This window comes from Citrobacter sp. H12-3-2 (genome assembly GCF_009649895.1).
Taxonomy (GTDB): domain Bacteria; phylum Pseudomonadota; class Gammaproteobacteria; order Enterobacterales; family Enterobacteriaceae; genus Citrobacter; species Citrobacter portucalensis.
The window spans coordinates 4,778,435-4,948,530 of sequence record NZ_CP045837.1 but is presented as its reverse complement, the minus strand read 5'-3'; the positions used below and the strand labels follow the sequence as shown (position 1 = coordinate 4,948,530).

146 protein-coding genes, 9 tRNA genes, 6 rRNA genes and 2 pseudogenes (1 of these 163 cut by a window edge) are annotated in these 170,096 nt (G+C 52.3%); 107 read left to right on the top strand and 56 right to left on the bottom strand.

Annotation, left to right across the window (positions count from 1 at the left end):
• Nucleotides 1-606 precede the first annotated feature (606 nt).
• The 9 genes from rpmH (at nt 607) to GHC22_RS23445 (ending at nt 8,266) form a co-directional block, all read left to right on the top strand.
• On the top strand, nt 607-747 hold the full coding sequence (gene rpmH, locus GHC22_RS23485; protein ID WP_003023858.1) for a 50S ribosomal protein L34: 141 nt from the start codon (nt 607-609) through the stop codon (nt 745-747).
• 17 nt (nt 748-764) lie between these two features.
• Nucleotides 765-1,124 (top strand): ribonuclease P protein component, encoded by a 360-nt coding sequence (gene rnpA, locus GHC22_RS23480; RefSeq protein ID WP_003844432.1) that lies wholly within the window; start codon nt 765-767, stop codon nt 1,122-1,124.
• The gene (yidD, locus tag GHC22_RS23475; RefSeq protein ID WP_003023846.1) at nt 1,088-1,345 is read left to right on the top strand and encodes a membrane protein insertion efficiency factor YidD; all 258 of its coding nucleotides are present in this window, start codon (nt 1,088-1,090) and stop codon (nt 1,343-1,345) included. The genes rnpA and yidD overlap by 37 nt, the downstream gene beginning before the upstream one ends.
• Nucleotides 1,346-1,347: 2 nt before the next feature.
• A complete protein-coding gene (yidC, locus tag GHC22_RS23470; RefSeq protein ID WP_125363078.1) occupies nt 1,348-2,994 on the top strand; it encodes a membrane protein insertase YidC in 1,647 nt (548 codons plus the stop codon).
• A 105-nt stretch (nt 2,995-3,099) separates the two neighbouring features.
• A complete protein-coding gene (mnmE, locus tag GHC22_RS23465; RefSeq protein ID WP_153753944.1) occupies nt 3,100-4,464 on the top strand; it encodes a tRNA uridine-5-carboxymethylaminomethyl(34) synthesis GTPase MnmE in 1,365 nt (454 codons plus the stop codon).
• A 182-nt stretch (nt 4,465-4,646) separates the two neighbouring features.
• Entirely contained in the window at nt 4,647-5,822 is a 1,176-nt protein-coding gene (locus tag GHC22_RS23460) for an MFS transporter (protein ID WP_008786546.1), read from the top strand.
• Nucleotides 5,797-6,756 (top strand): HTH-type transcriptional regulator YidZ, encoded by a 960-nt coding sequence (gene yidZ / locus GHC22_RS23455; RefSeq protein WP_111466313.1) that lies wholly within the window; start codon nt 5,797-5,799, stop codon nt 6,754-6,756. The genes GHC22_RS23460 and yidZ overlap by 26 nt, the downstream gene beginning before the upstream one ends.
• A gap of 166 nt (nt 6,757-6,922) precedes the next feature.
• Entirely contained in the window at nt 6,923-7,669 is a 747-nt protein-coding gene (locus GHC22_RS23450; protein ID WP_111466312.1) for a 4'-phosphopantetheinyl transferase superfamily protein, read from the top strand.
• A 30-nt stretch (nt 7,670-7,699) separates the two neighbouring features.
• On the top strand, nt 7,700-8,266 hold the full coding sequence (locus GHC22_RS23445; protein WP_003827046.1) for an NADPH-dependent FMN reductase: 567 nt from the start codon (nt 7,700-7,702) through the stop codon (nt 8,264-8,266).
• A gap of 56 nt (nt 8,267-8,322) precedes the next feature.
• Here the strand turns inward: GHC22_RS23445 and adeP are convergent, their stop codons facing one another.
• Nucleotides 8,323-9,660, bottom strand: a complete 1,338-nt coding sequence (adeP, locus tag GHC22_RS23440; RefSeq protein ID WP_003827042.1) for an adenine permease AdeP — start codon at nt 9,658-9,660, stop codon at nt 8,323-8,325.
• A gap of 167 nt (nt 9,661-9,827) precedes the next feature.
• On the opposite strand from adeP, the gene yieH reads away from it, so the two are divergent.
• Nucleotides 9,828-10,493, top strand: coding sequence for a 6-phosphogluconate phosphatase (gene yieH, locus GHC22_RS23435; RefSeq protein ID WP_153753943.1), 666 nt, complete (start codon nt 9,828-9,830; stop codon nt 10,491-10,493).
• 121 nt (nt 10,494-10,614) lie between these two features.
• Here the strand turns inward: yieH and phoU are convergent, their stop codons facing one another.
• From phoU to asnC, 20 genes are all read right to left on the bottom strand, one after another.
• Nucleotides 10,615-11,340 carry a phosphate signaling complex protein PhoU gene (phoU, locus tag GHC22_RS23430; protein ID WP_003023824.1) on the bottom strand — a complete coding sequence of 242 codons (726 nt, stop codon included), beginning with the start codon at nt 11,338-11,340 and terminating at the stop codon, nt 10,615-10,617.
• 14 nt (nt 11,341-11,354) lie between these two features.
• Nucleotides 11,355-12,128, bottom strand: a complete 774-nt coding sequence (pstB, locus tag GHC22_RS23425; RefSeq protein ID WP_003023821.1) for a phosphate ABC transporter ATP-binding protein PstB — start codon at nt 12,126-12,128, stop codon at nt 11,355-11,357.
• Nucleotides 12,129-12,174: 46 nt separating this feature from the next.
• Nucleotides 12,175-13,065 (bottom strand): phosphate ABC transporter permease PstA, encoded by an 891-nt coding sequence (gene pstA, locus GHC22_RS23420; RefSeq protein WP_003827037.1) that lies wholly within the window; start codon nt 13,063-13,065, stop codon nt 12,175-12,177.
• Nucleotides 13,065-14,024 (bottom strand): phosphate ABC transporter permease PstC, encoded by a 960-nt coding sequence (gene pstC / locus GHC22_RS23415; RefSeq protein WP_008786549.1) that lies wholly within the window; start codon nt 14,022-14,024, stop codon nt 13,065-13,067. Before pstC ends, pstA begins: the two co-directional genes overlap by 1 nt.
• Before the next feature lie 143 nt (nt 14,025-14,167).
• Nucleotides 14,168-15,208, bottom strand: a complete 1,041-nt coding sequence (pstS, locus tag GHC22_RS23410; RefSeq protein ID WP_003827033.1) for a phosphate ABC transporter substrate-binding protein PstS — start codon at nt 15,206-15,208, stop codon at nt 14,168-14,170.
• A 334-nt stretch (nt 15,209-15,542) separates the two neighbouring features.
• Nucleotides 15,543-17,372, bottom strand: a complete 1,830-nt coding sequence (gene glmS, locus GHC22_RS23405; protein ID WP_003827031.1) for a glutamine--fructose-6-phosphate transaminase (isomerizing) — start codon at nt 17,370-17,372, stop codon at nt 15,543-15,545.
• 224 nt (nt 17,373-17,596) lie between these two features.
• A complete protein-coding gene (gene glmU, locus GHC22_RS23400; RefSeq protein WP_153753942.1) occupies nt 17,597-18,967 on the bottom strand; it encodes a bifunctional UDP-N-acetylglucosamine diphosphorylase/glucosamine-1-phosphate N-acetyltransferase GlmU in 1,371 nt (456 codons plus the stop codon).
• 675 nt (nt 18,968-19,642) lie between these two features.
• Nucleotides 19,643-20,062: a F0F1 ATP synthase subunit epsilon gene (locus GHC22_RS23395; protein ID WP_003023809.1), complete on the bottom strand. Its 420-nt coding sequence runs from the start codon at nt 20,060-20,062 to the stop codon at nt 19,643-19,645.
• Between the two features lie 20 nt (nt 20,063-20,082).
• Nucleotides 20,083-21,465 (bottom strand): F0F1 ATP synthase subunit beta, encoded by a 1,383-nt coding sequence (gene atpD, locus GHC22_RS23390; RefSeq protein ID WP_003023806.1) that lies wholly within the window; start codon nt 21,463-21,465, stop codon nt 20,083-20,085.
• A 26-nt stretch (nt 21,466-21,491) separates the two neighbouring features.
• Nucleotides 21,492-22,355 carry a F0F1 ATP synthase subunit gamma gene (gene atpG, locus GHC22_RS23385; RefSeq protein WP_006687765.1) on the bottom strand — a complete coding sequence of 288 codons (864 nt, stop codon included), beginning with the start codon at nt 22,353-22,355 and terminating at the stop codon, nt 21,492-21,494.
• 50 nt (nt 22,356-22,405) lie between these two features.
• Entirely contained in the window at nt 22,406-23,947 is a 1,542-nt protein-coding gene (gene atpA, locus GHC22_RS23380; protein WP_003023802.1) for a F0F1 ATP synthase subunit alpha, read from the bottom strand.
• Nucleotides 23,948-23,959: 12 nt separating this feature from the next.
• Nucleotides 23,960-24,493, bottom strand: coding sequence for a F0F1 ATP synthase subunit delta (gene atpH / locus GHC22_RS23375; RefSeq protein WP_003827024.1), 534 nt, complete (start codon nt 24,491-24,493; stop codon nt 23,960-23,962).
• 14 nt (nt 24,494-24,507) lie between these two features.
• Nucleotides 24,508-24,978, bottom strand: coding sequence for a F0F1 ATP synthase subunit B (gene atpF, locus GHC22_RS23370; RefSeq protein ID WP_003827022.1), 471 nt, complete (start codon nt 24,976-24,978; stop codon nt 24,508-24,510).
• A gap of 59 nt (nt 24,979-25,037) precedes the next feature.
• On the bottom strand, nt 25,038-25,277 hold the full coding sequence (gene atpE / locus GHC22_RS23365; RefSeq protein WP_003023794.1) for a F0F1 ATP synthase subunit C: 240 nt from the start codon (nt 25,275-25,277) through the stop codon (nt 25,038-25,040).
• 46 nt (nt 25,278-25,323) lie between these two features.
• Nucleotides 25,324-26,139: a F0F1 ATP synthase subunit A gene (gene atpB, locus GHC22_RS23360; protein WP_003023792.1), complete on the bottom strand. Its 816-nt coding sequence runs from the start codon at nt 26,137-26,139 to the stop codon at nt 25,324-25,326.
• A gap of 7 nt (nt 26,140-26,146) precedes the next feature.
• Complete coding sequence (gene atpI, locus GHC22_RS23355; protein ID WP_003827019.1) at nt 26,147-26,527, bottom strand: F0F1 ATP synthase subunit I; 381 nt, start codon at nt 26,525-26,527, stop codon at nt 26,147-26,149.
• Nucleotides 26,528-27,141: 614 nt separating this feature from the next.
• A complete protein-coding gene (gene rsmG, locus GHC22_RS23350) occupies nt 27,142-27,765 on the bottom strand; it encodes a 16S rRNA (guanine(527)-N(7))-methyltransferase RsmG (protein WP_003827017.1) in 624 nt (207 codons plus the stop codon).
• Between the two features lie 102 nt (nt 27,766-27,867).
• Nucleotides 27,868-29,757 carry a tRNA uridine-5-carboxymethylaminomethyl(34) synthesis enzyme MnmG gene (gene mnmG / locus GHC22_RS23345; RefSeq protein ID WP_003827014.1) on the bottom strand — a complete coding sequence of 630 codons (1,890 nt, stop codon included), beginning with the start codon at nt 29,755-29,757 and terminating at the stop codon, nt 27,868-27,870.
• A 372-nt stretch (nt 29,758-30,129) separates the two neighbouring features.
• Nucleotides 30,130-30,579: an FMN-binding protein MioC gene (gene mioC / locus GHC22_RS23340; RefSeq protein WP_003827013.1), complete on the bottom strand. Its 450-nt coding sequence runs from the start codon at nt 30,577-30,579 to the stop codon at nt 30,130-30,132.
• An 88-nt stretch (nt 30,580-30,667) separates the two neighbouring features.
• Nucleotides 30,668-31,126 (bottom strand): transcriptional regulator AsnC, encoded by a 459-nt coding sequence (asnC, locus tag GHC22_RS23335; protein WP_003023780.1) that lies wholly within the window; start codon nt 31,124-31,126, stop codon nt 30,668-30,670.
• Nucleotides 31,127-31,277: 151 nt separating this feature from the next.
• Between asnC and asnA the strand changes: the two genes are divergently transcribed.
• Nucleotides 31,278-32,270: an aspartate--ammonia ligase gene (asnA, locus tag GHC22_RS23330; protein ID WP_153753941.1), complete on the top strand. Its 993-nt coding sequence runs from the start codon at nt 31,278-31,280 to the stop codon at nt 32,268-32,270.
• A gap of 3 nt (nt 32,271-32,273) precedes the next feature.
• Here asnA and viaA read toward each other — a convergent pair whose 3' ends face one another.
• Nucleotides 32,274-33,725 (bottom strand): ATPase RavA stimulator ViaA, encoded by a 1,452-nt coding sequence (gene viaA / locus GHC22_RS23325; protein WP_008786554.1) that lies wholly within the window; start codon nt 33,723-33,725, stop codon nt 32,274-32,276.
• A complete protein-coding gene (gene ravA, locus GHC22_RS23320) occupies nt 33,719-35,215 on the bottom strand; it encodes an ATPase RavA (protein WP_020996042.1) in 1,497 nt (498 codons plus the stop codon). The genes viaA and ravA overlap by 7 nt, the downstream gene beginning before the upstream one ends.
• A gap of 329 nt (nt 35,216-35,544) precedes the next feature.
• Here ravA and kup point away from each other — a divergent pair, with 329 nt between their 5' ends.
• The 7 genes from kup to rbsR all read left to right on the top strand — a co-directional run bounded on the left by kup (nt 35,545) and on the right by rbsR (nt 43,491).
• Nucleotides 35,545-37,413, top strand: coding sequence for a low affinity potassium transporter Kup (gene kup / locus GHC22_RS23315; RefSeq protein ID WP_003827003.1), 1,869 nt, complete (start codon nt 35,545-35,547; stop codon nt 37,411-37,413).
• Between the two features lie 192 nt (nt 37,414-37,605).
• A complete protein-coding gene (rbsD, locus tag GHC22_RS23310) occupies nt 37,606-38,025 on the top strand; it encodes a D-ribose pyranase (protein ID WP_032945475.1) in 420 nt (139 codons plus the stop codon).
• Between the two features lie 7 nt (nt 38,026-38,032).
• Nucleotides 38,033-39,538, top strand: coding sequence for a ribose ABC transporter ATP-binding protein RbsA (gene rbsA, locus GHC22_RS23305; protein ID WP_003023764.1), 1,506 nt, complete (start codon nt 38,033-38,035; stop codon nt 39,536-39,538).
• Between the two features lie 5 nt (nt 39,539-39,543).
• Entirely contained in the window at nt 39,544-40,509 is a 966-nt protein-coding gene (gene rbsC, locus GHC22_RS23300; protein ID WP_003826999.1) for a ribose ABC transporter permease, read from the top strand.
• A 24-nt stretch (nt 40,510-40,533) separates the two neighbouring features.
• Nucleotides 40,534-41,424 carry a ribose ABC transporter substrate-binding protein RbsB gene (rbsB, locus tag GHC22_RS23295; RefSeq protein WP_003023760.1) on the top strand — a complete coding sequence of 297 codons (891 nt, stop codon included), beginning with the start codon at nt 40,534-40,536 and terminating at the stop codon, nt 41,422-41,424.
• A gap of 141 nt (nt 41,425-41,565) precedes the next feature.
• A complete protein-coding gene (gene rbsK / locus GHC22_RS23290) occupies nt 41,566-42,495 on the top strand; it encodes a ribokinase (protein ID WP_008786556.1) in 930 nt (309 codons plus the stop codon).
• Nucleotides 42,496-42,498: 3 nt separating this feature from the next.
• The gene (gene rbsR / locus GHC22_RS23285) at nt 42,499-43,491 is read left to right on the top strand and encodes a ribose operon transcriptional repressor RbsR (protein WP_153753940.1); all 993 of its coding nucleotides are present in this window, start codon (nt 42,499-42,501) and stop codon (nt 43,489-43,491) included.
• On the opposite strand, the gene mdtD is transcribed toward rbsR, so the two are convergent.
• Both mdtD and GHC22_RS23275 read right to left on the bottom strand, forming a co-directional pair.
• Nucleotides 43,457-44,884, bottom strand: a complete 1,428-nt coding sequence (gene mdtD, locus GHC22_RS23280; RefSeq protein ID WP_008786557.1) for a multidrug transporter subunit MdtD — start codon at nt 44,882-44,884, stop codon at nt 43,457-43,459. The two genes, rbsR and mdtD, sit on opposite strands and share 35 nt — an antisense overlap.
• A gap of 1 nt (nt 44,885) precedes the next feature.
• The gene (locus GHC22_RS23275) at nt 44,886-45,590 is read right to left on the bottom strand and encodes a FadR/GntR family transcriptional regulator (RefSeq protein WP_003023753.1); all 705 of its coding nucleotides are present in this window, start codon (nt 45,588-45,590) and stop codon (nt 44,886-44,888) included.
• Between the two features lie 481 nt (nt 45,591-46,071).
• Between GHC22_RS23275 and GHC22_RS23270 the strand changes: the two genes are divergently transcribed.
• The 6 genes from GHC22_RS23270 (at nt 46,072) to GHC22_RS23245 (ending at nt 51,375) form a co-directional block, all read left to right on the top strand.
• Nucleotides 46,072-47,613, top strand: a 16S ribosomal RNA gene (locus tag GHC22_RS23270).
• A gap of 85 nt (nt 47,614-47,698) precedes the next feature.
• Nucleotides 47,699-47,774: transfer RNA gene (locus GHC22_RS23265), tRNA-Glu, on the top strand.
• A gap of 221 nt (nt 47,775-47,995) precedes the next feature.
• Nucleotides 47,996-50,903: ribosomal RNA gene (locus tag GHC22_RS23260) — 23S ribosomal RNA — on the top strand.
• Between the two features lie 97 nt (nt 50,904-51,000).
• Nucleotides 51,001-51,116, top strand: a 5S ribosomal RNA gene (rrf, locus tag GHC22_RS23255).
• The 16S, 23S and 5S rRNA genes sit together here with 3 tRNA genes alongside, the layout of an rRNA operon.
• A gap of 54 nt (nt 51,117-51,170) precedes the next feature.
• Nucleotides 51,171-51,247, top strand: a tRNA-Asp gene (locus GHC22_RS23250).
• A 52-nt stretch (nt 51,248-51,299) separates the two neighbouring features.
• Nucleotides 51,300-51,375: transfer RNA gene (locus GHC22_RS23245), tRNA-Trp, on the top strand.
• Between the two features lie 100 nt (nt 51,376-51,475).
• Here the strand turns inward: GHC22_RS23245 and hdfR are convergent.
• Nucleotides 51,476-52,321, bottom strand: a complete 846-nt coding sequence (gene hdfR / locus GHC22_RS23240) for an HTH-type transcriptional regulator HdfR (RefSeq protein ID WP_008787063.1) — start codon at nt 52,319-52,321, stop codon at nt 51,476-51,478.
• A 106-nt stretch (nt 52,322-52,427) separates the two neighbouring features.
• Between hdfR and maoP the strand changes: the two genes are divergently transcribed.
• Nucleotides 52,428-52,766, top strand: coding sequence for a macrodomain Ori organization protein MaoP (gene maoP, locus GHC22_RS23235; RefSeq protein ID WP_003018025.1), 339 nt, complete (start codon nt 52,428-52,430; stop codon nt 52,764-52,766).
• 24 nt (nt 52,767-52,790) lie between these two features.
• Here maoP and GHC22_RS23230 read toward each other — a convergent pair.
• Nucleotides 52,791-54,311, bottom strand: a pseudogene (locus tag GHC22_RS23230) (YifB family Mg chelatase-like AAA ATPase).
• Nucleotides 54,312-54,663: 352 nt separating this feature from the next.
• Here GHC22_RS23230 and ilvL point away from each other — a divergent pair.
• From ilvL to ilvA, 6 genes are all read left to right on the top strand, one after another.
• The gene (gene ilvL / locus GHC22_RS23225) at nt 54,664-54,762 is read left to right on the top strand and encodes an ilv operon leader peptide (protein WP_001311244.1); all 99 of its coding nucleotides are present in this window, start codon (nt 54,664-54,666) and stop codon (nt 54,760-54,762) included.
• Nucleotides 54,763-54,901: 139 nt separating this feature from the next.
• Nucleotides 54,902-56,548, top strand: a complete 1,647-nt coding sequence (gene ilvG / locus GHC22_RS23220) for an acetolactate synthase 2 catalytic subunit (RefSeq protein WP_125363354.1) — start codon at nt 54,902-54,904, stop codon at nt 56,546-56,548.
• The gene (ilvM, locus tag GHC22_RS23215; protein ID WP_003018017.1) at nt 56,545-56,808 is read left to right on the top strand and encodes an acetolactate synthase 2 small subunit; all 264 of its coding nucleotides are present in this window, start codon (nt 56,545-56,547) and stop codon (nt 56,806-56,808) included. The genes ilvG and ilvM overlap by 4 nt, the downstream gene beginning before the upstream one ends.
• 17 nt (nt 56,809-56,825) lie before the next feature.
• Nucleotides 56,826-57,755, top strand: coding sequence for a branched-chain amino acid transaminase (locus GHC22_RS23210; RefSeq protein WP_003829030.1), 930 nt, complete (start codon nt 56,826-56,828; stop codon nt 57,753-57,755).
• A 158-nt stretch (nt 57,756-57,913) separates the two neighbouring features.
• Nucleotides 57,914-59,764 (top strand): dihydroxy-acid dehydratase, encoded by a 1,851-nt coding sequence (gene ilvD / locus GHC22_RS23205; RefSeq protein ID WP_003829028.1) that lies wholly within the window; start codon nt 57,914-57,916, stop codon nt 59,762-59,764.
• 5 nt (nt 59,765-59,769) lie between these two features.
• Nucleotides 59,770-61,314 carry a threonine ammonia-lyase, biosynthetic gene (gene ilvA, locus GHC22_RS23200; protein WP_003018007.1) on the top strand — a complete coding sequence of 515 codons (1,545 nt, stop codon included), beginning with the start codon at nt 59,770-59,772 and terminating at the stop codon, nt 61,312-61,314.
• 63 nt (nt 61,315-61,377) lie between these two features.
• Here the strand turns inward: ilvA and fabV are convergent, their stop codons facing one another.
• Both fabV and ilvY read right to left on the bottom strand, forming a co-directional pair.
• Nucleotides 61,378-62,571: an enoyl-ACP reductase FabV gene (fabV, locus tag GHC22_RS23195; protein WP_008787067.1), complete on the bottom strand. Its 1,194-nt coding sequence runs from the start codon at nt 62,569-62,571 to the stop codon at nt 61,378-61,380.
• 172 nt (nt 62,572-62,743) lie between these two features.
• On the bottom strand, nt 62,744-63,646 hold the full coding sequence (gene ilvY, locus GHC22_RS23190; protein ID WP_003829023.1) for an HTH-type transcriptional activator IlvY: 903 nt from the start codon (nt 63,644-63,646) through the stop codon (nt 62,744-62,746).
• Nucleotides 63,647-63,810: 164 nt separating this feature from the next.
• On the opposite strand from ilvY, the gene ilvC reads away from it, so the two are divergent.
• Nucleotides 63,811-65,286: a ketol-acid reductoisomerase gene (gene ilvC, locus GHC22_RS23185; protein ID WP_003829020.1), complete on the top strand. Its 1,476-nt coding sequence runs from the start codon at nt 63,811-63,813 to the stop codon at nt 65,284-65,286.
• Nucleotides 65,287-65,386: 100 nt separating this feature from the next.
• On the opposite strand, the gene ppiC is transcribed toward ilvC, so the two are convergent.
• Nucleotides 65,387-65,668, bottom strand: a complete 282-nt coding sequence (ppiC, locus tag GHC22_RS23180) for a peptidylprolyl isomerase PpiC (RefSeq protein ID WP_003017999.1) — start codon at nt 65,666-65,668, stop codon at nt 65,387-65,389.
• 84 nt (nt 65,669-65,752) lie between these two features.
• On the opposite strand from ppiC, the gene rep reads away from it, so the two are divergent.
• On the top strand, nt 65,753-67,774 hold the full coding sequence (gene rep, locus GHC22_RS23175) for a DNA helicase Rep (protein WP_153753939.1): 2,022 nt from the start codon (nt 65,753-65,755) through the stop codon (nt 67,772-67,774).
• Nucleotides 67,775-67,821: 47 nt separating this feature from the next.
• On the opposite strand, the gene gppA is transcribed toward rep, so the two are convergent.
• Both gppA and rhlB read right to left on the bottom strand, forming a co-directional pair.
• Nucleotides 67,822-69,303, bottom strand: coding sequence for a guanosine-5'-triphosphate,3'-diphosphate diphosphatase (gppA, locus tag GHC22_RS23170; protein ID WP_153753938.1), 1,482 nt, complete (start codon nt 69,301-69,303; stop codon nt 67,822-67,824).
• 136 nt (nt 69,304-69,439) lie between these two features.
• Nucleotides 69,440-70,708: an ATP-dependent RNA helicase RhlB gene (gene rhlB, locus GHC22_RS23165; protein ID WP_003829013.1), complete on the bottom strand. Its 1,269-nt coding sequence runs from the start codon at nt 70,706-70,708 to the stop codon at nt 69,440-69,442.
• Between the two features lie 143 nt (nt 70,709-70,851).
• Between rhlB and trxA the strand changes: the two genes are divergently transcribed.
• The 18 genes from trxA to GHC22_RS23075 all read left to right on the top strand — a co-directional run bounded on the left by trxA (nt 70,852) and on the right by GHC22_RS23075 (nt 86,052).
• A complete protein-coding gene (trxA, locus tag GHC22_RS23160) occupies nt 70,852-71,181 on the top strand; it encodes a thioredoxin TrxA (RefSeq protein WP_001280776.1) in 330 nt (109 codons plus the stop codon).
• A gap of 130 nt (nt 71,182-71,311) precedes the next feature.
• A complete protein-coding gene (locus GHC22_RS23155) occupies nt 71,312-71,431 on the top strand; it encodes a rho operon leader peptide (protein ID WP_049259789.1) in 120 nt (39 codons plus the stop codon).
• Nucleotides 71,432-71,518: 87 nt separating this feature from the next.
• On the top strand, nt 71,519-72,778 hold the full coding sequence (gene rho / locus GHC22_RS23150; protein WP_002437993.1) for a transcription termination factor Rho: 1,260 nt from the start codon (nt 71,519-71,521) through the stop codon (nt 72,776-72,778).
• A gap of 238 nt (nt 72,779-73,016) precedes the next feature.
• Nucleotides 73,017-74,120, top strand: a complete 1,104-nt coding sequence (gene wecA, locus GHC22_RS23145; RefSeq protein ID WP_032945680.1) for a UDP-N-acetylglucosamine--undecaprenyl-phosphate N-acetylglucosaminephosphotransferase — start codon at nt 73,017-73,019, stop codon at nt 74,118-74,120.
• Between the two features lie 12 nt (nt 74,121-74,132).
• Entirely contained in the window at nt 74,133-75,179 is a 1,047-nt protein-coding gene (gene wzzE, locus GHC22_RS23140) for an ECA polysaccharide chain length modulation protein (protein ID WP_003829003.1), read from the top strand.
• Between the two features lie 55 nt (nt 75,180-75,234).
• On the top strand, nt 75,235-76,365 hold the full coding sequence (gene wecB / locus GHC22_RS23135) for a non-hydrolyzing UDP-N-acetylglucosamine 2-epimerase (RefSeq protein WP_048227517.1): 1,131 nt from the start codon (nt 75,235-75,237) through the stop codon (nt 76,363-76,365).
• Nucleotides 76,362-77,624 (top strand): UDP-N-acetyl-D-mannosamine dehydrogenase, encoded by a 1,263-nt coding sequence (gene wecC, locus GHC22_RS23130; RefSeq protein WP_008787073.1) that lies wholly within the window; start codon nt 76,362-76,364, stop codon nt 77,622-77,624. The genes wecB and wecC overlap by 4 nt, the downstream gene beginning before the upstream one ends.
• Entirely contained in the window at nt 77,621-78,298 is a 678-nt protein-coding gene (gene rffC / locus GHC22_RS23125; RefSeq protein ID WP_153753937.1) for a dTDP-4-amino-4,6-dideoxy-D-galactose acyltransferase, read from the top strand. Before wecC ends, rffC begins: the two co-directional genes overlap by 4 nt.
• A gap of 4 nt (nt 78,299-78,302) precedes the next feature.
• A complete protein-coding gene (rffA, locus tag GHC22_RS23120) occupies nt 78,303-79,433 on the top strand; it encodes a dTDP-4-amino-4,6-dideoxygalactose transaminase (protein ID WP_032945690.1) in 1,131 nt (376 codons plus the stop codon).
• Between the two features lies 1 nt (nt 79,434).
• Entirely contained in the window at nt 79,435-80,685 is a 1,251-nt protein-coding gene (wzxE, locus tag GHC22_RS23115) for a lipid III flippase WzxE (protein WP_003017971.1), read from the top strand.
• The gene (locus GHC22_RS23110; protein ID WP_057067468.1) at nt 80,682-81,761 is read left to right on the top strand and encodes a TDP-N-acetylfucosamine:lipid II N-acetylfucosaminyltransferase; all 1,080 of its coding nucleotides are present in this window, start codon (nt 80,682-80,684) and stop codon (nt 81,759-81,761) included. Before wzxE ends, GHC22_RS23110 begins: the two co-directional genes overlap by 4 nt.
• A complete protein-coding gene (gene wzyE, locus GHC22_RS23105; protein WP_020996101.1) occupies nt 81,758-83,113 on the top strand; it encodes an ECA oligosaccharide polymerase in 1,356 nt (451 codons plus the stop codon). Before GHC22_RS23110 ends, wzyE begins: the two co-directional genes overlap by 4 nt.
• Nucleotides 83,113-83,853 carry a lipopolysaccharide N-acetylmannosaminouronosyltransferase gene (gene wecG / locus GHC22_RS23100; RefSeq protein ID WP_003017964.1) on the top strand — a complete coding sequence of 247 codons (741 nt, stop codon included), beginning with the start codon at nt 83,113-83,115 and terminating at the stop codon, nt 83,851-83,853. Before wzyE ends, wecG begins: the two co-directional genes overlap by 1 nt.
• A gap of 278 nt (nt 83,854-84,131) precedes the next feature.
• Nucleotides 84,132-85,517, top strand: coding sequence for an amino acid permease (locus GHC22_RS23095; RefSeq protein WP_003828980.1), 1,386 nt, complete (start codon nt 84,132-84,134; stop codon nt 85,515-85,517).
• Between the two features lie 102 nt (nt 85,518-85,619).
• A tRNA-Arg gene (locus GHC22_RS23090) sits at nt 85,620-85,696 on the top strand.
• 56 nt (nt 85,697-85,752) lie between these two features.
• A tRNA-His gene (locus GHC22_RS23085) sits at nt 85,753-85,828 on the top strand.
• 20 nt (nt 85,829-85,848) lie between these two features.
• Nucleotides 85,849-85,934 (top strand) — tRNA-Leu (locus tag GHC22_RS23080).
• A gap of 41 nt (nt 85,935-85,975) precedes the next feature.
• A tRNA-Pro gene (locus GHC22_RS23075) sits at nt 85,976-86,052 on the top strand.
• Nucleotides 86,053-86,506: 454 nt separating this feature from the next.
• On the opposite strand, the gene hemY is transcribed toward GHC22_RS23075, so the two are convergent.
• Genes hemY through hemC form a run of 4 tightly spaced genes read right to left on the bottom strand, consistent with a single transcriptional unit; the run spans nt 86,507 to nt 90,590 of the window.
• Nucleotides 86,507-87,706, bottom strand: coding sequence for a protoheme IX biogenesis protein HemY (gene hemY, locus GHC22_RS23070; RefSeq protein ID WP_153754011.1), 1,200 nt, complete (start codon nt 87,704-87,706; stop codon nt 86,507-86,509).
• Between the two features lie 2 nt (nt 87,707-87,708).
• A complete protein-coding gene (gene hemX / locus GHC22_RS23065) occupies nt 87,709-88,890 on the bottom strand; it encodes a uroporphyrinogen-III C-methyltransferase (RefSeq protein ID WP_153753936.1) in 1,182 nt (393 codons plus the stop codon).
• A gap of 21 nt (nt 88,891-88,911) precedes the next feature.
• Nucleotides 88,912-89,652, bottom strand: a complete 741-nt coding sequence (gene hemD, locus GHC22_RS23060) for a uroporphyrinogen-III synthase (protein ID WP_153753935.1) — start codon at nt 89,650-89,652, stop codon at nt 88,912-88,914.
• Complete coding sequence (gene hemC, locus GHC22_RS23055) at nt 89,649-90,590, bottom strand: hydroxymethylbilane synthase (protein ID WP_003828972.1); 942 nt, start codon at nt 90,588-90,590, stop codon at nt 89,649-89,651. Before hemC ends, hemD begins: the two co-directional genes overlap by 4 nt.
• Before the next feature lie 393 nt (nt 90,591-90,983).
• Here hemC and cyaA point away from each other — a divergent pair, with 393 nt between their 5' ends.
• Nucleotides 90,984-93,530 (top strand): class I adenylate cyclase, encoded by a 2,547-nt coding sequence (cyaA, locus tag GHC22_RS23050; RefSeq protein WP_153754010.1) that lies wholly within the window; start codon nt 90,984-90,986, stop codon nt 93,528-93,530.
• A gap of 76 nt (nt 93,531-93,606) precedes the next feature.
• On the opposite strand, the gene cyaY is transcribed toward cyaA, so the two are convergent.
• The gene (gene cyaY, locus GHC22_RS23045) at nt 93,607-93,927 is read right to left on the bottom strand and encodes an iron donor protein CyaY (protein WP_003828967.1); all 321 of its coding nucleotides are present in this window, start codon (nt 93,925-93,927) and stop codon (nt 93,607-93,609) included.
• Between the two features lie 138 nt (nt 93,928-94,065).
• On the opposite strand from cyaY, the gene GHC22_RS23040 reads away from it, so the two are divergent.
• The 8 genes from GHC22_RS23040 to corA all read left to right on the top strand — a co-directional run bounded on the left by GHC22_RS23040 (nt 94,066) and on the right by corA (nt 101,122).
• Nucleotides 94,066-94,269 carry a lipoprotein gene (locus tag GHC22_RS23040; RefSeq protein WP_003017937.1) on the top strand — a complete coding sequence of 68 codons (204 nt, stop codon included), beginning with the start codon at nt 94,066-94,068 and terminating at the stop codon, nt 94,267-94,269.
• Between the two features lie 49 nt (nt 94,270-94,318).
• Nucleotides 94,319-95,143, top strand: a complete 825-nt coding sequence (gene dapF / locus GHC22_RS23035; RefSeq protein ID WP_003017933.1) for a diaminopimelate epimerase — start codon at nt 94,319-94,321, stop codon at nt 95,141-95,143.
• Nucleotides 95,140-95,847: a DUF484 domain-containing protein gene (locus GHC22_RS23030; RefSeq protein WP_008787084.1), complete on the top strand. Its 708-nt coding sequence runs from the start codon at nt 95,140-95,142 to the stop codon at nt 95,845-95,847. Before dapF ends, GHC22_RS23030 begins: the two co-directional genes overlap by 4 nt.
• On the top strand, nt 95,844-96,746 hold the full coding sequence (gene xerC / locus GHC22_RS23025) for a tyrosine recombinase XerC (RefSeq protein WP_103015294.1): 903 nt from the start codon (nt 95,844-95,846) through the stop codon (nt 96,744-96,746). Before GHC22_RS23030 ends, xerC begins: the two co-directional genes overlap by 4 nt.
• Nucleotides 96,746-97,462 carry a 5-amino-6-(5-phospho-D-ribitylamino)uracil phosphatase YigB gene (gene yigB, locus GHC22_RS23020; RefSeq protein WP_008787086.1) on the top strand — a complete coding sequence of 239 codons (717 nt, stop codon included), beginning with the start codon at nt 96,746-96,748 and terminating at the stop codon, nt 97,460-97,462. The genes xerC and yigB overlap by 1 nt, the downstream gene beginning before the upstream one ends.
• Nucleotides 97,463-97,550: 88 nt before the next feature.
• Nucleotides 97,551-99,713 (top strand): DNA helicase II, encoded by a 2,163-nt coding sequence (gene uvrD / locus GHC22_RS23015; RefSeq protein WP_003828957.1) that lies wholly within the window; start codon nt 97,551-97,553, stop codon nt 99,711-99,713.
• A 247-nt stretch (nt 99,714-99,960) separates the two neighbouring features.
• Nucleotides 99,961-100,017 (top strand): YsgD/CorL family protein, encoded by a 57-nt coding sequence (ysgD, locus tag GHC22_RS24760; RefSeq protein ID WP_212723238.1) that lies wholly within the window; start codon nt 99,961-99,963, stop codon nt 100,015-100,017.
• A 154-nt stretch (nt 100,018-100,171) separates the two neighbouring features.
• A complete protein-coding gene (corA, locus tag GHC22_RS23010; RefSeq protein ID WP_003017920.1) occupies nt 100,172-101,122 on the top strand; it encodes a magnesium/cobalt transporter CorA in 951 nt (316 codons plus the stop codon).
• Between the two features lie 73 nt (nt 101,123-101,195).
• On the opposite strand, the gene rarD is transcribed toward corA, so the two are convergent.
• Together rarD and yigI are read right to left on the bottom strand one after the other, a co-directional pair.
• Nucleotides 101,196-102,089 carry an EamA family transporter RarD gene (rarD, locus tag GHC22_RS23005; RefSeq protein ID WP_003828953.1) on the bottom strand — a complete coding sequence of 298 codons (894 nt, stop codon included), beginning with the start codon at nt 102,087-102,089 and terminating at the stop codon, nt 101,196-101,198.
• Between the two features lie 51 nt (nt 102,090-102,140).
• On the bottom strand, nt 102,141-102,608 hold the full coding sequence (gene yigI, locus GHC22_RS23000; RefSeq protein ID WP_003017917.1) for an acyl-CoA thioesterase YigI: 468 nt from the start codon (nt 102,606-102,608) through the stop codon (nt 102,141-102,143).
• A gap of 165 nt (nt 102,609-102,773) precedes the next feature.
• On the opposite strand from yigI, the gene pldA reads away from it, so the two are divergent.
• From pldA to rhtC, 3 genes are all read left to right on the top strand, one after another.
• Nucleotides 102,774-103,643 (top strand): phospholipase A, encoded by an 870-nt coding sequence (gene pldA, locus GHC22_RS22995; RefSeq protein ID WP_003828947.1) that lies wholly within the window; start codon nt 102,774-102,776, stop codon nt 103,641-103,643.
• 88 nt (nt 103,644-103,731) lie between these two features.
• The gene (gene recQ / locus GHC22_RS22990) at nt 103,732-105,561 is read left to right on the top strand and encodes an ATP-dependent DNA helicase RecQ (protein WP_008787089.1); all 1,830 of its coding nucleotides are present in this window, start codon (nt 103,732-103,734) and stop codon (nt 105,559-105,561) included.
• Nucleotides 105,562-105,624: 63 nt separating this feature from the next.
• A complete protein-coding gene (gene rhtC, locus GHC22_RS22985; RefSeq protein ID WP_003828942.1) occupies nt 105,625-106,245 on the top strand; it encodes a threonine export protein RhtC in 621 nt (206 codons plus the stop codon).
• 38 nt (nt 106,246-106,283) lie between these two features.
• Here the strand turns inward: rhtC and GHC22_RS22980 are convergent, their stop codons facing one another.
• Nucleotides 106,284-107,168, bottom strand: a complete 885-nt coding sequence (locus GHC22_RS22980) for an Rpn family recombination-promoting nuclease/putative transposase (RefSeq protein ID WP_153753934.1) — start codon at nt 107,166-107,168, stop codon at nt 106,284-106,286.
• A 162-nt stretch (nt 107,169-107,330) separates the two neighbouring features.
• Entirely contained in the window at nt 107,331-107,951 is a 621-nt protein-coding gene (rhtB, locus tag GHC22_RS22975; protein WP_003828938.1) for a homoserine/homoserine lactone efflux protein, read from the bottom strand.
• A 110-nt stretch (nt 107,952-108,061) separates the two neighbouring features.
• Between rhtB and pldB the strand changes: the two genes are divergently transcribed.
• The 3 genes from pldB to GHC22_RS22960 all read left to right on the top strand — a co-directional run bounded on the left by pldB (nt 108,062) and on the right by GHC22_RS22960 (nt 110,873).
• Complete coding sequence (pldB, locus tag GHC22_RS22970) at nt 108,062-109,078, top strand: lysophospholipase L2 (protein WP_003017911.1); 1,017 nt, start codon at nt 108,062-108,064, stop codon at nt 109,076-109,078.
• Between the two features lie 15 nt (nt 109,079-109,093).
• Nucleotides 109,094-109,894: a sugar/pyridoxal phosphate phosphatase YigL gene (gene yigL / locus GHC22_RS22965; protein ID WP_008787091.1), complete on the top strand. Its 801-nt coding sequence runs from the start codon at nt 109,094-109,096 to the stop codon at nt 109,892-109,894.
• Nucleotides 109,895-109,973: 79 nt separating this feature from the next.
• Entirely contained in the window at nt 109,974-110,873 is a 900-nt protein-coding gene (locus tag GHC22_RS22960; protein WP_003828930.1) for a carboxylate/amino acid/amine transporter, read from the top strand.
• Here the strand turns inward: GHC22_RS22960 and metR are convergent.
• Complete coding sequence (gene metR / locus GHC22_RS22955) at nt 110,761-111,714, bottom strand: HTH-type transcriptional regulator MetR (protein ID WP_104651948.1); 954 nt, start codon at nt 111,712-111,714, stop codon at nt 110,761-110,763. The two genes, GHC22_RS22960 and metR, sit on opposite strands and share 113 nt — an antisense overlap.
• Nucleotides 111,715-111,949: 235 nt before the next feature.
• On the opposite strand from metR, the gene metE reads away from it, so the two are divergent.
• Nucleotides 111,950-114,211 (top strand): 5-methyltetrahydropteroyltriglutamate--homocysteine S-methyltransferase, encoded by a 2,262-nt coding sequence (gene metE / locus GHC22_RS22950; protein ID WP_153753933.1) that lies wholly within the window; start codon nt 111,950-111,952, stop codon nt 114,209-114,211.
• 96 nt (nt 114,212-114,307) lie between these two features.
• Here metE and GHC22_RS22945 read toward each other — a convergent pair whose 3' ends face one another.
• Nucleotides 114,308-115,114, bottom strand: coding sequence for a dienelactone hydrolase family protein (locus GHC22_RS22945; protein WP_003828924.1), 807 nt, complete (start codon nt 115,112-115,114; stop codon nt 114,308-114,310).
• A gap of 265 nt (nt 115,115-115,379) precedes the next feature.
• Here GHC22_RS22945 and udp point away from each other — a divergent pair, with 265 nt between their 5' ends.
• The 9 genes from udp (at nt 115,380) to tatD (ending at nt 123,321) form a co-directional block, all read left to right on the top strand.
• On the top strand, nt 115,380-116,141 hold the full coding sequence (gene udp, locus GHC22_RS22940) for a uridine phosphorylase (protein WP_003828923.1): 762 nt from the start codon (nt 115,380-115,382) through the stop codon (nt 116,139-116,141).
• Between the two features lie 140 nt (nt 116,142-116,281).
• Nucleotides 116,282-117,712: a DNA recombination protein RmuC gene (gene rmuC / locus GHC22_RS22935; protein WP_153753932.1), complete on the top strand. Its 1,431-nt coding sequence runs from the start codon at nt 116,282-116,284 to the stop codon at nt 117,710-117,712.
• Nucleotides 117,713-117,806: 94 nt separating this feature from the next.
• Nucleotides 117,807-118,562, top strand: coding sequence for a bifunctional demethylmenaquinone methyltransferase/2-methoxy-6-polyprenyl-1,4-benzoquinol methylase UbiE (gene ubiE, locus GHC22_RS22930; RefSeq protein WP_003017897.1), 756 nt, complete (start codon nt 117,807-117,809; stop codon nt 118,560-118,562).
• Nucleotides 118,563-118,575: 13 nt separating this feature from the next.
• A complete protein-coding gene (ubiJ, locus tag GHC22_RS22925; RefSeq protein ID WP_153753931.1) occupies nt 118,576-119,181 on the top strand; it encodes a ubiquinone biosynthesis protein UbiJ in 606 nt (201 codons plus the stop codon).
• Nucleotides 119,178-120,818 (top strand): ubiquinone biosynthesis regulatory protein kinase UbiB, encoded by a 1,641-nt coding sequence (ubiB, locus tag GHC22_RS22920; RefSeq protein ID WP_003828916.1) that lies wholly within the window; start codon nt 119,178-119,180, stop codon nt 120,816-120,818. Before ubiJ ends, ubiB begins: the two co-directional genes overlap by 4 nt.
• A 78-nt stretch (nt 120,819-120,896) precedes the next feature.
• Nucleotides 120,897-121,151: a Sec-independent protein translocase subunit TatA gene (gene tatA / locus GHC22_RS22915; protein ID WP_003017888.1), complete on the top strand. Its 255-nt coding sequence runs from the start codon at nt 120,897-120,899 to the stop codon at nt 121,149-121,151.
• A gap of 3 nt (nt 121,152-121,154) precedes the next feature.
• Nucleotides 121,155-121,703, top strand: coding sequence for a Sec-independent protein translocase protein TatB (gene tatB / locus GHC22_RS22910; RefSeq protein ID WP_048227528.1), 549 nt, complete (start codon nt 121,155-121,157; stop codon nt 121,701-121,703).
• A gap of 2 nt (nt 121,704-121,705) precedes the next feature.
• A complete protein-coding gene (gene tatC, locus GHC22_RS22905) occupies nt 121,706-122,497 on the top strand; it encodes a Sec-independent protein translocase subunit TatC (RefSeq protein WP_003828911.1) in 792 nt (263 codons plus the stop codon).
• A gap of 41 nt (nt 122,498-122,538) precedes the next feature.
• Nucleotides 122,539-123,321, top strand: a complete 783-nt coding sequence (tatD, locus tag GHC22_RS22900) for a 3'-5' ssDNA/RNA exonuclease TatD (protein WP_153753930.1) — start codon at nt 122,539-122,541, stop codon at nt 123,319-123,321.
• 5 nt (nt 123,322-123,326) lie between these two features.
• Here the strand turns inward: tatD and rfaH are convergent, their stop codons facing one another.
• Nucleotides 123,327-123,815, bottom strand: a complete 489-nt coding sequence (gene rfaH, locus GHC22_RS22895; protein ID WP_003017881.1) for a transcription/translation regulatory transformer protein RfaH — start codon at nt 123,813-123,815, stop codon at nt 123,327-123,329.
• Between the two features lie 204 nt (nt 123,816-124,019).
• Between rfaH and ubiD the strand changes: the two genes are divergently transcribed.
• The 4 genes from ubiD to GHC22_RS22875 all read left to right on the top strand — a co-directional run bounded on the left by ubiD (nt 124,020) and on the right by GHC22_RS22875 (nt 128,387).
• The gene (ubiD, locus tag GHC22_RS22890; protein ID WP_003828905.1) at nt 124,020-125,513 is read left to right on the top strand and encodes a 4-hydroxy-3-polyprenylbenzoate decarboxylase; all 1,494 of its coding nucleotides are present in this window, start codon (nt 124,020-124,022) and stop codon (nt 125,511-125,513) included.
• 40 nt (nt 125,514-125,553) lie between these two features.
• Nucleotides 125,554-126,255: an NAD(P)H-flavin reductase gene (gene fre, locus GHC22_RS22885; RefSeq protein ID WP_003828903.1), complete on the top strand. Its 702-nt coding sequence runs from the start codon at nt 125,554-125,556 to the stop codon at nt 126,253-126,255.
• Between the two features lie 228 nt (nt 126,256-126,483).
• Nucleotides 126,484-127,410 (top strand): ROK family protein, encoded by a 927-nt coding sequence (locus GHC22_RS22880; protein ID WP_060683026.1) that lies wholly within the window; start codon nt 126,484-126,486, stop codon nt 127,408-127,410.
• Entirely contained in the window at nt 127,407-128,387 is a 981-nt protein-coding gene (locus GHC22_RS22875; protein WP_153753929.1) for a LacI family DNA-binding transcriptional regulator, read from the top strand. Before GHC22_RS22880 ends, GHC22_RS22875 begins: the two co-directional genes overlap by 4 nt.
• Before the next feature lie 213 nt (nt 128,388-128,600).
• On the opposite strand, the gene fadA is transcribed toward GHC22_RS22875, so the two are convergent.
• Nucleotides 128,601-129,764 (bottom strand): acetyl-CoA C-acyltransferase FadA, encoded by a 1,164-nt coding sequence (gene fadA, locus GHC22_RS22870; RefSeq protein ID WP_057067477.1) that lies wholly within the window; start codon nt 129,762-129,764, stop codon nt 128,601-128,603.
• 9 nt (nt 129,765-129,773) lie between these two features.
• Nucleotides 129,774-131,963, bottom strand: a complete 2,190-nt coding sequence (gene fadB / locus GHC22_RS22865; RefSeq protein ID WP_079935187.1) for a fatty acid oxidation complex subunit alpha FadB — start codon at nt 131,961-131,963, stop codon at nt 129,774-129,776.
• A gap of 188 nt (nt 131,964-132,151) precedes the next feature.
• Here fadB and pepQ point away from each other — a divergent pair, with 188 nt between their 5' ends.
• From pepQ to rrf (GHC22_RS22820), 9 genes are all read left to right on the top strand, one after another.
• Entirely contained in the window at nt 132,152-133,483 is a 1,332-nt protein-coding gene (gene pepQ / locus GHC22_RS22860; RefSeq protein WP_057067479.1) for a Xaa-Pro dipeptidase, read from the top strand.
• Nucleotides 133,483-134,097, top strand: a complete 615-nt coding sequence (locus GHC22_RS22855) for an IMPACT family protein (protein WP_003017851.1) — start codon at nt 133,483-133,485, stop codon at nt 134,095-134,097. Before pepQ ends, GHC22_RS22855 begins: the two co-directional genes overlap by 1 nt.
• A 38-nt stretch (nt 134,098-134,135) precedes the next feature.
• The gene (gene trkH, locus GHC22_RS22850) at nt 134,136-135,587 is read left to right on the top strand and encodes a Trk system potassium transporter TrkH (protein ID WP_003017848.1); all 1,452 of its coding nucleotides are present in this window, start codon (nt 134,136-134,138) and stop codon (nt 135,585-135,587) included.
• 11 nt (nt 135,588-135,598) lie between these two features.
• Nucleotides 135,599-136,144 carry a menaquinone-dependent protoporphyrinogen IX dehydrogenase gene (hemG, locus tag GHC22_RS22845; RefSeq protein ID WP_032945724.1) on the top strand — a complete coding sequence of 182 codons (546 nt, stop codon included), beginning with the start codon at nt 135,599-135,601 and terminating at the stop codon, nt 136,142-136,144.
• Nucleotides 136,145-136,522: 378 nt separating this feature from the next.
• A 16S ribosomal RNA gene (locus tag GHC22_RS22840) occupies nt 136,523-138,064 on the top strand.
• 71 nt (nt 138,065-138,135) lie between these two features.
• Nucleotides 138,136-138,212 (top strand) — tRNA-Ile (locus GHC22_RS22835).
• Nucleotides 138,213-138,317: 105 nt separating this feature from the next.
• Nucleotides 138,318-138,393: transfer RNA gene (locus GHC22_RS22830), tRNA-Ala, on the top strand.
• A gap of 208 nt (nt 138,394-138,601) precedes the next feature.
• Nucleotides 138,602-141,509 (top strand): 23S ribosomal RNA (locus GHC22_RS22825).
• A 97-nt stretch (nt 141,510-141,606) separates the two neighbouring features.
• Nucleotides 141,607-141,722 (top strand): 5S ribosomal RNA (gene rrf / locus GHC22_RS22820).
• A 337-nt stretch (nt 141,723-142,059) separates the two neighbouring features.
• Here the strand turns inward: rrf (GHC22_RS22820) and mobB are convergent.
• Both mobB and mobA read right to left on the bottom strand, forming a co-directional pair.
• Entirely contained in the window at nt 142,060-142,578 is a 519-nt protein-coding gene (mobB, locus tag GHC22_RS22815; protein WP_103015350.1) for a molybdopterin-guanine dinucleotide biosynthesis protein MobB, read from the bottom strand.
• Nucleotides 142,560-143,087 carry a molybdenum cofactor guanylyltransferase MobA gene (gene mobA / locus GHC22_RS22810; RefSeq protein WP_230320601.1) on the bottom strand — a complete coding sequence of 176 codons (528 nt, stop codon included), beginning with the start codon at nt 143,085-143,087 and terminating at the stop codon, nt 142,560-142,562. The genes mobB and mobA overlap by 19 nt, the downstream gene beginning before the upstream one ends.
• Nucleotides 143,088-143,213: 126 nt before the next feature.
• Here mobA and GHC22_RS22805 point away from each other — a divergent pair, with 126 nt between their 5' ends.
• The 3 genes from GHC22_RS22805 to dsbA all read left to right on the top strand — a co-directional run bounded on the left by GHC22_RS22805 (nt 143,214) and on the right by dsbA (nt 145,186).
• Nucleotides 143,214-143,483, top strand: a complete 270-nt coding sequence (locus tag GHC22_RS22805) for a YihD family protein (RefSeq protein WP_003028616.1) — start codon at nt 143,214-143,216, stop codon at nt 143,481-143,483.
• A 76-nt stretch (nt 143,484-143,559) separates the two neighbouring features.
• Entirely contained in the window at nt 143,560-144,543 is a 984-nt protein-coding gene (locus GHC22_RS22800; protein WP_153753928.1) for a serine/threonine protein kinase, read from the top strand.
• 19 nt (nt 144,544-144,562) lie between these two features.
• The gene (gene dsbA, locus GHC22_RS22795; RefSeq protein WP_003028621.1) at nt 144,563-145,186 is read left to right on the top strand and encodes a thiol:disulfide interchange protein DsbA; all 624 of its coding nucleotides are present in this window, start codon (nt 144,563-144,565) and stop codon (nt 145,184-145,186) included.
• Between the two features lie 13 nt (nt 145,187-145,199).
• On the opposite strand, the gene GHC22_RS22790 is transcribed toward dsbA, so the two are convergent.
• Nucleotides 145,200-146,054 (bottom strand): acyltransferase, encoded by an 855-nt coding sequence (locus GHC22_RS22790; RefSeq protein WP_225280869.1) that lies wholly within the window; start codon nt 146,052-146,054, stop codon nt 145,200-145,202.
• Here GHC22_RS22790 and GHC22_RS24755 point away from each other — a divergent pair.
• The gene (locus tag GHC22_RS24755; RefSeq protein ID WP_228553268.1) at nt 145,948-146,283 is read left to right on the top strand and encodes a hypothetical protein; all 336 of its coding nucleotides are present in this window, start codon (nt 145,948-145,950) and stop codon (nt 146,281-146,283) included. The genes GHC22_RS22790 and GHC22_RS24755 overlap by 107 nt on opposite strands.
• A 215-nt stretch (nt 146,284-146,498) precedes the next feature.
• A complete protein-coding gene (gene polA, locus GHC22_RS22785) occupies nt 146,499-149,285 on the top strand; it encodes a DNA polymerase I (protein ID WP_153753927.1) in 2,787 nt (928 codons plus the stop codon).
• Nucleotides 149,286-149,618: 333 nt separating this feature from the next.
• Here polA and yihA read toward each other — a convergent pair whose 3' ends face one another.
• Nucleotides 149,619-150,251, bottom strand: a complete 633-nt coding sequence (gene yihA / locus GHC22_RS22780; protein WP_008786982.1) for a ribosome biogenesis GTP-binding protein YihA/YsxC — start codon at nt 150,249-150,251, stop codon at nt 149,619-149,621.
• Between the two features lie 209 nt (nt 150,252-150,460).
• Here yihA and GHC22_RS24750 point away from each other — a divergent pair.
• From GHC22_RS24750 to hemN, 3 genes and pseudogenes are all read left to right on the top strand, one after another.
• Nucleotides 150,461-150,646, top strand: a pseudogene (locus GHC22_RS24750) (hypothetical protein).
• Nucleotides 150,647-150,815: 169 nt separating this feature from the next.
• The gene (gene yihI, locus GHC22_RS22775) at nt 150,816-151,325 is read left to right on the top strand and encodes a Der GTPase-activating protein YihI (protein ID WP_003028627.1); all 510 of its coding nucleotides are present in this window, start codon (nt 150,816-150,818) and stop codon (nt 151,323-151,325) included.
• Nucleotides 151,326-151,513: 188 nt separating this feature from the next.
• Entirely contained in the window at nt 151,514-152,887 is a 1,374-nt protein-coding gene (gene hemN / locus GHC22_RS22770) for an oxygen-independent coproporphyrinogen III oxidase (RefSeq protein ID WP_020996122.1), read from the top strand.
• A gap of 87 nt (nt 152,888-152,974) precedes the next feature.
• Here hemN and GHC22_RS22765 read toward each other — a convergent pair whose 3' ends face one another.
• The 4 genes from GHC22_RS22765 to glnA form a co-directional block, all read right to left on the bottom strand.
• Nucleotides 152,975-153,085 carry a YshB family small membrane protein gene (locus tag GHC22_RS22765; RefSeq protein ID WP_153753926.1) on the bottom strand — a complete coding sequence of 37 codons (111 nt, stop codon included), beginning with the start codon at nt 153,083-153,085 and terminating at the stop codon, nt 152,975-152,977.
• A 112-nt stretch (nt 153,086-153,197) separates the two neighbouring features.
• Complete coding sequence (gene glnG, locus GHC22_RS22760; protein WP_003825317.1) at nt 153,198-154,607, bottom strand: nitrogen regulation protein NR(I); 1,410 nt, start codon at nt 154,605-154,607, stop codon at nt 153,198-153,200.
• 10 nt (nt 154,608-154,617) lie between these two features.
• Complete coding sequence (gene glnL / locus GHC22_RS22755; RefSeq protein WP_008786986.1) at nt 154,618-155,667, bottom strand: nitrogen regulation protein NR(II); 1,050 nt, start codon at nt 155,665-155,667, stop codon at nt 154,618-154,620.
• 282 nt (nt 155,668-155,949) lie between these two features.
• Complete coding sequence (gene glnA, locus GHC22_RS22750; protein ID WP_008786987.1) at nt 155,950-157,359, bottom strand: glutamate--ammonia ligase; 1,410 nt, start codon at nt 157,357-157,359, stop codon at nt 155,950-155,952.
• 379 nt (nt 157,360-157,738) lie between these two features.
• Between glnA and typA the strand changes: the two genes are divergently transcribed.
• A complete protein-coding gene (typA, locus tag GHC22_RS22745) occupies nt 157,739-159,562 on the top strand; it encodes a ribosome-dependent GTPase TypA (RefSeq protein ID WP_003028641.1) in 1,824 nt (607 codons plus the stop codon).
• Between the two features lie 67 nt (nt 159,563-159,629).
• Here the strand turns inward: typA and GHC22_RS22740 are convergent, their stop codons facing one another.
• Entirely contained in the window at nt 159,630-160,418 is a 789-nt protein-coding gene (locus GHC22_RS22740; protein WP_008786989.1) for a DeoR/GlpR family DNA-binding transcription regulator, read from the bottom strand.
• Between the two features lie 39 nt (nt 160,419-160,457).
• Nucleotides 160,458-161,354, bottom strand: a complete 897-nt coding sequence (locus GHC22_RS22735; protein ID WP_153753925.1) for a sugar kinase — start codon at nt 161,352-161,354, stop codon at nt 160,458-160,460.
• A gap of 172 nt (nt 161,355-161,526) precedes the next feature.
• Between GHC22_RS22735 and yihU the strand changes: the two genes are divergently transcribed.
• The 9 genes from yihU to dtd all read left to right on the top strand — a co-directional run.
• Complete coding sequence (gene yihU / locus GHC22_RS22730) at nt 161,527-162,417, top strand: sulfolactaldehyde 3-reductase (protein WP_008786991.1); 891 nt, start codon at nt 161,527-161,529, stop codon at nt 162,415-162,417.
• 25 nt (nt 162,418-162,442) lie between these two features.
• Nucleotides 162,443-163,330 carry an aldolase gene (locus GHC22_RS22725; protein WP_008786992.1) on the top strand — a complete coding sequence of 296 codons (888 nt, stop codon included), beginning with the start codon at nt 162,443-162,445 and terminating at the stop codon, nt 163,328-163,330.
• A gap of 31 nt (nt 163,331-163,361) precedes the next feature.
• Nucleotides 163,362-164,372 (top strand): zinc-binding dehydrogenase, encoded by a 1,011-nt coding sequence (locus tag GHC22_RS22720; RefSeq protein WP_008786993.1) that lies wholly within the window; start codon nt 163,362-163,364, stop codon nt 164,370-164,372.
• 69 nt (nt 164,373-164,441) lie between these two features.
• Nucleotides 164,442-165,875 (top strand): MFS transporter, encoded by a 1,434-nt coding sequence (locus tag GHC22_RS22715; protein ID WP_008786994.1) that lies wholly within the window; start codon nt 164,442-164,444, stop codon nt 165,873-165,875.
• Nucleotides 165,876-165,979: 104 nt separating this feature from the next.
• Complete coding sequence (locus GHC22_RS22710) at nt 165,980-167,305, top strand: MFS transporter (protein WP_048215206.1); 1,326 nt, start codon at nt 165,980-165,982, stop codon at nt 167,303-167,305.
• 30 nt (nt 167,306-167,335) lie between these two features.
• The gene (locus tag GHC22_RS22705; RefSeq protein ID WP_153753924.1) at nt 167,336-168,226 is read left to right on the top strand and encodes an aldose 1-epimerase; all 891 of its coding nucleotides are present in this window, start codon (nt 167,336-167,338) and stop codon (nt 168,224-168,226) included.
• Between the two features lie 90 nt (nt 168,227-168,316).
• Nucleotides 168,317-168,916: a glucose-1-phosphatase gene (gene yihX / locus GHC22_RS22700; RefSeq protein ID WP_153753923.1), complete on the top strand. Its 600-nt coding sequence runs from the start codon at nt 168,317-168,319 to the stop codon at nt 168,914-168,916.
• Nucleotides 168,910-169,782 (top strand): virulence factor BrkB family protein, encoded by an 873-nt coding sequence (locus tag GHC22_RS22695; protein WP_008786998.1) that lies wholly within the window; start codon nt 168,910-168,912, stop codon nt 169,780-169,782. Before yihX ends, GHC22_RS22695 begins: the two co-directional genes overlap by 7 nt.
• A protein-coding gene (dtd, locus tag GHC22_RS22690; protein WP_003825289.1) for a D-aminoacyl-tRNA deacylase crosses the window boundary here: on the top strand, nt 169,779-170,096 show its 5' portion. The gene runs 120 nt beyond the window's last position; only the first 318 of its 438 coding nucleotides appear in the window; its start codon is at nt 169,779-169,781; its stop codon lies beyond the right edge, outside the window. The genes GHC22_RS22695 and dtd overlap by 4 nt, the downstream gene beginning before the upstream one ends.

Sequence of the window (170,096 nt, the reverse complement as noted above, 5' to 3'; positions counted from 1 at the left end):
GGCGGACTCCACTCGAACAAAAGTCGATAAATGACAAAGGCTGAAACATTCATGATTGTTGACGCACATCGACAAGACCCTATGCAAAGGGTGACGTGCGAATTGCTATCTGCAATTTTTACCCGATCAGGATCCATTGAAACGATCAGGACCGCGGATCATAGCGTAAACTGAGAAAGAGATCTTCTGTTTCTCACAGATTCTTCCCGATTTATCCACAGGATGATCCAGAATCGGCTAAGTGTAAACGATCCTGGAGAAGTGCTGCAGGTTTTAGCGCGCATATTGAAAAAATTAATGAGTAAAGATGCTTTACTGCTTAAACGATCTAATAAAGATCCCGTGCGATCCTTGCGCTTTATCCACCAGCCCGTATAATTCTTACCCCCAGCGAGTAACGGTCGCCTTACGGCGTCAACGCTGCCTGTTTTTTACGCGAAACCATGCGGAAAAAAGCGGGAAATAAGGAAAGAGAATTGACTCCGGAGTGTACAATTATTACAATCCGGCCTCTTTAATCACCCACACTGTGGCGTAAGTCGTTCGAAATTCGTTCGGGTATACGCAAAAGTCAGTGAATTTATTCAAGTTTAGGTAGAAATCGCCATGAAACGCACTTTTCAACCGTCTGTACTGAAGCGCAACCGTTCTCACGGCTTCCGTGCTCGTATGGCTAATAAAAATGGTCGTCAGGTTCTGGCACGTCGTCGTGCTAAAGGCCGTTCTCGTCTGACCGTTTCTAAGTAATAAAAGCTAGCCCCTGAGTGGTTAAGCTCGCATTTCCCAGGGAGTTACGTTTGTTAACTCCCACTCATTTCACATTCGTCTTCCAGCAGCCACAACGGGCTGGCACGCCGCAAATCACCATCCTCGGCCGCCTGAATTCGCTGGGGCATCCCCGTATCGGTCTTACAGTCGCCAAGAAAAATGTTAAGCGTGCGCATGAACGCAATCGGATTAAACGTCTGACGCGTGAAAGCTTCCGTTTACGTCAGCACGAGCTTCCAGCAATGGATTTCGTGGTGGTGGCGAAAAAAGGGGTTGCTGACCTCGATAACCGTGCTCTCTCGGAAGCGTTGGAAAAATTATGGCGTCGCCATTGTCGCCTGGCTCGCGGGTCCTGATAGCCCTCATTCGGGTCTATCAACGCCTGATCAGTCCGCTGCTTGGGCCGCATTGCCGTTTCACTCCAACCTGTTCGAGCTACGGAATTGAGGCATTGCGCAGGTTTGGAGTGATAAAAGGCAGTTGGTTGACGGTGAAACGCGTATTAAAATGCCACCCTTTACACCCTGGTGGTGACGATCCCGTCCCGCCCGGACCATTTGATACCAGAGAACACTAACGATGGATTCGCAACGCAATCTTTTAGTCATCGCTTTGCTGTTCGTGTCTTTCATGATCTGGCAAGCCTGGGAGCAGGATAAAAACCCGCAACCTCAGGCCCAACAGACCACGCAGACAACGACCACCGCAGCGGGTAGCGCCGCAGACCAGGGCGTACCGGCCAGTGGCCAGGGGAAACTGATTACGGTTAAAACTGACGTGCTTGATCTGACCATCAACACCCGTGGTGGTGATGTGGAACAGGCTTCACTGCCAGCTTACCCGAAAGAACTCGGTTCTACCGAACCGTTCCAGTTACTGGAAACCACGCCACAGTTCATCTACCAGGCACAGAGTGGCCTGACAGGTCGTGACGGCCCGGATAACCCGGCTAACGGCCCACGTCCGCTGTACAACGTCGATAAAGACGCGTTTGTACTGGCTGACGGTCAGAACGAACTGCAGATCCCGATGACCTATACTGACGCAGCGGGTAACACATTCACTAAAACGTTTGTACTCAAGCGTGGTGAATATGCTGTCAACGTTAACTACAGCGTGCAGAACGCCGGCGAAAAACCGCTGGAAGTCTCCACCTTTGGTCAGCTGAAGCAATCCATCAATCTGCCATCTCATCGCGACACCGGTAGCAGCAACTTTGCGCTGCACACCTTCCGTGGCGCGGCGTACTCCACGCCGGATGAGAAGTATGAGAAATACAAATTCGACACCATTGCTGAAAACGAAAACCTGAACGTCAATGCTAAAGACGGCTGGGTCGCAATGCTGCAACAGTATTTCGCAACGGCATGGGTTCCGCGTAACGACGGCACCAACAACTTCTATACCGCTAACCTGGGTAACGGCATTGCCGCTATCGGCTATAAATCACAGCCGGTACTGGTACAGCCAGGCCAGACTGGCGCGATGACCAGCACCCTGTGGGTCGGCCCGGAAATTCAGGATAAAATGGCGGCCGTTGCACCGCACCTGGATCTGACCGTGGATTACGGCTGGTTGTGGTTCATTTCTCAGCCGCTGTTTAAACTGCTGAAGTGGATCCATAGCTTCCTGGGTAACTGGGGCTTCTCCATCATCGTTATCACCTTTATCGTTCGTGGCATCATGTACCCGCTGACCAAAGCGCAGTACACCTCCATGGCGAAGATGCGTATGCTGCAGCCGAAGATTCAGGCTATGCGTGAGCGTCTGGGCGATGACAAACAGCGTCAGAGCCAGGAAATGATGGCCCTGTACAAAGCTGAGAAGGTTAACCCACTGGGCGGCTGCTTCCCGCTGATCATCCAGATGCCAATCTTCCTGGCGTTGTACTACATGCTGATGGGCTCCATTGAACTGCGTCATGCGCCATTCGCTCTGTGGATCCATGACCTGTCTGCACAGGACCCGTACTACATCCTGCCGATTCTGATGGGCGTGACGATGTTCTTCATTCAGAAGATGTCTCCGACCACTGTAACCGACCCGATGCAGCAGAAGATCATGACCTTTATGCCGGTCATCTTCACCGTGTTCTTCCTGTGGTTCCCGTCAGGTCTGGTGCTGTACTATATCGTCAGCAACCTGGTAACCATTATTCAGCAGCAGCTGATTTACCGTGGTCTGGAGAAACGTGGCCTGCATAGCCGCGAGAAGAAAAACTCCTGATTCGGTGTAGGCCGGATTAGGCGAAGCCGCCATCCGGCAAACGGAACATAAAGTAAAGGGCGGTCATTAGACCGCCTTTTTTATTGCATTAAGAAGAGACAAACCATGAGCCATAACGACACCATCGTCGCTCAGGCCACCCCACCGGGACGTGGTGGCGTGGGTATCCTGCGTATCTCCGGCCTGAAGGCGCGTGAGGTCGCAGAAACCGTACTGGGGAAACTGCCCAAACCGCGTTATGCCGATTATCTGCCGTTTAAAGACGCGGATGGCAGCGCGCTGGATCAGGGGATTGCCCTGTGGTTCCCCGGCCCAAACTCCTTTACCGGCGAAGACGTTTTAGAGCTTCAGGGCCACGGCGGTCCGGTGATTCTTGACCTGCTGCTCAAACGTATTCTGACCATTCCCGGGCTGCGCATTGCCAGACCGGGTGAATTCTCCGAGCGAGCGTTTCTCAATGATAAGCTCGATTTAGCCCAGGCCGAGGCGATTGCCGACCTGATCGATGCCAGCTCAGAGCAAGCCGCTCGCTCGGCGCTGAACTCGTTGCAGGGCGCATTTTCCGCACGGGTAAATCATCTTGTGGAAGCGCTCACTCACCTGCGCATCTATGTTGAAGCAGCGATCGACTTCCCGGATGAAGAAATCGACTTCCTGTCTGACGGCAAGATTGAAGCGCAACTCAACAACGTTATCAGCGATCTTGATGCCGTGCGTGCGGAAGCGCGTCAGGGCAGCCTGCTGCGCGAAGGGATGAAGGTGGTGATTGCCGGGCGTCCAAACGCCGGGAAATCAAGCCTGCTGAACGCGCTGGCTGGCCGTGAGGCGGCCATTGTCACCGATATCGCCGGGACTACCCGCGACGTGCTGCGTGAGCATATTCATATCGACGGCATGCCGCTACACATCATCGACACCGCCGGTTTGCGCGATGCCAGCGACGAAGTTGAACGCATCGGTATCGAACGTGCCTGGCAGGAAATTGAACAGGCCGACCGTGTACTGTTTATGGTTGATGGCACCACCACTGACGCCGTGGACCCGGCAAATATCTGGCCAGACTTTATTGCCCGTCTGCCAGCCAAACTGCCGATCACCGTGGTGCGTAACAAAGCGGATATTACCGGTGAGACGCTGGGCCTTAGCGAAGTAAATGGCCACTCACTGGTTCGCCTCTCCGCGCGTACCGGTGAAGGCGTTGACGTACTGCGTAATCATCTCAAACAGAGCATGGGCTTTGAAACCAATATGGAAGGCGGCTTCCTGGCCCGTCGTCGTCACCTGCAGGCGCTGGCAGAAGCGGCGGAGCATCTCGAGCAGGGTAAAGCCCAACTGCTCGGAGCATGGGCCGGAGAATTGCTGGCTGAGGAGCTACGCCTGGCGCAGCAGAACCTCAGTGAGATCACCGGAGAATTTACCTCCGACGATCTGCTGGGACGGATTTTCTCCAGCTTCTGTATTGGTAAGTAACGTTGTGTTGCCCGGTGGCGCGATGCTAACCGGGCCTACAGGCCCCGTAGGCCGGATAAGGCATTTACGCCGCCATCCGGCAACAACTATTTCCCATGTGGAAATCACTGTTGTCCAAATGGCAACTCGTGCAGTTGACTCTCTGACCGTATGCTTAGCGCCACATTTCTTATGAGGTCGCTATGACACGCTTTCTAATCTGCAGTTTCGCCCTGGTTCTTCTTTATCCTGCCGGTATTGATATGTATCTGGTGGGGCTGCCCCGTATTGCTGCCGATTTACAGGCCAGCGAGGCGCAACTGCATATCGCGTTTTCGGTTTATCTGGCAGGAATGGCGACGGCGATGCTGTTCGCCGGTAAAATTGCCGACCAGTCAGGTCGCAAACCGGTCGCCATAGTCGGCGCACTCATCTTTATTTTCGCCTCTGCGCTATGTTCTTTCGCCGAAAGCGGTACGCCATTCCTCATAGGTCGTTTTATTCAGGGCGTAGGTGCGGGCTGTTGCTACGTGGTGGCTTTCGCTATCCTGCGCGATACGCTCGACGATCGCCGCCGGGCGAAGGTACTGTCGCTGTTGAACGGAATTACCTGTATTGTGCCGGTATTGGCTCCAGTGATGGGGCATCTGATCATGCTCAAATACCCGTGGCAGAGCCTGTTCTACACGATGATGGGAATGGGTGTGGCTGTTTGCCTGCTGTCGGTGTTTGTCCTGCGAGAATCGCGCCCAGCAACGCTTATGGCGACGACGGAAAAGAACCACACAACCGAATCACTGGTAAACCGCTTTTTCTTAAGCCGTCTGGCCATTACCACCCTCAGCGTATCGGTGATCCTGACCTTCGTGAACACGTCTCCGGTGCTGCTGATGGAAGTGATGGGCTTCGACCGTGGTGAGTACGCCACCACGATGGCCATGACCGCAGGCATCAGTATGGCGGTCTCTTTCTCTACGCCATTTGCTCTGAGCGTATTTAAGCCTCGCGTTCTGATGCTGACCTCACAGGTGCTATTTCTGTGTGCCGGCGTGGTGTTAACCCTTGCCACTTCACACGCAGTAACGCTTTTCGGGCTGACGTTAATCTGCGCTGGATTCTCGGTCGGCTTCGGTGTTGCGATGAGCCAGGCGCTTGGGCCGTTCTCGCTGCGCGCGGGCGTCGCCAGCTCGGCATTAGGTATTGCCCAGGTTTGCGGTTCCTCGCTGTGGATTTGGCTGGCGGCGGTTCTTGGCCTTGATGCGCTGAATATGCTGATCGGGATTCTGATTGGCTGTAGCATAGTGAGTATCATGCTGATTATCACTGTTGCACCTAACCGGTCCGCGCCAACTCATGAAGAAATCCCTCAGCAGTCTTGATCTTAATTTATTGCTCTGTCTGCAGCTGTTGATGCAGGAACGCAGCGTCACTAAAACCGCCAAACGGATGAACGTCACACCGTCGGCGGTCAGTAAGTCGCTGTCGAAGCTGCGGACCTGGTTTGATGATCCCTTGTTTGTGAACACCCCGCTGGGGCTATCGCCGACGCCGCTGATGGTCAGCATGGAGCAGAGCCTTGCTGAATGGATGCAGATGGGCAATCAGTTGCTCGATAAGCCGCACCATGAGTCTCCACGCGGGCTGAAGTTTGATCTGGCGGCCGAAACGCCGTTAGTGATGATCATGTTCAATGTGCTCTCCCAGCAGATTTATCAGCGCTATCCCCAGGCAACAATCAAAATACGCAACTGGGACTATGATTCGCTGGATGCCATTATTCGCGGTGAAGTGGATATTGGCTTTACCGGGCGCGAAAGCCATCCGCGCTCGCGCGAACTGCTGAGTTTGTTGCCATTGTCGATCGACCATGAAGTGCTGTTTTCCGATCTGCCCTGCGTCTGGCTACGTGAAGATCATCCCGCACTGCAGGAAGAGTGGAATCTGGACACCTTTCTGCGCTATCCGCACATCAGCATTAGCTGGGAGCAAAGCGATACATGGGCGCTGGATGAAGTCCTGCAAGAAATGGGACGCGCACGCAATATCGCGTTATGTCTGCCCGGTTTTGAGCAATCGCTGTTTATGGCCGCGCAGCCGGATCACGCGCTGATAGCCACCGCACCGGTCTATTGCCAGCGTTATAACCAACTCCACCAGCTTCCACTCGTTGCACGGCCAATGCCATTTGATACGGCGCAACTGGAAAAAATGCGCGTACCGTTCACTCTTCTTTGGCATAAACGCAACAGCCACAATCCTAAGATCGTCTGGCTAAAAGACACGATCAAGGCGCTTTATCGCGATATCTCCTGACGATCCTTCATTTTGGTGTTGCTAAATCGACCATTCTGGCAACAGAAATGTAAATATCGCGTAATGTCTCCCATTTTCGCTTAGTTTTTGGGCAGCAAAGCCTGCCCGGAAGCCGTGTAAATGTTACTCTGGTAATAATCACGGACCATTAATCACGGAGCGACAAATGGCGACACATTTTGCCAGAGGGATTCTTACGGAGGGACACCTGGTTTCAGCTCGCCTCCCTTCTCCATGTCATATCGAAGCAAGAGGTCTACCCGCTCATCGCCGGACACGTTTCCTGGCTTCCCGAAGTCTTCTCGCTGAACTGATGTTTATGCTTTACGGCACCAGCACGCTGCCCGAAATTGTTACTCAGGCCAAAGGTAAGCCCGTTTTTCGCGATAAGAACCTGCCGGGTTTTTCGATTTCCTACGCCGGGAATATCGTCGGTGTTGTGCTAACAACTGAAGGAACGTGCGGCCTGGATATGGAACTTCAGCGGGCCACCCGCGGGTTTCATAATCCAAATTCAGCGGAAACGTGGCGCTTCTCCAGTAACGAAAACCTGTGGATCAATAACCAAAACGACCCCAACGAAGCACGCGCGCAGCTCATTACATTGCGCCAGAGCGTACTCAAACTCACTGGCGATGTGTGCAATGACGATCCGCGTGAGCTCCAGCTTTTACCCGGCGCAGGGCGCCTGAAATGTGCCCATGTGGCGCAGGTTGAAGCCATTTGCGATGCGGAAGATGTACTGGTGTGGTCAGTTGCAGTTACGCCAACCATTGAAAAACTCAAGGTTTGGGAGTTTGATGGTAAACAGGACTGGAAAAGTTTGCCTGATATCCAGACTCGCGCCAATGAGCCAACGGGTCGTCTGATCCGGTTCTCTCAATTATGTGCAGCGAAGAGCCATACGCTTTGATTTAACCTTCATGATGAAACAGGAGTCACCATGTCTGAAACATTGAATGTTGTTACGTTACTGGGAAGTCTGCGCAAAGGTTCGTTTAATGGAATGGTTGCCCGTACGCTGCCCAAGATTGCTCCAGCGGGAATGGAAGTGAACGCGCTGCCGTCGATTGGTGATATCCCTCTGTACGATGCCGACCTCCAACAGGAAGAAGGTTTTCCGGCCAGCGTAGAAGCACTGGCTGAGCAAATCAGAAAGGCTGACGGTGTCGTCATCGTCACACCTGAATATAACTATTCTGTTCCGGGCGGACTGAAGAACGCCATCGACTGGCTGTCCCGCCTGCCCGATCAGCCATTATCGGGTAAGCCGGTGCTGATCCAGACCAGTTCTATGGGCGCTATTGGCGGCGCGCGCTGCCAGTATCATCTGCGTCAGATCCTGGTATTCCTCGACGCCATGGTAATGAACAAGCCGGAATTTATGGGCGGCGTCATTCAGAATAAAGTAGACCCGCAGACAGGTGAAGTGATCGACCAAAGCACGCTGGACCATCTGACCGGTCAACTGACCGCATTTGGCGACTACATTCAGCGCGTGAAAGCGTAAAAGAAAAAGCCCGGCGATATGCCGGGCTTGTTGATATATGGGCAAATAAACAGCGATTAGTGCGCGTCGATAAACACAATCTTCAGCACAAACAGCAGCGCGACAATGATGACGCACGGGCTGAGATCGCGGAAACGTCCGGTACCAATCTTCATCACGCAGTAAGAAATAAAGCCCAGCGCAATACCTTCGGTAATTGAGAAGCTAAAGGGCATCATCACGGCGGTAATAAACGCCGGAACCGCTTCTGTCAGGTCATCCCACTTAACGCGCGACAGGCTTGATGTCATCAGGACGCCAACGTAAATCAGCGCACCAGCGGCTGCATAACCCGGTACCATCCCCGCAAGCGGCGACAGGAAGATAACCAGCAAGAACAGCAGGCCAACGACCACGGCGGTCAGACCGGTACGTCCACCGACCGAAACCCCGGAAGAAGATTCGATATACGCAGTAACGGAAGAAGTCCCGATAAACGCCCCGGTAACCGACGACACGCTATCCACATACAGCGCTTGCTTCATGCGCGGGAATTTGCCCTTCGCATCCGCCAGACCGGCTTTATCCGTAACGCCAATCAGCGTACCGGAGGAGTCGAACAGGTTAACCAGCATGAAAGAGAAAATCACACCCGCCAGGCCAATGTTAAACGAACCGGCCAGGTCGACATGTCCGATAACGGACATCACGCTCGGTGGCGCAGAAACGATACCGTTGTAATGGACATCGCCCAGCATCCAGCCCAGTAGCGTGGTTACAATGATAGAAATCAGCACCGCTGCGTGAATGTTACGTGACGCCAGAATCGCGATGATAAAGAAGCCCAGGATACCGAGCAGTACGCTGTGGGACGTCAGGTTACCGATAGACACCAGCGTGTCTTTGTTGGCGACGATAACACCGGCGTTTTTCAGCCCCATCATGCCGATGAACAGACCAATACCGCTGGTGATCCCCACACGCAGGCTAACCGGGATATTGGCAATCATCCAGTAACGAACGCGGAAAATCGTCAGCAGCAGCAGACCAACAGCGCCCCAGAAGATAGCGCCCATACCAATCTGCCATGACAGCCCCATCGCGCCAACGACCACGAAAGCGAAGAATGCGTTCAGGCCCATAGCAGGCGCAAGTGCGACCGGCAGGTTGGCAAACAGGCCCATCAGGATGCTACCAAATGCAGCAATAAGGCAGGTGGTAACAAAGACAGCGCTGGTATCCATGCCAGCCACGCCAAGAATTTGCGGGTTAACAAAAACGATATACACCATCGTCAGGAAGGTCGTTAAACCGGCGATCACTTCGGTCCGTGCCGTCGTGCCATGTTCGCGCAGTTTGAACACGCGTTCCAGCATCCCCTGGCCAGAAGCCTGGGTTGTGTGTTGTTGACTCATTATCAATTTCCGAACAAGGAGGGAAAATTCGTCGCTATCCTATACCAAAATGCGACAATAGGGTTGGGTTATGAGCAACTTTTTTCATTGATTTTGCTTATACGGCAACGATTGCGTCGCCCAATAATGCATTACGAAAACGTTAAACTTGTTAAAACGGAAATGACATGTCCCAGATAGAAGCCGTATTTTTTGACTGTGACGGTACCCTTGTCGACAGTGAAGTGATTTGTTCTCGCGCGTATGTCAGCATGTTCCAGGCGTTTGGCATTACGCTCGATCTTGAAGAAATTTTCAAACGCTTCAAGGGGGTAAAGCTGTACGAGATCATCGACATTATCAACGAAGAGCACGGTGTCGAACTGGCAAAAGCCGATTTAGAACCGGTTTACCGCGCTGAGGTCGCACGTCTGTTCGATACGGAACTGGAGGTGATTGCCGGTGCCAATGCGCTACTGGACAGCATGGCCGTACCAATGTGTGTGGTCTCTAACGGTCCAGTCAGCAAAATGCAGCATTCGCTGGGTAAGCTGGGCATGTTGCACCATTTCCCTGATTTACTGTTCAGCGGCTACGATATTCAGCGTTGGAAGCCCGATCCGGCCCTGATGTTCCATGCGGCGAAAGCGATGGACGTTAACGTTGAGAACTGCATTCTGGTTGATGATTCCAGCGCAGGTGCGCAGGCGGGGATTGCCGCCGGGATGGAAGTGTTCTACTTCTGCGCCGATCCGCATAACAAACCGATCGATCATCCAAAAGTGACGACGTTTACCGAACTGGCACAGTTGCCGGAATTGTGGAAAGCGCGGGGTTGGAATATCGTCGAATAAACAGTAGGCCCGATAAGCAAAGCGCCATCAGGCGAATGGCGCAGAATGCCGGATGCGGCGTAACACCTTATCCGGCCTACAATAGCGATGCCGGGGGATCCCGGCGAACGCAACAAGCTGCTTATTCCTTCGGATCTTTGCCCGCCAGCAGCTTATCCAGCTCATCCCCGCCCACGTGACGGAAGTCTTGTCCCTTCACGAAGTAGAAGATGTATTCGCAGATATTCTGGCAGCGGTCACCGATACGTTCGATGGAACGTGCGCAGAACAGCGCGGTCAGCACGCTTGGAATGGTACGTGGGTCTTCCATCATATAGGTCATCAGCTGACGCACGATGCCTTCATATTCCTGGTCAACTTTCTTATCTTCGCGATAAATACGCACTGCTTCGTCCAGATCCATACGCGCAAACGCATCCAGCACGTCATGCAGCATTTGTACGGTGTGGCGGCCCAGTGATTCAAGGCTTACCAGCAGCGGCTGGTGCTGTTGCGAGAACTTCTCCAGCGCGGTACGGCAAATTTTGTCCGCCACGTCGCCAATACGTTCCAGCTCAGCGATGGTTTTGATAATCGCCATCACCAGACGCAGGTCGCTCGCTGTCGGTTGACGCTTGGCGATGATACGCACGCAGGCTTCGTCGATCGCCACTTCCATCATGTTGACGTTCTTATCGCCTTCAATGACGCGTTTTGCCAGCTCGCTGTCCTGGTTGTGCATCGCCGTGATTGCATCAGAAAGCTGCTGCTCGACCATGCCGCCCATGGTCATCACCTGGGTACGGATGCTTTCCAGCTCTGCATTGAACTGGCCGGAAATATGTTTATTAAGGTTAAGGTTATCCACAACAAGCTCCTGAATCAGCCGTAACGACCGGTGATGTAATCTTCAGTTTGTTTCTTCGCGGGCTTGGTGAACAGATCGTCCGTGTTGCTGAACTCAATCAACTCGCCCAGGTACATAAATGCCGTGTGATCGGAACAACGCGCAGCCTGCTGCATGTTGTGGGTAACGATAACGACGGTGTAATCCTCTTTCAGCTCAGTGATCAGCTCTTCGATACGCCCGGTAGAAATAGGGTCGAGCGCTGAACATGGCTCATCAAGCAGAAGCACTTCCGGGCGAATGGCGATACCACGCGCAATACACAGACGCTGCTGCTGACCACCCGAGAGAGAGTACCCGCTCTGGTGTAATTTATCTTTGGTTTCGTTCCACAATGCGGCCTTGGTCAATGCCCACTGCACACGCTCGTCCATATCCGCACGCGAGAGTTTCTCAAACAGACGTACGCCAAAAGCAATGTTGTCGTAGATGGACATCGGGAACGGCGTCGGCTTCTGGAATACCATGCCCACTTTGGCACGCAGCAGAGCGATATCCTGGGTATTGGTGAGAATATTGTCGCCATCCAGCAGGATTTCACCTTCCGCACGCTGCTCCGGGTACAGTTCAAACATTTTGTTGAACGTACGCAGCAGCGTCGATTTACCACAGCCTGACGGCCCGATAAACGCCGTTACCTGGTTTTTAGCAATATCCAGGTTGATGTTCTTCAGGGCATGGAATTTGCCATAGTAGAAGTTCAAATCACGAACCTGAATCTTACCCGGGGCAGTATCAACCATACTCATTTCAATCTCTTCCTCATCCGGCGCCGCATCAGCCACGCCGTAAAAATTAACCGTGTTTCTTCTTCGCGAAAATGACGCGCGCCAGAATGTTCAGCAGCAGTACGCACAAGGTAATAATCAGTACCCCGGCCCAGGCCAGTTGCTGCCACTCAGCAAACGGGCTCATCGCAAACTTAAAGATAGTGACCGGCAGGTTGGCGATAGGCTGCATCATGTCGGTGCTCCAGAACTGATTGGAGAGCGACGTAAACAGCAGCGGAGCCGTTTCACCTGCGATACGAGCAATCGCTAACAGAACGCCTGTAATGATCCCCGAGACAGACGCCTTCAGGGTGATTGCAGAAATCATCTTCCATTTCGGCGTACCCAGTGCATAGGCAGCTTCACGCAGGCTATCCGGCACCAGCTTGAGCATGTTCTCCGTGGTACGAATAACAATGGGCACCTGCAGCAGCGCCAGCGCGATAACGCCCGCCCAGCCAGAGAAGTGTTCCATTTTTGCGACCACAATGGTGTAAACGAACAGACCGACTACGATTGATGGCGCAGACAGCAGAATGTCATTGATAAAGCGGATAACCTCAGCCAGCCAGGACTTACGTCCGTACTCTGCCAGGTAGATACCCGCCATAATGCCAAGCGGTGTACCAAACACGGTCGCCCACAGAATTAACAGTCCGCTACCGGCCAGGGCGTTCGCCAGACCACCACCCGCTGTATTCGGCGGAGGCGTCATTTCGGTGAACAGCGCCAGCGACATACCGTCAATACCACGGGTGATCGTGGACATCAGGATCCAAATGAGCCAGAACAGTCCGAACGCCATGGTCGCCATAGAGAGCGTCAGCGCGATGCGGTTCTTCAGACGGCGACGTGCCTGCATTTTACGGCGGGACTCCGCCAGCGCAGTGGTGTTTTGCATTTCAAGCGTAGCCATTAGCGTGCCCCCTCGTTCTTCGCAAGGCGCATGATCATGAACTTAGACGCCGCCAGTACGATGAAGGTGATCACAAACAGAATCAGACCCAGTTCCATCAACGCAGCAACGTGCAGGCCAGATTCCGCTTCGGCAAATTCATTCGCCAGCGCAGAGGTAATACTGTTGCCCGGCATGTACAGCGAGGCACTATCGAGCTGGTAGGTGTTACCAATGATAAAGGTGACCGCCATGGTTTCACCCAGCGCGCGGCCCAGACCCAGCATCACACCGCCGATCACACCATTTTTGGTGAACGGCAGGACGATACGCCAGATAACTTCCCAGGTGGTACAGCCGATGCCGTAGGCTGACTCTTTCATAAGCACCGGCGTTTGTTCGAACACATCACGCATAACCGCAGCAATGTACGGAATGATCATGATAGCGAGGATCACACCAGCCGCCAGAATACCGATACCAAACGCCGGGCCAGCGAACAGTGCGCCAACAAACGGAATGTTGGAAAGGATGTTTCCGACCGGCTCCTGGAAGTACGTCGCAAACAGCGGGGCAAAGATAAACAGGCCCCACATGCCGTATACGATACTCGGAATTGCTGCCAGCAGTTCAATAGCGATACCCAGCGGACGACGCAGCCAACCGGGTGCAAGTTCAGTCAGGAACAGCGCAATGCCGAAACTCACCGGAACGGCAATCAGCAATGCAATAAACGAGGTGACCAGCGTACCGTAAATCGGTACCAGCGCGCCGTAGATATCGTTCGGCGCATCCCAGTCTTTGGTCCACAAAAAGGAGAAACCAAATTTCTGTATGCTTGGCCAGGAGGAGATAACCAGAGAGACAATAATGCCACCCAACATCAATAGCACAATCAGCGCAGCCAGTTTTACCAGCGCGCTGAATATCATGTCACCCTTTTTACCCGGTGGGTTAAAAGCAGGCTTGGTTGCAGCCATAAATCACTCTTTAAGTTAAACGCGTTTACGAAATTGCCCTGCCGGATGGCGCTACGCTTATCCGGCCTACAAATTGGGCCTACAGTCGGAACTGTAGGGCGGATAAGCGTAGCGCCATCCGCCAACTCGTTAAAGATATTCTATTAGTACAGCGCTTTACCGCTGCTGTCTTTCACGTTGGTCTTCCATGCAGCACGAATCTGCTCAACCACGCTGTCCGGCAGGCTGGCGTAATCCAGGTCATTAGCCTGTTTGCCACCATTTTTATATGCCCAATCGAAGAATTTCAGCACTTCAACGCCCTGCTCAGGCTTCTTCTGCTCTTTATGGACCAGGATGAAGGTGGTGGAAGTGATTGGCCACGCATCGTCACCTTTCTGGTTCGTCAGATCCTGAGCGAAGGTTTTGCTCCAGTCAGCGCCTTTAGCGGCGTTGGCAAAGTTTTCTTCGGTCGGGCTTACCGGTTTACCATCAGCAGAGACCAGCTTGGTGTACGCCAGGTTGTTCTGCTTAGCGTAAGCGTACTCAACGTAACCGATAGAACCCGGCAGACGCTGTACGAACGCGGCGATACCGTCGTTACCTTTACCGCCCAGACCGGTCGGCCAGTTAACGGTAGAGCCGGAACCAATTTTAGATTTCCACTCTTCGTTCACTTTCGCCAGGTAGCTAGTGAAGACGAAGGAAGTACCAGAACCATCAGCGCGACGCACAACGGCGATATTTTGCGAAGGCAGCTTCAGACCTGGGTTCAGTTTGGTGATGGCTTCGTCATCCCACTTCTTAATTTTACCGAGGTAGATGTCGCCCAGCGTTTTACCGTCAAGCACCAGCTCGCCGGATTTCAGTCCAGGGATATTCACCGCCAGCACCACACCGCCGATAACGGTCGGGAACTGGAACAGGCCTTCTTGTGCCAGTTTCTCGTCAGACAGCGGTGCATCAGAAGCGCCGAAATCAACGGTATTGGCCGTAATTTGTTTTACACCACCGGAGGAGCCGATACCCTGGTAGTTTACTTTGCTACCGGTCTCTTTCTGATAGGTATCTGCCCATTTGGCATACACTGGCGCAGGGAAGGTTGCACCTGCACCTGTCAGGCTCGCTGCTGCAAACGCAGAGAACGCGCTCATGGATAAGGTCGCGGCGACAACAGTTGCGACAGTGGTACGCATAACTTTCATAATGTCTCCTGCACGGTTTTCGTAAATCGTTGTTTGAGTTGCTACTGTGAGCAAAATAGGACAAACAGGTGACAGTTAAATGTACGAAATATGACAGTTTTATGACAATGAAAAACACGGGAAGTTATTTGTCTAAAAATACATTTAAAACAAAACGTTAACCATTACCATGACAATAACATTTCGCTAAAATTTTCTTTTTATGACACTGCAAACAGTAGCTGAAGATGACGGTTTGTCACATAAAACAGGCGGGATAATTGATTAAAAACAGAACAAGTTTAAAAAAATGCCCCGCTCATAGCAGGGCATTTTCAGTTCAGTTAGGTACGGATTACTCTACGGTAACCGACTTCGCCAGGTTACGCGGCTGATCCACGTCGGTGCCTTTAATCAGCGCCACATGATACGCCAGCAGCTGCAGCGGAACGGTATAGAAGATCGGTGCAATCACCTCTTCCACATGCGGCATCTCAATGATGTGCATATTTTCGCTGCTGGTAAAGCCAGCATCCTGGTCAGCAAAGACGTACAGTTGACCACCACGGGCGCGAACTTCTTCAATGTTGGACTTCAGTTTTTCCAGCAGTTCGTTGTTCGGCGCAACCACGATAACCGGCATATCGGCATCAATCAGCGCCAGCGGACCGTGTTTCAGTTCGCCTGCGGCATATGCTTCAGCGTGAATATACGAGATCTCTTTCAGCTTCAGCGCGCCTTCCAGCGCAATCGGGTACTGATCGCCACGGCCCAGGAACAGCGCATGGTGTTTATCAGAGAAACCTTCAGCCAGAGCGGCAATGCGTTTGTCCTGAGACAGCATCTGCTCAATACGGCTCGGCAGCGCCTGCAGACCGTGAACGATTTCCTGCTCAATAGCCACATCCAGGCCTTTCAGACGAGACAGTTTCGCCACCAGCATCAGCAGAACGGTCAGCTGAGTGGTAAATGCTTTCGTGGAGGCCACGCCGATTTCGGTACCGGCATTGGTCATCATCGCCAGGTCGGATTCGCGCACCAGAGAAGAGCCCGGTACGTTACAAATAGCCAGCGAACCCAGATAGCCCAACTCTTTGGATAAGCGCAGACCCGCCAGGGTATCTGCCGTTTCACCAGACTGGGAAAGAGTGATCATCAGGCTGTTACGACGCACGGCGGATTTGCGATAGCGGAATTCGGAAGCAATTTCGACATCACAAGGAATGCCAGCCAACGATTCAAACCAGTAGCGGGACACCATACCGGAGTTGTACGACGTACCGCAGGCGATAATCTGGATATGCTCAACCTGAGACAGCAGCTCGTTGGCATGCGAACCCAGCTCGCTTAAATCCACTTCACCGTGGCTGATACGGCCGGTCAGCGTGTTTTTAATTGCGTTCGGCTGTTCGTAGATCTCTTTCTGCATGTAGTGGCGATAAATACCTTTTTCGCCCGCATCGTATTGCAGATTAGATTCGATATCCTGACGTTTAACTTCCGCGCCAGACTTGTCGAAAATAGAGACCGAACGACGGGTTACTTCCGCGATGTCGCCCTCTTCCAGGAAGATGAAGCGACGGGTTACCGGCAGCAGTGCCAGCTGATCGGAAGCGATAAAGTTCTCACCCATACCCAGACCAATCACCAGCGGGCTGCCAGAACGGGCCGCCAGCAGGGTTTCCGGGTTACGGGTATCCATGATCACCGTGCCGTAGGCACCGCGCAGCTGCGGAATAGTACGCAGCACGGCTTCACGTAACGTACCACCCTGTTCCAGCTCCCAGTGCACCAGGTGAGCAATTACTTCGGTGTCGGTTTCAGAAACAAAGGTGTAGCCACGCGTTTTCAACAGCTCACGCAGTGGTTCATGGTTTTCAATGATGCCGTTATGCACCACAACAATGTGTTCAGAAACATGGGGATGCGCGTTCGCTTCTGAAGGTTCACCGTGTGTCGCCCAGCGGGTGTGAGCAATACCAGTACCACCATGCAGCGGATGTTCTTCCGCAGCAGCAGTCAGCATCTGCACTTTACCCAGACGACGCAGACGGGTCATGTTGCCTTCAGCATCGACAACGGCCAGACCAGCAGAGTCATAACCACGATATTCCAGACGACGTAAACCTTCGAGAAGGATTTCAGCTACATCACGCTGCGCGATAGCGCCAACAATTCCACACATATTTTTTGATTCCGAATTTAGGCATTAGCCTGTCGTTGTCGGTCAACCTGATACCCGTATTTCGGGCGCCCCGAGCCTTGTAGAGAGTGGGGTTATTTTTATAGGTACTGCTTGTTGAGCGGAGGATTATATTATCCCCTCATCTCTTGTCTGCCTGATGGCGCTCACGCTTATCAGGCCTACAGAACGTCACCGCACGTAGGCCGCCATCCGGCAAAAATAAATTACTTCTTCTTCACCGGACGCTGCCAGCCCTGTTTATGGACCTGAGGTACACGGCTTAATACCAATTCGTTATCGGCGACATTACGCGTTACGGTGGTTCCTGCGGCAATCGTCGCACCTTTACCCACGGTGACAGGTGCCACCAGCTGAGTATCAGAACCCACAAACACATCATCACCAATAATGGTTTTAAACTTATTGGCACCATCGTAGTTGCAGGTGATCGTACCCGCGCCGATATTCACATTATCGCCAATTTCCGCATCGCCCAGATAGGTCAAATGACCAGCTTTAGAGCCTTTACCCAGACGCGCTTTTTTCATTTCGACGAAGTTACCCACGTGTGCGCCTTCCTGCAGCTCAGCACCCGGGCGCAGACGCGCGAATGGACCGATGGTGCAAGCGGCTTCCAGATGGGCATCTTCCACCACACTGTACGGGCTAAGCTCACAACCCTCACCAATCACGCTGTTTTTGATGATACAGCCAGCGCCAATCTTGACGCGATCCCCAACGGTTACGTTACCTTCAATGATAACGTTAGTATCAATTTCAACATCGCGCCCGTGAATCAGCGTACCGCGGAGATCAAAACGTGCAGGATCGCGCAGCATCACGCCCGCCAGCAGCAGTTTTTCTGCCTGCTCAGACTGATAAACACGTTCCAGACGGGATAACTGAAGGCGGTTATTTACCCCTTCCGTTTCACTGATTCGTGCCGGATGAACTGCCGCAATTTCACGTCCTTCCTGATACGCCATCGCGATGATATCGGTGATGTAGTATTCACCCTGCACGTTGTTGTTGGTCAGTTTAGACAGCCAACGCTTCATGTCAGCGCCGTTGGCAATCAGAATGCCAGTGTTGATTTCCTGGATTTGACGCTGCTCGTCGGTTGCATCTTTATGCTCAACAATACCAGTAACTTTGCCGTTATCACGGGTAATACGCCCATAGCCGGATGGGTCGTCCAGTTTTACCGTTAACAAACCGATACCACCCTGCGGTTTGGCTTCACGCAGGCGACGTAAGGTATCGGTAGAGATCAGCGGCACATCGCCATAGAGCATTAAAATGTCTTCATCATCACTAAAGAATGGCGCCGCCTGCTGCATTGCATGGCCGGTACCCAACTGCTCAGCCTGCAGAACCCAATTCAGATTGCCATCTTTCAGCGTTTGCTTAAGCAGATCGCCACCGTGTCCGTAGACAAGGTGTACATGAGTCGCACCTATTTCATTAGCTGCATCAATGACATGCTGAACCATCGGCTTTCCTGCGAGGGTGTGCAGCACTTTAGGAAGATCGGAATACATACGCGTGCCTTTGCCTGCGGCAAGGATCACAACGCTCATAGCATTATTCAACATACACGTCCTGACTGTAATTTGAGAACGAATTTATACCGTTTCACATTGAAAATACTACATTTTTTTCAGCGTGAAATGGACCGAAGATAAAACGTTCAACAGGGGGGATTCCCCATCTGATAACTCACTATTTTCGTCTATATCTGCGTCTTTTGTCTCCCAAAAACCAGGAGTCTGCTCTTATTAAAGCCTTAGGTTAATGTTTTTGCTATTTTTTTACCGCATGAATAAAGCATTACATCAGCATAGTACGATTTTATTTATGTGATTCAGTGAGAAGCAGAAAAACGGGTTGGGAAAATTGAGGGGAGGAATGATAGAGAACAAATGATACAGCGAAGGAGGAGGGATTTAATGACGATGACGCTAGCTGATAAACCGCATTAAGCTTCGCGCCACAGAGCTGGCGGGGAAAGACTAAAAACTCATATTGCTGAACAGGGCGATGATTTTGTTGATCAATTTCATGTTGGTATCTCTTTTTTTATCTGAGTTCATTATGTGACATACATCACATAAAAAAGAGTCTACGCCTCATTTTTTAACCAATCAATATTTTTATGATCTAAATCACGAAATAATAAAACTGCTATTTATTTACATATTTCCTGTAACCAAGCCATAAAAAAAGCCAGCCTGGAAACCAGACTGGCCTTTGTGCTTTTCAAGCCGGTGTTACATCGCTTTTTTGGTCAACTCGATAACGCGCAGTTTCGCGATCGCTTTGGCCAGTTCCGCAGATGCCTGAGCGTAATCCACGTCACCATGAGAGCTCTTGATATGCTCTTCAGCCTTACGCTTCGCTTCCAGGGCTCTCGCTTCATCGAGATCCTGTCCGCGAATCGCGGTATCAGCCAGTACGGTCACACTGCCAGGCTGCACTTCAAGAATGCCGCCGGACAGATAGATAAACTCTTCATGACCGAACTGTTTAACGATGCGGATCATACCAGGCTTAATGGCGGTGAGCAGCGGGGCGTGACCCGGGAAAATACCCAGTTCACCTTCACTACCCGTTACCTGGATTTTCTCGACCAGACCAGAGAACATTTGTTGCTCTGCGCTGACGACGTCCAGGTGGTAAGTCATTGCCATATCACCCTCCGATTAAGGCGTTAAAGTTTTTTGGCTTTTTCCACGGCTTCGTCGATAGAACCAACCATGTAGAACGCCTGCTCTGGCAGGTGGTCGTATTCGCCTTCCATGATGCCTTTAAAGCCACGGATGGTGTCTTTCAGGGAAACGTATTTACCCGGAGAACCGGTGAATACTTCCGCAACGAAGAACGGCTGGGACAGGAAGCGCTGGATCTTACGCGCACGTGCTACCACCAGTTTATCTTCTTCAGACAGTTCATCCATACCCAGGATGGCGATGATGTCTTTCAGTTCCTGATAACGCTGCAGCAGGGACTGTACGCCACGCGCTGTGTCGTAGTGTTCCTGACCAACAACCAGCGGATCCAACTGACGGCTGGTGGAGTCCAGCGGGTCAACTGCCGGGTAGATACCCAGAGAAGCGATCTGACGGCTCAGTACCACGGTTGCATCCAAGTGAGCAAAGGTGGTTGCTGGGGACGGGTCAGTCAAGTCATCCGCAGGTACGTATACCGCCTGAACGGAGGTGATAGAACCGGTTTTGGTAGAGGTGATACGTTCCTGAAGAACACCCATCTCTTCCGCCAGGGTCGGCTGGTAGCCTACCGCTGATGGCATACGACCCAGCAGTGCAGATACTTCTGTACCGGCCAGGGTGTAACGGTAGATGTTATCAACGAACAGCAGAACGTCACGACCTTCGTCACGGAACTTCTCAGCCATGGTCAGACCGGTCAGTGCAACGCGCAGACGGTTTCCCGGCGGCTCGTTCATCTGGCCATATACCAGGGACACTTTGTCCAGTACGTTGGAGTCGGTCATTTCGTGGTAGAAGTCGTTACCCTCACGAGTACGTTCACCTACGCCCGCAAACACGGAGTAACCGGAGTGTTCGATCGCGATGTTACGGATCAGCTCCATCATGTTTACGGTTTTACCTACACCCGCACCACCGAACAGACCGACTTTACCGCCCTTAGCGAACGGACACATCAGGTCGATAACTTTGATGCCGGTTTCCAGCAGTTCCTGAGAGCTGGACAGCTCTTCGTAGGAAGGTGCTGCGCGGTGGATAGCCCAACGCTCTTCTTCACCGATATCGCCTTTCATGTCGATCGGGTGACCCAGGACGTTCATGATACGACCCAGGGTTGCTTTACCTACCGGGACTTCGATCGGGTGTTCGAGGTCTTTAACTTCCAGACCACGACGCAGACCGTCGGAAGAACCCATGGCGATGGTACGTACGATACCGCCGCCGAGCTGCTGCTGAACTTCCAGCACCAGGCTCTCTTTACCATTCATAACCTCAAGAGCATCGTACACGCGCGGTACGGCATCCTGAGGGAATTCGACGTCAACCACGGCGCCGATTACCTGGACAATTTTTCCAGTAGCCATCTTGAATCCTCTACGAATTAACCTGGTTATACCGCGGATGCACCACCGACGATTTCGGTGAGTTCCTGAGTAATGCTGGCCTGACGAGCTTTGTTGTATACCAACTGCAGCTCTTTAATCAGGCTGCCGCCATTGTCGGTCGCGGCTTTCATCGCCACCATACGTGCGGCCTGCTCGCTGGCCAGGTTTTCTACCACGCCCTGATAAACCTGAGACTCGACATAACGACGCAGCAAGGTATCCAGCAGCGCTTTCGGGTCTGGCTCATACAGGTAATCCCAAGATTTACGCTTCAATTCATCATCATCTGATGCCGGCAGAGGCAGCAGTTGAGTGATGGTTGGCGTCTGAGACATGGTGTTAATAAATTTGTTGCTGACAACGTACAGTTTGTCCAGACGACCTTCATCGTAGGCCTGCAGCATCACTTTAACCGGACCGATCAGTTCGGACAGGGAAGGGTTATCCCCCATGCCGGTTACCTGAGCGATCACGTTTCCGCCAACGGAGTTAAAGAAAGACACGCCCTTAGAGCCAATCATTGCGATATCGCACTGAACGCCTTTATCGGACCATGTTTTCATATCCGCCAGCAGCTTTTTGAACAGGTTAATGTTCAAGCCACCGCACAGACCACGGTCGGTCGACACCACCAGGTAGCCCACGCGTTTAACGTCGCGTTCTTCCAGGTAAGGGTGCTTATATTCCAGATTACCATTCGCAAGGTGACCAATCACTTTGCGCATGGTCTCTGCATAAGGACGGCTGGCCGCCATGCGATCCTGCGATTTACGCATTTTGGAAGCGGCGACCATCTCCATCGCTTTAGTGATCTTCTGCGTGTTCTGGACGCTTGCGATCTTACTACGTATCTCTTTTGCGCCGGCCATGAGCTTCTCCTCAATGCCTTGCGGTCCGCCCTAAAGCAGACCGCCAGACGTTACCAGGACTGGGTTGCCTTGAAGGAATCGAGGATAGCTTTCAGCTTGCCTTCGATTTCATCGTTATAGCCACCGGACTGGTTGATCTCTTGCATCAGCGGAGCGTGGTCACGGTCAACGTAAGCCAGCAGAGCGGCTTCGAAGCTACCGATTTTCGCCAGTTCCACATCTTCGAGGTAACCGCGTTCAGCCGCAAACAGCACCACACCCTGCTGTGCAACAGACATTGGCGCATACTGTTTCTGCTTCAGCAGTTCAGTTACTTTCTGACCATGGCTCAGCTGCTTACGAGTAGCTTCATCCAGGTCGGAAGCGAACTGAGAAAACGCTGCCAGTTCACGATACTGTGCCAGAGCGGTACGAATACCACCGGACAGTTTCTTGATGATCTTGGTCTGCGCTGCACCACCAACACGAGATACGGAGATACCCGGGTTAACTGCCGGACGAATACCGGAGTTAAACAGGTTAGTTTCCAGGAAGATCTGACCATCGGTAATGGAAATTACGTTGGTCGGAACGAACGCAGAAACGTCACCCGCCTGGGTTTCGATAATCGGCAGAGCGGTCAGGGAGCCGGTTTTACCTTTAACTTCACCATTGGTGAACTTCTCAACGTATTCCGCGTTTACGCGGGATGCGCGTTCCAGCAGACGGGAGTGGAGGTAAAATACGTCGCCCGGGAATGCTTCACGTCCTGGCGGACGACGCAGCAGCAGGGAAACCTGACGGTAAGCAACGGCCTGTTTAGACAGGTCATCGTAAACGATCAGTGCATCTTCACCGCGGTCACGGAAGTATTCGCCCATTGCGCAACCGGCATATGGTGCCAGGTATTGCAGTGCAGCAGATTCAGACGCGGTCGCCACAACAACGATGGTGTTGGACAGTGCGCCGTGTTCTTCCAGTTTACGAACCACGTTGGAAATGGTGGACGCTTTCTGGCCGATAGCCACGTACACACATTTGATGCCGGAATCACGCTGGTTGATGATGGCATCGATTGCCATCGCAGTTTTACCTGTCTGACGGTCACCGATGATCAGCTCACGCTGGCCACGACCGATTGGGATCATGGCATCAACAGATTTATAACCGGTCTGTACTGGCTGGTCGACGGACTGACGTTCGATTACGCCTGGTGCGATAACTTCGATTGGCGAGAAGCCATCGTTATCAACCGGACCTTTACCGTCAATCGGGGAACCCAGAGTGTTCACCACACGACCCAGCAGGCCACGGCCAACCGGAACTTCCAGAATACGACCCGTACACTTAACCTTCATGCCTTCGGCGAGGTCAGCGTATGGACCCATCACAACTGCACCTACGGAGTCGCGCTCCAGGTTCAGTGCGATAGCGTAACGGTTACCCGGCAGGGAAATCATCTCACCCTGCATACAATCGGCCAGGCCGTGAATGCGGATAACACCGTCACTTACAGAAACAATAGTACCTTCGTTGTGAGCTTCGCTCACAACATTGAACTGAGCAATGCGCTGCTTGATCAGTTCGCTGATTTCGGTGGAATTCAGTTGCATGCTCCAGTCCCCTTAAGACTGCAAGACGTCTGCAAGGCGCTCAAGACGGCCGCGTACGCTGCCATCAATGACCATATCACCCGCTCGGATGATTACGCCTGCCATTACAGACTTATCGATTTTGCAATTCAGCTTAACTTTGCGTGACAGACGTTTTTCCATCGCAGCACTAATCTTCGTAAGCTGTTCATCACTCAGTGCATTGGCAGAAGTGACTTCTACCTCAGAGATAGCCTCACTGGCTGCACGCAGGTGAATAAACTGCTCAAGAACATCCGGGAGCGCATTCAGACGGTTATTTTCAGCCATAACCCTAATCAGGTTTTGGCCGCTTTCGTCCAGCTGCTCACCGCACACGGCGATAAACGACTCAGCGAGCGTTTCCGGCGCCAGCGCGCCAGAGAGAAGCTCTGCCATTTGTTCGTTTTTTGTCACCTCAGCGGCGAACGTCAACATATCCTGCCAACGGTCAATGCTTTGGTGCTCAACGGCAAAGTCAAAAGCTGCTTTGGCGTAGGGGCGAGCTACCGTAATAAATTCAGACATCAGCCCCTCCCTCCTTACAGTTCAGCGACAAGTTTGTCCACGATGTCGCTATTAGCAGCTTCATCCACGGAACGTTCGATGATCTTCTCGGCGCCAGCAACAGCCAGGATAGCAACTTGCTTACGCAGCTCTTCGCGAGCACGTTTACGCTCGGCGTCAATTTCCGCCTGCGCCTGTGCCACGATTTTAGTACGTTCCTGCTCTGCTTCAGTTTTAGCTTCGTCCAGGATCTGAGCACGGCGTTTGTTCGCCTGCTCGATGATTACCTGAGCTTCCGCCTTCGCTTTTTTCAGCTGGTCGGTCGCGCTGGCCTTTGCAAGGTCAAGATCCTTATGTGCTCGTTCTGCAGAAGCAAGGCCGTCAGCAATTTCTTTTTGACGTTTTTCGATGGCAGCCATTAATGGCGGCCATACGTACTTCATGCAGAACAGAACGAACAGGACAAACGCGATGGCCTGGCCGAGGATTGTTGCGTTAAGATTCACAGCACAATGCCTCTATCTAGTTAACGTTCTGATATTGCTCTTAATTCAAGCAACGCTTACTACGCGACAGCAAACATCACGTACAGACCCAGACCTACAGCGATCATTGGGATTGCATCCACCAGACCCATAACGATAAAGAACTGAGTACGCAGCAGAGGAATCAGATCCGGTTGACGCGCTGCGCCTTCCAGGAATTTACCCCCGAGGATGCCGATACCGATCGCAGCACCGATTGCCGCCAGACCCATCATCACAGCGGCAGCAATGTACAGCAGATCCATATTCAGGTTTTCCATGACAGTCTCCAGTTTGTTTCAGTTAAAACGTAGTAGTGTTGGTAAATTAATGCTCTTCAGATGCCATCGACAGATAGACAATCGTCAGAACCATAAATATGAAGGCTTGCAGCGTGATAATCAGTATGTGGAAAATGGCCCAAGGCACATTCAGGATCCACTGTGACCACCACGGCAACAGACCAGCAATCAGAATGAAAATCAGCTCACCGGCATACATGTTGCCGAACAGTCGCAGACCAAGAGAGATTGGTTTGGACAGCAGGCTTACCCCTTCAAGGATTAAGTTGACAGGGATGAACGCCCAGTGATTGAACGGCTGCAGCGTCAACTCTTTCGCGAAGCCACCGATGCCTTTCATTTTGATGCTGTAGAACAGAATGAGGATAAATACGCCCAGCGCCATCGACAGGGTGATGTTCACGTCAGCAGACGGAACCACACGCAGAGCCGGTAGGCCAAAGATATGCTCACCGATGTACGGCAGCAGGTCGATAGGCAGCAAATCCATCAAGTTCATCAGGAATACCCAGACGAAAATCGTCAAGGCCAGCGGAGCAATCAGCTTGCTTTTGCCATGGTACATGTCTTTCACGCTACCATGCACAAAGCCGATTACCAGCTCAATCGCGGTCTGAAATTTACCTGGTACGCCGCTGGTCGCCTTTTTGGCTACGCTACGGAACATAAGCAGGAACAACAGACCCAGAACCACCGAGAAGAAAATGGAGTCAATATTGAGCGTCCAGAAGGTGGCTGGGGGGTTGTGCGGATCCACCAGCGAGAATGTACGTAGGTCCAACTGAAGGTTATTCAGATGGTGTCCTATGTAATCCTGCGGCGTCATATTTTCTGAAGCCATGATGCCTTTACCCTTTGTTGTTAATTACAGCCGGCGCCAGTATCTGAACCACCAGCACCAAAACCCACGTAACGATCAGCGGCATGAATACCGCTTTCAAAACAGCCAACGCCACCACCAACAACACCAGCATCGCTAATACCTTGAAGGCTTCGCCGAAAGCGAACGACCAGGCTACTCGGCCCTTCGCTGGTGTATGTACCTGGTGACGCCAGGCAAATATCATAAACAACACATTAGGCAGTAACACTGCCAATCCTCCACACAACGCGGAGATGCCCCAGAAAGGGTCTTTGAGGCTAAACAGCAATCCACTTGCTATTACAACCAGAAGCTGTGTGAGCAAAAGCTTACGAGCAACGTTTCGACTCAAGAGCGACATAGACATCACGTTTTTACTCCTGCTCCCTTCGAGGTATGCCGCGTGTCGTATAAAACGTTCTTTATGGCTTAGAGTCAAGCATCAAAAAGCGGACAAATTATACGGTGCGCCTTCGTGATTTCAAACAATAAGTAGCTAAAAAGTGAATAAATGTTTAAATATTTTTCGCTGCCCCACATTTATTACTTTTAGGCAAACTGTGAACGATCATGCAAAACTGCAAATGCCGCGAAAACACTGGCGTCAAAGCGTGCACCAGATCACATATTGAACATATTCACCTTCGCATAATTTATTTACGTGGCAATTGATGCCTTTTCATCTTTTTGATATTTAAGCGTAAAAATAGCCACTATTTCAAAAACAACGCCTAACAACAAAAAAACCGCTCATTGACATTTATAATAAAAAATTAACACGAACGGTGATTCTTACGTTCTATTTTTAGCAGACTGATATTTTCACAGCTGACTTGTTTCGCTTTTAACAAAAAACGGTACGTTATAGTTATGATGCAAAACCGTAAGGCACTAGTGAAATGTAACGACATTTAACCACACTATTACCTATGACTTTTAACACCTGAAAAGCCGTTTTTTCTCTATTTTTTTTGATAAAAATTAAATTTTGTTTGGCTTAATAACCACCAAATGACGTTCACCATCCAACTGCGGAACGCGTAATTTTTCGACGGACTCAACGCTGAATTCTGCTGGCAGCGAATCAATTTCATCTGCAGGCAACTGCCCTTTTAGCGCATAAAAACGCCCATTCTGGCCCGGCAAATGATGACACCAGCTCACCATATCATTGAGTGAAGCGAAAGCACGGCTAATCACCCCATCAAACGGCGGTTCTGAAGGAAATTCTTCAACACGGCTTTGCACTGGAGTGATGTTAGTAAGCGCAAGCTCATGCTGCACCTGACGCAAGAAACGAACACGTTTTCCCAGGCTATCGAGCAGTGTGAAATGCGCTTCAGGGCGCACGATAGAGAGCGGAATTCCCGGCAGGCCCGGTCCCGTACCTACATCGATAAAACGCTCACCCTTCAGATACGGTGCAACGACAATGCTGTCCAGAATATGGCGTACCAGCATTTCGTTGGGATCCCGCACCGACGTCAGGTTGTACGCTTTGTTCCATTTGTGCAGCATATCGACATACGCAATCAGCTGATTTTTCTGGTGATCGGTAAGAGAAATACCGGCATCAGCCAGCAGACGAGAGAGTTTGTTGAGCACGGTCGTTACCTGTTAATAATCAAATGCCCGATGCGCTTTCGCTTATCGGGCCTACAAATTTGTACGGCGGGCAAGCGAAGCGCCCCCGCCAAAATAGTGTTATCAAGCGCTGCGGCGCAGCATACCTTGTTTTTTCAGCCATACCAGCAGAATGGAGATGGCGGCAGGCGTTATGCCGGAAATACGCGATGCCTGACCGATCGAAACGGGTTTGTGATCGTTCAGCTTAGCGATAACTTCATTCGACAAGCCAGAGACCTGACGATAATCCAGCGTTGCAGGCAACAGGGTGTTTTCATTGCGCTGTTGTCTTTCAATTTCTTCCAGCTGACGGGCAATATACCCTTCGTATTTCACCTGAATCTCAACCTGTTCTGCGGCCTGAGCATCATCAAGCGCGGGTGCGAACGCAGATAAAGAGGTCAACTGAGCATAGGTCATATCCGGGCGACGCAGCAGATCTTCACCGCTCGCTTCACGGGACAGAGGTGTAGCCAGGTGAGCATTCACTTCTGCTGCGGACTCCGCTAACGGATTCACCCAGGTTGATTTAAGACGTTGGCGTTCCTGTTCGATACGCTCCAGTTTCTCGTTGAAGCGAGCCCAGCGCTCATCGTCCACCAGACCCAGTTCACGACCAATTTCGGTCAGACGCAGGTCGGCGTTATCTTCACGCAGCATCAAACGATATTCAGCGCGAGATGTGAACATACGGTACGGTTCTTTGGTACCCAGCGTACACAGGTCGTCCACCAGCACGCCAAGATAAGCCTGATCGCGACGCGGTGCCCAACCCTCTTTTTCGGCAGACAAGCGTGCGGCGTTCAGACCTGCCAACATGCCTTGTGCAGCGGCTTCTTCATAACCGGTTGTACCGTTAATCTGGCCCGCAAAGAACAGACCCTGGATGAATTTGCTTTCCAGAGTAGGTTTCAGGTCACGCGGATCGAAGAAATCATACTCAATCGCGTAGCCTGGGCGGACGATTCTGGCATTTTCCATCCCCTGCATGGAGCGGACAATTTGCATCTGCACATCGAACGGCAGGCTGGTGGAGATGCCATTCGGGTAAATTTCGTTAGAGGTCAGTCCTTCCGGTTCGAGGAAGATCTGATGCTGGTTACGATCGGCAAAGCGCATCACTTTGTCTTCGATCGACGGGCAGTAACGTGGGCCGATACCTTCGATCACGCCAGCGTACATTGGGCTACGATCGAGGTTATTGCGGATCACGTCATGGGTTTTCTCATTGGTATGCGTGATGTAACACGGCATCTGGCGTGGATGCTGAGAAGCATCGCCCAGGAATGAGAAGACCGGCATCGGGTTATCGCTGTTTTGCTGGCCGAGCACGCTGAAATCAATCGTGCGCGCATCGATACGCGGCGGTGTACCGGTTTTCAGGCGGCTGACGCGCAGCGGCAGTTCACGCAGACGGCGTGACAGCGGAATAGACGGCGGATCGCCAGCGCGGCCGCCGCTGTAGTTGTCCAGACCAATATGAATTTTGCCGTCGAGGAAAGTCCCCACGGTTAATACGACCGCTTTAGCACGGAACTTCAGTCCCATTTGGGTTACTGCACCCACAACGCGATCGTTTTCAACAATCAGATCTTCAACCGCCTGCTGGAAGATCATCAGGTTAGGTTGATTCTCCAGCGCAGTGCGTACCGCCTGACGATAGAGCACACGATCGGCCTGAGCTCGGGTAGCGCGAACGGCTGGCCCTTTGCTTGCGTTTAGTATCCTAAACTGAATGCCGGCATGGTCGATCGCTTTTGCCATCAATCCACCAAGCGCATCCACTTCTTTTACCAGGTGTCCCTTCCCAATACCGCCAATCGCCGGGTTGCAGCTCATCTGCCCCAGAGTGTCGATATTGTGTGTCAAAAGCAGAGTCTGTTGACCCATTCGCGCCGCGGCCATTGCGGCCTCGGTGCCTGCATGACCCCCGCCAATGATGATGACGTCAAAAGGATCCTGATAAAACATGGTAATTGCCTCGCATAACGCGGTGTGAAAATGGATTGAAGCCCGGGCCGTGGATTCTACTCAACTTTAGTCGATGGAGAAAGACCTGGGATCCTGGGTATTAAAAAGAAGATCTTTTTATTTAGAGATCTGTTTTATTGTGATCTCTTATTAGGATCGCACCTTTCTGTGGATAAGGACGATCCTTTAAGTAAGATCAACAGGTTGCTGAGGATCATTAGCTGTGAATGATCGGTGATCCTGGTCCGTATAAGCTGGGATCAGAATGAAGGGTTATACACAACTCAAAAACTGAACAACGGTTGTTCTTGGGATAACTACCGGTTGATCCAAGCTTTTAACCAGAGTTATCCACATAAAAAAGTACGATCTTTACAAATCTCTGAGCAACGGATGCCACGATCCCAGCCAAATTTCAGCCGGATCTTCCGGAATTTCATGTTCCAGTACGTTGATCCTGAGTGTTTCGCCGATCTGTTTTGCCCCACAGGCCTTCAATTCGGCTTCCAGCTTGTCGATTGCGCCGCAAAAGGTGTCATATTCACGACTGCCGATCCCGATTGCACCAAAGCGCACTTGTGACAGGTCCGGCTTTTGCTCGCGTAACGCATCATATAAAGGCTGCAGGTTGTCAGGAATATCTCCCGCACCGTGCGTGGAGCTGATAATCAGCCAGATCCCGTCAGTCGGAACCTCTTCAAGCATTGGCCCATGCAGTATTTCGCTGGAAAAACCCGCGTCGTCCAGCTTTTCAGCCAGATGCTCTGCTACATATTCCGCACTGCCAAGCGTACTACCGCTGATAAGAGTGATGTCTGCCATGATCGCCCACCTTTATAAAGAGGGCGTATTGTACGCTGTGAGCGAGCTGGGATCTACCTGTGGAAAACCAGGGTATTAAAAAAAGCGATCACGGCTTGATGGTACGCATGATCGGGTTTTGCAGGACGATCAGCGTTTCCGTGGACTGAATTTCGTCAATTGTTTGGATCTTGTTGATAAGTACCTGCTGCAATGCGTCGATCGACTTGCACATCACCTTAATAAAGATGCTGTAGTGCCCGGTGGTGTAATATGCTTCGGTCACTTCATCGAGGCTTTCCAGTCTGGCCAGCGCTGACGGATAGTCTTTCGCACTTTTCAGGATGATGCCGATAAAGCAGCCGACGTCATAACCCAATTGTTTGGGACTGACATCAATCCGCGCGCCGGTAATGATCCCCGCCTGCTTCATCTTTTCTACGCGAACGTGAATTGTTCCTGGGCTGACGCCGAACTGTTTGGCTAATTCTGCGTAGGCGGTACGAGCATTTTCCATTAAGGCGTCAAGAATGCCGCGGTCCAGATTGTCGATCTGATAATTTTCCATAGGTTTTTCTTATGTAGATTAATGATTCCCTCTATTTTAGACGTAATTTTTAACGAATCAAAATCGAAGTCGGCTTTTTGTTTGTTGATTATTGAATATTACCTCCATTCTGTTGCTTAATCATAGGCAAAAGGACACAGGAGTACACATAATGAAAACCGCTTACATTGCCAAACAACGTCAAATTAGCTTCGTAAAATCTCATTTTTCTCGCCAGCTGGAAGAGCTTTTAGGCCTGATCGAAGTTCAGGCGCCGATCCTCAGCCGCGTTGGAGATGGTACGCAGGATAACTTGTCGGGCTGTGAAAAAGCGGTGCAGGTGAAGGTTAAAGCATTGCCAGACGCTCAATTCGAAGTGGTTCATTCACTGGCGAAGTGGAAGCGTCAAACGTTAGGACAACACGACTTTAGCGCAGGCGAGGGGCTGTACACGCACATGAAAGCCCTGCGTCCCGATGAAGATCGCCTCTCCCCGCTGCACTCAGTGTACGTTGACCAGTGGGACTGGGAGCGCGTGATGGGTGACGGTGAGCGTCAATTCTCCACTCTGAAAAGCACGGTAGAGGCTATCTGGGCGGGAATTAAGGCCACCGAAGCTGCGGTTAGCAAAGAGTTTGGTCTGGCACCGTTCCTGCCAGAGCAGATCCACTTTGTTCATAGCCAGGAGCTGTTATCTCGTTATCCGGATCTTGATGCAAAAGGTCGTGAACGTGCGATCGCTAAAGAGCTGGGTGCGGTATTCCTGGTGGGGATCGGCGGTAAGCTCAGTGACGGTCACCGTCATGACGTACGTGCGCCCGATTATGATGATTGGAGTTCAGCGTCCGAGCTGGGTCATGCCGGTCTGAACGGTGATATTCTGGTCTGGAACCCGGTTCTGGAAGATGCGTTTGAGCTGTCTTCTATGGGGATTCGTGTGGATGCTGACGCCCTGAAACACCAGCTGTCTCTGACCGGTGATGAAGATCGCCTGAGTCTGGAGTGGCACCAGGCGCTGCTGCGCGGTGAAATGCCGCAGACAATTGGTGGCGGCATTGGGCAGTCGCGTCTGACCATGCTGTTGCTGCAATTACCTCACATTGGTCAGGTTCAGTGTGGCGTATGGCCAGCCCAGGTACGTGAAAGCGTCGCATCTCTGCTGTAACAATTAACGCCGCCAGCGTCTGAGCAGGCGGCTTCGCATCCCGGTATCAAAGCGCCAGATATGATCGAAAATGCGCATGATGCCGGGTTTGCCATGTGCTGACATCGCTACCGCATGAAAACGGTGCTGGTGTACCCGCTGTAATTCGCCCACTTTATTGACGACCTCATCGGGCAATCGCTGAGCGATAAAATCTGAGATCACCACCGCATCTGCATCAAACCATTCCCGACCCTGCATGCGCTCAATTATGGCGCGAAAACAGCTGGCAATATCAGTGCCACCACGAAAGCGCTGACTTAAAAAGCGGATCGCCTGTTCGATGCCCTCCGGACCGGAAAGCTCATAGCGCACCACTTCTGTTGAAAACAGCATAATGAAACAGCGCCGGTTATCGGCAAGGGCAACGCGCATTAGCGCCAGACAAAAGGCTTTCGCACACTGTTCATTAAATCCGCCCATCGATCCCGAGGTATCAACGCAGACGATAAAAGGCCCGCGCGGCTGCTCGTCAAAATCCTGATGCACCACCGGACGTTCCGTTACTTTCTCACGCCATGCTTCGCCGTGCAGGCGGTAGGTGAGCAGTTGCTTTTCCACCAGCCGTCGGTAGAACTCGTATTCCAGTTCGGTAATGCCCAGCGTGGCCAGCTCTGGCGGTAGCAGGCGCAGGATATCGTCACTTTGCTGGATGCCATCCACCTGCTCCGGGACAGTTGCCGGTTCGCGCACCAGGGTACGGAAGGTTTCCATTGGCGCATCTTTACGCGGCACGGATTTCGCCTCTCTGGAACGACCTAACTGCTCGGCCAGGCGCTGGAGTTCGGGTTGCTGCGTCAGAAATTCGCCGTATTTCACCATCAACTGATAATCACCGCGCTTGATTTGGCCCGCGCTCATGTCCCACAACCGGCCTGCTGCGTTGTCATTTTCTGCCAGTACAGGTTCCAGTTGCCCGCTGAGGGTCATCCGTTCTTGTACTTCACTGAGCAAATGCTCGCGCTCTTCTTCCAGCAGTTGCTGATTCAGCGTTGTGGTTTGCACCACCAGGCTCAGGCGCCAGCGCTGGAGAAAAAGCGTATGTAGGGCGGGCGTAAAGGTGCTGTTGTCATTGACCAGTTGCTGCGCTTGCCCGGCCCAAGGCGAATGGAGGCGGTGCAATAGCGATAATATTTGCGGTAGCTGAACGATAAACTGCGCATGAGAGAGGAGCTGGCTTTGTTGATAGCACATAACCTCCTCCATCAGCTCCGGCGGTACATGGGTATCTTTGAGGCGGCTACGCAATGATTCACGCCAGCGGGGAATGTCGTCAGTGATCGCTTTTTTAAGGCGAGGAAATTTTTTAAAAAATACCACCATCTTTGGGGAAGCCAGCAGGGCGACGATCATCTCTTCGATCATCGCCTCTTCGCTGACTGCCAGCATGATGTTGAGCGTATCAAGGGTCAGCATTGTTGCGCCTGGCGGATTTGCGCCCCGACATCCTGCAGGCTGGCCTCAATGCGGCCTAACCAGTCGCTATGAATAAACAGGCATTTTTGCTGTTCGCTGAATGCGCTGTGTTGCTGATGCCACTCATTATCGAGCGCTTCAAGCTCCTGTTTTATCTCTGCGGGCATACTCTCTTGCGAAGCACCCGGCAGCGCTAGGCGAGAACCTTGTAAACTGACATCGCGTACAACCAGATGCTGTGCGCTATCGACTTCCATATTCAGCGTTTGGGCAAAGCCGATCCCGTTTAGTTTTCCGCGGATCTCACCGCCTTTTGTTAGCCACAGTTCCAGCGCGCCACGTTCGAAAGCTATATGGATAACCTCCATATCATGCAGTTTTAAAGGCTTTTGCAGCAGTAATGTCACGACAGAAGACGAGGCTTCTGGCGGTAAATCATAATGAGGACGACGGCTGAACATTCCTCCCTGGCGGATCACCGTGAACGCCGTTTTGTCGCTTTGCTGCTGCTGGAGCTGAATGCGGCGCTGCACAATGCTGCCCAGGCGCGTCAGCATGGCTTGCTGTTGCCAGGCGTGTCCGGTCATCAATATTTCAAGCTGTTGTTGCATCAGATTCAGGCTTTGTGCGTCGTACCACAGGCAATCTTTCAGCAGGATCAGGTCGATAGGTACTACCGCATCGCGTCCGCTAAAGAAAGCACTGGCCTGGAGTAAGCGGATCGCTTTTTTCCAGCGACGATCGGACACATAAGGAGCATTCGGTAACACGTCCAACTGCTGGCGCAGCGTGAAAATGAGCTCAAACACGCGATCGGGAAGCTTGATCGCACCAATGTCTTTTTGCCACTGGTGATACTCTTCATCCGTCACCTGCAATGATGCCGGGACCGGATTGTCGCTTTCATCCTGCTGACTTAACAGCATGGAGCGGAAATTAGCCTTGTCCTGAACTTTATCCAGCCACAGACGAATCAGCATACGGTCGTACAGCGCTTCCAGGCTGCTGTCGGCTTCAGGCAGTTCGTTGGAAGCCGCCACCAGCAGACGCATCGGAATTTTTTCTTCATACGCGCCGTTACGGAAGTGACGTTCGTTAATGGCGGTCAACAGGGTGTTAAGGATTGCCGGGCCTGCTTTCCAGATTTCATCGAGAAAAACGATTTCAGCTTCAGGAAGATAGCCTGCCGTTAAGCGTTCATAGCGACCTTCGTCTTTTAACGCCTGAATGGACAGCGGACCAAACACCTCTTCGGGCGTAGAGAAGCGCGTCATCAGGTATTCAAAAGCGCGTGCGTTTTGGAAGGCAAACTTCAGTCGGCGGGCAATTAAGCTTTTTGCGATCCCCGGGGGGCCTAATAAGAAAACGCTCTCGCCGCTGAGTGCTGCCAGCAGACACAGACGAATGGCGTGGCTACGTTCATAAAGTCCCTTTTCCAGCGCATTGCTCAGACGGGAAATTCTTTCCGCTAATAAATGTGGGTGAGCCATAATGAAGTGGCGTCCTTTCGCCAAATGTACTGCATAAACTGCGAGTATAGATGCTTCACACCATTGCAGTAATAGACTGAAGGTGCGCTTATTTTTCTTTGAGCCAGATTAATCTGGTCTCATTTAGGGGTACGATTTTGTGATTAATCGTGCATACTGTGCGCCTTTTTGTGGGCCAAGGGACGACGCACACATTTCTTATATATACACCAAATCAATCAAGCTGCACCAAGGCGGCAATGGAGTTTTCTTCTGGGATGGGGGGAATAACGAATGCAGCCCACACGGAGTGGCTTGAGAGATGATGTGTATAAACGAAAGACGAGTCTATGAGCACTGATAATAAACAATCATTGTCTGCGATTACCCTTGCGGCCATTGGGGTTGTCTACGGTGATATTGGTACCAGCCCACTTTATACGCTTCGTGAATGTTTGTCCGGCCAGTTTGGTTTTGGCGTTGAACGTGATGCCGTATTTGGTTTTCTCTCGCTGATTTTCTGGCTGCTGATCTTTGTTGTCTCCATTAAATACCTGACGTTTGTCATGCGCGCAGATAACGCCGGAGAAGGTGGGATCCTGACGCTGATGTCATTGGCCGGGCGCAATACCTCGGCGCGAACAACCTCCATGCTGGTCATTATGGGATTGATAGGCGGCAGCTTCTTCTATGGTGAAGTGGTGATTACGCCAGCCATTTCGGTGATGTCTGCAATTGAAGGTCTGGAGATAGTTGCCCCGCAACTGGATACCTGGATTGTTCCGCTCTCAATAATTGTGCTGACCCTGCTGTTTTTGATTCAAAAACACGGTACCGGCATGGTCGGTAAGCTGTTTGCGCCGATTATGCTGCTATGGTTCCTGACGCTCGCGGTATTAGGTGTGCGCAGTATTATTGGCAATCCGGAAGTGCTGCAGGCGCTCAATCCGTATTGGGCGGTGCATTTCTTCCTCGAATTCAAAACGCTGTCCTTTATCGCGCTGGGTGCGGTGGTGCTGTCGATTACCGGTGTTGAAGCGCTGTATGCGGATATGGGCCACTTCGGTAAATTGCCGATTCGTCTGGCATGGTTCTCCGTGGTATTGCCTTCACTGGTGCTGAACTATTTTGGGCAGGGCGCGTTGCTGTTAAAGCATCCTGAAGCGATCAAAAACCCGTTTTTCCTGCTGGCGCCGGACTGGGCATTAATTCCATTGTTGATCCTCGCCGCGCTGGCAACGGTCATCGCCTCTCAGGCGGTTATCTCCGGCGTCTTCTCGCTGACGCGTCAGGCCGTACGTCTGGGGTATTTATCGCCGATGCGTATCATCCATACCTCGGAAATGGAATCGGGCCAGATTTACATTCCTTTCGTTAACTGGATGCTCTATTTTGCGGTAGTTATCGTGATTGTGAGCTTTGAACACTCCAGTAATCTGGCCGCGGCGTATGGGATTGCGGTAACGGGGACGATGGTACTGACATCTATTCTGTCTACCACCGTGGCGCGCAAAAACTGGCACTGGAATAAATACTTCGTCTTCCTGATCCTGGTGGCGTTCTTGTGCGTCGATGTTCCGCTGTTCTCTGCGAACCTCGATAAGCTTATTTCTGGCGGTTGGCTGCCTCTGACGCTGGGTCTGGTGATGTTCACCATCATGACCACCTGGAAAAGCGAACGCTTCCGTCTGCTGCGTCGCATGCATGAGCACGGTAACTCTCTGGAGGCGATGATTGCTTCTCTGGAGAAATCGCCACCGGTACGCGTGCCGGGAACGGCGGTGTATATGTCCCGCGCACTGAACGTCATCCCGTTTGCGCTTCTGCATAACCTCAAGCATAACAAGGTGCTGCATGAGCGCGTTATTCTGCTGACGCTGCGCACGGAAGATGCGCCCTATGTTCACAACGTGCGTAGAGTGCAGATTGAGCAGTTATCGCCCACCTTCTGGCGCGTGGTGGCCAGCTACGGTTGGCGCGAAACGCCGAACGTGGAGGAAGTGTTCCATCGCTGCGGTCTGGAAGGCTTAAGCTGTCGGATGATGGAAACGTCCTTCTTCATGTCGCATGAGTCGTTGATTGTAGGCAAGCGGCCATGGTACCTGCGTCTGCGCGGCAAGCTGTATCTGCTGCTACAGCGCAACGCGCTGCGCGCGCCGGACCAGTTTGAAATCCCACCGAACCGGGTTATTGAACTTGGTACTCAGGTAGAGATTTAATCTCATCGACGCCCTCTTTCATCGCGAAAGGGGGCGTTTTGTTTTGCCCCTCTCAGTTTTCATTTCATCAAATGATAATCCTTGCGAAACGTTTCGATGGCGATCACATTTTCGTAACGTTGCGGTGGTTTTCTGTCCACTCTTCGCACTACACTTATCTCCAGCGAAACGTTTCGCTAGTGGGGAAAGAAAATGAAGAAAGGCACGGTACTCAACTCTGAAATTTCAACGGTGATCTCCCGTCTGGGGCATACCGATACGCTGGTGGTGTGTGATGCAGGTTTACCCATCCCGAACAGCACAACGCGTATTGATATGGCATTAACCCAGGGCGTACCTTCTTTTATGCAGGTACTGGATGTGGTCACACGTGAAATGCAGGTCGAGGCGGTCATTCTCGCGTCGGAAATTAAACAACATAATCCGCAACTCCACGAAACGTTGCTCAGCCACATTGAGCAACTGCAACAACACCAGGGAAACACCATAGAAATTCGTTACACCACGCATGAACAATTCAAAAAACAAACCGCAGACAGTCAGGCGGTAATTCGCAGCGGAGAATGTTCTCCGTATGCGAATATCATTCTCTGTGCTGGCGTCACGTTCTGAGGCCATCATGAACGCATTACTGCAACTCAAAGGGATCGATAAAGCGTTCCCGGGCGTAAAAGCGCTATCCGGTGCCGCGCTGAATGTCTACCCTGGCCGCGTAATGGCGCTGGTGGGCGAAAACGGCGCGGGCAAATCCACCATGATGAAAGTGCTGACCGGGATCTATACCCGTGATGCCGGTTCTTTATTGTGGCTGGGGAAAGAGACCACCTTTAACGGCCCGAAATCCTCCCAGGAAGCCGGAATAGGTATCATCCACCAGGAGCTGAACCTGATCCCGCAACTCACTATCGCCGAGAACATTTTTCTTGGCCGTGAGTTTGTGAATCGCTTTGGCAAAATTGACTGGAAGAAGATGTACGCCGAAGCCGATCTGCTGCTCGCCAAACTGAATCTGCGCTTTAAAAGCGACAGACTGGTTGGTGAGCTGTCGATTGGCGATCAGCAGATGGTCGAAATTGCCAAAGTGCTGAGCTTTGAATCGAAGGTCATCATTATGGATGAACCGACGGATGCCCTCACCGACACTGAAACCGAATCCCTGTTCCGCGTCATCCGCGAACTGAAATCCCAGGGACGCGGCATTGTCTATATTTCTCACCGTATGAAAGAGATCTTCGAGATTTGCGACGACGTAACCGTCTTCCGCGACGGGCAGTTTATTGCCGAACGTGAAGTTGCCTCGCTGACTGAAGACTCGCTGATTGAAATGATGGTGGGACGTAAGCTGGAAGATCAGTACCCGCGCCTGGAAAAAGCGCCGGGTGATATTCGCCTGAAGGTCGATAACCTGTGCGGTCCTGGCGTAAACGATGTTTCGTTCACGCTGCGTAAAGGCGAGATCCTTGGCGTATCCGGGCTGATGGGGGCCGGACGTACCGAACTGATGAAAGTGTTGTACGGCGCATTGCCGCGCACCAGCGGTTACGTCACGCTTGATGGCCATGAAGTGGTTACCCGTTCGCCGCAGGATGGGTTGGCTAACGGCATCGTCTATATTTCTGAAGACCGTAAACGCGATGGCTTAGTGCTGGGCATGTCGGTGAAAGAGAACATGTCACTGACCGCGCTGCGTTATTTCAGCCGCGCCGGTGGAAGCCTGAAACATAAAGATGAGCAGCAGGCGGTGGGTGATTTTATTCGTCTGTTCAATGTTAAAACACCATCAATGGAACAGGCTATCGGCCTGCTTTCCGGTGGTAACCAGCAGAAAGTGGCGATTGCGCGCGGTCTGATGACCCGGCCAAAAGTGCTGATCCTTGATGAACCAACGCGCGGCGTTGACGTTGGAGCCAAGAAAGAAATCTATCAGCTTATCAACCAGTTTAAGGCTGACGGGCTGAGCATCATTCTGGTCTCCTCTGAGATGCCAGAAGTATTGGGCATGAGCGATCGAATTATCGTTATGCATGAAGGGCATCTCGGCGGTGAGTTCACTCGCGAGCAGGCCACTCAGGAAGTATTAATGGCTGCCGCTGTGGGCAAGCTTAATCGCGTGAATCAGGAGTAAAAAAGATGACTACCCAGGCTGTTTCTGGTCGCCGTTATTTCACTAAAGCATGGCTTCTGGAGCAAAAGTCGCTCATCGCTCTGTTAGTGCTGATCGCGATTGTTTCCACCATGAGCCCTAACTTTTTTACCGTTAATAACCTGTTCAACATTCTCCAGCAAACGTCGGTGAACGCCATCATGGCCGTTGGCATGACGCTGGTCATCCTGACGTCGGGTATCGATCTGTCCGTCGGTTCCTTGCTGGCGCTTACCGGCGCGGTTGCGGCTTCAATTGTAGGGATTGAGGTCAATGCGCTGGTGGCTGTTGCTGCGGCCCTGGCGCTCGGCGCTGCCATTGGCGCAGTCACCGGGGTGATTGTTGCGAAAGGCCGGGTGCAGGCGTTTATTGCAACGCTGGTGATGATGCTGTTGCTGCGCGGCGTGACCATGGTGTACACCAACGGCAGTCCGGTTAATACCGGATTTACTGACAATGCCGATCTGTTTGGCTGGTTTGGTATTGGTCGTCCGTTAGGCATCCCTACGCCAGTGTGGATCATGGGGATTGTCTTCCTCGCGGCGTGGTACATGCTGCACCACACTCGTCTGGGCCGTTATATCTACGCGCTGGGCGGTAACGAAGCGGCAACGCGTTTGTCCGGTATCAGCGTCAGTAAAATCAAAATTATCGTTTACTCACTGTGCGGTCTGCTGGCATCGCTGGCGGGCATCATTGAGGTCGCACGACTCTCCTCCGCACAACCGACGGCAGGTACTGGCTATGAGCTGGATGCTATCGCAGCGGTGGTGTTAGGCGGTACCAGCCTGGCGGGTGGTAAAGGACGTATTGTTGGGACGCTGATCGGCGCATTGATTCTTGGTTTCCTCAATAATGGTTTGAATTTGTTAGGTGTATCCTCCTATTACCAGATGATCGTCAAAGCGGTGGTGATTTTGCTGGCGGTACTGGTAGACAACAAAAAGCAGTAACAACGATTACAGGACATCTTAAATATGAACATGAAAAAACTGGCTACCCTGGTTTCTGCTGTTGCGCTGAGCGCCACCGTGAGCGCGAATGCGATGGCGAAAGATACCATTGCGCTGGTGGTCTCCACCCTCAACAACCCGTTCTTTGTTTCTCTGAAGGATGGGGCGCAAAAAGAGGCGGATAAGCTGGGTTACAACCTGGTGATTCTGGACTCGCAGAACAATCCGGCGAAAGAGCTGGCTAACGTTCAGGACTTAACGGTTCGTGGAACTAAAATTCTGCTGATCAACCCGACTGACTCTGATGCCGTTGGTAATGCTGTGAAGATGGCTAACCAGGCAAAAATTCCGGTTATTACCCTTGACCGTGTTGCCTCCAAAGGCGAAGTGGTAAGCCACATCGCGTCTGATAACGTGTTGGGTGGCAAAATTGCGGGTGATTACATCGCGAAGAAAGCAGGTGAAGGCGCGAAAGTTATCGAACTGCAGGGGATTGCCGGAACTTCAGCGGCGCGTGAGCGTGGCGAAGGTTTCCAGCAGGCCGTTGCGGCACACAAATTTAACGTACTGGCCAGCCAGCCGGCAGACTTCGACCGCACCAAAGGTCTGAACGTCATGCAGAACCTGCTGACCGCGCATCCTGATGTGCAGGCCGTATTTGCCCAGAACGATGAAATGGCGCTGGGTGCGCTGCGCGCACTGCAAACCGCGGGTAAATCTGACGTGATGGTGGTTGGATTTGACGGCACTCCAGATGGCGAAAAAGCAGTAAATGATGGCAAACTGGCTGCGACCATTGCTCAGTTGCCGGATCAGATCGGCGCGAAAGGCGTTGAGACTGCGGATAAAGTCCTGAAAGGCGAGAAGGTTCAGGCTAAATATCCGGTTGACCTGAAGCTGGTCATCAAGCAGTAATACCGATTCAGGTCGCTCGCGGCCTGATGGAGACATAAATACGCCATCCCCGTATCTGATTTTGGGGATGAAAGCGTAAAAAGAAAAGCAGGGCACGCGCCACCCTAACCCGGTGGCGCACTTTGACTTGGAACACCAAATATGAAAACCGCAGGCAACCTCGTTGTTCTTGGCAGTATCAATGCCGATCACATCCTTAACCTTAACTCTTTCCCGACACCTGGTGAAACCGTAACTGGTAGCCATTATCAGGTCGCATTTGGCGGTAAAGGCGCGAATCAGGCTGTTGCTGCGGGTCGTAGTGGCGCGAATATCGCATTCATTGCCTGTACGGGCGATGATGATATTGGCGAAAGTGTGCGTAAACAGTTAGCCAAAGACAACATCGATATTGCGCCGATTAGCGTAATTTCGGGGGAATCGACCGGTGTGGCGTTGATTTTTGTGAATGGTGAAGGTGAGAACGTTATCGGCATTCATGCCGGAGCGAACGCAGCTCTTTCGCCAGCGTTGGTGGAAGCACAGCGCGATCGCATTGCGCAGGCCTCCGCCTTACTGATGCAGTTAGAATCGCCGATCGAAAGCGTACTGACTGCAGCAAAGATTGCACATCAAAATAAGACCATGGTCGCCCTGAACCCGGCACCGGCTCGTGAACTTTCTGATGAACTGCTGGCGCTGGTGGATATTATTACCCCGAATGAAACCGAGGCTGAAAAGCTGACGGGGATCCGGGTCGAAAATGATGAAGACGCGGCCAAAGCGGCGCAGGCATTGCACGCTAAAGGTATCCATACTGTACTGATTACCTTAGGTAGTCGCGGTGTGTGGGCCAGCGTTAATGGCGAAGGACAGCGTGTGCCCGGTTTTAAAGTGGAAGCCGTTGATACTATTGCCGCTGGAGACACCTTTAATGGCGCGTTAATTACAGCGTTGCTGGAAGAGACTCCGCTGCCTGAAGCGATCCGTTTTGCGCATGCCGCTGCGGCGATTGCGGTTACCCGTAAAGGCGCACAGCCTTCCGTTCCGTGGCGCGAAGAAATAGAAGCGTTTTTAAGTCAACAGAGGTAACGCTTGGCTACAATGAAGGACGTCGCCCGCCTGGCGGGTGTTTCCACGTCGACGGTTTCTCACGTCATTAATAAAGATCGCTTTGTCAGTGAGTCCGTCACAGGCAAAGTAGAAGCTGCGATTAAAGCGCTTAACTACGCGCCCTCCGCGCTGGCGCGTAGCCTCAAGTTAAACCAGACCCGCACGATTGGCATGTTAATCACTGCCAGTACCAATCCCTTCTATTCTGAACTAGTGCGCGGCGTTGAACGTAGCTGTTTTGAGCGCGGCTACAGCCTGGTGCTGTGCAATACCGAAGGCGATGAACAGCGCATGAACCGTAACCTGGAAACTCTGATGCAAAAACGTGTGGACGGCTTGTTGCTGCTCTGCACCGAAACACATCAGCCTTCCAGAGAGATAATGCAGCGTTATCCTTCTATACCGACCGTGATGATGGACTGGTCGCCTTTTGATGGTGAAAGCGATCTGATTCAGGATAACTCCTTGCTGGGCGGGGATTTAGCCACGCAACATCTTATCGAAAAAGGTTTTACGCGCATTGCCTGCATCACCGGGCCGCTGGATAAAACCCCGGCGCGTTTGCGTCTGGAAGGATATCGGGCAGCAATGAAGCGGGCGGGGTTGCCTGTCCCGGAAGGCTACGAGATTACCGGTGACTTTGAGTTCGGCGGCGGCTTTGAAGCTATGCAAACGTTGCTGTCGCATAAACAGCGACCGCAGGCTGTTTTTACCGGCAATGATGCAATGGCAGTTGGCGCGTATCAGGCTCTGTACCAGTCAGGATTGCGCATTCCGCAGGATATGGCTGTGGTGGGTTACGATGATATCGAGCTGGCGCGCTATATGACGCCGCCCCTGACGACCATCCACCAACCAAAAGATGAATTGGGCGAACTGGCCATCGATGTATTAATTCACCGGATGGCGCAGCCCGCATTACAGCAACAGCGTTTGCAGCTTACTCCTGTTCTGATGGAGCGGGGGTCGGTTTAGGTTTGTGCCGATCTTTGATCAGGTTACGTCCATCTTTGGCTTTTAGCAGCATGAACATCAGCGCGGATATTACTGTGATAGCGCCCATCGTCATAAAGGTGTAGTGGAACTGTTCGACCGTATTGGTTCCTTCCATACCTTCATAGATACGCAGAACGGCGGCGCTGATGGCAACCCCTAAACTGATTGATAACTGCTGAGTAACGGCCAATACGCTGTTGCCGCTGCTGGCGTTTTCATCGGTCAGATCCGCCAGAGTGATGGTATTCATTGAAGTAAACTGTGTGGACATCGCCATACCTAAAATGAACAACGGCAGGATTAGCATCCAGATCGGCATGGCAGGAGATTGCAAAGCGAACTGCGCAATCATCAGGCCGATAAATACCGTAACACCCACCAATGTGGTCCTGTAGCCGAGTTTGCGCAGTACCTGCGTCACCATGGATTTTGCCAGAATTGAACCTAACGCTGTTGGCGCCATCATGCAGCCGGCTATCAGAGCCGGATATCCAAATCCTACCTGCAACATCAGCGGCATTAAGAAGGGCACACAGCCTGTACCCAGGCGAGTGGCGAGGTTTCCGGCGATCCCAACAGAAAAGGTCCGAGTCTTAAATATCGGAAGCGATATCAGCGGCGTTGGGTGGCGACGCGCATGGCGAATATAGGCGAGTAGTAACAACACACTGGCAAGAATAATACCGAGTGCGACCCAGGTCTCGACAAGCTTCTCACCGAACAATTCAACGCCGCTGGAAAACAACACCAGGCTCAAACCAAACAGAAAGAAACCGGTCATATCAAAACCGCGGCGTGGCGTGGTGAAGTTCGGCATATATTTGCGGGCATAGAAGATACCGGCAATGCCAATTGGAATATTAATCAGGAAGATCCAGTGCCAACTGGCCCATGTAACCAGTACACCGCCCAATACCGGACCTAAAATCGGCCCCACAAGTCCTGGCATGGTGACGAAGTTAAGCACGGGAAGCAGTTCGCTGCGGGGGTAAGCACGCAATAATGCCAGACGGGCAACGGGCATCATCATGGCGCCACCGATCCCCTGAATGACACGGAAAATCACCAGCTCGCTTAAGGAACTGGACAGCGCGCAGGCCAGCGATCCCAACGTAAACAGGCTAACGGCAATCATAAAGACGCGTCGGGTACCAAATCGGTCTGCCAGCCAACCACTTACCGGGATCAGCATCGCGACAGTCAGGGTATAGCTGATAATGGCCGACTGCATGGCGAGTGGAGAGCGGTTAAGACTATGTGCTATTGCGGGTAGGGCGGTATTGAGGATCGTGGCGTCTAGTGCCTGCATAAAAAAGGCCATGGCTGCTATCCACGGTAGCCCGGCCATACTGCGTGATTTCTTTTCTGACATATTATTTATCCGGTAGCACGTTCGGTGCTATCAGCAATGCCTGACAGGCAGCAAAGGCGCGATCGCCATCGTTATCATCTATTGCGTCGACAATGGCCTGGTGCAAATCCAGTTTCACCACATCGTTATAGGTAATAGAGGTAAAGTAGGTCTGGTAAACCGAATGGAACAGAGATGCAAAGGAAATAAGGAACGGATTCGCACTCATTTCATAGATGTGCTCATGCCAGGCGATATCAACCTCAATCCAGCGTTCGCGTCTGAAGTTTCTTTTCAGCTCGACCATCTCTTCCATCAGCGTGTTGAGGTGCGCTTTCTGTTCAGCCGTACCTATAGTCGCTGCCAGTAAGCACGCCTGAGGCTCCAGGCTGATACGCATCACCAGAAAATGTTTAATGACCTGCGGGAAATTATCTTCTGTCATCCACCAGGTGAGCAGCTCCTGGTCAAGGAAGTTCCAGTTTGCTTGCGGCATGACGCGTGTACCAATACGTGGGCGCGGTAATACCATACCTTTTGCCGTTAATGTTTTTACTGCCTCTCTTACTGCGGTGCGACTCACGCCAAACTGATCGCCCAGCTCTATTTCTCCAGGCAATATCGCACCCGGTGCGTATTCACCTTTTAATATTCGCTGAGCCAGCTTTTCGGCCAGAACGTAGGACAAGTTTTTCTGTGCGGCTAGCTGTTGGGCATTTAACGGCATGAATGTTCTTCCTTACTCTTTTTCTTATTCATTAGTATGCCACCTGGAAGTGTGATTGCGGCTGCAAAAACGGCAATTTGCTTATTTTATGGCATGTTAATGGTGGTTTTGGTGAAAAAATACGCACTCGGAAAGTTATTTTAAATTTCCCCTTGTCAGCCTGAAATAACTCCCTATAATGCGCCTCCACTGACACGGAACAACGGATTACAAGCCGCCGGGTCAGCGGGGTTCCACTGAGAACTCCGGCGAAGAAAGCGAAATTAAATGCTTGACTTCGTAGCGGGATGGCGTAATATGCACACCCCGCGCCGCTGAGAAAAAGCGAAGCGGCACTGCTCTTTAACAATTTATCAGACAATCTGTGTGGGCACTCGAAGATACGGATTCTTAACGTCGCAAGACGAAAAATGAATACCAAGTCTCAACGAGTGAACACGTAATTCATTACGAAGTTTAATTCATTGAGCATCAAACTTTTAAATTGAAGAGTTTGATCATGGCTCAGATTGAACGCTGGCGGCAGGCCTAACACATGCAAGTCGAACGGTAGCACAGAGGAGCTTGCTCCTTGGGTGACGAGTGGCGGACGGGTGAGTAATGTCTGGGAAACTGCCCGATGGAGGGGGATAACTACTGGAAACGGTAGCTAATACCGCATAACGTCGCAAGACCAAAGAGGGGGACCTTCGGGCCTCTTGCCATCGGATGTGCCCAGATGGGATTAGCTAGTAGGTGGGGTAACGGCTCACCTAGGCGACGATCCCTAGCTGGTCTGAGAGGATGACCAGCCACACTGGAACTGAGACACGGTCCAGACTCCTACGGGAGGCAGCAGTGGGGAATATTGCACAATGGGCGCAAGCCTGATGCAGCCATGCCGCGTGTATGAAGAAGGCCTTCGGGTTGTAAAGTACTTTCAGCGAGGAGGAAGGTGTTGTGGTTAATAACCGCAGCAATTGACGTTACTCGCAGAAGAAGCACCGGCTAACTCCGTGCCAGCAGCCGCGGTAATACGGAGGGTGCAAGCGTTAATCGGAATTACTGGGCGTAAAGCGCACGCAGGCGGTCTGTCAAGTCGGATGTGAAATCCCCGGGCTCAACCTGGGAACTGCATCCGAAACTGGCAGGCTAGAGTCTTGTAGAGGGGGGTAGAATTCCAGGTGTAGCGGTGAAATGCGTAGAGATCTGGAGGAATACCGGTGGCGAAGGCGGCCCCCTGGACAAAGACTGACGCTCAGGTGCGAAAGCGTGGGGAGCAAACAGGATTAGATACCCTGGTAGTCCACGCCGTAAACGATGTCGACTTGGAGGTTGTGCCCTTGAGGCGTGGCTTCCGGAGCTAACGCGTTAAGTCGACCGCCTGGGGAGTACGGCCGCAAGGTTAAAACTCAAATGAATTGACGGGGGCCCGCACAAGCGGTGGAGCATGTGGTTTAATTCGATGCAACGCGAAGAACCTTACCTACTCTTGACATCCAGAGAACTTAGCAGAGATGCTTTGGTGCCTTCGGGAACTCTGAGACAGGTGCTGCATGGCTGTCGTCAGCTCGTGTTGTGAAATGTTGGGTTAAGTCCCGCAACGAGCGCAACCCTTATCCTTTGTTGCCAGCGGTTCGGCCGGGAACTCAAAGGAGACTGCCAGTGATAAACTGGAGGAAGGTGGGGATGACGTCAAGTCATCATGGCCCTTACGAGTAGGGCTACACACGTGCTACAATGGCATATACAAAGAGAAGCGACCTCGCGAGAGCAAGCGGACCTCATAAAGTATGTCGTAGTCCGGATTGGAGTCTGCAACTCGACTCCATGAAGTCGGAATCGCTAGTAATCGTGGATCAGAATGCCACGGTGAATACGTTCCCGGGCCTTGTACACACCGCCCGTCACACCATGGGAGTGGGTTGCAAAAGAAGTAGGTAGCTTAACCTTCGGGAGGGCGCTTACCACTTTGTGATTCATGACTGGGGTGAAGTCGTAACAAGGTAACCGTAGGGGAACCTGCGGTTGGATCACCTCCTTACCTTAAAGAACCTGCCTTTGTAGTGCTCACACAGATTGTCTGATGAAAAGTAAATAGCAAGGCGTCTTGCGATTGAGACTTCAGTGTCCCCTTCGTCTAGAGGCCCAGGACACCGCCCTTTCACGGCGGTAACAGGGGTTCGAATCCCCTAGGGGACGCCACTTGCTGGTATGTGTGAGTGAAAGTCGCCGACCGAAGTATCTCAAAACTGACTTACGAGTCACGTTTGAGATATTTGCTCTTTAAAAATCTGGATCAAGCTGAAAATTGAAACGACACACTGTTTCATTTCTCCGTAATAAGAAATGAAAAATGGTGTGTTCGAGTCTCTCAAATTTTTGCAAGTCGATGATGAATCGAAAGAAACATCTTCGGGTTGTGAGGTTAAGCGACTAAGCGTACACGGTGGATGCCCTGGCAGTCAGAGGCGATGAAGGACGTGCTAATCTGCGATAAGCGTCGGTAAGGTGATATGAACCGTTATAACCGGCGATTTCCGAATGGGGAAACCCAGTGTGATTCGTCACACTATCATTACGTGAATACATAGCGTAATGAAGCGAACCGGGGGAACTGAAACATCTAAGTACCCCGAGGAAAAGAAATCAACCGAGATTCCCCCAGTAGCGGCGAGCGAACGGGGAGCAGCCCAGAGTCTGAATCAGCATGTGTGTTAGTGGAAGCGTCTGGAAAGTCGCACGATACAGGGTGAAAGTCCCGTACACAAAAGTGCATGTGTTGTGAACTCGAAGAGTAGGGCGGGACACGTGGTATCCTGTCTGAATATGGGGGGACCATCCTCCAAGGCTAAATACTCCTGACTGACCGATAGTGAACCAGTACCGTGAGGGAAAGGCGAAAAGAACCCCGGCGAGGGGAGTGAAAAAGAACCTGAAACCGTGTACGTACAAGCAGTGGGAGCACCCTTTGGGGTGTGACTGCGTACCTTTTGTATAATGGGTCAGCGACTTATATTCTGTAGCAAGGTTAACCGAATAGGGGAGCCGAAGGGAAACCGAGTCTTAACTGGGCGTTAAGTTGCAGGGTATAGACCCGAAACCCGGTGATCTAGCCATGGGCAGGTTGAAGGTTGGGTAACACTAACTGGAGGACCGAACCGACTAATGTTGAAAAATTAGCGGATGACTTGTGGCTGGGGGTGAAAGGCCAATCAAACCGGGAGATAGCTGGTTCTCCCCGAAAGCTATTTAGGTAGCGCCTCGTGAACTCATCTTCGGGGGTAGAGCACTGTTTCGGCTAGGGGGTCATCCCGACTTACCAACCCGATGCAAACTGCGAATACCGAAGAATGTTATCACGGGAGACACACGGCGGGTGCTAACGTCCGTCGTGAAGAGGGAAACAACCCAGACCGCCAGCTAAGGTCCCAAAGTCATGGTTAAGTGGGAAACGATGTGGGAAGGCACAGACAGCCAGGATGTTGGCTTAGAAGCAGCCATCATTTAAAGAAAGCGTAATAGCTCACTGGTCGAGTCGGCCTGCGCGGAAGATGTAACGGGGCTAAACCATGCACCGAAGCTGCGGCAGCGACACTATGTGTTGTTGGGTAGGGGAGCGTTCTGTAAGCCGTTGAAGGTGTATCGTGAGGTATGCTGGAGGTATCAGAAGTGCGAATGCTGACATAAGTAACGATAATGCGGGTGAAAAACCCGCACGCCGGAAGACCAAGGGTTCCTGTCCAACGTTAATCGGGGCAGGGTGAGTCGACCCCTAAGGCGAGGCCGAAAGGCGTAGTCGATGGGAAACAGGTTAATATTCCTGTACTTGGTGTTACTGCGAAGGGGGGACGGAGAAGGCTATGTTAGCCGGGCGACGGTTGTCCCGGTTTAAGCATGTAGGCGGAGGTTCCAGGTAAATCCGGTACCTTATTAACGCTGAGGTGTGATGACGAGGCACTACGGTGCTGAAGTAACAAATGCCCTGCTTCCAGGAAAAGCCTCTAAGCATCAGGTAACACGAAATCGTACCCCAAACCGACACAGGTGGTCAGGTAGAGAATACCAAGGCGCTTGAGAGAACTCGGGTGAAGGAACTAGGCAAAATGGTGCCGTAACTTCGGGAGAAGGCACGCTGATATGTAGGTGAAGTGGTTTACCCATGGAGCTGAAATCAGTCGAAGATACCAGCTGGCTGCAACTGTTTATTAAAAACACAGCACTGTGCAAACACGAAAGTGGACGTATACGGTGTGACGCCTGCCCGGTGCCGGAAGGTTAATTGATGGGGTTATCCGTAAGGAGAAGCTCTTGATCGAAGCCCCGGTAAACGGCGGCCGTAACTATAACGGTCCTAAGGTAGCGAAATTCCTTGTCGGGTAAGTTCCGACCTGCACGAATGGCGTAATGATGGCCAGGCTGTCTCCACCCGAGACTCAGTGAAATTGAACTCGCTGTGAAGATGCAGTGTACCCGCGGCAAGACGGAAAGACCCCGTGAACCTTTACTATAGCTTGACACTGAACACTGGTCCTTGATGTGTAGGATAGGTGGGAGGCTTTGAAGTGTGGACGCCAGTCTGCATGGAGCCATCCTTGAAATACCACCCTTTAATGGCTGGTGTTCTAACGTAGACCCGTAATCCGGGTTGCGGACAGTGTCTGGTGGGTAGTTTGACTGGGGCGGTCTCCTCCTAAAGAGTAACGGAGGAGCACGAAGGTTAGCTAATCCTGGTCGGACATCAGGAGGTTAGTGCAAAGGCATAAGCTAGCTTGACTGCGAGAGTGACGGCTCGAGCAGGTGCGAAAGCAGGTCTTAGTGATCCGGTGGTTCTGAATGGAAGGGCCATCGCTCAACGGATAAAAGGTACTCCGGGGATAACAGGCTGATACCGCCCAAGAGTTCATATCGACGGCGGTGTTTGGCACCTCGATGTCGGCTCATCACATCCTGGGGCTGAAGTAGGTCCCAAGGGTATGGCTGTTCGCCATTTAAAGTGGTACGCGAGCTGGGTTTAGAACGTCGTGAGACAGTTCGGTCCCTATCTGCCGTGGGCGCTGGAGAATTGAGGGGGGCTGCTCCTAGTACGAGAGGACCGGAGTGGACGCATCACTGGTGTTCGGGTTGTCATGCCAATGGCATTGCCCGGTAGCTAAATGCGGAAGAGATAAGTGCTGAAAGCATCTAAGCACGAAACTTGCCCCGAGATGAGTTCTCCCTGACTCCCTGAGAGTCCTGAAGGAACGTTGAAGACGACGACGTTGATAGGTCGGGTGTGTAAGTGTAGCGATACATTGAGCTAACCGATACTAATGAACCGTGAGGCTTAACCTTACAACGCCGAAGATGTTTTGGCGAAGAGACAGACACAAGATTCAGCTTGATTACAGATTAGATTGACATGCAAAAGCGTGTTGATAAACAGAATTTGCCTGGCGGCTGTAGCGCGGTGGTCCCACCTGACCCCATGCCGAACTCAGAAGTGAAACGCCGTAGCGCCGATGGTAGTGTGGGGTCTCCCCATGCGAGAGTAGGGAACTGCCAGGCATCAAATTGCAGTAAACCGGGATGAAAATCCGGGTGGTGACAAAGAAATTCGGTGGAGCGGTAGTTCAGTTGGTTAGAATACCTGCCTGTCACGCAGGGGGTCGCGGGTTCGAGTCCCGTCCGTTCCGCCACTTATTAGAAAATTAAGCCTGCTACTAAGCAGGCTTAATGATAAGAAGATTTAGGGGCGTAGCTCAGTTGGTAGAGCACCGGTCTCCAAAACCGGGTGTCGCGAGTTCGAGTCTCTCCGCCCCTGCCAGAAACAATCCTTAGCATTATTGCTAAGGATTTTTTTTTACCTGTAATTTGAGTTTTTCCTTCTTTCTATTTTACTCCCGGCATCCTTGCCAGCGTTTTCCTTAATCTTCCAGAATATTCGTTCTCAGCAGATCGCAAATCAGCGCATGTTTATCGCTATTTTGCAGCCAAACTGCATATAACGGGCGTGAAAGCGTTGTACTGTCAGTAACCGTATGGAGATCGCTTTTACCTTTAGCCCAGCTGACCGGTAGCCAGCTAAAACCTTTGAGGACTGAAAGTTGCTGCCTGGCTAATTCTGCCGAACTGGTGGTAAGTACCGGCACTTCATCTCCCGCAATCAATCCAGCCTCGTGTTGCTGAAAGTCAGGTCCCCATTCCAGACGCAGATAATTCAGTTCATCTTTGGTTTGTGAAGGAGAACTGCAATAGAGCGCCAGCGTGAAATATCCCAACAGTTGGCTGCTAAATTCGTCCATTTTGGGCGTTTCGGTAGTAATCAATAGATCAAGCTGTCGTTCATGAAGCTGTTTTACTAACGACTGTCGCTGCGCGATCCTCGCTTCAAATTGTAGGCTGGATTGTGGCTCCTGGGATTGGTACAAACGCCCCAGCCAGCCATTAAGCATGCATTCCCAGAGGGATGCGCTGGCACCAATAGAAAACTCGTTATGCCGCGAGGTATTCGCAACCTCCTTACGTGCTGCTTGCCACGTATTCATCAGCGTTTCAGCGTAAGGTAATAATTTTTCACCTGCAGCGGTTAAACGGATATTGTTTCTGTGTCGGGTGAACAGGTTTACACCCAATTGATTTTCCAGTTGTCTTATCCGAAAACTAACCGCTGATTGGGTCAGATAGAGCGCTTCAGCAGCCCTGCCAAAGTGGCGTGTCCGGCTAACTTCCAGGAAAGTTTTTAACAATTCCGTATCCACAACTCGCTCCATAAAATTATTTGTCGTTATGATTTAAATCTTTTGTTTGACGCTCTGTCAAGCGTAACTAATACTCCGCGCCATAAATAGCTCGGCCAAAGAATTAGGAGCGTGCAGGATGGCGGAAAGCTTTACGACGACTAATCGATATTTCGATAATAAATATTATCCCCGCGGATTCTCCCGTCATGGTGATTTCACCATTAAAGAAGCACAACTGCTTGAGCGTCACGGTTATGCTTTCAACGAGCTGGATCTGGGCAAGCGTGAGCCGGTAACGGAAGAAGAAAAACTGTTTGTTGCGGTATGCCGTGGTGAGCGTGAACCGGTTACCGAAGCTGAACGTGTGTGGTCCAAATACATGACGCGCATTAAGCGTCCAAAACGCTTCCACACGCTGTCTGGCGGGAAACCTCAGGTGGAAGGTGCGGAAGACTACACCGAATCTGATGATTAATAAAAAAGGGCGAAAGCCCTTTTTTTATGCCAGTAGTTTCTGCAAATGAATGAGTAATCTGTCTATCGCCCGATACCCAACAGCCTCCTGTCAGTGCTGGCGAGATATATGGTCAGATTGTTCTATATCCGCGATCGTTCGAGCGACCTTTATCAGGCGTAACCAGGCGCGGATGGATAATCCGAGATGCGCGAGCGTTTCTTCAAGCCACTGCGCATCGTCGCTACGCAGTGGACAGTATTTATGGATATCCTGACTGTCCAGTTGCGCATTTAACTTATTCTGCCGCCGATACTGACGCTCTCGTGCTGCTATAACGCGTTGCTTCACCGTTGCGCTATCTTCCCCTTTTACCTGGCTCTGGCTGAGTATGCCGGGCGGCGGTAAGGGGATTTCGAGGGAGAGATCGAAGCGGTCAAGAAATGGGCCTGATAATCGATTGAGGTAGCGTAGTGTCTGCTCTGGGGTACAGCGGTTATGGTTCCCCTGATAATGTCCTGTTGGGCTGGGATTCATGGCAGCAATAAGCTGAAAACGCGCGGGGTAAGTTATTTTTGCCCGAGTGCGGGATAAATGAATCTGCCCGGACTCAATGGGCTCTCGCAGTGCATCCAGCGTGCGCCGCTCAAACTCGGGAAGTTCATCCAGAAACAGTATGCCGTTATGCGCCAGAGATATCTCGCCTGGCGCAGGAATAGAGCCGCCACCGACCATGGCAGTTAATGAAGCACTGTGATGCGGCGAACGAAAAGGGCGTTGTTTCCACTGTTTTTGTAGCGTGTCGGAATTGACCAGACTTAGAATCGCGGCGCTTTCCAGTGCTTCATCATTGCTCAGTGGCGGAAGCAATCCTCTCAGGCGACTGGCCAGCATGGTCTTACCCGTTCCCGGCGGCCCGATGAGTAAGAGGTTATGACCGCCAGCTGCGGTAAGCTCCAGCCCGCGTTTACCCTGTTCCTGGCCGATAACATCGCTCAGATCATCTGCTAATGCGCAGGGGGTAAAATCTGCCGATGATGGTCTGTCTAAATCATGCTTACCTTCGAGAAATGCGCATACGGCCTGTAGATGATCGGCTATCAGGCACCCTTCACCGTGTATCAGTCCCACTTCAGCTGCATTCTCTTTTGCGACAATAATTCTCCTGCCTGCGCGAATAGCTTCAGTTGCACTTGATATCGCACCGGGAACGCCGCGTAACGCGCCTGTAAGCGCTAATTCGCCTACCAGCTCATATGTATCGAGGTTATGGGTTGTAAGCTGCTCAGACGCTGCCAGAAGCGCAACTGCGATAGGTAAATCATATCGTCCCCCTTCTTTCGGGAGATCGGCCGGAGCGAGGTTTATGGTTATCTTCTTCGCCGGGAATTCATAACCGCTATTAATAATCGCACTGCGAACTCGATCGCGAGCCTCTTTTACCGTTGTTTCGGGTAATCCCACCATGGTTAAACCAGGCAAACCATTGCTGATATGTACCTCGATGGTAATGGCTGGCGCATTCACGCCCAGCGCAGCGCGTGTGTGAACAATCGATAGTGACATAAGCCCTCCTGATGAAAGCATTATGTCGCAATACATCGCGGCAAGATTTCACATAATTACGGTTTTTAGAGGCTTATTCCTGTGTTTTTATGTGGCTCAATACTGCTTGCATAAAGCCTGGAATAGCGCTCGCAAACGCTTTTGAATAACGTTTTTAGTAGGAAACGGGTTGCCGAGAATCACCTGAAACGTGAAATATTTTCACTTTTGATTTTTTGTATAAAAAACAACGATATTTATCTAAACCGTTAACGGCGTCAGAAAAACGAATAAAAAAATAACTTGTGTCATTTGCAAATTCTATGGTAACTCTTTAGGTATTCCTTCGAACAAGATGCAAGAAAATACAAAAATGACAGCCCTTCTACGAGTGATTAGCCTGGTCGTGATTAGCGTGGTGGTGATTATTATCCCACCGTGCGGGGCTGCACTTGGACGAGGAAAGGCTTAGAAAACAAGCCTTAACGAACTAAGACCCCCGCACCGAAAGGTCCGGGGGTTTTTTTTGACCTTAAAAACATACACGAGGAGCAGAAAGTGAACGGTAGCATAAAATTCTGTTTCTCAAGATTTACGGCGGGGATGTAACTATGAATGGGGCACAGTGGGTGGTACATGCGTTGCGTGCACAAGGGGTTCAAACCGTCTTTGGTTATCCTGGTGGCGCAATTATGCCGGTTTACGATGCGTTGTATGACGGCGGCGTAGAACACCTGTTGTGCCGACACGAGCAGGGTGCGGCAATGGCGGCAATTGGCTATGCCCGTGCGACCGGTAAAACCGGTGTGTGTATCGCCACTTCAGGTCCTGGCGCTACCAACCTGATCACCGGACTCGCCGATGCGCTGTTAGATTCTGTTCCTGTGGTGGCGATCACCGGCCAGGTGGCCTCACCTTTCATTGGAACGGATGCGTTCCAGGAAGTGGACGTTCTGGGTATGTCTTTGTCCTGCACCAAACACAGTTTCCTGGTGCAGTCACTGGAAGAGCTGCCGCGCATCATGGCAGAGGCTTTCGCTGTGGCGAACTCCGGTCGTCCGGGTCCGGTTCTGGTTGATATCCCGAAAGACATCCAGCTGGCCAGCGGTACGCTGGAGCCGTATTTTACGACCGTCGAAAGCGTAGAGGTTTTCCCGCACGCTGACGTTGAGCAGGCGCGTAAAATGCTGGCGCAGGCGCAAAAACCGATCCTGTACGTCGGTGGCGGCGTTGGTATGGCGCAGGCGGTCCCGGCCCTGCGTGAATTTATCGCGGTAACCCAAATGCCGGTCGCCTGCACGCTGAAAGGTCTGGGCGCAGTAGAAGCTGACTACCCATACTATTTGGGTATGTTGGGAATGCATGGCACTAAAGCGGCAAATTTCGCGGTGCAAGAATGTGATTTACTGATTGCCGTGGGCGCGCGTTTTGATGACCGGGTGACCGGCAAGCTGAATACCTTCGCGCCGAACGCCAGCGTGATCCACATGGATATCGACCCTGCGGAAATGAACAAGCTGCGCCAGGCGCACGTCGCCCTGCAGGGTGATTTAAATTCTCTGCTGCCGGCATTGCAGCAATCTCTGAAGATTGACGCATGGCGTCAGCATAGCGCTGAACTGCGCACAGAGCATACCTGGCGCTATGATCATCCCGGTGAGGCTATCTACGCGCCACTGTTGTTGAAGCAGTTGTCCGATCGCAAACCCGCGGACAGCGTAGTGACAACGGATGTTGGTCAGCATCAGATGTGGTCGGCGCAGCATATGACCTACACCCGCCCGGAAAATTTCATCACCTCGAGCGGCCTGGGTACGATGGGCTTTGGCCTGCCAGCAGCGGTTGGCGCGCAGGTTGCTCGCCCGAACGATACGGTAATCTGTATCTCCGGTGACGGTTCCTTCATGATGAATGTACAGGAGCTGGGCACCGTAAAACGCAAGCAGTTGCCGCTGAAAATAGTCTTACTCGACAACCAGCGGTTAGGCATGGTGCGACAATGGCAGCAGCTGTTTTTCCAGGAACGTTATAGCGAAACCACCCTTACCGATAACCCCGATTTCCTCATGTTGGCCAGCGCCTTCGGCATACCAGGTCAACACATCACCCGTAAAGACCAGGTTGAAGCGGCACTCGACACCATGCTGAACAGCGAGGGGCCATACCTGCTTCATGTCTCAATCGACGAACTTGAGAATGTCTGGCCTCTGGTACCGCCAGGTGCCAGTAACTCAGAAATGCTGGAGAAATTATCATGATGCAACATCAGGTCGCCGTTGAGGCTCGTTTCAATCCGGAAACGTTAGAACGTGTTTTACGCGTGGTACGCCATCGTGGTTTTCAGGTGTGCTCCATGAATATGGAAGCCGCCAGCGATGCGCAAAATATAAATATCGAATTGACCGTTGCCAGCCCCCGGTCGGTCGACTTACTGTTTAGTCAGTTAAGTAAACTGGTAGACGTTGCACATGTTGCTATCTGCCAGAGCACAACCACATCACAACAAATCCGCGCCTGAGCGCAAAAGGAAGAAAAATGACGACGAAAAAAGCTGATTACATTTGGTCTAATGGCGAGATGATTCGTTGGGAAGACGCGAAGGTCCACGTGATGTCCCACGCGCTGCACTACGGTACTTCAGTATTCGAAGGCATCCGTTGCTACGATTCTCACAAAGGGCCGGTGGTGTTCCGTCATCGCGAACATATGCAGCGTCTGCGTGATTCAGCCAAGATCTATCGTTTTCCGGTTTCTCAGAGCGTTGATGAGCTGATGGAAGCTTGCCGCGAGGTGATTCGTAAAAACAATCTGACCAGCGCCTATATCCGTCCGCTAGTGTTTGTTGGCGACGTGGGGATGGGCGTTAACCCGCCAGCGGGATACACCACTGACGTGATCATCGCCGCGTTCCCGTGGGGTGCTTACCTTGGTGCAGAAGCGCTGGAGCAGGGGATCGACGCGATGGTTTCTTCCTGGAACCGCGTTGCGCCGAACACCATCCCTACTGCAGCTAAAGCTGGCGGTAACTATCTGTCTTCGCTGCTGGTGGGTAGCGAAGCGCGTCGTCATGGCTATCAGGAAGGCATTGCGCTGGACGTGAATGGCTACATCTCCGAAGGTGCGGGCGAAAACCTGTTTGAAGTAAAAGACGGCATTCTGTTTACCCCGCCGTTTACCTCTTCCGCGCTGCCGGGTATCACTCGTGATGCGATCATTAAGCTGGCGAAAGATCTCGATATCGAAGTGCGTGAGCAGGTGCTGTCCCGTGAATCACTGTACCTGGCCGATGAAGTGTTCATGTCCGGTACCGCGGCCGAAATCACCCCAGTACGCAGTGTCGATGGTATCCAGGTGGGCGAAGGCCGCTGCGGTCCGGTCACCAAACGCATCCAGCAGGCCTTCTTTGGGCTCTTCACCGGTGAAACGGAAGATAAATACGGCTGGTTGGATTCAGTAAACCAATAACAAAATTAATATTTCCCCAAAATAATTCACGTTGCAGGAAGACGGCAACGCAGCAAGTCCCAGGAACTTACTGTAGTAAGTGACTGGGGTGAGCGAGGCGGCCAACGCACCTGCGGCGTGAAGTATGCAGGGGAAAGACAGACGGGAGTTAATCAAGCATGCCTAAGTATCGTTCTGCCACCACCACTCACGGCCGCAATATGGCGGGTGCCCGCGCACTGTGGCGCGCCACCGGGATGACCGATGATGACTTCGGTAAACCGATTATCGCTGTGGTGAACTCCTTTACCCAGTTTGTGCCGGGTCACGTCCACCTGCGCGATCTCGGTAAGCTGGTTGCCGAACAAATCGAAGCCTCAGGCGGCGTGGCGAAAGAGTTCAACACCATTGCTGTGGATGATGGTATCGCCATGGGTCATGGCGGCATGCTGTATTCACTGCCGTCGCGTGAGCTGATCGCTGACTCCGTTGAGTACATGGTTAACGCCCACTGCGCCGATGCGATGGTCTGCATCTCCAACTGCGACAAAATCACCCCCGGGATGTTAATGGCCTCTTTGCGCCTGAATATTCCGGTGATCTTTGTTTCCGGCGGTCCGATGGAAGCCGGGAAAACCAAGCTCTCTGACCAAATCATCAAGCTCGACCTGGTTGATGCGATGATTCAGGGTGCTGACCCGAAAGTTTCCGACTCACAAAGCGAGCAGGTTGAACGTTCCGCCTGTCCGACCTGTGGCTCTTGTTCCGGTATGTTCACCGCTAACTCGATGAACTGCCTGACTGAAGCGCTGGGCCTGTCGCAGCCGGGTAACGGTTCACTGCTGGCGACTCACGCCGACCGTAAAGAACTGTTCCTCAACGCAGGTAAGCGCATCGTCGAGCTGACCAAACGCTATTACGAGCAGGATGATGCCTCCGCCCTGCCGCGCAACATTGCCAGCAAGGCAGCGTTTGAGAACGCCATGACGCTGGATATCGCCATGGGCGGCTCCACCAATACCGTTCTGCACCTGCTGGCAGCCGCGCAGGAAGCGGAAATCGACTTCACCATGAGTGATATCGACAAGCTGTCCCGCAAAGTCCCGCAACTGTGTAAAGTGGCGCCGAGTACGCAGAAATACCATATGGAAGACGTGCACCGCGCAGGCGGCGTACTGGGTATTTTAGGCGAACTGGATCGTGCTGGACTGCTGAACCGCGACGTGAAAAACGTGCTGGGGCTGACTCTGCCGCAAACGCTCGATCGTTATGACGTGATGTTGACCAAAGACGACGCGGTGAAAAAAATGTTCCGTGCTGGCCCGGCCGGCATTCGTACTACCCAGGCGTTCTCACAGGACTGCCGTTGGGATACGCTGGATGACGACCGCGCGGAAGGCTGCATTCGCTCGCTGGAGCACGCTTACAGCAAAGACGGTGGTCTGGCAGTTCTGTACGGTAACTTCGCGGAAAACGGCTGTATTGTAAAAACCGCAGGCGTGGATGACAGCATCCTGAAATTCACCGGCCCGGCAAAAGTGTATGAAAGCCAGGACGATGCGGTTGAAGCCATCCTCGGCGGTAAAGTGGTGGCTGGCGACGTGGTTGTCATTCGCTACGAAGGGCCGAAAGGCGGGCCTGGCATGCAGGAAATGCTCTACCCCACCACCTTCCTGAAATCGATGGGCCTCGGTAAGGCTTGCGCGCTGATTACCGATGGTCGTTTCTCCGGCGGTACTTCGGGGCTTTCCATTGGTCACGTTTCTCCGGAAGCGGCCAGCGGCGGTAATATCGCGATTATCGAAGATGGTGACATGATTGCCATCGATATCCCGAATCGTGGTATTCAACTGCAACTGAGTGATGCGGAAATCGCTGCGCGCCGTGAAGCGCAGGAAGCTCGCGGTGACAAAGCCTGGACGCCAAAAGATCGTCAGCGTCAGGTCTCCTTTGCACTGCGCGCCTACGCCAGCCTGGCAACCAGTGCCGACAAAGGTGCGGTGCGCGATAAGTCGAAGCTCGGGGGATAATGACCATGGCGGATTCACAACCTCTATCCGGCGCTCCTGAGGGCGCCGAGTATCTCAGAGCGGTACTGCGTGCGCCGGTATACGAAGCGGCACAGGTAACGCCGCTACAGAAAATGGAAAAACTCTCTTCGCGCCTCGACAACGTCATTCTGGTGAAGCGCGAAGACCGTCAACCCGTTCACAGCTTCAAGCTACGCGGTGCCTATGCCATGATGGCGGGCTTGACCGAAGAGCAAAAAGCGCATGGCGTCATTACCGCATCGGCTGGTAATCATGCTCAGGGCGTCGCGTTCTCTTCTGCGCGATTAGGCGTGAAGGCGCTGATTGTCATGCCAACGGCTACCGCCGATATCAAAGTCGACGCCGTTCGCGGCTTCGGCGGAGAAGTGCTGCTGCACGGCGCGAACTTTGATGAAGCCAAAGCCAAAGCGATTGAATTGTCGCAGCAGCAGGGTTTTACCTGGGTGCCGCCGTTCGATCATCCGATGGTGATTGCCGGGCAGGGCACGCTGGCGCTGGAGCTGCTCCAGCAGGACGCGCATCTCGATCGCGTATTCGTACCAGTTGGCGGCGGCGGTCTGGCGGCAGGTGTTGCGGTGCTAATTAAACAGCTGATGCCGCAAATCAAAGTGATTGCCGTGGAAGCCGAAGATTCGGCCTGTCTGAAAGCGGCGCTGGATGCCGGTCATCCGGTGGATCTGCCGCGAGTGGGTCTCTTTGCCGAAGGCGTGGCGGTGAAACGTATTGGCGATGAAACCTTCCGTCTGTGCCAGGAATACCTCGACGATATTATTACCGTGGATAGCGATGCTATTTGCGCGGCAATGAAAGACCTGTTCGAAGATGTACGCGCGGTGGCGGAGCCTTCCGGGGCGCTGGCGCTGGCGGGGATGAAAAAATACATCGCCCAGCATAATATTCGCGGCGAGCGCCTGGCGCATGTTCTTTCCGGCGCTAACGTTAACTTCCACGGCCTGCGCTACGTTTCCGAACGTTGCGAGCTGGGGGAACAGCGCGAAGCCTTGCTGGCCGTGACCATCCCGGAAGAAAAGGGCAGCTTCCTGAAGTTTTGCCAACTGCTGGGCGGGCGCTCGGTGACCGAGTTTAACTACCGCTTTGCTGATGCGAAAGACGCCTGCATTTTTGTCGGCGTACGTCTGAGCCGTGGGCTGGAAGAGCGTAAGGAAATCCTGCAACTGCTCAATGAGGGCGGCTATAGCGTGGTGGATCTGTCTGATGACGAGATGGCGAAGCTACACGTGCGCTATATGGTCGGTGGACGTCCGTCGAAACCCTTACAGGAACGTCTTTATAGCTTCGAATTTCCGGAGTCGCCGGGGGCGTTGCTCAAATTCCTGCATACCCTGGGGACGCACTGGAATATTTCATTGTTCCACTATCGCAGTCACGGCACTGACTATGGTCGTGTGCTGGCGGCGTTTGAGTTGGGTGAACACGAGCCTGATTTCGAAACGCGGCTGAATGAACTGGGTTATGACTGTCATGATGAAACACATAACCCGGCGTTCAGGTTCTTCCTGGCGGGTTAACGACAGCCATTAAAAAAGGGTTCATGTAAAAACATGAACCCTTTTTGCTACTGTATCAGCAGATTACAGCGTGATAACGTCGAATTCGACTTCGGTATTCACGTCAGCATCGTAATCCACACCGTCGAGGGCAAAACCGAACAGATTCAGGAATTCCTGCTTGTATCCTGCATAGTCAGTTTCTTGCGCCAGGTTTTCGGTAGTGATCAGCGGCCACAGATCGCGACATGCCTGCTGAATGTCGTCACGCAGTTCCCAGTCATCCATACGGATACGCTGGTTGTCATCAAGCGCCACTTTATCGCCGTACAGGCTGGTGGTCATCAGACGGTTGATCTGCTCAATACAACCTTCGTGAATCCCCTGCGCTTTCATCAGCTTGAAGACCATGGAGATGTACAGTGGCATTACCGGAATCGCAGAAGATGCCTGGGTGATGACGGACTTCAGTACGGCAACGTTAGCGGAACCGTTCAGCGGTGCCAGCTGGTTACGCAGTTCTCCCGCCGCGCGATCGAGGTCTTCTTTCGCTTTGCCCAGCGCGCCGTGCCAGTAGATTGGCCAGGTCAGGTCGGTACCGATGTAGGAGTAGGCTACGGTTTTCACGCCATCAGCCAGCACGCCCGCTTCGCTCAGCGCGCCCATCCACAGTTCCCAGTCTTCGCCGCCCATGACGGTGACGGTGTTCTGAACTTCTTCTTCGGTTGCCGGCTCAATGCTGGCGGTGATGATCTGATCTTTGTTGGTATCGATCGCTTTAGAGGTGTAAACCTCACCGATTGGCTTCAGCGCTGAACGGACGATTTCACCGGTTTTCGGCATTTTACGCACTGGGGAAGCCAGTGAGTAAACCACCAGGTCAATCTGACCCAGGTCTTCTTTGATCAGTTTGATCACTTCATCACGGCATTCGTCAGAGAACGCATCGCCGTTGATGCTTTTGGAGTACAGACCTTCACGCTTGGCCGCTTCGTCGAAAGCTGCAGAGTTATACCAGCCTGCGGAACCTGGTTTGGTATCCGTGCCCGGTTTTTCGAAAAATACGCCGATAGTGGCGGCACCGCTGCCAAAGGCGGCGGAAATTCTGGAAGCCAGACCGTAACCGGTGGAAGCACCGATCACCAGCACGCGAGACGGGCCGTTCTCGATTTTCCCGTTCTGCTTAACATACTCGATCTGCTTTTCCACGTTGACTTTGCAGCCAGTCGGATGGGTCGTTGTACAGATGAATCCACGAATTTTTGGTTTGATTATCATAATGATGGCTAATTAAGTTTGTATTTTCGCTGTCAAGTGCGCAATGACACCGTCTGTTCTGGCCTGCTTAACGCGATGGTTAACAAGCCCCCCACTACAATGGATCACGACATTATACAGAAAAGGAGCGCCAATACTGAATCTACCACTGATTTTAGACCTGACGCTGGCGCTACTCTGCGGATTTACGTTCCAGAACAATCTTCCAAAACGCGTCGATCAGCGGTTCATGCAGTCGCTTTTTCGGAGCGCAGACGCCAAGCTCGAACGGTGTTTTTTCGTCACTGCGCTCTAAAATCATCACGCGATTACGCACCGGCTCCGGGCTGTTTTCTAGCACCACTTCCGGCAGCAGAGCTACGCCGCAGCCCAGCGCCACCATTGAGACCATCGCTTCGTGACCACCCACCGTGGCGTAAATTGATGGGTTGCTGATTTTGTGACGGCGGAACCACAGCTCGATACGGCGGCGTACCGGACCCTGATCGGCCATGATAAACGGCACCGTCGACCAGTCCGGCTTATCGACCGATACCTGATTACGCACCGGGCAGGGCAGCGCCGGAGCGATCAACACAACCGTCAGATTCTCCAGCATCGAGAACGCCACCGCGCCAGGCAGCGTTTCGGGCTTACCGGCAATTGCCAGATCGGCTTCACCAGTGACCACTTTATCCATCGCATCGGCGGCGTCGCCGGTGGTGAGCTTAATTTCCACTGACGGATGCTCGGCGCGGAAACGGTCAAGGATTGGCGGCAGATGGCTGTAGGCGGCAGTTACCGAACAGAAGATATGCAGTTCGCCCGACAGCGACGGCCCTTGTTGATCTAAGGTGTGGCGTAACTGCTGGTACTGCAACAGCGTCTGTTGGGCAAACACGCGCAGCTCTTCACCTGCTTCGGTCAGCGTAACCGTACGGTTATCGCGCACAAACAGCGGCTGGCCGAGGTCTTCTTCGAGGCGCTGAATCTGCCGGGAAAGCGTGGATGGGCTGACGTGCATTGCCCGCGCGCTGCGGCCAAAGTGACGACTTTCAGCCAAATGCAGGAACATTTTCAGATCGCGTAAATCCACAGACGAGCCTCCGATTTTCTACGTTGCATAAATTGCAATGTGACGTTGTGAATATATCAATTTCCGCAATAAATTTCCTGTTGTAATGTGGATTCAATCTCGCAAATACAAATCTGCGAACCGAATAATAAGCACCACAACACAACATCACGGAGTACACCATCATGGCTAACTACTTTAATACACTGAACCTGCGCCAGCAGTTGGCACAGCTGGGTAAATGTCGCTTTATGGGTCGCGACGAATTCGCCGATGGTGCGAGCTACCTTCAGGGTAAAAAAGTGGTCATCGTCGGCTGTGGCGCCCAGGGTCTGAACCAGGGCCTGAACATGCGTGACTCCGGTCTGGATATCTCCTACGCACTGCGTAAAGAAGCCATTGCTGAGAAGCGTGCTTCCTGGCGTAAAGCGACCGAAAACGGCTTCAAAGTGGGTACCTACGAAGAGCTGATCCCGCAGGCTGATCTGGTGGTTAACCTGACTCCGGACAAGCAGCACTCCGACGTTGTGCGTTCTGTACAGCCGCTGATGAAAGACGGTGCAGCGCTGGGTTACTCCCACGGCTTCAACATCGTGGAAGTTGGCGAGCAGATCCGTAAAGACATCACTGTTGTGATGGTGGCACCGAAATGTCCGGGTACAGAAGTGCGTGAAGAGTACAAACGTGGTTTCGGCGTACCTACGCTGATCGCCGTTCACCCGGAAAATGATCCGAAAGGCGAAGGCATGGCGATTGCTAAAGCCTGGGCTGCGGCCACCGGCGGTCACCGTGCTGGCGTACTGGAGTCCTCCTTCGTTGCGGAAGTGAAATCTGACCTGATGGGTGAGCAGACTATCCTGTGCGGTATGCTGCAGGCCGGTTCTCTGCTGTGCTTCGATAAGCTGGTGGAAGAGGGTACTGACCCGGCATATGCTGAAAAACTGATTCAGTTCGGCTGGGAAACCATCACCGAAGCGCTGAAGCAGGGCGGCATCACTCTGATGATGGACCGTCTGTCTAACCCGGCGAAACTGCGTGCTTACGCGCTGTCCGAACAGTTGAAAGAGATCATGGCGCCGCTGTTCCAGAAACACATGGATGACATCATCTCCGGTGAATTCTCTTCCGGCATGATGGCTGACTGGGCCAACGACGATAAGAAACTGCTGACCTGGCGTGAAGAGACCGGCAAAACCGCGTTCGAAACCGCTGCCCAGTTCGACGGTAAAATCGGCGAGCAGGAATACTTTGATAAAGGCGTTCTGATGATTGCGATGGTGAAAGCGGGCGTTGAGCTGGCGTTCGAAACCATGGTGGATTCCGGCATCATCGAAGAATCTGCTTACTACGAATCACTGCACGAACTGCCGCTGATCGCCAACACCATTGCCCGTAAGCGTCTGTACGAAATGAACGTGGTTATCTCTGATACCGCAGAATACGGCAACTACCTGTTCTCTTACGCTTGCGTACCGCTGCTGAAAGAGTTCATGACCACCCTGCAGACCGGCGACCTGGGCAAAGCGATTGCTGAAGGCGCGGTAGACAACGCGCAACTGCGTGACGTGAACGACGCGATTCGCGGCCATGCTATCGAGAAAGTGGGCCAGAAACTGCGTGGCTACATGACCGATATGAAGCGCATTGCGGTCGCAGGATAATTCCTCATAGAGGAATGGCATATCAACAGCGCTTCGTAGGCCGGATAAGCGAAGCGCTATCCGGCAAAAAAAGCCCGGTGTTTAAACACCGGGCTTTCTATTAGTTACGGTACAGCACTTTAATGATGTGGTAACCGAACTGAGTGTGCAGCGGACCGGTTGGCTCCAGCACAGGGCAGGAAAAGACCACTTTATCGAACGCCGGAACCATCTGGCCCTGACGGAATTCGCCTAAATCACCACCGCGTTTGCCTGATGGGCAGATGGAGTGTTTCTTCGCCAGTTTGCCGAAGTCGGCGCCGTTTTTAATCTGTTCCAGAAGATCCAGTGCCAGTTTCTCTTCTTTAACAAGGATATGCACTGCTGCTGCTGTTTTTGCCATGATCGTGCCTTGAGTGGGGTGGTTAAGGCTGGCTATACTACCACGCTGTTATTCTCCCCTCCCGACTTTCATGAGTGACCCTTTATGCGTTTGAACCCCGGACAACAACAAGCCGTCGAATTCGTCACCGGACCTTGCCTGGTGCTGGCGGGAGCGGGTTCCGGCAAGACGCGTGTTATCACCAACAAAATAGCCCATCTGATCCGTGAATGTGGCTATCAGGCACGACATATTGCGGCAGTGACCTTTACCAATAAGGCTGCGCGCGAGATGAAAGAGCGCGTGGCGCAAACGCTGGGTCGTAAAGAGGCGCGTGGGTTGATGATCTCCACCTTCCATACCCTGGGACTGGATATCATTAAGCGTGAATACGCGGTGCTGGGGATGAAATCTAACTTCTCGTTGTTTGACGATACTGACCAGGTGGCCTTGCTTAAGGAACTGACCGAAGGGCTAATCGAAGACGATAAGCTTATTCTCCAGCAGCTGATCTCGACGATCTCCAACTGGAAAAACGATCTGATGACTCCGGCGCAGGCGGCAGCCAGCGCAAAGGGCGAGCGCGATCGTATTTTTGCCCACTGCTATGGTCTGTATGACGCGCATATGAAGGCGTGTAACGTCCTCGATTTTGACGATCTTATCCTGCTGCCCACTCTGCTGCTACAGCGCAATGAAGAAGTGCGTGAGCGCTGGCAAAACAGAATCCGCTACCTGCTGGTGGATGAATATCAGGATACCAACACCAGCCAGTACGAGCTGGTGAAGTTGCTGGTAGGGAAACGTGCGCGCTTTACCGTCGTGGGCGATGACGATCAGTCGATCTACTCCTGGCGCGGCGCCCGTCCGCAGAACCTGGTACTGTTGAGCAAAGATTTTCCGGCTTTACAGGTGGTGAAGCTGGAGCAAAACTACCGTTCATCAGGTCGCATCCTTAAGGCGGCGAACATCCTCATTGCGAACAATCCACACGTCTTTGAAAAGCGGCTCTTTTCTGAGCTGGGCTACGGCGCTGAGCTGAAGGTGCTGAGCGCAAATAATGAAGAGCATGAAGCCGAACGTGTGACCGGGGAATTAATTGCCCATCATTTTGTGAACAAGACGCAATATAAAGACTACGCCATCCTGTATCGCGGTAATCATCAGTCGCGCGTGTTCGAAAAGTTTCTGATGCAGAACCGTATCCCGTACAAAATCTCCGGCGGAACATCGTTCTTCTCGCGTCCGGAGATTAAAGATTTGCTGGCCTACCTGCGCGTGCTGAGCAACCCGGATGACGACAGCGCATTTTTGCGCATCGTAAACACGCCAAAGCGTGAAATCGGTCCGGCCACGCTGCAAAAGTTGGGTGAATGGGCGATGACGAGTAATAAAAGCCTGTTTACCGCCAGCTTTGATATGGGGCTTAGCCAGACACTGACCGGGCGCGGGTATGACTCTCTGACCCGCTTTACGCACTGGCTGGGTGAAATTCAGCGCCTGGCGGAGCGCGAACCGGTTGCCGCTGTGCGCGATCTGATCCACGGTATTGATTACGAATCCTGGCTGTATGAAACCTCGCCGAGCCCGAAAGCGGCTGAAATGCGTATGAAAAACGTCAATACGTTGTTCAGCTGGATGACGGAGATGCTGGAAGGCAGTGAGCTGGAAGAGCCGATGACCCTGACCCAGGTCGTTACCCGCTTTACCCTGCGCGACATGATGGAGCGTGGAGAGAGCGAAGAAGAGCTGGATCAGGTGCAGTTGATGACGCTGCATGCCTCCAAAGGGCTGGAGTTCCCGTACGTGTTTATGGTGGGAATGGAAGAAGGATTTTTGCCGCACCAGAGCAGTATCGATGAAGACAATATCGACGAAGAACGTCGTCTGGCTTACGTAGGGATTACGCGTGCACAGAAAGAACTCATCTTCACGCTGTGTAAAGAGCGTCGTCAGTACGGTGAGCTGGTGCGTCCGGAACCGAGTCGTTTCCTGCTGGAGCTGCCACAGGATGACGTTATCTGGGAGCAAGAGCGTAAAGTGGTGAGCGCTGAGGAGCGGATGCAAAAAGGGCAGGCAAGCATCGCTAATATTCGGGCAATGATGGCGAAAGCCAAAGCAAAGTAGGTATTTTGTAGGCCGGATACGTGTAAGCGCTATCCGGCAACCAACATCTAATGAACGTCCAGCGGCCAGTGGACATAGCTTTGCCACTGACTTTCCTGATCGATTAACTCTTTACCCAGCGGATGATGTTCCAGCCAGCCTTCTGGTAGCGTGACCGTCAGGTGCTCGTTTCTTGCATCCATTTGAATTTCCGGCACAAGATCGTCACGGCGACGGCTGGCGAAGATGATCGCCAAACGTAGCAAACGGCAAAGATGCTCCGCGATGCGCGGTGGCACTGCGTTTTGCTGGTGGAGCGAAGAGAGATCGACGGGATTGGTCTGGTTGAGTAACAGCGTTGCTAGCAGTTTCTTTTGCGCAGGGGTAAAACCCGGGAGATCGAGATTGCGCACCAGATAAGCGGCATGCTGTGGTGCCTGTTTAAAATCAACGCTTAGGCCAATTTCATGCAGCTGACAGGCACTAATCAGTAGTTCGCGGCTAATCGGTTCAAGATGCCACTTTTTTTCTACCTGATCGAGAAATTTAGTCGCTAAATTGGCAACGCGATGTGCTTGCTCTGTATCGACCATAAAGCGACGCTGGATATTGCGTAATGTGCGGCTACGTATATCCTGATCCACCGCCAGATGCAGCATGCCGTAGACCAGACCTTCACGTAATGCGCCGCCGGCCAGGGTCATGCATTGAATGTTCAGTTCGGTGAAAATAGCAATCAGAATGGCCAGCCCGCTGGGGAAAACCAGCGCACGTTCCAGCGTTAACCCTTCGATTTCCAGCTCTTCCAGACGACCGCAGTGAATGGCACGCTGCTTAAGCTGCTGCAGTTTGGCCAACGTAATGCGCTCATCCATACCCTGCGCCATCATGATTTCCTGCAACGCCTGGACGGTACCAGAGGCACCAACGCAAACTTTCCAGCCATGAAAACGCAGTTTGTCGGCGACCGGGCGCAGAACTTCACATGCGGCCTTCTCTGCCTCGTCAAAGTTTTCCTGTGCCAGATTACGATCGGTAAAATAGCGTTCGAGCCAGGTGACGCAGCCCATCGACAGGCTGAACAGAGAGGTGGTTTGTGCGCCGGAACCGGTGACTAATTCAGTGCTGGCGCCACCAATATCCACAACCAGACGCTGATCGGCACCGCCGGTTGTGTGGGCCACACCTTGATAAATCAGTCGCGCTTCTTCTTCACCGCTAATCACCTGGACAGGGCAGCCAAGGATCTCTTGCGCTTTGGCAATAAACACATCGGCATTTACGGCGATGCGTAATGTTGCCGTGGCGACCACCCGGATTTGTGGATGCGGAATATCCTGCAGACGTTCAGCAAACAGGCGCAAACATTGCCAGCCGCGCTCCATCGCTTCAACAGAGAGCTCGTTGTCACCGTTGAGTCCAGCGGCCAGACGCACTTTGCGTTTGATACGCGTGAGCGTCTGGATGCTTCCTGCCACCTCGCGTACAACCAGCATATGAAAACTATTCGAGCCGAGATCGATTGCCGCATACAGCGAAGTAGAATTCATACACTTCATCCTTCAACCTGTATCTGTGTTGGCTGCGTTCTCTCACCCGAATCACTTACTAAAGTAAGCTCATCGGGATTCGTTTTCTTGCCGCCTTGATACAGGCTGAATGATTTTGTGTATGGCATAACTTTTCTTAACCTGAACGACGACGATTACGCGGAGCACCACCGGTACGGCGTGGGCCATTGCCTGTACGCGGGCGCGTTAAGCGCAACGGCTTCGGCAGATCGGTCATCAGCGCATCCGGGTTATATTTGCTGACCGGAATCGAGTGGCCGATATAGGTCTCGATTGCAGGTAAATTCAGCGCGTACTCTTCACAGGCCAGGCTGATAGAGTGACCGCTTGCGCCAGCACGTCCGGTACGACCGATTCGGTGAACGTAATCTTCACAGTCATCCGGCAGGTCATAGTTAAATACGTGCGTTACTGCTGGGATATGCAGGCCACGCGCAGCGACATCCGTCGCAACGAGAATGTCGAGATCGCCACGGGTGAACTCATCAAGAATACGCAGACGTTTTTTCTGTGCTACGTCACCGGTCAGCAGACCGACGCGATGACCGTCCGCAGCAAGGCTGCCCCAGATATCTTCACAACGATGCTTGGTGTTAGCAAAAACAATGGCGCGATCTGGCCACTCTTCTTCAATCAGCGTTTGCAGCAAACGCATTTTCTCTTCGTTGGAAGGGTAGAAGAGCTCTTCTTTAATGCGGTGGCCAGTTTTCTGTTCCGGTTCGACTTCAACGTACTCAGCGTTATTCATCTGTTCGAACGCCAGTTCGCGAACGCGGTAAGAGAGGGTTGCAGAAAACAGCATGTTCAGACGTTGGGTGGTTGGCGGCATACGACGGAACAGCCAACGGATATCTTTAATAAAGCCCAGATCGTACATACGATCGGCTTCATCCAGCACCACGACCTGAATCGCGCCCAGATTAATGTGGTTCTGTTTTGCATAGTCGATGAGACGACCGGTCGTGCCGATAAGAATATCGACGCCGCTTTCTAGCACTTTCAGCTGTTTATCGTAACCGTCGCCGCCATACGCCAGGCCTAATTTCAGACCAGTGGTCTGTGCCAGCGGCTCGGCATCGGCGTGGATCTGCACGGCTAACTCACGCGTTGGCGCCATAATTAACGCACGCGGTTGGTTCACCTTGCGATCGGCAATCGCGGGATGAGAGAGAAGATAATGAAACGTTGACGTCAGGAACGCCATCGTTTTTCCGGTACCGGTTTGCGCCTGCCCGGCAACATCACGACCAGCCAGCGTTAGCGGCAGCGCGAGGGCCTGAATGGGCGTACAGTTATGAAAGCCTTTATTTTCAAGGGCTTCTATCACCTTTGGGTGCAGGGCGAAGTCGGAAAACTTCTGTTCTGTTAAATGTGTTTTGCTCATAGTGTGGTAGAATATCAGCTTACTATTGCTTTACGAAAGCGTATCCGGTGAAATAAAGTCAACCTTTAGTTGGTTAATGCTACATCAACACGTCGTTGATTAATGCTACACCAATGCACCAGGCTTATTCCTGTGGAGTTATTATGAGCGATAAAATTATTCACCTGACTGACGACAGTTTTGACACGGATGTACTCAAAGCGGACGGAGCAATCCTCGTTGATTTCTGGGCAGAGTGGTGCGGTCCGTGCAAAATGATCGCTCCGATTCTGGATGAAATCGCTGACGAATATCAGGGCAAACTGACGGTTGCTAAACTGAACATTGACCAAAACCCAGGCACCGCGCCGAAGTATGGTATCCGTGGCATCCCGACCCTGCTGCTGTTTAAAAACGGCGAAGTTGCGGCGACGAAAGTCGGCGCGCTGTCCAAAGGTCAGTTGAAAGAATTCCTCGACGCTAATTTAGCGTAAGGAAGTCTCATGATCGGGCGACCCTACTTCGAAATGATTCGGATGACTGGACGCCCGACTTGAGTCGTGCTAAGTTAGTGTTGACTTCGTATTAAACATACCTTATTAAGTTTGAATCTAGTTATATCCAATACTTCCCGTTGTTTCTCGCGCGAGGAGTGGACAGATTCCTGGCTTGTCACTCAATCCGTCTTGTCGTTTCAGTTCTGCGTACTTTCCTGTGACCAGACAGCGAACAGACATGAGTTGATGGCCGTAAACAGGCATGGATGACCCTGCCATACCATTCACAACATTAAGTTCGAGATTTACCCCAAGTTTAAGAACTCACACCATTATGAATCTTACCGAATTAAAGAATACGCCGGTTTCTGAGCTGATCACTCTCGGCGAAAATATGGGCCTGGAAAACCTGGCTCGTATGCGCAAGCAGGACATTATTTTTGCCATCCTGAAGCAGCACGCAAAGAGTGGCGAAGATATCTTTGGTGACGGTGTGCTGGAGATATTGCAGGATGGATTTGGTTTCCTCCGCTCTGCAGACAGCTCCTACCTCGCCGGTCCTGATGACATCTACGTTTCTCCCAGCCAAATCCGCCGTTTCAACCTCCGCACTGGTGATACCATTTCTGGTAAGATTCGCCCGCCGAAAGAAGGTGAACGCTACTTTGCGCTGTTGAAAGTTAACGAAGTTAACTACGACAAACCAGAAAACGCCCGTAACAAAATCCTCTTTGAGAACTTAACGCCGCTGCACGCAAACTCTCGTCTGCGTATGGAACGTGGTAACGGTTCTACTGAAGACTTAACGGCGCGTGTACTGGACCTGGCATCGCCGATCGGTCGTGGCCAACGTGGTCTGATTGTTGCTCCGCCGAAAGCGGGTAAAACCATGCTGCTGCAGAACATCGCGCAGAGCATTGCATACAATCATCCTGACTGCGTGCTGATGGTGCTGCTGATTGACGAACGTCCGGAAGAAGTTACCGAGATGCAGCGTCTGGTGAAAGGTGAAGTGGTTGCCTCTACCTTTGACGAACCTGCTTCCCGCCACGTTCAGGTTGCGGAAATGGTTATCGAGAAGGCGAAACGTCTGGTTGAACACAAGAAAGACGTTATCATTCTGCTTGACTCCATCACCCGTCTGGCACGTGCATATAACACCGTGGTTCCGGCTTCCGGTAAAGTACTGACCGGTGGTGTGGACGCCAACGCCCTGCATCGTCCGAAGCGTTTCTTTGGTGCTGCACGTAACGTGGAAGAGGGCGGTAGCCTGACCATCATCGCGACTGCGCTGATTGATACCGGCTCTAAAATGGATGAAGTTATCTACGAAGAGTTTAAAGGTACCGGCAACATGGAACTGCATCTCTCTCGTAAGATTGCTGAAAAACGCGTCTTCCCGGCTATCGACTACAACCGTTCCGGTACCCGTAAAGAAGAGCTGCTCACTACCCAGGAAGAGCTGCAGAAAATGTGGATCCTGCGCAAAATCATCCATCCGATGGGTGAAATCGATGCAATGGAATTCCTCATTAACAAACTGGCGATGACCAAGACCAACGACGACTTCTTCGATATGATGAAGCGTTCCTGATTCGGGCATCATCTGAAAACGCCACGTATTTACGTGGCGTTTTGCTTTTGTGGATGTAATCTTAACGACACAATAATAATAATCCGGTATGACATACCGCCTGGCGATGAAGGGTTGTAATTCGTATTTTATGGTTAATAATCATACAGAACCACCTGATATGGAATCGGGTTTCTCTTCTGAATAATCGCCTGGATGGTTATACTTCATATATTGATATTCTTTGAGAGTATGTATAGTGAATTTACTGACAGCAAGTACTGATCTCATCAGTATTTTTTTATTCACAACGCTGTTTCTTTTCTTTGCCCGCAAGGTTGCGAAAAAGATAGGATTGGTGGATAAACCCAACTTCCGCAAACGTCATCAGGGACTGATTCCGTTGGTTGGGGGGATTTCGGTTTACGCAGGCATTTGCTTTACGTTCCTCATCGCCGATTATTATATCCCGCATGCAACTCTCTACCTGGCTTGTGCCGGTGTACTGGTGTTTATCGGTGCACTGGACGACCGCTTTGATATCAGTGTAAAAATCCGTGCGACCATCCAGGCTATCATCGGCATCATTATGATGGCGGTAGGTAAGCTCTATCTGTTGAGCCTTGGGTTCATTTTTGGCCCTTGGGAGATGGTACTCGGTCCTTTTGGCTATTTCCTTACCCTTTTCGCCGTTTGGGCTGCAATTAACGCCTTTAACATGGTGGATGGGATTGATGGTCTGTTAGGCGGGCTATCCAGCGTATCATTCGCCGCAATGGGGCTTATCTTGTGGTTTGACGGCCAGACAAGCCTGGCTATCTGGTGTTTTGCCATGATCGCCGCCATTCTGCCTTACATCATGCTGAACCTGGGTATTCTCGGACGTCGCTATAAGGTCTTTATGGGCGATGCGGGGAGTACGCTGATTGGCTTTACGGTCATCTGGATCCTGCTGGAGACCACTCAAGGTAAAACGCATCCTATTAGCCCGGTCACCGCACTGTGGATTATTGCCATTCCGTTAATGGATATGGTGGCGATCATGTATCGTCGTTTACGTAAAGGTATGAGCCCTTTCTCCCCGGACCGCCAACATATTCACCATTTAATTATGCGCGCCGGGTTTACTTCCCGACAGGCTTTTGTCCTGATTACGCTGGCTGCTGCGATCCTGGCTTCTATCGGCGTGTTGGCTGAATATTCTCGGGTCGTTCCGGAATGGGTGATGCTGGTGCTCTTTTTACTGGCATTTGTCTTGTACGACTATTGTATTAAACGTGCCTGGAAGGTAGCGAGATTTATCAAACGCTGGAAGCGCAAGTTGCGTAGAAACCGTGACAGTAAACCAAACTTAACCAAATAAATTGAGGGTACGATGACACAACCATTACCGGGGGAACATGCCATGAGCGCTGAAAATGAACTGGACATCCGTGGGTTGTTTCGTACTTTGTGGACAGGGAAGGTGTGGATCGTCGGTATGGCTCTCGCCTTCGCGTTAGTCGCTCTCGCCTATACGTTTTTTGCTCGTCAGGAGTGGAGCGCGACGGCGATTTCAGACAGGCCAACGGTTAATATGTTGGGCGGCTATTACTCTCAGCAGCAGTTCTTACGTAACCTGGACATCAAGGCCAGTCTTGCATCTGCGGATCAGCCGTCAGTGATGGATGAGGCCTATAAAGAATTTATCATGCAGCTTGCCTCATGGGATACGCGCCGTGAATTCTGGCAGCAGACTGATTACTACAAGCAACGTATGGTGGGGAACAGTAAAGCCGATGCGGCGATGCTGGATGAACTGATTAATAACATTCAGTTTATGCCCGGCGATGCGGTTCGTAATACTAATGACAGCGTGAAGCTGATTGCCGAAACGGCACCTGATGCCAACAATCTGTTGCGTCAGTACGTCGCGTTTGCCAGTCAGCGTGCGGCGCGTCATCTGAACGACGAGTTAAAGGGAGCCTGGGCTGCGCGCACTGTGCAGATGAAGGCGCAGGTTAAACGCCAGGAAGAAGTGGCGAAATCGATTTTCTCTCGCCGAGTTCACAACATTGAGCAGGCTCTCAAAATTGCTGAACAGCATAATATTTCGCGTACTTCCACTGACGTTCCGGCTGAAGAGCTACCCGATTCTGAACTGTTTTTGCTTGGACGTCCTATGCTGCAGGCACGACTCGAAAACCTGCAATCTGTTGGTCCCGATTTCGATCTGGACTACTTCCAAAACCGAGCCATGCTTAACACACTGAACGTTGGGCCAACTCTGGATCCGCGTTTTCAGACCTATCGTTATTTGCGTACGCCGGAGGAACCGGTAAAACGTGACAGCCCTCGTCGTGCCTTCCTGATGATTATGTGGGGCATCGTTGGGGCTCTGATCGGTGCTGGTGTCGCGTTAACCCGTCGCCGCACGATTTAGCAATATCGTTGCAGTGAGGGGCTGGGCCCTCACTGCCAATCCGAAGAGAATCGATGTGAAAGTACTGACTGTATTTGGCACGCGACCGGAGGCCATAAAAATGGCACCTCTGGTTCATGCGCTGGCAAAAGATCCTGATTTTGAGGCAAAAGTTTGCGTCACGGCGCAGCATCGGGAGATGCTCGATCAGGTGTTGAACCTCTTTTCCATTGTACCTGACTACGATCTCAATATTATGCAGCCAGGTCAGGGACTAACAGAAATTACCTGCCGAATACTGGAAGGATTAAAGCCAATTCTGGCTGATTTTAAACCTGACGTTGTGTTAGTTCACGGCGATACCACAACCACCATTGCTACTAGCCTGGCCGCGTTCTATCAGCGCATCCCGGTAGGGCATGTGGAGGCAGGCTTACGTACAGGCGATCTCTACTCTCCCTGGCCGGAAGAGGCGAACCGTACGCTGACCGGGCATCTGGCGATGTATCATTTTGCACCAACAGAAAACTCGCGCCAAAACCTGTTACGGGAAAACATTTCTGATAACCGCATCTTCGTTACAGGTAATACGGTTATTGATGCGTTGATCTGGGTACGCGATCGCGTACTGGCGAGCGATGCATTACGAGCTGAACTGGCAGAGCATTATCCATTCCTGAGCTCGGATAAAAAGATGATACTGGTGACCGGTCATCGTCGGGAAAGCTTCGGTCGTGGTTTTGAGCACATTTGTCATGCGCTGGCGGAAATTGCCGCGGCCAATCAGAACGTACAGATTGTCTATCCGGTGCACCTGAATCCTAACGTCAGCGAACCGGTTAATCGCATTCTGGGGCACGTTGAAAACGTCATCCTGATTGAACCGCAGGATTACATGCCGTTTGTCTGGCTGATGAATCACGCCTGGCTGATCCTTACCGACTCTGGCGGGATTCAGGAAGAAGCCCCATCTCTGGGGAAACCGGTACTGGTGATGCGCGAAACGACGGAACGCCCGGAAGCGATTACTGCAGGCACAGTACGTCTGGTAGGGACCGACCCGCAGCGTATTGTCGAAGAAGTCACGCGTTTGCTGCATGACGACAATGAATATCAGACCATGAGCCGCGCCCATAATCCGTATGGTGACGGGCAGGCATGTGGCCGCATTTTACACGCGTTAAAAAATAATCGGATATCGCTATGAGTTTTACGACCATTTCTGTCATTGGGCTGGGTTATATCGGACTGCCGACGGCGGCTGCCTTTGCTTCCCGTCAAAAGCATGTGATTGGCGTAGATGTAAATCAACACGCGGTGGATACCATTAATCGCGGTGAAATTCATATCGTTGAGCCAGATTTGGGCGCCGTGGTGAAAACGGCGGTCGAAAATGGATTTCTGCGTGCGACCACAACCCCTGTAGATGCGGATGCCTATCTGATTGCTGTGCCTACTCCGTTTAAGGGGGAGCACGAACCCGATATGGTTTATGTGGAAGCCGCGGCTAAATCTCTTGCACCGGTGCTGAAAAAAGGCGCGTTGGTGATCCTTGAATCGACGTCGCCTGTCGGGGCCACTGAACAGATGGCCACATGGCTGGCTGAAATGCGTCCTGACCTGACTTTCCCACAGCAAGTCGGTGAACACGCGGACGTTAACATTGCTTATTGCCCAGAGCGAGTGCTGCCGGGCCAGGTGATGGTTGAACTGATTAAAAACGACCGCGTGATTGGGGGAATGACCTCCGTCTGTTCCGCGCGTGCTAGCGAACTGTACAACATTTTCCTGGAGGGCGAATGTGTCGTGACCAACGCCCGTACGGCGGAAATGTGCAAACTGACTGAAAATAGCTTCCGCGACGTCAATATCGCTTTCGCCAATGAGTTGTCGCTGATTTGCGCCGATCAGGGGATCAACGTCTGGGAACTGATTCGACTGGCAAATCGCCATCCGCGCGTGAATATTTTACAACCGGGTCCGGGGGTTGGCGGGCACTGTATCGCGGTTGATCCGTGGTTTATCGTGGCGCAGAACCCGCAGCAGGCGAAATTGATTCGCACCGCGCGTGAGGTAAACGACGGTAAACCTCATTGGGTGGTTGATCAGGTAAAAGCTGCCGTGGCCGACTGTCTGGCGGATACCAATAAACGGGCCAGCGAAGTGAAAATTGCCTGTTTTGGTCTGGCATTTAAACCGAATATTGATGACTTACGTGAAAGCCCGGCGATGGGAATTGCGCAAAGCATCGCGCATTGGCACAAAGGCGAAACATTGGTAGTGGAACCGAACATCCATCAACTGCCGAAAAAACTGGACGGTCTGTGCCAACTGGCAGCGCTGGACGATGCCCTGGCAAGCGCCGATGTGCTGGTCTTGCTGGTCGACCATAATGAATTTAAAGCCATTAAAGGCGATGCGGTTCACCAGCAATATATCGTTGATACCAAAGGGGTCTGGCGGTGAAAATCCGCGCCAGTATTGAGCCGCTTAGCTGGGAAAATACGTTCTTTGGCGTGAATAGCGCCATTGTGCGTTTTGACCAACACGCGCCGGTTCTGACTGCGGATGTGTTGCAGCCCTGGTCGCGGGTACAGGCAAAAATTCCTGCGGCCAATACCCATGAATTAGATGCCCTGCAACAGTTAGGCTTCTCACTGGTTGAAGGTGAAGTGGATTTTGTGCTGCCGGTGATGTGTGCGCATGGCGACCCCGGTGCGCAGGTCGCACAAACTACGGATATCCCTGCATTACGCCAACTGGCAGGGCAGGCGTTCGCGCAAAGTCGTTTTCGTACCCCGTGGTATGCCGCAGATGCCAGCACGCGTTTTTATGCGCAGTGGATTGAAAACGCGGTGCTGGGGACGTTCGATCATCAATGCCTCGTTTTTCGTACACCGGCAGGTGATATTCGTGGCTATGTCTCGCTGCGTGAACTGAATGCGACCGATGCGCGAATTGGCCTGCTGGCCGGGCGTGGGGCGGGAGCAGAATTGATGCAGGCTGCCCTTTGCTGGGCGCAGGCTCGCGGTAAAACAACATTGCGCGTGGCGACCCAAATGGGCAATACCGCCGCGCTTAAACGTTATATACACAGTGGTGCGAATGTGGAAAGCACCGCGTATTGGTTATACAGGTGACACGATGATTCCATTTAACGCACCGCCGGTGGTGGGCACTGAACTCGATTACATGCAGTCTGCGATGAACAGCGGCAAACTGTGTGGCGACGGTGGTTTTACCCGTCGCTGCCAACAGTGGCTGGAACAGCATTTTGGCAGCGAGAAAGTATTGCTGACACCTTCCTGCACCGCATCGCTTGAGATGGCGGCATTGCTGCTGGATATCCAGCCTGGCGATGAAGTCATTATGCCGAGCTATACGTTTGTCTCCACGGCCAATGCTTTCGTGCTGCGCGGTGCGAAAATTGTCTTTGTTGATATCCGCCCGGATACCATGAACATTGACGAAACGCTGATTGAAGCGGCGATCACCGACAAGACCCGCGCTATCGTGCCGGTGCATTACGCGGGCGTAGCCTGTGAAATGGATACCATCATGGCGCTGGCGACCAAACATAACCTGTTTGTCGTGGAAGATGCGGCCCAGGGCGTCATGTCGACTTACAAAGGTCGGGCGCTGGGGACGATTGGTCACATCGGTTGCTTTAGCTTCCATGAGACCAAAAATTATACCGCAGGCGGTGAAGGTGGTGCGACGCTGATTAATGATAAAAAATTAGTCGAACGTGCAGAGATCATCCGTGAAAAAGGAACTAACCGCAGCCAGTTTTTCCGCGGTCAGGTGGATAAGTATACCTGGCGTGATATTGGTTCCAGCTATCTGATGTCCGATCTGCAGGCTGCCTATCTGTGGGCACAACTGGAAGCGGCTGACCGTATTAACCAGCAGCGTCTGGCGCTGTGGCAGAACTACTATGATGCTCTCGAACCGCTGGCGCGTGCCGGACGCATTGATCTGCCTTCTGTCCCGGAAAACTGCGTGCAGAATGCCCATATGTTTTATATCAAGCTGCGCGATATCGACGATCGCACGGCGTTGATTAACTTCTTGAAAGAAGCTGAAATTATGGCGGTGTTCCACTATATCCCGCTACATGATTGTCCGGCTGGCGATAAATTCGGCGTATTTGCCGGTGTTGATCGTTTCACCACTAAAGAGAGCGAGCGTCTGCTGCGCTTGCCGCTGTTTTACAACCTGTCGCCAGTAAACCAGCGAACGGTCATTTCGACCTTACTCAACTACTTCGCCTGATATGTCGCTTGCTAAAGCGTCCTTATGGACGGCAGCCAGTACGCTGGTAAAAATTGGTGCAGGTTTGCTGGTCGTGAAGCTGCTGGCGGTGTCGTTTGGCCCGGCAGGCGTGGGGCAGGCGGGTAACTTCCGCCAGATGGTCACCGTGCTTGGTGTTCTGGCGGGGGCCGGCATTTTCAACGGCGTCACGAAATATGTTGCGCAGCATCATGACGATCCGACCCGGCTCCGTAAGGTAGTCGGTACATCTTCCGCGATGGTGCTGGGATTCTCTACGCTGATGGCGGTGATTTTTCTGCTGGCGGCCGCGCCAATCAGTCAGGGATTGTTTGGCCATACTCATTATCAGGGGCTGGTAAGACTGGTTGCGCTGGTGCAAATGGGTATTGCCTGGGCGAACCTGCTGCTGGCGTTGATGAAGGGCTTTCGCGATGCGGCGGGTAACGCGCTGTCGCTGATTGTGGGTAGCCTGGTGGGCGTAGTGGCTTATTATGGCTGTTATCGCCTGGGAGGGTATGAAGGCGCTTTGCTGGGTCTGGCGCTAGTGCCCGCGTTGGTCGTTATCCCCGCCGCTATTATGCTGATTAAGCGTGGGGCAATTCCCCTGCATTACCTGAAACCCTCGTGGGATAACGGTCTGGCTGGACAGCTAAGCAAGTTTACCCTGATGGCGCTGATTACCTCCGTAACGCTGCCTGTGGCATACGTGATGATGCGAAACCTGCTGGCGGCGCAGTACAGTTGGGATGATGTGGGGATTTGGCAGGGAGTAAGCAGTATCTCTGATGCTTATCTGCAATTCATTACCGCCTCATTCAGCGTTTACTTGCTTCCGACGTTGTCGCGACTGACCGAAAAGCGCGACATTACGCGCGAGGTGGTTAAGTCGCTAAAGTTCGTGTTACCGGCGGTTGCCGCTGCGAGCTTTACTGTTTGGTTGCTGCGTGATTTTGCGATCTGGCTGCTTTTCTCCGCAAAATTCACCGCCATGCGCGATCTGTTTGCCTGGCAACTGGTCGGCGATGTACTGAAAGTTGGGGCGTATGTCTTTGGGTATCTGGTGATCGCGAAAGCATCGCTGCGGTTTTATATTTTGGCTGAAATTAGCCAGTTCATGTTATTGACGGTGTTTGCTCACTGGCTGATCCCTGCACACGGTGCGCTGGGAGCGGCACAGGCTTATATGGCAACGTACATCGTCTATTTTTCTCTTTGTTGTGGCGTGTTTTTACTCTGGCGTAGGCGGGCATGACTGTACTGATTCACGTTCTGGGATCGGATATCCCTCACCATAACCAAACCGTGTTGCGGTTTTTCAACGACTCGCTGGCCGCGACGAGCGAGCATGCGCGCACGTTTATGGTTGCCGGTCAGGATGCGGGACTCAGTGAGAGCTGCCCGGCGTTATCGCTAAGCTTCTACAGCGGGAAAAAGGCGCTTGCTGACGCTGTGATCGCGAAAGCAAAAGCGGATCGCCAACAGCGTTTCTTCTTCCACGGCCAGTTCAACACCAGCCTGTGGCTGGCGCTGCTGAGTGGCGGGATTAAACCGGCGCAGTTTTACTGGCATATCTGGGGCGCTGATTTATACGAAGTCTCCAGTGGGCTGAAATTCCGCCTGTTTTACCCGATTCGCCGCATGGCGCAGAATCGTGTGGGCTGCGTGTTTGCCACACGGGGCGATTTACGTTATTTCGCCGAGCAACATCCCCGTGTGCGGGGTGAGTTGCTCTATTTCCCAACGCGAATGGATCCTTCACTCAATAACATGAGCAATGATTGCCAGCGCAGCGGCAAGATGACGGTGCTGGTTGGCAACTCTGGCGATCGCAGCAATGAGCATGTTGCCGCGCTTCGCGCCGTCCATCAGCAGTTTGGCGACACGGTGAATGTGATTGTGCCGATGGGTTATCCCGCCAATAATGCGGCCTATATCGACGAGGTTCGCCAGGCTGGCCTGGCGTTATTTAGCGCTGATAATCTGCAAATTTTGAGTGAAAAGCTGGAATTTGACGCTTATCTCGCGTTATTGCGTCAATGCGATTTGGGTTACTTTATTTTTGCCCGTCAACAGGGAATCGGTACACTGTGTTTACTGATCCAGGCGGGTATCCCATGCGTGCTCAACCGTGAAAATCCCTTCTGGCAGGATATGGTGGAACAAAATCTTCCGGTGTTATTTACCACTGATGATCTCAATGAAGGCGTCGTACGTGAAGCGCAGCGCCAGTTGGCATCGGTAGATAAAAATACTATTACCTTCTTTAGCCCGAATTATCTGCAGCCGTGGCACAACGCGCTGCGCATTGCTTCAGGAGAAACCGTATGAGCCTGATGCAATTCAGCGGTCTTCTGGTGGTCTGGCTGCTCTCCACCTTGTTTATCGCCACGCTGACCTGGTTTGAGTTCCGCCGCGTGCGTTTTAACTTCAATGTTTTCTTCTCATTGTTGTTCTTGCTGACGTTCTTCTTCGGATTCCCGTTAACCAGCATCCTGGTGTTCCGCTTTGATGTGGCAGTGGCTCCGCCGGAGATCCTTCTACAGGCCTTGCTGTCAGCCGCCTGTTTCTATGCCGTCTACTACGTGACGTATAAAACGCGCTTGCGCAAACGAGTAGATGATAAGCCGCGCAGGCCGCTGTTTACCATCAATCGCGTTGAAGCCCATTTGACCTGGGTTATCCTGATGGCGATTGCGCTGGTGAGCGTGGGCATCTTCTTTATGCACAACGGATTCCTGCTGTTCAGGCTGCAATCCTATAGCCAGATTTTTTCCAGTGAAGTCTCTGGCGTCGCTCTGAAGCGTTTCTTCTACTTCTTCATTCCGGCAATGCTGGTGGTTTATTTCCTGCGTCAGGACAGTAAAGCGTGGGTGTTCTTCCTCGTGAGTACCGTCGCGTTTGGTTTGCTGACCTATATGATTGTGGGTGGGACGCGCGCCAATATCATTATCGCGTTTGCCATCTTCTTGTTTATCGGCATTATTCGCGGCTGGATTTCGCTGTGGATGTTGGCCGCAGCAGGCGTGTTGGGCATTGTCGGGATGTTCTGGCTGGCGTTGAAGCGCTACGGAATGAGCGTTAGCGGCGATGAGGCGTTCTATACGTTCCTGTACCTTACGCGCGACACCTTCTCACCGTGGGAGAACCTGGCGCTATTGCTGCAGAATTACCACAATATTGAGTTCCAGGGGCTGGCGCCGATCGTCCGTGACTTCTACGTCTTTATTCCCTCCTGGCTGTGGCCTGGGCGGCCGAGTATTGTACTCAATTCAGCGAACTACTTTACCTGGGAAGTGTTGAACAACCACTCAGGACTGGCGATTTCGCCGACGTTAATTGGTTCACTGGTGGTGATGGGCGGGGCGCTGTTTATACCATTAGGCGCGATTGTTGTTGGGCTCATTATCAAGTGGTTCGACTGGCTGTATGAGCTTGGCAATCGCGAAACCAATCGCTATAAGGCGGCGATTTTGCACAGTTTCTGTTTTGGCGCCATTTTCAATATGATCGTTTTGGCACGTGAAGGGCTGGATTCGTTTGTCTCACGAGTGGTCTTTTTCCTCGTGATTTTCGGCGTTTGCCTACTGGTGGCAAAACTGCTGTTCTGGCTGTTTGATAGCGCGGGACTCATTCATAAACGAATCAAATCGCTGCCCCGGACACAGATTGAAGGATCGTAATGACAGATAACACAACTGCGCCGCTGTATTCGCTGCGCGGATTACAACTGATTGGCTGGCGCGATATGCAACATGCGCTGAATTACCTGTTTGCCGAAGGACACCTCAGGTCAGGAACGCTGGTGGCTATTAACGCTGAGAAGATGCTGACAGCAGAAGATAACCCTGAAGTGAGGGAGCTGATCAACGCCGCGGAGTTCAAGTATGCGGATGGGATTAGCGTGGTGCGTTCGGTGCGCAAAAAATTCCCACAGGCGCAGGTTTCACGCGTGGCCGGAGCTGACCTTTGGGAAGCGCTGATGGCGCGAGCTGGGCAAAACGGAACGCCAGTTTTCCTGGTTGGCGGCAAGCCTGAAGTTCTGGCACAAACAGAAGCAAAACTACGTGCACAGTGGCGTGTGAACATTGTGGGTAGTCAGGACGGTTATTTTACCCCAGAGCAGCGTCAGGCGTTGTTTGAGCGTATTCACGCCAGCGGTGCGCAAATTGTGACGGTGGCGATGGGTTCGCCAAAACAAGAGATCTTTATGCGTGATTGCCGCAAGACCCACCCCGACGCGCTGTATATGGGCGTAGGGGGCACCTACGACGTCTTTACCGGTCACGTTAAGCGTGCGCCTAAAATCTGGCAAAATCTGGGGCTGGAGTGGCTGTATCGCTTATTGTCGCAGCCGAGCCGTATTACTCGGCAACTTCGCTTATTACGCTATCTCCGCTGGCACTACACCGGCAACCTCTGACGCCCTCTCTCCTCTGATAAGTAGCGTGATCTGCTAATTACGCTACTTATTCACAACATAATCGCTGCTTTCTCGCACAATCTATTCATTTTTTGAATGCTTTAATTGCCATTTAAGCGATTTTAGGAAACCATTCGCAACAATCATTGCAGTGCCGTGGTGTTTTTGGCGCCAACCGTAAAGCGGTCGGTGCCGCATGGCCTGTTATGGCATAACAAGATGTACCCATAACGAGAACCGGTAATACCGGACAGCATGCAAACACATCAAGAGGATTTATGGCTGAGAACAAACCTGAGCTACAGCGTGGGCTGGAGGCTCGTCACATCGAATTAATTGCCCTTGGGGGCACTATTGGCGTTGGGCTATTTATGGGGGCCGCCAGTACCCTTAAATGGGCGGGACCTTCGGTTCTGCTGGCGTATATCGTCGCCGGGCTGTTCGTGTTTTTCATTATGCGTTCTATGGGGGAGATGTTATTCCTCGAGCCGGTTGCAGGTTCATTCGCTGTTTACGCTCACCGTTATATGAGCCCCTTCTTTGGCTATCTCACCGCCTGGTCATACTGGTTTATGTGGATGGCGGTGGGGATCTCAGAGATTACCGCCATCGGGGTGTATGTGCAGTTCTGGTTTCCGGAAATGGCGCAATGGATACCCGCACTGATCGCGGTCGGACTGGTTGCGTTGGCAAACCTCGCTGCGGTTCGCCTGTATGGTGAAATTGAGTTCTGGTTTGCCATGATCAAAGTGACCACCATCATTGTGATGATTGTCATTGGGGTTGGGGTGATTTTCTTCGGCTTCGGCAATGGCGGCCAGGCGATTGGTTTTGGCAACCTGACCGAGCACGGTGGCTTCTTTGCTGGGGGCTGGAAGGGCTTCCTCACGGCATTGTGTATTGTTGTGGCGTCTTACCAGGGCGTGGAGCTGATCGGCATCACTGCAGGGGAAGCGAAGAATCCACAGGTCACGCTGCGTAGCGCGGTGGGTAAGGTGCTGTGGCGCATTCTGATTTTCTACGTTGGTGCGATTTTTGTCATCGTCACTATTTTCCCGTGGAATGAGATTGGCAGCAACGGCAGCCCGTTTGTTCTCACCTTTGCCAAGATTGGTATTACTGCTGCGGCAGGGATTATTAACTTTGTGGTGCTGACGGCGGCGCTGTCTGGCTGTAACAGCGGCATGTACAGCTGTGGGCGTATGCTCTACGCGCTGGCAAAGAATCGCCAGCTTCCTGCCGTTGTTGGAAAAGTATCACGCCATGGCGTGCCGGTTGCCGGAGTGGCTATTTCTATCGCGATCCTGCTGATTGGCTCATGCCTGAACTACATCATTCCTAACCCGCAGCGCGTGTTTGTTTATGTCTATAGCGCCAGCGTGTTGCCGGGGATGGTGCCGTGGTTTGTGATCCTGATAAGCCAGCTGCGCTTCCGTCAGGCGCATAAAGCGGCGATTGCCAGTCATCCATTCCGCTCCATTCTGTTCCCGTGGGCGAATTATTTGACGATGGCGTTCCTGATTTGCGTATTAATTGGCATGTACTTTAATGAAGATACCCGAATGTCGCTTTTTGTTGGCATGGGTTTCTTACTGGCCGTGACGCTCATTTATAAGGTTTTTGGTCTGAATCGTCATGGCACAGCCCATAAATTGCGGGAATAAGCGACAAAACGCACAAACCATGACCAAACGATAATTTATTTTAAAAAAGCACTAGACAGAAGACCGAGACCTCCGTAATATCCAGCCCCGCAACGGCGCTAAGCGCCCGTAGCTCAGCTGGATAGAGCGCTGCCCTCCGGAGGCAGAGGTCTCAGGTTCGAATCCTGTCGGGCGCACCATTTAGTAGGGTGCCAGAGCTGCGGTGGTTTTAATACCGCGTAAAAGATTTGCAGTGGTGGCTATAGCTCAGTTGGTAGAGCCCTGGATTGTGATTCCAGTTGTCGTGGGTTCGAATCCCATTAGCCACCCCATTAATTTAAAGTTGTGAAATGCGAAGGTGGCGGAATTGGTAGACGCGCTAGCTTCAGGTGTTAGTGTCCTTAGGATGTGGGGGTTCGAGTCCCCCCCCTCGCACCACGACTTAAAGAATTGAACTAAAAATTCAAAAAGCAGTAAAACGGCGAGTAGCGCAGCTTGGTAGCGCAACTGGTTTGGGACCAGTGGGTCGGAGGTTCGAATCCTCTCTCGCCGACCAATTTTGAACCCCGCTTCGGCGGGGTTTTTTGTTTTCAGATTTTCCCTTCTTAGCCTGCGCATCTGCGAATTTCCTGAAGTCTTAAAAAGTCCGAATACCTGGTTTTTGCAGTGCAATCGTGGCATGCGTTGTGTAATAATATGCGGGTAGATGCTCATTCCATCTCTTATGTTCGCCATCTGGCCTCATAAACTCAGGAATGATGCAGAGCCGTTTACGGTGCTTATCGTCCACAGACAGATGTCGCTCAGGCCTCATCAAACACCATGGACATAACGTTGAGTGAAGCACCCATTTATGTTGTCATACAGACCTGTTTAACGCCTGCTCCTTACCGAGCGGGCGTTTTTTTATGCATAAACAAAATCCTTCGAGAAGTCACTTGAAGGATTTTGTTTATGCGATTGAAAAATATGTAGGCCCGGTAAGCGAGGCGCCACCGGGCAAGAGGGAATTACTGCGGGGGATTGTTGTTCTGCAGCGTCAACATCAGCCCATCACGGCGCATGGTGGCGGCTTCTTCCGGCTGGTGCAGTCTGTCCAGCGCGTCAGCAAGCCAGGCGTAGTCATAGGCATCCGGGCGCTGTTTGAGAGCAGCACGGAAGGCGAGCGTAGCTTCCTGCCATTCCCCATGCTTCATTAACGACTGACCCAGCGTACTCCACAGCAACGGGCGATCGCCCACGGCTTTAATCTGCTGGCGCAGCACTTTTTCTATCTGTTCCGGATTATTGGTTTTCAGACGCGGGATCGGCAGCACCAGGCGGTCATCGTACTGACGTTTCAAACCATCAATGATGACCTGCTGCGCCGTATCGTGATCGTCACACTCAATCAGATGTTCAGCCATCGCCACCTGCAGGGCAACCTGATGACGGGTTTTACGGCTCTGGTTTTTCCACCATGCACGCAGCCCCTCGCTGCCCTGATCGGCGCGGACTTGATCCATCAAGCCAACCCATGCCTGTTGTTCCAGCATGGCGCGGTGCTCGTCATCACCCACATGCGCTTTTGCCATGGATGGGATGATATCCAGCAAGGAACTCCATGCGCCGGTGCGAATGTAGGCCTGCTCAGCCAGACGCAGCACTTCCGGATGACGTGGCGTCACTTCCAGCAGTTTGTCTACGCTGTGGCGTGCAGCGTGATTTTCATTACGCGCCAGTTGCAGGCGAACGCGAGCGATTTCTACCGGGATCGTATCATTTCCGGCCAGTTCGGTAGCACGCTCAAGGTGTTGGTTGGCGCGCGCTTCGTCACCGCGCTGCTGAGCCGCTTCTGCCGCCAGCAGGTAATTCACTACCGGCTGTTCTGCATGATCGGCATTTTTCGACATCAGCTTCTCAACCTGCTGATAGTCACCTTCCGCCAGTTTGAGTAGGGCCTGTTCGGTCTGTTTACGGGCGCGACGACGCTTACGACCCACAAACCACCCACGGGTATGTGCGCCGGTGCGGAAAATTCGGCGCAACAGCCATTCAATCGCAAACAGGACGACCATGGCGACGATCAGGATGATCACCAGGCCCGTCACGCTGGTTTCGATATTGTAGTTATCCGTCTGGATCAGCACGTAACCCTGATGACCGGCTATCATCGGACCGACGACGATCCCGGCGATCAACAGCACAAAGAGCAACAATACTTTTAGCATCATTATTCTCCTTGCGGCGCGGTTGCCGGAGCGTCTGTCGAAGGTGCTGGCGCAGGCGCTGCTGCTACCGGTGCTGTGGCAGGCTGCGCCAGTAAATTACGTACGCGGGTCTGCATTAACTTGTCGAGAATAGCCTGGCTCTGCAGCGTTTCCGGAACATCCATACTGATGCTTTGCTGGCTCAGCTGGTCTACTTCTTCAAGGAACGCTTTGGTCGCTGCATCGTCGGTGTCGTAGTAAGCACGCACCCATGTGGAGACATTTTCCAGCGCCTGGCGATATGTTTCTTCCTGATGACGCGGCACGGCCTGGGCGGCTACTAACAGACGAGAACGGATGTTCTCACGTAAGTACACGTCCTGGTTCGGCGCCAGCAGCGGGACGGCGGTTTCATCACGACGGCGAATAGTGATGAAGCTGTCCATAAAGTTCTGCCAGCTTTTTTGCAGATTGACGCGCCATTCACTAATCGAACTGGAAAGCTCGCTGCTGTCAGAGTCCATTGGAGAATCGTCGGTGTCGTTGTCGGCCAGACGCAGGTTATCAATCTGATTAGAGAGCTGATTCACTTTCAGGATAATGCCGTCATAGTCGACCTGAGTCACCGCGGACAGGCTCGCGATGTCGTCAGTAATCGCACGTCGCGCGGTAATTAAGCTCGGGTCGTTCATATCTGCCAGACTGGCGTCGGCGCTTTTCAACAGCGCAGCGGCGGTGGTGACATCCTGATCGCTCCATAATTTACGACCGGCCAGTTTCACCAGGAAATCAGCCTGCGCCAGCAGCCATGTACCCGCATCGCTGCCGGAGATGGTGGCGACTTTTTGCTGGACTTCATCAAGCTGTTTGACCAGCGTGGCCTGCTGGCGAGTGGCTTCATCCAGCTGCGTTGCCTGATGTTTAATAATGCCTTCCAGCTCAGCTTTTTGGCTTTCCTGCGCTTTTTGCAGCGCCGTCAGCTGGTTCGCCAGCGCATCGCTGGTTGCCGTTTGTGTTGTTGCCTGTTGTTTCCCCCAGCCGTACAGCCCAACGCCTGCAGCCAGCGCAATAGCAATCGCCACAGCGCTCAGAATCAGCGCCGTGCTGTTCTTACTCTTTTTTTCAGTATTGACTGGCTGTGACGTGGTTTCCACGGCCTCCCTGGTCTCTTCAACCACGGCGGAGGATTTTTCTTGTTCCGTCATTATGGCATCCCATTATGAGAGTTATTGTAATGCGCGTAGTAGCGCATCGTTGTCGGCGTTATCAGCGACCTTAATATCTTGCCAGCCCAGTTCCCGGGCGAGGTGCGCCAGACGCTCACTGACGACCAACAGCCGACAGCGTAGTAACCAGTGCTCACGATACCACTGCGGAATGAGCGACCAGAGCTGTTGTAGCATCTCTCCGCTGGTGACAACCACCGTGGTTACGCCACGGGATTGCCAGCGCATCGCTTCTTCCGCACCATCGTAATGTTTTGCACTGCGTTGATAACATTCACAAAAATCGACATCGGCTCCGCGTGCCGTCAGGGTTTCACCTATCAGCTCCCGGCCACCGTTGCCGCGTAATATAAGTGTGCGTTTTCCCGCAATATTTTGTAATTCAGGTAATTGTAGCAAGACTTCGCTAATTTCCCGATCCAGAGGGTAGTGAATATTGAAGCCGCTAACAGTATGCAGCGCCAGCGCCGTTGTACGGCCAATGGCAAAATAACGTGGAAGGGATGGCCAGCTTTTCTCTTGCTGGCGAAGTTCGGCATCTGCAAAGGTAACGGCGTGCTGCGAGAGGGCGAAGACCAGATCGTTCTCCGTCAGCGCCGACAGTCGGGAAGCAAGCGTTGCCAGTTCCCGACCAGGTGAAAACTCGATGAGCGGAAAACTCCAGGCCACCTGCCCCAGTGTGCGCAGTCGGCTCACTAACTCTTCCCCTGCGGGAGACGGGCGGGTGACCAGAATACTCATGCGGGGGCTTCTCCGTTATAAACTTCCGCCAGAATGGCGCGCGCACCGTTCTCCAGCAGTTCTTCTGCCAGAGAGATGCCCATCTGTTCGGCATCTTGTGTAGCGCCGCGACGTTCTCCGCATACCATCTGTGAACCGTCTGGCGCGCCGACCAGCGCACGTAGCCAAATCTCACCGTCGATGATTTCGGCATAGCTGCCAATAGGTACCTGACATCCCCCTTCCAGGCGGGTGTTCATGGCGCGTTCTGCTTTGACGCGTAGCGCGGTCTCTTCATGGTTGAGCGGCGCTAACAGTGCCTGAGTGCGCATATCATCCAGTCGACATTCTATGCCTACTGCGCCTTGCCCGACAGCGGGCAGGGAGACTTCCGGCGGCAGAGCGGTGCGGACTCGCGACTCAAGACCTAAACGTTTTAATCCGGCGACCGCCAGAATAATGGCGTCATAATCGCCGTTATCCAGTTTGCTGAGGCGCGTGCCTACGTTGCCGCGCAGCGAACGGATGACGAGATCCGGGCGACGCTTCGCCAACTGGCACTGGCGGCGCAAACTGGATGTCCCGACGATGCTGCCTGCGGGGAGTTCATCCAGCGAGTTGTACTTATTTGATACGAAAGCATCACGCGGATCCTCTCGCTCACAAATGGTGACCAGCCCAAGACCGTCAGGGAATTCAACCGGCACATCCTTCATGGAATGCACGGCGATATCGGCGCGTTTTTCCAGCAGCGCGACTTCCAGCTCTTTAACAAACAACCCTTTCCCCCCGACCTTCGCCAGTGGGGTATCAAGGATCACATCGCCACGGGTTACCATAGGAACCAGTTCCACGATCAGACCGGGGTGGTTTGCCATTAAGGCGTCTTTGACATAATGTGCCTGCCAGAGCGCAAGGGGGCTTTGGCGTGTGGCAATTCTCAAAACATTGTCTAACATGCTTGTTACCGTCATTATCAATCATTGACCATCCTAACATCCTTATCAAAGGGATGTCAGCGTTACGCTCAAACGTAAGTGAGAGGAAAAGGCGCAGCATCATCACTGGCAGTGAATAATGACGAGAAACCTCCCGACCGTATGAAGGAATTTACACGTAACGAACGGTGCTACACTTGTATGTAGCGCATCTTTCTTTACGGTCAATGAGCAAGGTGTTAAATTGATCACGTTTTAGACCATTTTTTCGGCTGAACAGCATAAAAAATATGGGCGAAAAACAGGTAACGGTTATTTTTGACATACGGTTTATCCGAATTGATGGCGATTATTGTGAGCGCTTGCGCCGCGGCAATCGACAACATGACGGATAGCAACATCAGGCGATACGTCTTGTACCTCTATATTGAGACTCTGAAACAGAGACTGGATGCCATAAATCAACTGCGTGTGGATCGCGCGCTTGCTGCCATGGGACCTGCCTTCCAGCAGGTATACAGTCTGCTGCCGACATTATTGCACTACCACCATCCGCTGATGCCGGGTTACCTCGATGGTAACGTTCCCAAAGGCATATGCTTTTACACGCCTGATGAAACCCAACGCCACTACCTGAACGAACTGGAACTGTACCGCGGTATGTCGCCGCAGGATCCTCCCAAGGGCGAACTGCCGATCACCGGCGTTTACTCAATGGGCAGCACCTCTTCGGTAGGGCAAAGCTGTTCCTCTGACCTTGATATCTGGGTCTGCCATCAATCCTGGCTGGATAGCGAAGAGCGCCAGCTGCTGCAGCGTAAATGCAGCCTGCTGGAAAGCTGGGCCGCCTCGCTGGGCGTGGAGGTCAGTTTCTTCCTGATTGATGAAAACCGTTTCCGTCACAATGAAAGCGGCAGTCTGGGTGGTGAAGACTGTGGCTCGACGCAGCATATCCTGTTGCTTGATGAATTCTATCGCACCGCTGTGCGCCTCGCGGGTAAACGTATTCTGTGGAATATGGTGCCTGGCGACGAAGAAGAGCATTACGACGATTACGTCATGACGCTCTACGCGCAGGGGGTGCTAACGCCAAACGAATGGCTGGATCTCGGCGGACTCAGTTCGCTTTCCGCCGAAGAGTACTTTGGCGCCAGCCTCTGGCAGTTGTACAAGAGTATCGACTCCCCGTACAAAGCGGTGCTGAAAACGCTGCTGCTGGAAGCCTATTCCTGGGAATACCCAAATCCACGCCTGTTGGCGAAAGATATTAAACAGCGCCTGCACGATGGCGAGATCGTCTCTTTTGGTCTCGACCCTTACTGCATGATGCTGGAGCGCGTTACCGAGTACCTCACGGCGATCGAAGATCCGACGCGCCTGGATTTAGTGCGTCGATGTTTCTACTTAAAAGTGTGTGAGAAACTGAGCCGTGAGCGCGCCTGCGTGGGCTGGCGTCGTGAAGTATTAAGTCAGTTAGTGAAAGAGTGGGGCTGGGATGACGCCCGTCTGACCATGCTGGATAACCGCGCTAACTGGAAGATTGACCAGGTACGCGAAGCGCATAACGAACTGCTCGATGCGATGATGCAGAGCTATCGTAATCTGATCCGCTTTGCGCGGCGCAATAACCTCAGCGTCAGCGCCAGCCCGCAGGATATCGGCGTGCTGACCCGTAAGCTGTATGCCGCGTTTGAAGCGTTGCCGGGTAAAGTCACGCTGGTGAACCCACAGATATCTCCGGATCTCTCGGAACCGAATCTGACCTTTATCCATGTACCGCCGGGTCGTGCCAACCGTTCAGGTTGGTATCTCTACAACCGCGCGCCGAACATGGACTCGATCATCAGCCATCAGCCGCTGGAATATAACCGCTATCTCAACAAGCTGGTGGCGTGGGCCTGGTTCAACGGCCTGCTGACCTCGCGTACGCATTTGTTTATTAAGGGCAACGGCATTGTTGATTTGCCGAAGCTGCAGGAAATGGTCGCCGACGTGTCGCACCACTTCCCGCTGCGGCTGCCTGCACCAACGCCGAAAGCGCTCTATAGCCCATGCGAAATTCGCCATCTGGCGATTATCGTTAACCTCGAATATGACCCAACGGCAGCATTTCGCAATCAGGTGGTACATTTTGATTTCCGTAAGCTGGACGTCTTCAGCTTTGGCGAAGAGCAAAATTGCCTGGTAGGAAGCGTCGACCTGCTATACCGCAACTCGTGGAACGAAGTGCGTACGCTGCACTTCAACGGCGAGCAGGCGATGATTGAAGCGTTAAAAACGATTCTGGGCAAAATGCACCAGGATGCCGCGCCGCCAGATAGCGTTGAGGTCTTCTGCTATAGCCAGCATCTGCGCGGTTTAATTCGCACCCGCGTCCAGCAACTGGTGTCTGAGTGCATCGAGCTACGCCTCTCCAGTACCCGTCAGGAAACCGGACGTTTCAAAGCGCTGCGTGTTTCCGGCCAGACGTGGGGATTGTTCTTCGAGCGCCTGAACGTTTCGGTACAGAAGCTGGAAAACGCAATTGAATTCTATGGCGCGATTTCACATAACAAACTGCACGGGCTTTCCGTCCAGGTTGAGACCAACCATGTGAAACTGCCGTCGGTGGTCGACGGTTTTGCCAGTGAAGGGATTATTCAGTTCTTTTTCGAAGAAACGGGTGATGAGCAGGGCTTTAATATCTACATTCTGGACGAAAGCAATCGGGCCGAGGTGTATCACCACTGCGAAGGTAGCAAAGAGGAGTTGGTACGAGACGTCAGCCGTTTCTACTCATCGTCGCACGATCGTTTTACCTACGGCTCCAGCTTCATCAACTTTAACCTGCCGCAGTTCTATCAGATTGTGAAAGCCGACGGGCGCGCGCAGGTGATTCCGTTTCGTACCCAACCGATAAGCGCCGTTCCGCCAGCCAGTCAGGACAACGACACGCCGCTGTTACAGCAGTATTTCTCGTGAGTTAACTTGCCCGGTGGCGCTATGTTTACCGGGCCTACAGTAGGCCGGATAAGCAAAGCGCATCCGGCACTAAAGCTTAGCGGAAGCTCACCTCTTCACCCGCCTGCTGCGTTGCCGCTTGTTCCAACAGATCCCAGAACGTTTCGCCGCTTCGGTCGCAGATCCATTCGTCGCCTTTCAGGTCAAAGTGGTAGCCGCCCTGTTTGGTCGCAAGCCACACTTGGTGGAGCGGCTCCTGACGGTTAATGATAATTTTGCTGCCGTTTTCGAAGCTGATGGTCAGCACGCCGCCGTTGATCTCACAATCGATATCGCTGTCGCCATCCCAGTCATCCAGACGTTCTTCAATGGTCATCCAAAGGGTGTCAGCAAGGCGATGAAATTCACTGTCGTTCATTTTCTTATCCTATTTTTCGTGATGCCCGCAGTATAACGTGGAATAAATCGCGATGCAGTTTTTAGCCAAACTCTTGCTTTTACGCCTTCTCCTGCGATGATAGAAAACAGAAAGCATGAACTTTACAGGCAATCCATAATGAAAAACGTGTTAAAGCCACTCGCTGTCATTTTTACTCTGTTCAGCCTGACGGGCTGTGGGTTAAAAGGCCCGCTCTATTTCCCGCCAGCTGATAAAACCGCGCCGCCTCCGACCAAGAGCGTTCAGCCGCAATCGCAATCCACCACGCCTGAGAAAAACGATCGTGGGATTAGTGATGGGCCTTCTCAGGTGAATTACTAACGGCAGGAATAGATTTTACATTTCTGTACCCGCGTGAACGGAGTGAATGATGCAATTCTCTAAAATGCATGGCCTTGGCAACGATTTTATGGTCGTCGACGCGGTAACGCAGAATGTCTTTTTCTCACCAGAGCTGATCCGCCGCCTGGCCGACAGACATCTCGGCGTTGGATTTGATCAACTGCTGGTGGTTGAGCCTCCGTATGATCCGGAGCTGGATTTCCACTACCGTATTTTTAATGCCGACGGCAGTGAAGTGTCACAGTGTGGCAATGGCGCCCGCTGTTTTGCCCGTTTTGTTCGCCTGAAAGGGCTGACTAATAAACGTGATATTCGCGTCAGTACCGCGAATGGTCGTATGGTATTAACCGTCACCGACGACGAGCTGGTGCGGGTGAATATGGGCGAACCCAATTTTGAACCCTCGCAGGTTCCTTTTCGCGCTAACAAAGCAGAGAAGACCTATATTATGCGCGCGGCCGAACAGACAGTATTGTGCGGCGTGGTTTCAATGGGGAACCCGCACTGCGTGATTCAGGTTGATGATGTTGATACGGCCACGGTAGAAACACTGGGACCGGTTCTGGAAAGCCACGAACGCTTCCCTGAACGCGCCAATATCGGATTTATGCAGGTGGTAAAACGCGAGCATATCCGACTGCGCGTCTATGAGCGCGGCGCGGGTGAAACGCAGGCCTGCGGCAGCGGTGCGTGCGCTGCCGTTGCGGTCGGTATCCAGCAGGGTCTGCTGGCAGAAGAAGTGAGGGTGGAATTACCGGGCGGTCGACTTGATATCGCCTGGAAAGGTCCGGGTCATCCGCTGTATATGACTGGCCCGGCGGCACATGTCTACGACGGATTTATTCACTTATGAAGCAACCAGGGGAAGAACTACAGGAAACGCTCATGGAGCTGGACGACCGGGCGGTCGTCGATTACCTGCAACGTAATCCTGAGTTTTTTATCCGTAATGCCCAGGCCGTTGAAGCGATGCGAGTTCCGCACCCAGTGCGGGGCACGGTCTCTTTAGTGGAATGGCATATGGCGCGGGCACGTAATCATATTAACGTGCTGGAAGAGAACATGGCGTTGTTGATGGAACAAGCCAACGCCAATGAAAGCCTGTTCTATCGTCTGTTAAATCTGCAAGGGCGGCTGGTGTCGGCCAGCAGTCTTGACGACATGCTGATGCGATTTCATCGCTGGGCGCGTGAGTTAGGGCTGGCCGGAGCGACGGTTCGTCTGTTCCCGGATCGCTGGCGACTTGGCGCGCCATCAAAATTCACCCATCTGGCATTAAGCCGTCAGGCTTTTGAACCGCTGCGTATCCAGCGTCTGGGTCAGTCACAGCACTATCTTGGGCCGCTCAATGGTCCGGAATTGCTGGTCATGATGCCGGAGGCGAAAGCCATAGGCTCGGTGGCGATGTCGATGCTCGGGCAAGATGGCTCTCTGGGCGTGATGCTGTTTAGCAGCCGTGACGTTAATCATTACCAGCAGGGGCAAGGCACGCAATTGCTGCAGGAAATCTCGCTGATGTTGCCGGAACTGCTGGAGCGCTGGATTGAACGCGTATGACCGATTCACCCCTTTCTCAGGATGTGGCGCGCTTTTTGCGCTATCTGGGCGTTGAGCGTCAGCTTAGCCCGGTCACATTGCTTAATTATCAGCGTCAGCTTGATGCCATCATTGCGTTAGCCGGAGAGACCGGTCTGCAAAGCTGGCAACAATGTGATGCTGCGATGGTACGTAGTTTTGCTGTTCGCAGCCGTCGTAAAGGACTGGGGCCGGCGAGTCTGGCACTGCGTCTCTCCGCGTTACGCAGTTTCTTCGATTGGCTGGTTAATCAGGGCGAGCTGAAAGCCAATCCGGCAAAAAGCGTTTCCGCGCCGAAAGCACCGCGTCATCTCCCTAAAAACATCGATGTCGACGATGTTAATCGTCTGCTGGATATCGATCTCAACGATCCCCTTGCCGTGCGCGATAGAGCAATGCTGGAAGTGATGTACGGCGCGGGTCTGCGTTTATCTGAGTTGGTTGGGCTGGATATTAAACATCTCGACCTCGACACCGGCGAAGTGTGGGTGATGGGTAAGGGCAGTAAAGAGCGTCGCCTGCCGATTGGCCGCAACGCGGTGGCGTGGATTGAGCACTGGCTGGATCTACGCGGGCTATTTGGCAGCGATGACGATGCGCTATTTCTGTCCAAACTGGGCAAACGCATCTCGGCGCGTAATGTGCAGAAACGCTTTGCTGAATGGGGTATCAAGCAGGGGCTGAACAGCCACGTACATCCCCACAAATTGCGTCACTCCTTTGCGACGCATATGCTGGAGTCGAGCGGCGATCTGCGCGGAGTGCAGGAGTTATTGGGTCATGCCAATCTCTCCACGACTCAAATCTATACCCATCTTGATTTTCAACACCTGGCTTCAGTGTACGATGCGGCGCATCCGCGCGCCAAACGGGGGAAATAATGCGTTTTTACCGGCCTTTGGGGCGCATTTCTGCGCTCACCTTTGACCTTGATGACACCCTTTACGATAACCGTCCCGTTATCACACGCACCGAGCAGGAAGCGCTCGCGTTTGTACAGAATTACCATCCGGCGTTGAATTCGCTGCAAAATAGCGACCTACAGCGCTTACGTCAGGCCGTTCGTGACGCCGAGCCGGAAATCTACCACGATGTTACCCAATGGCGTCACCGTGCCGTAGAGCGCGCTATGCTGGAGGCGGGGTTGTCAGCGGCAGAAGCCAGAATGGGGGCGAATGCGGCGATGATGAATTTTGCCAAATGGCGTAGCCGCATTGAAGTCCCGCAGCCGACGCATGACACGCTGAAGGCGCTGGCCCGCAAATGGCCGCTGGTGGCGATCACCAACGGTAACGCGCAGCCGGAACTGTTTGGCCTGGGTGATTACTTTGAGTTTGTGCTGCGTGCCGGTCCCGACGGACGATCAAAACCGTTTAGCGACATGTACACGTTGGCGGCGGAAAAACTGAAAATGCCTGTGGGTGAGATTCTGCACGTGGGTGATGACCTGACGACGGACGTCGCGGGCGCCATCCGTTGTGGTATGCAGGCCTGCTGGATCAAACCGGAAAATGCCGACCTGATGCAAACCGCAGACAGTCGTTTGCTTCCGCATATCGAAATTTCACAGTTGGCATCTCTGACCTCGCTGATATAATCACCAGCAGAACTCTGTATATATACCCAGCTTTTTGGCGGATGGCGCTACGCTTATCCGCCTTACCTACTTTTACGCGGCGGTGCCAATGGACGTTTCTTACCTGCTCGACAGCCTTAATGATAAACAGCGTGAAGCGGTGGCCGCGCCACGCAGCAACATGCTGGTTCTGGCAGGCGCGGGGAGTGGTAAAACGCGCGTGCTGGTGCACCGTATAGCCTGGTTACTGACGGTTGAGAACAACTCGCCGTACTCCATTATGGCGGTGACCTTTACCAACAAAGCGGCGGCGGAAATGCGCCACCGTATCGGCCAGATCATGGGAACCAGCCAGGGCGGTATGTGGGTAGGTACATTCCACGGTCTGGCCCACCGTCTGCTGCGCGCGCACCATATGGATGCGAACCTGCCGCAGGATTTTCAGATCCTCGACAGCGAAGACCAACTGCGTTTGCTCAAGCGTCTGATCAAGGCGATGAACCTTGATGAGAAGCAGTGGCCGCCGCGTCAGGCGATGTGGTTCATCAACAGCCAGAAAGACGAAGGGCTGCGTCCGCATCATCTGCAAAGCTACGGCAACCCGGTTGAGCAAACCTGGCAGAAAGTGTATCAGGCTTACCAGGAAGCGTGTGACCGCGCGGGGCTGGTGGATTTCGCCGAGCTGCTGCTGCGCGCCCACGAGCTGTGGCTCAACAAACCGCATATCCTGCAGCACTACCGCGAACGTTTTACCAATATCCTGGTGGACGAATTTCAGGATACCAACAACATTCAGTACGCGTGGATCCGCCTGCTGGCGGGCGATACCGGCAAGGTAATGATCGTCGGCGATGACGATCAGTCAATCTACGGCTGGCGCGGAGCGCAGGTGGAGAACATCCAGCGCTTCCTTACGGACTTCCCCGGCGCAGAAACTATTCGCCTGGAGCAGAACTACCGCTCGACTAACAATATCCTCAGCGCGGCCAACGCCCTGATTGAAAACAACAACGGGCGTCTGGGTAAAAAGCTGTGGACCGACGGCGTCGACGGCGAACCGATCTCGCTGTACTGCGCGTTCAACGAACTCGATGAAGCGCGCTTTGTGGTCAATCGTATCAAGACCTGGCAGGACAACGGTGGTGCGCTGGAGCAATGCGCCATTCTGTATCGCAGCAACGCCCAGTCGCGCGTACTGGAAGAGGCGTTGTTACAGGCCAGCATGCCGTATCGGATTTATGGAGGGATGCGCTTCTTCGAACGCCAGGAAATCAAAGATGCGCTTTCCTACCTACGCCTGATCGCCAACCGCAATGACGACGCCGCATTTGAGCGCGTGGTGAATACGCCCACCCGCGGGATTGGCGATCGTACTTTGGATGTGGTGCGTCAGACCTCCCGTGACCGCCAGCTAACGTTGTGGCAGGCCTGTCGTGAGCTGTTGCAGGAAAAAGCCCTCGCGGGTCGCGCCGCCAGCGCCTTACAGCGCTTTATGGAGCTGATTGACGCACTGGCGCAGGAGACCGCCGATATGCCGCTGCACGTGCAGACTGACCGGGTGATTAAAGACTCCGGCCTGCGCATGATGTACGAGCAGGAAAAAGGCGAGAAAGGCCAGACGCGTATCGAAAACTTAGACGAACTGGTGACGGCAACGCGCCAGTTCAGCTACAACGAAGAAGACGAAGACTTAATGCCGCTGCAGGCATTCCTGTCTCACGCTGCGCTGGAAGCGGGCGAAGGGCAGGCGGATACCTGGCAGGACGCGGTACAACTGATGACGCTGCACTCGGCGAAAGGTCTGGAGTTCCCGCAGGTGTTTATCGTCGGGATGGAAGAAGGCATGTTCCCCAGCCAGATGTCGCTGGACGAAGGCGGTCGCCTCGAAGAAGAGCGCCGCCTGGCTTACGTAGGCGTGACCCGCGCAATGCAAAAGCTGACGCTGACCTACGCCGAAACGCGTCGTCTGTACGGCAAAGAGGTTTACCATCGTCCGTCGCGCTTTATCGGCGAACTGCCGGAAGCGTGCGTTGAAGAGGTTCGCTTGCGCGCCACTGTCAGCCGCCCGGTGAGCCATCAGCGGATGGGCACGCCAATGGCGGAAAATGATACCGGCTATAAGCTCGGCCAGCGCGTGCGCCACGCTAAATTTGGCGAGGGCACCATCGTCAACCTGGAAGGAAGCGGCGAACACAGTCGTTTGCAGGTCGCGTTCCAGGGGCAGGGGATCAAATGGCTGGTTGCCGCCTACGCCAGACTGGAAACGGTATGATCGCCTGATGTCGCTGCGCTTATCAGGCCTACGCGGAACGTAATATTTTGATTTGTAGGCCGGATAAGGCGAAGCCGCCATCCGGCTATCTGTCGGTTAATATTCTGAAATCATAGATAAATAATTCCCCTCTGCTAACCTTTCTGTATAAGGGGAAATTATTACTTTTTCGCCATCCGTTGCGTGTTGACGTCAAAATTTTGCTGGCGTAACATGCGCGCACGATTACGCTAAGAGGACATTCGCCTTGGACACACCCAGTAGATACTGGCTCATTATCCTGTCATCCAGGATCAACTCCTAAGGCTATCCCTTTTTGCTGATAGCCTTCGCGGTTGTCAGCGACCTTCTGTTTTTTCCCGTCGCGCTGAGTCAGGCTGTTTAATGGTCTGAAACCCAATTTGTTTCTGTGTGCCCTCCGAACTGTCCGATAATTTTTTGCATTGGGAGTCCCGGTCATGCTGAGCGCATTTCAACTGGAAAACAATCGTTTAACTCGCCTTGAGGCAGACGAGATCGAGCACCTGGCCAGTTCGGTTTGGGTCGATTTAGTCGAGCCGGATGACGAAGAACGAAACCGTGTGCAAAAGGACTTGGGCCAGAATCTGGCTACGCGCCCTGAACTGGAAGACATCGAAGCATCCGCACGTTTTTTTGAAGACGAAGACGGTCTGCACATCCACTCCTTCTTCTTTTACGAAGACGCCGACGATCACGCGGGTAACTCAACCGTCGCATTTACCATTCGCGAAGGCCGCCTGTTTACTCTGCGCGAGCGCGAACTGCCGGCCTTCCGCCTGTACCGCATGCGTGCGCGTAACCAGGCGATGGTGGATGGTAACGCTTACGAGCTGTTGCTCGACCTGTTCGAAACCAAAATTGAACAGCTGGCAGATGAAATCGAAAACATCTACAGCGACCTGGAAAAACTCAGCCGTGTGATCATGGAAGGGCGTCAGGGCGATGAGTATGACGAAGCGCTGTCGACGTTGGCGGAACTGGAAGATATCGGCTGGAAGGTACGTCTGTGTCTGATGGATACCCAGCGCGCGCTGAACTTCCTGGTACGTAAAGCGCGTTTGCCGGGCAGTCAGCTGGAGCAGGCGCGTGAGATCCTGCGCGATATCGAGTCACTGCTGCCTCATAATGAATCGCTGTTCCAGAAGGTTAACTTCCTGATGCAGGCGGCGATGGGCTTTATCAACATCGAGCAGAACCGCATCATCAAGATCTTCTCGGTGGTTTCTGTGGTATTCCTGCCGCCGACGCTGGTGGCTTCCAGCTACGGGATGAACTTTGAGTTTATGCCGGAATTGCACTGGAGCTTCGGTTACCCGGGCGCGATTGTCTTTATGATGCTCGCGGGTTTGGCGCCGTATCTGTACTTTAAGCGCAAGAACTGGCTGTAATCACTGTACTTTATCCGGCCTACGGCGATGTGCTTTTGTAGGCCGGATAAGCGAAGCGCCATCCGGCACTCCCCTAGCTCCGACGAACCCGTCGTTGCGTATAAATCGCATCCATCACGAAAATCGCCAGCGCCACCCAGATAAACGCAAACGTGACCATTTTATCCGTTCCCGGGACTTCACCGTAGAAGGTGACGGCCAGCAGGAACATCAGCGTAGGCCCGATATACTGGAAGAATCCCAGCGTGGACAGACGCAGGCGGGTTGCCGCGCCGGTAAAGCACAGCAGCGGAATGGTGGTCACGACACCCGCGGCAATCAGCAGCAGGTTGAGCGACATGGGGTTTTGCCCCATATGGCTGGTTGAGCTGTCCGCAATGCCAAACAGATAGATGGCGGCGACAGGTAAAAGCCACAGGGTTTCGATCAGCATGCCGGTTTGTGCTTCGACGGCAATCTTCTTGCGCACCAGCCCATAGAACGCAAAGCTGAACGCCAGTCCCAGCGCGATTATTGGCAGCGATCCGAAGGTCCACAGCTGTACCAGCACGCCGCAGGCGGCTAACAGTACCGCCAGCCACTGCATGCGACGAAAGCGCTCACCGAGGAATAGCATTCCCAGCACAATATTCACCAGTGGGTTAATAAAATAGCCGAGGCTGGCTTCCAGCATATGGTGATTATTGACCGCCCAAATGAACAGCAGCCAGTTTCCGCCGATGAGCACTGCAGAGAGCGCCAGCAGGAAGATCTTCTTTGGCGTTTGGAGCAGCGTTTTGACGCCTGACCACTGGCGGCTGATGCTCATCAGTACCACCATAAAGAAAAATGACCAGATGACGCGGTGCGTCAGGATCTCATCCGCCGGAACATAGTAAATCAGCTTGAAGTAGGCGGGAGCGATACCCCAAATAAAATAAGCAGCAAGAGCGAGTAGCACGCCCTGCCGCGTTTGTTTAGCATCCATCGGGAAAACTCATTGCAGAAATGTAACAGCAGTTTACCTTTTTTTAGGCACTTACCCCACCATATAAGTGGCGGTTGCGCTGGCAATATAAAGCTGTTCTTCGTTATGCAATTCCACGCGCGCAACAGCGACTTTATTACCCGCCCGCAGCAGGCTGCTGGTGGCGGTAAAGCGATTCCCTCTTCCGGGGCGCAGATAATCAACACGCAAATCGATTGTACCCATGCGTGACATCCGCTGACGCAGTTCGTCCTCACTGATTGTTTCATGGCGGGTCAGCGTACTCCCAACGCATACCAGCCCGGCGGCGACGTCCAGCGCCGAGGCGATCACGCCGCCATGCAGAATGCTTTGCGCCCAGTTGCCGACCATCATCGGTTGGTTATTAAAGGCTAATTGAGCGAATTCTTTCTCATAGCGTTCGAGCTCCAGTCCCAGCGCCCGGTTAAACGGCATATGATAGACAAACATTTCACCCACTAACTTCAGCGCTTCCTCAGCAGTAAGTACGGCAGACATACGATCCCTACATCTCGGTGGTTAATGAAATGTTGATATTATGCTTATTATTTGTTGTTTTCTACTTTAGGACGGGATAACTAACGAGTAACTAGCTAAGTATGTAGAATACTTGCCAGATAATTATACAATTCATCAATATTTTGGTTCAGGAGAACATTACCGATGCGGGCGATTCTGGGATGGTTACTACCAGCAATTATGCTGCCGTTGACCGCGTATGCGCAGGAAGCGACAGTGAAAGAGATTCATGATGCACCGGCGGTTCGTGGCAGTATTATCGCCAATATGCTGCAGGAACATGACAACCCTTTCACGCTTTATCCTTATGATACCAACTATCTTATTTACACCAATACCAGCGACATGAACAAAGAGGCGATCAGCAGTTATAGCTGGTCCGAAAATGCGCGCAAAGATGAGGTTAAGTTTCAGCTAAGCCTGGCGTTTCCGCTCTGGCGCGGGATATTAGGCCCAAACTCGGTACTTGGTGGTTCCTATACCCAGAAGTCCTGGTGGCAGCTTTCGAACAGTGAAGAGTCTTCACCGTTTCGCGAAACCAACTACGAACCGCAATTATTCCTCGGTTTCGCTACCGACTATCGCTTTGCCGGTTGGACGCTTCGTGATGTCGAAATGGGTTATAACCATGACTCCAACGGCCGATCCGATCCCACGTCACGTAGCTGGAACCGTCTTTATACCCGTCTGATGGCTGAAAATGGTAACTGGCTGGTGGAAGTTAAGCCGTGGTACGTGATTGGTAGCACCGACGATAACCCTGATATCACTAAATACATGGGCTACTATCAGCTGAAAATGGGGTATCACCTGGGTGACGCGGTTATCAGCGTGAAAGGCCAGTACAACTGGAATACCGGCTACGGCGGCGCAGAGCTGGGGGCCAGTTATCCCATCACGAAGCATGTGCGTCTATACACTCAGGTCTACAGTGGTTACGGCGAATCGCTGATTGACTACAACTTCAATCAGACGCGTGTTGGTGTGGGCGTGATGCTCAACGATATCTTCTGATAAGTATTGAGAGTATTTTAATCATTGCAGTTTCTCTCTCAGGCGCTGAAAATAGCGCCTGTTTTTATTTCGGGCGAATGGGGTTAATGTGGCGCAGGCGGAAGTGTTGAATCTGGAAATGGGCGCTAAACAGGTTTTGCAGGAAACCTTTGGCTACCAACAGTTTCGCCCCGGTCAGGAAGAAATCATTGATACCGTGCTCTCTGGTCGCGACTGCCTGGTCGTTATGCCGACCGGCGGCGGTAAATCCCTGTGCTATCAAATTCCCGCATTATTGCTAAACGGACTCACCGTTGTTGTTTCTCCGCTGATTTCCCTGATGAAAGATCAGGTCGATCAACTGCTAGCCAACGGCGTGGCGGCGGCGTGCCTGAATTCTACTCAAAGTCGTGAACAGCAGCTTGAGGTGATGGCGGGCTGTCGCAGCGGGCAGATTCGCTTACTGTACATTGCGCCCGAACGCCTGATGCTGGATAACTTCCTTGAGCATCTGGCGCACTGGAATCCGGTGCTGCTGGCGGTTGATGAAGCGCACTGTATTTCGCAGTGGGGGCATGATTTCCGCCCCGAGTACGCTGCGCTGGGCCAGCTGCGCCAGCGTTTCCCGACGCTGCCGTTTGTGGCGCTGACCGCGACCGCGGATGAGACAACCAGGCTGGACATTGTGCGTCTGCTGGGACTCAACGATCCGTTAATTCAGATCAGCAGCTTTGACCGCCCGAACATTCGCTACATGCTGATGGAGAAGTTTAAGCCGCTCGATCAGCTGATGCGCTACGTGCAAGAGCAGCGCGGTAAGTCTGGCATTATCTATTGTAACAGTCGCGCCAAAGTCGAAGACACCGCCGCGCGTCTGCAAAGCCGTGGCATCAGCGCCGGGGCTTATCATGCCGGGCTGGAAAATGCCGTACGCGCCGAGGTGCAGGAGAAATTCCAGCGTGATGACCTGCAAATCGTAGTGGCGACCGTGGCGTTCGGTATGGGGATCAACAAACCTAACGTACGCTTCGTGGTGCATTTCGATATTCCGCGTAACATCGAATCCTATTACCAGGAAACCGGCCGCGCCGGGCGTGATGGCCTGCCGGCGGAAGCGATGCTGTTTTACGATCCGGCTGATATGGCATGGCTACGCCGTTGCCTCGAAGAGAAACCCGCCGGGCAACTGCTGGATATCGAACGTCATAAGCTCAATGCGATGGGGGCGTTTGCCGAGGCGCAGACCTGTCGTCGTCTGGTGTTGCTGAACTATTTTGGCGAAGGGCGCCAGGAGCCGTGTGGCAACTGCGATATCTGTCTCGACCCGCCAAAACAGTACGACGGACTTATGGATGCGCGCAAAGCGCTGTCGACGATTTACCGTGTTAACCAACGCTTCGGCATGGGATACGTCGTGGAAGTGCTGCGCGGAGCGAATAACCAGCGTATTCGCGAACTGGCTCATGACAAACTGCCGGTCTATGGCATTGGTCGCGAGCAAAGCCACGAACACTGGGTGAGCGTTATTCGCCAGCTTATTCACCTGGGCCTGGTGACGCAGAATATTGCTCATCACTCCGCGTTACAGCTAACCGAAGCCGCGCGTCCGGTGTTGCGCGGTGACGTTGCGTTACAGCTTGCTGTACCACGTATTGTGGCGCTGAAACCGCGTGCGATGCAGAAATCCTTCGGTGGTAACTACGACCGCAAACTGTTCGCCAAATTGCGTAAGCTGCGTAAAGCCATTGCCGACGAAGAGAACATTCCGCCGTACGTGGTGTTCAACGACGCCACGCTGATTGAAATGGCGGAGCAGATGCCGGTTTCACCGAGTGAAATGCTAAGCGTAAACGGTGTGGGGATGCGTAAACTGGAGCGTTTCGGTAAAGAGTTTATGGCGCTTATTCGCGCACACGTTGATGGTGACGACGAAGAGTAGTCAGCCGGGCAAAAAAGTGCCAGGATGGTGACTCACTGAACTATTCCCCCGCGAGTCATTTTTATGTTAACGCTTTTTTTCACCGTTGCGTTGGTGCATATCGTTGCGCTGATGAGCCCCGGTCCCGATTTCTTTTTTGTTTCTCAAACTGCGGTTAGCCGTTCGCGCAAAGAAGCTATGATGGGCGTGCTGGGCATTACCTGCGGCGTCATGGTCTGGGCTGGCGTGGCACTGCTCGGCCTGCATCTGATTATCGAAAAAATGGCCTGGCTGCATACCATTATTATGGTCGGCGGGGGGCTGTATCTGTGCTGGATGGGTTATCAGATGCTGCGCGGCGCGTTTAAAAAACAGGATGTTGCAGCGCCCACTCCGCAGGTGGAGCTGGCGCAGAGCGGACGCAGCTTTTTGAAAGGTTTGCTGACCAACCTGGCGAACCCTAAAGCCATTATCTATTTTGGCTCCGTCTTCTCATTGTTCGTTGGCGACAACGTGGGAACGGGCGCGCGTTGGGGGATCTTTGCTCTGATTATCGTGGAAACGCTGGCGTGGTTTACCGTGGTCGCCAGCCTGTTTGCGCTCCCGAAAATGCGTCGTGGCTATCAGCGTCTGGCGAAGTGGATTGATGGTTTTGCCGGCGCGCTGTTCGCAGGCTTCGGTATCCATCTGATTATTTCGCGCTAAGTTTGTTGCCCGCCTGGGACTCCCAGACGGTATGCGGCTTATTGCGCAAGCTTCTGTAGCTCATCCTTCGAAAGGCCGGTCATTTCCATAATTGCATCGGTATCAAGACCCCGCTTTAGCATCGCTTTTGCTATGTCCAGTATGGCAATACGTTTGCCCTCTTCGCGGCCTATCTGCTTTAGTTGATCCGCCATTGTCATCAGTTTGTCTCCATGCTGCGGCACACGCTGTGCCAGCTTATACAATAATGTCTGAACATCTTGTGTATTCCCTGCTTGCACCATGTAGTTTACCAGCACGGTTATTTGTTGTCCGCTCATCTTCTCCAGCATAAACAGGCGGGTAAGTTTATCCAGCAACTGCGCCATGTCGCGCTGGCGAATGTGTTTTTGTACTAATGTCAGTGCCGCCATGCTGCGATGCTGCATGATCTCATCATCTGGAATAACCGTCACATCCACCAACGGAAATGGTGTGCTGTAAAGTTGAAGGGCGGTTCCAGAATCCTCAAAGTGATCCAGCCAGTTCATTGAGCCTTGCCATGGGCTTTGCTTGCCATGGTAAAAGAGCACTGGAATAACCAGCGGCAGAGTGTCGTTTCCAGCCTCAAGATGACGCTGCATCGCTGCGATAGCGTAGCGCATCAGGCGAAATGACATGTGCTTATCCGGTGAGCTTTGATGCTCAATGAGCACATGTACATAGCCATGTCCGCTGGTGGTTTCCAGTGAGTAGAGAATATCGCTGAAATAGGGGCGCAGATCGTCCTCCACAAAACTGCCTGATTCCAGACGGAGCGTTTCCAGTTTGCATATTTTGATTAACGAGGGAGGAAGATGAAGTTCGATAAAGTCCCGCGCGGTTTCCACGCGGGAGAGGAAGGTTTTAAATACTGCGTCATGTGGTGTTGTTACTTCCGCCATCGTTAATCATCCGTGAGTGGTGAATATGGCAGCATTCTGGCATTAGCAATCAACGTCTAACAGTACAGGATAAAAGGCTTTTCTCCCTTTGCGGCGAAGTACGAAAAGCCATGTTCAGAGGCTCTTACAGATAGCATTTCATTGCGAGCGACGTTCCATTTGCTAGGCATGCCTTGCCGATGCCAGCAGGGCACCTATCAGCATAAACAGCGAGCCAAACACTTTGTTCAGCGCCTTCATTTGCTTTGGCCCTTTAATCCAGCCAGCAATGCGCGTGGCCAACGTCGCGTAACCGATCATCACAATGATATCGACCACGATGGTCGTGACGCCAAGCACCACATACTGCATCAACTGCGGTTCTTGTGGCAGGATAAACTGCGGGAACAGAGCGGCAAGGAAAACTATGCTCTTAGGATTGGTCAGATTAACAAAGACCGCGCGTTTGAACAGCCGGCTGCGCGATTGCGTATTCGCCATGGTATTCAGATCGATAGCACCCGCCGCCCGCCATTGTTGAATACCCAGCCAAATCAGATAGGCCGCTCCCGCCCACTTCAGCACCTCAAATGCGATCACCGAACGTGAAAATAGCGTTCCCAGTCCTACGCCAACCAGAACGATATGAATACCCAACCCGGTCTGCAAACCCGCAATCGACGCGCTGGCACCGCGATATCCGTGGCTGATGGCGGTGGTCATGGTATTGATTGCGCCAGAGCCTGGGGACAAGCTCAAAATAATAGAGGTCAGCAGGTAGGCGAACCACCATTCAAAGGTCATGAGAAACTCCCGGATTGTCTATTTTTATGCCACAATACGCTACTGCCGTTAGGTTGTGTCAGTGACGGCGAAAAAAACGATTTTACTTGGTCAGCGAGGCTGGATACCCGATGTTTCAGCAGCAAAAAGACTGGGAAACAAGAGAAAACGCGTTTGCTGCTTTTTCCATGGGGCCACTGACAGATTTCTGGCGTCAGCGGGAAGAAGCGGAATTTACGGGCGTGGATGATATTCCCGTACATTTTGTTCGTTTTCATGCAGAAAAAAACGATCGCGTCATCGTCGTCTGTCCTGGACGCATTGAAAGCTACGTGAAATACGCTGAACTGGCGTATGACCTGTTTCATTCTGGTTTTGACGTTCTCATTATCGATCACCGTGGTCAGGGGCGTTCCGGGCGTATGCTTTCGGATCCGCATCGCGGTCATGTCGATAACTTTAATGATTATGTCGACGATCTAACCGCCTTCTGGCAGCAGGAAGTGCTACCCGGCCCGTGGAGAAAACGCTATATCCTAGCGCATTCAATGGGCGGGGCGATTGCCACGTTATTCCTGCAACGCCACCCGAATCAGTGTGATGCCATCGCGCTTTGCGCACCGATGTTTGGTATTGTGATGCGCTTTCCCGACTGGATGGTGCGCCATATACTGGACTGGGCCGAAGGGCATCCGCGGATCCGCGAAGGCTATGCGATGGGAACCGGGCGCTGGCGGGCGCTGCCGTTCGGTATGAATGCGTTAACCCATAGTCGACAGCGCTATCGGCGCAATCTACGCTTTTATGCTGATGAGCCGCGGTTGCGCGTTGGCGGCCCCACCTATCACTGGGTACGTGAAGGGATTCTGGCTGGCGAACAGGTTTTGGCTGGCGCCGGGGATGATGCGACGCCGACGCTGCTGATTCAGGCTGAAGAAGAGCGTGTGGTAGATAACCGCATGCACGATCGTTTTTGTGAACTCCGCGCCGCAGCGGGCCATCCTGTAGAAGGGGGTCAGCCGCTTGTCATCAAAGGCGCGTACCATGAGATCCTTTTTGAAAAGGACGCCATGCGCTCAGTCGCGCTTAACGCTATTGTCGAATTTTTCGACAAGCATAACTCATCCAGCGGAACCCGCTTTGCCTAGAGGTTGAATTTTCTTATGTATCAGGTTGTTGCGTCTGATTTAGACGGTACGCTGCTTTCTCCCGACCATACTCTGTCCCCTTATGCCAAAGAGACGCTGAAGTTATTGACCGCTCGCGGTGTTAACTTCGTGTTTGCGACTGGCCGTCATCATGTTGATGTGGGGCAAATTCGCGATAACCTCGGCATTAAAACCTACATGATCACGTCCAACGGCGCGCGCGTGCATGATTCTGACGGGAATCTGGTGTTTTCCCATAACCTGGATCGCGATATTGCCAGCGACCTGTTTGGCGTAGTGAATGCAAACCCGGACATCGTGACCAACGTATATCGTGATGATGAGTGGTTTATGAATCGCCATCGTCCGGACGAAATGCGTTTCTTCAAAGAAGCGGTGTTTAACTATTCACTGTTTGAACCTGCATTACTGGAGCCTGAGGGCGTCAGCAAAGTGTTCTTCACCACCGACTCTCACGAAAGGCTACTGCCGCTGGAGCAGGCGATTAACGCCCGCTGGGGCGATCGCGTCAACGTCAGCTTCTCTACGCTTACCTGTCTGGAAGTCATGGCGGGCGGCGTATCGAAAGGTCATGCGCTGGAAGCGGTAGCAAAAGCGATGGGCTACAGCCTGAAAGACTGCATCGCCTTTGGCGACGGGATGAACGATGCGGAAATGCTCTCCATGGCAGGTAAAGGCTGCATCATGGGCAACGCCCACCAGCGCCTGAAGGATCTGCACCCGGAACTGGAAGTCATTGGTCTTAATGCCGACGATGCCGTGCCACACTATCTGCGTGAACTGTTTTTGCAGTAACCTTCTGTTCTTTAGTTGACCAGTTGTCAACTAAAAACTTCGCTACAATGGGTGTACCTTTTGTTAAGAGACATCCATTGTGGCGTTACTCATCATTACCACAATTCTGTGGGCCTTTTCCTTTAGCCTGTTTGGCGAGTACCTTGCCGGTCATGTCGATAGCTATTTTGCGGTGCTGGTGCGCGTTGGGCTGGCGGCGCTGGTGTTCCTGCCGTTTCTACGTACTCGTGGGCACAGCGTAAAAACGATCGGGCTGTATATGCTGGTGGGTGCCATGCAGCTTGGCATTATGTACATGCTGAGTTTTCACGCCTATCTGTACCTGACGGTTTCAGAACTGCTGCTCTTTACCGTGCTGACGCCGCTCTACATTACGCTGATTTATGATCTGATGAGCGGACGTCGTCTGCGCTGGAGTTACGCCTTTAGTGCGTTACTGGCGGTGATTGGCGCGGGGATCATTCGTTACGATCAGGTGACCAGCCACTTCTGGACCGGTCTGCTGTTGGTGCAGTTGTCCAATATCAGCTTTGCCATTGGTATGGTGGGCTATAAACGTCTGATGGAGACGCGGCCAATGCCGCAGCACAACGCCTTTGCCTGGTTTTATATGGGCGCCTTTATGGTGGCTGTCGTGGCCTGGTTCATGCTGGGCAATGCGCAGAAAATGCCTGCAACCACGCTACAGTGGGGAATTCTGGTCTTTCTTGGCGTGGCGGCGTCCGGCATTGGTTACTTTATGTGGAACTACGGCGCGACCCAGGTGGATGCGGGCACGCTGGGCATAATGAACAATATGCATGTCCCTGCCGGACTGCTGGTTAACCTGGCTATCTGGCATCAACAACCTCACTGGCCAAGCTTCATCATTGGTGCGGCTGTGATAGTGGCTTCACTGTGGGTACATCGAAAGTGGGTCGTTCCGCACTCCGTACAAACGGCAGGTGATCGCAGGCGTGATTCCGCGCTGAGCGAATAAACGCTTCTGTGACCGGCTGTCGCTGCTCGCCATCACGCACGGCGGCGTACAGTCGGCTCCACAATCCATCACCCAGGGTTTTGGTCACTACCAGGCCCTGGCGTTCAAAACTCTCCACCACCCAGTGCGGTAATGCCGCGATACCCATTCTGGCTGCAACCATCTGAATCAGCAGTAAGGTGTTATCCACGCTTTTCAGCGAAGGACTAACGCCTGCAGGCTGCAGAAAATGCCGCCATACATCCAGTCGACTCCGCTGTACCGGGTAAATCAGCAGCGTCTCGCTGGCCAAATCTTCCGGTGTGATTTGTGTTTTGCTGGCCAACGGATGGTCAGGCGCCAGTACCAGGCGGACTTCAAAATCAAACATCGGTGAGTAGTGCAATCCGCTGCGCGGCAGGATGTCGGAGGTTAACACCAGATCCAGCTCATCCTGCTGTAGCGCTGGTTGCGGATCGAACGTCACGCCGGATTTAAAGTCCATCTCCACCTGCGGCCAGTTGACACGAAAATTCTCCAGCGCGGGCGTCAGCCATTGAATACAACTGTGACATTCAATCGCAATTCGCAGCCGGGTTTGCTGCGGTTCGTTGCAGGCCTGCAGCGCACGACCAATTTGCGGCAACACCTGATTGGCTAACTGCAGCAGGATTTCTCCCTGCGGCGTAAAGCGCAGAGGCTGGCTTTTACGGATAAAAAGTCGAAAGCCAAGGCGCTGCTCCAGATCGCTGAACTGGTGAGAAAGGGCGGATTGGGTCTGATGCAACGTCGCCGCTGCGGCTGCCAGAGAACCACTATTCCGCAACGCCTGGAGCGTTTTCAGGTGTTTAATCTCGATCATGAAAGTCCTTCACTTCGGCATGAACAAATTGCGCTTGAGGAATATACAGTAACCGCCAATTATGGATGTGTAAACATCTGGACGGCTAAAATCCTTCGTCTTTTAAATTTATGGTGCGTTGGCTTCGTTTCCCCACCCCAGTCACTTACTTCAGTAAGCTCCTGGGGATGAGTAAACTTGCCGCCTTCCCTAAATTCAAAATCCATAGGATTTACATATAATTAGAGGAAGAAAAATGACAATATTGAATCACACCCTCGGTTTCCCTCGCGTTGGCCTGCGTCGCGAGTTGAAGAAAGCGCAAGAAAGCTACTGGGCGGGAAATTCTTCCCGTGAAGATTTGCTGACCGTTGGCCGCGAGCTGCGTGCCCGCCACTGGGATCAGCAGAAGCAGGCGGGTGTTGACCTGCTGCCGGTGGGTGATTTTGCCTGGTACGATCACGTGCTGACCACCAGCCTGCTGCTCGGCAACGTTCCGGCTCGCCATCAAAATAAAGACGGCTCGGTCGATATCGATACCTTATTTCGCATTGGCCGTGGCCGCGCACCAACGGGTGAACCCGCAGCGGCGGCAGAAATGACCAAATGGTTTAACACCAACTATCACTACATGGTGCCAGAGTTCACTAAAGGTCAGCAGTTCAAACTGACCTGGACCCAACTGCTGGATGAGGTAGACGAAGCGCTGGCGCTCGGCCACAAGGTGAAGCCTGTGCTGCTGGGGCCGGTAACCTACCTGTGGTTGGGTAAAGTGAAAGGCGAACAGTTTGATCGCCTGAGCCTGTTGAACGACATTCTGCCGGTTTACCAGCAGGTACTGGCCGAGTTGGCGAAACGCGGCATTGAGTGGGTGCAGATTGACGAACCCGCGCTGGTACTGGAATTGCCGCAAGCGTGGCTGGACGCCTTCAAACCTGCTTATGACGCGCTGACGGGTCAGGTGAAGCTGCTACTGACCACCTACTTCGAAGGCGTAACGCCAAACCTGGATACCATTACCGCCCTGCCGGTACAGGGGCTGCACGTTGACTTCGTGCACGGCAAAGATGATGCAGCCGAGCTGCACACGCGTCTGCCAGCCGACTGGCTGCTGTCAGCGGGGCTGGTGAACGGCCGCAACGTCTGGCGTGCCGATCTCAGCGAAAAATACGCACAAATCAAAGATCTCGTCGGGAAACGTAACCTGTGGGTGGCTTCTTCCTGCTCCCTGCTGCATAGCCCAATCGATCTCAGTGTGGAAACCCGCCTTGATGCAGAAGTGAAGAGCTGGTTTGCCTTCGCCCTGCAAAAGTGCGGCGAGCTGGCGCTGCTGCGCGATGCATTGAATAGCGGTGATACGGCGGCAATTGTCGAGTGGAGTGCACCGATTCAGGCTCGTCGTCACTCTACCCGCGTACACAACGCCGCAGTGGAAAAACGTCTGGCGGCAATCACCGCCCAGGACAGCCAGCGCGCTAACGCTTACCCGGTTCGTGCCGAGGCGCAACGTGCCCGCTTTAATCTGCCGGCATGGCCGACTACGACTATCGGTTCATTCCCGCAAACCACAGAAATTCGCGGCCTGCGCCTGGACTTCAAAAAGGGCAACCTGGATGCTGGTAACTATCGCACCGGAATTGCGGAACATATTAAACAGGCGATTGTTGAACAGGAACGTCTGGGTCTCGACGTGCTGGTACACGGTGAAGCCGAGCGTAATGACATGGTCGAATACTTTGGCGAACACCTGGACGGCTTCGTCTTTACCCAGAACGGTTGGGTGCAGAGCTACGGTTCTCGCTGCGTGAAGCCGCCGGTGGTGATTGGCGACGTCAGCCGCCCGGAAGCGATCACCGTGGAGTGGGCGAAATATGCCCAGTCGCTGACCGACAAACCGGTAAAAGGCATGCTGACCGGTCCGGTGACCATTCTCTGCTGGTCATTCCCGCGTGAAGACGTGACGCGTGAAACCATCGCGAAGCAGATCGCGCTGGCGCTGCGTGATGAAGTGGCGGATCTGGAAGCGGCGGGTATCGGCATCATCCAGATTGATGAACCGGCACTGCGCGAAGGTTTACCACTACGTCGCAGCGACTGGGCGGCGTATCTGGAGTGGGGTGTGGAAGCCTTCCGCATTAACGCGGCGGTAGCGAAGGATGAAACCCAGATCCACACCCACATGTGTTATTGCGAGTTCAACGACATCATGGACTCCATTGCGGCGCTGGATGCGGACGTGATCACCATCGAAACCTCGCGCTCTGATATGGAGTTGCTGGAATCGTTTGAAGAGTTCGACTATCCGAACGAAATCGGGCCGGGCGTATACGATATTCACTCGCCGAACGTTCCGAGCGTGGAGTGGATTGAAGCCCTGTTGAAGAAAGCCGAGCAGCGCATTCCAGCAGAACGTCTGTGGGTGAACCCGGACTGCGGCCTGAAAACCCGCGGCTGGCCGGAAACCCGTGCTGCGTTGGCGAACATGGTCAAAGCGGCGCAGAATCTGCGTCAGGCGTAATTCATTGCCCGGGAAGCGCTTGCGCTTACCCGGGTTACAGGAAATCGCAATAGTTGTAGGCCCGGTAAGGCGTCGCCACCACCGGGCAATTAACGTTTATTTCTTCCCACCGTATTGCACGAACCACTCCAGCATTCTCTGCCAACCGTCTTTCGCGGACTCTTCGTGATAGCTCGGGCGATAATCGGCGTTGAACGCATGTCCGGCATCGGGATAGACCACGATTTCCGCTTTAGCATTGGCGGCGCGTAGCGCCTGGCGCATTGTTTCAACGGTATCTTGCGGAATGCTGGTGTCCTGGCCGCCATAAAGCCCCAAAACGGGGGCGTTAAGATCGGTTGCGATATCAACGGGATGTTTTGGCGAGTTGAGGGTTTTGTCGCCCACCAGTTTGCCATACCACGCCACGGCCGCTTTTAACTGCGGATTATGTGCGGCATACAGCCAGGTGATGCGCCCACCCCAGCAAAATCCGGTGATCATCAACTGGTGCGCATCTCCTCCGTTGCGGGAGGCCCAGCTGGCGACGTGGTCCAGATCGGCCAGTACCTGAGAGTCAGGCACTTTGGCGACAAGGCCACTAAGCAGCGTAGGGATATCGGCAAAGTCATTGGGATCGCCTTCGCGAAAATAGAGTTCTGGTGCGATAGCCAGATACCCTTCCAGAGCCAGACGACGGCAAACGTCACGAATGTGCTCATGAATACCAAAAATCTCCTGCACGACAATGACTACGGGCAGCAGGCCATCAGTCTGTTTTGGTCGTGCGTGATACGCTGGCATATCATCGCCTTGTGAAGGTATGGACGTTACACCGGCGATAATTGCATTATCCGGGGTGTGAACCGTGGTAGACGTCGGTGGAGATACAGCAGGTGCAAAGCCAGATTGTCGTGTTGTCATGGTATTCTCCGTACCCTTAAATATTCAGCAAAAAAGCGCATTGTTAACTATAGACACATGCAACGAACCACATTGCCTTAAACGGTCTATCTTTTGTGCAGGGCTTACTTATATCGCATCATTTATGTGATAAAGATCACTATTTAATGGTAATCGAATGCAATTGATTTACATCATAGTGATGACTGTCACGAAAATATGTTTATGCCTTCGGTAAAGTGTGTTTTTGCTTCTTCTGACAAAACCGATTCACAGAGGAGTTTTTATGTCTAAGTCTGATGTTTTTCATCTCGGCCTCACTAAGAACGATTTACAAGGGGCTACGCTTGCTATCGTCCCTGGCGACCCGGAGCGTGTGGAAAAGATCGCCGCGCTGATGGATAAGCCGGTTAAGCTGGCATCTCATCGCGAGTTCACCACCTGGCGTGCTGAGCTGGATGGTAAAGCCGTGATCGTTTGCTCTACCGGTATCGGCGGCCCGTCCACCTCTATTGCCGTAGAAGAACTGGCACAGCTGGGCATTCGTACCTTCCTGCGTATCGGTACGACTGGCGCTATCCAGCCGCATATCAACGTGGGTGATGTACTGGTTACCACTGCATCTGTTCGTCTGGACGGTGCAAGCCTGCACTTCGCACCAATGGAATTCCCGGCCGTTGCGGACTTCGAGTGCACCACCGCGCTGGTGGAAGCGGCGAAATCTATCGGCGCCACCACTCACGTGGGTGTTACTGCGTCTTCTGACACCTTCTACCCGGGCCAGGAGCGTTATGACACCTTCTCTGGTCGCGTCGTGAGCCGTTTCAAAGGCTCAATGGAAGAGTGGCAGTCTATGGGCGTCATGAACTACGAAATGGAATCTGCTACGCTGCTGACCATGTGCGCAAGCCAGGGTCTGCGTGCCGGTATGGTCGCGGGTGTTATCGTGAACCGTACTCAGCAAGAGATCCCTAATGCGGAAACGATGAAACAAACGGAAAGCCACGCGGTGAAAATCGTGGTGGAAGCCGCGCGTCGTTTACTGTAATTCTCCCGTCTATTCAAAAAGGCCGACGCGTTCGGCCTTTTTATTTTGCGTAGTGCCTCGCAGGAAATTCCTTTTAAACTGGACGTTTATACAGCACAATTCTATTTTGTGCGGGTAAGTCGTTGCTGTAAGGGGGCGTTGTGGATATTTCAATTATGATGAGTGCCGTGTTGGCGTTAGCCGCAGGGCTACTGGTAGGGTGGCTGGCGACAAAAGCACGCGCCGATCAAATCCGTGCCGACCTCATCGAAGAGCGACGTGAACTGGATATTGCGCTAAGCGCCGCCCGCCAGCAGCTCTCGCAGGAAGCTCACTGGCGTGATGAGTGCGAACTCCTCAATAATGAATTACGCAGTCTGCACAGTATCAACACCTCTCTGGAAGCCGATCTCCGTGAAGTCACTACCCGGCTGGAAGCAACGCAACAGCATGCGGAAGATAAAATCCGCCAGATGATCAACAGCGAACAGCGTCTGAGTGAACAGTTTGAAAATCTGGCGAATCGTATTTTTGAGCACAGCAACCGTCGTGTTGATGAGCAAAATCGCCAAAGTCTGAACAGCCTGCTTGCGCCGCTTCGTGAACAACTGGACGGTTTTCGTCGCCAGGTTCAGGATAGCTTTGGTAAAGAGGCGCAAGAACGCCATACCCTGGCACACGAAATTCGTAATCTCCAACAACTGAATGCGCAGATGGCGCAGGAAGCGGTAAACCTGACGCGGGCATTAAAAGGCGATAACAAAACGCAGGGTAATTGGGGAGAGGTCGTACTCACGCGGGTACTCGAAGCCTCTGGTCTGCGTGAGGGTTATGAATATGAAACCCAGGTCAGCATCGAAAACGACGCCCGTTCGCGAATGCAGCCTGATGTCATCGTTCGGCTACCGCAGGGTAAAGATGTGGTGATCGATGCGAAAATGACGCTGGTCGCCTATGAGCGCTATTTTAACGCAGAAGATGAATACACCCGCGAAAGTGCATTGCAGGAGCACATCGCCTCGGTGCGCAACCATATTCGACTACTGGGGCGCAAAGATTATCAGCAGCTTCCTGGGCTGCGTACGCTTGACTATGTGCTGATGTTTATCCCCGTTGAGCCCGCTTTTTTGCTGGCGCTCGACAGACAGCCCGAACTGATTACCGAAGCGCTTAGAAATAACATTATGCTGGTGAGCCCTACCACACTGTTGGTGGCATTGCGCACGATCGCCAACCTGTGGCGCTACGAGCATCAGAGTCGTAATGCGCAACAAATTGCCGATCGGGCCAGCAAACTTTATGACAAGATGCGGTTGTTTGTGGATGATATGTCGGCAATAGGTCAAAGCCTGGACAAAGCCCAGGACAACTACCGACAGGCGATGAAAAAACTCTCTTCCGGTCGTGGAAACGTCCTGTCGCAGGCAGAAGCTTTTCGTAGTTTAGGCGTGGAAATTAAGCGCGAGATAAATCCTGAGCTGGTTGAACAAGCTACTACACAGGATGAGGAATACCGCTTGCGCTCGGTCCCTGAGACGCAACAAGATGCGTCTTACCCCGAGGATGAAGCGGTAAATCAGCAATCAAACTAGTCCATTTGGGGTAGTTGAACCCGGTAGAAGGGTAGGGCAAATTGGCCCAATCTGTTACACTTCTCGAACATTTTTTGGATGAGCAGGCACTGAGATGGTGGATAATTCACAAGAAACGACGCACTTTGGCTTTCAGACCGTCGCTAAAGAGCAGAAAGCTGACATGGTGGCCCACGTTTTTCATTCTGTGGCGTCTAAATATGACGTTATGAATGACTTAATGTCATTTGGCATTCATCGTTTGTGGAAGCGCTTCACCATTGATTGCAGTGGCGTGCGTCGCGGGCAAACCGTTCTCGATTTAGCAGGCGGTACCGGCGATCTGACGGCGAAATTCTCTCGCATGGTTGGTGAAACCGGCAAAGTTGTGCTGGCGGATATCAATGACTCAATGCTCAAAATGGGTCGCGAAAAGCTGCGTAATATTGGCGTGGTAGGTAACGTTGAGTACGTTCAGGCGAATGCGGAAGCATTACCTTTCCCTGACAACACGTTTGACTGCATCACCATCTCTTTCGGTCTGCGCAACGTAACGGATAAAGACAAAGCATTACGCTCCATGTACCGCGTATTGAAGCCGGGCGGACGTCTACTGGTGCTGGAATTCTCCAAACCCATAATCGAACCGTTGAGCAAAGCCTACGACGCATACTCTTTCCATGTTCTGCCGCGCATAGGTTCAATGGTAGCAAGCGATGCGGACAGCTACCGTTATTTGGCGGAGTCCATCCGTATGCATCCCGATCAGGACACCTTAAAAGCAATGATGCAAGATGCCGGGTTCGAAAGCGTTGATTACTACAACCTGACAGCAGGTGTCGTTGCGCTGCATCGTGGTTACAAGTTCTGACAGGAGAGTGGGGATGCCTTTAAAACCCTTAGTAACCGCAGGCGTTGAAAATCTGCTCAACACCTTTCTGTACCGTTCTCCTGCGCTGAAGTCAGCCAGAACGCGTTTACAAGGTAAGGTGCTGCGTGTTGATCTCAAAGGATTTTCAACACCGTTAGTCCTGGTGTTTAGCGAGCGCCAGGTCGATGTGCTGGGGGCATGGGAAGGCGAAGCCGATTGCACCGTAATCACATATGCCAGTGTGTTACCGAAATTGCGTGACCGACAGCAACTCACCACGCTTATCCGCAGCGGTGAGCTGGAAGTCCAGGGCGATATCCAGGTAGTACAGAACTTTGTTGCGCTGGCCGATCTGGCGGAGTTGGATCTTGCAGAACTGTTAGCACCCTATACCGGCGATATCGTCGCGGAAGGGGTCAGCAAAGTCTTGCGTGGTGGAGCGAAGTTCCTGTGCCATAACTTTCAGCGCCAGCAGCGCTATGTCGCCGAAGCGATCACTGAAGAGTGGCGCATGGCTCCTGGTCCACTAGAGGTTGCATGGTTTGCTGAAGAAACGGCAGCCGTTGAGCGCGCGGTTGAATCTCTGGCCAAACGGCTGGAAAAACTGGAGGCCAAATGACGCCAGGTGAAGTACGGCGCCTTTATTTCATCATTCGCACTTTTTTAAGCTACGGTCTTGATGAACTCATCCCCAAAATGCGAATCACGCTGCCGCTTCGGTTGTGGCGTTACTCGTTGTTCTGGATGCCCAACCGACATAAAGACAAACCGCTGGGAGAAAGGCTGAGACTGGCTTTACAGGAACTGGGCCCGGTGTGGATCAAATTTGGGCAAATGCTCTCTACCCGTCGTGACCTTTTCCCTCCGCACATCGCCGATCAGCTTGCGCTATTGCAGGATCGGGTTGCCCCGTTCGATGGCCTTAGAGCGAAAAAACAAATCGAAGAGGCCATGGGCGGGCTGCCCGTTGAGGAATGGTTTGATGATTTTGAAATCACGCCACTGGCATCTGCATCTGTTGCTCAGGTCCACACTGCGCGGTTGAAATCGAATGGCAAAGAGGTGGTGATCAAAGTTATTCGCCCGGACATACTTCCGGTCATCAAAGCGGATTTAAAACTGATCTACCGCCTGGCTCGTTGGGTTCCTCGTCTGCTGCCAGATGGGCGTCGCCTGCGACCAACAGAAGTCGTCCGTGAATATGAAAAAACGTTGATCGATGAACTGAATCTGCTGCGAGAATCGGCGAACGCCATTCAGCTACGACGTAATTTTGAAGATAGTCCGATGCTGTACATCCCGGAAGTGTATTCCGACTACTGCAGTCAGAACATGATGGTGATGGAGCGCATTTACGGCATCCCGGTTTCAGATGTCACCACGCTTGAGAAGAACGGCACCAATATGAAACTGTTGGCCGAGCGTGGTGTTCAGGTCTTCTTTACTCAGGTATTCCGCGACAGCTTTTTCCATGCGGATATGCACCCCGGGAACATTTTTGTCAGTTATGAGCACCCTGAAAACCCGAAATACATTGGTATTGATTGTGGGATTGTGGGCTCTTTAAACAAAGAAGATAAGCGTTACCTGGCTGAAAACTTCATTGCGTTCTTTAACCGCGATTACCGCAAAGTTGCTGAACTGCACGTAGATTCTGGTTGGGTTCCACCGGATACCAACGTAGAAGAGTTTGAATTTGCCATTCGTACCGTGTGCGAGCCGATTTTTGAAAAGCCGCTGGCGGAGATTTCCTTTGGTCACGTGCTGTTGAATCTGTTCAACACTGCGCGCCGCTTCAATATGGAAGTTCAGCCTCAACTGGTATTGCTCCAGAAGACGCTGCTGTACGTTGAAGGTGTCGGACGACAACTCTACCCGCAGTTAGATTTGTGGAAAACGGCTAAGCCATTCCTCGAATCCTGGATTAAAGATCAGGTCGGTATTCCGGCGCTCGTTAGGGCATTTAAAGAAAAAGCACCGTTCTGGGTCGAAAAAATGCCAGAAATACCTGAACTGGTGTATGACAGTTTGCGCCAGGGCAAATATTTACAGCACAGTGTTGATAAGATTGCCCGCGAGCTTCACGCGAATCATGTACGCCAGGGACAATCCCGTTATTTATTGGGCATTGGCGCAACATTGTTGCTAAGTGGAACATTCCTGCTGGTAAGCCGCCCTGAGTGGGGGCTTATGCCGGGCTGGTTAATGGCGGGAGGCGTCATAGCCTGGTTGATCGGCTGGCGCAAAATGCGCTGAATTTTTCATCGCCCAAGGCAGGTCGTGTAACGTATACTACGGCCTTATTAATTCATCATCTATGACAGAGGAACATGTATGGGTGGTATCAGTATTTGGCAGTTGTTGATCATTGCCGTCATCGTTGTACTGCTATTTGGCACCAAGAAACTCGGCTCTATCGGTTCCGATCTTGGCGCGTCGATCAAAGGCTTCAAAAAAGCGATGGGTGATGATGAGCCTAAGCAAGATAAGACCAGCCAGGACGCTGATTTTACTGCTAAATCCATCACCGATAAGCAGGGTGAAGTGAAAAAGGAAGACGCCAAAAGCCAAGATAAAGAGCAGGTATAATCCGTGTTTGATATCGGTTTTAGCGAACTGTTATTGGTGTTCGTGATCGGCCTCATTGTTCTGGGGCCGCAACGATTACCTGTAGCGGTAAAAACGGTTGCTGGTTGGGTTCGCGCTTTGCGTTCCCTTGCAACTACTGTTCAGAATGAACTGACCCAGGAGCTTAAGCTTCAGGAGTTTCAGGACAGCCTGAAGAAAGTAGAGAAAGCGAGCCTGACAAATCTGACCCCGGAGCTGAAAGCGTCAATGGATGAGCTGCGTGAAGCGGCGGAATCGATGAAGCGTTCTTACAGCGTGCACGATCCTGAGAAAGCGAGCGATGAAGCGCACACTATCCATAATCCGGTGGTGAAAGAAGGTGAAGCGCAGCGAGAAGGGGTAACCCCTGCCGCCGCTGAAAACCAGGCCAGTTCGCCGGAGCAAAAACCGGAATCCACGGGTGCTAAAACGCCAGAGCAGACGGAAAACACTTCCGCCACGTTGATGGATGCAGAAAAGAAAGCTGCCGCACCTGTTGTCGAATCCTCCCCCTCGTCGAGTGATAAACCGTAAACATGGCTGTAGAAGATACCCAACCGCTCATTACGCATCTTATCGAGCTGCGTAAGCGACTCCTGAACTGCATTATTGCGGTTATCGTGATCTTTCTGGCGTTGGTTTACTTTGCCAACGACATTTACCATATGGTTGCGGCACCGCTGATTAAACAGATGCCGCAGGGTGCAACGATGATCGCCACCGATGTGGCCTCACCGTTCTTTACCCCTATAAAGTTAACCTTCATGGTGTCGCTGATCCTGTCAGCGCCAGTGATCCTCTACCAGGTATGGGCATTTATTGCGCCTGCTTTGTACAAACATGAACGTCGCCTGGTTGTGCCGCTGCTGGTCTCCAGCTCGTTGTTGTTCTACATCGGCATGGCATTCGCCTATTTTGTCGTCTTCCCGTTGGCGTTTGGTTTTCTGGCTAACACGGCTCCGCAAGGCGTGCAGGTATCGACAGATATTGCCAGCTATCTCAGCTTCGTAATGGCGCTATTTATGGCTTTCGGTGTCTCTTTTGAGGTCCCTGTCGCCATTGTGCTGCTATGCTGGATGGGCATTACGACACCTGAAGATTTACGTAAGAAACGACCTTACGTGGTGGTGGGAGCATTCGTCGTCGGGATGTTACTGACTCCGCCAGATGTCTTCTCGCAAACGTTGTTGGCGATACCGATGTACTGCCTGTTTGAAGTGGGCGTTTTCTTCTCTCGTTTCTATGTCGGTAAGCGACGTACGCGAGATGAGGACAACGAGGCTGAAGAAGCAAAAGAAGCCGAAGCCACCGAGAAAACAGAAGAGTAAATTCAACCGCCCGTCAGGGCGGTTGTCATATGGGAGGTAGCATGTTTGATATTGGCGTTAATTTAACCAGTTCACAATTTGCGAAAGACAGGGATGATGTTGTGGCGCGCGCCTTTGCTGCGGGCGTAAACGGTATGCTTCTGACCGGAACAAACCTGCACGAAAGCCAGCAGGCGCTGAAGTTGGCGCAACATTATCCGCATTGCTGGTCCACGGCTGGCGTGCACCCGCATGACAGTAGCCAATGGCAATCCTCAACGGAAGACGAGATTATCGCGCTGGCAAACCAGTCTGAGGTGGTCGCTATTGGCGAGTGCGGTCTGGATTTCAATCGCAATTTCTCCACGCCGCAGGAGCAGGAACGTGCTTTTGAGGCACAACTGCGCATTGCCGCTGAACTGCAGATGCCGATTTTCATGCATTGTCGGGATGCCCATGAGCGTTTTCTGACGTTGCTGGAGCCGTGGCTGGATAGTCTCCCGGGCGCGGTGCTGCACTGTTTTACCGGAACGCAGCAGGAGATGCAGGACTGTGTGGACCGAGGGCTTTATATTGGTATTACCGGCTGGGTCTGTGATGAGCGTCGGGGGATGGAACTGCGGGAACTGCTGCCGTTTATTCCGGTAGAAAGACTACTGATCGAAACCGATGCGCCTTACCTACTTCCTCGCGACTTAACGCCTAAACCGAGGTCACGGCGCAATGAACCGGCGCACCTGCCACATATTCTTGAGCGTATTGCCCACTGGCGCGGAGAAGATCCTCAATGGCTGTCAGCAACCATTGATGCTAACGTCCGAACGTTGTTCGAAGTGACCTTCTAAACGGCTTAAATTTTTCTAAAACCGGTATTTTTCACGCTCTGCTTAACTTCTTTATTCAACAGGTTAAGCAGTAGCATGGAACGCGCTTCGCCATCCGGTTCGGTGAAGATCGCTTTTAGCCCCTCAAATGCCCCTTCAGTAATAATCACGCTGTCCCCTGGCTGAGGAGTTTGCGGGTCCACAATACCTTCAGGCTTGTAGATAGAAAGCTGGTGAATAACGGGAGAAGGGACGGTCGCAGGCGTCGCGCCAAAACGGACGAAATGGCTGACACCACGCGTGGCATTGATAGTGGTGGTGTGGATCACTTCCGGGTCGAACTCGACAAACATGTAATTAGGGAATAGTGGTTCACTGACTGTGGTACGTTTACCGCGCACTATTTTTTCCAGGGTGATCATAGGCGTCAGGCAGTTCACCGCCTGTCTTTCCAGGTGTTCCTGGGCTCTCTGAAGTTGCCCACGTTTGCAGTACAGTAAATACCAGGATTGCATAATAACTCTTATCCGCTTGTTCTGAGCGCAAGCATAGCAAAAGCCATGCGTTAAGTTAATTATACCCACCTCAACGCAGGCTGAAACCCAATGGGTATATACGCCCGGGGCTTATATGTATCGCCAGAGTTCACGCTAATTTAACAAAAATACAGCATCACAATGATGAACGCCGTATAATGAAGCGCTTACGAAGAGGCCACAATGGACGCCATGAAATATCACGATTTACGCGACTTCCTGACGCTGCTTGAACAGCAGGGCGAGCTCAAACGCATTTCGCTTGAGGTGGATCCCCATCTGGAAATTACTGAAATTGCCGATCGCACTCTGCGTGCCGGTGGGCCTGCGTTACTGTTTGAGAATCCGAAAGGCTATTCAATGCCGGTGCTGTGTAACCTGTTTGGCACACCAAAGCGTGTTGCGATGGGGATGGGACAAGAAGATGTCTCGGCGCTACGAGAAGTCGGTAAACTGTTGGCGTTTTTGAAAGAGCCAGAGCCACCGAAAGGATTCCGCGATCTGTTTGATAAGCTGCCGCAGTTTAAGCAGGTGTTGAACATGCCGACTAAGCGGTTGCGCGGTGCGCCTTGTCAGCAAAAAATCTACTCGGGCGATGACGTTGATTTAAACCGCATTCCGATTATGACCTGCTGGCCGGAAGATGCCGCGCCGCTGATTACCTGGGGGCTCACCGTAACGCGTGGTCCGCATAAAGAGCGGCAGAATCTGGGCATCTATCGTCAGCAGCTGATTGGCAAAAACAAGCTCATTATGCGCTGGCTGTCCCATCGCGGCGGCGCGCTTGATTACCAGGAGTGGTGCGCAGCGCATCCGGGCGAACGCTTCCCGGTTTCTGTGGCGTTAGGAGCAGATCCTGCGACCATTCTGGGGGCCGTGACGCCGGTCCCTGATACATTATCCGAGTACGCATTTGCCGGGCTGTTGCGCGGAACCAAGACCGAAGTGGTTAAATGTATTTCCAACGATCTGGAAGTGCCTGCCAGCGCAGAAATCGTGCTGGAAGGGTACATTGAACCGGGCGAGCTGGCTCCGGAAGGGCCGTATGGCGATCATACCGGCTACTACAACGAAGTAGATAGCTTCCCGGTCTTTACCGTCACGCACATTACCCAGCGTGAAGATGCAATTTATCACTCTACCTATACCGGACGCCCGCCAGATGAACCCGCGGTGCTCGGCGTGGCGCTGAACGAAGTCTTCGTGCCTATTCTGCAAAAGCAGTTCCCGGAAATCGTCGATTTTTATCTACCTCCGGAAGGCTGTTCTTATCGCCTAGCCGTCGTGACGATGAAAAAACAGTACGCTGGCCATGCCAAACGCGTCATGATGGGTGTTTGGTCGTTTTTGCGTCAGTTTATGTACACCAAATTTGTTATTGTTTGCGATGATGACGTCAACGCACGCGACTGGAATGATGTGATTTGGGCAATTACTACCCGTATGGACCCGGCCCGGGATACGGTACTGGTAGAGAATACGCCAATTGATTACCTGGACTTTGCCTCGCCGGTTTCCGGCCTTGGTTCAAAAATGGGGCTGGATGCCACAAATAAATGGCCGGGCGAAACCCAACGTGAATGGGGACGTCCGATTAAAAAAGATCCTGAAGTGACTGCGCGCATTGACGCAATTTGGGATGAACTGGCCATCTTTAATGACGGCAAAAGCGCCTGAGGCGCGATCGTTTTGCCTATTGATCCGACAGAGAGAGCGCATGACAACCTTAAGCTGTAAAGTGACCTCGGTAGAAGCTATCACTGACACCGTATATCGCGTTCGTTTAGTGCCAGACGCGGCGTTTTCCTTTCGTGCTGGCCAGTATTTAATGGTCGTGATGGATGAAAGGGATAAGCGTCCGTTCTCCATGGCATCAACGCCGGACGAGCAAGGATTCATTGAGCTGCACGTTGGCGCCTCTGAGCTAAATCTTTACGCCATGGCCGTGATGGACCGTATTCTGAAAGACCGGGAAATCAAGGTCGACATTCCGCATGGCGAAGCCTGGCTGCGTGACGAAGACGAGCGCCCGCTGATCCTGATTGCCGGTGGTACAGGGTTCTCTTACGTGCGTTCTATTCTGCTTACCGCGCTCGCGCGCAACCCAAACCGCGATATCACCATTTACTGGGGCGGTCGCGAGGAGAAGCATCTCTACGATCTCTCCGAGCTGGAAGCGCTGTCTGTGAACCACCCGAATCTGCGCGTTGAGCCAGTGGTGGAACAGCCTGAAGACGGCTGGCGTGGTCGTACGGGAACCGTGTTAACGGCAGTATTGCAGGATTACGGTACCCTGGCGGAGCATGATATCTACATTGCCGGGCGTTTTGAAATGGCCAAAATCGCGCGCGATCTCTTCTGTAATGAGCGCAGTGCGCGTGAAGATCGCCTGTTTGGCGACGCTTTCGCGTTCATTTAAGCGCTGTGCGCCGGAGCCCTTCCGGCGCATTCATCACCAACCTTACTTCTTCTAACAGGGTGCAAGCCCGGTCTCGTTGTTTCTCTTTTTCACCACGTTTTTTAGTAAACATGTTTTTCCTATCTATTAATCACAAAACTTAGCTTTTGTGACAGGTCTCTTTTTGTTTAGTAAACAAAATTGGCAAACTAGACACAATCAAATTGCGAGGCGCAAACGAGGAAGACCATGAGACTCGGACTGGACATTGGCGGGACTAAAATCGAAGCGGTGGTGATTGATAACGCGGGTGAAATTGTTTACCGCGAGCGATGCGCGACACCAAAGCAGAGTTACAGTGATTTTTTCCAGGCCGTGACGGAGATGATTGCTAAGGCCAGACTGGCCGTTAATCAGCCTTTATCGGTTGGCGTTGGGGTGCCAGGCGCGGTGGATAGCGAAGGTTTGATTAAGAATTCGAACATCCTGGTGCTCAATCAACAGGCCTTTGCGCAAGACCTTGAGCGAGCATCAGGAATGCCAGTGCCGGTTACTAATGATGCCAACTGCTTTACCTTGTCGGAAGCGATGGACGGTAGCGGACACGGGTATAGCGTGGTATTTGGCGTGATCCTCGGTACCGGTTGCGGCGGTGGACTATGCATCGATAACCGCTTGATCTCTGGACCTAACGCCTGCGCAGGAGAGTGGGGGCATAATGCATTGCCGCGCTACCACGAATCTCAGGACGGGGCTGGAGTGAGATGCTATTGCGGACAGTTGAACTGTATTGAGAGCTTTATTTCCGGCAGCGGTCTGGAACGCCAGTACCTGAATCACACCGCGCAGCATGTGGGTGTGCCACAAATTATGCAACAGGTAGAATCGGGTGATGCGGATGCCTGCTTTGTATGGGAACGTTATTGCGATCAACTGGCGCGTGCATTGGCGGGCGTGGTGAATACGCTCGATCCCGATGTTATCGTGCTTGGGGGTGGGGTATCCAATATCGATTTACTGTATTCGGGTTTACAGGCGCGAGTGGCGCAGTACGTATTTGGTAAGCAGTGCCGCACACCGATCGTTCGGGCCCGTCACGGCGACAGCAGCGGCGTACGCGGTGCGGCCTGGCTGGGGGCGCAACAAGCCATAGTAGAATCAATGAGAGTGAAATGACAAAACCTGTACGTATCAGAGATATTGCCGAAGCTTGTGGTGTTTCAGTTGGTGCAGTTTCCCGCGCCCTAAAAGGGCAGCCGGGGCTGCGTGAAGACACCCGGCTGCGCATTATTTCTGTGGCGCAGCAGCAGGGTTATGATTTTTCCCGTCTGCGCACTGACAAGATCAAACGCGTCCTGTTTTTGCTTCACCGCCAGCACAATATCAGCCGGGCATTGCCGTTTTACTCTCAACTGCTGCTGGGCATAGAAGATAACTGTCGTGACCATGGTATTGCGCTGAGCTTTCTCTCCATTGGCCCAGGCGATGCAGTGAGTGAGCAGGTGCTGCTGCACCAGCCTGATGCACTGATCTGTGCCGGATTTTTTGAGCCTGAATTACTTGGCTTGCTGCAACAGATGAAGCTGCCGTTGGTGCTGGTGGATCTCTGGGCGCCGGGCCAGCCTTGCGTGAATCCGGACAACACCCAGGGCGGTTATCTGGCTACACAACATTTGATTGCACAAGGTCGCAGCCGTATTGCTTTTCTTGCCAGCACGCTTGCGCACTACAGCATCCGTCAGCGCGAGAAGGGTTACCGTCAGGCATTGTATGAGGCCCGTTTGCTGATGCCGCCAGAGTATGAAGCCATTGCGCCGCCGCTGCTGGATACCGAGCAATCTTTGGTGGAGGCGGTGAATGAATTGCTCAGTCTGCCAGAGCCGCCCGACGCTATTTTTGCCTATAACGATGCGGCAGCGCTGGTTGTTCAACGGGTGTGTGCGCAGCAGGGTATACGTATCCCGGAAGATCTTGCGCTGGTTGGGTTTGATGATATCGATGCTGCGGCCTGGTCACATCCACCACTCACCACCATTGCGGTTGATAAACAACAATTGGGGCGTGAAGCGCTGCGTTTATTGCTGGAAGAAAATCAGGAAGAGAATCTGCTGTTGCCGGTGCAGTTAGTGGTACGTGGTAGTTCAGGGAAATAAAAAACCCGCCCCTGACAGGCGGGAAGAACGGCAACTAAACTTTCTCTCTTCGCCATTGGCACCATAACTGTGTTGGCTGCGCTCATTCACCCGAATCACTTACTATACGTAAGCTCATCGGGATTCATTCACTTGCCGCCTTGTTCTGGCACCAATGGCTTTGAGATAACATTTCGTAGGCCGGGCAAGCGAATCGCCCCCGGCATGCTTTGATTAAACTCGCTCAAATACCGTCGCGATGCCCTGGCCTAACCCGATACACATCGTCGCCAGGCCAAACTGTACGTCTTTACGTTCCATCAGATTGAGCAGGGTGGTGCTGATACGCGCCCCAGAGCAACCCAACGGATGGCCCAAAGCGATCGCCCCGCCGTTGAGGTTGATCTTCTCATCGATCTGCTCCATCAGCCCCAGATCTTTAATGCACGGCAGGATCTGAGCGGCAAAGGCTTCGTTCATCTCAAACAAACCGATATCGCTGGTGGAGAGTCCCGCTTTTTTCAGCGCCAGTTTTGAGGCCGGAACCGGACCGTAACCCATGATTGAAGGGTCGCAGCCAACAACAGCCATCGAACGAATACGGGCACGCGGCGTCAGACCCAGCTCACGGGCGCGACTTTCGCTCATGACCAGCATCGCCGCAGCGCCGTCGGAGAGTGCGGAGGAGGTACCGGCAGTGACCGTTCCGCTAACCGGATCGAACGCCGGGCGCAGGGTGGAGAGCGCTTCAACGGTTGTCTCCGGGCGGATAACCTCATCGTAGTTAAACTGCTTCAGCACGCCGTCGGCATCATGGCCGCCGGTCGGGATGATTTCGTTTTTAAATGCGCCAGACTGTGTTGCAGCCCAGGCGCGAGCATGTGAACGTGCGGCGAAAGCATCCTGCATTTCACGGCTGATGCCGTGCATGCGAGAGAGCATTTCCGCAGTCAGACCCATCATTCCCGCGGCTTTTGCCACGTTGCGGCTCATGCCCGGATGGAAATCAACGCCGTGGCTCATTGGCACATGGCCCATATGCTCCACGCCGCCAATCAGGCACGCCTGAGCATCGCCGGTCATGATCATGCGTGCCGCATCGTGCAGCGCCTGCATGGACGAACCGCACAGGCGGTTGACCGTGACGGCTGGAACGGAGTGCGGAACTTCCGCCAGCAGCGCGGCGTTACGGGCGATGTTGAAACCCTGCTCCAGCGTTTGCTGCACACAGCCCCAGTAAATATCATCAAGCGCGGATGGCTCCAGCGCAGGATTTCGCGCCAGCAGGCTACGCATTAAGTGTGCGGAGAGATCTTCTGCCCGCACGTGACGAAACGCGCCCCCTTTCGAACGGCCCATCGGGGTACGGATCGCATCAACAATTACAACCTGTTCCATTGTGACTCCTTAAGCCGTTTTCAGGCTGCCAACCGGGCGGGCAGGCTCAACCTGGGGATAATACGGTTCGTTATGGCGCGCCTTATCACGCAGACCAGCCGGAACTTCATACAGCGCTCCGAGGTGTTGATACTGCTGGGCCATATCGAGATACTTCGCGCTGCCGAGCGTATCCAGCCAGCGGAACGCGCCGCCGTGGAACGGAGGGAAGCCCAGGCCATACACCAGCGCCATGTCGGCTTCTGCCGGGCTGGCGATAATGCCTTCTTCCAGACAACGCACCACTTCGTTGACCATTGGGATCATCATGCGAGCGATAATCTCTTCATCACTGAAGTCGCGTTTCGGCCGGCTGACTTCTGCCAGCAGATCGTCAACGGTGGCATCCTCTTCTTTCTTCGGCTTGCCCTTGTTGTCTTCTTTATAACGCCAGAATCCAAGACCGTTTTTCTGTCCGAAACGGTTCGCATCAAACAGGGCGTCTATCGCGTCGCGATAATCTTTCTGCATACGCTGAGGGAAGCCTGCGGACATCACTGCCTGCGCGTGATGTGCGGTATCAATTCCCACCACGTCCAGCAGATAAGCCGGGCCCATCGGCCAACCAAACTGTTTTTCCATGACTTTGTCGACTTTGCGGAAATCCGCCCCATCGCGCAGCAGCTGGCTGAAACCGGCAAAATACGGGAACAGCACGCGGTTCACGAAGAAACCGGGGCAGTCGTTGACCACAATTGGGGTTTTGCCCATCTGGCTTGCCCAAGCGACAACTTTGGCGATGGTTTCATCCGAGCTTTTCTCGCCGCGAATAATCTCAACCAGTGGCATGCGGTGTACTGGGTTAAAGAAGTGCATCCCACAGAAGTTTTCCGGGCGCTTGAGCGCGCTGGCCAGCTCGTTGATTGGGATGGTGGAGGTATTTGAAGCCAGTACGGTGTCCGGGCGTACCTGATCTTCGGTTTCTGCCAGTACCGCTTTTTTCACTTTCGGGTTTTCCACGACAGCTTCAACCACCACGTCCACACGCTCAAAACCGCTATAGTCGAGGGTTGGATGAATAGTGGAAATCACACCCGCCATTTTCAGACCGTCAATTTTGCCGCGCTCAAGCTGTTTGTTCAGCAGCTTGGCCGCTTCGGTCATGCCCAGCGTTAATGATTTGTCGTTGATATCTTTCATGACAACCGGCACGCCTTTCCAGGCTGACTGGTAAGCGATGCCGCCGCCCATAATGCCCGCGCCCAGCACCGCAGCTTGCTTCGGTGCTTCAATATTTTTGGTGAGTTTTTTGGCTTTGGCTTTGACGAACTGATCGTTAAGGAAGATCCCAACCAGCGCGCGAGCTTCACTGGTGTGCGCCAGTGGAACAAAGCTTTTATTTTCCAGATTCAGCGCTTCTTCACGGCCAAAACGGGCCGCTGCTTCAATGGTTTTTACCGCGGTAATCGGCGCGGGATAATGCTTCCCTGCCGTCTGTGCCACCATGCCTTTAGCGATGGTAAAGCTCATAGCCGCTTCAATTTTGCTGAGTTTCAACGGCTCCAGCTTCGGCTGACGTTTGGCCTTCCAGTCGAGGTCGCCGTTAATCGCCTGACGTAATACTGCGATCGCGCCATCAAGCAGTTTGTCTTGCTTCACTACGCCATCGACCAGGCCGATTTTTAGCGCCTGCTCAGCACCAACATCCTTACCTGCCGCAATAATTTCCAGCGCGCTGTCCGCACCCAGCATACGTGGCATACGCACGGAGCCGCCAAAGCCCGGCATAATGCCCAGCTTGGTTTCCGGCAGGCCAATGCGCAGGTCCGGCGTTGCCAGACGATAATCGGTTGCCAGAACACACTCGCAGCCGCCACCCAGCGCGTAGCCGTTTACTGCTGACAGGGTCGGAACAGGCAGATCTTCGAGGCGATTAAAGACGCTGTTGGCAAAATGCAGCCACTGGCTCAGTTGTTCTTCAGGCACGAGGAACAGTGAAAGGAATTCGGTGATATCGGCACCAACAATAAAGGCTGCTTTGTTAGAACGCAGCAGCAGCCCTTTTAAATTCGGTTGTTTTTCCAGCACATCAAGCGCATGGCCCAGGCTGGCAACGGTGGCCGTGTCGAGTTTATTGACCGAACCAGGGGCATCGAACACCAGTTCGGCGATGCCATCTTCCAGCCAGTCGAGGTACAGGGTGTCGCCTTTGTAAAGCATGTCAGTCTCCTGAATCCGCAAGGTGATCTGGTCATACCAGATGAGTCGAAGTGTGTGTTTTATGTTAATAAAATGCAAATGAATGATTAAAGAAATGACGATTCGATCACGCTCGGCAGAAATCACGCACTCACAAAGCGATGTGCTAAGATGCGGAGACTTGAGGTCAAAAAACAGAAGGATAGAAAATGGAATCGCTGGCCGCACTCTATAAAAATCATATCGTTACCTTACAGGAACGGACGCGCGACGCGCTGGATCGCTTCAAACTGGATGCGTTACTTATTCACTCTGGCGAACTTGTTAACGTCTTTCTCGACGATCATCCATATCCGTTTAAGGTCAATCCACAATTTAAAGCCTGGGTGCCTGTAACACAGGTTCCTAACTGCTGGTTGCTGGTGGATGGCGTAAACAAGCCGAAACTGTGGTTCTACCTGCCGGTCGATTACTGGCACAACGTTGAGCCGCTACCAACCTCTTTCTGGACGGAAGAAATCGAGATCATCGCGCTGCCGAAAGCGGATGGTATCGGTAGCCAACTGCCTGCTGCTCGCGGCAATATCGGTTACATCGGCCCGGTTCCGGAACGTGCGCTGCAACTGGACATCGCGGCCAGCAACATCAACCCGAAAGGGGTGATCGACTACCTGCATTATTACCGCGCCTATAAAACGGAATACGAACTGGCCTGTATGCGCGAAGCGCAGAAAATGGCGGTAAATGGACACCGTGCAGCAGAAGAAGCGTTCCGTTCCGGAATGAGCGAGTTTGACATCAATCTCGCTTACCTGACTGCCACCGGTCACCGCGACACCGACGTGCCATACAGCAACATCGTGGCGCTTAACGAGCATGCTTCGGTTCTTCATTACACCAAGCTGGATCATCAGGCACCGTCTGAAATCCGCAGTTTCCTGCTCGACGCTGGTGCGGAATACAACGGCTATGCGGCAGATCTGACGCGTACCTGGTCGGCGAAAAGCGACAATGACTATGCGCATCTGGTGAAAGACGTTAACGACGAAGAGCTGGCGCTGATTGCCACCATGAAAGCAGGCACCAGCTACGTGGATTATCACATTCAGTTCCATCAGCGCATCGCGAAGCTGCTGCGTAAGCATCAAATCATCACCGATATGAGTGAAGAGGCGATGGTGGAAAACGATCTTACCGGGCCGTTTATGCCGCACGGTATCGGTCACCCGCTGGGTCTGCAGGTACATGATGTCGCTGGCTTTATGCAGGACGACAGCGGTACTCATCTGGCCGCACCGTCGAAATATCCTTACCTGCGTTGCACCCGCGTACTGCAACCGGGCATGGTTCTGACCATCGAACCGGGCATTTACTTCATTGAATCTCTGCTGGCGCCGTGGCGTGAAGGGCAGTTCAGCAAGCACTTCAACTGGCAGAAAATTGAAGCACTGAAACCGTTCGGCGGTATTCGTATTGAAGACAACGTGGTGGTCCACGAAAACAATATCGAAAACATGACGCGGGATTTGAAACTGGCGTAATGGACAGTTGGTTAATCCCTGCGGCGCCGGTTAGCGTCGTCGAAGAGATCAAAAAAAGCCGCTTCATTACGCTGCTCGCCCATACGGACGGCGTAGAAGCGGCAAAAGCGTTTGTTGAGTCAGTCAAAGCGGAACACCCGGACGCCCGACACCATTGTGTGGCGTGGGTGGCGGGTGCGCCCAATGACTCGCAGCAGCTGGGATTTTCAGACGATGGCGAACCGGCGGGTACGGCAGGTAAACCGATGCTCGCGCAGCTGATGGGGAGCGGCGTCGGTGAGATTACCGCTGTAGTCGTGCGCTACTACGGCGGTATCCTTCTCGGTACTGGAGGGTTGGTAAAAGCCTACGGTGGCGGTGTGAATCAGGCGTTGCGCCAGTTAACGACACAGCGCAAGACGCCATTAACCGAATATACTTTGCAGTGTGAGTACGGTCAGCTGGCAGGCATTGAAGCCTTGCTGGGGCAGTTTGACGGTAAAGTCGTTGCCAGTGATTACCAGGCTTTTGTTCGGCTCAGGGTGGCGCTTCCTTTTGCCAAAGTGGATGAGTTTTCGGCAAAACTGGCGGATTTTAGTCGTGGTTCATTGCAATTGTTAGCGATTGAAGAATAATCCCCACCTCATTTTAAAGAACTAAGGAAGCGGCAGAGATGCATTTTCGCGCCATCACCCGAATCGTTGGACTACTGGTCATCTTATTCTCGGGGACAATGATTATCCCCGGACTGGTAGCGCTCATCTACCGCGATGGGGCAGGGCGTGCATTCACCCAAACTTTCTTCGTTGCTCTGGCGATCGGCTCCATGCTGTGGTGGCCAAACCGTAAAGAGAAGGGTGAACTGAAATCGCGCGAAGGATTTCTGATTGTCGTTTTGTTCTGGACCGTTCTGGGCAGTGTGGGTGCGCTACCGTTCATCTTTGCGGAAAGCCCTAACCTAACGATAACCGACGCTTTTTTTGAATCCTTTTCCGGATTAACCACTACAGGTGCGACGACGCTGGTGGGGCTGGATTCATTGCCACACGCGATTCTCTTTTATCGCCAGATGCTGCAATGGTTCGGCGGGATGGGGATCATCGTGCTGGCGGTGGCTATCCTGCCTATTCTTGGCGTTGGTGGGATGCAGCTCTATCGTGCAGAAATGCCGGGGCCGCTGAAAGATAATAAAATGCGCCCGCGTATTGCCGAAACGGCGAAAACGCTGTGGCTAATCTATGTATTACTGACGGTGGCGTGCGCGCTGGCGCTATGGTTTGCCGGGATGCCCGCGTTTGACGCCATAGGGCACAGTTTTGCCACAATCGCCATCGGTGGTTTTTCCACACACGATGCCAGCGTGGGGTATTTCGACAGTCCCACGATTAACACCATCATTGCTATCTTCTTGCTGATCTCCGGTTGTAACTATGGTCTGCACTTCTCTTTATTAAGTGGGCGTAGTCTGAAGGTCTACTGGCGGGATCCGGAATTCCGCATGTTTATCGGCGTGCAGCTGACGCTGGTGGCAGTTTGTACGCTGGTGCTATGGATACATAATACCTATGGCTCGGCGCTCACGACGATCAACCAGGCCTTTTTCCAGGTGGTATCGATGGCTACGACCGCCGGATTTACCACGGACAGTATTGCCCGCTGGCCCCTGTTCCTGCCAGTGCTGTTGCTGTGTTCTGCTTTTATCGGCGGCTGTGCCGGGTCGACGGGCGGTGGCTTGAAGGTGATTCGTATCCTGCTGCTGTTTAAGCAGGGTAACCGCGAATTGAAACGACTGGTCCATCCGAATGCGGTTTACAGTATCAAACTGGGTAACCGTGCGTTGCCGGAGCGAATTCTTGAAGCCGTATGGGGATTCTTCTCTGCCTATGCGCTGGTCTTTATTATCAGTATGCTGGCGATTATTGCGACCGGTGTTGATGACTTCTCCGCGTTTGCCTCCGTAGTGGCAACGTTGAATAACCTGGGACCAGGACTGGGGGTTGTCGCTGACAACTTTGCCAGTATGAACCCTGTGGCGAAGTGGATCCTGATTGCCAATATGCTGTTTGGTCGTCTGGAGGTCTTTACTCTGCTGGTGCTCTTTACCCCTACCTTCTGGCGTGAATAATGGAGTAACACGTGAAAACACTGATTCTTTTTTCTTCCCGGGACGGACAAACGCGTGAAATCGCTGAATATCTGGCTTCTGAACTCAAAGAGCTGGGCGTTTGGGCAGATGTTGTTAATTTGCATCGTACCGCGGAGCCGGACTGGCAAAATTATGACAGCGTGGTAATTGGCGCCTCGATTCGCTACGGTCATTACCATGCTGCTTTTCAGGAGTTTGTGAAAAAGCATGCCACACGGCTGAATTCGATGCCGAGCGCGTTCTACTCCGTAAACCTGGTTGCCCGTAAACCGGAGAAACGTACGCCGCAAACCAACAGCTATGCGCGTAAGTTCCTGATGAGTTCGCCGTGGCGACCAGACCACAGTGCAGTTATTGCGGGTGCTTTGCTGTATCCACGCTATCGCTGGTATGACCGCGTTATGATCCAACTGATAATGAAGATGTCAGGTGGTGAAACGGATACGAATAAAGAAGTGGTGTATACCGATTGGGAACAGGTTGCGAGATTCGCGCGGGAAATAGCCCAATTAACCAACAAAGCGTTGTTAAAATAAGCGCAAAGAATAAAAAATACGCACTCGGAAGATTATTTTAAATTTCCCCTTGTCAGCCTGAAATAACTCCCTATAATGCGCCTCCACTGACACGGAACAACGGATTACAAGCCGCCGGGTCAGCGGGGTTCCACTGAGAACTCCGGCGAAGAAAGCGAAATTAAATGCTTGACTTCGTAGCGGGATGGCGTAATATGCACACCCCGCGCCGCTGAGAAAAAGCGAAGCGGCACTGCTCTTTAACAATTTATCAGACAATCTGTGTGGGCACTCGAAGATACGGATTCTTAACGTCGCAAGACGAAAAATGAATACCAAGTCTCAACGAGTGAACACGTAATTCATTACGAAGTTTAATTCATTGAGCATCAAACTTTTAAATTGAAGAGTTTGATCATGGCTCAGATTGAACGCTGGCGGCAGGCCTAACACATGCAAGTCGAACGGTAGCACAGAGGAGCTTGCTCCTTGGGTGACGAGTGGCGGACGGGTGAGTAATGTCTGGGAAACTGCCCGATGGAGGGGGATAACTACTGGAAACGGTAGCTAATACCGCATAACGTCGCAAGACCAAAGAGGGGGACCTTCGGGCCTCTTGCCATCGGATGTGCCCAGATGGGATTAGCTAGTAGGTGGGGTAACGGCTCACCTAGGCGACGATCCCTAGCTGGTCTGAGAGGATGACCAGCCACACTGGAACTGAGACACGGTCCAGACTCCTACGGGAGGCAGCAGTGGGGAATATTGCACAATGGGCGCAAGCCTGATGCAGCCATGCCGCGTGTATGAAGAAGGCCTTCGGGTTGTAAAGTACTTTCAGCGAGGAGGAAGGTGTTGTGGTTAATAACCGCAGCAATTGACGTTACTCGCAGAAGAAGCACCGGCTAACTCCGTGCCAGCAGCCGCGGTAATACGGAGGGTGCAAGCGTTAATCGGAATTACTGGGCGTAAAGCGCACGCAGGCGGTCTGTCAAGTCGGATGTGAAATCCCCGGGCTCAACCTGGGAACTGCATCCGAAACTGGCAGGCTAGAGTCTTGTAGAGGGGGGTAGAATTCCAGGTGTAGCGGTGAAATGCGTAGAGATCTGGAGGAATACCGGTGGCGAAGGCGGCCCCCTGGACAAAGACTGACGCTCAGGTGCGAAAGCGTGGGGAGCAAACAGGATTAGATACCCTGGTAGTCCACGCCGTAAACGATGTCGACTTGGAGGTTGTGCCCTTGAGGCGTGGCTTCCGGAGCTAACGCGTTAAGTCGACCGCCTGGGGAGTACGGCCGCAAGGTTAAAACTCAAATGAATTGACGGGGGCCCGCACAAGCGGTGGAGCATGTGGTTTAATTCGATGCAACGCGAAGAACCTTACCTACTCTTGACATCCAGAGAACTTAGCAGAGATGCTTTGGTGCCTTCGGGAACTCTGAGACAGGTGCTGCATGGCTGTCGTCAGCTCGTGTTGTGAAATGTTGGGTTAAGTCCCGCAACGAGCGCAACCCTTATCCTTTGTTGCCAGCGGTTCGGCCGGGAACTCAAAGGAGACTGCCAGTGATAAACTGGAGGAAGGTGGGGATGACGTCAAGTCATCATGGCCCTTACGAGTAGGGCTACACACGTGCTACAATGGCATATACAAAGAGAAGCGACCTCGCGAGAGCAAGCGGACCTCATAAAGTATGTCGTAGTCCGGATTGGAGTCTGCAACTCGACTCCATGAAGTCGGAATCGCTAGTAATCGTGGATCAGAATGCCACGGTGAATACGTTCCCGGGCCTTGTACACACCGCCCGTCACACCATGGGAGTGGGTTGCAAAAGAAGTAGGTAGCTTAACCTTCGGGAGGGCGCTTACCACTTTGTGATTCATGACTGGGGTGAAGTCGTAACAAGGTAACCGTAGGGGAACCTGCGGTTGGATCACCTCCTTACCTTAAAGAACCGACCTTTGTAGTGCTCACACAGATTGTCTGATGAAAATTAGCAGTAAGAAAATCTCTGCAGGCTTGTAGCTCAGGTGGTTAGAGCGCACCCCTGATAAGGGTGAGGTCGGTGGTTCAAGTCCACTCAGGCCTACCAAATTCTTTCTGATACCGCGTTGTGAAACGACTCGCATACTTCTGTATGCTTCACCGTTCCACGCCTTGTCTCAGCAAGAATTAAGGTGAATGAGATAACTACGATGGGGCTATAGCTCAGCTGGGAGAGCGCCTGCCTTGCACGCAGGAGGTCTGCGGTTCGATCCCGCATAGCTCCACCATCCTTACTGCAAAAACACAAGAAAACTTCAGAGTGTACCTGAAAAGGTTCACTGCGAAGTTTTGCTCTTTAAAAATCTGGATCAAGCTGAAAATTGAAACGACACACTGTTTCATTTCTCCGTAATAAGAAATGAAAAATGGTGTGTTCGAGTCTCTCAAATTTTTGCAAGTCGATGATGAATCGAAAGAAACATCTTCGGGTTGTGAGGTTAAGCGACTAAGCGTACACGGTGGATGCCCTGGCAGTCAGAGGCGATGAAGGACGTGCTAATCTGCGATAAGCGTCGGTAAGGTGATATGAACCGTTATAACCGGCGATTTCCGAATGGGGAAACCCAGTGTGATTCGTCACACTATCATTACGTGAATACATAGCGTAATGAAGCGAACCGGGGGAACTGAAACATCTAAGTACCCCGAGGAAAAGAAATCAACCGAGATTCCCCCAGTAGCGGCGAGCGAACGGGGAGCAGCCCAGAGTCTGAATCAGCATGTGTGTTAGTGGAAGCGTCTGGAAAGTCGCACGATACAGGGTGAAAGTCCCGTACACAAAAGTGCATGTGTTGTGAACTCGAAGAGTAGGGCGGGACACGTGGTATCCTGTCTGAATATGGGGGGACCATCCTCCAAGGCTAAATACTCCTGACTGACCGATAGTGAACCAGTACCGTGAGGGAAAGGCGAAAAGAACCCCGGCGAGGGGAGTGAAAAAGAACCTGAAACCGTGTACGTACAAGCAGTGGGAGCACCCTTTGGGGTGTGACTGCGTACCTTTTGTATAATGGGTCAGCGACTTATATTCTGTAGCAAGGTTAACCGAATAGGGGAGCCGAAGGGAAACCGAGTCTTAACTGGGCGTTAAGTTGCAGGGTATAGACCCGAAACCCGGTGATCTAGCCATGGGCAGGTTGAAGGTTGGGTAACACTAACTGGAGGACCGAACCGACTAATGTTGAAAAATTAGCGGATGACTTGTGGCTGGGGGTGAAAGGCCAATCAAACCGGGAGATAGCTGGTTCTCCCCGAAAGCTATTTAGGTAGCGCCTCGTGAACTCATCTTCGGGGGTAGAGCACTGTTTCGGCTAGGGGGTCATCCCGACTTACCAACCCGATGCAAACTGCGAATACCGAAGAATGTTATCACGGGAGACACACGGCGGGTGCTAACGTCCGTCGTGAAGAGGGAAACAACCCAGACCGCCAGCTAAGGTCCCAAAGTCATGGTTAAGTGGGAAACGATGTGGGAAGGCACAGACAGCCAGGATGTTGGCTTAGAAGCAGCCATCATTTAAAGAAAGCGTAATAGCTCACTGGTCGAGTCGGCCTGCGCGGAAGATGTAACGGGGCTAAACCATGCACCGAAGCTGCGGCAGCGACACTATGTGTTGTTGGGTAGGGGAGCGTTCTGTAAGCCGTTGAAGGTGTATCGTGAGGTATGCTGGAGGTATCAGAAGTGCGAATGCTGACATAAGTAACGATAATGCGGGTGAAAAACCCGCACGCCGGAAGACCAAGGGTTCCTGTCCAACGTTAATCGGGGCAGGGTGAGTCGACCCCTAAGGCGAGGCCGAAAGGCGTAGTCGATGGGAAACAGGTTAATATTCCTGTACTTGGTGTTACTGCGAAGGGGGGACGGAGAAGGCTATGTTAGCCGGGCGACGGTTGTCCCGGTTTAAGCATGTAGGCGGAGGTTCCAGGTAAATCCGGTACCTTATTAACGCTGAGGTGTGATGACGAGGCACTACGGTGCTGAAGTAACAAATGCCCTGCTTCCAGGAAAAGCCTCTAAGCATCAGGTAACACGAAATCGTACCCCAAACCGACACAGGTGGTCAGGTAGAGAATACCAAGGCGCTTGAGAGAACTCGGGTGAAGGAACTAGGCAAAATGGTGCCGTAACTTCGGGAGAAGGCACGCTGATATGTAGGTGAAGTGGTTTACCCATGGAGCTGAAATCAGTCGAAGATACCAGCTGGCTGCAACTGTTTATTAAAAACACAGCACTGTGCAAACACGAAAGTGGACGTATACGGTGTGACGCCTGCCCGGTGCCGGAAGGTTAATTGATGGGGTTATCCGTAAGGAGAAGCTCTTGATCGAAGCCCCGGTAAACGGCGGCCGTAACTATAACGGTCCTAAGGTAGCGAAATTCCTTGTCGGGTAAGTTCCGACCTGCACGAATGGCGTAATGATGGCCAGGCTGTCTCCACCCGAGACTCAGTGAAATTGAACTCGCTGTGAAGATGCAGTGTACCCGCGGCAAGACGGAAAGACCCCGTGAACCTTTACTATAGCTTGACACTGAACACTGGTCCTTGATGTGTAGGATAGGTGGGAGGCTTTGAAGTGTGGACGCCAGTCTGCATGGAGCCATCCTTGAAATACCACCCTTTAATGGCTGGTGTTCTAACGTAGACCCGTAATCCGGGTTGCGGACAGTGTCTGGTGGGTAGTTTGACTGGGGCGGTCTCCTCCTAAAGAGTAACGGAGGAGCACGAAGGTTAGCTAATCCTGGTCGGACATCAGGAGGTTAGTGCAAAGGCATAAGCTAGCTTGACTGCGAGAGTGACGGCTCGAGCAGGTGCGAAAGCAGGTCTTAGTGATCCGGTGGTTCTGAATGGAAGGGCCATCGCTCAACGGATAAAAGGTACTCCGGGGATAACAGGCTGATACCGCCCAAGAGTTCATATCGACGGCGGTGTTTGGCACCTCGATGTCGGCTCATCACATCCTGGGGCTGAAGTAGGTCCCAAGGGTATGGCTGTTCGCCATTTAAAGTGGTACGCGAGCTGGGTTTAGAACGTCGTGAGACAGTTCGGTCCCTATCTGCCGTGGGCGCTGGAGAATTGAGGGGGGCTGCTCCTAGTACGAGAGGACCGGAGTGGACGCATCACTGGTGTTCGGGTTGTCATGCCAATGGCATTGCCCGGTAGCTAAATGCGGAAGAGATAAGTGCTGAAAGCATCTAAGCACGAAACTTGCCCCGAGATGAGTTCTCCCTGACTCCCTGAGAGTCCTGAAGGAACGTTGAAGACGACGACGTTGATAGGTCGGGTGTGTAAGTGTAGCGATACATTGAGCTAACCGATACTAATGAACCGTGAGGCTTAACCTTACAACGCCGAAGATGTTTTGGCGAAGAGACATCGAAATTCAGCTTGATTACAGATTACATCGACATGCCCAGGAGGCGTGTTGATAAACAGAATTTGCCTGGCGGCTGTAGCGCGGTGGTCCCACCTGACCCCATGCCGAACTCAGAAGTGAAACGCCGTAGCGCCGATGGTAGTGTGGGGTCTCCCCATGCGAGAGTAGGGAACTGCCAGGCATCAAATAAAAGCGAAAGGCTCAGTCGAAAGACTGGGCCTTTTGTTTTATCTGTTGTCTGTCGGTGAGCGCTCTCCTGAGGAGGACAAATCCGCCGGGAGCGGATTTGAACGTTGCGCAGCAACGGCCCGGAGGGTGGCGGGCAGGACGCCCGCCATAAACTGCCAGGCATTAATTAAAGTGAAGAAGCCCATCCTGACGGATGGGCTTTTTTGCGTCTGTGCGGGGCAAAAACCGCCGGATGCGGCGTGCCGCCTTATCCGGCCTACAGGGGCCGGGCTGAACGTATTTTGTAGGCCTGATAAGCGCAGCGCATCAGGCACATCATAACAACACGGTTACCATCTTATCCATTGCGTAACAAAATCAGCAAGTTGCTGTATGTCGTTGATATCTAACAATGGAACATCTACCGCCAGCGGAACATCACTGGCAACCGCGATAACATATTCGTCTATCGCCAATTCTTCAGGACTATGCCCGCAACCGTCGCGAAAAAGCACGATCTTAGCGACAGGTTCATGCTTAAACCCTTCAACCAGCACTAGATCCAACGTCGCTGCATCCATCCGGCTTACCAGATATGCTAAATCCAGTTCGGGCTCTTCCGGTGTTTCTACCATTAACGCCCAACGTTGCTGGCTGGCGACCAGCGTTTGTGCTGCACCGGCTTTACGCAGTTCATAGCTATCTTTACCGGGCTTGTCGACATCCATATTGTGATGAGTATGTTTAATCAATCCGGGACGTATACCTCTGGCACGTAGCTCCGGGATCAACTTTTTGAGCAGCGTGGTTTTTCCCGTGCCGCTCCATGCCGCAATGGCGAGTAATGGGATCATGATTTTTCCTGCCATTTTGCGAGCTCTTCGGGGGTGTTCACGTTTACGAACGCATCTTTATGATCGCTGAAATCGACAGCATGACCGCCAGCCAGACGCATAAAGACCATAACGCGTCGTTCACCGGACTGAAGATAATCCTGCAGCAAAGGCTGCATAGAGCGGTGCATCAGCGCAATGGTTGGGTGATCTCTTTCCCCATCATGCACCCAGACAACGGGTGCAGCTTTACGTTGCTCTTTTAGACGAGCGACCAGATCGTGAGGAATATAGGGCATATCGCACGGGCAAAACAGAAACCACTCCCCCGTTTGCTGCAGGAATACCGATAGCATCCCGGCCAGTGGGCCAGGGAAATCGGCCAAGGAATCGGGAATAACTTTCAGGCCGCTTTGCTGGTATATATCCCGGTGGCGATTGGCATTCACCACCACGGTTTCGACCTGCAAAGCGAGAATGTCGGCCACATGCCGCCAAAGAGGTTTACCGTCCAGTTCAAGCAGACCTTTATCGGTCCCACCCATCCGTCTGGCCTTACCGCCAGCCAGCACAACCCCTGTTATTGCACTATCCAGAATCACTGATATCGCCTCTTTTAATGTGGGATTGACCCTGCTAACGTATCTGTATTGAGCCTAAGGAGCACAACCATGAAATGTAAACGTCTGAATGAAGTTATTGAACTCCTCCAGCCTGCCTGGCAGAAGGAACCCGATCTTAACCTGATGCAATTTTTGCAGAAACTGGCGCAAGAGTCAGGTTTTGACGGCGAACTGGCGGATTTAACTGATGACATTCTGATCTATCACCTGAAAATGCGAGACTCAGCGAAGGATGCTGTCATCCCAGGTATTCAGAAAGATTATGAAGAAGATTTTAAAACCGCACTACTCCGCGCTCGTGGCGTAATTAAAGAGTAAAAGCTTGTAATCGCCGCCACCGAAAGCGCTGCGAAATGATATCCTGAATCATTCGTAGTATTTTCCGGATGATGGGATGAACGACAACGCTTTTAATTTCCAGACGCTACACCCGGATACCATCATGGATGCACTGTTTGAGCAGGGGATCCGGGTGGATTCCGGGCTTACCCCGCTTAACAGCTATGAAAACCGTGTCTATCAATTCCAGGACGAAGACCGTCGACGCTTTGTCGTTAAGTTTTATCGCCCTGAACGTTGGTCTGTCGATCAGATCCAGGAAGAGCACCAGTTTGCTCTGGAACTGGTAAGCGATGAAGTCCCGGTAGCTGCGCCGTTGGTACTGAACGGCCAAACGCTGTTAAGTCACCAGGGTTTCCATTATGCGATCTTCCCCAGCGTCGGTGGGCGCCAGTTTGAGGCCGACAACATCGATCAGATGGAGGCGGTCGGGCGCTATCTCGGGCGTATGCACCAGACCGGATCCAAGTGTACTTTTGCCTTCCGACCGACGATTGGCCTTGAAGAATACCTGACTGAACCGCGTAAAGTTTTTGAACACGCACAGCTTATCCCATCAGGGCAAAAAGCGGCTTTCCTGAAGGCAACGGATGCGCTTATCGCGGTGGTTACCGATCGCTGGCATACGCGTTTTACTACGTTACGCCTGCACGGTGATTGTCATGCCGGTAATATTCTGTGGCGCGATGGCCCGATGTTTGTCGATTTAGATGATGCCCGCAATGGTCCGGCTATTCAGGATTTATGGATGCTCCTCAATGGTGATAAAGCTGAACAACGCATGCAGCTAGAAACCATTATCGAGGCTTATGAAGAGTTTAGTGAGTTCGACATCTCTGAAATCGGACTGATAGAACCTTTACGCGCTATGCGTTTAGTTTATTATCTTGCCTGGCTGATTCGACGTTGGGCTGACCCTGCGTTCCCAAAAAACTTCCCGTGGTTAACCGGGGAAGATTACTGGCATCGTCAGACCGCGACCTTTATTGAGCAGGCAAAAATTCTGCAAGAGCCCCCCTTACAATTAACGCCAATGTAATAATCGGAGAAACTTGAACATGAAAAAAATATGGCTGGCGCTGGCTGGTATGGTCTTAGCTTTTAGCGCATCTGCAGCGCAGTTCCAGGATGGTAAACAATACATCACCCTGGAGAAGCCTGTTGCGGGTGAACCGCAAGTGTTGGAGTTCTTCTCCTTCTACTGCCCGCACTGCTACCAGTTTGAAGAAGTGCTTCATGTATCTGATAACGTGAAGAAAAAACTGCCGGAAGGCACCAAGATGACCAAATACCACGTCGAGTTTCTCGGGCCGTTGGGCAAAGATCTGACGCAGGCATGGGCGGTTGCTATGGCGCTGGGTGTTGAAGATCAGGTCACTGTTCCGCTGTTTGAAGGGGTTCAGAAAACCCAGACCGTTCAGTCTGTTGCTGATATCCGTAAAGTGTTTGTCGATGCGGGTATTAAAGGCGAAGACTATGATGCGGCATGGAACAGCTTCGTAGTGAAATCTCTCGTGGCACAGCAGGAAAAAGCAGCGGCTGATTTACAGCTGCAGGGCGTTCCGGCGATGTTCGTGAATGGCAAATATCAGGTCAACCCGCAGGGCATGGATACCAGCAGCATGGATATCTTTGTACAACAGTATGCGGATACCGTGAAATACCTGGTCGGTCAGAAGTAAAAGCAAAAGCCGGTCACTGACCGGCTTTTTTATTTGCAGCTTTAATCGCGTCGAGCTGCGCGTCTTTCTCACTCCACAGCGTATTCAACCACAGCTGAAAGCGGCGCTTGAATGCCTTATCGTTCACGTAATCACCGTGTAACTCTTCATGGATTGGCTCCAGATTCACCCGCACGACAATCCTCGTTAGCTTACCGCTCAGCATATCGTAGAACGGTCGGCTACTGTTTTCCGGATAGCACAACGTGACATCCAGCATTTTATCGAACTGTGACCCCAGCACATTTAATGCCATCGCAATACCGGCCGCCTTGGGTGGGAGCAGGTTTTGATAAGGAGAACGGGTCTGCTCACGCTTCTCATGAGTAAAGCGCGAACCTTCGACAAAATTCACTATGGTTGTCGGGTGTACGCGAAACTTCTCGCAGGAACGACGCGTTGTTTCGACATCTTTACCACGGCGTTCCGGATGGCGAAGCAGATAGCCACGTGAGTAGCGTTTCATAAACGGCATATCCAGCGCCCAGCAGGCCAGGCCAATAAAGGGCACCCAGGCCAACTGCTGCTTGAGGAAATATTTATTCATCGGGATGTGCTTACGGAACAGAACGCAAAGCACAACGATATCGGCCCAGCTGTAATGATTACAAATGAGCAGATACCAGTTTTTTTTGCTAAGACCTTCCAGTCCTTCAACATCCCACTTCAGCCGTGGATTAAGGTGCAGCAGTAGCGCCAGACCTTCACACCAGCAGTACATCATGAAATTACAGAAGACAGAAACCTTGCGCCAGACGACAGGAATGGGCAAAAGGAGTTTCACAACCCCGGCAAGGATGATCGGCACAGAACAAAAAATTGTGACCAATATGGTCAATACGATACTCAGCAACAGCGTTATCGCAGCGAGTATTCTCGTCATAATTAAATTATTCAAAAGGTTAGCCATAGACAGTGCGCGAAAGAGGCGCAAGGGGCTGATTTTATCAGAAAACGAACCAAATGATGGATCTTCCCTGAATAGAAAAAAAGAGAATATCTATCCACATCAGGATATAAGCTTTAAAAATGGAATTAAATGCCGTGCATTTATTTAACTAATTGAAATTATTGTATAAATACAATGGAGCATTAATTGCCTTGCTATATTTAAAGAGCTGAAAATTATTTATTCACAAAGTTATCCACAGCTGTCTTTGCGAGCAAAGCAGAAGATCTGCAAAAGTTTTTCGACAAATGCGGCGAAAAACTCATGTTTTCATCCTGTCTGTGGCATCCTTTACCCATAATCTGATAAACAGGCACGGACATTATGGTTCAGATCCCAGAAAACCCACTTATCCTTGTAGATGGCTCATCTTACCTGTATCGCGCATACCACGCGTTCCCACCGCTGACTAACAGCGCAGGAGAACCTACGGGCGCGATGTACGGTGTCCTCAACATGCTGCGTAGCTTGATTCTGCAATATCAACCAACCCATGCAGCGGTGGTATTCGACGCCAAGGGTAAAACCTTCCGTGATGAATTATTCGAACATTATAAGTCTCACCGCCCACCGATGCCGGACGATCTGCGTGCGCAGATTGAACCTCTGCATGCGATGGTAAAGGCGATGGGGCTGCCACTGTTGGCTGTTTCTGGCGTGGAGGCGGACGATGTTATCGGTACGCTGGCGCGGGAAGCAGAGAAGATCGGTCGCCCGGTGCTGATTAGCACCGGTGATAAAGATATGGCTCAGTTGGTGACGCCGAATATCACCCTTATCAACACCATGACCAATACGATCCTTGGCCCGGATGAAGTGGTGAATAAGTACGGCGTCCCGCCGGAACTGATCATCGATTTCCTGGCGCTAATGGGTGACTCCTCAGATAACATTCCTGGCGTTCCAGGCGTAGGCGAAAAAACCGCTCAGGCACTGCTGCAGGGGCTGGGTGGGCTGGATACCCTCTATGCCGAATCAGACAAAATAGCGGGGCTGACCTTCCGTGGTGCGAAAACCATGGCGGGCAAACTTGAGCAGAACAAAGAGGTGGCGTACCTCTCTTATCAATTGGCTACCATCAAAACCGATGTTGAGCTGGAATTGACCTGTGAGCAGCTGGAAGTCCGTCAGCCCGCTGCAGAAGAACTGCTTGGCCTGTTTAAACAGTATGAATTTAAACGTTGGGTTACCGACGTTGAAGCGGGTAAATGGCTACAGGCGAAAGGGACGAAGCCGGCGACAAAACCGCAAGAAACTATTGTCGTCGATGAAACGCCTGAGGAGCCGGCCACGGTTCTTTCGTATGAAAACTATGTGACGATTCTGGACGAAGCGACGCTGGAAGAGTGGATCGCTAAGCTGAAAAAAGCACCTGTCTTTGCCTTCGATACTGAAACTGACAGCCTGGACAACATTTCCGCGAATCTGGTTGGCCTGTCTTTTGCCATTGAACCGGGTGTGGCGGCGTATGTTCCTGTTGCCCACGATTACCTGGATGCCCCTGACCAGATCGCGCGCGACCGTGCGCTGGAGCTGCTAAAGCCGCTGCTGGAAGATGAGAACGCGCACAAAGTCGGGCAAAATCTGAAGTACGATCGCGGCATTCTGGCGAACTATGGCATCGAGCTGCGCGGCATCACCTTTGACACCATGCTCGAATCCTACATTCTTAACAGCGTCGCTGGACGACACGATATGGACAGCCTGTCGGACCGCTGGCTGAAACATAAAACCATCACCTTTGAAGAGATCGCCGGAAAAGGCAAAAACCAGCTGACCTTTAACCAGATAGCACTGGAAGAGGCTGGCCGTTACGCTGCGGAAGACGCCGACGTTACGCTACAGCTGCATCTGAAAATGTGGCCAGAATTGCAGCAGCATAAAGGGCCGTTGAACGTCTTTGAAAATATCGATATGCCGCTGGTGCCGGTTTTGTCTCGCGTTGAGCGCAACGGTGTGAAAATCGATCCGGCTGTTCTGCACAAGCATTCAGAAGAGCTGACGCTGCGTTTGAATGAGCTGGAGCAAAAAGCGCACGAGATCGCCGGAGAAGCGTTTAACCTCTCTTCCACTAAGCAACTGCAAACTATCCTGTTTGAAAAGCAGGGTATTAAGCCGTTGAAGAAAACCCCTGGCGGCGCGCCATCAACGTCGGAAGAGGTACTGGAAGAGCTCGCGCTGGATTACCCATTGCCGAAAGTGATCCTGGAATATCGTGGTTTAGCAAAACTGAAGTCGACCTATACGGATAAGCTTCCGTTGATGATTAACAAGAAAACCGGGCGCGTGCACACCTCCTACCATCAGGCGGTTACTGCCACCGGGCGCTTGTCTTCAACGGATCCAAACCTGCAAAACATCCCGGTACGTAATGATGAAGGACGTCGTATTCGTCAGGCGTTCATTGCGCCAGAAGACTACCTGATTGTCTCTGCGGACTACTCACAGATTGAACTGCGTATCATGGCGCACCTTTCACGTGATAAAGGTCTGCTTACCGCGTTTGCCGAAGGGAAAGACATTCACCGCGCAACGGCGGCAGAAGTCTTTGGTTTACCGCTTGATTCTGTGACCAGCGAGCAACGCCGCAGCGCTAAAGCCATTAACTTCGGTTTGATCTACGGGATGAGCGCCTTTGGTTTGGCACGCCAGTTGAATATTCCGCGCAAAGAGGCACAGAAGTACATGGATCTCTACTTCGAACGCTACCCTGGTGTGTTGGAATACATGGAACGCACCCGCGCGCAGGCGAAAGAGCAAGGCTATGTAGAAACGCTGGAAGGTCGCCGTCTCTATTTACCGGATATTAAATCCAGTAATGGTGCTCGTCGCGCTGGTGCTGAACGTGCGGCCATTAACGCCCCGATGCAGGGAACTGCTGCAGACATTATCAAACGAGCCATGATTGCCGTGGATGGATGGCTGCAAACCGAGCAACCGCGCGTGCGCATGATCATGCAGGTACACGATGAACTGGTGTTTGAAGTGCACAAAGATGATCTGGAAAGCGTCTCCAAAAAGATCCACCAACTGATGGAAAACGAGACTCAGATTGACGTGCCGTTGCTGGTGGAAGTCGGGAGTGGTGAAAACTGGGATCAGGCGCACTAAGGGTTTACTTAATAACGCTCCTTTTTCGTAACTAAGCAACATAAGAGAGAGCTTTTTGTGATGTCCATTAGAATTCCCTATGTAAGGAATGAAAAAAAATTACAAAAAGTGCTTTCTGAGCTGCTCAAAAAAGAGTAAAGTTATTCTCGTAGGGTACAGAGGTAAGATGTTCTATCTTTCAGACCTTTTACTTCACGTAATCGGATTTGGCTGAATATTTTAGCCGCCCCAGTCAGTAATGACTGGGGCGTTTTTTATTGTGCGAAAGAAAAGTTTTGCACATGCTGTAGGCCGGATAAGACGCGCAGCGGCGTCATCCGGCATATCGGTGGGTTATTCCCCTTCCTGCACCTCTTCAACCGGTGCCAGTTCACTAAACCAGCTATCCAGTTTTTGCCGCAGTTTGTCCACACCCAGTTTTTTCAGCGATGAAAATGCTTCTACCTGCACATCACCGTTAAATGCCAGTACGGCTTCACGTACCATATTCAGCTGCGCTTTGCGTGCACCGCTGGCCAGCTTATCTGCTTTAGTCAGCAGTACCAGAACCTGAACGTTGCTCTCAACTGCCCACAGGATCATCTGTTGATCGAGATCTTTTAACGGGTGACGAATATCCATCAGCACTACCAGACCTTGCAGGCTCTGACGTTTTTCCAGATATTCAGCCAGCGCGCGTTGCCATTTACGCTTCATTTCTTCTGGAACTTCGGCATAACCGTATCCTGGCAAATCGACCAGGCGTTTGCCGTCAACGACTTCAAACAGGTTGATGAGCTGAGTACGACCCGGCGTTTTAGATGTACGCGCCAGACCTTTTTGATTCGTCAGGGTATTTAGCGCACTGGATTTGCCTGCGTTGGAACGGCCAGCAAAAGCCACTTCGATACCGGTATCGGAAGGTAAGTGGCGAATATCAGGCGCACTCATTACAAAGTGCGTCTGTTGATAATTCAAGTTAGTCAAAGCAGTCCTCTCCATCAATCAGGGCTTTGCAGCGATTATACCTGAACCCCAGCAAAAGGCTGGTTTTTCGACGAGTGGGCTGTGTAAGTAAAAACCTCGCGCTTTGTGAGACATTGCCGACAGTTTCTATACGAGATGACAGAGTAAAAAATGACAGAACTAAAATAAATCATATGGTTACATTTGGGCGCTATTCTTAAAATCAGAAATTGTTACCCAGGTTACTTGTACGTTTAAACCAAAACGGTAAAGTAGCGTCCATAGCGAGGAAGCTGACAGGATAGACGACTCAGGATGAGGGTCAGGAGCGCCAGGAGGCGAAGACACAGGATTGTCAGGAAGACAAACGTCCGGAGACGTTAGTAAAAGGAAATGGAAACAACACGGAATGTTAGAGGCTAAGGGAAAAACAGGGTGTGTTGATAGCCAACAGGGATTGTAGAGCCCGTAAGGGTTGAGAGTCAGGAAAAAAGGCGACAGATTACTCTGTCGCCTTTTTTCTTTATTTCTGCTAGATTCCGGCGCAATTATATACTGAATAAAAACAGCCAAAGACGAATCATGATGAAACCAACTTCTACACCACGCGGTAAAGGTCCTGCAAAAGCGCGTCGTAAAACACGCGAAGAAATTAACCAGGAAGCTCGCGACCGTAAGCGCCAGAAAAAACACCGTGGTCATGCGGCAGGTAGCCGTGCGTCCGGTAGCGAAGGCGCATCTGGTGGCGGAAACCAAAATAAGCAAAAAGATCCTCGTATTGGCAGCAAAACCCCCATTCCATTGGGCGTGACCGAAAAAGTCACCAAACAGCACAAACCGAAGAGTGAGAAACCTATGCTTTCACCACAGGCTGAGTTGGATTTACTGGAAACGGATGAGCGCCTGGATGCGCTGCTGGAGCGTCTTGAAGCAGGAGAAACCCTGAGCGCGGAAGATCAGTCCTGGGTTGATGCCAAGCTGGATCGCATCGATGAGCTGATGCAAAAGCTGGGTCTTTCTTACGATGACGAGGAAGAAGAGGAAGAAGAAGAAAAGCAGGAAGACATGATGCGCCTGCTGAAAGGCGGCAACTAACGGTTTTACACCGTGGGTCTTCCCGTCCTGCTTATAACCCTTCCGGTTATATGTTATCTGGTGTGGTTATTCGTTAAACTACAGCGGTTGTCGCGGCGACAGAAGTGGCTGCGCAACCGACTTATCACCCGTACTGGGGTTAAGTCGGTACGCCGTACCCGCCAGAGACGCCATCGGAAGGAGTGAGCATGTCAGAGCAGTTAATAGACTGGGACCTGGCCCTGATCCAGAAATATAACTATTCCGGGCCACGATATACCTCGTACCCGACCGCGCTGGAGTTTTCTGAAGACTACGGCACTGAGGCATTTCTAAAGGCCGTGGCGCGTTATCCTGAGCGTCCTCTCTCGCTGTACGTTCACATCCCATTCTGCCACAAGCTGTGTTATTTCTGCGGCTGTAACAAGGTCGTGACTCGCCAGCAGCATAAAGCCGACCAATACCTCGATGTTTTAGAACAAGAAATTATTCATCGCGCACCGCTGTTCGCCGGACGCCATGTCAGTCAGCTGCACTGGGGCGGCGGCACGCCAACGTACCTGAATAAAGCGCAAATCAGTCGTTTGATGTCGCTGCTGCGTGGCAACTTTAACTTTAACGACGACGCTGAAATCTCGATCGAAGTGGATCCGCGAGAAATTGAGCTGGATGTGCTCGATCATTTACGCGCTGAAGGTTTTAACCGCCTGAGCATGGGGGTGCAGGACTTCAATAAAGAAGTTCAGCGCCTGGTGAACCGTGAGCAGGATGAGGAATTCATCTTTGCGCTGCTGAATCATGCGCGTGAGATCGGTTTTACTTCAACGAATATCGATCTGATTTATGGTTTGCCAAAACAGACGCCAGAAAGTTTCGCCTTCACCCTGAAACGCGTTGCTGAGCTGAATCCAGATCGACTGAGTGTCTTTAACTACGCGCACCTGCCGACGCTGTTTGCCGCTCAGCGCAAAATTAAAGATGCCGACCTGCCCAGCGCGCAGCAGAAGCTGGATATCCTGCAGGAAACCATCTCTTCACTGACCGAAACTGGCTATCAGTTCATTGGCATGGATCATTTTGCCCGCCCGGATGACGAACTGGCCATTGCTCAACGTAAGGGTGTGCTGCATCGTAATTTCCAGGGTTATACCACCCAGGGTGATACCGATCTGCTGGGAATGGGCGTGTCAGCCATTAGTATGATTGGTGATAACTACGCGCAGAACCAGAAAGAGCTGAAGCGCTATTATCAGCAGGTAGACGAGCAGGGGGACGCGCTGTGGCGCGGAATTGCCCTGACCCGTGACGACTGCATTCGTCGGGATGTTATCAAGCTCCTGATCTGCAACTTCCGCCTCGACTATGCCACTGTGGAACAGCAATGGGATCTGAACTTCGCTGACTATTTTGCCGAAGACCTGAAACTGCTGGCACCGCTGGCGAAGGATGGGCTGGTGGATGTCGATGAGAAGGGGATTCAGGTCACGCCGAAGGGCCGTCTGCTGATCCGTAATATTTGCATGTGCTTCGATGCGTATCTGCGCCAGAAAGCACGGATGCAGCAATTCTCGCGGGTGATTTAACGCTTTTCCGGGTGGCGCTTCGCTTATCGTGCCTACGAAAATCTCAATACGTAGGTCGGGTAAGCGAAGCGCCACCCGGCGAACCCGCTAGCTGAACAGTCCAACCAGCGCTGCGCACAATACTGCGGCGACCGCAGTTTGTGGCGTATGGCTTTCGACTGCACTGCTCGACAGCAGATTAATGATTGATTCCAGCATGATGACTTCCCCCCGTTAGTCGGGCACGATCATACTTAACTCATCGGAACAGTAAAGCGCAAAATAGCAGCTATTTGCGCTCAATTATTAATCTTTACACGGTGACGATATGTCACTCCATTCCGAGTTCTTTTAGCTTACGCGTCAAGGTATTACGACCCCAACCGAGCAAGCGTGCCGCTTCCTGTTTATGCCCCTGGGTATGACGTAGCGCGGTAGTCAACAGCGTGCGCTCCATCTCTGGTTGGGCCTCAGAAAGCAAGTTTTGATGACCGGAGCGTAATGCCCGATCCGCCCACTGTGCCAATAGCGTTGCCCAACTATCCGGCTGCATATGGGACGGTGCATCTGGCACAGAGGTTTCAAACAGCTCGGTTGGTAAGTCCTGAATCAGTACTTCCTGCCCGGCGGCCATTACGGTTAACCAGCGGCAGGTATTCTCAAGCTGACGCACGTTACCTGGCCAGGCCAGACGGGTGAGCGCAGCCTCGGTTTCCGGGTGTAATTGTTTGGCTTCCACCCCCAGTTCGCGGGCGGCCTCCTGCAGGAAATGACGCGCCAGGCGGGGGATATCTTCCCGACGTTCGCGCAGTGGCGGCAGATGTACCCGAATGACGTTCAGGCGATGGAATAAGTCCTCACGGAATTTGCCTTCCTGCACGCGCAGTTCAAGATTCTGGTGCGTGGCGGCGATAATGCGTACATCTACCTTTACGGGCGCGTAACCGCCAACGCGGTAAAACTGTCCGTCGGCTAATACGCGCAATAAACGCGTTTGCACGTCCAGCGGCATATCGCCTATTTCATCGAGGAACAACGTACCGCCGTCGGCCTGTTCAAAGCGCCCCTGACGAATGGTATTCGCCCCGGTAAACGCGCCTTTCTCGTGGCCAAACAGCTCAGATTCGATCAAATCTTTCGGGATTGCCGCCATGTTCAGCGCGATAAACGGCGCTTTGACGCGCGGGCTATGACGGTGCAACGCATGGGCGACCAGCTCTTTACCGGTTCCTGACTCCCCATTAATCAATACGCTGATTGAAGACCGGGACAGGCGACCAATAATGCGAAAGACGTCCTGCATTGCTGGCGCTTCGCCGATGATGTCGGTTGTGGGGCCGTTAATCTGAACATTGCGCGGCTGCTGTTGTTCCTGATAATGACTGATGGCGCGCTCGACCAGCGCCACCGCTTCATCAATATCAAAAGGTTTGGGCAGATAATCAAACGCTCCTTGCTGATAGGCGCTGACGGCAGCATCCAGATCGGAGTGCGCGGTCATTATGATGACCGGAAGCATCGGATGCCGCTGTTTAATCTGTTTTAACAGCGTCAGGCCGTCCATACCCGGCATGCGGATATCCGACAACAGCACGTCCGGCGTTTTGCTGGCCAGCGCGTCCAGTACCTCTTTACCACTTTCAAATGTGGTACAGCTTAGCCCTGCCCCTGCGAGCGCACGTTCAAGCACCCAACGGATGGAACTATCGTCATCAACGACCCAGACTATTCCTCGTTGCATAAACGTCACCTTATTTCCTGATAGGCAGGTAAACCGAGAACTCGGTATGACCCGGCCAACTGGTAAATTCAATTTTGCCGGAATGTTGATCAATCAAATTGCGGGCGATAGATAATCCAAGGCCGGTACCGCCTTCGCGACCGCTAACCATTGGGTAGAACAGCGTATCCTGCAAATGCGAGGGAATACCTGGACCGTTATCCTCGACATCAATTCGTGCCGCCAGACGGTAACGCATGCCGTGTAGCGTGAGCTGAAACGCGGTGCGGGTGCGCAGAATGATCTCGCCGCCTTCCGGTCCCAGCGCCTGCAAAGCATTGCGTACGATGTTCAGCAATACCTGCTCGATCTGGTCCGGGTCGTGCAGTAATTCGGGCAGGCTTGGGTCGTAATCCCGGATTAGCGTGACGTTTTCCGGCAGCTCCATCGAGACCAGCGCCACCACGCGTTCCGCCACTTTGTGAATACTTTCCGTGATGTGCATGCCGGGCTGTTGTGGCCCCAGCAGACGGTCGACCAGATTACGCAGGCGGTCCGCCTGTTCAATAATGACTTTGGTATATTCGGTCAGCGCCGGGTCCGGAAGTGCTTTACTGAGAAGTTGCGCCGCACCGCGTAATCCACCCAGCGGGTTTTTAATTTCATGTGCCAGACCACGCACCAGATCACGGGCGGCAATCTGCTGGGCATGCTGGAGCTGTTCCTGACTCAGACGGCGCTGGTTATCCATAGGGGCCATCTCCAGCAAGATAAGGCCATCAGGCAGCCTCTGAGCGGTCACAGAGAGGATATGTGAGTGGCTGTCTATCACCAGCGTCACTTCGTTATCCGTAAAGCCCTGGCCTGCTTCCAGGCTCTCTCGCATCAGTCCGATGTTTAAGGAGAAATAACTCAACAGATCGGGAAGCGGTGTACCAAACAGTTTGCGGGAGCTTTGGGCGAGCAACTGCTGTGCCGCCGGGTTGGCGTAATGTACAGCCAGCTCATCGTCGACGAGTAAGATGCTGTTGATTAAAGAATTGAGGATCTGCCCAGCATCGGGCAGCGTGCCGGTTGCCATTCAGCAGTCTCCTGAAAAGTGTTGCACCAATTTAGTGCATTATAGCTTTTTACATCAAAAAAGCGCGAAAAAGCAGGTTGTTAGTGGAGAAAAAAGCCCATCCAGAGATGGGCTACAGATGACTGGCAAACATAGATGCCGGATGGCGGATTTGCCTTATCCGGCCTACAAGGTAATGTTACCCTCCAGGCCTGATAAGTTTGCGCTATCAGGCGTCCTATCATTCACCATCGATCTCAAGCCTGCCTGAGCAGGCTAAAAGTTCCACGGCAACTCAAACGATTAAACGCTGTAGTACAGCTCAAACTCTACCGGATGCGGAGTCATGCGCACGCGGTCATCTTCTTCGCGACGCAGCGCAATGTACGCATCGATCGCTTCATTGGTGAACACGCCGCCTGCGGTCAGGAACTCGCGGTCCAGATCCAGTTCTTTCAGTGCTTCTTCCAGAGAACCAGCAACCTGTGGGATCTCTTTCGCTTCTTCCGGCGGCAGGTCGTACAGGTTTTTGTCCATTGCTTCGCCCGGGTGGATCTTGTTCTTAATACCGTCAAGACCAGCCATCAGCAGCGCTGCGAAGCACAGGTATGGGTTAGCAGCCGGGTCCGGGAAACGCACTTCGATACGACGCGCTTTCGGAGAAGCAACTACCGGGATACGGATAGACGCAGAACGGTTACGGGCAGAGTAAGCCAGCATTACCGGTGCTTCGTAACCCGGGACCAGACGCTTGTAGGAGTTGGTGGTCGGGTTAGCCAGGGCGTTGATCGCTTTAGCGTGCTTGATTACGCCACCGATGTAGTACAGCGCCTGCTCAGACAGACCCGCATATTTGTCACCGGAGAACAGGTTTACGCCGTTCTTGGACAGGGACATGTGGCAGTGCATGCCGGAACCGTTATCGCCAAACATTGGTTTTGGCATAAAGGTCGCGGTTTTACCGAAACGGTGAGCGACGTTGTGAACGACATATTTGTAGATCTGAATTTCGTCCGCTTTTTTGGTCATGGTGTTAAAGCGGGTCGCGATTTCGTTCTGACCAGCAGTCGCCACTTCGTGGTGATGCGCTTCAACAACCAGGCCCATTTCTTCCATGATCAGACACATGGTAGAACGGATATCCTGAGAAGAATCTACCGGAGGAACCGGGAAGTAACCGCCTTTCACGCCTGGACGGTGACCTTTGTTACCACCTTCGTATTTGGTGGAGGAGTTCCATGCGCCTTCGATGTCATCGATAGCCACGTGGGAACCGGAAATAGTTGCGCCGAAACGGATGTCGTCAAACAGGAAGAATTCTGGCTCTGGCCCGAACAGAACGGTGTCTGCGATGCCGGTAGAACGCAGATACTCTTCAGCACGTTTAGCGATGGAGCGCGGGTCACGGTCGTAGCCCTGCAGCGTACCTGGTTCCAGGATATCGCAACGGATGATCAGGGTAGACTCTTCAAAGAACGGGTCGATGAGAGCAGTAGACGCATCTGGCATCAGAACCATGTCTGATTCGTTAATGCCTTTCCAGCCACCGATTGAGGAGCCGTCAAACATTTTGCCTTCTTCAAAGAATTCGGCATTTACCTGATGAGCAGGAATAGTGACGTGCTGTTCTTTACCTTTGGTATCAGTGAAGCGTAAATCAACAAACTTCACTTCGTGTTCGTTCAGCATCGTCAAAACGTGTTCAGCGGACATACTTACTCTCCCGGATTGGTCATTGTCGTCGTGGTAACGAAGTCTTCAATTCTGCAAAAATTGGCCGTGTCGCCATAAAAAATATAAAGCGAAATCTGTGCCAACTTTTAAATTGCCCCTAAAAGGCGTTATCATGCGCACCATCGTGCAAAGGGGCTGCACCATGAAGGTTGTATTGCACCATTATAGTGCTTTAATGTGAACATTAAGCACCATATTGGTGCAAAGCATGTCAGATTACCCCTTTTAACGCTCCGTGAATGTGATCACAAAGAAACTCTGCAATACTTGTTTGCGGAGGATGTTTGTGATCCTGTTTTGTACTGCGATTAATCCGTGTACAATAACGCGCTATTTCTAAAATGCCTGAGGCAAAGTTGTGATCGAAAATTTGCGTAACATCGCCATCATCGCGCACGTAGACCATGGTAAAACGACCCTGGTAGACAAGCTGCTCCAACAATCCGGTACGTTCGATGCACGTGCTGAAACCCAAGAGCGCGTGATGGACTCCAACGATTTGGAGAAAGAGCGTGGGATTACCATCCTCGCTAAAAACACCGCTATCAAATGGAATGACTACCGTATCAACATCGTTGATACCCCGGGGCACGCCGACTTCGGTGGTGAAGTTGAACGTGTAATGTCCATGGTCGACTCTGTGCTGCTGGTGGTGGATGCAATGGACGGTCCGATGCCGCAGACGCGCTTCGTGACCAAAAAAGCCTTTGCCCATGGCCTGAAGCCAATTGTTGTTATCAACAAAGTTGACCGTCCTGGCGCGCGTCCTGACTGGGTTGTTGATCAGGTATTTGACCTGTTCGTTAACCTCGACGCTACCGACGAGCAGCTGGACTTCCCGATCGTTTACGCTTCTGCGCTGAACGGTATCGCGGGTCTGGATCACGAAGACATGGCTGAAGACATGACTCCGCTGTATCAGACTATCGTTGATCGTGTACCGGCTCCGAACGTAGATCTTGATGGCCCGCTGCAGATGCAAATCTCTCAGCTGGACTACAACAACTACGTTGGCGTAATCGGTATCGGCCGCATTAAACGCGGTAAAGTTAAACCGAACCAGCAGATCACTATCATCGATAGCGAAGGCAAAACCCGTAACGGTAAAGTCGGTAAAGTTCTGACCCATCTGGGTCTGGAACGTATCGAGAGTGATATTGCCGAAGCAGGCGATATCATCGCGATCACCGGTCTGGGCGAACTGAACATCTCCGACACCATCTGCGACCCGCAGAATGTTGAAGCGCTGCCAGCTCTGTCCGTTGATGAACCGACCGTTACCATGTTCTTCTGCGTAAACACCTCTCCGTTCTGCGGTAAAGAAGGTAAATATGTTACCTCTCGTCAGATCCTTGACCGCCTGAACAAAGAGCTGGTGCACAACGTTGCGCTGCGCGTTGAAGAAACCGAAGATGCGGATGCGTTCCGTGTATCCGGTCGTGGTGAGCTGCACCTGTCTGTTCTGATCGAAAACATGCGTCGTGAAGGTTTCGAAATGGCGGTTTCCCGTCCGAAAGTAATCTTCCGCGAAATCGACGGCCGTAAACAAGAGCCGTTCGAAAACGTAACGCTGGACGTTGAAGAGCAGCATCAGGGTTCTGTGATGCAGGCTCTGGGTGAGCGTAAAGGCGACCTGAAAAACATGAATCCAGATGGCAAAGGCCGCGTACGTCTTGACTACGTGATTCCAAGCCGTGGTCTGATCGGCTTCCGTTCAGAATTCATGACCATGACTTCCGGTACCGGTCTGCTGTACTCCACCTTCAGCCACTACGACGACGTTCGTGCGGGTGATGTGGGTCAGCGTCAGAACGGCGTACTGATCTCCAACGGCCAGGGTAAAGCAGTTGCGTTCGCACTGTTCAGCCTGCAGGACCGCGGTAAGCTGTTCCTGGGTCACGGTGCTGAAGTTTACGAAGGCCAGATCATCGGCATTCACAGCCGTTCTAACGACCTGACTGTAAACTGCCTGACCGGTAAGAAACTGACCAACATGCGTGCGTCTGGTACTGACGAAGCAACGGTTCTGGTTCCGCCGGTTAAGATGACTCTGGAGCAGGCTCTGGAATTCATCGATGACGACGAACTGGTAGAAGTAACACCAACCTCTATCCGTATCCGTAAGCGTCACCTGACTGAAAACGATCGTCGCCGTGCAATGCGTGGCGCGAAAGAAGAGTAATTAACACTCTTTTTCAGGTAAGCACAAAAAAGCCGCTGATTATCAGCGGCTTTTTTTATCTAAAAGATCAGGTCGTTTCCTGCTCTGCAATGACTAGCTCAATATTTTCTAAATCAAGCAATTGCTTGAATGAATTTGGTGGCTGGGAATCGGTAAAAAATGCGCGAATTTTACGCATATTACCGATGGATACAGCGGCTGAGGCGGTAAACTTAGTATGATCAGCAACTAACAGCGTATTACGTGCATGCTTAATCATCGTTTTGGCGACAAGCGCTTCGTTAACGTCAAATTCCAATAGTGTGCCGTCTTCCTCGATGGCACCAATACTGGTAATCAAATAGTCGGCTCTAAATCCTTCAATAAAGTTCACTGCTCCTGGGCCAACAATACCGCCATTGTGAGCACGTAACGTTCCACCGGGCACCATAACCTCAAGATCTTGATTCTTATATAAGATCTGCGCAACACGAAGACTGTTAGTAATGATGCGAAGATCCCGACGGTTCAGCAAAGCTCGTGCGACGGCTTCCACCGTTGTACCAATGGTAATAAATACCGTACAGCGTTCAGGAAGATAATCAGCAACCGCTTCCGCTATCGCTTCTTTTTCCTGGGTAAGGGACAACTCTCGCTGTTCAAAGGCGGTATTCATGACGCTGGATACACGTCCGGCTCCACCATGATGTCTGGTGATCAAGCCCTGTTCGCTTAACTTACGAATATCCCGGCGCACGGTTTGCGTGGACACGTCCAGCAATTGTGCGAGCTCTTCGATATTCATATAGCCGCGTTCTGTAATGTAATGAACAAGTTGATCGTGTCGCGGATTACCGGTGACTTCAATGATGCTCATGAATACTCCTGGACTTCTTCCCCGTAATTGTTGGCTATTTTACGCATAAAGTGACAAAAATGATTCGGTTTGCGCACGATTAGGAATTCCGGCTCGTCCGCCCGCCTGAGTGCATTTCATCGCCGCCACCGCACTTGCGAAGCGAATCGCCTGGTCAGTCGGCATTTGCTCTGCAAGAGCTGCTGCCATTGCACCATGGAAAACATCGCCTGCACCGGTTGTATCCACAACATTGACAGAAAATGCAGTCTGTTGACACATATGACCATTTTCGATCCATAGTGACCCTTCGCCGCCAAGCGTAACGTACACTTTACCATTGGTTTGCTCAGCGGCCAGTTTAAGTGCCTGTTGTGCATCATCTTGCCCGGTCATTCTCTTCAGACCTGGAGTTGAAAAAACGGCATGATCGGCAAGCGCCACCAATGGGGTTATATCTTGTGGTGTCATATCGGCATCCAACAGCGTTGGAACTCCGGCGGCACGTGCCAGTTCGAAGGATTTCAACGTCCCTTCATGCCAACGTACATCGGCCAGAACGATGTCATAACGGGAAAAATCAATCGACTCCAGCCACCTTGCATCCGTATCGAGATCCGGGCTTGGATAGTTCACGATAATGCGTTCGCCATGCTGGTCGACCAAAATTGCGGACTGGGATGAACGGGAGTTCGGGTATTGCCGGCAGAACGCCGTATTGACCCCCCAGCTCTGAAGCTCGTTAAGCAAGGTATTCCCACAACTGTCATCGCCTACACGGCCTATAAAATCAACGTCAATACCAAGCCGGGCAATGGCGACAGCTGCTGTTGCCGCCGGGCCGCCACCTGTCTCCAGATATTGATTTGACTGATATTTTCCCCCGCCATCGGGCAGGCTGTTCAGAGAATAAATACGGTCCTGAACGGTGATTCCAACACATGCAATTCTGGTCATATTTGGTTAGTCCTGTGTGATCTTGTCTTCTTTTGTTCATTTTAATGACATAAATGATCAAATTAGTGACGCGTGTCTTGTTTTTAGTCATAAATTACAAATATGCTCAAAAACAGACGAAAGCGAGTTTTTAATTGTAATTATTTTGTCAACCTGACACAGGAGAGCATTCATGACAACCGTTGCATTTTTGGGCTTGGGCCAGATGGGCAGCCCAATGGCTAATAATCTGTTGCAAAAGGGACATGCTTTGCGTGTGTTCGACGTAAACCAACAGGCAGTCAATGAATTAGTACAAAAAGGTGCGACTGCTGCTCAAACACCCGCTGAAGCCGCTAAAGGTGCCGAATTCATAATCACTATGCTGCCAAATGGCGACATCGTTCGGCAAGTTCTGCTGGGTAAAGATGGCGTCAGCGAAGGCCTGTCCCCCAATGCCCTGGTTATTGACATGTCCACGATTCATCCATTGCAGACCGATGAGTTGATTCATGAGATGAAAGAGAAAGGCATCAGCATGATGGATGCTCCTGTGGGCAGGACGTCAGTTAACGCGATTGACGGCACGCTGCTGATTCTTGCTGGCGGAACGCCTGAACAGGTTGAACGTGCTCGCCCTGTGCTGATGTGTATGGGGAATGAGCTGGTGGAAGCTGGCGGTCCCGGTATGGGGATCCGCGTAAAGCTCATCAATAACTATATGAGTATTGCGCTGAACGCCTTGTCAGCGGAAGCCGCTGTTCTTTGCGAGTCATTGGGTTTGAGCCTTGATGTGGCCATTAAGGTCATGAGCGGTACTGCCGCAGGCAAGGGGCACTTTACGACAACCTGGCCTGGCAAGGTACTTAAAGGAGACCTTTCTCCGGCATTCATGGTGGACCTCGCGTTGAAAGACCTGCGTATTGCCGTCGATGTCGCTAGTCAGACCGGTGCGCCGCTCAATATGGGCATTGCAGCAGAAACCTATTACACCCGTGCCAGCGAGAACGGTCGAGGCCGTCAGGACTGGAGTGCGCTGTTATCTCAGGTTCGTCAGCAGGCTGGCCGACCAGATTCACTCTAAATTTTAAACAGTTACAGGAGTTATTATGTCTTCCCACAATACCCCATACACGCTGAAAGATATTTCTCGCCCTGGCGGTGGATTTGCCATGCTGGCCGTTGATCAGCGTGAAGCAATGCGTCTGATGTTTGCAGCCTCTGGACATCCTAAACCTGTTGCCGACAGCGTATTGACTGATTTTAAAGTTGCAGCAACACAAATTCTGTCTCCCTACGCTTCAGCGGTTCTGGCAGATAAACAATTTTGTCTCGATCAGATTGTCTCTCAAGGTGCAGTCGCTGATTCATGTGGACTGATTGTGGCGGCTGACCATTTTGTTCCGGGTAATGGTATTCCGGTTGATAGTGTCGAAATTGACAGAGCAATTGATCCGCATAAAGCCCGCGAAATGGGTGCGAAAGCCATGAAGTTGTTAGTGCTGTGGCGTGAAGATGAACCCGCAGAAGAACGTTTGGCTATGGTGGCTGAGTTTGTTCAACGCTGTCGTAGCGCAGGGCTGGTCAGCATCATTGAGCCGGTCGTTCGTCCTCCTCGTCGTGGCTGGGAATTTGACCGGGAAAGCGCCATCGTTGCCGCAGCGGCTGAACTCGGCTGCACCGATGCTGACCTCTATAAAGCTGAAATGCCATTAGGCGGCAAAGGTGATGAACAGACCCTACTTGCTGCGTGTCAAAAGTTGCATGAACAAATGAAAATGCCGTGGGTCATTCTTTCTTCTGGTGTTGATGCGGATATTTTTGGCCGCGCGGTCCGTATCGCCATGAAGGGTGGAGCTTCCGGATTCCTGGCAGGGCGTGCCGTTTGGGCATCGGTTGTTGGTGCTCAAGATCCGCAAACAATGTTGCGTGATGTGTCGGTTCCACGCTTACAACGCCTGGCAGAAATCGTCGATGAAGGGATTTCTCAGCGTTAATCACCCATTTTAACGAATCTGGAGAAGAACCATGGATAAGATTACCCAAGTTCTATTTTCTGATATTGGGAAGGTGACCACCCAATATGTTGAGCTGCCGCACCAGGAACTTAAACCGCAAGAAGTCCGCATTGCTCCGGTGTTTTACGGAATATGTGGCTCTGATCTGCATGTACTGAAAGGAGGACACCCATTTGCAAAACCTCCGGTTGTGCCTGGACATGAAATTGCGGCACGCGTAACTGAAGTGGGCAGTGAAGTAACGAATGTTAAGCCGGGCGATCATGTCGTAGTCGACCCAATTATGGCCTGCATGGAGTGTCGTGCTTGTAAAGCGGGTCGCTTTAATCTGTGTGAACCTCCACAGGTTGCTGGCTTCCGGGCGCCGGGTTTTGCCCGCTCGCAGCACATTGTACCTGCACGAAACTGCCATGTTGCACCTGCTTCGTTACCACTAAAAGCACTGGCTTTCGCTGAGCCCGCAGCCTGCGCGCGTCATTGCGTGAGCCGTATGCCGAAAGCGTCATTGGAAAGTGTATTAGTGATTGGTGCAGGGACAATTGGTTTATCCATCGTTCAAGCATTGCGCATCATGGGCGCGGGAAAGATCACCGTCATCGAGCCTGATGCCGCCAAGCGCGCGTTGTCGTTAAAACTAGGTGCCACGGAAGTCTGGGCTCCGGGGGAATTGGATGCACAGGTCCGTTTTACGGGGGCAATTGATGTTGTTGCCGCCCAGGCCACGCTGAATGATGCATTTACCCATGTTTATGCTGGCGGAACGGTAGTGTGCATGGGGGTACCGAGTGGCCCACGTGAAATTCCTCTTCCGATGATGCAGCGCTTCGAACGCGATTTGTTGAATTCCGGCATGTACATCCCGGAAGACTTCGATGCCGTGATTGAATGGCTTGCGGATGGGCGGTTTGACACCAGCGAACTGGTGACCGATCTCTTCCCTGTCGAAGATGCGGATAAGGCGTTTGAACGTGCGCAGCAAAATGACTCTATAAAAGTCATGCTGCAATTTGCTGAGGTTTGATGCTGTAACCCTCTGTCTGGCGCTGCTTAAGGGTAGCGCCATCCTACAACAATGAAAAAGGATGCTGCGATGAGTCACATCACCAGTCCTACACCTTACTCGATCGGTCGTCCCCAGGACGTGATTGATATTGTTAATAAACATTCAGCAGTAAACACCAGTGTCGGCGTCATTTTTATCGCTCTTGGTGGCATTCTAATTGATGCCTATCAGGCGGCGATGGTGGGTTTTGGTAATAAATATATCGCATTGCAATTTGGTATTTCACCGGGGCTGGCGGCGACGGTTAACGCCTCTGTTTTAGTCGCCGCCCTGATTGGTGGATTACTGGCGAACCGTGTGATTAACCGCTTTGGTCAAAAGCGTGCATTTATCATCGGAATGGGCCTGTGCACAATAGGTGCCGCAGCTGTCGCGATAGCCCCGAACATCTGGTGGGTGCTGGTGTGTCGCGTAATCATGGGATTTGGCTTGGGTATTGATTTCCCGCTGGCAACAAATGCGGTGGCAGAACTACGCGGCTCAACATCTAAGAAAACCGGTTCGTCAGTTAATCTCTGGCAAATGGCTTGGTATGTATCAACTACGGTTGTCTATCTTGTGCTGCTTCCACTGTTGTTGTCGGGTATCGCGGAAGAGCAATTATGGCGCTATGGTATTTTCATTGGTGCTATTTTTGCCGTCATTATCATGATTCTGCGTTATTTCTTCATCGGTGAGTCTGCAATGTGGGCCGCACGAGTCGGACGTTATGATAAAGCCTGCGATATTCTGGCTAAACGCTATGGTGTTCATGCTCGCGTTGCTGCCAAACCAAAAAACGATGATTTTTCTGCTGAAAAAACAGAAAGTAAGTTTCATGGCGGCTATGGGATTTTATTTAACTCACGTTATCGCAAACGCACTATTCTCGGCTGCGTTGTGGCGACGATGCAAGCCTGGCAATATAACGCCGTGGGTGTTTATTTACCGCTGACTTTGGCGGGAATACTGAGCGGTGGATTAACCGGGGCTCTTAGCGGTTCTGCGGTAGTGAATGCCCTGTGTGGCATTACAGGTGGATTGATTGGTTCTCTTATCCTCCAGCGTTTGGGAACTCGCCTTCAGTCGATGTATGGTTTCGCCGTCGTAACGGTTGCATTACTGGCTTTAGGTGCATTAGCAACCACCAACCCATGGCTTTCTTTAGGTTTGTTGGGCGCAATCATTTTCTTCCATTCAGCGGGCCCGGGCGGCCTGGGAATGACCATTGCCACACTTTCTTATCCGCCATCTATTCGCCCGACAGGCGTAGGATTTGCTCGTGCAATTATGCGTACTGGGGCGATTGCCGGACTTATTTTCTGGCCTATGTTGTGGGGTGCATTAAAGACAGAAGCGTTCTATTGGCTGGCAATTGTTCCTTTTCTCGGCTTCCTGACATGCGTGTTGATTAAGTGGGAACCACTTGGTGCAAACGTTGACGCTGAAGACGCTGAGGTACTGGCTGAGTTGGATAAATAACAAGCAAGCGCGTCGCAACATGTCGACGCGCTTTTTCGTATAAATCCGCCGCTTTTTAAGTGATTTTATTGCGCAGATTTCTCGCCGACCCGGAGAGGAAAATTATGGCTGAAATAGAACATGTACCAGGGAAAGAGCTATCCGGCAAAGCCATGAGACGCGTTGTCATGGGCAGTTTCGCTGGCGCGTTGATGGAATGGTACGATTTTTTTATTTTCGGAACGGCGGCAGGGCTAGTCTTTGCTCCCCTGTTTTTCCCTGATAGCGATCCTTTTATTGGTTTAATCGCCGCATTCGCCACCTTTGGTGTGGGTTTTCTGTCACGTCCGCTTGGAGGCATTGTTTTTGGCCACTTTGGCGATAAAGTCGGTCGCAAAATAACGTTGATTTGGACGTTAGCGATAGTTGGTTCCTCAACGTTTTTAATCGGTTTCATTCCAACATACCAGGATATTGGTATCTGGGCCCCGATTATATTGATGGTTCTGCGCCTGGTTCAGGGGTTCGGTCTGGGTGGGGAATATGGCGGGGCTGCATTGATGACTATTGAATCTGCGCCTGAGGCGAAGCGCGGGTTTTTAGGTTCGCTCCCACAAACGGCAGCCTCAGTTGGGATAATGCTGGCGACAGGGGTGTTTGCATTATGCAATCACTTCCTGACTCAGGAAGAGTTTCTGGCCTGGGGATGGCGTATCCCTTTTTGGCTATCTGCCATCATGTTAATTGTTGGGATGTTCATACGGTTACATACTGAAGAAACACTGGATTTTAAAAAACAAAAAACGGCTGTCTCACAGGAACAATCAGCACCACCGTTGATTGAACTTTTCCGTAAGCATCCACGGAATATTCTGTTAGCGCTAGGGGCCAGGCTGGCGGAGAGCGTTTCATCGAACATCATTAATGCCTTTGGTATTGTCTATATTTCCAGCCAGTTGGCATTATCAAGGGATATTCCACTCAACGGCATGCTAATCGCCTCAGCAATTGGCATTGTGTGTTGTCCATTAATTGGTTGGATCTCTGACCGCGTTGGGCAACGGAAGATGTATTTATTTGGCGCTGGTTTTTGCATCCTTTTTGCATTCCCATTCTTCCTGCTGCTGGATACGAAAAGCACACTTATCATCTGGTGCTGCATGATCCTTGGCTATAACCTGGGGCCAACGATGATGTTTGCAGTACAACCCACCTTATTTACTCGTATGTTCGGAACACGAGTGCGCTATACGGGTCTTTCCTTTGCCTATCAGTTCTCAGCAATTCTGGGTGGGTTAAGCCCGCTCATTGCCTCCAGCTTGTTGGCGCTGGGAGGCGGGAAACCGTGGTATGTAGCACTGTTTCTGTTTGTTATCTCAATACTTTCATTCATTTGCGTCTGGCTTATCGAGCCACATTCAGACAATAAAAATGACGCTAATAACATTTAACTTCTTACCGAAATATCAGAGAGCAATAACATGAACAATGAATTGAATACTGAGCATTATCAAGCATTACAACGTGCTTTTGATACCGCCTGGCCGGGACCGATCGGCCAACCTATTTTTCTGGAAAAAGGACATCTACGTCTGCAAATTTTTCCGCGCGATGGTGCCAGAATCACCTCGGTTCAGGCGTTTGGTTTTGAAGTGTTACGTCAATGGGAGCCACAGCGTAAAGCATTTCAGTATGGCTGCTTTCCTATGGTTCCTTGGGCAGGCCGCCTTGGCGATGCAACATTGACCGTGGGGGAGAAACAGTACGTATTACCTGCTAACAAACCGCCTCATGCTCTACATGGTATGGCCTGTTATTCATCATGGGAAATTGTCGAACATAAAGCGGATACCTTGAAACTGCGCATGCCACTGGGCGCTCCTTGGCCCTGGGAAGGAGAGGTCCTGCAGACGCTGACTCTTGAAGACGATGCGTTAATTCTGCGACTTGAAATTCACACCATGTCTGAAACTTTTCCGGCATCTGCTGGATGGCACCCCTGGTTTGCAAAACAACTGGGCCAGCAGAATGAAGAAGATGAATTACTGGTACGTTTTAAGGCCGACTGGCAGGAAGAAGCCGGGAATAATGAGTTACCAACAGGTAATAAAATCCCCCCACAATCAGGCCCGTGGGATGACTGCTTTGGTTTTAATGATGGTCTCAATGTCAGATTACAGTGGCCAGGTAAGCTGAGTATGACGATGACATCGAGTGCGCAAAGCCTGGTCGTTTTTGACAAACAGCCCGACGCAACATGTGTCAATCCGCTTACTCAGGCGCCAAATGCGATAAATAGGACACCGCAATTTGTCAGTGCAGGTCTTCCGTTGGTGATTGAGTCGCGCTGGCAATTTACACAGGAATTCTGATGGCTTAGCCAATAATCCCGACAGGGACTCATAGTCAAACTTCTCCTTTCCCGCTACAGTTATTCATCCACGGCGAATAAGGAGAAGGGCATGCTCTATATCTTTGATTTGGGGAATGTGATTGTCGATATCGACTTCAATCGCGTGTTAGGTACTTGGAGCGATCTGAGCCGTGTACCGCTGGCTTCGTTAAAGCAAAGTTTCACCATGGGAGAGGCTTTTCACCAGCACGAGCGAGGTGAAATAACGGATGAAGCCTTTGCCGAGGCGCTATGTCATGACATGGCGCTACCGCTAAGCTATGAGCAGTTCTCCCACGGCTGGCAGGCCGTTTTTGTTGCCTTGCGTCCTGAAGTCATCGACATCATGCAAAAGCTGCGTGAGCAGGGGCATCGGGTGGTCGTCTTGTCGAATACTAACCGTCTGCACACGACGTTTTGGCCGGACGAATACCCCGAAATCCGTCAGGCTGCTGACCATATTTACCTTTCCCAGGATCTGGGCATGCGTAAACCGGAAGCGCGGATTTACCAGCATGTCCTGCAGTCTGAAGGTTTTTCTGCGCATGAGGCGGTATTTTTCGACGACAACGCCGATAATATTGAAGGGGCTAATCGGTTAGGGATTACCAGCATCCAGGTTGTCGATCAAACGACCATTCCGGACTATTTCGCGAAGTTGCTATGCTAAAAAATGTTCAGCAACAAGCCAGGCACCATACGCGTCCTGTTCGGGCCTGGCTGAAGCTACTATGGCAGCGGATTGATGAGGACAACATGACGACGCTGGCAGGGAATCTTGCCTATGTCTCATTGCTCTCATTAGTGCCGCTTATTGCCGTAGTTTTTGCGCTTTTCGCCGCATTTCCGATGTTTTCTGACGTTAGCGTCCAGCTACGTCATTTCATTTTCGCAAACTTTATCCCGGCGACGGGAGATGTCATTCAGCGTTATATCGAACAATTCGTTGCCAACTCGAACAAAATGACGGCCGTTGGGGCGTGTGGGCTGATTGTGACAGCGTTATTACTGATGTATTCCATTGATAACGCGCTGAATACTATCTGGCGCAGCAAGCGTACTCGGCCTAAAGTTTACTCTTTCGCCGTCTACTGGATGATTTTAACGCTGGGGCCGCTGCTGGCGGGGGCCAGTCTGGCGATCAGCTCTTATCTGTTGTCATTGCGCTGGGCCAGCGATCTCAACACGGTGATTGATAACGTCCTGCGTATTTTCCCGCTGGTGCTTTCCTGGCTCTCGTTCTGGCTGCTTTACAGCATCGTACCGACTACGCGTGTACCTAACCGTGATGCGGTTATTGGCGCCTTTGTTGCCGCTGTGTTGTTCGAAACCGGAAAGAAAGGATTTGCGCTCTATATCACGATGTTCCCGTCTTATCAGCTCATTTACGGTGTCCTGGCGGTGATCCCCATTTTATTCGTCTGGGTATACTGGACCTGGTGTATCGTCTTGCTAGGCGCGGAAATAACTGTCACTCTCGGGGAATACCGCAAACTTAAACAAGCCGCAGAACAAGAAGAAGCAGAGCAACCATGATTGCATTAATTCAGCGCGTAACCCGTGCCAGCGTCACCGTGGAGGGCGAGGTGACGGGTGAAATTGGCCCAGGACTTTTGGTCCTGTTAGGTGTCGAAAGGGATGATGACGAACAGAAAGCGAACCGCCTGTGCGAGCGCGTACTCGGCTATCGAATCTTTAGCGATGCCGAAGGCAAAATGAACCTTAACGTGCAGCAGTCAGGGGGCAGCGTGCTGGTGGTTTCACAGTTCACGCTGGCGGCAGATACCGAACGCGGCATGCGCCCGGGGTTTTCAAAAGGGGCTGCGCCCGATCGTGCAGAGGCGCTGTAT

Excerpts from the sequence above, each read along its gene's own strand:
- ravA (WP_020996042.1), bottom strand. The coding sequence starts at position 35,215 with ATGGCTCACCCACATTTATTAGCGGAAAGAATTTCCCGTCTGAGCAAT.
- yihI (WP_003028627.1), top strand. The coding sequence starts at position 150,816 with ATGAAACCAACTTCTACACCACGCGGTAAAGGTCCTGCAAAAGCGCGT.
- pstB (WP_003023821.1), bottom strand. The coding sequence starts at position 12,128 with ATGAGTATGGTTGATACTGCCCCGGGTAAGATTCAGGTTCGTGATTTG.
- GHC22_RS22875 (WP_153753929.1), top strand. The coding sequence starts at position 127,407 with ATGACAAAACCTGTACGTATCAGAGATATTGCCGAAGCTTGTGGTGTT.
- yigB (WP_008787086.1), top strand. The coding sequence starts at position 96,746 with ATGCGTTTTTACCGGCCTTTGGGGCGCATTTCTGCGCTCACCTTTGAC.
- rhtB (WP_003828938.1), bottom strand. The coding sequence starts at position 107,951 with ATGACCTTTGAATGGTGGTTCGCCTACCTGCTGACCTCTATTATTTTG.
- ubiB (WP_003828916.1), top strand. The coding sequence starts at position 119,178 with ATGACGCCAGGTGAAGTACGGCGCCTTTATTTCATCATTCGCACTTTT.
- asnA (WP_153753941.1), top strand. The coding sequence starts at position 31,278 with ATGAAAACCGCTTACATTGCCAAACAACGTCAAATTAGCTTCGTAAAA.
- yihX (WP_153753923.1), top strand. The coding sequence starts at position 168,317 with ATGCTCTATATCTTTGATTTGGGGAATGTGATTGTCGATATCGACTTC.
- yigI (WP_003017917.1), bottom strand. The coding sequence starts at position 102,608 with ATGTCTGCCGTACTTACTGCTGAGGAAGCGCTGAAGTTAGTGGGTGAA.
- kup (WP_003827003.1), top strand. The coding sequence starts at position 35,545 with ATGAGCACTGATAATAAACAATCATTGTCTGCGATTACCCTTGCGGCC.
- fadA (WP_057067477.1), bottom strand. The coding sequence starts at position 129,764 with ATGGAACAGGTTGTAATTGTTGATGCGATCCGTACCCCGATGGGCCGT.
- ubiE (WP_003017897.1), top strand. The coding sequence starts at position 117,807 with ATGGTGGATAATTCACAAGAAACGACGCACTTTGGCTTTCAGACCGTC.
- atpD (WP_003023806.1), bottom strand. The coding sequence starts at position 21,465 with ATGGCTACTGGAAAAATTGTCCAGGTAATCGGCGCCGTGGTTGACGTC.
- yieH (WP_153753943.1), top strand. The coding sequence starts at position 9,828 with ATGTCCCAGATAGAAGCCGTATTTTTTGACTGTGACGGTACCCTTGTC.
- dsbA (WP_003028621.1), top strand. The coding sequence starts at position 144,563 with ATGAAAAAAATATGGCTGGCGCTGGCTGGTATGGTCTTAGCTTTTAGC.
- rhlB (WP_003829013.1), bottom strand. The coding sequence starts at position 70,708 with ATGAGCAAAACACATTTAACAGAACAGAAGTTTTCCGACTTCGCCCTG.
- GHC22_RS22800 (WP_153753928.1), top strand. The coding sequence starts at position 143,560 with ATGAACGACAACGCTTTTAATTTCCAGACGCTACACCCGGATACCATC.
- glmS (WP_003827031.1), bottom strand. The coding sequence starts at position 17,372 with ATGTGTGGAATTGTTGGCGCTATCGCGCAGCGTGATGTAGCTGAAATC.
- corA (WP_003017920.1), top strand. The coding sequence starts at position 100,172 with ATGCTGAGCGCATTTCAACTGGAAAACAATCGTTTAACTCGCCTTGAG.
- pepQ (WP_057067479.1), top strand. The coding sequence starts at position 132,152 with ATGGAATCGCTGGCCGCACTCTATAAAAATCATATCGTTACCTTACAG.
- GHC22_RS22735 (WP_153753925.1), bottom strand. The coding sequence starts at position 161,354 with ATGACCAGAATTGCATGTGTTGGAATCACCGTTCAGGACCGTATTTAT.
- GHC22_RS22880 (WP_060683026.1), top strand. The coding sequence starts at position 126,484 with ATGAGACTCGGACTGGACATTGGCGGGACTAAAATCGAAGCGGTGGTG.
- GHC22_RS23450 (WP_111466312.1), top strand. The coding sequence starts at position 6,923 with ATGGCGACACATTTTGCCAGAGGGATTCTTACGGAGGGACACCTGGTT.
- tatA (WP_003017888.1), top strand. The coding sequence starts at position 120,897 with ATGGGTGGTATCAGTATTTGGCAGTTGTTGATCATTGCCGTCATCGTT.
- hemY (WP_153754011.1), bottom strand. The coding sequence starts at position 87,706 with ATGCTAAAAGTATTGTTGCTCTTTGTGCTGTTGATCGCCGGGATCGTC.
- udp (WP_003828923.1), top strand. The coding sequence starts at position 115,380 with ATGTCTAAGTCTGATGTTTTTCATCTCGGCCTCACTAAGAACGATTTA.
- yidZ (WP_111466313.1), top strand. The coding sequence starts at position 5,797 with ATGAAGAAATCCCTCAGCAGTCTTGATCTTAATTTATTGCTCTGTCTG.
- pldA (WP_003828947.1), top strand. The coding sequence starts at position 102,774 with ATGCGGGCGATTCTGGGATGGTTACTACCAGCAATTATGCTGCCGTTG.
- polA (WP_153753927.1), top strand. The coding sequence starts at position 146,499 with ATGGTTCAGATCCCAGAAAACCCACTTATCCTTGTAGATGGCTCATCT.
- rbsC (WP_003826999.1), top strand. The coding sequence starts at position 39,544 with ATGACTACCCAGGCTGTTTCTGGTCGCCGTTATTTCACTAAAGCATGG.
- hemX (WP_153753936.1), bottom strand. The coding sequence starts at position 88,890 with ATGACGGAACAAGAAAAATCCTCCGCCGTGGTTGAAGAGACCAGGGAG.
- rhtC (WP_003828942.1), top strand. The coding sequence starts at position 105,625 with ATGTTAACGCTTTTTTTCACCGTTGCGTTGGTGCATATCGTTGCGCTG.
- atpI (WP_003827019.1), bottom strand. The coding sequence starts at position 26,527 with ATGTCTATGTCGCTCTTGAGTCGAAACGTTGCTCGTAAGCTTTTGCTC.
- ilvA (WP_003018007.1), top strand. The coding sequence starts at position 59,770 with ATGGCGGATTCACAACCTCTATCCGGCGCTCCTGAGGGCGCCGAGTAT.
- GHC22_RS22740 (WP_008786989.1), bottom strand. The coding sequence starts at position 160,418 with ATGAGCATCATTGAAGTCACCGGTAATCCGCGACACGATCAACTTGTT.
- asnC (WP_003023780.1), bottom strand. The coding sequence starts at position 31,126 with ATGGAAAATTATCAGATCGACAATCTGGACCGCGGCATTCTTGACGCC.
- GHC22_RS23040 (WP_003017937.1), top strand. The coding sequence starts at position 94,066 with ATGAAAAACGTGTTAAAGCCACTCGCTGTCATTTTTACTCTGTTCAGC.
- GHC22_RS22945 (WP_003828924.1), bottom strand. The coding sequence starts at position 115,114 with ATGACAACACGACAATCTGGCTTTGCACCTGCTGTATCTCCACCGACG.
- GHC22_RS22720 (WP_008786993.1), top strand. The coding sequence starts at position 163,362 with ATGGATAAGATTACCCAAGTTCTATTTTCTGATATTGGGAAGGTGACC.
- trxA (WP_001280776.1), top strand. The coding sequence starts at position 70,852 with ATGAGCGATAAAATTATTCACCTGACTGACGACAGTTTTGACACGGAT.
- rfaH (WP_003017881.1), bottom strand. The coding sequence starts at position 123,815 with ATGCAATCCTGGTATTTACTGTACTGCAAACGTGGGCAACTTCAGAGA.
- pstC (WP_008786549.1), bottom strand. The coding sequence starts at position 14,024 with ATGGCTGCAACCAAGCCTGCTTTTAACCCACCGGGTAAAAAGGGTGAC.
- yidC (WP_125363078.1), top strand. The coding sequence starts at position 1,348 with ATGGATTCGCAACGCAATCTTTTAGTCATCGCTTTGCTGTTCGTGTCT.
- mioC (WP_003827013.1), bottom strand. The coding sequence starts at position 30,579 with ATGGCAGACATCACTCTTATCAGCGGTAGTACGCTTGGCAGTGCGGAA.
- mnmG (WP_003827014.1), bottom strand. The coding sequence starts at position 29,757 with ATGTTTTATCAGGATCCTTTTGACGTCATCATCATTGGCGGGGGTCAT.
- GHC22_RS23275 (WP_003023753.1), bottom strand. The coding sequence starts at position 45,590 with ATGCCGTTAAATGCCCAACAGCTAGCCGCACAGAAAAACTTGTCCTAC.
- glnG (WP_003825317.1), bottom strand. The coding sequence starts at position 154,607 with ATGCAACGAGGAATAGTCTGGGTCGTTGATGACGATAGTTCCATCCGT.
- viaA (WP_008786554.1), bottom strand. The coding sequence starts at position 33,725 with ATGCTGACCCTTGATACGCTCAACATCATGCTGGCAGTCAGCGAAGAG.
- adeP (WP_003827042.1), bottom strand. The coding sequence starts at position 9,660 with ATGAGTCAACAACACACAACCCAGGCTTCTGGCCAGGGGATGCTGGAA.
- ubiD (WP_003828905.1), top strand. The coding sequence starts at position 124,020 with ATGGACGCCATGAAATATCACGATTTACGCGACTTCCTGACGCTGCTT.
- GHC22_RS23460 (WP_008786546.1), top strand. The coding sequence starts at position 4,647 with ATGACACGCTTTCTAATCTGCAGTTTCGCCCTGGTTCTTCTTTATCCT.
- GHC22_RS23395 (WP_003023809.1), bottom strand. The coding sequence starts at position 20,062 with ATGGCAATGACTTACCACCTGGACGTCGTCAGCGCAGAGCAACAAATG.
- cyaY (WP_003828967.1), bottom strand. The coding sequence starts at position 93,927 with ATGAACGACAGTGAATTTCATCGCCTTGCTGACACCCTTTGGATGACC.
- rarD (WP_003828953.1), bottom strand. The coding sequence starts at position 102,089 with ATGGATGCTAAACAAACGCGGCAGGGCGTGCTACTCGCTCTTGCTGCT.
- ppiC (WP_003017999.1), bottom strand. The coding sequence starts at position 65,668 with ATGGCAAAAACAGCAGCAGCAGTGCATATCCTTGTTAAAGAAGAGAAA.
- pstA (WP_003827037.1), bottom strand. The coding sequence starts at position 13,065 with ATGGCTACGCTTGAAATGCAAAACACCACTGCGCTGGCGGAGTCCCGC.
- glnL (WP_008786986.1), bottom strand. The coding sequence starts at position 155,667 with ATGGCAACCGGCACGCTGCCCGATGCTGGGCAGATCCTCAATTCTTTA.
- wecG (WP_003017964.1), top strand. The coding sequence starts at position 83,113 with ATGACAGATAACACAACTGCGCCGCTGTATTCGCTGCGCGGATTACAA.
- GHC22_RS22765 (WP_153753926.1), bottom strand. The coding sequence starts at position 153,085 with ATGCTGGAATCAATCATTAATCTGCTGTCGAGCAGTGCAGTCGAAAGC.
- ubiJ (WP_153753931.1), top strand. The coding sequence starts at position 118,576 with ATGCCTTTAAAACCCTTAGTAACCGCAGGCGTTGAAAATCTGCTCAAC.
- GHC22_RS24755 (WP_228553268.1), top strand. The coding sequence starts at position 145,948 with ATGAAATTACAGAAGACAGAAACCTTGCGCCAGACGACAGGAATGGGC.
- fadB (WP_079935187.1), bottom strand. The coding sequence starts at position 131,963 with ATGCTTTACAAAGGCGACACCCTGTACCTCGACTGGCTGGAAGATGGC.
- tatC (WP_003828911.1), top strand. The coding sequence starts at position 121,706 with ATGGCTGTAGAAGATACCCAACCGCTCATTACGCATCTTATCGAGCTG.
- metE (WP_153753933.1), top strand. The coding sequence starts at position 111,950 with ATGACAATATTGAATCACACCCTCGGTTTCCCTCGCGTTGGCCTGCGT.
- atpH (WP_003827024.1), bottom strand. The coding sequence starts at position 24,493 with ATGTCTGAATTTATTACGGTAGCTCGCCCCTACGCCAAAGCAGCTTTT.
- maoP (WP_003018025.1), top strand. The coding sequence starts at position 52,428 with ATGGCGGAAAGCTTTACGACGACTAATCGATATTTCGATAATAAATAT.
- GHC22_RS23095 (WP_003828980.1), top strand. The coding sequence starts at position 84,132 with ATGGCTGAGAACAAACCTGAGCTACAGCGTGGGCTGGAGGCTCGTCAC.
- rep (WP_153753939.1), top strand. The coding sequence starts at position 65,753 with ATGCGTTTGAACCCCGGACAACAACAAGCCGTCGAATTCGTCACCGGA.
- hemN (WP_020996122.1), top strand. The coding sequence starts at position 151,514 with ATGTCAGAGCAGTTAATAGACTGGGACCTGGCCCTGATCCAGAAATAT.
- wzxE (WP_003017971.1), top strand. The coding sequence starts at position 79,435 with ATGTCGCTTGCTAAAGCGTCCTTATGGACGGCAGCCAGTACGCTGGTA.
- rbsB (WP_003023760.1), top strand. The coding sequence starts at position 40,534 with ATGAACATGAAAAAACTGGCTACCCTGGTTTCTGCTGTTGCGCTGAGC.
- GHC22_RS22710 (WP_048215206.1), top strand. The coding sequence starts at position 165,980 with ATGGCTGAAATAGAACATGTACCAGGGAAAGAGCTATCCGGCAAAGCC.
- wecC (WP_008787073.1), top strand. The coding sequence starts at position 76,362 with ATGAGTTTTACGACCATTTCTGTCATTGGGCTGGGTTATATCGGACTG.
- GHC22_RS23030 (WP_008787084.1), top strand. The coding sequence starts at position 95,140 with ATGAAGCAACCAGGGGAAGAACTACAGGAAACGCTCATGGAGCTGGAC.
- glnA (WP_008786987.1), bottom strand. The coding sequence starts at position 157,359 with ATGTCCGCTGAACACGTTTTGACGATGCTGAACGAACACGAAGTGAAG.
- GHC22_RS23110 (WP_057067468.1), top strand. The coding sequence starts at position 80,682 with ATGACTGTACTGATTCACGTTCTGGGATCGGATATCCCTCACCATAAC.
- ilvC (WP_003829020.1), top strand. The coding sequence starts at position 63,811 with ATGGCTAACTACTTTAATACACTGAACCTGCGCCAGCAGTTGGCACAG.
- wzyE (WP_020996101.1), top strand. The coding sequence starts at position 81,758 with ATGAGCCTGATGCAATTCAGCGGTCTTCTGGTGGTCTGGCTGCTCTCC.
- glmU (WP_153753942.1), bottom strand. The coding sequence starts at position 18,967 with ATGTTGAATAATGCTATGAGCGTTGTGATCCTTGCCGCAGGCAAAGGC.
- tatD (WP_153753930.1), top strand. The coding sequence starts at position 122,539 with ATGTTTGATATTGGCGTTAATTTAACCAGTTCACAATTTGCGAAAGAC.
- GHC22_RS23210 (WP_003829030.1), top strand. The coding sequence starts at position 56,826 with ATGACGACGAAAAAAGCTGATTACATTTGGTCTAATGGCGAGATGATT.
- GHC22_RS22725 (WP_008786992.1), top strand. The coding sequence starts at position 162,443 with ATGTCTTCCCACAATACCCCATACACGCTGAAAGATATTTCTCGCCCT.
- atpE (WP_003023794.1), bottom strand. The coding sequence starts at position 25,277 with ATGGAAAACCTGAATATGGATCTGCTGTACATTGCTGCCGCTGTGATG.
- atpB (WP_003023792.1), bottom strand. The coding sequence starts at position 26,139 with ATGGCTTCAGAAAATATGACGCCGCAGGATTACATAGGACACCATCTG.
- atpA (WP_003023802.1), bottom strand. The coding sequence starts at position 23,947 with ATGCAACTGAATTCCACCGAAATCAGCGAACTGATCAAGCAGCGCATT.
- wzzE (WP_003829003.1), top strand. The coding sequence starts at position 74,133 with ATGACACAACCATTACCGGGGGAACATGCCATGAGCGCTGAAAATGAA.
- rpmH (WP_003023858.1), top strand. The coding sequence starts at position 607 with ATGAAACGCACTTTTCAACCGTCTGTACTGAAGCGCAACCGTTCTCAC.
- fre (WP_003828903.1), top strand. The coding sequence starts at position 125,554 with ATGACAACCTTAAGCTGTAAAGTGACCTCGGTAGAAGCTATCACTGAC.
- mobA (WP_230320601.1), bottom strand. The coding sequence starts at position 143,087 with ATGGGTGGGACCGATAAAGGTCTGCTTGAACTGGACGGTAAACCTCTT.
- mobB (WP_103015350.1), bottom strand. The coding sequence starts at position 142,578 with ATGGCAGGAAAAATCATGATCCCATTACTCGCCATTGCGGCATGGAGC.
- rffA (WP_032945690.1), top strand. The coding sequence starts at position 78,303 with ATGATTCCATTTAACGCACCGCCGGTGGTGGGCACTGAACTCGATTAC.
- rho (WP_002437993.1), top strand. The coding sequence starts at position 71,519 with ATGAATCTTACCGAATTAAAGAATACGCCGGTTTCTGAGCTGATCACT.
- GHC22_RS22980 (WP_153753934.1), bottom strand. The coding sequence starts at position 107,168 with ATGGCGGAAGTAACAACACCACATGACGCAGTATTTAAAACCTTCCTC.
- mdtD (WP_008786557.1), bottom strand. The coding sequence starts at position 44,884 with ATGTCAGAAAAGAAATCACGCAGTATGGCCGGGCTACCGTGGATAGCA.
- rbsD (WP_032945475.1), top strand. The coding sequence starts at position 37,606 with ATGAAGAAAGGCACGGTACTCAACTCTGAAATTTCAACGGTGATCTCC.
- gppA (WP_153753938.1), bottom strand. The coding sequence starts at position 69,303 with ATGAATTCTACTTCGCTGTATGCGGCAATCGATCTCGGCTCGAATAGT.
- ilvD (WP_003829028.1), top strand. The coding sequence starts at position 57,914 with ATGCCTAAGTATCGTTCTGCCACCACCACTCACGGCCGCAATATGGCG.
- metR (WP_104651948.1), bottom strand. The coding sequence starts at position 111,714 with ATGATCGAGATTAAACACCTGAAAACGCTCCAGGCGTTGCGGAATAGT.
- trkH (WP_003017848.1), top strand. The coding sequence starts at position 134,136 with ATGCATTTTCGCGCCATCACCCGAATCGTTGGACTACTGGTCATCTTA.
- GHC22_RS22805 (WP_003028616.1), top strand. The coding sequence starts at position 143,214 with ATGAAATGTAAACGTCTGAATGAAGTTATTGAACTCCTCCAGCCTGCC.
- yidD (WP_003023846.1), top strand. The coding sequence starts at position 1,088 with ATGGCGTCGCCATTGTCGCCTGGCTCGCGGGTCCTGATAGCCCTCATT.
- hemC (WP_003828972.1), bottom strand. The coding sequence starts at position 90,590 with ATGTTAGACAATGTTTTGAGAATTGCCACACGCCAAAGCCCCCTTGCG.
- pldB (WP_003017911.1), top strand. The coding sequence starts at position 108,062 with ATGTTTCAGCAGCAAAAAGACTGGGAAACAAGAGAAAACGCGTTTGCT.
- hemD (WP_153753935.1), bottom strand. The coding sequence starts at position 89,652 with ATGAGTATTCTGGTCACCCGCCCGTCTCCCGCAGGGGAAGAGTTAGTG.
- ilvG (WP_125363354.1), top strand. The coding sequence starts at position 54,902 with ATGAATGGGGCACAGTGGGTGGTACATGCGTTGCGTGCACAAGGGGTT.
- dapF (WP_003017933.1), top strand. The coding sequence starts at position 94,319 with ATGCAATTCTCTAAAATGCATGGCCTTGGCAACGATTTTATGGTCGTC.
- GHC22_RS22705 (WP_153753924.1), top strand. The coding sequence starts at position 167,336 with ATGAACAATGAATTGAATACTGAGCATTATCAAGCATTACAACGTGCT.
- mnmE (WP_153753944.1), top strand. The coding sequence starts at position 3,100 with ATGAGCCATAACGACACCATCGTCGCTCAGGCCACCCCACCGGGACGT.
- GHC22_RS22855 (WP_003017851.1), top strand. The coding sequence starts at position 133,483 with ATGGACAGTTGGTTAATCCCTGCGGCGCCGGTTAGCGTCGTCGAAGAG.
- GHC22_RS22715 (WP_008786994.1), top strand. The coding sequence starts at position 164,442 with ATGAGTCACATCACCAGTCCTACACCTTACTCGATCGGTCGTCCCCAG.
- fabV (WP_008787067.1), bottom strand. The coding sequence starts at position 62,571 with ATGATAATCAAACCAAAAATTCGTGGATTCATCTGTACAACGACCCAT.
- atpG (WP_006687765.1), bottom strand. The coding sequence starts at position 22,355 with ATGGCCGGCGCAAAAGAGATACGTAGTAAGATCGCAAGCGTCCAGAAC.
- ilvM (WP_003018017.1), top strand. The coding sequence starts at position 56,545 with ATGATGCAACATCAGGTCGCCGTTGAGGCTCGTTTCAATCCGGAAACG.
- yihU (WP_008786991.1), top strand. The coding sequence starts at position 161,527 with ATGACAACCGTTGCATTTTTGGGCTTGGGCCAGATGGGCAGCCCAATG.
- uvrD (WP_003828957.1), top strand. The coding sequence starts at position 97,551 with ATGGACGTTTCTTACCTGCTCGACAGCCTTAATGATAAACAGCGTGAA.
- GHC22_RS22695 (WP_008786998.1), top strand. The coding sequence starts at position 168,910 with ATGCTAAAAAATGTTCAGCAACAAGCCAGGCACCATACGCGTCCTGTT.
- rbsA (WP_003023764.1), top strand. The coding sequence starts at position 38,033 with ATGAACGCATTACTGCAACTCAAAGGGATCGATAAAGCGTTCCCGGGC.
- rbsK (WP_008786556.1), top strand. The coding sequence starts at position 41,566 with ATGAAAACCGCAGGCAACCTCGTTGTTCTTGGCAGTATCAATGCCGAT.
- GHC22_RS23445 (WP_003827046.1), top strand. The coding sequence starts at position 7,700 with ATGTCTGAAACATTGAATGTTGTTACGTTACTGGGAAGTCTGCGCAAA.
- ilvL (WP_001311244.1), top strand. The coding sequence starts at position 54,664 with ATGACAGCCCTTCTACGAGTGATTAGCCTGGTCGTGATTAGCGTGGTG.
- xerC (WP_103015294.1), top strand. The coding sequence starts at position 95,844 with ATGACCGATTCACCCCTTTCTCAGGATGTGGCGCGCTTTTTGCGCTAT.
- pstS (WP_003827033.1), bottom strand. The coding sequence starts at position 15,208 with ATGAAAGTTATGCGTACCACTGTCGCAACTGTTGTCGCCGCGACCTTA.
- yigL (WP_008787091.1), top strand. The coding sequence starts at position 109,094 with ATGTATCAGGTTGTTGCGTCTGATTTAGACGGTACGCTGCTTTCTCCC.
- hdfR (WP_008787063.1), bottom strand. The coding sequence starts at position 52,321 with ATGGAGCGAGTTGTGGATACGGAATTGTTAAAAACTTTCCTGGAAGTT.